Source organism: Burkholderia mayonis (genome assembly GCF_001523745.2).
Lineage (GTDB): Bacteria > Pseudomonadota > Gammaproteobacteria > Burkholderiales > Burkholderiaceae > Burkholderia > Burkholderia mayonis.
The window spans coordinates 1149693-1380378 of the sequence record NZ_CP013387.1; the positions used below are offsets into that span (position 1 = coordinate 1149693).

Sequence of the window (230686 nt, forward strand, 5' to 3'; positions counted from 1 at the left end):
GTACGCGCAGCACCGCACTCAGAACGAGTGGTGAATCCCTGTCAGCAGGATCACCTGATTCGCCGTGCTCGACGCGCCCGCCGTGAAGAACGCCGCCTTCGCGTTGCCGCTCGCGTGCTCGTACAGCACGTTCGCATAGAGCTGCGTGCGCTTCGACAGCGAGTACGTATCGCCGAGTTCGAACTGCGTCCAGCGGCGGCCGGCGAGCGTCGACGTCGCCGCGCCGCCCGCGATCACGTTGAACGGCGACGTCTGGTAGTTCGCGCCCGCGTCGTAGCTCTGGAACGTGTCCGAGTGGCCGCTCGCCTGCAGCTTCACGCGCGTGTAGAGGCCATGGACGAGCAGCGGGCCGAACTGATACGACAGCCCCGCGCCCATGTTCTCCGCCTTCTGCGCGACGTAGCTCGCGACGGGCATCCCCTGGAACGTGCCGCCCGGCCCCGCGATGCCGCCGACGGTCGCCATCGAGAACGCCTGATCGTGCTCGTTCGAATAGACGGCCGCCGCCTTGAACGGGCCGTTCGCATAATTGACGCCGAAGCTCATCGTCCGGCCGGTCGAGAAGTTCGTCGTGTTGCCGAAGCCGAGCATCGCGCCCGCGGTGAAGCCCGCGTAGGTGGGCGAGCGGTACTTGACCGAGTTGTTGAACGGCACCGTGCTCGTGTCCGCGAGCTGGTCGAGGTTGCCCGGATGGAACGCGTACCAGCTCTGCGCGAGGAACGCGGTCGACAGCGGATCGAGCCAGTCGAAGTTGAACGGCGTCTGATGGCCGAGCGTCAGCGTGCCGAACTTGTCCGAATTCAGGCCGACGAACGCCTGGCGGTTCCACATCGTCCCCGCTGCCGCCATCTGTCCGTTGTTCGTATAGAAGCCGTTTTCGAGCTGGAAGATCGCCTTCAGGCCGCCGCCCAGATCCTCGACGCCTTTCAGGCCCCATCGATCGGGTTGCGTGTTGCCCTGAATCATCGACCACTTCGCGCCGCCGCCGACGTTGTTCACGTAGGCGACGCCGGCGTCGAGGCTGCCGTACAGCGTGACGCTGCTCTGCGCCCACGCGCCGGCGACGGCGCCCGCCCCGAGTAATGCTGCTACCGCATGCTTGACCATCTGATCTCCTGACCTTTGCTCCAAATGACGCGGGCGGTGGTGCGCGCGAATGAGAGTCGGCCACACGCGTTCCCACGGCTGAATGTCTGGCCTTCTTTCGTTCCATATATGGAACTGCGTGCCGTTAGTGGAATGGAGTATAGAGGGGGAAATCAGCCGGAAAAAAATAAATTTTCGAATCGGGGCGACGCGCGCGATTCGTCCGGCGACATGTCTATAACGTCATGAAAAATCAAGGGAAAACCAGAAATTACAATGTTGTCCCCGCGCGGCTCGGGTTGCCTGGCATCGCGCGGAATCCGAGTCTCGGTGTTTTCCCTAGGCGCTGCAGCTTTTTATTTTGATCTTCAAGGCACACTCCTATAATCACCATCCATAAACTAACGTTCCTAATATGGAACAAACGAACGGGTCGATTTGAAGGAAGGGTGTGAGATGTCTGAACAATGGGTTTGCGCCGGACACGCCGGCGCGTTGTCCGAGGATTCGCCGATCGAGTTCAAGCGCACCGACGGCGTCGAGATCGGGATCTATCGCGTCGGCGACGAGGTGTACGCGCTCGAGAACGTCTGCCCGCACGCCTATGCGCTTCTCACGCAAGGCTTCGTCGACGACGGCACGGTCGAGTGCCCGCTGCACGAGGCGGTATTCGACATCAAGACCGGCCAGTGCCTGAAGGGGCCGGGCGGCCGCGCGCTGAAGATGTACGCGGTGCGGCTCGCCGGCGAGGACATCCAGATCAAGGTGGAATGACATGAACGAGACGACCGTGAACTTCAACCCGCTTCTGAAGCCGTGGCGCGCGCCGCAGCCGAACCACGTCGCGGGCAAGGGGCAGATCGAGATCCCCGGGCAGATGCCGAATCTCGTGTGGCAGACGCGCAAGGCCGGGCCGACGCAGTACGAGAACGATCTCGGCGACGCGCTCGAGCGTGTGTTCGAAAGCGGCGCGACCGAGCTGGCCGACGTCGTCGAAGGTTTGAACCGCATCGGCTTTCGCGCGCCCGACGGCGTCGAGTGGAGCGCCGAGCGCTTCTGCGCGGAACTCGCCGCGCTCGCCGAATGACGCGGCCGACCTCAAACGCTTCCGGAGCAAACAGATGACGTCTTCCGCCCAAACGAATCCCGGCGCCGATCCGATCCGCGACTATCTCGACCGCGGCATCCGCAACTACTGGTATCCCGTTGCGCCGAGCTGGCAGGTGTCGAGTGCGCCCGTCGGCATGACTCGGCTGTCCGAACAGATCGTGCTGTGGCGCGATCAGCAAGGCCAGGTGCATGCGCTCGAGGACCGCTGCCCGCACCGCGGCGCGCGGCTGTCGCTCGGCTGGAATCTCGGCGATCGCGTCGCTTGCTGGTATCACGGCGTCGAGGTGAACGGCGGCGGCACGGTGACGAAGGTGCCGGCCGTGTCGAACTGTCCGCTCGAAGGGCAGACGTGCGTGAAATCGTATCCGGTCGAGGAGCGCGCGGGCGCGATCTTCCTGTGGTTCGGCGACGACGCGCATCGCGAGCCCGATCCGCTCGTGCTGCCGGACGAGCTCGTCGCGCCCGAGTATGCGCAGTTCGTGTGCGTGTCGAACTGGACCTGCAACTATCAATATGCGATCGACAACGTGATGGACCCGATGCACGGCGCGTATCTGCACGCGACGTCGCATTCGATGGCGGAAGGCGACAAGCAGGCCGACATGCGCGTACGCAAGACCGAGACGGGCCTGATGTTCGAGAAGGTCGACCAGCGCGACGTGAACTTCGACTGGGTCGAACTCGGCGAGACGGGCTGCATCTGGCTGCGCCTCGCGATTCCGTATCAGCGCAAATTCGGCCCGGGCGGCAGCTTCGGGATCGTCGGCTTCGCGACGCCGATCGACAACGATCACTGCCAGGTCTATTTCTGGCGCACCCGCAAGGTCGAAGGCTGGCAGCGCGACGTGTGGCGCTTCATGTACCGGAACCGCCTCGAAGGCCTGCATTGGGCGGTGCTCGAGCAGGACCGCTACGTGCTCGAGAGCATGGCGCCGAACGCGCGCGATCACGAATACCTGTATCAGCACGACGTCGGCATCACGCGCGCACGCCGGATGCTGCGGCAGCGCGCGCAGGCGCACCTCGACGCGCTCGACGCGCATCGCGCGGCGCAAGCCGAAGCGGCAGAGCGCGCATGAACGCGCCCGTGCAAGCGGTCGCGCTCGCCGGCCGTCGCGTGCTCGTCACGGGCGGCGCGCGCGGGCTCGGCGCGGCGTTCGTCGAGGCGCTCGCCGCGGCGGGTGCAAAGGTCGCGTTCGGCGACGTGCTCGAAGCGGAAGGCCGCGCGCTCGAACAGCGCCTGCGCGATGCGGGCCGCGACGCGCATTTCGTCGCGCTCGATCTCGCGAATCCGGCGAGCGTCGCCGCGTTCGTCGACGAAGGCGCGCACGCGCTCGGCGGCATCGACGGCCTGATCAACAACGCAGCGATCACGAATTCCGGCGGCAGGCTCGCGACCGAGCTGTCGATCGACACGTGGGATGCGGTGATGGGCGTCAACGTGCGCGGCGTGTGGCTCGCGTGCAGCGCGGCGCTGCCGCATCTCGCGCGCTCGGGCCGCGGCGCGATCGTGAATCTCGCGTCGGACACGGCGCTGTGGGGCGCGCCGAAGCTGCTCGCGTACGTCGCGAGCAAGGGGGCGGTGATCGCGATGACGCACGCGCTTGCGCGCGAGTTCGGCGAGCACGGCGTGACGGTCAACGCGATCGCGCCGGGCCTGACCGAAGTCGAGGCGACGGCCTATGTGCCCGCGGAGCGCCATGCGTATTACCAGCAGGGCCGCGCGCTGCCGCGCGCGCAGATGCCGGCCGACGTGACGGGGCCGGTGCTGTTTCTTTTGTCCGGCGCCGCGCGTTTCGTGACGGGCCAGTTGCTGCCCGTGAACGGCGGCTTCGTGATGCATTGATCGATTGTTGGAACTCTTGAAGGAGATGACGATGGCGGACGCCGATATCGCGCGTAAATCGTGGGACCAGCCGGCAGGCGAGAGCTTCGCCGAGTGGATGGACGGGCGCGTCGCGCGCTTCACGACGCGTCGCTACGACTGGGACGCGCTGAAGTTCCAGGCCGATTTCGATCCGAAATACCGCCGCGCGCAGATGCGCTACGTGGGCACGGGCGGCACGGGCGTCGCGAAGGACGTGAACACGGTGCCGGCGGGCGGCTTCACGTTTTCGACGATGGTGATTCCGGCCGGCAACATCGGCCCGAGCCACATCCACGTCGACGTCGAGGAAATCTTCTTTGTGCTGCGCGGCAAGATGAAGGTGATCTGCGAGCGCGGCGGCGAGACCTGGGAAGCGGTGCTCGGCGAGCGTGACCTGATCTCGGTGCCGCCCGGCGTCTATCGGACCGAAATCAACATCGGCGAGGAGGATGCGCTGATGTGCGTGATGCTCGGCTCGCCGAAGCCGATCACGCCGACGTATCCGCCGGATTCACCGCTCGCGAAGATCAAGCGCTGAGGCACGGACGACAACGATGAGCGCGATTTCCTCGACGATGAACGACGCAGGCGCCACGCCGTTCGCCGGACTGCTCGAACGTTTTTCCGAGCGGCGCGCTGCGGCGGGCGCCGCAGGCACGATCGGCTACCGGGAGGCCGGCGGCGTGCGCGGCGAGCGCTGTCCCGTCGTGCTGTTGCACGGGATCGGATCGGGCGCGGCGTCGTGGGTGCGGCAGCTCGATGCGCTCGGCGCGACGCGCCGTGCGCTCGCGTGGGACGCGCCCGGCTACGGCGCGTCGTCGTGCGTCGCCGCCGAGTCGCCTGTCGCGGCCGATTACGCGGCGTCGCTCGGCGCATGGCTCGACGCGCTGCGGATCGAACGCTGCGTGCTCGTCGGCCATTCGCTCGGCGCGATCGTCGCCGGCGCGTTCGCGCGCGCCGCAAGCGAGCGTCTGTCAGGATTGCTGTTGATTTCGCCCGCGGGCGGCTATGGCAGTGCGCCCGCCGACGTGCGGGCCGAGCGGCGCGACAGCCGTCTCGCGCTGCTCGCGTCGCTCGGCCCGCAAGGGCTCGCCGAGCAGCGCAGCGCGAACATGCTGTCCGCGCATGCGAGCGACGCGGCGCGGGCGTGGGTGCGCTGGAACATGGCGCGGATCGTGCCCGCCGGCTATGCGCAGGCGACGCACCTGCTCGCGAACGCCGATCTCGCGGCCGACCTCGCGCATTACCGCGGCCGCGTGGCGGTCGCGGTCGGCGCGGACGACGCGATCACGCCGCCCGCCGCATGCGAGCGGATCGCGCAGGCGGCGCGCGTCGGGTTGCAGGTAATTCCGCGCGCGGGCCATGCGGGCTACGTCGAAGCGCCCGATGCGTATGGCGCGCTGATCGATGCGTTTTGCCGTCAATGCGACGGACAGCGAGGTGCGGCATGAGCGCACCGCTGCTGAAAGACGCCGACGACGCGAAAAACGATTCGAACTATGTCGTACCGGGGCTCGAGCGCGGTCTGCGGATTCTTGCCGAGTTCTCGCCGCGCGAACCGGTGCTCGGCGCGCCGGAGCTGTCGAAGCGGCTCGGCATTCCGCGCACGACGGTGTTCCGTCTGCTGCAGACGCTCGAATCGCTCGGCTTTCTCGAGCGCGCGGACAAGGACCGCAATTATCGATTGGGCGTCGCGGTGCTGCGCCTCGGCTTCGAATACCTGAGCTCGCTCGAGCTGACCGATCTCGGCTTGCCGGTGATCGAAGGGCTGCGCGACGCGACGGGCTTCACGACGCACATCGTGATCCGCGACGGCCGCGACGTCGTGTTCGTCGCGAAGGCGCAAAACGCGGGGCACGCGTTCGGCTCGGTGCGGGTGAACGTCGGCACGCGCTTGCCCGCGCATGCGACGACGCACGGCCACGTGCTGATGGGCGACCTGTCGCTCGCTCAGTTGCGCGCGCTGTATCCGGAGCCTGCGCTCGAGCGCGTGACGAAGGCGACGCCCGAGACCGTCGACGTGCTGTTCGGCGTGATCCGCGAAGACGCGCGGCGTGGCTACGGGATCGGCAACTCGGCTTTCGAGCGCGACATCTCGGTCGTCACGGCGCCCGTGCGCAACGACGCGAGCAAGATCGTCGCGGTCGTCACGGTGACGGTGCCGCGGCCGGAGATCGACGCGTCGCTCGTCGCCGACGGGCTGATCGACAAGGTGCTGCGCGCGGCGGCGGAGCTGTCGCGGCGGCTGAACTACCGGTCCGACGACGAAAACACCTATTTGAAGGCATTGGGATTGCGATGATCCAGATCGATTTGAGCGGACAGGTCGCCGTGGTGACGGGCGGCTCGTCCGGCATCGGCTACGCGAGCGCAGAGCTTTTCCTGCGCGCGGGCGCGTCGGTTGCGATATGCGGCCGCGACGCAGAGCGGCTCGCGAACGCGCAGGCGCGGCTCGCACAGCCGTTCCCGCGCGAGCGCGTGCTCGCCACGCGCTGCGACGTGCTCGACGAGGCCGATGTGAACGCGTTCGCGCAGGCGGTCGCCGAGCGCTTCGGCGGCGCCGACATGCTCGTCAACAACGCGGGCCAGGGCCGTGTGTCGACGTTCGCCGACACGACTGACAACGCGTGGCGCGACGAGCTCGAACTGAAGTACTTCAGCATCATCCGCCCGACGCGCGCGTTCCTGCCGCTCTTGCGCGCGTCGGCCGCGCCGACGATCACCTGCGTGAACTCGCTGCTCGCCTTGCAGCCGGAGCCGCACATGGTCGCGACGTCGTCGGCGCGCGCGGGCGTGCTGAGCCTCGTCAAGTCGCTCGCGTCCGAGCTCGCCCCCGAACGCATCCGCGTCAACTCGATCCTGATCGGCATCGTCGAATCGGGGCAGTGGCGGAAGCGCTACGAAACACAGGCCCTTCCGGGCGAATCGTGGGAAGCGTGGACAGCCGCGCTCGCCGCGAAAAAGAACATTCCGCTTGCGCGCTTCGGCCGGCCCGACGAGGCTGCCTGGGCGCTCTTCCATCTCGCAACGAATCTGTCGTCGTACACGACGGGCAGCCATATCGACGTATCAGGAGGCTTTGCACGCCATGTCTAACAAAACCACCACCACGGTCGGCGAGCTGATTGCCGCCTTCCTCGAACGATGCGGCGTGAAGACCGCCTTCGGCGTGATCTCGATTCACAACATGCCGATCCTCGACGCGATCCATACGCGCGGCAAGATCCGCTACGTCGGCGCGCGCGGCGAAGCGGGCGCCGTCAACATGGCGGACGGCCTCGCGCGCGTGTCGGGCGGGCTCGGCGTCGCGTTCACGAGCACGGGCACCGCGGCGGGCAACGCGGCGGGCGCGATGGTCGAGGCGCTGACGGCCGGCACTGCGCTCCTGCACATCACGGGGCAGATCGAGACGCCTTACCTCGACCAAGATCTCGCGTACATCCACGAAGCGCCGGATCAGCTGTCGATGCTGAACGCGATCTCGAAGGCCGCGTATCGCGTGCGCACGGTCGAAACCGTGCTGCCGACGATCCGCGAGGCGGTGCGCGTCGCGATGACCGCGCCGAGCGGCCCGGTATCGGTCGAGATTCCGATCGACATCCAGGCGGCCGAAATCGAATGGCCGGACGACCTCGCGCCGCCGCATGTCGCGGTGCGCGCGCACGACGCCGCGCGCGTCGCGCAGCTCGCCGAGCGTCTCGCGAGCGCGCGTCGGCCGCTCCTGTGGCTCGGCGGCGGCGCACGGCACGCGCGAGCGGAGGTCGAGCGGCTCGTCGCACTCGGCTTCGGCGTCGTCACGAGCGTGCAGGGGCGCGGCGTGCTGCCCGAAGATCATCCGGCGACGCTCGGCGCATTCAACGTCCACGCGGCCGTCGAGCGCTTCTACAAGACGTGCGACGCGATCGTCGTCGTCGGTTCGCGGCTGCGCGGCAACGAGACGCTGAAGTACAAGCTCGCGCTGCCGCGGCCGCTCTTCCGCGTCGATGCCGACGCGCTCGCCGACAACCGCGGCTATCGCAACGACCTGTTCGTGCACGGCGACGCGAAGCGCGTGCTCGCCGAGCTCGCCGACCGGCTCGAAGGCAAGCTCGCCGTCGATCCGCGCTTCGCCGGCGATCTCGCGGCCGCGCGAGAGGCGGCGGTCGCCGACGTCGGCAAGGGGCTCGGCCCGTACAAACGTCTCGTCGACATGCTGCAGCAGGCGGTCGGCCGCGACTACAACTGGGTGCGCGACGTGACGATCTCGAACAGCACGTGGGGCAACCGCCTGTTGCAGATCTTCGAGCCGCGCGCGGGCGTGCATGCGCTGGGCGGCGGGATCGGCCAGGGGATGCAGATGGCGATCGGCGCGGCGCTCGCCGGCTCGGCGGCGAAGACTGTGTGCCTCGTCGGCGACGGCGGCCTGATGGTGAACGTCGGCGAACTCGCGACCGCCGTGCAGGAAAACGCGAACGTGATGATCGTGCTGATGAACGATCAGTGCTATGGCGTGATCCGCAACATCCAGGATGCGCAGTACGGCGGCCGCCGCTGCTACGTCGAGCTGCATCAGCCGGACTTTGCGCAATTTTGCGCGAGCCTGAACCTCGCGCATCACCGGATCACGTCGCTCGACGACGCGGAGCGCATCGTCCGCGAAGGGCTCGCGCACGACGGCCCGGTGCTGGTCGAGGTCGACATGCTGTCGGTCGGCTCGTTCGCGACCGCGTTCGCCGGCCCGCCCGTCAAGAAGGACACGCCTGCGGAGCGCCAATATGCGTAATGCCCACGCTCCCGTCGACGTCGCGATGATCGGCTTCGGCGCGATCGGCGCGGCCGTCTATCGCGCGGTCGAGCACGACGCCGCGCTGCGCGTCGCGCACGTGATCGTGCCCGAGCATCAATGCGACGCGGTGCGCGGCGCGCTCGGCGATCGCATCGATGTGGTGTCGTCGGTCGACGCGCTCGCGTACCGCCCGCAGTTCGCGCTCGAATGCGCGGGGCACGGCGCGCTCGTCGACCACGTCGTGCCGCTGCTGAAGGCGGGCACCGATTGCGCGGTCGCGTCGATCGGCGCGTTGTCCGATCTCGCGCTCCTCGACGCGCTCTCCGACGCGGCCGACGAAGGCGGCGCGACGCTGACGCTCTTGCCGGGCGCGATCGGTGGGATCGACGCGCTCGCGGCCGCGAAGCAGGGCGGCCTCGACGACGTGCTGTACGTCGGCCGCAAGCCGCCGCTCGGCTGGCTCGGCACGCCGGCGGAAGCGCTCTGCGACCTGCGCGCGTTGACCGCCGAGCAGACGATCTTCGAAGGCAGCGCGCGCGACGCGGCGCGGCTCTATCCGAAGAATGCGAACGTGGCGGCGACGGTCGCGCTCGCGGGCGTCGGGCTCGACGCGACGAAGGTGCGCCTGATCGCCGATCCGGCGGTGACGCGCAACGTGCACCGGATCACGGCGCGCGGCGCGTTTGGCGAGATGTTGCTCGAGATGAGCGGCAAGCCGCTGCCCGACAACCCGAAGACGTCCGCGCTGACGGCGTTCAGCGCGATCCGCGCGCTGCGCAATCGCGCGTCGCACTGCGTGATCTGAACGATCTGAACGATCTGAACCGGCTGGGACACCCATCATCATGACTGCATTCGATTCTTCCCTCGTGCCGTCGGGCGAGATCCTGATCGGCGGCGAGTGGCGCCGCGGCCGCGGCGCGACGACGCCGAACTTCTATCCGGCCGACGGTTCGCTCAACACCGAGATCCACATGGCCGACGCGGCCGACGCGCGCGAAGCGGTCGAAGTCGCCGACGCCGCGTGGCGCCGCGCGAACTGGGCCGGCCTGAAGCCGCATCAGCGCGCGGCCTTGCTGTATCGGATCGCCGATCTGATTCAGGCGAATCACGAGGCGCTTGCGCAATTGCAGCGGCGCGACAACGGCAAGCCGATCAACGAGACGCGCGCGCTCGTCGTGAGCGCGGCGAGCACGTTTCGCTACTTCGCCGCGTGCGCGGAGACGCTCGACGAGGCGCTGACGCCGTCGCGCGGCGACTATCTGTCGATGAGCGTGCACGAGCCGCTCGGCGTCGTCGCGGCGATCACGCCGTGGAATTCGCCGATCGCATCCGATGCGCAGAAGCTCGGCCCCGCGCTCGCTGCCGGCAATGCGGTCGTGCTGAAGCCCGCCGAGGTGACGCCGCTCGCGTCGCTCGCGCTCGCGCGCCTCTGCGAGCAGGCGGGCGTGCCGCCCGGCGTGATTTCGGTGCTGCCGGGCAAGGGCTCGGTGATCGGCGACGCGCTCGTGCGCCATCCGCTCGTGAAGAAGGTGTCGTTTACGGGCGGCACCGAAGTCGGACGCGGGATCGCGCGGCTCGCCGCGGAGAAGCTGATGCCGCTGTCGCTCGAACTGGGCGGCAAGTCGCCGACGATCGTGTTCGACGATGCCGATCTCGATCACGCGGTCAACGGCGTGCTGTTCGGGATCTTCAGCTCGTCGGGCGAATCGTGCATCGCCGGCTCGCGCCTCTTCGTGCAGCGGGCGATCTACGACGCGTTCGTCGCGCGTCTCGTCGACGCGGCGCGCAAGCTGCGCGTCGGCGATCCGGCGAGCGAGCGCACGCAGATGGGCCCGCTCGTCACCGCGCAGCATCGCGACACGATTGAGCGTTACGTGGCGCTCGGCCGCGACGAAGGCGGCCGTGTGCTGTGCGGCGGCGACCGGCCGGCGGGCGAAGGCCGCGACGCGGGCTTCTTCTATCTGCCGACGATCCTCGACGGCCTGTCGAACCACGCGCGCATCTGCCAGGAAGAGATCTTCGGGCCGGTGCTCGTCGCGCTGCCGTTCGACGACGAGGCGTCGCTCGTCGCGGAAGCGAACGACAGCGTGTTCGGCCTCGCCGCTGGCATCTGGACGCGCGACTACAAGCGCGCGTGGCGCGTCGCGCGCGCGCTCGACGCGGGCACCGTGTGGATCAACACATACAAGCAGTTCTCGATCTCGACGCCGTTTTCCGGCTGGAAGGAAAGCGGGATGGGCCGCGAGAAGGGCAGCCTCGGGATTCGCGAGTACATGCAGCAGAAGAGCCTCTACTGGGGCTTGAACGAATCGCCGCTGCCGTGGGCGAACTGACGGAAAGGATCATCGAATGAGCATTCTCGGCATCGAACAGATTACCTACGGCGTGACCGATCTCGCGACATGCCGCCGCTTCTTCGCGGACTGGGGCCTCACAGAGGTCGCGCGCGACGCGACGCACGTGCGCTTCGAGACGATGAACGGCTGCACGGTGCGCGCCGTCGACGCGAGCGATCCGTCGCTGCCGCCCGCGTTCGAGGAAGGCCCGACGCTGCGCGAGGTGACGTGGGGCGTCGGCACGCAGGCGGAGCTCGACGCGCTGCGCGGCAAGCTCGCCGGCCAGCCGGGCCACTATGAGACCGACGGCGCGGTCGGCTGCATCGATCCGAACGGCATGGCGATCCGCATCGAAGTGACGCGCAAGCGCGCCGTCGACGTGAAGGGTTCACTGCCGAACGTGTGGGGCGAGACGCTGCGTGTCGATCAGCCGGCCGCGATCTACGAGCGCGCGGAGCCGATCGAAGTCGGGCACGTCGTGTTCTTCACGAACCGGCTCGCCGAGCAGGAAGCGTTCTACCACGAGCTGCTCGGCTTCGAGACGTCGGACCGCTATCCGGGCCGCGGCGCGTTCATGCGCTGCGCGCCGCACGGCGGCCATCACGATCTGTTCCTGCTCGCGCTGCCTACGGCCAAGCGCGGCCTGAACCATGTCGCGTTCACGGTGCGCGACATCCACGAAGTGTTCGGCGGCGGGATGCACATCAGCCGCTGCGGCTGGGAGACGCAACTCGGGCCGGGACGCCACCCGGTGTCGTCCGCGTACTTCTGGTACTTCCGCAATCCGGCGGGCGGCCTCATCGAATACTACGCGGACGAGGACATGCTGACGCCCGCGTGGCAGCCGCGCGAGTTCGAACCGGGCCCGACCGTGTTCGCCGAGTGGGCGATCGACGGCGGTCTCGACGGCAACACGCGCCGGCAGAAGCACGCGCAGGCGCCGGAAGGCAAGTTCATGACGGAGCGCAAAGATGACTGAGCAAGCGAATGCCGCAGCGGAGGCCGCGCCGCGCGCCGTCGTCGTGATCGGCGGCGGGCAGGCGGCAGGCTGGGTGGTGAAGACGCTGCGCGGCGAAGGCTTCGCCGGGCGCATCGTGATGATCGCGGACGAAGTGCATCTGCCGTACGAGCGGCCGCCGCTGTCGAAGGCCGTGCTCGCGGGCGATGCGGACATCTCGACCGTACGCGTCGTGCAGCCCGACGAATTCGGAACGCTCGCGGTGGAAACGTGGCAGCCGGAACGTGCGGCGTCGATCGATCGCGCGCGGCGCGTCGTGCGCACCGCGTCGGGCCGCGAGGTCGAATACGAGCGGCTCGTGATCGCGACGGGCGGCTCGCCGCGCCGCTTGCCGGATTCGATCGTCAAGATGCCTAATCTTCATTACCTGCGCACGCTCGACGAAGCCGTCGCGCTCGGCGAGAAGCTGCGCGCGAGCCGTCGCGTGCTCGTGATCGGCGGCGGCTGGATCGGACTCGAAGTCGCGGCGACCGCGCGCAAACTCGGCGTCGACGCGGTCGTCGTCGAGGGCGCGCCGAGGCTGTGTGCGCGCTCGGTGCCGGGCGCGGTGTCCGGTTTCCTGCTCGATTTGCATCGCGCGAACGGCGTCGACGTGCGCCTGAATGCGTCGCTCGCGTCGCTCGATGCGCACCCGGACGACGCGAGCCGCGTGCGCGCGACGCTCGCCGACGGCACGACCGTCGATGCGGATATCGCGGTCGCGGGCATCGGCCTCGCGCTCAACACGTCGCTTGCCGCGGACGCCGGGCTGCGCGTCGACGACGGTATCGTCGTCGACGAATACGGGGCGACGAGCGATCCGGCGATCTTCGCGTGCGGCGACGTCGCGAACCATCCGAACGCATGGCTGAAGCGCCGGGTGCGGCTCGAATCGTGGGCGAACGCGCAAAACCAGGCGATCGCGGCGGCGAAGGCGGTGCTCGGCGTGCGCGCGCCGTACGCGGAGATTCCGTGGTTCTGGTCCGATCAATACGACGTGAACCTGCAGATCCTCGGCGATCTGCCCGCCGACGCGCAGCTCGTGATTCGCGGCGACGTCGCGGCGAGGCGCGCAACGCTGTTCTTGCTGACGGGCGGCGCGCTGCGCGGCGTGATCTCGATCAATTCGGCGCGCGACCTGAAGCTCGCGCGCAAATGGATGAGCCAGGGGCGCGCGATCGACATCGCCGCGCTGGCGGACACGACAAAGGCGCTCGCCTGATCGACGAGAGCGACAACGACGACATGGAGGAGAACACACGCATGAGCACACTGGAAAGCGCCGTCGCGGGCGGGCCCGCGGCCAAAGCGGCGGCGAGCGCCGCGACCCCTGGCGCGATCATCGCGCGCCTCGAGCGGCTGCCCGCGAACGCGATGCAGATCCGCGCGCGCGTGCTGATCGGCACCGCGACGTTCTTCGACGGCTTCGACGTGATCACGATCGCGGCGACGCTGCCGCTCCTGATCCACAAGTGGGGGCTTTCGCCGAATCAGATCGGAATGCTGATCGCGTCGGGCGCGATCGGTCAACTGCTCGGCGCGTTCCTGTTTCCGGCGCTCGCGGAAAAGTACGGCCGCGTGCGCGCGATCGCGTGGAGTTCGGCCGTGATCGGCGTGACGAGCATCGCATGCGGATTCGCTTCGACGTTCGAAGCATTCGTGCTGCTGCGGATCGTGCAAGGGCTCGGCCTTGGCGGCGAGCTGCCGGTCGCCGCGACCTACATCAATGAGATCACGCGCGCGCACGGCCGTGGCCGCTTTGTGCTGCTGTACGAGATCGTGTTCCCGATCGGCCTGCTCGCGTCGATGGCGCTCGGCGCGTGGCTCGTGCCGCGCTTCGGCTGGGAGGTGATGTATTTCATCGGCGGGATGCCGCTCGTGCTCGCGCTCGTGCTGACGCGGCTCGTACCGGAGTCGCCGCGCTGGCTTGCCGCGCGCGGTCGGCTCGACGACGCGGGGCAGGCGCTGCATGTGTTCGAATCCTCGGTGAAGGGGCCGCTGCCTCCCGTGACGCACGCAGGCGAGTTCGACACGCTCGTGCGTCGTCATCCGAAGCGCCGGATGTTCGATCTGTTCGGGCCCGCCTATCTGAAGCGCACGCTCGCGGTCGCGACGCTGTGGGCGACCTGCGGATTCATCCAGTACGGGCTGTCGACCTGGCTGCCGACGATCTACAAGAACTTCTATCACGCGCCGCTGCAACTCGCGCTGAACCTCGCCGTGATCGGCTCGGTGATGGGCGTGGTCGGCTCGCTCGTATCGGCGCTCACCGTCGACGTGGTCGGCCGCAAGCCGGTGATCGTCGGGTCGTTCGTGCTGTGCGCGCTGTCGCTCGTGTTCGCGGGGATCTATCACGCGTCGTCGGTATACGTCGTCGCCGCGTTCTGCTCGCTCGCGCTCGGCCTGATGGCGTCGGGATTCATCACGTCCTATGTGTACACGCCCGAGCAGTATCCGACGAGCATCCGCGCCGCCGGCTGCGGGCTCGGCAGCGCGTGGCTGAAGATCGCGTCTTTCGTCGCGCCGATGGTGGTGCCGCGCGCGATCGTCGGCGGCGATCTGAGTCCGGCGTTCTACTTGCTCGCGGCGGTGCCGCTCGTCGCCGCGCTGACCGTGCATTTCGTCGGCATCGAGACGAAAGGGCAGGTGCTCGAGAAACTCGAGGCGTAGCACGGCACTTTCGCGGCACTCGGCAAAGCGGAGAGAACGGCCCGGGATTTTCCCGGGCCGTTTTTTTATTGTGCGCATCTGCCGCAAAAAGCGGTGGAGAAGATGCATCGAATGAGACGCCCGGCGCGCTCCGCGATTCCGTGAGTTTCCGGCTGTCGGTGCACCGGCATTCGATAAATAGTATTCCTCGGTTTTATTAATTGCTCGTTTAATATTTTCATTGATTAATCGGAATTTTCTGATGTGGAATTTTTGAGTAATGTGGGCTGGATTACATTTTTAACATTATTCCGCCAGTGTTCGATGGATTACTGTTTTTGAGTATTCTGGAAATGACGAGGTGGAAAGTTATTAATATCCCTGCCTGCGAGGCGTGATCGGGGTTCGCGATTGATGTCCCGGAAATCATATAAATGATTTTTACATTTTAATCGCAATGCGTGATTTCGTTTTCGATGGCGACAGTCCGGCGGGCTGGGCGATCGGATGCCGACCCTGCTGACGACCCGTGCGAATTGAATTCACAGGGGATATTGAGTGAACAAAATCTACAACGTTGTCTGGAGTCGGGTGCGAGGCCAATTGATCGCGGTATCCGAATTTGCCGGGTCGAATGGAAGCACGGGTTCGACGGCGCGAGCCGTCACGACGGCCGCTCGCGTCGACGCAGACGCGGCGGCTTCGTGTCGATCGCGCATTTCGTGGGCGAAGCTCGGCCTGATGTCGCTGTCGGTGGCTGCGGCGATGGGCGCGATGGCGACCGACGCCGCCGCGCAGGTCAGCTATGCGGCGGGCTATAACGCGTACGCCGGCCCCGGCGGCAATACCGGCCCGTGGGCGTTCTACAACCCGGCTTTCAGTCCGGGCTCGCTGCTGTACGGCACGGCGGTCGGCAACTACGCGTACGCGAACGGCGAGGGCGGCTCGGCCTACGGCGATCACGCCACGGCGACCGGCCGCCTGGGCACCGCGCTCGGCGTCTACTCGCAAGCGGCGGGCGACGGCGGAACCGCGATCGGCGCCAGCGCGAGAGCGCTGCCGGACTTCAGCCTGGCGATCGGCACGAACGCGCAGGCGCTGAAGGACACGGGGCAGTCGATACCCGGTCGCGAAGACATCGGCACGATCGCGATCGGCGCCGGCGCGTTCGCGCAGGGCGACAACAGCGACCCGCTGCACGTGTCGGCGCCGAACGCGTTCGGCGGCTACTCGTCGGCCACCGCGAGCGGCGCAGTGGCGCTGGGCGAGGGCGCTGCGTCGTCCGCCTATTACGCGAACGCGCTCGGCGCCTATTCGAAGGCGTCGGCGGCGGGGGCGGTCGCGGTGGGCGGCGGCGCCGAGGCGACGGCTCAAGGATCGGTCGCGATCGGCGGCGCGACGAGCGTCAACAATGCGACCGCGTTGTCCGGCTACGCGAGCGCAAGCGGCGTCAACGCGATCGCGATTGGCTCAGGCGCTCAGGCGACCGGCAGCCAGTCGATCAGCATCGGCACGGGCAACGTCGTGTCGGGTGCGAACGCGGGTGCGTTCGGCGATCCGTCGACGGTCACGGGCACGGGCTCGTATTCGTTCGGCAACAACAATACGATCAACGCGAACAATGCATTCGTGCTGGGCAACAACGTGATGATCGGCTCGGGGCTCGACGGCTCCGTGGCGCTCGGCAACGGCACGACGGTGGCGGCGGCCAATCCGACCAGCAGCGCGACGATCACCACGACGTCCGGCGGCCAGTTGACGCTGTCCGGCTTCGCCGGCGCGAATCCGACGAGCGTCGTGAGCGTCGGCGCGCCGGGCGCCGAGCGTCAGATCACGAACGTGGCGGCGGGGCGCATCACGCCGACCTCGACGGATGCCGTCAACGGCAGCCAGCTGTATGCGGTCGCGAGCACCGTCGACAACGCGGTGAACGGCGGCGGGATCAAGTACTTCCACGCGAATTCGACCGCGCCCGATTCCACGGCGGTGGGCGCCGATAGCGTCGCGGTCGGGCCGGCTGCCGTCGCCTACGGTCAAGACTCGATCGCCGAGGGCGCGAACGCATCGGCGGGCGTGAGCGGCAATCCTGCGGTCGCGGGCGACGTCGCGCTCGGCAGCGGCGCGCAGGCGACGGGCGGACGATCGCTCGCGCTCGGCGCGAACGCGTCCGTCAACACGGCGGGCGGGGTGGCGCTCGGCGCCGGCTCGGTCGCGAATCGCGCGGCCGGCACCTATACGGACCCGATCACGGGCAGCAGCTTCACGACGGCGTTCGGCGCGGTATCGGTCGGCCTCGAAGGATCGCTGCGTCAGATCACCAACGTCGCGGCGGGCACGCAAGCGACGGACGCGGTGAACGTCGGCCAGTTGCAAGGTGCGATCGCGCAACTGAATCAGTCGATCCAGAACATCACGAACGGGTCGAACTCGGGCAGCAGCGGAAACAATGGCAATAACGCCGGGCAAACCGTGTCGGGCCAGTGGATCACGGGCAATCCGTCGACCTATACGGCGCCCGTCGCGAGCGGCATCGGTTCGACCGCCGCGGGCAGCGGCAGTGTCGCGTCCGGCACGAACAGCGTCGCGGTCGGCGACGGCGCGTCGGCTGCCGGCAACAACTCGGTCGCACTCGGCGCCCATTCGGTCGCGACCGCACCGAACACGGTGTCGGTCGGCTCGGTCGGCAATGAGCGGACGATCTCCAATGTCGCGCCGGGTGTCAACGGCACCGATGCGGTGAACGTGAGCCAGTTGAACAGCGGCATCGGCAATGCGGTCGGTCAGGCGAATCAGTACACGGATCAGAAGGTCGACCACTTGCGGCGCGAGATGAACGGCGGCGTGGCTGCGGCGATGGCCGTGGCCGGATTGCCGCAGCCGACCGCGCCGGGCAAGAGCATGGTGGCGATCGCGGGCTCCACGTGGCAGGGTCAGCAAGGCTTCGCGCTCGGCGTATCGACGATCTCCGAGAACGGCAAGTGGCTTTACAAGGGGTCGCTGACGACCAGCACGCGCGGCGGTACCGGCGCGGTGCTCGGGGCGGGCTATCAGTGGTGAGATGAGTCGCGCACGACGGCCGGTCTCGTGCCAGCCGTCCAGACGATAAGGAATCCAATATGAAAATGAACAGGATATCGAAATATGTGGCGGCGGCCGGAGTGTGCGGGGCGCTGCTGGCGGGATGCGGAATGGCGCCGACCACTGCGCCGGACGGGTCGGTCGGGTTCCCGGCGCGCGACAGCGCATGGTTGAAGGAGGGCGCGTTCGTGAATGTCGAGAATCTGCGGCAGATCGGGCCCGGTCTCGACAAGAACCAGGTCTATGCGCTGATCGGCGAGCCGCATTTCAGCGAGGGGATCTTCGGCGTGCACGTGTGGAACTATGTGTTCAATTTCCGCACGGGCCACGGGCAGGACGTCGTGACCTGCCAGTATCAGATCCAGTACGACAACCACTACCGCGTGAAGTCGACGTATTGGAAGGAGCCGGAATGCAAGGCGCTGGTCGATGGGCCGAAGGAGCCGCCGGTGGCGCAGGCGGCGAGCGACGAATCGAAGCAATTCACGCTCGATTACCACCTGCTGTTCCCGTTCGACAAATCTGCGCTGCGCGATCTGCTGCCGAGCGGGCGCGCGGAACTGGACCGGATCGCGGCCACGCTGCAGCAGCAATACCAGCACATCCGCTCGGTCCGGGTCACCGGCTATACCGATCGGCTCGGCACGGATGAATACAACCGCCAACTGTCGCTCGCCCGGGCTGAAACGATCCGCTCGTACCTGACGACGCGCGGCTTGCCGGCCGATCTGATCGTCGCGCAAGGGCTCGGCAAGGCCGACCCGGTGAGCGCCGGGTGTCCCGCGGGCCGTTCATCCGAAGCGATCGCCTGTCTCGCGCCGGATCGGCGCGTCAGGATCGACATCGCAGGAGAGCGGCGCTAGGCTCGCAACGGTGCGCCATTCCGGCGTGCGTCGGTGCCCTGGCGGCGCCGAAAGCCCGCCGCGTGCGGCCGGTCGGCGTCACGACCGGTTCGTGTGCGAATTGGCGCACCGACTAGCGCACGGCGGTGACGGGTACGCTCGCGATGCTCACGAGGCGGTCGAGGATGCTGCGGTGGAAAAAATGGGTGAGCGCATGGAGCGGATCGCGGCGCGGCGCGACGACGACGATCTCGTCGCAGCCGTTCTCCGCCGCGCAGGCGGCGATCGTGTCGGCGATCGGGCCGACTTTCATCGCAACCGAATATTTGACGTGGGCGTCCTTGAGGATGGCGATGGCTTGGGCGAGTTCGCCTTCCGAGAAATCATGCTCGATCTGGCGGAGCTTCGCGAGCGAGTGGAAGGCTTCGAGGCGGGTGGATTCGAGAGGGGGCTGCACGTTGACCAATACGACTTCGGACGCACATCGCTCGTGATACAGAAAGGCGGCGTGCCGCACGGCCTGCAGCGAACGCTGCGAGTGACCGACGGGGACCAGGAGTTTGAGCATGAGAAAACCTGTTCGGTAACGCGGTGACAGTAGGCTAGTCCTGTCGCCGTCGGCATGGCCTAAAGAAATTTGGGGGCGGCGTAAAAATGTCGTAAACGTGTCCGGCGCGTCCTCGCGCTATAAAAAATATAAGAAATATAGATTTATGCGCATAAAGGGACGAGGCTCGGCCGGCGACGGATTCGCGCCGTCGGCCGTGTTCGTGCTTCGAGGCGAGCCGAGGCTTCCGCATCCCCGTGTCGATCGCAGCAACGCGAGACGAGACTTCTCGCTCCATTCGTCCATCGTAGCGCCGGCGCGAGGATTCGGCGCATCGTTAATTGGATCGTCATCTGAATCGTCTTGGGGATCGCTGCGATGCAGCAATCCGAACCCGGAGCCGGGCGGCCGCGCAGAGGAATCCGGGGCGTTTATATAATTGTCCGCGTCCAGAGAAGGCGGACTGTCGCAACGTCGTCGCACGCATCGCCGCCGGTATATTCACCGATCCGCACGGAGACCCGTATGTCCGCAGGCATTTCCCCGTCCTCCCGCCCGCCCGCCGCGCTGCTCGAGCCGCTCGTCGACATGCCCGCGCATGCGCTCGCCGTGGCGATCCGGCGCAAGGACGTGTCGTGCGTCGAGACGATGCGCGCGTATCTCGCTCACATCGAGCGTGTGAACGGCGACGTCAATGCGATCGTCGCGTTGCGCGAACCCGACGCGTTGCTCGCCGAAGCCGCGCTGAAAGACGCGGCGCTCGCGCGTGGCGAATATACGGGCTGGCTGCACGGCGTCCCGCAGGCCCCGAAGGATCTCGCGATGACGAAGGACATCGTGACGACGCTCGGCTCGCCGATCTTCCGCACGATGAGGCCGTCGGCCGACGCGCTCGTCGTCGAGCGGATGCGCGCGGCGGGGGCGGTGTTCGTCGGCAAGACGAACACGCCGGAGTTCGGGTTGGGCTCGCATACGTTCAACGAAGTCTATGGTGCGACGCGCAATCCGTACGACCTGTCGAAAAGCGCGGGCGGCAGCAGCGGCGGTGCGGCGGCCGCGCTCGCCGCGCGGATGTTGCCCGTCGCCGACGGTAGCGACTTCGGCGGCTCGCTGCGCAATCCGGCCGCGTTCTGCAACGTGTACGGCTTTCGGCCGTCGCAAGGGCGCGTGCCGCGTTGGCCGAGCGTCGACGTGTTCGTCCAGCAGCTCGGCACCGAAGGGCCGATGGGGCGCACGGTCGTCGACGTCGCGCTGCTGCTCGCGATCCAGGCAGGCTACGATCGGCGCGATCCGCTGTCGCTCGCCGAAGATCCGCAGCGTTTCGCGCAATCGCTCGATGCGGACCTGCGTGGCAAGCGGATCGCGTGGGTCGGCGACTGGAACGGCTATCTCGCGACGGAGCCGGGCGTGCTGGCGCTGTGCGAGGCGAGCTTTGACGCGCTGCGCGCGATCGGCTGCGATGTCGATGCGGCGCTGCCGTCCTTTTCACCGGAGCGGATCTGGCAGACGTGGCTTGTGCACCGGCATCTGCTGTCGGGCGGGAATCTGCTGATGCACTACCGTGAGCCGTCGCGGCGCGCATTGCTGAAGCCGGAAGCGATCTACGAAGTGGAGGGCTTGTTCGAGCTCGGCGCGTCCGACGTCTACGACGCGAGCGCCGCACGCAGCGCATGGCACCAGGCGCTGACGACATTCTTCGAGCGCTACGACTACGTCGCCGCGCCGACCGCGCAGGTCTTTCCGTTCGACGTCGGCCTTCGCTGGCCGCAAGCGATCGCAGGGCGCACGATGGACACCTATCACCGGTGGATGGAGACAGTCGTGCCGTGGACGCTTGCCGGCTGTCCGGCGATCAGTGTGCCGGTCGGATTCAACGAGGCGGGACTGCCGATGGGCATGCAACTGATCGGCCGGCCGCGCGACGATTTCGCGGTGCTGCAACTCGCGCGTGCGTACGAAAAGGAGCGGGATTGGGTGAATGCGCGCCGGCCCGCGTTACCCGGCGCTCGAATCGAGTAGACGCGGCGGCGGCGCATGACCAACGCGGTCGATCAGGCGTGCGCGGGCCGCTCCGATCGACCGCCGAGATGCTCGAGGCAGCCGGCGGGCCGAATTCGCCCGGGTTCGCACTGGGGACGCTTCAGAAAATGGGAAATAAAGCACGTTTAGCCTGAGCTACTGGGCGGACGAGTTGACGAACCGGTCTAGTCTGTGTCTGGTACAAATGGGATAACGCCCTGGCGGAAGGCGTCTTCCTGCAAATTTCTTGGGATGCGGCGCGCGTCAACGATAAGGCCGTCGATCTCGATGATCCACGCGAGCGGACTTCTGGCGAGCTGACTGGGGAGCGACCAGCGAGGGCCGAGCTGGCCGATCTTCAAAAGTTTGAGGATTGCCCCTGAGCGGACCGAACCGGTCTGGGTGCCCAATTCGAAGTGCTCGCACGGCGCATCTGCGCGCATGTGTGGCTTCCGGGATTTGTGCTTATGCGCTGTAGCGCATAAGCACTTTTAGGCACAGTTCCCTGTTATGCCCAGTTCGTCGACCGGTGTCCGTCAGCATTGGAGCGCCGGCGACGAGACTGTAGATAATCAGAGCTGTTGGAGGAAGGCGAGCACGCTATCGGAAGGCTTGAACCGGAACGAGGCGGCTTCCGTTGGCGCCAGTTTCTCGAGTGCCCGCTGCTTTGTCGCCAGATCAGCGTCGATGTAGACGTGAGTCGTTTCGATGCTTTCGTGCCCGAGCCAGAGAGCGATGAGACTGATGTCGACGCCCGATTGCAGCAGATGCATGGCCGTCGAGTGCCGGACGACATGCGGCGAAATGCGTTTGCCAATCAGGCTCGGGCATTTCAAGCCAGCCTGATTGACGGCTTGCTGGAGGATGTAATCGACGCCGTTGCGCGACGGTTGCCAGCCGCGATGACCGGGAAACGCGATCGGCGTGCGGGTGCTCTCCAGTTCATGGAACCACGTCTTCAATACCTGGGCCGTATTTGACCACAACGGAATGCTTCGTTCCTTGCGGCCCTTGCCCATCAGGTTGATCAGCGTGCTGCTGCTGAACTGGACCTGCTCCTGTCGGAGCGCGATGATTTCGGAAACGCGCGCTCCGGTGTTGTACATCGTCAGCAGCAGTGCGTAGTCGCGACGACCGCGCCAAAGGGACCGGTCGGGTGCTGCAAGCAGCGCATCGATTTCGATTCGGGTGACGTAGCTTTCGACCAGTTGTGTGAAATCGTCGGCGATCGTCTCGCCCCTGAGCGTCAACTTCCGTTCGCCTTCGAAATAGACCGGGGCGGCCGGACGTTCGCCGGAACCCGGCAACGAAATACCGATGTCCGCAAGCCGGCTTTCGCCCGGGCCATTGACGACACACCCCATGACGGCGACGTGCAGCCGCTCGACGCCCGGATAACGGAGCCTCTATCCGGGCGCCTGCTCGCGCAGCCTGCGCTCGATGTCGCTCGCCAGCGTCTGAAAGACGGTGCTGGTCGTTCGTCCGCAGCCGGGGCAGGACGTGACTGCCGGCGCAAACGCGCACAGCCCCATCGACTGCAGGATCTGTTGGGCGACCAGCACCTCGCGCGTGCGATCGCCGTTCGGCTCGGGCGTGAGCGAGATGCGGATGGTGTCGCCCCGATGCCTTGTTGCAGCAGCACAGCGAGTGCAGTCGCGAACGCGACGATGCCCTTCGATCCCATGCCCGCCTCGGTCAGGCCGACGTGCAACGGATAGTCGCAGCGGGCGGCGAGTGCGCGATAGACGGCGATCAGATCCTGCACCTGACTGACTTTCGCAGACAACACGATTCGGTCGGCGGGTAAACCGATCTCGATCGCGTGCGCGGCATTTTCGAGTACCGAAGCGACGAGCGCGTCGCGCATCACTGCGGAAGCGTCGCACGGCTGCGCGAGCCGGGCGTTCGCGTCCGTCATCCGCGCGAGTAGATCGGGGGCGAGGCTGTCCCAGTTCACGCCGATACGCACGGGTTTGCCGTAGCGGCGGGCGATCTCGATCAACTGGCAAAACTGTTCGCTGCGCTTGGCACCGTGGCCGACGTTGCCGGGAGTGCCCCGGTATTTGGCGAGCGCTTGGGCGCAATCGGGAAAGCGCGAGAGCAGCCGACGGCCGTTGAAATGAAAATCTCCGATGAGCGGGACGTCGATCCGCTGCTGATCGAGCCGTTCGCGAATGCGGGGTATCTGGGCGGCGGCGTTTTCGTCGTTGACGGCGACGCGCACCAACTCGGCGCCGGTGCGCGCGAGGCGGGCAACCTGGTCGGCGGTGTCGGTGTTCGTCATCGCCTGAATGACGATCGGCGCGTCGCCGCCGATGCAAACCGGGCCGACGTGAACTTGCCGCGCGGCGTGGCGGGAGAGGGGAAACGTCATGGTGGTCTCCAGTGGACGACGCTCAGCTACGCGCTTCCGGCAGGCGGAACACGACACGCTCTTGCTTGCCGGACAGCACGTCGATCGACATGTCTGCAGTCAAACGCCCGAGCGCTGCGAGCACGTCCTGAACCAGAGCGTCGGGCGTGGACACGCTGGCGGTGATGCCGATGGTTTCCGCGTCACGCACCCACGCAGCGCGCAGCTCGCTGCCGTCGGCGATCAGATGGCTGTGCGCGCAGGCCTCTTCGGCGATCTCGCGAAGACGCTGCATGTTCGAACTGTTCGATGAGCCGACGACGAGCACGACGTCGACAAGCCGGCTCAGCTCGCGCACGGCGATTTGACGGTTCTGTGTCGCATAGCAAATGTCACGGGTGTCGGGGCCGACGATTTGCGGATAGCGTTGTCGCAGCGCGTCGATGATGTCTCGCGTGTCGTCGACGCTGAGCGTGGTCTGCGTGACATAGGCAAGCCGAGTGTCGGCCGCGAACGGCTATCGGGTGACGTCGGCGCGCGTTTGCACGAGCGTGACGGGCGCCGGAATCTGTCCGAGCGTGCCTTCGACTTCCGGATCCCGGCGTGGCCGATCAGGATAACTGAGTAACCTCGTATGGCATAGCGACAGCCATGTTCGTGAACCTTGGTAACGAGCGGGCAGGTCGCATCGAACACACGCAACCGCGTTCGCGCGCCTCCGCCTCGACCATGCGGCTCACACCATGCGCGCTGAATGCCGTGACGGCTCCGGCTGGGACTTCGCCGAGCGCTTCGACGAAGATTGCGCCTTTGGATCTCAAATCGTCGACGACGTGTTGGTTGTGGACGATTTCGTGTCTGACATAAACGGGCGTGCCGTAGCGTTCGAGCGCGCGCTCGACGGTATCGATCGAGCGGACGACCGCCCGCGAAAAATCAACGGGGCTGGGCAAGAATGACGCGCATGATGATGCTCCGTTGGTGTAATCGTTTAGTTAAGCAAATGAATGATAAGGTCGGCGAGATTGTCGGGCGGCGTGGCGCGCGCCGAGTGGTTCTGGGGCGGCCTGTGCGCGCCGTGTGAGAGCGATGGCCGCGGCGGGGCTTCAACTGATGTCATCGTTTTCTCCTGCGGAGAATGGGGGGCGGCGCGATCGCCCGAACCGGAAGCGGTTGTCATCGCGAGCGTGTGTGTGATGCGGTGTTGCGCATCGAGTCGAATGGCGGGACGACCGCGGTTGCGGTGGCGGAATGTGCGGCGAGTTGTGCAATGAAACGCTCGACCGACGTTTGAACGCCGGGTGCGTCGAGACCGTGCAGACCCAGTAATTGGGCTGGATCGCCGTGCTCGACGAACGCGTCGGGCAGGCCGAGGCGCAGCACGGGGCGAAAGATCAGCAGGTTCGCCAGAGCCTCGATACATGCGCTGCCAGCGCCGCCATGCAGGCAACCCTCCTCGACTGTAACCAGTATGTCGTGCGTCGAGGCGACCTCGGAGAGCTGGATCGTGTCGAGCGGTTTCACGAAGCGCATGTCGATTACCGTCGCGTCGAGTGCGTCGGCCGCGCTCAGACAGGGGGCCACCATCGTGCCGAACGCGAAAAAGGCAATGCGTCGGCCACTCGGCGCACTGCTCGAACGGCGCAACATCGCTACCCCGACGGGCAGCGCACTCAGATCCGCCTCGACCATCGCCCCCGATCCACTGCCGCGCGGATAGCGTACCGCGCACGGTCCGGGTTGACGTAGCGCGGTGTGCAGCATCTGCCGGCATTCGTTTTCGTCGGACGGCGCCATCACGATGAGATTCGGGATACAGCGCAGATACGCGAGATCGAACGCGCCCATGTGCGTGGCGCCATCTCCGCCGACGATGCCCGCCCGATCGATCGCGAACGTCACGGGCAGATTCTGTATCGCGACGTCATGAATCAACTGGTCGTAGCCGCGTTGCAAGAAGGTCGAGTAAATCGCGACCACGGGCCGCATGCCGTCCGCGGCCAGGCCCGCCGCAAACGTCACCGCATGTTGTTCGGCAATGGCGACGTCGAAATAGCGGTTCGGAAAGCGCCGTTCGAACTCGACGAGACATGAGCCTTCGCGCATTGCCGGCGTGATCGCGACGACACGTTCGTCGCGTACCGCTTCGTCGCACAGCCATTCGCAGAATATTTGCCCATAGGTCTTGCGACCGGGTTTGCCGGGGACGAGACCGGTCGTCGGATCGAATTTGCTGGGGCCGTGATACTGAATCGGATCGGCTTCGGCGCGGGGATAACCGTGCCCTTTCTGCGTGAGGACGTGCAGCAGATGCGGGCCGGGCAAACCTTTCAGCGTGGTCAGCGCATCGATCAATTCGCCGACGTCGTGTCCGTCGATTGGGCCGACATAGTTGAAGCCGAATTCCTCGAACAGCGTGGCCGGAGCGATCGAGCCTTTGGTCAGCGCTTCGATTCGGCTCGCAAGCTGACGTGTCGGCGGCGCCAGGTTCAGCACGTCCTGCGCGTGCCGCTTCGCGCACGCATACATTCGACCGGCGATCAGCCGTCCGAGCGCATGCCGCAGCGCGCCTGCCGGCGTCGAGATCGACATGTCGTTGTCGTTGAGGACGACGATGAGCGGCAAATCGCGTGCGATGCCGGCATTGTTCATCGCCTCGAACGCGATGCCGGCAGACAGCGCGCCGTCGCCAATCACGGCAACGCAATGACGGGCCTCGCGCATCAGCCGCGCGGCATGCGCCATGCCGAGCGCCGCTGAGATCGAGGTGCTCGAATGCGCAGTGCCGAACGCATCATATTCGGATTCCGAACGACGTGGGAAGCCGGAAATGCCGCCGAGTTGCCTGATACCCGACATCGCGTCGCGGCGGCCGGTGAGGATCTTGTGCGGGTACGACTGATGACCGACATCCCAGACGATACGGTCGTGCGGCGTATTGAACACGTAGTGCAACGCAATTGCCAATTCGACGCTGCCGAGATTGGAGGCGAGATGACCGCCCGTTTTCGACACGCTGTCGAGTACGAACGCGCGCAGTTCGTCGGTGAGTTGAGATAGCGCCCCGCGCGTGAGCCCGCGAAGATCGTCCGGTAGCCGGACGGATTGGAGAATGCTTTGCATGATGGTCTTCCCCACGTATGGCGCGATCGACCGCCGGACCCGATATGCCCCGTGATGGTGCGTGATTGGTTGATCGATGCGCTTAATTCATTTTCTTAAGTAAATCTTTCCTGCATCTAAGGTGTTCGCCGAAAATTAAAAGTTCGTGCTTGAAAAAATAGAATTGCCATCTTATAAATGAATCCGTCAATCATCGGTCTTGGTCATCGTAGTATCTGTCGGGGAAAAATGCGAACCCATAAAATGGATTCATATTCCAATCGATTCCATAATGAATTAAGTAGTTTAATAATTGCTATGTTATTGTAATGGCGGGGCGAAAACAACGATTTCGATTTATTCACCATGGGAACCGGGGGTTCACACGATTGGCCGTAACGAATTGTCCCGCCCGACTGGGCGGAGCGAGGATGTTTGTTGGCCTAGGGACGGAGACGCCGGCACTGATGCTGCGCGGTGCGGGGATTCTTTGTCCAGGCATCATGCGGAGTCGATCGGAAAGTCGGCGGGACGATTGTCGCTATTTGCGATGGGCAGTGCCTTGGTTGACGTTCTTGTTGAGCGGTCGGTGCGGATATTTTTTGATGAAATTTTAAAAGTTGATAAGTATTCGGAGCGAGGAAATGGGGAAATTTACATAAAACGACTGAGTTGATGGTAACGACATCTGAATCCGGATATGACAAGCGAAAATTATCCTTCTCGATTGACTGGAGAGGATTTCATGTGAGATGACTGCTATTCCGGATATAGCGCGCGAAGGGTGGCGTTTTATACCTCACTTTTGCGGAGAAGGATGGGTTAGTACCCGCCTAAGGCAGGAAACCGGTCTGGCTGCGCTTGGACTACGGGTTTCGCGCAATGGGCCCGCCTGCCGTTACTCGGTGGAGGAAACGTCGATGAGTCAGGTCATTTCGGAAGTGGGCCGTTCGGATGCGGGATTGCCCCGCGACCTCGGTATCGCGCAGCCCTATCGCGTGCTTTGTGGCGCGACGATGAATCATTACGCGCCGAAGATCGTTTATACGTATCGGGACAGTCCTGAGGACTGGCGCAAGGCGATCGGCGAGCGTTTGATGTTCCAGTTCGGCGTCTATGACGATCCGCGTTCGAGGCCGCCGATCTCGCTCGACGAATCGGGGCTTCGCTATTTCGATCAGCAAATGGAGATCGCCGGATTCGGTCGGCATGGGCACGGTTCGTCTCGCATCAGGCGCATTCTCGATGTCGGCTGTGGCTGGGGATTCGGACTCAAATATCTAGCGGATCATTTTCCCAAATGCCCGAGGCTCGACGGCATCAACATCAGCCCGGCGCAGCTCGAATATTGCGCGAAGTACCACCGGGAGCAGCATCTGGATGATCGCATCAATCTCTACCTGTGTGATGCGCAGGATGTCGACTTGCTGCCCGATGCAGACGATCCTTACGATCTGGTCACCATTCGAGGCGTGATCTCGCATTTTCCCAACGACTTGTACGAGCGGGCGATGGCGAAGCTCGCAGCCCGGGTGCAGCCCGGCACAAAGGTGATCATTTCCGACAACTTATACAACGTGCCGCTCGACGTATATCAGTCGGACACCGAAGACGAGGTGGATCGGCTCGCATGCAAACATCGGAAGACGCCTGACTATTTCCGGCGAGTGATCGAGCAGAACGGCTTCGAGGTCGAAGACATGCGCGTGCTGCCCGAGAACATCGACGTCGCGCGTTGGTTCATGGACGTCAAGAAGAACATCGAGACGAACTTTACCGAAGACAACATTCCGCCGCCGCTGGAGGAATTGCGCGTGATGGCGGTGAATGTGTCGGTGGCGCTGATCAAGAACCTGTTTTCGACGTACAGCGTGATTGCGAGGCGAACCACTCATTGACGCATCAGGCTGTCGTCGGTGAAAACTACTGCCGCTCCTTATTGGGTAAGGCCAGCATATTGGACATCTCGATATCGGACTCAGAAAAAAGCAAGGAAAAGTCATGGAAGCATTGCAGCTACCCCAATTTCCCCTACCGTTTGAGTACAGATACCATCCACACTTCGATGCCGACAATCCGGAGACCGATCGTTTTGAGGTGGCGGCGCGAGCTTACAGGGATCGATTTCAACTGTTTGATAGTGAACTTCAGCGAGAACGCGTGGGCAAGATCTTGTCGGCGAAGCTCGGCGCGCTATTTTATCCCGTTGGAAGCGACGAACTTCTCCAAGTCGGGGTTGATTTTGTTGTGTGGGGCTTCACACTCGATGACGAGTATTGCGACGAGGGGCCAATAAGCAGGGATCCGACGGTATTGATCAAGAAGCTCACCGAGATCCAGCATGCATGCGACACACCGGAATGCTCGATGTCTGATGATCGCTACGTACTCGCCATGCAGGATTTGAGGCGCCGGATTGATCGATATTCAAATCCGGTGCATGCCGGGCGATTTGTGGATGCTATACGCACTTACATGATCGGAGAGATGTGGAAGGCCGTGAATCCCAGGCCGTCCCTGAATGATTACGTCCTGATGCGTTTATATGGTGGTGGCGCTTGGGCCTATCCGGTGTTGGCGCACATCATCGCTGGCATCGATATCTCTCAGGAGGAATACGAAGACCGCCGGGTCCATGCGTTGGCTCAAATCATAGGTACTATATGTGCGTTGGATACTGATCCCTTTTCCTACGTCAAGGAGCGCAGCCGCTCCGGCGAAAAGGAACACGATGTCATTACGGTGATACAACGCCAATTCAATTATTCGTTCGAGCAAGCCATAGATCACTACTTGGAGATGCGGGCTCAGGCTCTCAGCCTGTTCTTGCGACTGAGAGACGACGTTTATGCTACAGCTTCTCCGGCCGTTCGCGCCTATATTGAATCGCAAGTTCTTTACTACGCAGGCGGTGAACATTGGACTCAGTCCACCTACCGTTATTCGCCGAGCGGCCTTGATATTAGCGACGAATTCGTGCGCGGCGGGTTTGTTAACGCCCCCGTACAGGAACGCTTTGAATCGTGGGGGCTGCCATCGATGGAATGGTGGTGGGAATACGATCCTGCACGTACGGCTGGTCAGGCTGGCGACAGGCGAACAGCTTGAATCGAGCAGATTGCCGTGAAAGGTGTATTTCATGCACGGATGGAAAATGGCCATGCATTCCACGTCCGATAGTCATCGCGCCGCCATCGACGCAAGCTCGGCGCAGGTCGCCGACGATGAGATCCTTACGAAACTTCGACAGGTGCTGGCCGGAATGGGGGATGGCGGGCGGATAAGCGCATCCGTGTATGACACTGCGCAGGTTTTGCGCTTTGCGCAATTGCCGGGTGATGCATCTGCTGCCTACGCTTGGCTGCTCGACAAGCAGCGGCACGACGGCGGCTGGGGAGAATCTGACGACCCGATGCATCGTTTGGCACCCACCATTGCAGCCATGCTTGCGCTTCATGAATGCGCTTGCGACGTGCGGTATGGGGCCGCGCTGAACGCTGGAAGTGTCTTCCTGGCACAACAAGATCTGTCACGGCTGTCTGTATTGCCTGACGATATGCCCATAGGAGCGGAGCTCATTCTGCCTCGTCTCTGCGCAGAGGCTCAGGAAGCCGGCCTCGATCTTCGGATGACACTTCCCGCGACGTTGGTTGCCACGGGCGCAATTCGTCGCGACAAGCTGCGCGAAATGAGTGCGACGCAGGCTGGAAGCCCGGCGCTTCATTGCTGGGAAGCGTGGGGCGATCGACCGGCGGCGGAAATGCTCGGCGACGACGGAAGTCTTGGGTTGAGCCCGTCGGCGACTGCGGCATGGCTGAACACGGCGCGTAACTCGTGTTTCAGTCGCGATTCCCTGCGCTGCGCGACGCATTATTTGCACAGAGCCACTTCTGGCACTGGCGAAACAGCATACGGTGTCGTGCCATGCATCTGGCCGCTCGATCTCTTCGAATCTGCCTATATCCTGCATGCGCTGGCGATGGGCGGTCTGCTTCAACATCCAGCACTTGCTAAGCCAGTTTCACGTGCTGCGGCGATGTTGCGCAATGGAATCACGGAACAGGGAGCGGGCTTTTCCACTGGTCTTTCCTCCGACGGTGATACGACCGCTGTAGCGATGGCCGTGCTCGCCCTCATTGGAACTCCGTTGGAGCACGACCCGCTTCGCCGTTTTGCGCGCGGTCATCTGTTCATGACCTACCCGGACGAGCGCAATTCGTCGCTGTCGACGGTAATCCACGCGGTGCATGCACTGCGTCTGAGAGGCGAACCAGCGAGGGCCAGCGAATCCTATCTATGGCAGAGGCGTCATGTCGACGGGTTATGGCGCGAGGACAAATGGCATGCATCGTGGCTTTACGCCACGTCTCATGCCGTCGCGGCGTTGAGCGAAGGCGATATCTTTTCACAGCGTGATCTGACGCTGACGGGGATACTCATGCGACAAGATGCGTGCGGCGGTTGGGGGGCCGCCGCACCGACTTTCGAGGAAACCGCTTACGCGGTGCTCGTGTTGGTCAGACTGGCGGGAATGCAACCGTCATCCTGGGTGTTACAAGAAAGTATTTCGCGGGCTTTCCGCTGGATGCGAGAGATCGACCAGTCCCTCGCCAGACCACCGGCTCGGGCGCTTTGGATCGGCAAGCAACTGTACTGTCCGATCCGTGTCGTTCGGGTGATCGAATTGACGGGCCTATGGGTGGCTAATCGCTGGCTGCGGCAAAGTGACGAAATAGCGTCCGGCGCAAGGCCGACACATGCTTCCCAGGAAACGAGCTGATGCATTCGATCATCTTATTCCGGCCGCGAGGGAACCTATGCTGCTGAATCCGTTGAATCGACGTGTGCGCGAGCAGCAAGGCATGCCGGTCATGGCAGGAGCCTTTCCGGTGCTCGGTCATCTGCCGGCCGTCATGTCGAGTTTGACCGATCTGCTCAGGTACGCCGAGCAGCGTCACGGGACACATTTCTGGCTCGAAATGGGCACTTTCGGCCGGATGCTGGTCTGCACGCAACCCGAAGCTTTCGCGTTATTCAAGAACAAGCACGTGCTTACGGATCTGCTGGGCGAAGTGGCTCCGCCTCTCAAGGACACAATGGCGACGCAGGATGGCGATTCGCATCGAAGCACGCGTGCCTGGGCCAACCCGGCGTTTCAGCCGCAAGGCCTGACTGGGGCGAAGGTGGGCGACTTGTTCGCGGACATCATGCTCGCGAGGATTGGACAGTGGCCGGTGAGCGCCCCGATTCGACTAGTCGATGAAGTGAGTGACATGTCGTTGACGATGATCTTCCGGATGCTCGGCGTGGATGAACAGGCCATCGCGGAATGGACGCGTTTTTACAGCGATTATTTTCTGGTATCCGCGTGGCCGGTGGATTTGCCAGGTACGCGATTCCGGCGCAGCAGGCATGCGCAGACATGGATCGATGCGAACTTGCAGACGCTGATCGACGACGCGCGTGCCCGGCCTGACGCCGGCGGCCTGCTGGCCATGCTTGTTCACTCGATCGTCAGCTCGAACGTCGCACTGACTGATGCGAGTCTGCTCGCGAATCTGCGGGCTTTGATTCATGCTGCCCACAAAACCACTGCGGTCACCATGGCGCAATTGGTAATCAAGATTGCGCAACACCCCGAGTATTGGGCATTGCTGTGCGCTGAAGCCAAATCGATTGGCGAAGTGCCGCGCAATCCTGCGAATCTGGTTAGTTTTCCGTATGCGGAAGCACTGTTCCGGGAAACCCTGCGCTATCACCCTGCGTTCCCGCTTGCGCTTCGCCGCACTGAGGAGGCAATCGATCTGGGCGGTCGCTCGATCGAGGCCGGCACACGGTTCATCATTCCGCTCGTGCTGCTGTCGCGCAATGCCGAGCTTTATCCGCAGCCCGACGTATTCATGCCGGGGCGCTGGATGGGGCGCAACGAAGGTCTGAAGCCGATCGATACCATGCAATTCGGAAATGGCCCGCATCGCTGCCTTGGATATCACACGGCATGGATGCAACTGGTCCAGTTTGCGGTCGCGTTGGCGCTGACCCTGAGCGCTCGGGGAGTTCGGCCGCGTCTGGTATCCAGCGATGCAGGGCGCCATCGTTTCTTTCCGCTGACTTACCCACCCAGGACCACCCGCATCGCGTTTGAATGAGTGGGGCTGTCGGTGTAGAGGTGTTCGCGAATGCGAGCCAACGTTCTATCGCTTCGGGAGAAAACGGCAATGACGCAGAGACATGACAGCGTAGTTCCGATCAAGGTCATCAACGGAGCCACGATTGATCACTATCAGGACAAGATCGAGCAGGTTTATGCCGATTCCCCGGACGAATGGAAGAAGGTCATCGGCAACGAACTCTGGTATCAATACGGCGTGTTTGACAACAAGATGGATAAGCGCGATTTGCCGCTGGATGCGTCCGGGCGGCGGCATATGGAATACCAGTTCGAGTTGGCCGAGCGGGCCGGTGCGGACCTATCCGGGCAAGCGGTCCGCCGGGCTCTGGATATCGGTTGTGGTTGGGGGCCGGTGTTGAAGTTCCTGGCTGAGCGATTTCCCGATTGCCAGTGCATCGACGGTGTCAATGTCAGCCGGGCGCAGATGGAATGTGCGAGTCAGATGATTTCCCAGGCTGGCTTGAGCAAACGGGTTAATCTGTACCTATGCAATGCGAAGGATATCGGTGATTTGCCTCATCCCGAGATTCTCTACGATCTGGCGATTCTGCGCGGCAGCCTCATCCATTTCACCCCGGAAGTGCTCCAGGAGACGATGCGGTTGCTGGCGGCGCGGATGCGCGCCGGCGGTACGGTGATCATTTCTGAAAGCCTTTATAAAGTCGATCTCGCCACGTATCAGTCGTTCATTCCCGACAAGGTGGACCGGGCCGCCTCAGGATATCGAAAAACGCCGGAGGGTCTGCAAAAGACGCTTGAAGACCACGGATTCTTCGTTATCGATCAGCGGATTCTGCCTTCCAACCAGGAAGTCGTTCAATGGTATGACTTGGTCAGGCGAAATATCGACGCGTATTTTCCGTCACCGAGAAAAGTGACGTTCGAAGAACTGCACGATATCGCGATCAGTTTTTCGGATGCGCTGCTCAAGGATAAAGCGTCGTCCTTCAGCTTCATCGCACGTCGAATGTGACTGCCTGAGAAACAGCGGGAGAGAGCAAGGCTGATCCCAGGCCCGCACGATCGACAGGACCAATGCTTCCCCGTGTGTTTGCCGCCGTTGTCGCCATTGTGAACTTTGCGGTGCTGGCGGGGGGACAGAGCCGGTTATTCGTAGTCGGCCAGTGTTATGTCGACGTGCGAAGCATAGCGGGTATGGGGCGGGCGTGGATTGCGTCAGTGGTTCGGTGCAGCAGCGACGCGGTGATCGGCCTCAGCGGCTGATGAGCACCGTCTCTCTCACCGCGGAGGTTGCTACGAAACACTTTGGAAAAATGATATGAGTACGCTAATAAAGCCGCTAACGTCGAGCGCTATGGTTGTGAACCGCGATGCCGGGACAACAAGCTTTCCTGTACCAGTAGTTGACGAGCGCAAGTGCTTGCCCTATCCGAACGGGTGGTTTGCGGTGTGCTTCAGCCATGAACTTAAACCCGGAACCGTGCTCACCGTCCGGTTCATGGGGCGCGAATTGGTAGTGTATCGAACCTCAGCCGAAGAAGTTTGCGTGATCGATCCACATTGCCCGCATCTGGGCGCGCACCTAGGACACGGAGGGAAGATTGACGGGGACAATCTCGTTTGCCCGTTTCACGGGCTTGCGTTCGCGTCGAATGGCGTCTGTATCCGAGATTGCAACGGGCAGGCACCTCCTCGGGCCGCGTTGCACAAATGGATTTCGCACGAGCGAAATGGCATGGTGATGGTATGGCACGATCGTGACGGACGCGCGCCCGAGTGGGAGATCGCGGAAATCGATGCCACAGGCTTCTCTTCGGTCAAATACAGCCAGCGTGAGATGCAGGGATTTCCACACGACCTTGCGGAAAACAGCGCCGATGCCGCGCACTTTGCCTGGTTGCACGGTTTCACCGAGGTCGAGATGAATCATGTCGCAGGCTATCACTGGATCACTTCCAAAATGAAGGGTCGCTGGCGTGGCACTCTCATTCATCTGAAATTGACCGCTTACGGGCTTGGCCATGTCCATGCCGATATCGAGGTGCCCGATTTCGGTATGAAAATGGAAACGCGCGCTTTTTCCACGCCAACCGGGCATCATGAATGGACATTTAGGTGGACTGACATTATTCGATTCGCTAGGTTCGACGCTCTGCCCACGTTTATCAGAAAACCGTTATATGACCTGATCCTGTGGCCTACGCACTACTGGATTCTTTTAATATCGAGCAAGGATTTTCCGGTGTGGGCGCATCGTGCCTATATTCGGAATCCGAAGTTCATGGCGAGTGATGCGTCACTGGCTGCGTTTCGGCGATGGATGGTGCAGTTCTACCCAGCCAGCCCCGATTCGTCGGATGCAACGACTGAAAGTGCAGCCGTCGTTTTCGATCGTAATAGATGTCCTTGATGCAAGGGCGTCGAGCGTACGAATTGGGCCGACAGAGGTGGCCACTCAAATTCGGACAGCATCGCGCGTCTCCGTGGTTGCGCTATCTGCTCAGTGAAACGTCGGTGAACTGATCAGGCAGCAATGCTTGTACTTACGGCCACTACCACATGGGCATGGCTCATTGCGACCGATCTTCGGTTTTTCACGACGCATAGGAGCGTGTCCTGAAATGCTCGCCAACGCGTGCCGATGGGACTAGAAGTAACGGTAGATGTGGATCAGCCCAGCGATCATCGTCTGCAGAAGTTCTTCACGCTTTTCGGCAGGTATCGGCGGAGGCCTCATCTGTGGGTCGGGATCGCGCTCATGATGCAGCATCATGAGCGCGATGATCGGTCCACCGTGGTTCTCGCTGTGGATCAGTTCATCCCAGCTCGCGGAGCGCATCTGCACGCCGCGCATGAATCCGTGCGCCCAGTCGTTGGCTGGAGCAACACCATCTTCACGTTCGAGCAACACGGGCAGGTACACATTTGGCTCATGCAGCGTCTTCAGCAACTCCGTGCTGATCGTGTTCCAGTGACGCATGAGCAACCCAATAATTTCAGTGGCCTGTCCATCACTTTCGAACGAGAAATCGTCCTCCATATCTGCGGCAGATATTCGCTGGGCAACACGGCAGTCAAGGTTCATCCGGACGGCACCGGTGCGTTAAAAAAAACGGACCTTAGGCTATCGGAAAGTCCTGAGCCGGATGGACCACCAAGATTCATATGGTTGCCGCGGATGCTCGAACAGCCATAACGTTCGCGCTGTCGCCCGGCCAGGCAGGTGACGCGCCGCAGGGGCGCGAGTGACTCAAAAGCCTGGGGCCGACCAATCGGCCGCTGCACCTGTTGATGGATAAAACCTACGAGGGCGATGAAACCAGGCAGTTGGCACTCGACCTGGGCTTCATCCCGGTTGTTCCATCTAAAAGCAACCGCCTTGAGTCGTGGGAATACGACCGCGAAATGTACAAGCGCCGTAACGAGGTCGAACGTCTGTTCCGGCGACTCAAAGGCTTTCGCCGGATCTTCTCCCGGTTCGACAAGCTGGACGTCATGTTCCTCGCTTTCATCAGCTTCGCGCTTATTGTCGATGGACTTAGATAGCGTGAACACGCCCTAGTATTTTTTATACTCGTAACCTGACTCATGAAAACGCGTCAGTCCCGCACCGCCGTCAAGGCGCCGATCGGACCAGCCTTTCCGGATGCCGATTCGCTCGCTGCGTTGCGTGGCTGGTACGCTGGACTGGACTCGCGTGCGGCCGTTGGTCGTTATCTGTCAGATCACCGAATCCCCGGGCAGTCCTCACGTACACTCATCGGTCGTATCCGGCGACAGCTGATCGAATTTGCAGGAAGTCGACGTCGACCAGACCTGGCTGCCCTGTTTCGGCATACCGCCGGCGGTCGACAGCGCCATGCGAATGCCGTTGAACGTGCCATCGAGATACTGCGTGTTTTGCCTGTGCCGCAGCCGCAGATTACCGACGACATCGATCAATGGCTCGTGCCCCGCACGGCAAAGACGTTGAGCCGACACGGCTTGCGCACGCTCGCGGATCTCACGGTCCGGATCCCGCGTCGGCGTCGCTGGTGGGCCGCGATCGAAGGCCTCGGCATTACGGGCGCACGCCAAGTCGAAGCGTTCTTTGCCGCACATCCACAACTGTCCGAACGCGCCCGAGCGCTGATTTCCGTCACCCAGCCAGACGGGATCGTGCCCTGGGAACAGTTGCGCCTTCCACACGAAGTGGACGGATCGACGGGGACATTCCGCGCACCGCGCGAGGCTTGCACGCTCAATGGCACCAACGACTATGAGGCCGTCCAAGCTTGGCTTGCGTTGCACGAAACCACTTCAACCCAGCGGGCATACCGTAAAGAAGCCGAACGGCTGATCCTCTAGGCCATCGTGGAGCGCGGCCGAGCGTTGTCGTCGCTCACGACCGATGACGCGATCGCCTACCGGGCATTCATCCGGCGTCCGACGCCGCGCGAACGGTGGGTCGGCCCGCCGCGGCCGCGCGATTCGGTTGAATGGCGACCGTTCTCGGGTGGCCTGGCGGCCCGGTCGTCCGCCTATGCGCTGACCGTACTTTCCGCGCTGTTTCGATGGTTGATCGAGCAACGCTACGTGCTCGCAAATCCGTTCGCCGGCGTCAAGGTGCGCGGACACGCGTTGCGTCCGGCGCTCGATACCACGCGTGGCTTCACGGAAGGCGAGTGGTTGCTGCTACGCACGATCGCGGACGGTCTGGAGTGGTCATACGGCTGGTCGGAGCCGGCTGCACAACGACTGTGCTTCCTGCTCGACTTAGGCTACGCGACGGGCCTACGCGCCAACGAACTGGTTAGGGCGACGCTTGGCGACGTGCACGTTGACGAGCGCGGCGATCAATGGCTCCACGTGACCGGCAAGGGAAGCAAGCGCACCCGTGTGGCACTGCCGCCGCTCGCGTGCGACGCACTCAATCAGTGTCTCGTGCAGCGCCAGTTGCCCGTCACGCCTGAACAGTGGAATCCCCGAACGTCATTGGTGGCCAACCTCGGTGAGGACGGCGGCGCCAGTATCGTCGGCGCGCGGCTGTGGCACGTCATGCGTCGGTTCTTTCTGCAGGCCGCCGATATCATCAAGCCGGCGCATCCCGCGCTCGCTGAGAAGCTGCAGCGGGCAAGCCCCCACTGGATGCGTCATAGCCATGCCAGCCACGCTCTCGCTCGTGGCGCTGGATTGACGACGGCTCGCGATAATTTGCGCCATGCCTCGATCGCGACAACCTCAATGTACCTGCACGGCGACGATATCCTACGCGCCCGAGAAATCAATCAGGCGTTCGGAAGGCGGTAGCATCGACCACGGTCGATGTTAGCGTGCAATATTTTCCGTTTTCTGAAGTCTCCCCCACTGGAATGATGTCGTCAATTTTTTTGGCATGCTGAACTATTGAGGCCGGATCGATCGATTCGATTGAGCCGACTCACTTCGGCATCCTCAATTCACTCGCCGGCAGCCGGCTCGTCGATTTCAATTCGCGCATCGAAATCGTGCTGAGCAGTTCCTTGACGCCCGGCAGCGACCGGAGCCGATTCAATACGAAGCTCGAGAACGTATCGAAATTCTTCGCGACGATTTGCACGAGATAGTCGTGCTGTCCGGTCGTGTTGTGGCACGCGACCACTTCCGGCATCGCCATTACGCCTGCTTCGAACGCGCGGCAGGTTTTCTCGGTGTGGCTGTCGAGCGAAATGTTGACGAACGCGACGATCTCGTAGCCAAGTGCGCGCCGATCGAGGATCGCCTGATAGCCTGAGATGAAACCGTCGGCTTCGAGCCGGCGCAGGCGCTTCCAGCACGGCGCCGCGGACAGCGCCACACGATCGGCCAACTCCGCGTTGCTGAGGCGTCCGTTTTCCTGCAGGATCTTCAGGATCTTCAGATCTGTTTCGTCCAGCTTCATGCCGATCGCCATTTTTTATGAAGGAAATGAAGAAAGAAAGATTCTTTTGATTATAGGGGCGTGCAGGAATGAAATGGAAAGCATATTTCCTGCTAGCTTTCTTACACTGAGTCGATTGGCGATAGGCGCGGCGCGCGGCTTACCGCGCGCCGGCGGACCGAATCGCAGCCACCGTAAATAGGAGTCACCGCATGACGTATTCGAGCTATCACAAGAAGGACATCGACGGCCGTCCGTTGCATCCGGAAACGCAGATGATGTCGTACGGATTCGATCCGTTCCTGTCCGAAGGTGCGGTGAAGCCGCCGGTGTTCCTGACGTCGACGTTCGCGTTCCGCTCGGCGGAGGACGGCGCCGATTTCTTCGACGTCGTGTCGGGCCGCAAGCCGCTCCCGCAGGGCGAGGCGGCGGGTCTTGTCTACAGCCGCTTCAATCATCCGAATCTCGAGATCGTCGAGGACCGCCTCGCGCTGCTCGACGGCTCCGAGGCGGCCGTCGTCACGTCGAGCGGGATGTCGGCGATCAGCGCGATCTTTCTTGCGTTCCTGCGCCCCGGCGATCAACTGGTGCAATCGGTGCCGCTGTATGGCGGCACCGAAACGCTGATCGCGAAGTTCTTCCGCGAATGGGGCGTGACCGCACATCCGATCGAGGACGGCCTGTCGCCGCAGTCGATCGGCGCGGCGCTCGAAGCCGCCGCGCAGCAAGGCCCGGTGCGGCTTTGCTACGTCGAGACGCCGGCGAACCCGACCAACGCGCTGATCGATCTCGACGGGATGCGCCGCGAGCTCGATGCATTCGAGACGCGTCACGGCTATCGCCCGATTTCGGTGTGCGACAACACGCTGCTCGGGCCGATCTTCCAGAAGCCGAGCGAGCATGGCGTCGACATGTCGGTGTACTCGCTGACCAAGTATGTCGGCGGCCATAGCGACCTCGTCGCCGGCGGCGTGACGGGCCGCAGGGATCTCGTCGCGAAGGTGCGCGCGGTGCGCAGCGCATTCGGTTCGCAGCTCGATCCGCATTCGTCGTGGATGCTGATCCGATCGATGGAGACGGTCGTGCTGCGGATGAAGCAGGCGGCGCGCACGGCGTCGGCGGTCGCGAAGTGGCTGGCAACGAATCCATATCAGACGGTCGACGTGTATCACCCGGAGCTGATCGCCGACGACGCCTATCAGGCCGTGTACAAGCGGCAGTGCGAGGGCGCGGGCTCGACGTTCGCGTTCGTGCTGAACGGCGGCCGCGCCGAAGCATTCCGCTTCATCAACGCGCTGCATTTGTTCAAGTCGGCGGTGAGTCTCGGCGGCACCGAGTCGCTGATCTGCCATCCGGCGTCGACGACGCATTCGGGCGTTCCGCAAGAGGCGCGCAAGGCGGCGGGTGTGTCGGAAGGGTTGATTCGCGTGTCGATCGGCCTCGAGCACGAGGACGATCTGATCGCGGATCTCGACAACGCGTTTAGCCGATCCGGCCTCGCAGCGAGCGAGTAACGCGCGAGCGGCGACGGATCCGCGAACGATCGGCCCGGCGTAGTCAGCGTTCCTGAACGAGCACTGCGCCGGGTCTGACGGCGTTGGTCGATATGGACGTCTGCTCGGTGCATGTCCGGAAACGGCGGCTGGCGGCGCTGCGTCGCCAGCCGTCGGTCATGATGAATTGCTTTCGATCCCGATGCGGATCAATCGGAATGGGATCGATACGTTTCCAATGCGGCAATGATCGAATTTCTTGATTCGAGAAAGTTTTTTTGCGTTCGCTTGATTTCCTCTCCTGTCTTCGCGAAACCGATTTTCGGGACGAGCGTCGCCGCATACAGATCGATCATCCACAGGGGTGGGTGGTGGGAGACCTCATTGTAGAGCTTTGCCGCGATGGTTTCCGCATCGATTGTTGAGGGATACATAATAAAATTTTCGAGGAATTGACGTAGTTAACCTAGGTAATTTTTGGCGGTTGGTCAATTCACTGATTGATGTTTTTATGGTGCCTGATTGGAGTGGTTTGAGGCGGAAGTTAATGAATAAATTAATAAGGCATTCGAAGGTATTAGAAATTAATTAAGTGTTGAATAGCGTTGTCTTCATAGCGCGCGATGCCTCGCCCGAGACAAGGCTGCCGTCACCTTGCACGGTGTGTCGATTCCGCCCGTTGATCCCGCTGCCGGCGTGCGATTGCAATGCCGGCGATCGCCTGCCCGTCACGCCACTCGGCGTGTTCGGTCGAATCCCTGTCTCGCCGCACGTGTATCCGCGCGAAGCCTGTCAATACGTTTCGATATGTATCCGTGATTGCGTTCGTCGTGCGCTCGCCTCGACAATTCTGCACGGCAGAATTCACAGGGAGATTCGATGAAAACGATCAATCGCTTCGCGAAGCGCGCGGCGCTCGTCTGCTGCGCCGGCGGCGTGCTCGTGAGCGGGGCCGCGTTCGCGCAGGTCGATCTGCAAAGCCTCGGCGCGTCGCTGCTCGGCGGCGGTGCGTCACAGCAGGCGAGCGCGTCCGGCACATCCGGCATGTCGCAAATGCTGCAGTCGTACGTCGGCGCGAACCAGCAGGTGCTCGCGGGACAGGCGAGCCTTGCATCGGCGATGGGGCTCACGGGCGCGGCCGGACAGGCGCAGCACGCGGCAGGTCTGTTGACGAACGGAGGCGCGAGTGCGCTGACGCCCGGTGCGTTGTCGCAGGTCGGCGGCGCGCAGCAGTCAGTCGCGCAGGCGTTGACGCAGGCGTTCGCATCGGGCGGCGCGAACGGCGCCGCGTCGGGCGCGGGCGTCGACAAGGCGGCGTTCACCCGAGGCCTGACGTCGCTCGGCGAAGGCATCACGCAGTATTCGCAACTGCAATCGGGGCTCGGGAGCCTGGGGGCGTCGAATCCCGCGTCGCTGCTGCAGGCGGGTCTCGATCCGAACAATCTGAAGGCTGCGTCGTACATCGCACAGAACGCGCCGAACCAGTTCCAGTCGATCGGCGGCACGCTCAGCGCAGCCGTGCAGTTCGCGGCGAGCCATGGGATCTCGGTGCCGTCCGTCGCATCCGCGGCGCTCAAGCTGCTGCCGTAACGCGCTTCGTCGACGCGCGCGCCGCCGCGACGGCCGGCGCGCGCTTGGCCTTGCGTCAGACGGGGTTATCCGCGTAATGCTATGGTGACGCGTTTCGTCCCCATCGGATTGTCCACATGCGCGACGCAGTCGATCTTTCCCGTTATTTCGCCCGCATCGGTTATCACGGACCGGCGGAGCCGACGCTCGACGTCCTTCGCCAACTGCAGGTGCTGCACCCGCAGTCGATTCCGTTCGAGAACCTCAATCCGTATATCGGCGCGCGCGTCGCGCTCGACCTCGAGTCGGTGGTCGACAAGCTGATCGAGCAGCGACGCGGCGGTTACTGTTTCGAGCAGAACAAGCTCTTTTACACGGTGCTCGCGCAACTCGGCTTTCGCGTGACGCCGCTGATCGCGCGCGTGCGCTGGCAGCGTCCGCCCGAAGAGTCGACCCCGCAGACGCACATGCTGCTGCGCATCGATTTGGACGGCGCGACATGGTTTGCCGACGTCGGTTTCGGCTCGACGACGCTGACGGCGCCACTGCGCTACGACCTGAACGACGCGCAGTCGACGCCGCACGGCATGTATCGCGTCGTCGACGCGCCCGTCGCGGGCGAGCTGGAAATCGAGTGCGAGACGCCGAACGGCTGGCAGCCGCTGTATCGCTTTTCGCTGAAGCCCGTCGAGTGGATCGATTACGAGGTCGCGAACTGGTATACGTCGAGTCATCCCGATTCGTTCTTCACGCATGATCTCGTCGTGTGCCGGATCCTGCCCGACGCACGCGCGCTGCTTTTCAACGATGCGCTGACGTTGCGCACCACGGAGGGGGCGGCGCAAACGACCCGGCTGTCGGATGTCGATGCATGGACGGCGTGCTTGCGCGAGCGCTTCGGGCTCGACTTGAGCGGATTCGACGCGGCGGCGCTGTACGCGCGGGCGGTGGCGCGCGCCGAAGCGGCGGCGGCCGCGGCCGCCGAGCGGCGCGAGGACGGTGGGACGACGTAATGCGGAGCCGTGTGGTGTGCGGATGCGGCGGGCGGCAAGAAAAGCGATGTGTGGAATGCGCCACTTCGATTGCGGCGGTGCAGCACGCGTAAATGAAGGTTCCGGTGCGGCAAGCGCCGCTCATCGCATGCAATTCGGTGCACGGCGGCGACCTTGCGCAATCGGCGAGGCACGCCCGCGCAATCGATCGAGAGGAGACAGCCGAGGAGGAAACGGATGCGTGAAGTACGCTGGGCGCCGCTCGAAGACGACGGGATCGAGCATCTGGCATTCGAGCGACACGCGGGTGGCAGCATTGCCGAGAGCGTGGTCGTCGGGCGCAACGAAGGACGCGCGTACGGTCTTGCGTACCGCGTCGTCTGCGACGAACGCTGGCGCGCGAAGCACGTGCTCATCAAGATGATGGGCGGCGGCGCGCTCGAACTGCGCGGCGACGGCGAAGGCGGGTGGCGCAACGCGGCGGGCGAGCCGCTCACCGGGCTCGACGGCTGCATCGACGTCGACATCGCCGCGACGCCGTACACGAATACGTTGCCGATCCGCCGCCTCGAACTCGCGCGCGACGAACGGCAGACGATCGACGTCGTCTACGTGTCGATTCCCGACCTGGCACTCAGCCGCATGCGGCAGGCGTACCGGTGCGTCGAGCCGGACCGCCGGTATCGCTACGAAAGCGTGGCGAGCGGCTTCACCGCGGTGCTGGAAGTCGACCGCGACGGGCTCGTGATCGACTACGAGATGCTCTTCAGACGCTTGCCGGACGACGTACGCTGATTCGCCCGTGGCCGGTCGCCCGATTTTGCGGCGGCGACAGCAGTGAGTTTCTTCGGCTCGTGCGCGATCGCGAACCGGCCGATCCGCGCGGCGATCAGCGCCGCGTCGCGGATCACCGTCCAGTGCGACGCGGCAATCTCGTCGCGCCGGTGGGCGCCGAGCCAGCGGTCGAGGTTGCGGGTGAGGGCAGGCGTCACGTACCGATCGTAGCGCGGCACGATGATCTGCACCGGCGCCTGCGCATAGCGTTCGCGCGGCCGACGGGCGCGCTCGATGAAATTCGCGCGGTAGAGCTTGAGGCCGTTCAGCCCGTTGCGCAATTGATCCGGATCGGCGTCGACGACGATCCGCTCGGTCCTGCGCAGCCACAGCGGCCACAGCTTCGCGCCGCCCAGGCGCCACGCGAGCTCGGGGACGAACGGCAAATGGAAGAACGCGATGTACCACGACTTCAGCGTCTGCTTCAGATTGAGCGGCGCGCGAAGCACGTGATCGAGGCACGGCCCCGAAATCGACGTGTATGACGCGAGCCGACCCGCGATCGACGGATCGGTCGCCGCTTCCCAGCATTGAATCGAGCCCCAGTCGTGGCCGACGAGGTGAAACGGCCGGTTGCCGCACGTCACGTCGGCGACGGCGAGCAGATCCTGCGCGAGCGCGGGCAGCTTGTAGTCGGCGCGGCGCTTCGGCGCATCCGATGCGCCCGCGCCGCGCACGTCGTACGCGATCACGCGAAAGCGCTTGTCGAGATGCTCGCGCACGCGCTCCCACACGCGCGCCGAATCCGGATAGCCGTGCACCAGGATCACGGGCGGAGCATTGCGCGGCCCGCTCAGATAGACGGCAAGACGCACGTCGCCCGAGCGGACCGTCAGCGTGTCGCGGACGGACGCCATCGCTTGTCCGCTTACCCGTGCTGCTGCGCCGGCGACGAATGAAGCGGCACGCGGCGCGGCGCGGCCTGGTCGGCATAGCGCTCGTTCGCAGCTTCGATGTTCGCGAGCAGCGTGTCGATGCCCTGCAGGTACTGCCGGTTGTCGTGATCCCACGGATGGAAGCCCGGCCGGAAATAGTCGAGCCATTCGAGCGCGATGCTCGGGAACACGCCGTTCTTCGGGCTGTACAGGTACTTGACGAGCCGCCACATCCCCTTCAGCTTGCCGTGGCGCATCCGGTGCGCGAACATCAGGCGCACGTGGAAGTCGAACACGACCGTCCAGAAGATCAGCGTCGTCAGCAGCATCGTGCCGGTGCGCAGTAGATAGGTCTTCACACCCGGCTTCATCACGGTGTTCCACACGTCGTACGAGACCGCCTTGTGCTCGGTCTCTTCCATCGCGTGCCACATCCACACCTGCTTGTAGCCCTCGACCGAGCCGTCGATCCGATGCTCGTGGCCCGTCAGCAGCAGATTCGCGAGGATCGCCGTGTAGTGCTCGAGCGCGATCGTGATCGCGAGCTGCATCGAATTCGGCAGCACCTTCTTCATGTAGCCGAGCAGCGCCCACAGGCGCTTGTCGAGCTTGTGCGCGGGCAGGCCGGCCGATTGCAGCAGATCGTTGTACTCGATGTGCTCGCGCGTGTGCATCGCTTCCTGGCCGATGAAGCCCGCGACCTGCTTCTTCAGCTCGGGATCATGGATCTCGTCGCGGTAGTTGCGCACCGAATCCATGAAGAAGCGCTCGCCCGCCGGGAACAGCAGCGACAGTGCGTTCATGAAGTGCGTGACGGGCGTGCCCTGGACGTGCCAGTCGTGCGCGCGATCGGGGGGCAGCGCGAAGCGGATGTCGCGCCGGACCGGCATCAAATGCGGTGTCGTCATGATTGCTCTCCTCCCTGGTTGCCTGCGTTGTTGTACGTTGCGTGCACGGGCGCCGGCGTCGCGCGGCGGCGCGCGCGGGCGCTCTGCAGCTTCGTCGCGAGCACGACGAGCGACTGATACGCGGCGGGCAGCGTGCGCGCGAGCCAGTCGGCGCCGCGCGCGTCGCGGCCGATCAGCACGCGGCGCTTGTTCTTGCGCACGCCCAGCAGGATCACGCGCGCCGCTTCGTCGGCCGTCGTGATGAAGAACTTCTCGAAGTCCGCCTTGCCCTGCTGCTCGCTCTCGACCATGAAGCCGACCATGTTCTGCGCGAGCCGCGCCGATTGCGCGATGTTCGTGCGGATGCCGCCCGGATGCACGCAGGTCGCCGACACGCCGCACTTCATCAGGTCGAGTTCCTGGCGCAGCGACTCGGTGAAGCCGCGCACCGCGTACTTCGTCGCGTTGTAGCCGCTCATGCCCGGCTGCGCGAAGATCCCGAAGATGCTCGACGTGTTGACGATGTGGCCTTCGCCGGATGCCTTCAGGTATGGCAGGAACGCTTTCGTCCCGTGGACGACGCCCCAGAAGTTGATGTTCACGATCCACTCGAGATCGCTGTATTCCATCCCGTCGATCGTGCTCGACAGCGCGACGCCTGCGTTGTTGAAGACGAGGTTCACGCGGCCGTGCGCAGCGGCTGTTTCGTCGGCCCAGGCGTGCATCGCGGCGCGGTCGCCGACGTCGAGCACGCAGGTCGTTACGCGCACCGACGGCGCGAGCGCGCGGACGATCCGCTCGGTCTCGGCGAGGCCGACCGCGTTCTTGTCGGCGAGCGCGACGTGGCAATGCTGTTGCGCGAGCTGCACCGCGAGCGAGCGGCCCATGCCCGAGCCGGCGCCCGTGATTGCAGCGACTTTGTTGGAAAAGGATTTCATGTCGTAGGCTCGTGTGGTGTCTGGGCTCAGGCGGTCGTCTCGGCGGAGGTCGTCGCGACGACGGCGTTCGGCAGCGCCGGCGCCGGCTGCGCGTTTTGACGCGGGTTCGCGTAGTACGCGTGGTAGTCCGCCATCGAGAAGAACGCGGTTTCCTGCCGGAAGCGCCACGTGAAAGTCGGCCACAGCGTCGTGTTCTTGCCGTTGCGCGGATCGAGATACCAGCTGTTGCAGCCGCCCGTCGACCAGACTGCGCTCTTCAGCTTGTTCTGGATGCGATTGTTGTATTCGAGCTCGACGAGCGGACGGACTTCGATCGCTTCCGCGCGCTCGGTGCGCATCGCCTTCAATGCGCCGAGCACGTACTCGATCTGCGACTCGATCATGTAGACCATCGAGTTGTGGCCGAGACCCGTGTTCGGTCCCATCAGGATGAACCAGTTCGGATAGCCGGGGACGGTCGCGCCGAGATACGCGTGCAGGCCGTCGCGCCATGCGTCGACGACGTCGACGCCGCCGCGCCCGACGATCGTGCCGCGCGGGAACGGGTTGTTGACCTGGAAGCCCGTGCCGTAGATCAGGCAGTCGACTTCATGGCGCTTGCCGTCCGTCGTGACCACCGCGTTTTTCTCGATCCGCTCGATGCCCGTCGTGACGACGTCGACGTTCTTGCGCGTGAGCGCCGGGTAATAGTCGTTCGACATCAAAATCCGCTTGCAGCCGATCGTGTAGTCGGGTGTCACCGCGGCGCGCAGCTCCGGTTCGGAAATCTGCTTGCCGATGTGGCGCAGCGCGAGCTTCTGCACGAGCTTCATCGTCGACGGATGGATCGCGAAGCCGAGCACGCGCGATTCGAGCATCCAGTAGAGACCGCCGCGCAGCAGCTTCTGCGTGAACGGCAGATTGCGGAACAGCCATTGCTCGAAGCCGCTGACCGGGCGGTCCGGCTTCGGCATGATCCACGGCGGCGTGCGCTGGAACAGCGCGAGGTTCGCGACGCGCGGCGCAATCTGCGGGACGAACTGGATCGCGCTCGCGCCCGTGCCGATCACGGCAACGCGCTTGCCTTCGAGCGGATAATCGTGATTCCAGTCCTGCGAGTGAAACGTCTCGCCCTTGAACGTCTCGATGCCGGGGATGTTCGGATACGCGGCGCGCGACAGCCCGCCCATGCCGGATACGAGCACGCGCGCGGACACGCGCTTGCCGTTCGCGAACGTCAGGTGCCAGCGATGCGCGGTCTCATCGTAGGTCGCGTTGGCGAGCTCGTGGTTGAAGCGCAGATGCGAGCCGACGTTGAAGCGCTGCACGCAGTCTTCCAAGTACGCGCGGATTTCCGGCTGCGGCGCGAACATGCGCGTCCAGCGCGGATTCGGCGCGAACGAGAACGAATAGACATGCGACTGGACGTCGCACGCGCAACCGGGGTAGTGGTTGTCGCGCCAGGTGCCGCCGACCGAACTGGCTTTCTCGAACACCGCGAAATCCTGGTTGCCGGTTTGCCGGAGGCGAATCGCCATGCCGAGCCCGGAAAAACCGGTGCCGATGATGGCGATATCGATGGTTTCTTCGTGGTTTGTATTGTCGAGCGGATCGAAAGACATATTGCGCGCGTTCATCCAAGCGTCTCCATTTGGGCTCACTTTTTACTGTTACATTGATTGATGTAACCATAGATCGTGAGAGCCGAAACCGCAAGCCGGGTAGACACAGCCCTCTAAGCGCGGGATTCAACGGATGCCGACGCCCGCCGGATGCGCTTGCGCGGGAGAAAGCGCGGTGGGGCGGAAAATCGTCATGCTGCGTCGCAAAATAGCGTGTAATCTCCACAGATTAAGGATTGCGACGCGGATTCGATTAATTTGATTTGCGGCGCAGCACGCCGAATGCAATCGTCAATTGCGCGACGGCATAAAAACCCCAGATGAGATAATCGACGCCGGAAAACGCGCCGAGAAAACGATTGATGCCGATCAGCGCGTCGGAGGCGACGAACACGAGTGCGCCGATCGCGACCTGCGGGCCGGGCGTGCGGGCGCACAGCGCGAGGCTTGCCATCGCGACGAGCACGGCGATGTAGACGGCGACCGACGCGGCGAGCGCGGCGAGATGGGGAAAGAACGCGGCGTAGAGCGCGGGTGCGGCGATCCACAGAGCGACGAGCGCGGCGGCGCGCAGTCCGCTCGGCGCGGCGCGCCACGGCGCGAACAGCGCGCAGTACGCGAGATGCGCGAGCAGGAACGCGCCGAGGCCGGCGATGAACGACGGCGGCCATTCGGAAAGCGAGAGCAGCACGTCGCCGAGCATGGACCCGGCGAATGCGATGCCAAGCCATGCGCGCTCGCGCGCGAGCGGATGCTGCAGCGCTGCGAGGAACAGTAGCGCGCCGAGCGCGGCTTTCGCGGCGGGCTGGCCGGAATAGGGCGCGTGGCCGAGCGACAGCCCGTACAGCAGCGCGGCAAGCGCGGCGGCGAGCCAGAGGCCGCGCGTGCGCGGGGGCAGGTTGGGCAACACGATCGGGCGGTCTCCTCGCACTCAGCTCGTTATCGGTCGCGCGGGCGGCGTCGCGGGCGACGCACGACGTCCGCGCGGCCGTCCATTATCAGCAAGAAGACGTTATCGGGGACGGACGAATCCTTCTAACCGGATCGACTTGTCCGGCTGCGGGCGAGGCGCCGTGCCTATTTCGCCGCGAGCGCGGCGGCGGCGTTCCGGTCGGTCCAGACGTTGTCGCCGACGGTCAGCTTCTGCGGGATCAGCTTCGCTGCGTGAAACGCGTCGGCGACGCCCTGTTGCGACGCGACGATCTTTCCGTCGAGCGGCGCCGCGCCGTACGGCACGCGTTTCACCCAGGTCTCGACGAGCGCCTGATCGAGGCCGATTTTCGGCGCGATCAGCGCGGCGGTTTCGGCGGGATGCGCGTTGACCCACTGGCCGGTCTCGCGCAACTGCTGCAGCACCGCGCCGACGATGTCCGGATGCCGGGTCGCGAAGTCGCGCGTCGCTTCGTAGAAGTTGTAGGCGGAAGGCAGGCCCGTGTAGTCGGCGAGCGTGCGCGCCTTCAGCGCCTGCTGCGCGGCCGCATAGTACGGGTCCCAGACGACCCACGCGTCGACGTCGCCGCTCTCGAACGCGGCGCGCGCGTCGGCGGGCGGCAGATAGATCGGGCGAATCTCGTCGTAGCGCACGCCGGCCTTCTGCAGCGCCTTCAGCAACAGGTAGTTTGCGCTCGATCCCTTTTGCAGCGCGACTTTCCGGCCTCTAAGGTCGGCGACGGTCTTGAGCGGCGAATCGGCCTTCACGATGATCGCCTCGTTGTGCGGCGACGGCGGCTCCGCGCCGACGTAGACGAAGCGCACGCCACTCGCCTGCGCGAACACGGCGGGCGGAGCGCCCGTGTAGCCGATGTCGATGCTGTCCGCGTTCAGCGCTTCGAGCAGTTGCGGGCCGGCCGGGAACTCGAACCACTTGACCGCGTAGCCGAGCGGCTTCACCCGCGCCTCGAGCGAGCCTTGCGCCTTGACGACAGCGAGCAGTCCCGCTTTCTGATAGCCGACGCGCAGCACCTTGCCGCCCGCGTCGTCCTGCGCGAAGGCGGCGACGGCGACCAGCGACGCGAGCGCGGCGGCTACGGTTCGGGGAATCCAGCGGGCAGGGCGAATCATCGGCAATCTCCACGACGTTGAACGAAACGGGTGGCGCGCACGCCGCTCGGGTCGGGAAATCGTCGCACGGGCAGTCGCCGGTGCGAACCAAGCATTGCCGATATCAATATGACGCGCGCGCGTCTAACGTTTTTTCGGAGCGTCCTTCGCCGCGGTTCGTTCGAACCCGGACTCTCCGTCGCGCGCCGCCTGGGAACTCAGCTTCTTGTCGAGGATCGTCGCGACGCGGCCGCCCAAATAGGCGCTCGACGCCGCTTCGAGCGCCCGGTTCATCTCGCCTTCGACGAACACCGACGAGAGCGGACGCAGCCGCCAGATCGCGTCGACGAGCGCCGGCACGTCGGTCGGCGGCGGCAGCGAGCCTTCGTCGTAGCGATCGAGGCGGCGCACGACGAGCTCGACGAGCACGCGCGCGATCGCATCGAAATACGGCCGCGTGATGCTGATCGCGTCGAGCAGTTCGCGCGCCGGGATGCCCTCGCGTACCATCGCGGCCGCGGCTTCGAGGAGCGCCGGACTTTTCGCGACGAACGACATGCCGCGCCGCTCGAGCAGGCCGAGCTCGGCGACGCGCCCGAGCGATGCGGGCGTCTGCGGGCCGAACATCTGGATCAGCTGCGCGAGCGAGAAGGATTGCGGGCGCTCGTTGGACCAGCGGCCGCCGATCGCGTTTTCGAGCCCGAGGATCGAGCGCAGGTCGTGGCCGTCGTCGATCGCCTTGATCAGGTCTTGGATGTTCGACAGCGTGTAGCCGCGCGCGAGCAGATGATTGATGACCTTCAGGCGAGCGACGTGCGTGTCGTCATAGATGCCGACGCGGCCGCGTTTGCGCGGCGGTGCGAGCAGGCCGCGATCCTGATACGCGCGTACGTTGCGCACCGTCGTATCCGACACGCGCGCGAGCTCGTCGACCGTGTATTCGTTCAACGTCGACGCGTCCGGGGCAGCGTCGGCGGGAGTGGTTGGGTTCGATTTCGGCATGCAACGATTTTAGCGCGACCGAGCGCTTCAGTGCGAGGCGTCGGCGTCGGAGGGCGGTTTTTGTGCGCCGTCTCCGAGCACACGCTGCATCAGCGCGGTGTCGATCCAGCGGCCGTGCTTGAAGCCCACGCCGCGCAGCGTGCCGACCGGCTCGAAGCCGAGCGCGCGATGCAGCGACGTCGAGCCGCCGCTGCCGCCGTCTGCGACGACCGCGATCATCTGCCGCCATGGCCCCGCTTCGCAACGCTCGATCAGCGCGGCGAGCAGCACGCGGCCGATGCCGCGGCCGCGGTGTGCGTCGTTCACGTAGATCGAATCTTCGATCGCGTAGCGATAGGCGCTGCGCGGCCGATACGGCGTCGCGTACGCGTAGCCCGCGACGACGCCGTCCAATTCGGCGACGAGATACGGCAGGCCGTGCCGCAGCACCGCTTCGCGTCGCGTGCGCAGATCGTCGACGGAAGGCGGCGTCTCCTCAAACGACGCGACGCCCGTCACCACGTGATGCGCGTAGATCGCCCGGATTGCTTCGAGGTCGTGCTCGGCGGCGTCGCGGATGATGGCGGTGGAAAGGGTGGGCGCGTCGGAGGCTTTCATCGCAAAACGGGGCGGGAGTGATGGAATCGATACTATGCGCGCCTTCAAAAATGTCCGCAAAGCGAGGGACGCGATCGCGCGCAGCCGGAATTTCCGGAGATTGCGCGCGCAATGGGCGGTCATTCATGTTTCGATTTTCCAGCGGCGGCGAAGACGACTCGATTCGATCGATGGTGCCTTGCGATTTCGCTTAACGCCGTCGACTGCCTTATAATCCGCGGCCGTTCCGAGACGCGCGGCGTGCAGCGGGAAACCGGCGTTGTCGTTCGACACGAGCGCGCCACGAAAAAATGCCCGCGATGATTTGAACGAAATGAATAAACAAAACAGCAAACCGGCCGAACTTCAAAAGAAGAACGATGCGCGTCGCAAGCCCGGCGCGCGGGCCGCGCTCCTCGACAACGACAACATCGTATACGCGCTGCATGTCGGCCACGAGCTGAAGTTATTCCCGCAGCCGTGCAAGCGGGACGCGAAGTGATCGACCGGGCCGCCGCGCGCGCAGGCGGCTCGAGTCACGCTTTTTTCCTGAACGGCACGTCTTCGACGAACCACGCGAGCGCGAATGCGATCGCAATCACCGCCGCTGCACACAGATAGACCGTGTGCAGCGAGCTCGCGAACGCGTGCAGATACGCGCCGCGCACCGTGTCGGGCAACTGGCGGACGGCCGAGGGGCCGAGCGACGGCGGCAGCTCCGCGTCGGGCGGCAGCGCGGCCGCGAGTCGCGCGTGCAGCCCGTTCGAGAACAGCGCGCCGAACGCGGCGACGCCGAGCGAGCCGCCGATCGAGCGAAACAGCGTCGCGCCGGACGTCGCGACACCCAGATGCCGGAACTCGACCGTGTTCTGCACCGCGAGCACGATGACGGGCATCACCATGCCGAGTCCGCCGCCCAGCAGCGCCATGTACAGGTACATCGCGCGCAGCGGCGTGTCGAGCGACAGCGTCGCGAGGAGCAGCATCGCCGCGCCGGCGACGAACGTGCCCGCGATCGGAAAGAGGCGATACTTGCCGAGCTTCGTGATGAGCCGCCCGCTCGCGATCGACGTCGCGAGTATCCCGCCCATCAGCGGCAGTAGCTGCATGCCGGCCTTCGACGGCGTCGAGCCCTTGACGACCTGCAGATAGAGCGGCAGGAACGTGACCGAACCGAACAGCGACAGACCGACGACGAAGCCGATCAGGCTGCACAGCACGAAGGTCCGGTGGCGGAACAGCGCGAGCGGCATGATCGGCTCGGCGGCGAGGCGTTCCTCGTAGACGAAGCCCGCCGTCGCGACGAGGCCGAGCGCGAGCGTGAGCCATAGCTGCGGCGACGACCACGGCAGGATCGTGCCGCCCTGGCTCGTGAACAGCACGACGCAGGTGAGTGCGGTCGCGAGGAACGCGGCGCCCGCGTAGTCGATCCGATGCCGCACGTGCGCGGTGTGCGGCTTGAACGCCGCGCCAATCACCGCGAACGCGAGCGCGCCGAGCGGCAGATTGATGTAGAAGATCCAGCGCCATGACAGGTGCTGGACGAGAAACCCGCCGAGGAGCGGCCCGATCACCGTCGCGATTCCGTACACGCCGCCGAACATCCCCTGAAAGCGGCCGCGCTCGTCGGGCGGGATCAGATCGGCGATCGCCGCCATCGTGACGACCATCAGCCCGCCGCCGCCGAGCCCCTGCAGCGCGCGCAAAACGATCAGTTGCGTCATGTCCTGCGCGAGCCCGCACAGCGCCGAGCCGACGACGAACAGCACGATCGCCGCCTGCAGCACGATCTTGCGCCCGTACAGATCGCCGAGCTTGCCGTACAGCGGCAGCACGACGGTCGACGACAACAGGTACGCGGTGACGACCCAGGACAGCTGCTCGAGGCCGCCGAGCTCGCCGACGATCGTCGGCAGCGCGGTCGACACGATCGTCTGATCGAGCGCCGACAGCAGCAGCACGAGCAGCAGCGCGGCAATCGTGAGCCGCACGGACGCGCCCGGGCGGCCGGCGTCGGCTGGGGCGGGCAGCGCGGAGGATTCGGTAGGCATAAGGCGTCGTTTCGTCGTTGGGGGCGACACGGAATGTAGGAACAATCGATTGACTAGTCAATATCTGCTTCGTCACAACATATTCCAGCGGTTACGAACCGTGACGGCGGCCGTCGGGCGGCGCGCCGCGGCAAGTCGCCGCAGCGCTTGATGCGTCTCAAGTTTTCAGGCGCGGGGCCGTAATACCGGCGACTGTCCCCCAAACCGACGGCTACCACTTACGGCTTTTCCTGGTCATGAACGCTTTTTTTTCCCGCTTTTCGATTCGCACCCGGATCTTCTCGACGCTCGGGCTCGTCGCCGTGCTGCTGACGATCACGGGCGTGATCGGCTTCTTCAGCATGCAGAACTCGAACGCCGCGCTCGACGACGCGTACACGCGGCAACTCGCGGCGAAGACGGCGCTCGCGTCGTCGAGCCTCAACCTCGCGATCACGCGCACGACGCTCGATCGCGTGATCCTGCATCCGGAGGCGCCCGACACCGCGAATACGATCGCGAAGGCGGAGCAGTACCTGGCCGCGTCGGACCGCGGCTGGCGCGATTATGACGCGCTGCCCCGCAGCGACGACGAGAAGGCGCTCGCCGGTCAGGCGAACGCCGCGCGCCGCGCGCTCGTCGACGATGCGCTCAAGCCGATGATCGACGCGCTGAAGGCGGGCCGGCACGACGATGCCGATCGTCTGATGATGACGGTCGCGCCGCCGCTGTCGGTTGCGTGGACGAAGGCGACAACCGCGCTCGACGACGCGCGCGCAGCGTACGGCAAGGCGGCCCACGGCGACGCCGAGCAAATGTACGTGTGGCTGCGGCTCGCGCTCGGCGGCGGGATCGTGTTCGGTCTCGCCGCATGCCTCGGCTGCGCGATCGGCCTGCATTTCGCGATCTCACAGCCGCTCGTGCGGATCCTCACGCACCTGCGCCGCTTGTCTGACGGCGATCTGACGACCGAACTGCGCTGGACGTCGCACGACGAAATGGCCGAGCTCGTGACCGGCCTGACGACGATGCAGCGCAGCCTGTCCGACACGGTGCGCAAGGTGACGGACGGCTCCGAGTCGATCGCGACCGCGACGCGCCAGATCGCGGCCGGCAACACCGACCTGTCGCAGCGCACCGAGGAGCAGGCGGCCGCGCTGCAGCAGACCGCGGCGAGCATGGAGCAACTGACCGCGACGGTGAAGCAGAACGCGGACAACGCGCGCGAAGCGCAGAACTGCGCCGACACCGCGACCAACATCGCGACGAAGGGCGCGACGGTCGTGGGCGAGGTGGTCGGCACGATGGCCGAGATCGATCAGAGCTCGCAGAAGGTGGCCGACATCATCGGCACGATCGAAGGGATCGCGTTCCAGACCAACATCCTCGCGCTCAATGCGGCGGTCGAGGCGGCGCGCGCGGGCGAACAGGGCCGCGGCTTCGCGGTCGTCGCGGGCGAGGTGCGCACGCTCGCGCAGCGCTCCGCATCGGCGGCGAAGGAGATCAAGGCGCTGATCGGCGAATCGGTCGAGCGGGTGGCGACGGGCTCACGCCTCGTCGGCTCGGCGGGCGACACGATGCAGGAGATCCAGCGCGCGATCGCGCGCGTGACGGGCATCATGACCGAGATCTCGGCCGCGTCGAACGAGCAGCGCGACGGCATCGAGCAGGTGAACCGCGCTGTGTCGCAGATGGATCAGGTGTCGCAGCAGAACGCGGCGCTCGTCGAGCAGGCGGCGGCCGCCGCCGCGTCGCTCGAAGAGCAGGCGGACGGGTTGCGCCGCACGGTCGGCGCATTCCGCGTCGCCTGACGTTTACGCTGCCCGATTTCCCGATATTTCGGCGCGCGGGACGGTTGATCCGTGCGTGCGTCCGGCCTCGCCTGACGCGATTCGGCGCCATCTTGCGTTAGCGCCCGTCATGCGGAGGGCGCGATCCGCTCCGCTGCCCGCCGCGACGCGACGACGATCAGCTTCATCGTCGCGCGCGTCGCGCCGACGAACAGCTTGCGCGCCGCGCGCGCGTCGAACGTGTCGAAGTCGACTTCGGTCAGGATCACGCACGGCGCCGCCTGCCCTTTGAAGCGATAGATCGAATCCAGCAGCACGTCGCCTTCCCGATATTCCGGATTTCCGAACAGGTCGTACTTGCCGGTGAAGCTTTTCACGCGGTGCGGGCCGAGCTGGTCGAGCGCCGTGAACGCCGAGCCCTCCCGTCCCCTGAACGACAGCACCGCGATGTCCTGCTTGCGAAAGCCGAGCGCCAGCGCATGCGTGACCGCGCGCTTCGTCGCGTCGATGCAGGCTTGCGCGGCGGATTCCGTGTCCGTCGCATCGTAAGCGGAGATCGAGATCTCCGATCCGCCGAACGGGCTGCCCGACGCGAGCTCGGTCGCGAGCGGCTCGACGCCGCCGACGACGTCGCGCACGTAGTCGAGGATGTCGCGCGGGCTCCGGTAGTTGGTCGTTTCCTTGAGCGTCACCCAGCCGGGCAGCGGCACGCTGTCGCGCATGTAGAGATTCTGAAGCGGATCTTCGAGCCACCACCACGCGCCGCCCGGCGCGACGAGCCGCTCGAGCGCGGCCGCCCATGGCGGCTGGAAGTCCTGGCCTTCGTCGACGATCAGCGTATCGAACCGCCAGCGCTCGGCGACCGGCGTGTGCGCGAAGCGCGCTTCCAGTTGCGCGAACGCGTCGCGCGTGCCGAAGTCGGGCACGTGGCCGCCGTCGCGCGCGACCCAGTCGCAGAGCTGGTGGTAGTTCGCGATCTTCGCGCCTTCGGGCGCGATCCGCGCGACATGATCGGCGAGCGGCCGGTTGAAGCACACGTACAGCACGCGCTTGCCCGCCGAGATCGCGTCGCGCATCGCCTGCACCGCGAGCTGCGTCTTGCCGGAGCCCGCGGTCGCGATCACGCGCAGCCGGAATGGCGTGAACTCGAGCCGGCGCGCCCACGTGGCGAGGCCGCCCGACAGCCGGGTGACGAGTGTGTCTGCCTGGCCGACGAGCGCGCTCGTGTCGGGCGTCAGCGACAGCTCGTCCGCGAGGAAATGGTGGATTTTCGCGACGCTCGGAAAGGGCGGTTCGTCGGCGGGCAGCGCATCGACGATGCGCGCGGCGAATTCGCGCCTGCGCGTCGCGTCGACGATCCGCGCGGGCGCGACGCCCGCGATCGCCGGATTCTTCACCGTGTAGTCCGGGCAGTACAGCAGTTCCTCGACGCCGTACGCGCCCGCACCGAACGCGGCGGTGAGCCGCCGATGCAGGTTCTCGAGCGTGCGCGCGAGCTGGATCGACACGTTGCGTTCGGTCTGCAGATAGACCTTGGCGAGCCCCTTCGGGGTTTCGCGCAGGAAGCCCGCCTTCTGCTCGATCACCAGCACGCGTCCGGCCGGGCTCACGATCACGAAATTCGCTTCGCCGAACACCGAGAAATTCTGGTCGGCGCGCGTCCAGTGCACACCGTGGTAGACGGTGTAGGCGTCGGGCAGCATCCGTTCGAGCGTCGCGAGCGTCTCGCGCTCGCGCTCCGCCGCGCCCGTGGCGGCGAGGTTCTTCCAGTCGTCGGGAATGATGCGGGCCATGTCGGGTCCTGGCAGGGCGTGCGATGGGGAAGGATCGCCGGCTATTGTACGCAGGCGCGTGCGGGACGGGGCGCGCCGCAGTTCGCGGGACGCGATGCGAGTCGAACGAACGATCGGGCGCATGGGGGGGATCGATGTGTGCGGATGTGCGCGGCGAATGCGCCCGGCGCGCGCGGCGAATGCGCGGATCGGCGCGACATATCGTCGGCGGCGCGGAAATCGGGCGACGTGGAAAGAGGCAGGATGCCGCCGCCGATGCGCTCGCGCATGGGGCGCGATGCTTCTCGTCAGAAGCCCCAAAGTAACCAACATGTAACCAAATCCGAAGCAACCTGCCAGCCAAAGGCTTATGACGAAGTGCACCACGAACCATCATCATGAGTCCACCTGTACATTGGTGACACCCCTCCTGACGGCCCTCGCTGGGATTGCACACGGTCGAAAGACGCTCAGAAAAATCATAATGAGCCGCTATCTGGCAGCGGCGAGCATCGATTTCTACGTCAGGTTTCCTCCGAACAACTTGTGCGGCTGGGCAGGTGCGTCCCGTTTCATGTATCGCGTCCGGACGAGGACGGCATTTGCGCTGACGAACTCGTCGCCTTACCGTGCGCATCCGCCGCCTGCCTCCCTCAGATTTCGATATGCGAAACTGTTTGAGATGCAACGAGCTTCGGCGGCGGCGAACACATGCAGATACAAAGATCGTCGCTTAGCGCCACCTGCCGCCCATCCGGTCCCGTGCTCGAAATCCGTGGGCCATCGCACGCGATCTTGCCGACGGTTTTACACACCGGACACGACACCGGGTCGTGCTCATATGCCTGTTCGCGACCATTCAGCAGATCGCCTCCATCGCCCCCTTGGACGATGCCGCCGACTGTCGTCAGGTCGCCTTTCACAATGTCATATCGCCGCATCTCGTTCTCGCTCAGACCGCGCCCGGACGCAATCGCAAGCTATTCAGCAGCGTGTCCCACGTTTGCAGCGCGCCAGCCTCGTCCACGGGCGATGTTGCCTGATCCGGCGGCAGGTCGGGAGAGGGAGCACCAAGCAACAATTGGATTGCTGTATGCGGTCTCGCGAGCGTGCTCGGGTCGCCCGGAGCCAGCAGGTAGAAACGATACGACGTAATCGGGCCATCCTTCAGTTCGAACAGTACTTCCTCGCCGTCCACTCCGCCCACCGTGCGCTTGCCTTGGCGCAAGATTCGATAGCTCCCACCGCCGGCAACCCGATCCATCTGCGCACGGAGTTCGGGTAAGGTCTTGGTCAAGGGTTTCCCTTGATCCTGACTGATGGACTCCCGCATCTGGATCACCAGTAACGCCGGACGTCCCGGCATTAGAGCGAAGGACTGGCTCACTTCTTCCGTGTACGTGGACGAACCTGTCACGATTCCGCCATCGAAACAGAAGCCCGAATCCGTCGGCACCGTCCAGTTATCGCGTGCCTTGATGCGACGTATCGTATCGTTATAAATATCTTCCGCTTTCCCGATTGCTGCCGATCCAATCCTACCCGTAGCGTGAAACAACGTGCCTCCATCAAATACAAAACTCTCCGTATCAAATGGCAACCGAACACCTTCGGTATAGGCGTCCAGAAAGACAAAAACTCTAGAATTTTTCGTCGGCGAGAATGCCTGCTCCAGCCATACATGATTCGTTTCCTTACTACTATTTCCAGGATCGAATCGTTTCTTTGTGTGCAGTTCTTTTTCTCGTGCCTTTATTTTGGCTTGATACGAATCAAATGAGACATTATATTTTGTCTCCAATTTTTCACCGCGGAACTCGTATCGCTGGTTCGAAATTTCACTCGTCGCGGGGCGATCGAACACAAAGCGGCCGACACACCACGGACGCGGCTTGGACAACAAAGGATTGGTCATTGTCGGTTCCCCGGAGTAGGTTATCGAACTGGCGCACACGCCCGCCACCACAATCAGAATTCGTGCAATACGAGTCAGCATGACGGCTCCGGCGCCTCGTGCGCAATTTGTACAATGCTATAGAGCAATGCCCATCGGGTCCATGGATGGTTGTAGCTGAACTGATGCTCGTAGCCACCTTGAGCAAATACCATTTGTACACCTGGAGCCGCACCGCCACTTGCGCTGCTTGCAGGGGCTTCCGCCGACCATACAGGCACCGTGCCGTCACCTGGAACGATGCCATTCTTGCTAGGATCGGTCGTGGTGCTACCAGGAGGAAGCTTCGCCACTTTCTGCACCTCGAATTCGACGGTCAGCTTGCGCGACTCCAGATAGATTCGCAGGTTTCCCTTACCGGAATCCGAATTGGGATCGACATGCAAGAAAGTCGCTGAACGCAGTTCTTCTTCCGTCACATCAGACGGCAAATTCCCAGTCCAGATTACTGTGCCCCACCCCAATAGATCTTCAAGTTTCTCGCCCGGCTCTATGATTAGCTTACCTTTTTCATCGTTCGATGCGGATTGCCATTTTGGCTTCAAGCCACCATCACTGTACGCAACATATGTTTTTTCATGGTACGTATCTTTAATTTTATTTTGTTTGTCAACGATATCTTTTATTGTCATTGCGAAATTTTCAGCCACATTATTACTTTTATTATTAATATCAAGCCGCGCTTTTACAATTCCAGCCGGGTCGAGCAACGATGGATCAGGGACCAATCCATACCACTTTGAATTCGCGTAAATATCGCGGTACGCATTGCCGTCTTTCGGTAACTGAATTACCGGATCACCATTGATCCGCGCAAATATCCACCACGGCTCGCCCTTGTGATAATCCGGCATCGGCAATAGCTCCAACGGCCCCGGTGCATTCGCTGCAACCGCCGTGAACTCCGCCGCGTTGTTCCCGACCAAGCTGCCGTTGATGAAGCCTTTCAACACGCCCTCGTTACCGGCTCCGGTCCTGAACCGCTTCGCCGCAATCGGCGCACCCGTTGCGGGCAAGACGTTGTGAAACACCCCATACATCAGGTTCCCCGCACCGTGCATCGCGATCGCCATCCGCGCTACCAGTCCGCCCATCGAGTGCGTCAGAATGATCGCCTTGTCGGTATGGTTCTCCGCAATGATTTCCTTGATCCCCATCAGGCGCGTAATCTTCTTGGTCTTCGGATCTTTGTAATCAGAGCCGTTCACGACGTCGAATCCGGATTTCTCGTTCGATTGCAGCCAGTTATAGCCAATCGCATAGACCCGATATCGGTACTTGATAAAGCGATTAAACGCGTCCGATTCGGCATCGATCGCTTGCCCCTTGCCCTGCGCCCCTGCTTCAATCGCCCCATAGTCGGCCGGTTCGGTTCCAAGCAACGGCTTGAGCGCCCACGTCTTACCCGTTGGGTCGGGCGTCACCCAAACACCATGCGGCTTCCCCATGAACTTCGGCCGATTGAGTTGTTCTTCCAGCCAAGCCAAAACCGGGTGATAGCTGGTCCGATGTATCGACCCCCAGCCCCGACGGCGCGCTTCCGCCTCGTCCACGTACTGCTCCGGGCTATCGTTCTTGCCATGTTTGCCGACGTTGATCGGCCCATGCGGCGTCACTGCCGCCTTGGTCGGATCGAACTGCGTTTCGCGCGTGGACGAGCCCTTGAACCACAATCCAAGCAGCGCGGGAAGTGCGCCCAAGTCCCCCAGCATCCCGTCCGTGTTCGGTGCGAAGAACATCTCGTCGCCGGTATCGGTGTTCGTCAAGAGCGAGCCCATGACGCCCGGCAGGAAGATCACCGGAATGATGGGTCGCACGTCGCACAACAATTCCTTGCTGCGCGTGTCGCTCGCTGGCGTCAACGTAAAGTGGCCGTACGACGATCCATCCGGGGCAGTGCGCCCCATCACCTGCACGACCTCTTGCTCGGCAGGATCGCCATCGGACGGCGCACCGCCGCCCGCGTTGTCAGTTTGGTTATCGCTCATCGCGTTTCACTTGAATCATCTCGTTTGATGTTGGATGTCATGCTGACGTGTCGTCCGCACTCGGAGTAGGGCGCAAAGCGTGGAGTTTCAGCGACTCGACATCCTCGTTCTTCTGCTCGGCAATGTGTCCCAATTCGTTCGTCATGCCTTTGATGCGTGTGCCGTCGCCGCGCACAATCTCGTACGGATGGTTTTTCATCACTTCGCCCGTGATTTGATTTCGCAGTACGTATGGATCATTGAATTTCGCCTGCGGCAAGCTGTTCAGGTGCTGAGCGACGGAACTCGGCCCCTGACGGCTGAAGGATGCCGACTTGACCGTGCGCGGGCCTTGTGTCCCGTCCTCGATTCCGCCAGCCGTCCACCGAGTGTACGAACCGCCGGCCTTGATCCAGATTTCATCGGCATCGAGCACGATGCGCTTGGCCTTCATCATCACGTCTTTGCCCGCGTTGATACTCACGTCGTCAGTATTGGCCGACAGCTTGATCGGGCCTTTCGCCGTGACAAAGAACGCGCCAAATTTCTGCGCGAAGAAGCTGAGTTTTTCCGCGGCCGCCACGATCATCGATTTGCCCGTCGCAACATGGGTATTGCCGTTACTGACGATATTCGCCTCGCCTTCGGCAACGATATGGGCCGATCGGTCCGCCACGAGTGCAAGATCTTTCGGCGTCGATACCAGAATGTTGGGCTGCGCAAATCCGTTCGCGTTGCCCGTGCCGCCGCCGGCCGTCACGCCGCCGGACGTTGAGCCTGATACCGCGTACTGAATCTCCTTCGATAGCCCCTTGAGCGCGTCTTGGCCCGCTTGCAGGGTTTCCGCCTGCGCGGTCGTGCTCGCACTCGATAGGGACTCGACCAGCATTCCCGCCTGCTGCAACTGGGTTCGCGCCTCGTCTGCGCTCATTTGCTCGTCGTCGTAGCCCTTCGCATGCGTGCTGATCGATAAGCCCTTGCTCGCGCTAACCGCACCGAACTCGTCTGCGTGCAGTGCGAAGCCCGAACCTAGATATCGGCCGCGCGTGTTGCCGTCCTGCTGAATCAGATAGCCTTGCATCAGTGCAGCATAGCTCTTGCCCGTGTAGCTGATGATCCGCGTGCCGCTTTGATGCGTGGCGTCGTCGTGGACAAATGCGTTGTATGCGCCCGTGCCGCCAAACCCTTGCGACTGGAATCCCGACAGCAGAACATTCGAATGCCATTGCGAAGGGGTCGTGCCGCCGTTGACGCGCCCCAAAATGAACGGCTTGTCGCAATCGTTTCCCCAATAAGCGACGAGAACCCATTCGCCGGCTCTCGGCACGTGAACCGATCCATAGCCGTTACCCGTATCGGCCTGCATGGCCGACAGCAGCGGCGACGATCCGAACGTGCCGTCTGGATTCTTCCGGTCCCACGCGAAATGCACGCGGACCTGATTGCGTTCATTCGTCCACGCCTCCATCCCTTCTTGCGTGACGACGATGGCATGCTCAATCGTCATCGGCGGCTTCCGATGCACAAGCGGGCTACGATATTCGACGCTCGTCTCCTGCGCTTCAACCTCCATCACGAAGAAGCCCGTCGTGCCATCCTGCACGTGCCCCGGCGTCGTGAAATGCGTATCATGTACCGCCTGCTGCTCGGCCAGTGTCGCACGCAGACTACGCGGATATTCGGTCACCTGCTGACCAATCGGCACGTTGTTTTCGATAAACCAGCGCGCCTCGATCACGAGGAATTCCCGCTTCTTCGGGTCACTGTCCGCATGGCGCGGATGGTTGTTCAAGGTGAACCGTAATCCCGCATCGAGCCACCGTAGACCACTGACGCCGAAATACCGGCGCGCGTGTGATTCCCAGACTTGCACGCGGCGATGCGCACGCGCCTCGCCGCTGTCCGTGTCGGCATAACCGTAGGCAGTTGGCTCGTAGATCGTCATCGGAGCGCGCGGAATGCCACGTATGTACCTGTGTCGCCCATCGTCTTCTACATAGGTCGTCGATGGCAACGCGCTGCTCGCCTCAAAATGCGAGGCTGGCCGTTTGTAATCGAACGAGCGGGATATGAATTGCAGGCTCTGCATCGTCTGCATGATCACCCATTGCGTGAACCCGTCGGCCTCGTGGTCGGTATTGCCACGATAGTATTCGGCTGGTTTTGCCTCCGGCAGTGACGACACGCCATCCAGAATGACGAGCGTCGTCTTTGGCGGCTCGCCTTCGCTCGTTGGCTCATGTACCCAATAGAAATACCAACCTTCTTCTTCGAGAAGGCGGTGTACAAAATGCAGGTCGGACTCGCTTTGCCGGCACCACGAGCGCACAACCGGCTCACGCGTCAGATCGAAGCGGAACCGTCCCCGAAGCTGCGGATACCGATTGAGTATTTCCGAAATGATTTCGCGCGCATCTTTTTCGAGCCATCCCTCGTCGTTGCGGGAATAGCTCAGGAAAATCAGGGCAGAGGAAAATTCGAGCTGGTACGTTGATAGACCGCCGTCCCCGCCCAGATAGCTGACCTGATGCACAAAGCCGTGCACCGGACGATAAACCGGATCGGCATACAGCGTAGTCCGCTGCTGAATCCAAAGGGTAACGGGGTGGTGCATCAACGAAAGCAACGCGGTGTCGTCGTTCAGCGATGCAACATCGACCGTCCAGTGGTAGTCGCCGCCGATGCCGGACGATCCGCGCGCCCGCAATGGAATCAAAGCGTTTTTGCCGAGCGGGGTGTCCAGCATCAACAGCCGGTCACGCTGAAGCATTCCCCGGTGGACGGCCTCATAGAGGTCGCGATATTTCAGTTCCCCGAGCGTGGATGGTCTGAGTACCATTTTTCGTTATCCTTTCTCTGCGGTTCGACCGTCAAGAAAGTGACACGAGGACGGTCAGCCATGGCGACCGGGGTCGCTCGCGCGATTGTAGCTTACGTCAGACGAAACCAAGGGTTTGCCTCAGGACCATTTGACAATCCCATTGCCGGTCTTCGGTGGACATCTCTGCGCGCGTCGCGTAGTGCGCGATGATGCGGGCAAACAGGGTTGCAAAATCCTGACGGGGTTCCACTGCATGCTGGACGATGCTTTCGAGTATCGCGATATCGCGGTTCAATTTGCCGTAGCGCCTGCCAAAGGTCGCAGCAGATTGGTCGGTCGCGGTGGATTGGTCGTCTTGCGTCACGCACTGGCTCTCTCTTGTCAGGAGTAGCCCGCGCCGACGACGACGAAAAAACGAGGGTGGGCGGGCACGATAACGGAGTTGGAAGACCAGGAACGATGAACTGAACCGGCAGACCCGAAGGTCTCTCCGCCACGGCCCCCGTGTGTCCGGAACGCGAAAGCTGAAGTACTGGCTGACGCGGTACTTTATCGAAGATGAGGGTAGGCCCCTCGCGATCGGCGCGCAGGCGCAGGTCACAAACCACCTCAAGCCGCGAGGGTAAAGGGCCCTGGTGGTGAGCGTTGAGGAAATGGCGGAGAGGACGCCGTCAGGTATGGATCGAAGAGACGAACGAAAGTGAACCGCTGGTGAAGCGTCGTAATGGTGATTGCAGCGTCGTCGAAACCGCGGGATGTGGGCTCCCGCGGGACAAGCTCAAGGGAGCTAATGCCGGTCAATTGCATTACATTGCTTTCACCTGCTCAATACACTTAAGTTATTGACAGTGCTTCACTATTCCTCGTTGTGCAATGTCATTCACCCCGATAAATATAGATGATTGGGGGCGCGCTGATGCCCGACATCCGCGCGCCGCCATCGTCACGCGCGCGACAGGCGCTTCGCGAGATCGGCGCTCAGGATCGCCATGCGGGCAGGCTTTTCGTAGCAGACGACGTCGTACACGCGGATCACCTCGCTGATTTCGGTCTCGCTCGCACGGCCCGTCAGCAGGTCGCCCGTCAGCACGAAGATCGGCGCGCCCGGATTGTCGGACGCGCGCACGGCCTGGATCGCATCGGCGGCGGTGCGGCCGTCGAACATCCATTCGGTGACGACCGCGTCGAACGCCTGGCCTTGCAGCGCGTCGACGAAGGCGCCGACGCTGCCGAAGCGGGCCGTCACGAAACCCTGCTCGTCGAGATAGCGGCAGACTTCGCCGGCGCTCACGCTGTCGGCGTCGATCACGGCGACGAGCAGCTTGTCGCTTTCCGCGCGGCGCGGATAGATTTCGATCTTGTGAACGTCGTACGCGTTTTGATAGAGAACGCCCGTGTGGCGCAGCACGCGCCAGCGGCCCTGCTGCTCGTAGGCGACGAACTCGGGACGCGCGCCCGCGTCGAGCAGCCCGCCGATCCACGCAGTGCACGGAATTTCGGCGATGCCTGCATACAGCACCGCGTCTTGCGCGCATGCGCCGACCATGCCGGGATCGAGGGCCTGCGCGCCGAATAGCTGCGCGGCGGGCTCGCCATAGGCTTCGGCGACTTTCTTGATTTGCGCGAGCGTCCAGGGACTGCTGCCGCGCAGCTTGCGATGCCCTTGGGAAAAGCTCAGGTCGAGAATTCGACACAGCTCGGTCGTCTGCTGACGCTTGCCGATGCCGTGACGGGTCATCAGTTCGCGTACGCGCTCGGCGACGGCAAGGGCATCCGTGGTGTTTGCTTCGTTGGCCATACTGCGGGAACGGATCGGATCGAGTGATTCAGAAGGGAGCGCCTTGAGGCGCACGGTACGGCATCGTTCGATGCCACCGGATGAAGCGAGCCGACCGGCCACGCGTGGAAGGGATAACTTTACCGCAAATATAAAGTTCGTTCTGCGCACTAGTGTGCGTTTTTCTGTGAAAGGTGTTTCGTGAGGTTACTGTGACGGGTTTTCGCCAATGGCGTTTTCGCCAGAACTTCCGATATGACCACAACCTATCCGCTTCACAAGACGCTCGCGCGCGCCGACGAGCCGTTTCCCACGCAGGCCGACGTCGTGATCGCGGGCGCCGGCATCATGGGCTGCGCGGCCGCCTATTATCTCGGGCTGCGCGGAATAAAGGCGGTCGTCTTCGACAAATCCCGCATTGCGGGACAGCAATCGACGCGCGCATGGGGCTTCGTGCGCCAGCAGGGCCGCGAGGCCGCCGAGGTGCCGCTGATGATGGCCGGCATGCGCCTGTGGGAAAGCCTCGAGCGCGAGCTCGGCGTCGATCTCGAATGGCGGCAGGGCGGCTGTCTCTATATTGCCGACGACGACGACGACTGGGCGTCGTTCGTGCAATGGATCGACGTCGCGCGCACACACGGGCTCGACACACGCACGCTCACGCGCGCGGAGATCGACACGCACGCGAGCGGCCTCGCCGCACCCGCGCTCGGCGGCCTCTACACGGCGAGCGACGGCCAGGCCGAGCCGCGCCGCGTTGCCGCGGCGTTCGCCGCACGCGCGGTCGAAGCCGGTGCGCGCTTCTTCGAAGGCTGCGGCGTGACTGCGATCGACACGTCGGGCGGCGCGGTGACGGGCGTCGTGACCGAGCGCGGCGTCGTGAAGGCGCGGCGCGTGATCTGCGCGGCCGGCGCGACGAGCTTTTGCCTGCTCGACGGCGTCGGCATCCGGCTGCCGCAGCAGGCGGTGCGCGGCACCTGCATGCGCACGAACGCGTTGCCCGCCGTGTCCGCATCGACGATCTGGGGACACGGCCTCGGCATCCGGCAGCGCGCGAACGGCGCGATCAACCTCGCCGACGACATGCAGGTCGACGTCGACGTCACGCTCGGCCACCTGCGCGGACTGAGCGTCTTCTTGCCCGAACTTTGGACGCAGCGCGAGAAATTCCGCTTTCATCTGAACGGCGCGGCGTGGCGCGATCTGACGACGCGGATCGCAGGCGGTGCGCCCGCGATCGAGCCGCGCGATCCGAATCCGCAGCCGAATCCCGCGCATGCGCCGCGCGCGCTCGCGAAGCTGAAGACGATTTTTCCGGCGCTGCGCGACGCGCAGATCGTCGAGGCGTGGGCGGGCCTCATCGACGTGCTGCCCGACGGCATTCCCGTCATCGACGCGCCGCGCGCGCCGGACGGACTCGCGATCGCGACGGGGTTCTCCGGGCACGGCTTCGCGATGGGGCCGATCGTCGGCCGCTTGCTCGCCGAGTGGGTCGATACCGGCGCGACGTCGGTCGATCTGTCCGCGTTTCGCGCGGCGCGTTTCGTCGACGGGACGATGCGGCGGCCGAGAAGCATGCTGTAGCGTCGATGACCGTTCGCGACGGCGAGCATGACAGCCGCGCCGCTGCGGGCGATGCCGGCGATGCGGCGGGCGTCAAACATCGGCAAATAGCGCGCGTTCGAGCACGACGTGCGGTGCGCGACGACGGTTTCCGCCGCGCGCGGCGTCGTCCGGCAGCGTAAAATCGCGACGCCCGGTTCTGGAGATAATCATTGGCATCGCCTTCCGATTACCGCAAGTCGCTGCGCTTTCGCCTGCGCAAGGCGCGCACGCCGTGGACGGCGCCGCGTCCGCGCACGCTGTTCATGCGGCCCGCCGCGTCGCCGCTGCGCACGCTGGTGTTTCGCCTCGCGCTCGTGATCGGCCTGTGCATGCTCGCGTTCCTCGTGCTGTATCTCGATCGGGACGGCCTGCGCGACTCGACGAAGAGCGCGCCGATGAGCATCGCGGACCTCGTCTATTTCACGATGGTCACGGTCGCGACGGTCGGCTACGGCGACATCGTGCCCGTCACCGCGCGTGCGCGCCTCATCGATGCGTTCTTCATCGTGCCGATTCGCATCGGCATCTGGTTCATCTTTCTCGGCACCGCTTATCAATTCGTGATTCAACGAGTCATCGAGGACTTCCGCATGAAGCGCCTGCAAAAGAATCTGCGCGACCACGTCGTGATCTGCGGCTACGGCCTGAGCGGCTCGATCGCCGTGCGCGAACTGCTCGAAAGCGGCGTCGATCCGGCGACACTGATCGTCATCGACTCGCAGGAGCAGGCGCTCGAGGCGGCCGCGGCGCTCGGCGTGACGGGCCTCTGCGGCGATCCCGCGCAGGAGGATCTGTTGAAGCAGGCGCAGGTGCGCAGCGCGAAGGCGGTCATCATCTCGGTTACCGACGACCCGACCGCGATCCTGCTCACGCTGTCGGTGCGCAGCATCGCGCCCGATACGAAGATCGTCGTGCGGATCCAGGAGAACCTGTACCAGCGGCAATTGCGGCAGGCGGGCGCCGACGTGATCGTGTCGTCGACGAAGATCGGCGCGCTGCTGCTCGCCGATGCGGTCGAGAGCCGCTACATCGTGCCGTTCGTCAACGACATGCTGTCGACGCGCGGCCGCGCGACGCTCGTCGAGCGGCCGGCCGCCGTGCACGAGATCGGCTGCCTGTCGAATGCGGTGACGGGCGCGCTCGTCGTCGGGCTGGCTCGCGCGGGCAAGATCCTGTCGTTCTACGAAGATCCGCCGTGCCGGATCGAGGCGGGCGATACGCTCGTCGTGATCCAGTCGACGCGGGCGACGGAGCGGGCGGGCATCGACGTGGCGGACTGAGCGGACGCGTCGGGAACGGGCGTCCGGCCCGTCGCGCGTGCGTGCGCGGTTGGCGGCGCGCGGGTCTCGTGATGTCCCGATGCGCCGAATCGCGGAGGCTTCATTGGCTCGTTCGGCGGAGGAACGGTTCGCCGACCATTGGCCGATGCGTCGGCGCGATCAAGGCGATGCGCGACGCACGCGCACGCGCGCAGAAGCGTCGCGCGCCGATCGACTCGCCGCCGCGCCTCACGTGAGCAAACGCGCGCTGTTCCGGACTCGGCGCGAATCGGCCGATCCGAGATTGACAGTCAGTTCGCCGGCGCGGCGGCGAGATCGCCGGGCGCTGCGTCAGGCCCCATCGCGATCGATTCGCGTATGAGCGCGGCGAGCTTGTCGGCGTCGTGTTCGGGAATCCAGTGGGTCGCGTGCGGCAGCACCTCGAGCCGGTACGGGCCGCTCACGAAGTGCCGCGCCAGCTCGGCGCCGCGCCGCGACAACGCCGCATCCCGCGCACCCCATATGTGCAGCACGGGCACCGACACCTTGCGGGACAGATAGCCGGGCGGCGTCAGCGGGATCGCGCGGTACCAGTTGAGCGATGTCGTCAGCGCACCCGCGTCGACGATGTCGGTATAGACGGCGTCTACTTCGTCGCGCGTCATTCCGGTGCGCGTCAGCATTTTCTCGAACAGTTTGCGACCGCGCGTGACGAACAGCTCCGGCAGCTTCGGCAACTGGAAGAGGCCCATGTAGTACGAGCGGAACAACTGGTCGCTGCTCAGCATCGAGCGCATGAACGCACCCGAGTGCGGCACCGACACGGTCGTCAGCGTGCGCACCGCGGCAGGGTGCTGGGCCGCGAGCGCCCAGGCGACGGCCGCTCCCCAGTCATGGCCGACGACGTGGACCGGGCCGCCGCCGAGCCGCTCGATCAGCGCGACGACGTCGCCGACGAGGTGCGGCATCCGGTACGCGGCGACCCGGTGCGGGCGTGCGCCCGGCGAGTAGCCGCGCTGGTTTGGCGCGACGGTCCGGTAGCCGTCGGCGTTCAGCGCGGCCGCGACGCGCGCCCAGCACTTCGCCGTCTGCGGCCAGCCGTGCAGCAGCACGATGATTTTGCCGTCGATCGGGCCCGTATCGACGACGTCGAAAGTCAGTCCTTCATGATTGAACGAAGTCACGCGGCGCGCATCGGCATCATCCAAGGTCGGATCTCCTGATTTATGTCTTCGATATCCTGTCTTCGGCATTCGCGCGACGCGCGACGCAATGCGCAAGCCGTCGTCGTCGGCCTGTGCGGCGTGCGCTTGCACGGGCGTTCGCCCGTCGTCGCACGGGGGGCGCGGCGATGGGCGCAGGGCGCCGGCAGCGCGCGGCATCGAATGAGTCTAGGCTGCGGCTGTCGATTTGCCTACTGGATATTCGTGATGTGACTCATTGACCATCCGGAATTTGCTCGCGCGACATCTGGCGGCGCGCCGGACGGAAGCGCGCCGCCAAGGGGGCCCCGCAATGGGGGAAAACCTCGACCGCGAAGCGCCGGCGCCGGGATCGAAGCCGTGTAGCATCTGAGACGACCCGGAATCCACTACGAACATCCCTTTCGAGAGAGGCGCAGCATGAGCGAAGCAGACCGCGAGCAGGGCAAGGCGCGCCGGACGCAGGTGATGGGCGACGCCTTCGTCGAGCGTGCGATGAGCAACCTGGACGGCTTTTCGCGGCCGTTGCAGGATTGGCTGAACGAGCATGCGTGGGGCAGCACGTGGCAGCGCGGCGGCATCGATCTGAAGACGCGCAGCCTGTGCACGTGCGCGATGCTGGCGGCGCTCGGCCGCGGCCACGAGCTCAAGGGGCACGTCCGCGGTGCGCTGAACAACGGCGCGAGCCTCGTCGAGATCCGCGAGGTGCTGCTGCACAGCGCGCTGTACGCGGGCGCGCCCGCGGCCGTCGAGGCGTTCCGCAATGCGCGCGAAGTGATCGATGCGCTGGGGCTCGGCGTGCCCGATGACGGCGAATGACGGCGACGTGCGCCGCGTCGCCGGAATCGCGCATTGGGCTCGCGGCAGCGCCGACCGGCCGCGACGGCGGCGGCGGCCGTCTGCTTGCGGATCATCGCTGATCGTCGATACTGGAGTAGCTGAGTAGCTGAGTAGCTGAGTAGCTGAGTAGCTGAGTAGCTGAGTAGCTGAGTAGCCAAGTAGCCAAGTAGCCAAGTAGCCAAGTAGCCAAGTAGCCAAGTAGCCGAGACGACTGATCGACGCCGCAAGAGCACGAAGCCGAAGAGCAACACCGAACAACCAGAAAAGCCCCCGAACGGACCCACGAACCCGAAGCCGACGCTCCCTTCAGGAGGACAAACGATGACGACAGCGGTTTTCGACGCGGCGCAGACGTCGCGACTGACGCCGTTCGCCGAGCTGGTGGATGCATTGCGTACGGCCGCGCTCGACGCGGCCGACGGCCGGATCGCGAGCCCGGCGCGGCTCATCGTGCCGCTCAACGAAGGCGGCGTGATGCTGTCGATGCCTGCGTCGGCGTCCGATCTCGCGATCCACAAGCTCGTGACCGTGTGTCCGCGCAATCGCGGCGGCGATCGGCCGACGATCCAGGGACAGGTGAGCGTCGTCGATCCGACGACGGGCGAGCCGCTCTTCGCGCTCGACGGCCCGACTGTCACCGGTCGCCGGACGGCTGCGGTCACGCTGCTCGCGATCCGCACGTTCCTGCCCGCCGCGCCGCGCGACGTGCTGCTGATCGGCGCCGGCGCGCAGGCCGCGCATCACGTCGACGCGCTCGCCGCGCTGTTTCCCGGCTCGCGGGTGCGCGTGAAGGCGCGTACGGCCGCGCAAGCGGCGACGTTCTGCGAGCGATTGCGCGCGGTGCTGCCGACGCTCGAGCCGATCGACGGCGACGCGCCGCCCGATACGCTCGATGCGATCATCACGTCGACGACGAGCGCGACGCCCGTCTACGACGAGGCGGCGCGGGCGGGGCGGCTCGTCGTCGGCGTCGGCGCGTTTACGCCCGACGCGGCCGAGGTCGGCGCGCGGACGATCGCAGGAAGTGCGCTCTACGTCGACGATCCGGCGGGCGCGCGCCACGAGGCGGGCGATTTGATCGCCGCAGGCGTCGACTGGATGCGCGTGCATTCGCTTGCCGACGCGCTGCGCGCGAAAGAAGCGGCTGCGCCTGCATCCGCCGAGGCCGTACCGGGTACGCCGGTATTCTTCAAGAGCGTCGGCTGCGCAGCCTGGGATCTCGCCGCGTGCCGCGTCGCGCTCACTTCACGCACTCGAGCGTGTACTTGAGCGCCGGGCCGATCAGGCGCCGCCACACGTCCCACGTGTGCGCGCCGCCGACGATCCGCAGCGCGGCCGGATTCTGCGCGCGCCGCAGGTTCGTGTAGAGCACGCTCGACTCGGCCTGGATCGACAGGTCGTCGTCGCCCGCCGCGATGAACATCCGCAGCCGCAGCGGCTGCGCGAAATAGCTGCGCCACAGCGCCGGGTAGTTGAGCTCGTGCCAGACCTTCGGATCGAACTGCTTGTCGCCGAACACGCCGACGTAGCGCGCAGCCGAGCTGGCGGGCGGCTCGTTCGCGTAGATCGCGGGGCTCAGCAGCATCGCGCCGCAAAAGCGCTCGGGCTCGAGGAGCGCGAAGCGCAGCGCGCCATAGCCGCCCATCGACACGCCGCCGATCGCCCGTCCCGCGCGCTGGTTTGACACCGCGTAGTGCGCTTCGACGTCGGGAATCAGGTCGTCGAGGAAGGCGCTCTGCATCTTCTCCTTGCGGTCGACGTACCAATCGGTGCCGCCTTGCGGCATCACGATCACGACAGGCGGAATGTCCCGGCGCTCGATCAGCGCGTCGGCGGTGAACTGCAGGCGGCCCTGCGTGATCCAGTCGTTCGCGTTGCCGGCGTTGCCGTGCAGCAGGTACAGCACCGGATAGCGCGCGCCCTCCGGGTTGTAGCCTGCCGGCAGGTAGACGGTGTACGACCAGTCGCGGTGCAGCGCTTGCGAGCGGAACGTGCGGGTGGCGATGCTGCTGACGGGCGCCGCGTGCACGGCGAGAGGGAGCGCGGCGGCGAGCAGCGCGGCGAGAAACAAAACGAATCGGCGCATGACGGCGTAATTGGTATGGGCGCCGATATGCTAGCAGCAGCGAATGACAGTCGTGTGCGGGTTTTCTGCGTCAGCGCCTCGGCCGGCGCAGCGGCGGGCGCAATGGCGGCCTGAACGGCTGCAACAGCCGCGATTGCCGCACGAAGTCCGACATCCGTGCGACGAGCGGCGCGTACAGCTTCGCGACGACGTACAGCAGGCCGACCGCCGCCGCATCGGCGACGAGTCCGAGCGGCAAATTCAGGTAGCCGTCCGTCGCCGCGTACAGCAGCGAATCGACCGACAGCGAGATGCCCGTGCCGGCGACGAAGCAGAGCAGCCCCTGCCGGCCGATCGTGCCGATCCACGGCATCGCTTGCGCGATGCGATGCATCCAGCCGAGATGGACGAGCTTCGCGGCGAGCCATGCGATCGCGATGAAGTTCGCGAGCCGCAGCGGGCCGAGGTTCTGCTTGATCGACGGATCGGTCGGGAACGGCTCGATGCGCAGCCGGTAATACGCGCCCGCCGCGACGACGGCGATCGCGGCCGCGGTCGCGAACCAGCCGACCGGCCGCCGCGCGAGCACCTGATAGATCGGCTGGCAGCGCGCGACGATGCCGAGCACGAACAGGAACTGCCACGCGAACGGATTGAAGTCCCACGGCGCGCCGTCGGCGGTCGGCAGATAGCCGGCGATCTTGCGCGCGGCGAGCCACAGCGCCGCGCTTGCGACGACGAGCAGCCACCACCCGCGGCTGCGCGCGACGGGCAGCGCGAGCGGCACGAGAAGCGCGAAGAACGCGTACATCGGCAGCACCGACGCGAGATACGGCTGACGCCTGAGCAGCAGGATGTCGCGAAGCGCGGCGAGCGGCGCGTGCAGCAGCCCTTCGAGATCGTTGGTCGGCATGTTCGGCGCATCGATCGCGAATGCGTTCAGCACCGCGGTGATGAGGAGCATCAGGCCGGCCGTGAACAGGAACGCGCGGTAGATTTCAAACGCACGTTTGACGAAGCGCTGGCGCGCGGCGGCCTCGGTGTGGCGCGCGGCGAGCGAGTTGTACGCGATCGCGGTCGCGAAGCCGCCGAGGAAGACGAACACCTCGGCCGCGTCGCAGAGCGCGTACGCGTGCAGCGTGACGCGCGACAGGATGCTGCCGCCGATATGGTCGACGACGATGACGAGCAGCACGAGACCGCGGAAGAAGTCGAGCTCGGCGTAGCGTTGGGCCGGCGCGGCGTTCATGCGGCGTCGCGTGCGCGCGACGCGCGACGGACGCGGTGCGAGGCTGGAACGGCGAAAACGGGGACGGACAAGGGACGCATGATGGGGGGGCGGCATCGCTACATGATCGGATTCAGACGACGATGGTCGCGCATTGTGCCATCGAAGGCGAGGGTTTCGGGTTTACGCGAAGTTACAAACGATCCTGACGAAATCCCGACACAGTAGTTGGCAATACGCAACGAAATGTAAAAAAAGTGATGCACCAACATGGACGTTGCATTTTTTGCATGACAGTATTTCTTTCATTGCAGCAATCCCGCGACGTGGGCCGTCGGAGACGGGATGCACTCGAAATGCTCCGAAATGGGGCGCCGAAATTTGAAATGCGTCGTGGCAGCCTGGCTTGTGCGAGGTTGTCGAAAACAAAGTCTGGAGATACCGATAATGAAAAAGCAAGTCATTTCCGCAACCGCTTTGCTCGCATTCGCCGCGCCGGTTTTCGCCCAAAGCAGCGTCACGCTGTACGGCGTGATCGACGAGGGCTTCAACTACACGAGCAACGTGAACGTCAACGGCGTGGGCAAGAGCAACTACCAGCTCGCGAGCGGCTTCGCGCAAGGCAGCCGCTGGGGTCTGCGCGGCTCGGAAGACCTGGGCGGCGGCCTGAAGGCGATCTTCACGCTGGAAAACGGCTTCGATCTGAACAATGGCAAGCTTGGCCAGGGCGGCCGGATGTTCGGCCGCCAGGCGTTCGTCGGCCTGTCGCACACGCAATTTGGTTCGCTGACGCTCGGCCGTCAGTATGACTCGGTCGTCGACTACCTCGCGCCGCTGACCGCGAACGGCAACTGGGGCGGCACGCTGTTTTCGCACCCGTTCGACAACGACAACACGGACAACTCGTTCCGTGTGAACAACACGGTCAAGTACGCGAGCCCGGACTGGAACGGCCTGCAAGTCGGCGGCACGTACAGCTTCAGCAACGCGACCGGCTTCTCGAACAACCGTCAGTACAGCATCGGCGCCGCGTACACGATGGGCGGCCTGCAACTCGCCGCCGCGTACCTGCAGGCGAACAATCCGGGCAAGACCGCGAGCGGCGCAATCGCGGACAACGACGCGAACTTCACGGCCGACCGCCTGCGCATCTTCGGCGGCGGCGTCAACTACACGTTCGGCCCGGCGACGGTCGGCTTCGTGTACACGAAGGCCGACATCAAGAATCCGGTGTCGACGGTCTATCTGCCGTCGTCGACGTTCACGGGCCTCGGCCTGACCGCGACGAAGTTCCAGAACTTCGAAATCAATGGCAAGTACCAGCTGACGCCGGCGCTCTTCATCGGCGCGCAATATGTGTATACGGACGGCAAGTTCGACGCGGCCGCGGGCAACGTGAAGCCGAAGTACCACACGGTCGGCCTGATGGCGGACTACAACCTGTCGAAGCGCACCGACGTCTACCTGCAAGGCGCATGGCAGAAGGTCGCGGGCGACAAGACGGGCACGATCGCGGACGGCGGCTATGTCGTCGGTACGGATGGCCCGTCGGCTTCGGCGAACCAGTTCGCGGTCCGCGCGGCGATCCGCCACAAGTTCTGAGTGTGCCGGGAGACCGGCAAGGAGTAAGTGGTGCAAGTCCACTGCGATGAAGGTATAGCGAGCCACATCGGCCCCGAGCCGTGCGCAGGCCGCCGCGAGGCGGTCGGCGAAGCGTCGGTAGGGGAGCGTGTGGGCCAGCCATTGAGCCGCGATAGTTGTGTTATTCCGGGTGCCGACGCGGTTCAGAACGCGGAAGGCAACACGAAGGGGCGCGCAAGCGCGAGCGCCTCGACGACCCGGCGTGGTCAGAGACCCTGGCACGCACGGACGCTCCTTGTGCGGGAACCGGGAGATCTCTCGTCTGGCCAGTCGCAACACGGGCTGGTCCGCATCGGGAAGGCGAGGAGCCGTAGCCGATGATGAACGGACGGGAGAAGTCAGACTCCGCCGTATTAGCGAGGAAGCCTGCGAACAACGCCGGGAGACCGGGAGCGGAGCAGGTGGAGCGAAGGGCGGGGACCAAGGGGAACACGGGTCAGTCCAGCACGCGCCGAGCGCAGAACCGGGCAAGCGTGTCACAGGGGCTGGAACGTGTACGGCAAGCTGCAAGGCAACGGAAGAAGGAGCGGTTCACCGCGCTACTGCACCATGTCACTGTCGACCGGCTCCGGGAGTCGTTCCTTGCGCTCAAACGCGATGCGGCTCCGGGAGTGGATGGCATGACATGGCGGTACTACGAGGCAGGACTGGACGAGCATCTCCAGCGTTTGCACGCGCAGGTACACAGCGGAGCGTATCGGGCATTGCCCGTTCGACGGCAGTACATACCCAAGCCGGACGGTAAGCAGCGCCCGTTGGGGATTGCCGCGCTGGAGGACAAGATCGTCCAGCGCGCGGTGGTTGACGTGCTGAATGCGATCTACGAGGGGGACTTCCTCGGTTTCTCGTACGGGTTCCGGCCCGGGCGCAGTCAGCACGATGCGCTGGACGCATTGGCAACAGCGATCACCAGTACCCCGGTGAACTGGATTCTGGACGCCGATCTCAGGAGCTTCTTCGACTCGGTCAGCCAGGAATGGCTGGTCCGTTTCATTGAACACCGGATCGGCGATCAACGCATCATTCGTCTTGTGCACAAATGGCTCAAGGCGGGCGTGCTGGAAGATGGAGAGGTGAGCATCAGTGAGCTAGGTACGCCGCAGGGATCAGTGGTTTCACCGCTGTTCGCGAACGTGTATCTGCATTACGTGTTTGACCTCTGGGCCAATCGGTGGCGACGGCGGGAAGCCAAAGGCAACGTCATCATTCTGCGATACGCAGATGATGTAGTGGTCGGCTTCGAGCATGAAGCCGACGCGCGGCGTTTCTGGGATGCGATGCGTTCGCGGTTGGAGGAGTTCGCGCTTGCGCTTCACCCGGACAAGACGAGGCTGCTGGAGTTTGGTCGCTATGCGGCGGCCCACCGCCGGCGTCGCGGCCTTGGCCGGCCGGAAACCTTCACCTTTCTGGGCTTCATCTTTATCTGCGGCAAATCGCGCCGTGGCGCCTTCCAGCTTCAGCGGAAGACCCGGGGCGATCGTATGCGGGCGAAGCTCAGGCAGATCAAGGAGGAGCTTCGGCGACGCATGCACGAACCGATTCCTGTGCAAGGGAAATGGCTTGGGCAGGTGGTGCGCGGCTACTTCGCGTACCACGCAGTACCCACGAACTCGCGCGCACTTGGCGCGTTCCGCTACCACATCGTTGATCTCTGGCGGCGCGCGCTCCGGCGCCGTAGCCAGAAGGACCATATGACGTGGACGCGGGTCGAGAGGATCGCGGACGCCTGGCTCCCTCAACCTCGCATTCTTCATCCATGGCCGGATCGGCGCTTTGCCGTCAAGCACTCAAGGTAGGAGCCCGGTGCCCGAATTGGGCACGCCGGGATCTGTGCGGGGGGTGTTCAGTAATGGGCATTCCTACCGCGATTTCGGGGCGGCCACGCGGCGGGGCGCGATCGAGCGTGCCGCCGGCGGCCGGTTCGCTTCGGCTTGCGTTCAGCCGGCTCGTTTGGCCGGCTGAACGGCTTGGTGGTTCAGTCGACGAAGTTGGGTTCATCCAGCGGAGCTTGTCGGACCCACTGGTGAGTCGTCGACACAAATCGCGTCGGTGTGCGCAGTTGCGGGTGCATTTCAATCGGTCTTTAGCGCGGTAAACGCTTGGGTCTCGCCGAGCGGCGCTTGGGTCCTCTCCATCTTTCCCCTCGGCAGCAAGCGGATACGTGTGCGTATTTATTTTTCATCAGCGCGATGCCGTGCATCTTCGCTAACCGCTAACCGCATTTGCTGTTCGCGTCCGCCGGGCGGTTCGGATCGAACGCGGCGGAATCCACGTCTTTCCCGTTCTGCTTGTTTGCTGCACAGATCAGCTGACAATTCGCTCGACCCGAACGAGCCCCGGCAGATCGTCCATCAAGCGATGCTTGCCGCGCCGTACGCGTGGTGGGCGCGGTGCATAGCCGATCCGCGGCGATTCCCCGGGCCGAAGCGCCGCGACGAGCGAACGCCATTCGGCGACCAAGCGATCAAGCCGCGAACGATTCGCCCTTGCCCGGATCGTGCGCGAGAAACGCGATGAAATCGCGCGTGTATTTCGGCAATTCGTCGAAGCTGCGCGCACAGATCGTCAGCCGGCGGTGCGCCCACGGATCGGTGAGCTCGATCAGGCGGATCTGCATCGTCTGTTGCGCGCGCAGCGCCGCATGGCGCGACACGATGCCGATCCCGACGCCGCGCTCGATCAGCCGGCAGATCGCGTCGAAGCTCTTCAACTGCACGCGGTAGTCGATCCGCTTGCCGAGCGCCTTCGCTTGTTCGGCGAGGTGGACCTGCAGCGCGCTGCCGTCCGTCATGCCGATGAAGTCGGCGTCGACGAGTTCCGTGAACGCGATCCGCTCGCGTGCGGCGAGCGGATGGTCGACCGCCGCGACGGCGATCAGCCAGTCCTCGCGAAACGGCATCTGCTCGAGTCCGTCGAGGCCGACCGAATCGGCGACGATTCCGAAATCCGCCGTCTTGCCGCGGATCGCATGGACGATCTCCTGACTCGAGCGCTCCTCGACGCTCACCGACAGCTTCGGATGGCGCGGCAGATATTCGGCGAGCGCGTCGGGCAGGTACTCGCTGAGCGCCGCGGTGTTGCTGAGGAGGCGAATGTGGCCGCGCAGTCCGGCGCCGAATTGCTGGAGTTCGCCGCGCATGTGGTCGATCTGCTGCAGCACGACGCGCGCGTGGTGCTCGAGCGCGCGGCCGGCTTCGGTCGCGCGCGTGCCGCGCTTCGCGCGCTGCAGCAGCGGGACGCCGAGTTCTTCTTCCATGCCGCGAATTCGCTCGCTCGCGGATTGCAGCGTCATGTGCGCGCGCTCGGCGCCTCCCGTGATGCTGCCGGCTTCGCAGACGTGCAGGAAAAGTCGCAGATCGGTCAGGTCGAATCGCATGGGGCTTGCGTTGTCGTTGTAATGGCCGATACGGTAACAGGATTGCGGCGCGGCGCGTTCAGGCTGTGCCTGAGCGCCGCTTCGCCGGTTCCGTATTTTCGTGTGACGAATTGCCGCGCATCATGTCCGCTCGTTCGTCGATCCGGAGGCGCGCATGCGAAGCAACCCGTCTTGGCTCCTGGCGTTCAAGATCGCGTTGCACATCTTCTTTCTCTGCTGCGGCGTCGCTTTCGCGTATTCGACGCTGGTCGCGGCGTAGCCGTGACGCGAACGGTCGCGGAGGGTGCGGCGCACGAATTCGCCGTCGGGTGAACGGGGCGCGGCGCGTGCGGATCGCCCGGACGCCGTGCGCAAAAAAACGCGCCCAGTCGTCCGAAATAGGCTCGGTTCGGCATTTTTGACGGGGCGAACGCGTGTTTTGCGCTGTGCATCGAAGTCGTGCTTATCAGCGTCGCATCAGCGAATTATTTCGTTTCAAGCGGAATTGCAGCGGTGCAATTTCAGTTTCCACAATTCTTGCTGCGATTTTGTCATCATTCTTGCATCCGGTTACACGCGCTCGCGGCGATTTTTGAGATGCTCAAAAAATTCAATGACCGGAGTTGTCTCGAGCATGAGCAAGAGCGAGATCGACCGCAGTGTCGCGTGGCTGTCCGGCATGGCGGCCGCGCTCGTCGTCGCGGGTTGCGCAACCACGTCGCCTGTCACGCCTACCGATACGCTCGCCGATGCGGCGGCTGCCGCTTCGTCGGCGAGCGCCGCGCAGGCGGCCGCCGCGCCGCCGGCCAGCGATGCGGCGCAGCATCAGGACAAGTCCGTCGCGCCGGCGCGCTTCGCGACGCGCTACCTCGTGAAGCGCGGCGACACGCTGTCGGCGATCGCCGACGCGAACGGCTGCACGGTGCGCGACCTGCAGGCCTGGAATCACATGGGCCGCCGGACCCGAATCGCCATCGGGCAGGTGCTGCGGATCGCGCCGCCCAGCGCGGAAAATGCAGCCGCCTCGCAGGCGGCGAGCGGCCCCAATTTCGCACGTGCGCCCGGCATTGCCGCCGCCGCGGCCCGTACGAACGGTTCGGCAAGCGGGGCGAGCGCGGCGCCGGCCGGCGGCACGAATCCGTCGTCGTCGGTTGCTGATGCGTCGCAGTCGGCTTCGACGCCCGAAAGTGCCGCCGATCGCGCGGCGAACCGCCGCGTCGTGCAGGAAACGAAGCGGCATGCGCAGTCGATCGCGCTCGCGTGGCCGGCGAAGGGCGCGATTGCCGAAACGTTCCAGCCCGGCCGCAACCGCGGCATCCGGATCGTCGGACGCGCGGGCGATGCGGTGCGCGCGGCGGCGTCGGGCCGCGTGATGTATGCGGGCACGGGCCTGAACGGCTACGGCACGCTGATCCTCGTCCAGCACAACGTGGATTTCCTGACCGCGTATGCGCACAATCGCAAGGTGCTCGTGAAGACGGGCGACATCGTTCAGCAGGGCGAACAGATCGCCGAGATGGGTGCCGGCGACAGCACGCGCGCGGGGATGTTGTTCGAAGTACGGCGAGACGGCAAGCCGGTCAATCCCATGCAGTATCTGCCGGGCCGGCAGCAGGGATAGCGATCGATCGCGCACGCTGGCGGCGTGCGAACGAGAGGCGGGCGATGCGCGGCGAATTTGACGCATCGCCCGGGCGCGGCGTCGTGCGCGCGAGCGGCCACAAATCCGCACGGTTTCGTGCAGCGAGAACTGATACGCTCGTGGGCCGCGATTCCGGGTGCGCGAGTGCCGCGCCGCCCGGTTCGCGTCCGTTCACCCTCTCGCTATCCGCTTATGAACCATTCTCCGTTGCGCCGTTCACTGCTTGCTGCTGCCGTTTCCGCGCCGCTGATCGGCGCATGTGCGCCGCTGCGCGGCAACCCGAACGGCGTCGCCGCCGCCGAGCGGCAATTGGGCGAACTCGAGTCGTCGTTCGACGGCCGACTCGGCTTCGTCGCGCTCGACACGGCGACAGGCGCGTGCATCGCGCATCGCGCCGACGAGCGCTTTCCGTTCTGCAGCACGTTCAAGACGATGCTGTCGGCCGCGATCCTCGCGCGCAGCGCGGGCGACGCCACGTTGCTGCGGCGCCGGATTCCGTATGAGAAGCGCGACCTCGTCAGCTATTCGCCGATCACCGAGAAGCACGTCGGCGAAGGGATGACCGTCGCCGAACTTTGCGCGGCGACGCTCCAGTACAGCGACAACACGGCAGCGAACCTGCTGATCGCGCTGCTCGGCGGTCCGCAGGCCGTCACCGCGTATGCGCGTTCGATCGGCGACACGATGTTCCGCCTCGACCGCCGGGAGACCGAGCTCAATACCGCGATTCCCGGCGACGAGCGCGACACGACGACGCCTGCCGCGATGGCCGCGAGCGTGCGGCGGCTGCTCGTCGGCGATGCGCTCGGCGTTGCGCAACGTGCGCAACTCGATACGTGGATGCTCGGCAACACGACGGGCGGCGCGCGGATCCGCGCGGGCGTGCCGGCCGACTGGCGTGTCGCCGACAAGACGGGCACGGGCGATTACGGGACGGGGAACGACATCGGCGTCGCGTATCCGCCGAACCGCGCGCCGATCGTGATCGTCATCTATACGACGATGCGCGACAAGAATGCGCAGGCGCGCAACGACGTGCTCGCGTCGGCGGCGCGGATCGCCGCGCGGACGTTCGGCTGACGGTACGCCGTTCGGGGGTGTCCGGCGCGCGGGTGGCTGGCGGCGGCTCAACGCGTCGTGCGAGCGATGCCGTGCGCGCCATGCCGATGCGTCGGGCATCGTCGTTTCGGTGAGGCGATCGTCCGACGCGTGATCGGCTTCGGCGGTCGCCGGCATGCACGCGATGTCGATCGATCCGCTTGGTCGTGTTCGTTGCGAGGCGGGCCGCCCTGAGGCGCGCAGCGTGCGCCACGAACGGGCGCGGGCAGCATCCTCCCGTTTGGCGACGGGGATTCGAACGTTCGCCTCGGTGATCGGGCAGTGCCGCGTTCGTGCACAGCGCGAGCCGCTTCGTACCGCCGAGTTTCCTGCCCGCCGCCGGCGACGGCGATTCGAACATCCATCGCGGTATGCAGGCCGCGCCGCTTTCCCTTCTCGCACGATCCGCATCATGTCGCCGACGCCGGGAATCGTCTGTCATAACGTCACGTGACGGCGAGGCCCGCATCGCTCGCACGAGCCACGCGGCAGCGGCGATTCACGCCGCGCGTCGCGTGCGTTCCGTCCCGCCTTGTCCTGGCTCGTCAAACGCTTCGTGTTCCGAACGCTCGCACAGCGCCCGCATTTCGCTTATCGTGACGGCTTGCCCGCAGGCATCGTCCGCCGCATCGCCTGCGCGTCCCCGTGTTGCCTCCGCTTCGCCGTCGACCGCCATGCGCCGCCTTCCACCCTTGAACGCCCTGCAGATTTTCGCGACGGTCGCGCGTCATCGCAACTTCACGCGCGCCGCCGATGCGCTGTGCGTGACGCAAGGCGCGATCAGCCGTCAGATTCAATCGCTCGAAGCGCATTACGGCTTTCCGCTCTTCATGCGCCACGCGCGCGGCCTCACGCTGACGGCGGAGGGCGAGCAACTGCTGCCCGTCGTCGTCGAGAGCTTCGCGCGGATCGAGGACATTTCACGGAAGCTCACGCGCCAACGCACCGATCTCGCGCTGAAGGTGCCGACCTGCATGATGCGCTGGGTGTTGCCGCGGATCATGCGGTTCCAGCGCGAGCATCCGGACCTGCACGTGCAGATGACGACCACCTGGCGGCACGACATCGATTTCCAGAGCGAGCCGTTCGATGCGGCGATCGTCTACGGGACGTCGCCTGGCACGGACATGAAGGCCGTGCCGCTCTTCGACGAGCGCCTCACGCCCGTGTGTTCGCCGGACTTGCTGAAGGACAGGCCGATCGCGCGCGTAGACGACCTCGCGCGCCACACGCGGCTGCATCCGACGCGCGATCACCGCGACTGGCGGCGCTGGCTCGAGTATGCGGGCGCAGCCGGTGTCGACCCGGATCGCGGGCCGAGCTTCGACACGCTCGATCTCGCGACGAGCGCCGCGACGCAAGGCTTCGGCGTCGCGCTGGGCGACCTGACGTTGAGCGAGGAGGACCTTGCCGCACGGCGGCTCGCGACGCCGCTCGACATCGTGCTGAAAACGGGAGCGCGTTATTACTTCGTCTATCCGGACAGCGTCGCGCAACAGCAGAAGATCCAGCGTTTCAGCGGGTGGCTCGAAGCGAATCGCGACTGACCGGACGGCTCGTCCGGTTCGGCCGCGATCTCGCCGGGCGAGGCCGGGCGCCGAACGTGCTCCGCGCGGCCGCCGCTACAGATACGACACGACGGCGACGATGCGCTGCGGGGCGCCGGGCCGGCCCGCCGGCAGCGGAATCGTGCGCGACTGCTCGGTGAACCTGACCGTGCGCAGCGCCGCGCCGCTTTGCGGATCGACGAACGTGACGGCGCCTTTCGCAGGACGAGGGCAGGCGGGCTGCAGTTGCGCGCGCGCGCTGGCGTCGCTTGCGACCGAGAACGAGCACGGCGGCTCGACGATCATGCCGGTGAAGCGGATGATGCCGGTCTGCTGGGCGTGAGCCGAGGAGGAAAGCGCAAACATCGACACGGCCAACAGGCTGGACGCAATGAGCGATGGACGTTGCATAGAGTACTCCACGCGAATGAGCGCCCCGCAACGTTCCGAACGGCAGGCTGCGGATACGCTGCGAAGCTAAATGCGTAAACGGCAGTGCATGCGAAAACTTGATGCGAACGGATTAGAAGGTTGCGTCAACAACGAACGGGTTGGCGCCTTTCGAAAGATGCTGACGCTTTCAAGATAGAAGCGGCACGCGGCGAATACAAGGCGATGTGGGGCATGGCGTTGCCGACGAGCGCGACGCGAAGGCGCACGGCGGCGCTGCGTCGAACGGACGCATGCGAGCGTGCTGTTACGCCGCCACGCTTCGGCGTCTCGCGCGCGCGTCAGCCCGCTCGCCGATAGCCTTCCGTCGCGCGCAGCAGCGTTCTCGTGTACTCGGTGCCGACGCGCGCCGCGCGCACGTCCTCGATCCCGAGCTGCTCGACCATCGCGCCGTCGCGCATCACCGCGACGCGGCTGCACAGGAAGCCGACGACCGCGAGATTGTGGCTGACGAGGATCATCGTCAGCCCGCGCTCGCGATGCAGCCGCTTCAGCAGATTCAGGATCTCCGCCTGCACCGACACGTCGAGCGCCGACGTCGGTTCGTCGAGCAGCAGCACGCGCGGTTCGACGATCAGCGCGCGCGCGATCGCGATGCGCTGCCGCTGCCCGCCCGATAGCTGATGCGGATACCGAAAACGGAACGCGGGGCCGAGCCCCACCTCGGCGAGCGCGCGCGCAATCCGCTCGTCCGCGTCCGGCAGTCGATGGATCGCGAGCGGTTCGCGCAGCGTCTCGTCGACGGTGAAGCGCGGATGCAGCGACGCATAGGGATCCTGAAACACCATTTGCACGTCGCGGCGGAACGTGCGATCGAGTTTGCCTTCGATCGGGCGCGCGTCGATCGACAGCGTGCCGCCCGCGAGCGGCACGAGGCCCGTGAGCGCGCGCAGCAGCGTCGATTTGCCGGAGCCGGACTCGCCGACGAGCCCGAACGCCTCGCCCGCGCCGACGGAGAGATTCGCGCCGCGCACCGCGTCGACGTGGCCGGTGCGGGTCGGAAAGCGGATCGAGACGTCGCGGACTTCGATCATCGGTGCGCGTCTCATCGTGCGGTCTCCGTCAACCACGCCGGATCGCGCTCGAGCACCGGCAGGGCGTCGGGCGGATTCGAAAGCGGCGGCGTCGCGGCGAGCAGGCCGCGCGTATAGGGATGCGTCGCGTGGACGAGATCTCGCGCCGCGCATGTTTCGACGACGCGCCCCGCGTACATCACGGCGACGCGATCGCAGAACGACATCACGAGCGGCAGGTCGTGGCTGATGAGCACGAGGCCCGTGCGATGGCGCGCGATCATGTCGTCGAGCACCGCGAGCACCTGCATCGACACCGCGACGTCGAGCGCGGACGTCGGCTCGTCGGCGACCAGGAGGCGCGGGCCTGTCGACACCATCATCGCGATCATCACGCGCTGGCCCATCCCGCCCGACAGCTCGTGCGGATAGGCATCGGCGACGCGCGCCGGATCGCGGATCTCGACCGCGGCGAGCGCATCGACGATCCGCTCGCGCAGCGCGCGGCCGCGCAGGCCGGGCTCGCGCAGCCGGAATGCCTCGGCCATCTGCTTGCCGACCGTCATCACCGGGTTCAGCGAATACTTCGGGTCCTGAAGAATCATGCCCATCGCACTGCCGCACAGCTTGCGCCGCTCGCGCGCGGAGAGCGTGAGCAGGTCGCGGCCGTCGAAGCGCAGCGCCCGCGCGCGCCATTGCGCGGCGGCGGGCAGCAGGCCGAGCAGCGCGCGACCGGTCAGCGATTTGCCGGAGCCGGATTCGCCGACGATGCCGAGCCGCTCGCCCGGCGCGAGCGTGAGCGACAGGTCGCGCACCGCTTCGACGAGCGTGCCGTCGTGCGTGCGAAAGCCGATCTGCAGTCCTTCGATCTCGCAGAGCGGCGGCGTGTCCGGGGAAATGGCGGAAGCAGCCATGTCAGGCTCCATGACGCGGATCGAAGACGTCGCGCAGACCGTCGCCGAGCAGGTTGAACGCGATGCTGACGACGAGAATCGCCGCGCCCGGCAGCGTCGCGACCCACCACGCATCGAGCAGCACGTTGCGGCCCGACGCGACCATGAAGCCCCATTCGGGGCTCGGCGGCTGCGCGCCGAGCCCGAGAAAGCCGAGCCCCGCGACGGTCAGGACGATGCCCGCCATGTCGAGCGTCGCGCGCACGATCACCGACGACAGGCACAGCGGCACCACGTAGCGCAGCACGATCCGCAGGTCGGATGCGCCTTGCAGCCGCGCCGCATGGATGAAGTCCGCGTTCGCGATGCGCAGCGTCTCCGCGCGCGCGAGCCGCGCATACGCGGGCCAAGCGGTGATCGAGATCGCAACCACCGCATTGACGACGCCCGGCCCGAGCGCCGCCGCGAACGCGAGCGCGAGCACGATCTTCGGGAACGCGAGCGCGATGTCGGTGATCCGCATCAGCGCGCTGTCGACGAGGCCGCCGCAATAGCCGGCCGTCGTGCCGATCGCGAGCCCGATCGGCACGACGATCGCGACGACGAGGATCGCGATGCCGAGCGTAAGGCGCGAGCCGGCGATCAGACGCGAGAGGATGTCGCGGCCGAGCTGGTCGGTGCCGAGCCAGTGCGACGGCGAGCCGGGCGGCAGCAGCCGGTCGGCGAGCACCTGGCGCAGCGGATCGTGCGGCATGACGAGCGGCGCGACGATTGCGACCGCGACGAGCGCGGCGAGGATCGCGAGCCCGAGCAGGTTCAGCGGATTGCCGGCGAAGCGCCGCCAGCGGCGGTACGCGAGGCCGAGCGTCGCCTGCCGGCGCGATGCGGGCGCGTCGGAGAGCAGCCACGCGCGCAGCGTCGGCGCGGCGGGGTTCGAGGTGGAGCGGTCGGATGAAGCGTTCATGGCGAAATCGGTCGGGCGAGCGGGGTGCGCATCGCGTCAGCGGGCGCGCGGATCGAACACGCGATAGAGCGCATCCGTCAGCAGATTGATCGTGATGAACATGATCCCGATCACGAGCGTGCAGCCGAGCACCGCGTTCATGTCGGCGTTCAGGAGCGCGCCCGTCAGATACGAGCCGATGCCGGGCCACGCGAACACGATCTCGGTCAGCACGGAGCCTTCGAGCAGGTTGCTGTACGTGAGCGCGATCACGGTCAGGAGCGGCACCGCGATGTTGCCGAACGCGTGCCGCCAGATCACGCGGCGCTCGGCGAGCCCCTTCGCGCGCGCGGTGACGATGTACTCCTGGCTGAGCTGGTCGAGCATGAACGAGCGTGTCATCCGGCTCAGGTACGCGACCGAGTAGTAGCCGAGGATCGCGGCGGGCAGCGCGATATGCGCGAACGCGTTGCGGAACACGTCCCATTCGCCGGCGAGCGCCGAATCGATCAGCAGGCTTCCCGTGCGCGTGTCGACCATCCCGTCATAGACGGGATCGAGCCGTCCCGGTCCGGCGACCCAGTGCAGCCGCGCATAAAACAGCAGGAGTCCCATCAGTCCGAGCCAGAACACCGGCACCGAGTTGCCGATCAGGCCGACGAAGCGCGCGACGTGATCGATCGGCCGGTTGTGCCTGACGGCCGCGGCGACGCCGAGCGGCACGCCGAGCCCGATGCCGAGCAGCGTCGCGAGCGTCGCGAGCTCGAGCGTCGCGGGGAACACACGCAGGATGTCGTCGAGCACCGGGTTCGACGTCAGCAGCGACATGCCGAGATTGCCGTGCAGCACGTCGCGCGCATAGATCACGAATTGCGTCGCGAGCGGCTTGTCGAGCCCGAGCGCAATGCGCTCGGCCGCATAGGCTTCGGCCGACGCGCGGTCGCCGAGCACGGCGAGCACCGGGTCGATCGGCACCTTGCGGCCGATAACGAACGTGAGCGCGAGGAGCCCGGCGAACGTCACGGCGAGCGTGAGCGCCCAGCGCAGGATGCGCAGCGCCCAGCGCACGCCGGGCCGCCGCGCGGGCAGCGTGCGGAGCGCTTCGAGGGAGGTGGCGGGTGTCGACATGTTGCTTATCCGGTTGCTGCGTCACTGCTTCTTCACATTGCGATACGACACGAGGTCGTTGATCGGGCCGACTTCGAGGCCGCTCACGCCGGGCCGCGTCGCGACCTGCGCGACTTTCTCGAACAGGATCACGAACGGCGATTTCGCGAGCACGTCCTTCTGCATCGCCTGATACAGTTGCGCGCGCTTTGCCGCCGACGGTTCCGCGAGCGCCGCGTCGGTTTGCGCGGTCAGCTGCGGAATGTTCCAGGCGTTGCGCCACGCGAGCATCTTGTAGCTGGACCGATCGGAATTATCCGGGTTCCATGCGAATCCTTGCGCGTTGCTGTGCGGATCGATGTAATCCGCAGACCATTCGCCGATGTAGATGTCGTGCTGGCGCGCGCGATATTTCGCGAGCGTCTGCTTGTTGTCGCCCGGAATCAGCTGCACCTTGACGCCCGCCTGCGCGAAGTTCGCCTGCACAGCCTGTGCGATTTCGGTGTACGGATAGTCGTTGCGCACGTCCATCGTCACGGTGAAGCCGTTCGGCACGCCGGCCTTCGCGAGGAGCGCCTTCGCCTTCGCGACGTCGAGCTTGTACGGGTTCGCGTTCAGCGTGCCGAGGAAGCCTTCCGGCATGAACGTCTGATGGACCTTGTAGGTCGCCTTCACGACGTGGCTCTGAATCCCGCTGTAGTCGACGAGCCATTTCAGCGCCTCCTGGACTTCGGGCTTCGCGAGCGTCGGATTCTTCGTGTCGAGGCCGAGGTACAGCAGCGTCGCCTGCGGCGACGGCGCGACCTTCGCCTCGCCGTGCTTCGCGACGGCTGCGAGATCGTCGGGGCTGAGGTCGCGCGCCGCGTCGACGTCGCCGCTCTCGAGCAGCAGGCGCTGGCTCGCCGCCTCCGGCACGTGCCGCAGCACGATCCGCTTCATCGCGAGCGGCAGCCGGTAGCCTTCGAAGCGTTGCAGCACGATGCTCTCGCCCGCCGTCCACTTGACGAGCCGGTACGCGCCCGAGCCCGCCTCGCGGGTCTTCAGCCAGCCGTTGCCGAAGTCGTTGCCCTGCTGGTGCGACAGCAGCAGCTGCTTGTCGACGACCGACGCCGGCCACGAGCCGAGCACGTTCAGCGCGAAGGTCGGCGCGTACTTGCGGTCGGTCGTCACCGAGACCGTCAGGTCGTCGATCTTCTTCACGTTCGCGAGCGCGTTCGCCTTCGTGAGGCCGATGCCCGCGAGCACTGCGGCCGGCCCCTTGTCGAGCAGCACGGCGCGCTGGATCGACCACGCGACGTCGTCGGCCGTGAGCGGGTTGCCCGAATGGAACTTGAGGCCCGCGCGCAGCTTGAACGTGAACGTGAGGCCGTCTGGGCTCACGGTCCACGACTGCGCGACGTCGCCGTTGAACTTCGATGGATCGGCGAGATCGACTCGCACGAGCCGGTCATAGGTGTTCGCGACGTATTCTTCGGGCACCAGCTCGTAGATTTCGCCCGGATCGAGCGAGATGAATTCGTCGAGCAGCGTGGCCATTACGAACATGTCTTTCGGCGTCGCCGCGTGGGCATCGAGGGCCGGGGCGGCCCCGAACACGGAAGCGGCGGCAAGCGCCGAGACGAGCTTGGGCATCGGGAGTTTCATACGCGCTCCTTGGGGCTGGGATTCGGCGTGAAGGCCGTGGCTCGGGCTTCGGCCCGGTTGCGGGGCAGGCGCGGCGAGCCTGTCGCGTGCGGCGCGTGCTGGCGTCACATCAGCCGCCACGATCCGCTCGCTGCGTTGTCGATCGGTGGGAATGCGCGCGAGCCGGGCAGTTCGTAATGCCACCACTCTTCAGGAATGTGCGTGAAGCCCGCTGCGTGCATCACGCCGAGCAGCAGCAGCCGGTTGCGCTGCACGGACTCGGGCGGGCCGTCGTGAAAATGGCGCGACGCCGTCACCATCTCGTCGAAACCCGTGCCCATGTCGAGCGCGTCGCCGTGCGCGTCGACGAGCGTCAGGTCGAGCGCGGTGCCGCGGCTGTGATTCGAGCCGAGGCCGAGGTCGGCGACGAAGTTCCGGTCCGGCAGGAACGACCGCAGTACTTGCTGCGCCTGCGGCGGCCGGTAAGCGTCGTAGATGCGCAGGCGCACGCCGATCTGCGCGGCGATCGCCGTCGCGCGGCGCAGCGCCGCTTCCGCGGGCGCGAGCAGCAGGCAGTGCGCGCGAGCGTAGATCGGCCGGCCGGTGAAGTTGCGGTTGGTCGCGTAGACGATGTCGATGTCGATGTCGACGTCGTGCGTGCGAGGCGTGATTTCGACGAGGTGCGGATGCGTCATCGGATGCGGTGTCACGGTTCGAATTGATCGAGCTCGCGCTGCAGCTCGCGGTTGCGCGCGACGCGCGTGTCGATCGCATCGCCGAGCCGGTCGACGACCGCGCTGATCAGCAGGTTGAACAGGCACGTGAGCGGCGCGAGCGAATCCCAGAACTGGCCGACGTCGGTCTTCACCTGCAGCAGGTCGCACGGCAGCTCGCGCGCCCACGGGCAGTAGACGTCGGTGACGAGCGCGAAGCGCACGCCGCGCGCGACGGCTGCGTCGCAATAGCGGCGCGCGATTCGCGAGTACGCGCGCGTGTCGGTGACGATGCAGTACGGATCGGCGAATTCGGCGTTCAGCGAATCGACATACGAACCCGACATCCCGTCCGAATAGAACACGCGCGGCCGCAGATATTCGAGGTAGCTGTGGAACGCGTTGCTGATCCCGCGCGTCGACTGGATGCCGAGGATGAACACCGCGTCCGCCCGCGCGACGCGGTCCGCCACTTGCGCGAACGCCGGCGTGCTCGCGAGCCGGTACGCGTGGCGAATCGCGTCGAGCTCGCGCGCGAGCGCGTCGTCGAGCGGACCGGGTGCGTCGTCCGGCGCGGCCTCGTCGCTTGCCGGCGCGCATGCGCTCGTCACGCGGCGGTATTCGTCGAGGCGATCGGTGATCAGCCACGGCCGCTCGGTCGCGCCGCGCAACTCGCGCTTCAGGTCGTCGAGATTGCGGTAGCCGACGCTGCGCAGGAAGCGCCCGACCGAGATGCCGCTCGTGCCGGCCTGCCGCGCGATCTGGTCGGCGGTTTCGAGGCCGAGCCGGTCGAGGTTCGCGAGCATGTAGCTCGCGATGCGCTTCGCCGTGGGCGTCAGTTCGGCAAAGCGGGCTTCGACGGTCTGGGCGAAGGCGGGAGGCATGGATGCGTGCGTTAATGCACTGTCGAGAATGATGAAGTTGTCATCCATCTAACAAAGCCAAAATACGGCATACCACATCAAAATAACTATCAAATTACTATATTCATAGTGTTTAATTATCGACGACATGAATCTTTTGTGCATTGAATCGCGGCTGAAGTATTGCGCGGATGTTTTTGTTCGTGTCTCATTTCGATCGCATTACAGGACATTACATTGAAATGAAAATCACCGCCTGTTTAATCGCTTGTTCCAAACAAAACAAGCGAGCGGGCGATGCCGGTTCGGCGACGCGCACCATTGGCCGTGGGCGTGCGCCAAGCCGGAACTGCGCTGCCACGGCGACGAGGCCGATCGCCGGGAGACGGACATGCGAAGCGAGCGACGCAGGGCGATTGATCTGCCAATAATAAAAGGAGAAAAATCAATGATCCATGTTGAAAGAACGAATAAATCGGAAAACGAGGGGAATCTCAATGGCCCGGCGTGAATATCCGAGAACGATGAAGCGCGCAGGGCCGAAGCTGCTGGTTCCGGTGGTCGTCGCGGCCGCAGCCGCGGTCGCGACCCGCCCCGGATGGGCGCAGACCGCGCCCGTCGCGCCATACCAGGACCCGGGCCGGCGAGGCGACCCGGCGAGCTGGCGCACGCCGGAATTCACGAACGCATGGGGGCTCGGCGCGATGCACGCCGAGTATGCGTATGCGGCCGGCTATACCGGCGCGAACGTCTCGATCGGCGTGCTGGACTCCGGCTACTACGCGCAGCATCCGGAACTGCCCGACAGCCGATTCATTCCGGTGACGGCGGCGGGCGTATCGGGCGTGCTGAACGCGAGCAACAACAGTCACGGCACGCTCGTGAGCGGCGTCGTCGGCGGGGCGCGCGACGGTGCCGGCATGCACGGCGTCGCGCCGGACGCGAAGGTGTTCGTCGGCAACACGAACGCGACGGACGGCTTCCGGTTCGGCGTGTCCGATCCGATGTTTCCCGCGTCGGATGCGAAGTATTTCGCCGAGGTCTACGACGCGCTCGCCGCGAAGGGCGTGCGCATCATCAGCAATAGCTGGGGCTCGCAGCCGGTCGACGAAAACTACAGCACGCCGAAGAACGTCGCCGACGCGTACAAGCTGCACGAGGCGGTGCGCATCCGCACCGGCCAGGGCACATGGCTCGACGCGGCCGCCAAGGTGTCGCGCGACGGCGTGATCAACAACTTCAGCGCGGGCAACACCGGCTACGACAACGCCAGCCTGCGCGGCTCGTATGCGTACTTCCATCCGGAGCTCGAAGGGCACTGGATGACGACGACGGGCTACGATCAGTTGAGCGGCCAGGTCTACAACAAGTGCGGGATCGCGAAGTGGTGGTGCGTGATGGCGCCGACCGGCGTGCCGTCCACGTCGTACTCCGGCAGCGCGTCGGCGCCGACGGGCCCGACCTATGCGAACTTCAACGGGACGTCGGCGGCCGCGCCGCACGCGTCGGCCGCGCTCGCGCTGATCATGGAGCGGTTCCCGTACATGTCGAGCGAGCAGGCGCTGTCCGTGATGTTTACGACGGCGCAGAACATGGAGCCGGACCCGAGCCGGCCGGACTACACCAACAACGGGCTGTTCTCGACCGTGCATCCGGCGAAGCCGGGCGCGTCGAACGTGCCGAACCCGTTCGGCGGCTGGGGGCTCGTCGATCTGAGAAAGGCGATGAACGGTCCGGGCCAGTTGCTCGGCAAATTCGACGCGGCGCTGCCGTCGGGCGTCGCGGACGTGTGGTCGAACGATATTTCCGATGTCGCGCTCGCCGCGCGCAAGCTGGAGGACGACGCCGAGCATCGGGCGTGGCTCGACACGCTGAAGACGAAAGGCTGGGAGCGCGGACTGCCCGCCGGCGCGAGCGACGGCGACAGGATCGACTATGCGGTCGGCGCCGCGCGCGAGGCGGCCTATCAGGCGCGCGAGTATCAGGGCAGCCTCGTGAAGTCGGGCGGCGGCACGCTGACGCTTGCCGGCGCGAACACCTATCGCGGGCTGACGACGGTCGACGGCGGCGAGCTGAGGATCGACGGCTCGATCGCGGCGGGCGCAGTGGTCAATCCGGCGGGGCGGCTCACGGTGAACGGCCGCGCGGCCGACATCGCCGTCAACGGCGGCGTCGCGACGATCGCGGGAACGAGCGCGAACCTGTCGGTCGACCGGCAGGGCGCGGCGGCCGTCACCGGCACGACGGCGGATGTGCGGGTGGCGAGCGGTTTTGCGTCGCTCGGCGGAACGAGCGGCAATGTCGTGGTCGGCGCGCTCGGCGTCGCTGCGATCACGGGCCGGACCGCCGATGTGACGGTCGACGGTGGCCGGGCGTCGCTCGACGGCGTGAGCGGCGGCGTGTCGGTCGGCAACGGCGGCGTCGTGAACGGCAACGGCACGGTGCGCACGCTCACCGCGGCGGCCAACGGCACTGTCGCGCCCGGGCATTCGGTCGGCGCGCTGACGGTGTCGGGCGACGTGCGCTTCGCGCAGGGTTCGACCTATGCGGTCGAGGTGTCGCCGAGCGGCGCGAGCGACCGGATCGACGCCGGCGGCCAGGCGCGGATCGACGGCGGCGCGGTGACGCTCGCGCTCGAGAACGCGCCGCCTCCGCTCACGCCCGACCAGTCGCGCTCGGTGCTGGGCCGGCGCTTCGAGATCCTGAACGCGGCGGGCGGCGTCGAAGGCAGGTTCGATACGCCGGGCGGCTATCTGTTCGTCAATCCGGTGCTGGCCTACGGCCCGACGAACGTGAGCCTGACGATCGATCGCAATGCGACGCCATTCGCGAGCGTTGCGCGCACCGACAACGAGCGTAGCGTCGCCGATGCGCTGGAAACGGTGAATCCGGGCAGCGCGGTCTATAACAGCGTGCTGTTCGCGGCTTCGGCGCAGGCGCCGCAGGCGATGCTCGCGCAACTGACGGGCGAGATCTACCCGGCGGCCTATGCGGCGCTCATCAACGAGAGCCGGCAGGTGCGCGACGCGGTGCTCGACCGCTTGTGGACGGTGCGCGGCGCGCCGGGCCGGCCCGGCGCGTGGGCGCGGCTGCTCGGCTCGTGGGGCAGCGCGAGCGGAAGCGGCGACGTCGACGGCTACACGAGCTCGACGGGCGGCTTTCTCGCCGGCGCGGACGCCGCCGCGCGCGACGGCCTCCGGGCGGGCGGCTTCGCCGGCTACAGTCACACCGGCGTGCACTTGAAGGATCAGCCGTCGTCCGCATCGTTCGACAGCTTCCACCTCGGCGCGTATGCGGGCTGGCAGCCCGGCGCGCTCGGCGTGCGCGTCGGCGCCGTGCATGCATGGCATCGCGGCGGAGTCGACCGCGCGGTGCAATACGGTGCGGCCGCCGAAAGCGAGACGACCACGCTGAACGCGGAAACGACGCAGGTCTTCGGCGAGACCGGCTATCAGTTCGCACTCGGCGGCGCCACGACGGTCGAGCCGTTCGGCCGCATCGCGTACGTGCATCTGAAGAACCACGGGACGCCCGAAACCGGCGGCGCGGCGGCGCTGCGCGTGCAGGAAGGCAATCATGACGTGACGTTCTCGACGCTCGGCGTGCGCGGCGAGACGCGGCTGGGCCTCACGTCCCGGCTGCAACTGACGCTGCAAGGCAGCGCGGGCTGGCAGCACGCGCTGACGGGCGGGCAGCCCGTCGGCTCGCTCGCGTTCGCGACGGGGAGCAGCGTGTTTTCGGTGTCGAGCGTGCCGGTGGCGAAGGATGCGGCGGTGCTGAACCTGAGCGCCGGGCTCGAGCTCGGCAGGAACGGGCGGCTGAGTGTCGGTTACTCGGGATCGCTAGCGAGCCGTCAGTCGGATCATGCGGTGCAAGGCAGTCTGCACTGGAAGTTCTGACGGGCGCGCGGGGCGCGGACCGGACAACGGCCGCGCCCCGCGCGTCGCGCACGTGGCCGTTGCGGCAACGCGGGTGGCGCATCGAGCCGTCATCGACATTCACGGGGACAACGATGGATATTTCATCCCGCCCGGGCGCGTCCGGCGCCTGGCAGGACATCACGATCATCGACGATCTGCTGCCGCCGCGCGAGCACGCGGAAATCTACCGATTCCTGTCGACGGGCCAATGGAGCCACGGCTGGCGCTCGCACAACGGCGCAGGGACGCAGCCGTTCTGGAATCGGCATTTCGCGGGCGCGACAGACCCTGCTCGATCCCGCGTCGGGCCGGGCGCGGGCGACGAACTGGCGCGTGCCGCGCCACCGTTGCATGCATGCTGGCAGCGACTGGCGCAGACCCATCTGAAGCAGCACGAACTGCAGAGCTGCTACGCGAACGGCCTTCCTTACGGCGTCGACGGATCGGTGCATACGGATTCGCTCGCGACGGGCGCGTGCACGGCGGTGTATTACCCGCACGAGCGCTGGGATCCCGATTGGGGCGGCGAGACGATACTCTTCAACAAGGACCGCAGCGACATCCTGTCCGCGGTGTATCCGAAGCCGAACCGGCTGCTGATTTTTCCGGGCTTCGTCTATCACGTTGCGCGCGGCGTGTCGCGCGCCTGCCCGACGATGCGGATCACGCTGATGTTCAAAACGCAATGGCTGTCGTGACGGGCGGGTGTCGGTGCGCACGGGCGGCGTAAGATCGCTGCGGCCGATGCATACGCCGATATCCGCCGGCCGCGATTTCGGAAGAGACTGCGAATGACGAGCCGGCCGACGATCACTGCGCCGCGACGAATCGCGGCGCGGTGATCGCGCAAACCTGAGCGCAAGCCCGAGCTCGAGCGGACGCCGGCGTCGTCACTTCTTCAGCGTCTGGTACGACACGAGATCGTTGATCGGCCCGATCTCCGGGCCTGTCACGCCCGGCCGCGTGGCGACCTGCACGACCTTCTCGAACATGATCACGAACGGCGAATTCGCGAGCACCGCTTTTTGCAGCGCCTGATACTGCTGCGCGCGCTTCGCGGTCGACGGCTCGGCGAGCGCCGCGTCGGTCTGCGCGGTGAGCCGCGGCACATCCCAGCCGTTGCGCCACGCGAGCAGCTTGTGCTTCGCGTTGTCCGAATTGTCAGGATTCCATGCGAAGCCGCGCGCGTTGCTGTTCGGATCCATGTAGTCGGGCGACCATTCGCCGATGAAGATATCGTGCTGGCGTGCGCGGTACTTGCCGATCGCCTGCTTCGCGTCGCCCGGAATCAGCTTCACCTTGATCCCGCCTTGCGCGAAGTTCGCCTGCAGCGCCTGCGCGATCTCGATGTACGGATAGTCGTTCGGCATGTCCATCGACACCGAGAAGCCGTTCGGCAGCCCGGCTTTCGCGAGGAGCGCCTTCGCCTTCTCGACGTTCTGCCTGTACGGATTCGCGTTCAGCGCGCCGAGGAAGCCGTCCGGCAGGAAGGTCTGATGGACCTTGTACGTCGTCCTGACGATGTTGCGCTGGATGCCGTCGTAGTCGACGAGCCACTTCATCGCTTCTTGCACCTCGGGCTTCGCGAGATTCGGATTCTTCGTGTTCAGGCTCAGGTACAGCAGCGCGGACACGGGCCACGACGCGACCTTGATCTTGCCCGCCTTCGACAGCGCATCGAGGCTGTCGGGGCTCAGGTTGCGGGCGGCGTCGACATCGCCGTTCTCGAGCAAGAGGCGCTGCGCGGACGCTTCGGGCACGTGCCGCAGCACGATGCGCTTCATCGGATACGGCGTGCGGTAGCCGTCGAAGCGTTGCAGCACGAGGCTCTCGTTCGGCGTCCACTTGACGAGCCGGTACGGGCCCGAGCCCGCGTCGGCGTTCTTCAGCCAGCCGTTGCCGAAGTCGCCGTTCTTCTCGTGCGACAGCAGCAGCTTCTTGTCGACGATCGACGCCGGATCGGCGCTCAGCACGTTCAGCACGAAGCTCGGCGCGTACTTGCGGTCGGTTTCGATCGATACGGTCATGTCGTCGATCTTCTTCACTTTCCGCGCGACGTTGTCCTTCGTGAGGCCCAGGTCCGCGAGCACGCCGGCCGGTCCCTTGTCGAGCAGCACCGTGCGCTGCAATGACCACGCGACGTCGTCGGCCGTCACCGGATTGCCCGAATGGAACTTGAGGCCGGGGCGCAGCTTGAACGTGTAGGTCGCGCCGTCGGCGCCGACGCTCCACGATTGCGCGATCCGGCCTTCGAACTTCGACGGATCACGCAGATCGACGCGCACGAGCCGCTCATAGGCGTTCGCGACGTATTCGGACGGGACGAGTTCGTAGATCTCGCTCGGATCGAGCGTCGTGAATTCGCCGAGCTGCGTCGCGATCACGAAGATGCCGGGCGGGGTGGCGGCGTGCACGGGGAACGCGGCCGCCAGCGCGACGAGCGCGGCGCTCGCCGCGAGCTTGGACAGCAAGTGCTTCATCGAGGCTCCGTCGGAAAGGGTGTCGAGCCCGATTCTCTCATTGCCGGGCGCGTTTCAGAAACCTCGACCGGCGCGGCGCGCCGCCGCGCCGCGCTGCCGCAAAACGCGCCGCGCCGGCACGCGAATATTACAAACTTAAAGTAAATCAGATTAATTCATCGATTCATATTAACAAGTCATTTAATTTTTTTGATTATTTGTATTTAACTTGCGTGGCGGGATGATCGATTTATCGAAAATAGAATTGATATTTCGCGAAAGCCATTTTTTTGAGAAACGATAGAAGAGGCAAACATGACAAACCTGTCCCGACGCAAGATGCTCGCCAATACGGCCGGCGCGCTCGCCGCCGCCGGCATCGCCGTTTCCGCGAAGGCCGCATCGTTCGGCAATCCGGATAGTCCGCCCGAAGGCGCGGTGAATGCGCGCAATCCGCAGAGCCTGACCGACCCGGGTCCGAAAAACCAGGCGTTGATGAACGAATTCCCGTCTTTTCAGAATCCGCCGGCGACCGATATTAACGGGATGCCGATTTTCTGGGCATCGTTCAATAATGCGCACAAGCGAATTCAGGACGGCGGCTGGGCGCGCGAAGTCACCCAGGACGATTTCGCGATTTCCGAAACGATTGCCGGCGTCAACATGCGCTTGACGCGTGGCGGCATTCGCGAGATGCATTGGCACCAGCAGGCCGAATGGGCATTCATGCTCGACGGCCGCTGCCGGATCACCGTGCTCGATGAAGAAGGGCGGCCGTCCGTGCAGGACGTGAAGGCGGGCGATCTATGGTATTTCCCGCCGGGGCTGCCGCATTCGCTGCAGGGGCTCGGCGTCGACGGCGCCGAATTCCTGCTCGCGTTCGACAACGGCCGCGCGTCCGAATTCAACACGCTGCTGGTGACGGACTGGATCGCCCACACGCCGCCCGACGTGCTCGCGCTGAACTTCGGCGTGCCCGCCGACGCGTTCAGGAACATTCCGCTCGACAACCTGTGGATTTTCCAGGGCGACGATCCGGGGGCGCTCGCGGATGCGCAGCGGGCGTCAGCGTCGTCGCGCGGCGCGCCGAAGCATCCGTTCATCTTCTCGATGGGCGACATGAAGCCGACCGTGAAGACGCGCGGCGGCGAAGTGCGGATCGTCGACAGCACGAGTTTCGACGTGTCGAAGACCATCGCGGCCGCGCTCGTCACGGTGAAGCCGGGCGGCATGCGCGAGCTGCACTGGCACCCGAACGCGGACGAATGGCAGTACTACATCCGGGGCCAGGCGAGGATGACGGTGTTCGACACCGGCCCGAAGGCGCAGACGGCGGATTTCCGCGCGGGCGACGTCGGCTACGTGAAGAAGAGCCTCGGCCACTACGTGCAGAACACGGGCAATACCGATCTCGTGTTCCTCGAGATCTTCAAGGCCGACCGCTACGCGGAGGTGTCGTTGTCCGACTGGCTCGCGCACACGCCGCCGAAGCTCGTCGAAGCGCACCTGAACGTCGCGCCCGACGTGATCGCGCGCTTTCCGCGCAACCGGCCGGACGTGGTGCCGGCGTAATCGCGCGGCGGGCGAGCGGCCGAAACGGTCACGGCGGCGGCCGCCGCCCGGCCGCGCGGCCGGCGGGCGTTCCGGCTTGCCGCGCCGCGCATTCAGAAACACTCCGAACCATTCAGAACTCGAACGGACACACACCATGCTTTCCTCCACCACGATAAGCAAATCCGCCGGCGATTTCGCGCTGGCCGGCGAGGCGACGTCGCGCACCGTCCGCGCGGCGCGCGACGCGCTCGAAGGGCGCCGCAAGGGCGTCGCGGCCGCGCTGCCGTTCGTCGGGCCGGCCGTGATCGCGTCGATCGGCTACATGGACCCCGGCAACTTTGCGACCAATATCCAGGCGGGCGCCGCGTACGGCTACGCGCTGCTGTGGGTCGTGCTGGCCGCGAACGTGATCGCGATGGTGTTCCAGGCGATGTCGGCGAAGCTCGGCATCGTGACGGGCCGCAACCTCGCCGAGCTGTGCCGCGAGCATTTTCCGCGGCCCGTCGTCTGGGGGATGTGGGCGGCGTCGGAGATCGCCGCGATGGCGACCGACCTCGCCGAATTCCTGGGCGGCGCGCTCGCGTTCGGGCTGCTGTTTCATTTGCCGCTCATCGTCGGGATGGGCGCGACGGCCGTGCTGACCTGCGCGATCCTCACGCTCGAAAAGCGCGGCTTCCGGCCGCTCGAAGCGGCGATCGCGGCGTTGGTCGGCGTGATCGGCGCGAGCTATCTCGGCGAACTGCTGATCGCGCCGCAGGACTGGCATGCGGCCGCCTACCATCTCGTCGTGCCGCACTTGCGCGACCGCGCGGCGCTCACGCTCGCGGTCGGCATCATCGGCGCGACGATCATGCCGCACACGCTCTATCTGCACTCGGGCCTCACGCAGCAACGCACGACGCCGCGCAACGACCGCGAGCGCCGGCTGCTGCTGCGCTTCTCGAACCGCGAGGTGACGGTCGCGCTCGGCGTCGCCGGCTTCGTGAACATCGCGATGGTGATGATGGCGTCGTCGGCGTTCCACGAGACGATGCCGGGAATGGCCGACATCGGCGACGCGTATCACACGCTGATTCCGCTGCTCGGACCGGCGGCGGGCGCGCTCTTTCTCGTCGCGCTGCTCGCGTCGGGCGTGTCGAGCTCGGTCGTCGGCACGCTCGCCGGGCAGGTCGTGATGCAGGGCTTCCTGCGCCGCCGCGTGCCGATCTGGGTGCGGCGGCTCGTGACGATCGCGCCCGCGTTCGCGATCGTCGCGCTCGGCTGCGACGTCACGCGCGCGATGGTGCTGAGCCAGGTCGTGCTGAGCCTCGTGCTGCCGCTGCCGATGGTCGCGCTGCTGCGGTTGTCGAGCCGGCGCGCGGTGCTCGGCGATTTTGCGCTGCGCCTGCCGATGGTCTTCGCGGCGAGCGCGGCGGCGGCGGCGATCGTCGCGTTGAACGTCTATCTGATCTGGGCGGCGTTCGATTGATCGAACGCGTGACGGACGCCGAGCGGTGCATGCGATAGCCGGCGCGCGGCGCGCAGAGACATCGGTCGCCGCACCGCCGCCGTCACGACAGCCGATGGCTCGGCCCGGCGGGCACCTCATCCGGCAGCGGCACGCCGGCCAATTCGAGCAGCGAGCGCTCGATCTGTCGTGTCAGCGCATCGAGTGCGAGATGGTTCGGCCCGTCGCCGAACGGATCGGCGATCTCGCCTGCGATCGCGTCGAGCGCGATCAGCGTGTACGACACGAATACCGAGACGAACGGCGTCGCGATGCCGATCGAATCGACGAGCCCGAACGGCAGCATCACGCAGTACGCGTAGACGGTCCGGTGCAGCAGCACGTGATACGGAAACGGGATCGGCGTGGACGCGATTCGCTCGCAGCCCGCGAGTTTCGCGCCGAGCTCGTTGAGTTGCGCGTCGAGCATCCACAGCTGCGTGTCGGTGAGCGCGCCGCAACGATGCCGCTCGGCGAGCCGGCCGCGCAGCGCGTGCAGGATCGCGACCGGCCGATATTGCGCGGCCGCGACGGGCGCGAGCCAGTCGGCGGGCAGGCAGCGGCGCAGGTCGTCCGCCGGATCGGCGCCGCGCAACTGGTGCTTGAGCGCGTACACGAAGCCCGCCGTCGCGCGCGCGAACGCGGCGCCGTCGGCTGTTGCGTCGTAGCTGAGCGCTTGCGACGTCAGCGCGCGCGCCGCCGTCAGCGCGCCGCCCCACAGCTTGCGCGCCTCCCAGTAGCGGTCGTAGCTCGCGTTGTTGCGGAACGCGGCGAAGATCGCGAGCGCGAGGCCCGCGAGCGTGAACGGCGTCGGGTTGAGCGGCACCTTCTCGCCGAGAATGCGGCCGTCCGTCAGCAGCGCGACGACGCTCACGGCGCTCATCAGCGCGAGCTGCGGCAGAATCGATTGGAGCACCGAACCGTCCCAGACGAACAGCATTCGGAACCAGTGCTCGCGCGGTCTGACGATCATGCGCTCACCGTGTCATGCCGCTTGCTGCGCATCGGCAGCGGATCGATGCATCAGCACCGGAATCGACTTCGACGTCGGCGTGTTGCAGACGTCGCCGACGCTGTCGAGCGGCACGAGCGGATTCGTCTCCGGGTAGTACGCGCCGAGGCAGCCGCGCGGAATGTCGTACGCGACGAGCAGGAACCCGTCGACGCGCCGCTCGATCCCGTCGTCCCACACCGTTTCGAGAGCGACGCGCTCGCCCGCTTCGAGGCCGAGCATCGCGAGGTCGGCCGCGTTTGCGAACACGACGCGCCGCTGGCCGAACACGCCGCGATAGCGGTCGTCGAGCGCGTAGATCGTCGTGTTGTACTGATCGTGCGAGCGCGTCGTCATCAGCGTCATCAGCCGCTCGCCGTAGCGCGCGCGGGCGCGCTGGATCGGCGAGTCGACGGGCAGCGCGTGAACGATGAAGTTCGCCTTGCCGGTCGGCGTGAGCCATTCGCGCTCGCGCGACGCGATCCGCATGTGGAAGCCGCCCGGCTGCGCGATCCGCGCGTTGTAATCGTCGAAGCCTTCGATGCTCGTCTCGATCGCATCGCGGATCTTCGCATAGTCGTTCATGTAGCCGAGCCAGTCGATTTCGCCGCTGCCGAAGAGCGCATGCCCGAGCCGCGCGACGATCGCGGTCTCCGACAGCAGATGCGGCGACGCCGGCTTGTTCATCCCGTACGACACGTGAACCATGCACATCGAATCCTCGACCGTCACGCCCTGCGCGACGCCGTTCTGCAGATCGATCTCGGTGCGGCCGAGCGTCGGCAGGATCAGCGCTTCGCGGCCGTGCACGAGGTGGCTGCGGTTCAGCTTCGTCGTGATGTGGACGGTCAGGCCGCAATTGCGCAGGCCCTGCCACGTGCGCGGCGTGTCGGGCGTCGCCATCGCGAAGTTGCCGCCGAGGCCGACGAACACACCGATGCGGCCGTCGAGCATCGCTTCGATCGTCTCGACGACGTCGTAGCCGTGGCCGCGCGGCGGCGCGAAGCCGAACGCCTGGCCGAGCCGGTCGAGGAACGCATCGGACGGCTTCTCCTCGATGCCGACCGTGCGGTTGCCCTGCACGTTCGAGTGCCCGCGCACGGGACAAAGGCCCGCGCCCGGACGGCCGATGTTGCCGCGCATCAGCATCAGGTTCGACAGCATGTGCACGGTCGCGACCGAATGCTTGTGCTGCGTGATGCCCATTCCCCACGTCGCGATCACGCGCTCGCCGCGCACGTAGATTTGCGCGAGCGCGTCGATCTGCTCGTGCGGCACGCCGCTTTCCGCGGTCAGCGCGGCCCAGCTTTCCGCGCGCAGATCGGACGCGAACGCGTCGAAGCCGGCCGTATGCCCGGCGATGAAGTCGACGTCGAGCACACGTGCGTCGCCGCGCTCGCGCGCCGCGTCGTCGAGCTCGACCACGCGCTTCGCGACGCCCTTGATCAGCGCGAAATCGCCGCCGACGGCCGGCTGCACGAACATCGACGCGATCGGCGTGCTCGACATCGTCAGCATCTCGGCGGGGTGCTGCGGGCTCGCGAAGCGTTCGAGCCCGCGCTCCTTCAGCGGATTGATCGACACGATCGTCGCGCCGCGCTTCGCGCATTCACGCAGCTCGCCCATCATCCGCGGGTGGTTCGTCGCCGGATTCTGGCCGAAGATCAGCAGCGTGTCGGCCGCCTCGAAATCGTCGAGCGTGACGGTGCCCTTGCCGACGCCGACCGTGGCCGGCAGCCCGCGACTCGTCGCCTCGTGGCACATGTTCGAGCAGTCGGGGAAGTTGTTCGTGCCGTAGTAGCGCACGAGCAGCTGGTACAGGAACGCGGCCTCGTTGCTCGCGCGGCCCGACGTGTAGAACGCCGCGCGGTTCGGATCGCCGAGCGCGCGCAGGCGTTTCGCGATCAGCTCGAACGCGGCGTCCCATGCGATCGGCACGTAGCGGTCGCTGGCGGCGTCGTAGACCATCGGATCGGTGAGGCGGCCGTGCTGCTCGAGTTCGTAATCGGACTGTTCGAGGAGCGACGCGACCGTGTGCTCGGCGAAGAACGCGGGCGTCACGCGCTTCGCGGTCGCCTCGGCGGCGACGGCTTTCACGCCGTTCTCGCAGAATTCGAACGTCGACGCGTGCTGGCGATCGGGCCACGCGCAGCCGGGGCAGTCGAAGCCGTCCGGCTGGTTCTGGCGCAGCAGCGCGCGGTAGTTGCCGCCCGATACCTTTTCCTTGAACAGGTTGATCGCGACGTACTTGAGTGCGCCCCAGCCGCCCGCCGGATGGGCGTACGGTTCGATGCGCGCGTCGGGTTCCTTGGTTTTCATGTCTTGAAGAGTCTGAGCGCCGGTTGGGGACGGCGACGGAACGAAGCGTACGCGCTCGGCGGCGTGGGCCGGGAGCACACCTCGTCGGAAAGAAAAAGAGTACAGTTCGCACTTCTGGTGCGTTGCGTCAAGAAACTGTACTCTTGCGTATCGACAAACGGACAATCGAGGCACGCGGTGAAGCGCTACGAACAGCTCGCGGACGACATCGAGGCGATGATCCGGCGCGGCGTCTACCGGCCGGGCGAGCGGATTCCGTCGGTGCGGCAGGCGAGCCGCCAGCACCGGCTCAGCGTCACGACCGTCGTGCGCGCGTATCTGGTGCTCGAGAGCCGCGGCGCGATCGAGAGCCGGCCGCAGTCCGGCTATTTCGTGCGCGCGCGGCAGGACGCGCCGGAGCCGGAACTGCATGCGTCGACGCCCGTCGCGGTGTCGTCGGCCGTCGACGTGAGCCGGCTCGTGCTGTCGACGCTGCGCTCGATCGCGCGCGACGACGCGGTGCCGCTCGGCTCGCCGTATCCGGATGCGACGCCGTTTCCCGCGCAGCGGATCGCGCGGCACGCGCAGGCGATCGCGCGGCGGCGCACGCGCTGGGGCGTGATCGACGACTTGCCGCCCGGCAATCCGGAGCTGATCCGGCAGATCGCGCGCCGCTATCTGGAGAGCGGCGTCGCGGTCGATCCGGACGAGATCGTCGTGACGATCGGTGCGACCGAGGCGATCAATCTGTGCCTGCAGGCGGTCGCGAAGCCGGGCGACACGATCGCAGTCGAATCGCCGACGTTCTATGCGATGCTGCACGCGATCGAGCGGCTCGGGATGCGCGCGATCGAGGTCGCGACGCATCCGGGCGAGGGAATCGACATCGACGCGCTCGCGCGGATCCTTACGAGCGAGCGCATTGCCGCTTGCATGGTGATGCCGAATTTCCAGAATCCGCTCGGCTTTCTGATGCCGGACGAGTGCAAGCGCGCGCTCGTCGAGCTGCTCGCGCGGCACGACGTGCCGGCGATCGAGAACGACGTCTATCACGAGCTTTACTATGGCGCCGCGCGGCCGAGCACGCTGAAGGCGTTCGATTCGCGCGGGCTCGTGTTGCACTGCGCGTCGTTCTCGAAGAGCCTGTCGCCCGCGTACCGGATCGGCTGGGCGATGCCGGGGCGCTACCGCGATCAGGTCGAAAAGCTCAAGTTCCTGAACACGCTCGCGACGCCCGCGATCGACCAGCTCGCGATCGCCGAGTATCTGAAGCACGATGGCTACGATCATCATCTGCGGCGGATTCGCAAGCTCTATGCGCAGCAGGCGAGCATGATGGCGGCGATGGTGCGGCGCTTCTTTCCGGACGGCACGCGGCTGTCGCAGCCGCGCGGCGGCTACGTGCTGTGGGTCGAGCTGCCGGGCGGCGCCGATGCGATGGAGCTGTACCGGCTCGCGCTCGCGCAGAAGATCACGCTCGGGCCGGGGCACATGTTCTCGACGACGGGCGCGTATCGGCGCTTCATCCGGCTCAATTACAGCTATCCGTGGTCTCGGCAGATCGAGGAGGCGGTGAAGACGGTCGGCCGGTTGGCGGCGGTATGTGCAAAGAGATGACGGGTGGGGCGATGCGCGGCGCGCGCCCGATCGACGAGAGGACGGGACGATGATGATGGAAGGGGATCACGGCGAGCGGAACGAGCGAGGCGGTTCGGCGGAGGTCGACGAACGGGATGCGATCTCGCATGACGATGACGACGGCCGGCTCGATCCGGCGATCGTCGCGGTGCTGCTGCGATTGCGCGATGCGGCCGTCGAAGCGCGCGGCGCGCCGTGGTCGCTCGCGAAGCTCGGCAAACGCGCGCGCGTGCCGATGAGCACGCTGCGGCGCACGTTGACGCAGCTCGATGCGGCCGGCTTGACCGAGACGATCCTGCGCGACGACGGCACGGGCCGCGCGATGCTGACGGCGCAGGGGCTGGAATGGTGCGCTGCGCTTTTCGGCGATGCTGCCGCGGCGCGTGGCGACGCCTGACGCAACCACGCGCGTGCGAATCGACGACACGCATGCGGGCACGATTCGACGGGCGGCGTAAACAAGAGCGGGGCGGTCCACGGACCGCCCCGCCGTCATGCAGCAATGATCCGGCTTACCACCGCGCCGAGATCCCCGCCATCAACGAATGATCGTAGATCTGATCGTTGAGCCCGCGCCGATAGCCGATGTCGAGATCGAGCCAGCCGCGCGGCGAGTAGATCGCGCCCGCGATCACGTACGCTGGATTCGCGCCGGCGCCGCGCTCGGGATTGCGCGAGATCCCGACGTCGATGCCCAGCCGCAGCTTGTCCGTCGCGCGATAGATCGCCGCGCCGGACGCCTGCCAGATCGACGTCAGGCCGTCCTGGCGATTTGGCTGATACATCAGGCCTGCATTGGCGAGCAGTTGCACGCGTGCGATGTCGTACTGCGCGAGCAGCATCGCGCCCGCGTTCACGCGGCCGTTGCCGAGGCCGCGCGCGTCGTCGCCGACCGGCACCGTGAAGCGCGGCTTCACCGCGATGCTGAACGGCCCGCGTTCCAGCACGCGCCATTTCGCGCCGATTTCGATGTCGCCGAAGCCTGAGCCCTGTTCGTCGGAGCGTGTCTGCACGTGCGTGTACGGCGCTTGCATGTACAGATCGACGCGCTCGCCGAAGCCGCGCGTGAGCGTCGTGTTCCAGAGCTGCTGGCGGCCGATGTCGGACTGCTTCGACGTGCGCTCGACGTTCATTTCGTACTGCCAGCTACCGTCGCCTTGCGTGTTGGTGTCGTCGGACGTGAACGGGTGGTCGGCTTGCGCGCCGGAGGGCGCGAAAAGGGCGCCTGCGGCTGCGAGCGGAAGCATTCTTTTCATATCGTCACCTTCGATGAAACGAGCGGCCGGCGCGCGCGCCGCGCGCGGCCGGATGCGAGAGGGATGCGTCGCTTTAGAACCACTGTTTGTAGCGACGGACGTAAAGCGTCTTCACGATCTGCGCGAGCATGATGTAGCCCGCCATCGTCGCGACGAGCCACAGCCAGTAGCTGCCGGGCAGATGGATGAAGCCGAGCGCTTCGGCGAACGGCGAGAACGGCAGCCAGCAGCCGATCGCGATCGCGATCGTCGTCGACATCAGCACGGGCAGCGACGCGGTGCTCTGCAGGAACGGGATCTTCTGCGTGCGCAGCAGATGGACGACGATCGTCTGCGACACGAGGCTCTCGACGAACCAGCCGGAGTTCATCACGAGCTGGCCGCCCGCGCCGCCTTGCGCGTGGTACAGCGCGCCCGCGCCGAACACGGTCCACATCAGCACGTACGTCGTGATGTCGAACACCGACGACGTCGGCCCGACCCACAGCATGAAGCGGCCGATGTTCTTCGCTTCCCACTTGCGCGGCTTCTTCAGGAATTCGGGGTCCATCTTGTCCCACGGCAGCAGCATCTGCGACGTGTCGTAGACGAGGTTCAGCACGAGCATCTGCACGGCGAGCATCGGCTCCCACGGCAGGAACGCGCTCGCGACGAGCACCGAGAACACATTGCCGAAGTTCGAGCTCGCGGTCATGTTCAGGTACTTGAGGATGTTGCCGAACGTCTCGCGGCCCTTGATCACGCCTTCTTCGAGCACCATCAGGCTCTTCTCGAGCAGGATGATGTCGGCGGTCTCCTTCGCGATGTCCGCGCCGCTGTCGACCGAGATGCCGACATCGGCATCGCGCAGCGCGGGCGCGTCGTTGATCCCGTCGCCGAGGAAGCCGACCGTGTGGCCGTTCGCCTGCAGCGCCTTCACGATCCGCGCCTTCTGCAGCGGCGTGAGCTTCGCGAACACGGTGGTGCGCTCGACCGCCTTTTCGAGCGCCGCATCGCCGAGCGCTTCGACTTCGGTTCCGAGGAGCGGCTTGCCGGGCTCGAGGCCGACTTGCCGGCACACGTTCAGCGTGACGGTCGGGTTGTCGCCCGTCAGCACCTTGACCGCGACGCCGTTCTCGCGCAGCGCGGCGAGCGCCGGCGCGGCGGATTCCTTCGGCGGATCGAGGAACGTCAGGAAGCCGCGCACGACGAGGTCGCGTTCGTCGGCCGTCCGGTATTGCTCGCGCTCGTCGCCGCGCGGGATCGAGCGCGTCGCGACGATCAGCACGCGGAAGCCGTCTTCGTTGTATGCGTTCGCCTGCGTGAGAAGCCGCTTGCGCTCGACGAAATCGAGCGGGCGCACGCCTTCGTTATCCTGAACGTGCGTCGACACCGCGAGCATCTCCTCGACCGCGCCCTTGCAGACGAGCAGATGCGCGCCACGCGGGTCCTCGACGACGACGGACAGGCGCCGCCGCACGAAATCGAACGGCAGTTCGTCGATCTTGCGATAGCCCTGCGGCTTGATCCATTCGCCGAGCTGATTCGCACGATTGACGATCGCGATGTCGATCAGATTCTTCTGGCCGCTCTGGTGGAAGCTGTTCAGCCAGCCGAGGCGCAGCACGTCCTCGTTCTTGCGGCCGGACACGTCGAGGTGATGCTCGAGGATGATCTTGTCCTGCGTGAGCGTGCCCGTCTTGTCGGTGCAGAGCACGTCCATCGCGCCGAAGTTCTGGACCGCGTTCAGCCGCTTGACGACGACCTTGCGCCGCGCCATCGCGACCGCGCCGCGCGCGAGGTTCGCGCTGACGATCATCGGCAGCATCTCGGGCGTCAGGCCGACTGCGACGGCGAGTGCGAACGTCAGCGCGCTCAGCCAGTCGCCCTTTGTGAGGCCGTTGATCATGAAGACGACCGGCACCATCACGAGCATGAAACGGATCAGCAGCCAGCTGACGCTCGACACGCCGCGATCGAAGCTCGTCTCGACCCGCTTGTGGCTGACGACGTTCTTCGCGAGCGCGCCGAAATACGTGCCGGCGCCCGTCGCGACGACGACCGCGGTCGCCGTGCCGCTCACGACGTTGGTGCCCATGAAGCACGCGTTCGCGAGATCGAGCAGCGAACCGTCGTGGCCGGCGTCGCCGCTGCCGCTGCCGTTGCCGTTCGCCGGCTCGGCGGATTTCTGCGCGACGGCGCCGAGCGTGTCGTACTTCTCGACGGGCAGCGCTTCGCCCGTCAGCACCGCTTGGCTGATGAAGAGATCGCGCGACGAAATCAGCCGCACGTCCGCGGGGATCATGTCGCCCGCGGACAGATGCACGATGTCGCCGACGACGACGTCGCGCATCGGCACGTCGTGCTTGATCGGCGCGCTCGCGTCGTCGGTGCGGCGCTGCACGGTCGCCGTCGTGCGCACCATCGCCTTCAGCTTCTCGGCGGCGCGCAGCGAGCGGAATTCCTGCACGAAGCGCAGCAGCACGCTGATCGTGATCATCGCGAGCAGGATCGTGATCTTGACGTAGTCGCGATCGTCCGGCTCGGCGAAGTAGACGTCGGTGAGGAAGCTGATCGAGGCGAGCACGAGCAGCACGTAGACGAACGGGTTGTTGAACGACGTCAGCAGCTGCCGGCTCCAGTGCGGCGGCTTGTCGTGCGCGATTTCGTTCGGGCCGTCGCGCAGCAGGCGATCCTCGGCGTCGGATGTCGTGAGGCCGCGCTCGCTCGTGCGCAGGTTGTCGAGCGTGTCGGCGAGCGGTTGCGCGGATTCGTATTCGATGCGCATCGGGCGGCGATCGTCGCCGTCGTCCCGTGCGCCGTAATGGAGGAACCCGCGTTGCTTGTTCTTTGAGGGAGTGCGTTGTGTCATCGGACGCTCCGTGTGTCGCGCGCGGCGAGCGGGGAGCGTCGTCGTTATCGATGGACGAGCGTCTCCCGCCGCTTCGCGTCGCGCGCGTTCGGCTGAATGAGTGAAAAATCGGGGTCGCTCGCCGGCGCAGCCGACGCGGCGCATGCGCCGCCCGGCATGACGCCGGCGAGCGGTAATCGGCTACTGTCGTCTGCTTCCATCTGGACTCCTGTCGATCGTCGGCCGGATGCGATAAGGCATCCGGAATGAAGGGCGCGCATCACGGGTCGCTGCGAAAGCGATGCATGCACGAGCGGCACGCAAGCGCATGCGCGGCGCGGGCCGCGGATGGCGAGAACGAACGAGCACGACGCGCGCACGGCGGCGCATGCATCGTTCATTCGAGAAAATCGTGGCGGGAAGATCGAGCCGAGATGGCCGGAAAGACGCCGCATCCTGCTGGCGGGATGCGGCAGAAGCGTGGGGCTCTGCGCGAATGCCTCAGTCAGCAGTCAAGCCGGTGCAGGACCGACTACAACTCGCATCGGTGTTCACGGAACACTCCAAGTATCAAGACGGGGGCGATGGTAAGGGGTCGGCGTGCGAAGCGTCAAGCTTTTTACGGCAGGTTTACACGGTCTGCGCATTCGTTCGTGCGGCGCATGTGCGTCGTCGCGCGACCGCGGCCGCGCGCGGCGGCAAAGCAAGCGGCCGCCCGAACGGGCGGCCGCTGCACGATCACGTGCGGTTCGCGTGGCTATTTCGTTGCGGACGCAACCACGGTGCCCGCGTCGACGATCCCCGCACCCGGCGCGCGCGCGAGACAGGACGCCGTCGACGCCGACGGCCGCGCGGTGCTCGCGAGCTTCTGCGCGATCTGTGCGGGCGTCAGGTTCGGATTCACCGCGAGCATCAGCGACGCGACGCCCGCCACTTGCGGCGCGGCGAGGCTCGTGCCGCTGTGCGTGCCGTACGCGTCGGACGCCGGCACCGTCGTGCCCGCGTTGGTCGTCGACAGAATGTTCGAGCCCGGCGCGCTCAGCATGATGTCAGCGCCGAAGTTGCTGTACCACGCACGCTGGCCCGTGCTGTCGGTCGCGCCGACCGCGATCACGCCCGTGCAGTTCGCGGGGCGATCCTGGGTCGTCGCCTGGCCGTCGTTGCCGGCCGCGACGACGACGGTCGCACCTTGTGCGATGACGTCGTTGATTGCCTGCTGAAACGTGTCGCCGCACGGGCCCTTGCCGCCCAGGCTGAGGTTGATGACCTTCGCGGGCGTCAGATTCGTCGGCGCGCCGGCGACGGGGAGGCCGGCCGCCCAGCGCATCGCGTCGGCGATGTCGCTCGTCGTGCCGCCGCACTTGCCGAGCACGCGCACGGGCAGCATCTTGCCGTACCAGTTGACGCCCGCGATGCCGATGCCGTTGTTCGCGGCGGCGCCGATGATGCCGGCGACCTGCGTGCCGTGCCAACTGCTGTTCGACGGCGCGCTCGCGCAGTTATAGAACGGGCTCGACGGATCGGTCAGCTCCTGCTGCGTGACCCAGTCGCCCGGATCGGTCGCGTCCGGGCTGCGACCGTGCCCGTTGTTGCCGGTGTTGATGTCGGAAATGAAGTCGTAGCCGGGCAACAGATTTGCGATGATGTCCGGATGCGGACGATAGCCGGTGTCGAGCACCGCAGTGACGACGGTCGGCGAGCCGGTTGTCACGCTCCACGCGTTCGGCAGATCGATGCCGGCCGTCGGATCGAAGTAGTTCCACTGCTGCGCGTAGTTCGGATCGGTCGCCACGGTGTGGGCGAAGACGCGCCGGTCGGGCTCCGCGTACGCGACGTCCGGATCGGCCGCGAACGTTTGCGCGAGCGCGCTGGCGGTATCCGCGTTCATCTTTTGTCCGAGCGCGAGCAGCGCCGCGCCGCCCGACATCGTCCGCTCGACCTGCACGGCACTCGTCTGCGCGATGTTTTGCGCATACGAGCGCGCGGCGCCGCCCTTCGTGCTCCATTGCGACATCGCGCGCTGGATCACCGCGTCGAGACGCGCCGCGTCGTTCGTCGCGGCCATGATCCGCGCGCCCGACGCCGTCGTCGCCGATGCGTTTTGCAGCTTGACGATCAGATGGTCGACGGGCGCGTCCTGTTGAACGGTGCTGGAGACGAGGGAGGCGCTTGCGGCGGCCGATGCGGTTTGCGTGACGGGGCAGGCCGTCGTCGAAGTCGAGGATTGCGACGAGCCCGATGTCGGAGCAGGTGTCGGAGTCGGTTGCGCGGCTGCGGATGGTGCGCTGCCTCCGCCCCCGCCGCCGCCTCCGCCGCAACCGGCGAGCGGAACGAGGAGGGACACGGAGAGAATGCCGGCGACGGCGCGGGCTTGGCCAAACCGCGTCTGATCAGGATTGCTACGTTTGTTGTTCATGGCGCCTCTCCACCCTTGGTTTCGAAACCGCGTGTGCGGTTGACGCGGTCAAGATCCGTGGCGTGAGAAGTCCGTGAGCATCGTCGCCCTTCGGTTGCATCCCGATACATCGCCAGGTCTTGTCCGGATTCCGCCGGGCTCGTGCGCGCCCGATCGGAGGTACTGGTGTGAGTAACGGCTGCGTTTAACAATTCTTGATAGTCTTTCCGAAAATATAGTCGCTCACCGCACAAATACACGAGCATTTTTGGTGTATCGCATGGCCTGATTTGAGTGTAATTTTGAGATAAGCGCGGTAAACCGAGAACGACCGTATCAAACGGGTGAGCAAATGCGTATTCGGCGCACCGCCGGAAGGCGGCGGCGTCATGCGACCCGAAGGTTGCCGCAGCGCATGCCGCCAGTGGTTTTTGAACGGATTACGATCGCTTTTCATTCGACTTCTTTGGAGAAAAGCATGCACGTTCGTTTCAACTGGCCCGTCGCCGCGTTCGTCTGCATGGCTGCAGGCGCCGTTCATGCACAGGAACTCACCGGTACGCTCAAGAAAATCAAGGAGACGGGCGTCGTCGGGCTCGGCATTCGCGAATCGTCGGTGCCGTTCTCGTATTCCGACAATCAGCAGAAGAACATCGGCTATTCGCGCGACATCGCCGCGAAGATCATCGACGAGATCAAGCGGCAATTGAAGCTGCCCGGACTCGTCGTCAAGGAAATTCCGATCACGTCGCAAAACCGCATTCCGCTCGTGCAGAACGGCACGATCGACTTCGAATGCGGGTCGACGACGAACACGCTCGAGCGGCAGAAGCAGGCGGCGTTCTCGAACAGCATCTTCCTGTACGGCATCCGCTTCAGCACGCGCAAGGACTCGGGCATCAAGGACTTCGGCGATTTCGCGGGCAAGACCGTCGTGACGACGGCGGGCACGTCCGACGAGCGCCTCCTGCGCAAGCTGAACGAAGACAGGAACATGAACATGACGATCATCAGCGCGAAGGACCACGCCGAGGCGTTCATGAACGTGACGACGAGCCGTGCGGCCGCGTTCGTGATGGACGAGCCGCTGCTGTATGGCGAACTCGCGAAGGAGAAGAATCCGGGGGCTTACGTGGTCGCGGGTACGCCGCTCGTCCACGAGAACTACGCGTGCATGATGCGCAGGGACGATCCCGCGCTCAAGAAGCTCGTCGATTCGACGATCGCGCAGATGCAGACGTCGGGCGAAGCGGAGAAGCTCTACGACAAGTGGTTCATGCAGCCGATTCCGCCGCGCGGGCTGAATCTGAATTTTCCGTTGTCGCCGGAAATGCGCGCGCTCTTCAAGAATCCCAGCGATCGCGCGCAGTACTGAATAGGGTCCGCGCTCGGCGGAGGGCGGCGCGGCGCGCCTCGCCGCGCCGGTCCCTTGACCGGTCGATTGCGGCAGGGCCGCCGGCGGCCCAGCCGTGCCCGGATACGCGGCCGGCTCTGTATGTCGCTCGCCTCGCGCGTGTCGCGACAATCGACACGCAGCTTCACGATCCCGTCACATCGCACTGCTGCGCATTCCGGATAGTTCGGATGCCGTAACTCCATATTACGAAACAGTTTCTTGCTGAAACTGAAAAAAACAGCCGGAGCCACAATGCAAGGGAATGCAAAACGATTTGATGAACTATATAAGGTATTGTTCAATTGGCGATGAGCGCGTACATTTCGGGTCCGCGCCGGCGTTCGGGACATATCAAGACTCGTTTTCCCGAACCCGACGCCTGAGAGAAGGAACGATGAATAACGACACCAATCCCCACGCGCGTCGCTCGGGCGACGCGGCCGAGCCCATGGGTGGGGGGCTCACTCGACGCCAATGGCTGCAGCGCTCGCTCGCGCTGACCGCATTGGGCCTTGCCGGCTCGCTCACGTTGCGCGCGCTCGCCGAAGGTCCGAGCGCCGCGCCGCTCGATGCGTTCATGACGCTGTCCGAAGCGTTGACCGGCAAGACCGGCCTGAACCGCGCGGTCGGCGAACGGTTGCTGCGTGCGCTGCAGAAGGGTTCGTTCGAACTCGGCGACGGGCTGCCGAAGCTTGCCGGCTCGCTCGCTGCGAACGCGCTCACGCCCGATCAGGAAGCCCTCTCGCTGCGCATTCTCGAAGCGTGGTATCTCGGCATCGTCGACAACGTCGTGATCACCTATGAAGAAGCGCTGATGTTCGGCGTCGTGTCGGACACGCTCGTGATCCGCTCGTACTGCCCCAGCAAACCCGGCTTCTGGGCCGACAAACCGATCGAGAGGCAAGCCTGATGGCCGATACACAGCAAGCCGACGTCGTTGTCGTGGGCTCGGGCGTCGCGGGTGCGATCGTCGCGCATCAGCTCGCGATGGCGGGCAAGTCGGTGATCCTGCTCGAAGCCGGCCCGCGGATGCCGCGCTGGGAGATCGTCGAGCGCTTTCGCAACCAGCCGGACAAGATGGACTTCATGGCGCCGTATCCGTCGAGCCCGTGGGCGCCGCATCCGGAGTACGGCCCGCCGAACGATTACCTGGTCCTGAAGGGCGAGCACAAGTTCAACTCGCAGTACATCCGCGCGGTGGGCGGCACGACGTGGCACTGGGCTGCGTCCGCGTGGCGCTTCATTCCGAACGACTTCAAGATGAAGACCGTCTACGGCGTCGGCCGCGACTGGCCGATCCAGTACGATGATCTCGAGCATTACTACCAGCGCGCCGAGGAGGAACTGGGCGTCTGGGGGCCGGGCGCCGAAGAGGATTTGCTGTCGCCGCGCAAGCAGCCGTATCCGATGCCGCCGCTGCCGCTGTCTTACAACGAGCAGACGATCAAGACCGCGCTCAACGGCTACGATCCGAAGTTCCACGTCGTGACCGAACCCGTCGCGCGCAACAGCCGTCCGTACGACGGCCGTCCGACCTGCTGCGGCAACAACAACTGCATGCCGATCTGCCCGATCGGCGCGATGTACAACGGCATCGTCCACGTCGAGAAGGCCGAGCAGGCGGGCGCGAAGCTGATCGAGAACGCGGTCGTCCACAAGCTCGAAGTCGGCCCGCAGAAGAAAATCGTCGCGGCGCGCTACAAGGACCCGAAGGGTGTCGAGCATCGCGTCGAAGGCAAGTACTTCGTGCTCGCCGCGAACGGCATCGAGACGCCGAAGCTGATGCTGATGTCGACGAGCCACGATTTCCCGAACGGCGTCGGCAACAGCTCCGACATGGTCGGCCGCAACCTGATGGACCACCCGGGCACGGGCGTGTCGTTCTACGCGAGCGAGAAACTCTGGCCGGGCCGCGGCCCGCAGGAGATGACGTCGCTGATCGGCTTTCGCGACGGCGCGTTCCGCGCGACCGAAGCGGCGAAGAAGATCCATCTGTCGAATCTGTCACGCATCGACCAGGAAACGCAGAAGATCTTCAAGGCCGGCAAGCTCTTGAAGCCCGCCGAGCTCGACGCGCAGATCCGCGACCGTTCCGCGCGCTACGTGCAGTTCGACTGCTTCCACGAGATCCTGCCGCAGCCAGAGAACCGGATCGTGCCGAGCAAGACGGCGACCGACGGGATCGGCATCCCGCGCCCGGAAATCACCTACGCGATCGACGACTACGTAAGGCGGGGCGCGGTGCACACGCGCGAGGTCTATGCGACCGCCGCGAAGGTGCTCGGCGGCACGGATGTTGCGTTCAACGACGAGTTCGCGCCGAACAACCACATCACCGGCGCGACGATCATGGGCGCCGACCCGCACGATTCGGTCGTCGACAAGGACTGCCGCACGTTCGACCATCCGAACCTGTTCGTTTCGAGCAGCGCGACGATGCCGACGGTCGGCACGGTGAACGTGACGCTGACGATCGCGGCGCTCGCGCTGCGGATCTCGGACCAGTTGAAGAAGGAAATCTGATGCCGAAACGAACCCTTTCCTTCGTACTGGCCGGCTGCCTCGCATTGCCCGGCCTGGCGGGCGCGGCGGACGCCGCCACGGCTGCGTCCGCGCCCGCCGCCGCTGCGTCCGCGCCGGCTGCGGCCGCCGCGATCGCCCCGGCCGCACGCTCCGGCGATGCTGCGCTCGTCGAACGCGGCCGCTATCTGGCCGTCGCGGGCGACTGCATGGCGTGCCACACGGCGAAGGGCGGCAAGCCGTTCGCGGGCGGCTTGCCAATGCGTGCGCCCGTCCTCGGCACGATCTACACGACCAACATCACGCCCGACAAGGAAACGGGCATCGGCGACTGGACGTTCGCGGACTTCGAGCGCGCGGTGCGTCATGGTGTCGCGAAGAACGGTGACAACCTGTATCCGGCAATGCCGTACGTGTCGTATGCGAAAGTCACCGACGACGACGTGAAGGCGCTCTACGCGTACTTCACGCACGGCGTCGAACCGGTCAGGCAGCCGGCGCGCAAGAACGACATTCCGTGGTATCTGAGCATGCGCTGGCCGCTCAAGATCTGGAATCTCCTGTTCCTGAAGGACGGCGCGTACCAGCCGAAGCCCGAGCGCGGCGTCGAATGGAACCGCGGCGCGTATCTCGTGCAGGGCCTCGCGCACTGCGGCACGTGCCACACGCCGCGCGGCGTCGCGCTGCAGGAGAAGTCGCTCGACGATACGGGCGGCGGCAGCTTCCTTGCGGGCTCGGTGCTGTCGGGCTGGGACGGCTACAACATCACGTCGGACACGAGCGCGGGGATCGGCGGCTGGTCGCAGCAGCAGCTCGTCCAGTACCTACGCACGGGCAGCGTGCCGGGTCTCGCGCAGGCGGCGGGGCCGATGGCCGAAGCGGTCGAGCACAGCTTCTCGCAGATGACCGATGCCGACATCGGCGCGATCGCGACGTACATCCGCACAGTGCCCGCCGTCGCCGACGGCAGCGCGAAGGCGCGCTCCGCATGGGGCAAGCCGGCCGAGGACGGGATCCGGCTGCGCGGCGTCGCGCTCGCGTCGACGGGCATCGATCCCGCGCGGCTCTATCTCGGCAACTGCGCGAGCTGCCACCAGATGCAGGGCAAGGGCACGCCGGACGGCTACTATCCGCCGCTCTTCCATAACTCGACCGTCGGCGCGCCGAATCCGACGAACCTCGTGCAGGTGATCCTGAACGGCGTCGCGCGCAAGGCGGGCAAGGAAGACGTCGGGATGCCGGCGTTCCGCCACGAACTGTCGGATGCGCAGATCGCCGCGCTGACGAACTACCTGACCGTCCAGTTCGGCAATCCGGCGGCGAAAGTGAGCGAACAGGACGTTGCGAAGCTGCGCGCCTCGCAGTAACGTACGGGTCGGTTATCCGGCGATCGAGGAGGACGGCATCGCACCGGGCGGCTGTCCGGTGGCAGGTCGCAGTCGACAGGGAGGCGGCTCACGGCGTGCGCCGTGAGCCGTGAGCCGCCTCGGTTCGCAACCGGCACGTGCGCGACGCCTCGCGCGCGGCGTCCGCTTCCCGCTCCAGACGATAATGAGACAAACCTTCCTTGCGCCTCAGAAAGACCTTCTCCTGCTGCTTTCCCGCATTCTGCTCGTCATCCTGTTCGTGATCTTCGGCTGGGAGAAACTGCTGAATTTCTCGGGCACAGTCCAGTTCATGGCGGCCGAGGGCACGCCGTTGCCGTCGGTCGCGGCGGTCGTCGCGGTCGTGATGGAGTTCTTCGTCGGCATCGCGATCCTGATCGGCTTCTACACGCGGCCGCTCGCGCTCTTGCTCGGCCTCTACACGATCGGCACCGCGATCATCGGCCATCACTACTGGTCGATGCCGGCCGCCGAGCAGATGAACATGATGATCCACTTCTACAAGAACATCGCGATCACGGGCGGCCTGTTCGCCCTGTGCGCGGCTGGCCCCGGACGCTATTCGATCGATCGCGGTTGAGCGGCGTGCCGGACGTGTTTGGAACCTGAGAGAAGACAATAGGCGGAGAACAATGGGTTTTCATTCGAAGAAAATGATGGCTGCGATCGTCGCGGCCGGGCCGGCGCTCGCTTGCGCGCAAACGAGCGTCACGCTGTACGGCCGGGTCGACGGCGGCATCGAATACCTGAATCACATCGCGAACCCTTCGGGCGGCAGTTCGTCGCGCTGGAGCGCCGAGAGCGGCGACTGGGGCACCAGCATGTTCGGCCTGAAAGGCGTCGAGGATCTGGGCGGCGGCACGGCGGCGATCTTCAACCTGGAGACCGCGTTCCAGGTGATGAACGGCACGACGGGCGGCGGCCGGATGTGGTCGCGGCGCGCGTACGTCGGCCTGAAGAACGACATGTGGGGCACGCTGCAGGCGGGCCGCAATCTTTTCATCGACAGCGACGGCGTGTGGGAATTCGATCCGTTCGTCCAGCAGGCGTTCTCATCGGCGTCGCTCGTGCGCGGCCGCAACTGGCAGCAGACGAGCAACAACGTCGAATATCACAGCCCGGTGTTCGGCGGCTTCGACGTGCAAGCGCAATATGCGTTCGGCAACCAGTCGCGCGGCTTCAACTACGGCGCGCCCGGCGACTTCGGCCGCTCGGACGGCGTGATGCTCTCGTATCACTCGCCGATGCTCGACGTGCGCGGCATGTACGACGAGCTGCGCGACAGCAACGGCCGCATGAGCAACATCTTCTCGAGCTCGCGCGAGTACTTCATCGGGGCGAACGTGAAGGTGCAGAAGTTCAAGATCCAGGGCGCCTATACGCATTACTCGGCGCCCGACACCCCGGCGGGCCTCGCCGATCGCGCCGATCACTTCTGGCTCGGCGCGACGTATCAGGCGAATCCGCAGTGGGCGGTGACGGGCGGCGGCTACTACGTGCGCGTGCGCGGCGGCGACGGCGGCGATGCGTCGCACGATCCGTCCGGCCACGCGATCATGTATGCGCTCGGGACGACTTACAACCTGTCGAAGCGGACTTTCCTGTACGGCACGGTCGCCTATGTGCGCAACGGCGGGAATTCGAACTTCTCGCTGCTCGCGACGCCGCGCGACGCGACGCCGAACACGAGCCCGCTCGCGGGAGAATCGCAGACGGGCGCATACGCCGGGATGATGCATACGTTCTGACGCGCACGTCGCACGATGCGGGAGGAAGGGCTTCGGCGTGTCGGCCGAAGCCCTTTTTTCATGGGCCGGCGGCGCGGCGAACGCACCGGATCGTTCCTCGCGGCGGATTCGTTTCGCGGTCCGGACGAATGTGCGCCGCGGCCCGCGCAGCGTTCGAGCATGACGCGTCCGATTGGACATTAGATAGAAACACTGATTGCTGGCCATAGTCGGACGGCGCAAAGTTGTACATACAACTTCGGCGCGACTGAAATCGCCGCCAGAAGCCGTTCGTAAGCTCCCGGAAACCCGACGGACAGGTTGCGCGCCCGCTTCGCGGCGACGGCGTGCCGCGCCCGTGCACATCGAGGAAATCGCAGATGCTCTTTCAAGGCTTCGGTCCGCTGCTATGGGCCGGCACGGTCGAAACGGTCAAGCTCGCCGTCCTTTCGCTCGCCGCGTCGCTCGCGCTCGGGCTCGCGGGCGCGGCGGCCAAGCTGTCGCCGAACCGCGTGCTGGCCGGCATCGGCACGTTCTACACGACGCTGATTCGCGCGGTGCCGGATCTCGTGCTGATGTTGCTGCTGTTCTACGGGATCCAGATCCTGCTGAACGACGCGACCGACATGCTCGGCGTCGATCAGATCGACATCGACCCGTTCGTCGCGGGCATCGTCACGCTGGGCTTCATCTACGGCGCTTACTTCACCGAGACGTTCCGCGGTGCGTTCCTCGCGGTGCCGCGCGGTCAGCTCGAAGCGGGCTTCGCGTACGGGATGAGCTCGTGGCGCGTGTTCGCGCGAATCATGTTCCCGCAAATGATGCGCTTCGCGCTGCCCGGCATCGGCAACAACTGGCAGGTGCTCGTGAAGGCGACCGCGCTCGTGTCGATCATCGGCCTCGCCGACGTCGTGAAGGCGTCGCAGGACGCAGGCAAGAGCACGCTGAATTTCTTTTTCTTCACGCTCGCGGCGGGCGCGATCTATCTCGCGATCACGACGCTGTCGAATCTCGTGTTGATGTATCTAGAAAAACGCTATTCGGCGGGTGTGCGGAGGCTGGCGCTGTGATTCAGATCATCGGTCAATATTGGCAGAACTACCTGTTCAGCGACGGCTACCGGATCAGCGGCCTCGCGATCACGCTGTGGCTGCTCGTCGTGTCGATCGGGCTCGGCTTTTGCCTCGCGGTGCCGCTCGCGATCGCGCGCGCGTCGCGCAACCGCTTGCTGTCGCGCACGGTCTGGCTCTACACATACGTGTTTCGCGGCACGCCGCTCTACGTGCAGCTACTGCTTTGCTACACGGGCATCTATAGCCTGGGCGTCGTGCACGATCATGCGTGGCTCGACAGCTTCTTCCGAAGCGCGATGAACTGCACGCTGCTCGCGTTCACGCTGAACGAATGCGCGTATGCGACCGAGATCTTCGCGGGCGCGATCAAGTCGACGTCGCCGGGCGAGATCGAGGCGGGGCTCGCATACGGGATGTCGCGGTTCAAGCTGTACACGCGCGTGATCCTGCCGTCGGCGTTGCGCCGCGCGCTGCCGAGCTACAGCAACGAAGTGATCCTGATGCTGCACGCGACGACGCTCGCGTTCACGGCGACCGTGCCCGACATCCTCAAAGTCACGCGCGACGTCAATTCGGCGACCTACGCATCGTTTCAGGCGTACGGGATCGCGGCCGTGCTGTATGCGGTCGTCGTGTTCGGCCTCATCTGGCTGTTCCGCCGGATGGAGGCGCGCTGGCTGGCGTTCCTGAGACCGCAGGGACGCTGACGCGCACAGCGGCATCGATCAACGAAGCTCAACGACGATCAAGGACGACGGCGAATGTACAAGCTCAGTGTGGACGACCTGCACAAGAAGTTCGGCGACAACGAGGTGCTGAAGGGCATCTCGATGAAGGCGAAGGCGGGCGACGTGATCAGCATCATCGGCTCGAGCGGCTCGGGAAAGAGCACGTTCCTGCGCTGCATCAACTTTCTCGAGCAGCCTTGCGCGGGCACGATCACGCTCGGCGACGAGTCGATCCGCGTGGCGCGCGACAGGCGCGGCGCGCCGAAGATCGGCGATCCGAAGCAATTGCAGCGGATGCGCGTGAAGCTCGCGATGGTGTTCCAGCACTTCAATCTGTGGGCGCACATGACCGTGCTCGAGAACGTGATCGAGGCGCCTGTCAGCGTGCTCGGCCTGTCGCGCGCCGAGGCCGAGGCGCGGGCGCGCGAGTACCTGCGGAAAGTGGGGCTCGCGCCGAGCGTCGAGGCGAAATATCCGTCGCACCTGTCGGGCGGCCAGCAGCAGCGTGTCGCGATCGCGCGCGCGCTCGCGATGGAGCCCGAAGTGATGCTGTTCGACGAGCCGACGTCGGCGCTCGATCCGGAACTCGTCGGCGAAGTGCTGAAGGTGATGCAGGCGCTCGCGGAAGAGGGACGCACGATGATCGTCGTCACGCACGAGATGGGCTTCGCGCGCAACGTGTCGAATCACGTGATCTTCCTGCACCAGGGGCGGATCGAGGAAGAGGGACATCCGCAGGATGTGCTCGTCAATCCGAAGAGCGAGCGCCTGTCGCAGTTCCTGTCCGGCCGGCTCAAGTAGGCGGCCGACGAGCGCCGGTGAGGGCGCGGCGCGATCTCGCGCGCGCGCGCCGGCACCGCCCATCGATTTACTCGCTGCTCGTCCACTCGACGTTCGCGCCGACCGAGCGCAGATTCTCGACGAAATGCGGATGCGCGCGCCGGATCGGCTGCGCATTCAGGATCTCCGAGCGGCCGTCGATGCTCGCCGCGACCATCAAGAGCGCGATCGCGACGCGGATGATGTACGGGCTTTCGACGCGCGCGGGGCTGAGCGGCAGCCCGCCGAACGTGATCAGCCGATGCGGATCGGACAGGAACACGTGCGCGCCGAACTTCGACAGCTCGCCCGTCCAGCCCATCGCGCCGTCGTAGACCTTGTTCCAGAACATCACGCTGCCTTGCGCCTGCACGCCGAGCGCGATGAAGATCGGCAGCAGATCGACAGGCAGGTACGGCCACGGCGCGGCCTCGACCTTCGTCAGGATGTTGCGCGTGAACGGCTGCTTGACCTTCAGCGGACCGTCGCGCAGCGCGTGCGACCAGCCGTTCTCGTGCGCGACCTGAACGCCGAACTTCGCGAAGGTCCGGTCGATCAGCGGAAACTGCTCGGGCGAGCCGTTGCGCACCGCGATGTCGCCTCCCGTGATCGCGCCGAGTGCGAGGAACGTCGCGATCTCGTGGAAGTCCTCGTTGAAGCGGTACTCGCCCCCCGCGAGCGCGCGGCCGCCCTGGATGCTCAGATGCGACGTGCCGATGCCTTCGATCGGCACGCCGAGCATCGCGAGGAATCGGCAGAACTCCTGCACGTGCGGCTCCGACGCGGCGTTGACGAGCGTCGACGTGCCGTTCGCCGACGCCGCGCACAGCACGAAGTTCTCGGTCGTCGTGACCGACGCGTAGTCGAGCCAATGATGATTCGACGTGAGCGGCCCGTCGGCGCGCACGATCAGCGAATCGGACGTGCGCTCGATCCGCGCGCCGAAGCGCTCGAACACCTCGACGTGCGGGTCGATTTCGCGCACGCCGAGCGTGCAGCCCTTCACGTCGTTCTCGAGCCGCGCGACGCCGAAGCGCGCGAGAAGCGGCGGCACCAGCATGATCGACGAGCGCATTTCCTCCGGCAGCCGGTGCACGGCCGGATCGAACGCCGTCGCGCGGTGGTGCAGGTCGAGCGCGCCCGTCGCGTAGTCGATCGACACGTCGCTGCCGAGCGTGCGGAAGATGTCGAGGATCTTGCGGACATCGGTGATGTCCGGCACGCCGACGAGCCGCAGCGGCTGGTCGGTGAGAAGCGTCGCGCACAGGATGGGCAAGACGGCGTTCTTGTTGGCGGACGGCGTGATTTCTCCGCGAAGCGGGGCGCCGCCATGGACGATCAGGTTCGACATGTTCGGATGCAGGTGGGTGTAATGACACGCAAGGTCGATATCATGCCATCGTTCGCCAGGATTTCGCAGATTCGTCGTGCGGCGCGGCATGCACGCGTGCTGCGGCAAACGGGCGGCGCAGCGCGGGCGGGCACGGGCTGGCTGGCGGGCGCGCAACGCTGGGGCGCTTCACACGCATCGCGCGAAGAGGGATCATCGCATGGTGAGAAACATTGGCGGTCGTACCCTTTTCAAGCGAGGCGACGTATGCAAACCGATGATTCCCCGATCTACGAAGGCGGCTGCACGTGCGGCGCGGTGCGCTACCGGATGACATCCCGGCCGCTCATCGTGCATTGCTGCCATTGCCGCTGGTGTCAGCGGGAAACCGGCACGGCGTTCGCGCTGAACGCGCTGATCGAATCGGACCGCTTGCTGCTGCTGCGCGGCGCAGTCGACATCGTCGATACGCCGTCGAACAGCGGCAAGGGCCAGAAGATCGCGCGCTGCCCGCGTTGCCGTGTCGCGGTGTGGAGCCACTATGCGGGCGGCGGCAGCGCGGTGAGCTTCGTTCGCGTCGGTACGCTCGACGATCCGGATCGCCTGCCGCCCGACATCCATATCTTCACGTCGTCGAAACAGCCGTGGGTAATCCTGCCGCCCGACGCACGCGCCGTGCCCGAATACTACGCGTCCGACGAGATCTGGTCGGACGAGAGCCTCAAGCGGCGCGCGATGCTGCGTGCGAAGCGGGATCGTTAGCCGTCTCGATGGCCGTTTCGCCGGCGGGGCGGCAATCTGCCCGGCATCTCCGGCGCGTGACATGAAGAGGCTGCGTCTGACGGAGAACGGGTCGAGTCGATGACGGCGCGGCTTGCGCGCATCGATCAATGCGCGCAAGCCCTGCAAACGACACGCCGACGCGGCTTTCGCCGCGCCGGCGTGTCGGGACCATGCGGCTCATGCCGGCGTGGCCGGCATGTCAGGCTTTACAGGCAGCTATTGATGTCGCCTGCGGCCGCGCTGTCCGCCGAGCCGCTGCCCGCGCGGAAGCCGACCCACGTCTTCGCGTTGCCGGAGCGCGCGGGGCGCACGACCGCGGCCGCGCCGTTCGGCGGTTGCTGGCCCGGCACATAGACGTCAGCCGCGAGACCGTTCGCGAGCACTTCCTGCGTGACGACCTGCTGTTGCGCCTTGTCGGCCCAGGTTTTCGCGATGCAGGTCGAGACATCCTGCGCAGGCTTCTGGCTCTGTCCCACGTTCTGGACGTCGGCGCCCGCGGCGCTGGCCGAAGTTGCCACAATCAATGCGATGAACGGTAAATATTTCACGTTATCTCCCTCTGGTCGTGAATCGTGAATCGTGAATCGTGAATCGGATTTCAACGGATACTACGATCCAATGTGAGTGCGCATCGTCGGCGATGTTCCGGGCGATTCGGAAACAAGATGTTAAGGAGCTTGCCAAGCGAAGCGGAGTGCACCGGGCGTCGTGTACGCGATTGCTGCGCCGCACGCGCATGTGCGACGACCCGGCGTTGCCGAGGCGTCGCGTGTGCTTGCGGATGAATTGATTGGTGCTGCGAAGGCGTGAAGAAGAGAAAGCGGTGCGCGGATTGCCGTCCGTCATACGGGATTCGGCGCGATCGAAACCGTCAGCCTACGCCGCGCAGTTCTCCGACCGCTTGGCGTAGGGTGCATGCTAACGGTGGCCCCGTCGCGTTCGTATTCGTTGAGTTCATAATGGCAAAGACCGCGCGCGACGACTGTTAAGCACGTTCAAATCGACGGGCAAAGATTGTCATAGATTGTTTGGCGCGCGGCGCGCGTTTGACGGAGTATGCAGCCTTCAAAACTGACGAAGCTATCAACTCACGGGACTCACGCCTTGGACAGCGAAAGTCGATCTCCGAGCAGTCTTCCCGCCTGACAGGCGGAACGTCCGCCGGCCCTTCCGTTTTTTTTCCGCCGCCGTTCCGCCATCGCGCCGACGCCGCGCGATCGAGCAAGCGGCGCCGCATTCTCGGCGCGCATCCGCCGATCGAATCAATAGAGCCGCGTGCGATTGCGCTCGTCGAGTTCGCGCTCGTATTGCTCGGCGTCGAATCCGGCGGGCGCGAGCTTCTTCAGGATCGCGCCCGGCGACGGCAGTTCCGTGCGCGGCACGTGCTTCGAGGCATCCCACAGCTGCGAGCGCAGAAACGCCTTCGAGCAATGGAAATAGACGGCTTCGATGTCGACGACGATCGCCGCCTTCGCCGGCTTGCCGTCGACCGCGAACGACGCGAGCAACTCGGGATCGATCGACACCTTCGCGCGGCCGTTCACGCGCAGCGTCTCGCCGACGCCCGGCACGACGAACAGCACGCCGACGCGTCCGTTCGTGACGATGTTGCGCAGTGTGTCGATGCGGTTGTTGCCGGGACGGTCGGGGATCGCGAGCGTGCGCGGGTCTAGCACGCGGACGAAGCCGGGGCGGTCGCCGCGCGGCGAACAGTCCAGGCCGCCCGCGCCCGATGACGCGAGCACGACGAACGGCGACTTCGCGACGAATGCGCGGTAGTCGTCGCTCATGTACGGGATTTCCTTCCACAGCGAGCGATCGCTCGGCTTGCCGTAGTGCGCTTCGAGTTGTTCGAGTGTCGTGAGAAGCATCGGTGATCCTGCGTGAACCGGCCGGCGGGGCAGTCATTATGCCGGCTGCACCGAATTCCTGTCGCGGGCGGCGCGGCGGGCGGTCCGCGGCTCGTCGCGATCCGGCTCGATCGCGGCGAACCGCGGGACAGCGTGGTTGAGTGCGGCTCGACGGGCTCGTGCGGCGTCCCGATGGGCGTCGCGCCTCAATTCGAATCGAAGGTATAAGCGCCGTCGTTGTCGCGCGGCCCGTTCGCGTATCGGATGCAGCGCGCGACCACGTTGATCGCGCGGCCGAGCGGCATGCCGGCGAGCAGGCCCCAGAGCGCGAACGACAGCAGGGCGAACGTGCTCGTCGCGACCCATGGCTTCGCGGATGCGACCGCGTAGTGCAGGTACGTTTCGGCGGCGAAGGTAAGCATCAGCGTCGCGAGCAGGCTCGCGTCGCCGGGCAGCCGGACGAGCAAACGCGCTTGCCTGACGTTGAATTGCAGCCGCCAGCGGCGCGCGTGGAGCCAGCCGACCGTTGCGCCGGCCGCGAGTCCCGCCGCCGCGACGGCGTCGGCTCCCATGCCGGCGTGCGGAAACAGCGTGTTGAGGCTCGTGATGCCGAGCGTCACGAACACGATCGGCGACAGCAGCGGACGTGTCGGCGTCACGTCGCACGGGAAAGAGCGTTTGACGCCGAGGTAGACGAGCGCGCAGAACAGTATGTAGACGTAGGTCGGGAGATGGAATGTCGAGTACATGATCGAGAGTGCATTCATCGGCTTGTCTGTCCACCACGATAGGGGCGATCGAGCGGGTTTGCCGTCGTTTGCGACGAACGGCGCGTTCCGGGCGACGAACGGCGTCGACGTGCGATGAGCACGCCGGGGGGAAACGCGGCGACGCCGCCCGGCGTGATCCGCGGGGCTGCGAATTCGCCAGATTTCGGGGCGAGCGGGCTGCGGCTCGAGTGGCGCGGCGCGTGCAGTCGAGAGCACGCGGCCGTGCGCGGCGGCATTGACGATGTTGATCGTTCGGCGATCGCAACGCCGGGCGGCAGGCGATGTTTCGCCACCTGTCGCTTGTCAGTCACTCGTCACGTGTCGTGTCGTCGCCGTGCATCGCGCGTGGCGCGGACATGATCGCCATCCTGCGTCGCGGCATTAGACGCCGGGCGATCGGCGTCATGCGATGGCGGGCGGCGGAATGCACGCGCGACGGCGACGGCCACGGGGAGGGGCGCGCGACACGCTTGTCGAATCCCGCGCGGCCGATCGGCGCGGCGCTCCACTACAATCGTGACCGAGGCGCCGTCGCCCGTCGGATGCAGCGGCGCCTCGTCGCGCGTCGGCGCTGTTCGTCGCGCGCGACGCCGTCACGACGCACTTGGCGCTCAGTTGTGGAATCGCACTTCCATTCGCGTTCACGCTCGTTCGACACCATGCAAAGCCGGTTCCATTCCTTTTTTTCTGCGCGGACACCCGATTCCGGCGCCCCGCGGCCCGTGCGCAGGATGCTGGCGTTGGCCGGTCTCGTGCTGTTCAACAGCATCGTCGGCCTGAGTTTCTGGGCGAACCGCCGCGACGACGCGGTGCTGCCTTATCTCGTGCTCGCGAACGGCATCGGCCTGTCCGCGCTGCTGCTCAGCCGGTGCGTCCACCAGCTGACGCGTGGCAAGCTCGCGGTGCTGCCGAAGGTGCTGATCATCGCGCCGGCCAGTGTCTTCGCCGGCTTCGAGATCACGGCGTCGACGATCGGGTTCGTGCCGCATCTGATCGGGCGCGCGAGCGTTCGGGAGTGGCTCGCGTACGGGTCGTCGTTCGTCGTTACCGGCGTGGCTTGCGCGTTCCTTTCGTTGTTCATGCAGGCGGCGCGGATGCGCGCGTCGCTCGAGACGCAGCGCCGGGAGGCCGCCGAGGCGCGTCAGGCGGAGACGGCCGCGCGCCTCGCGCTGCTGCAGGCCCAGATCGAGCCGCACTTTCTTTTCAATACGCTCGCGAACGTGCAGAGCCTGATCGAGCGCGATCCGGCCCGCGCGTCGATGATGCTCGACAGCTTGAACCGCTATCTGCGCGCGAGCCTCGGCCGCACGCGCAAGTCGACGTCGACGCTCGGCGAGGAGCTCGAACTCGTCGAGGCGCTGCTGCAGATCGCGTCGATCCGGTTGGGCGGGCGGCTGCGATACGCGATCGACGTGCCCGCGTCGTTGCGGAAGCTGGCGTTTTCGCCGCTGCTGTTGCAGCCGCTCGTCGAGAATGCGCTGCTGCACGGGATCGAGCCGTCGATCGACGGCGGCGAGATCCGCGTGAGCGGCCGGCGCAACGGCGGGATGCTCGAACTCAGCGTGATCGACACCGGGGTGGGCCTCGGCAACGGAGAAACCAGGCTTCATGGCGGCGTCGGACTGGCGAACGTGGTCGCGCGCATCAAGCGTCTCCACGGCGAGCGCGGCCGCGTGTCGGTCGGCGCGACGGCCGGCGCCACGCGGGGCGTGACCGCGACCTTGCTGATTCCGATCGATTGACATGCCGACTGCACTCATTGCCGATGACGAACCGAACCTTTCCGCCGAGCTCGCCGGGCGTCTTGCCGAGCTGTGGCCCGAGCTCGAGATCGTCGCGATGCCGCGCAATGGCGTCGACACGCTGGCGGCGCTCAACGCCGCGCGTCCCGACATCGCGTTTCTCGACATCCGGATGCCGGGCATCGACGGGTTGAAGCTCGCGAGCCTCGTGCCCGGCGTGCACGTGGTCTTCGTGACGGCATACGACGAATATGCGGTCGAGGCGTTCGATCGATCGGCGGTCGATTATCTGCTGAAGCCGGTGACGGACGAGCGGCTGCTGCGCTGCATCGCGAAGCTGCAGCGCGGCGGCTTTGCGCTGGTGAGCGCGGACGCGCTGTCGGACGCGAGGACGTCGAAGGAGCCGACGCTGATCCGCTGGCTGACGGTGGGCCTGAAGGATACGACGCGGCTCGTGTCCGTCGACGACGTGCTGTACTTCCAGGCGCTCGACAAATACACGGAAGTGGTGGCGAACGGCGAGCGGCATGTGATTCGCACGCCGCTCAAGGAACTGCTGCCACGGCTCGACCCGGATCGCTTCGCGCAGGTGCATCGCGGCGTGATCGTTGCGTATGCGGCGATCGACCGGATCGAGCGCGATCTGCTCGGGCGCCTTCGCATTCATTTGCGCGGCCATCGGGACGTGCTGCCGGTGAGTCGCGCGTATGCGGGGCTGTTCAAGCACATGTGATGTGCCGCTCAGCCCGTCTTGCGCGTCGGCGCGAAGCGGCGCGTCACGAACGCCGCCGGATGCACGCGGCGGAAACGCTCGCGCTTGTGCTCGTCGTCGAAGTGCCGCAGCGCCGGCTTCACGAGATCGCTGCGCGAGACGATGCCGGCGAGCCGCATCGTCTCGGGACCTGCAATGACCGGCAGACGCTCCAACTGATGCACGGCGAGCCGCGTCGCGACTAGGCGGCAGGTCTCGTCGGCGAGCGCGAAGACGGGCGCGCGGCGCGGAAGCACGTCGGCTACCCGCACGTCGGCTACCCGCATGTCGCCCGCCTGCGCAGCGCCGACGCCAGCGCCGCCCGCACGCGCGCCGCCTCCGCGATCGAGCGTCGCGCGATCGAGCAAGCCGATCAGCACCCCGTCGCGCACGACCGGATAAGCGCGGTGCGCCTGCGTCGCGCCGAAGTACCGCGCACGCGCGATGTCGACGCTCAGGTCCGCATCGATCGTGACGACGTCGCGCGTCATCACTTCATCGACGTAATGACGCTCGAGCGGATCGACGCCGTACTCGCGATAGATGTGATAGCCGCGCCGCGCGATCTTCTCAGTCATGATCGAGCGCTTCATCACGATGGTCGCGAAGCCGTGCGCGACGAGCGTCGCCGCGAGGAGCGGCAGCAGCGCGTTCGTGTCGTGCGTGAGGCCGAAGGCGAACACGATCGCGGTGAGCGGCGCGCCGAGCGTCGCACCGAGTGTCGCCGCCATGCAGACGAGCGGCCACAGCGCCGGATCGCCGCCCGGCAGCACGGGCCCGAGCAGCGTGCCGAGCCCCGCGCCGAGCATCAGGAGCGGCGCGAGCACGCCGCCCGACGTCCCCGAGCCGAGCGCGATCACCCAGATCGCGGCCTTGACGACGAGAATGGCAAGCGCGAACTGCAGCGCGATGTTGCCGTGAAGCAGATCGCCGATCACGTCGTAGCCGACGCCGAGCGCGCGCGGCTCGATCAGCCCGCCGATCCCGACCGCGAGCCCGCCGATCGCGGGCCACCACATCCAGTGGATGGGCAGCTTGCCGAATCCGTCCTCGGTCTTGTAGAGCGCGACGGACAGCCCGCACGCGAGCGCGCCGGACAACAGGCCGGCAAGCACGCACGAGCCGAGCGCGGCGGCCGACGGCGGCGCGGTCACGAGCGGAAACAGCGGGCCGACGCCGAAGAACGCGGCGCGCGCGAAGCCCGCGACCGCGCACGCGAGCGCGACGGGCAGGAAGCTGCGCGGCCGCCATTCGAACAGCAGCAGCTCGACGGCGAGCAGCACCGCGGCGACGGGCGTGCCGAACACGGCGGTCATCCCGGCCGTCGCGCCGGCGACGAGGAGCGTCTTGCGCTCGGCGGCCGTCACCTTCACGAACTGCGCGATCAGCGAACCGATCGCGCCGCCCGTCATGATGATCGGACCTTCCGCGCCGAACGGCCCGCCGCTGCCGATCACGATGCCCGATGCGAGCGGCTTCAGCACCGCGACCTTCGGCGACATCCTGCTCTTGCCGAACAGGATCGCCTCGATTGCCTCGGGAATCCCGTGGCCGCGGATCTTGTCCGAACCGAAGCGCGCGATCAGTCCGACGACGCCGCCGCCCACGACCGGCGCCGCGACCACCCAGGGTCCGAGCGTGTTCAGTGCGGGCGAGCGGTCGGCGAACGAAAACTGCTGGAAGAAGAACAGGTTCGTGAACAGGTGGATGAGACTCAGCAGCGCGAATGCGGCGAACGTGCTGAGCACGCCGATCGCGAGCGCGAGGAGCGCGATGCGCGGCAGTCGTGCGTTCGACGCGAAATCGCGTTTGTGTGGGGTGGCGATGCTCATGATGTCGGGGGAACGTGGTTGGTTTTATCGGATCAGTAATCGATCTGCGGCACCTGGAACGCGCCGCGCAGCGATTTCAGCTCCGCGCGGTGCAGCTCGGCGAGCCGTGCGAGCACGCGCTCGCCGGCCGGCTCCAGATGCACTTCGACTTGCCGGCGATCGGTCTCGCTCGGCTTGCGCCGGACGAGCCCGACCGCTTCGCAGCGCGTCACCAGCGCGACGACGCCGTGATGCTGCGCCTGCAGCCGCTCGGCGAGCTCGCCCACCGTCGCCCAGTCGCGCTCGGGATAGCCCTTGATGTGGAGCAGCAGCAGGTATTGCAGCGGCGTGATGCCCTCGCTTTGCGCGGCCCGCTCGGAGAAGCGCTCGAAGCGCCGCATCTGATAGCGGAATTCGGAAAGCTGTTCGAAGTCTGCCTTGCGCAGCTCGCGTGCCGGTTTCGTCATCGACGTTCCAACGTGATCGAAAAGTGCGCAAATATATCATAATGTGATGTATTTTGACGGCATCCGGCGTGCTCGAATTCATTGTGCCGATTCCTTGCGCGATTCCTTGCGCTTACGCGGCGAGACGCACCTGCGACTGCCGATAGAGCCCGGCGATCAGGTCCGCCTGCGTGACGATGCCGGCGAGCGTCTGGTTCGCGTCGACGACCGGGATGTGGTGGTGGCCGTGATCGGCGAAGAGCGGCACGAGCTCGGCGATCGGCGTCGTCGTGCGCACCGTGTGCACGCGCGTGCTCATCACCGTCCGCGCGACGAACGCCGGGCCGGCGAGCGTGCGCGGCAGCCGCGCGGACAGGCTGCGCAAGAGGCTTGGCGTCGCGTACGGCGCGGCCCTCGACAAGTCCGCGCGCGTGACGATGCCGACGACGCGCGTATTCGCATCGACGACGGGCAGCGCCTTGATCCGGTGCCGGTCGAGCAGCGTCATCGCGGCGGGCAGCGGCGTGTCGGGCGCAATGCTGATCGTCGGGCGCGTCATGATGTCGGCGCACGACAGCTCGTCGAACGTGCGCGCGTACGCGCGCAGCTCGGTTTCGCGCAGCAGCGATTCGAGGTCTTCCGGCGCGACGTCGAGCCATTCGCTGCGGCTTTTCAGCACCGCTTCGAGATCGGCGCGCACGAAGCGCGCGTGCAGCGGCGTCACGGCCGCATCCGACTTCGGTTCCGGCTGCGGCTGCGCGCCGCCGTGCGGATAGCGGTGGCCGGTGAGTGCGTGATAGACGAGCGCCGCGCCGAGGAGGGCGGCCGATTGCAGCGCGATCGGCTCGACGACGAAGCGAAAGCCGAGCGCGTGCACGGCCGGGCCGCCGACGACCGCCGTCAGCGCGACCGCGCCCGACGGCGGATGCACGCAGCGCAGCGCGAACATCGCGCCGATCGCGCACGCGATCGCGAGCGACGCGGCGAGCACGGGATCGGCGATCCATTGCGCGCACCCGACGCCGACCGTCGCCGCGACGAGGTTGCCCCCGATCAGCGACCACGGCTGCGCAAGCGGGCTCGCCGGCACCGCGAACAGCAGCACGGCCGAAGCGCCCATCGGCGCGACGAGGAGCGGCACGTCGCCCGGAATGCCCGGCAGCATGCGCATCGCCACACCGACGCAGCCGATGCCGGCGAGCGCGCCCGCGCACGAACGCAGGCGTTCGCGCCAGCCGAGCGTCACCGGAATCGGGACGAAACGCAGGAGCCAATGATGAAGGCGATGACGAAACACGAGAGACGAAGACGAGGTCGGACTGCCGTAGCGTAAAGGGAAGGTGCGCCGGTCGGTCGCGCGCCGAGCGCGAAATTATATGTCATTGTGATACAAATTGCCGACCTCGCCGAGCTCGGGGCCGGCTGTCGGCGTTTCGGGATGCGGGAAAATGGGCGCGAGCGAGCGCGCCGGCGCGCATCGGCGTACAATTTCGCCGATCTGATCCCGACGAATCACATAATTTGCCGTCCCCGATGCCCGCCTTCCGCCTTCCCATGGCCTGCGCATCCGGTCGATCAGCCGCCTTCCGGCCGCGTTCAGCGGCGCTTGCCGCATCTCGCCGGCCATCGTTTCTCATCCCTACCCGAAGCCAATCCCATGGACATGCTCGATAACATGCGCCTGTTCGTGCGCGTCGTCGAAGCCGGCAGTTTCACCGCGGTCGCGAAGGAAATCGACGCGACCACCGCTCAGGTGTCGCGTGCCGTTTCGAATCTCGAAGCGCACGTGCAGACGCGCCTGTTGCACCGGACGACCCGTCACCTCGGGTTGACCGAAAGCGGCCAGCGCTACTTCGAACGCGCGAAGTCGATCCTCGCCGAGATCGACTACGCGAACGCCGAGGCGCGCAACGCGCTGCTGCGGCCGAGCGGCAAGCTGCGCATCCATGCGATGACGGGGCTCGGGCAGAGTCACGTGGTGTCGTCGATCGTTCGCTATCAGGAGGACAATCCCGACGTGTCGGTCGAGCTGACGCTCGCGCAGCGGATGCCGAATCTCGTCGAGGAGGGCTACGACGTGTCGATCGTGTCGGCATCGCATCTGCCCGATTCGGGCTACGTCGCGCAGACCTGCGGGACGAGCTGCAGCGTGCTCGTCGCGTCGCGCGAGTATCTCGCGCGGCACGGCACGCCGACGACGCCGGAGGCTCTCGCGAAGCACGTGTGCCTGCGGCTCGACACGCCGGCGTCGCCGGGCGGCGAATGGCGGCTCGAGCGCGACGACGGCGACGAGACCGTGTATGCGCTGCCGCCCGCGCCGTTTCAGGCGAATGTGCCCGATGCGCTTTCGGTCGCGGTGCGCGCGGGGCGCGGGATCGGCTCGATCGCGCTGTACACGGCGCTCGACGACATCCGCGAAGGGCGGCTCGTCCGCGTGCTGCCGAACTATCGGCTCGACACGCTGAGCGTCTACGCCGTCTATGCGACGCGCCGCTACCTCGACGCGAAGATCCGCACGTTCCTCGATCATCTGCGCACGACGTTGACGCCCGCGCTCGCCGAGGATGTCGTGGAGCTCGACCGGCTCACGCGTGCCGCCGCCCAGCCGGCGCGCAAGCGCGCGTGAGCGTGAACGTGTGAGCGGCTGCCGCGTTCCGTGCGCGCAATGATCGCAACGCAACGCGAACGGCGCGGGCCCGGCGGCTCGCCGCCGAATTCGACAGAGGGAGACGTGAAGCGAAGCCGCGCGCACCGGACGATGCCGACGCGCGCGGGCGGCGTCAGTGCGTGACCGACAGGAACAGGTAGGCGGCGAACAGCGACAGGTGCACGACGCCGTGCAGCACGGTCGTGCGTCCCAGGCTCAGCGTGAGCGTGCTGACGAGCAGCGTCAGCGACAGCAGCACCGTCTCCATCCCGCCGATGCCGAGCGTGAGCGGGGCGCCCGTCGAGATGAACACGGCCGCGACGGTCGGGATCGTGAGGCCGATGCTCGCGAGCGCGGAGCCGAGCGCGAGATTCATGCTCGTTTGCAGCCGGTTCGCGCGCGCCGCGCCGACCGCGGCGAGCCCTTCCGGCAACAGCACCAGTGCGGCGATCACGATGCCGACGGCCGCTTCGGGCGCGCCGAGCCTGAACACTGTGCGCTCGACTGCGGGCGACAACAGCTTCGCGAGCAGCACGACCGCGATGAGGCTCACGAACAGGAACACGATGCTCGTGAGCGTGGTGCGGCCGCTCGGCGGCACCGCGTGGACGGATTCGTCGGCGCTGCCGTCGATCAGGAAGTAGTCGCGGTGACGGACCGTCTGCACGAACACGAACATGCCGTACAGCACGAGCGACGACACGCCGGCGAACGCGAGCTGCGACGTCGACAGATGCGGGCCGGGCGCGGCGCTCAGGTAGTTCGGCATCACGAGCGACAGCACCGACAGCGACGCGAGCACCGCGAGCGCCTTCGTCGCGCCGCGTCCCTGGAAGTCCTGCTCGCCGTGCTTCCAGCCGCCGACGAGCAGGCACAGCCCGACGATCCCGTTGCAGACGATCATCACCGCGGCGAACACGGTATCGCGCGCGAGCCCGGATTTCTCGGGGCCGCTCGTCAGCATCACCGACACGATCAGCGCGACCTCGATCACGGTGACGGCGATCGCGAGCACGAGCGTGCCGAACGGCTCGCCGACGCGATGCGCGACGACTTCGGCATGATGGACGGCGGCGAACACGGCGCCCGCGAGCGCGGCGGCGACGATTACGATGACGAAGCCTTCGGCCGGCACGACGCGCGACAGCGCGAGCACCAGCCAGGCGGCGAGCGGGGCGGCGAGTGTCCAGCGCGGGAGGGCGGGCGATGAGATCGGCATGGCGTGTCCTTGGTCGAGGCGAGGCGCGAGCGGGGATTCTAACAGGCGGTCCGGCGCCGATATCCGGCAAGCGGCCGCGCGATGCGGCGCGGACCACGCAGACGGCCAAGCCGAAACACGCCGCCGTCGCGCCGCCGACGGTTGCGAGAACTGTAAGACATCTCGATGGCCGGCGGGCGTCGCGGTGCTGCCCGCGGGCGCGATTTCGACGACCGCGACGGGCAAGGCGAAGCGGGTGATCGACCGGCGCGGCGAGGCGGCGTGAAGGCGGCGGCCGCGTGGCGGCGCGCATGCGGCCGGCCGGCCGTTCGGCGCGCCGCGCATGCTCTACAATGGCGCGGCCGCGCGCGCGGCGTCTCTCAACCTTTCGTCTTCCCGGCCACTCGATGATCGTCGACCGCCTGATCTCCGAAATCCTGTTCGGCTTCACCGGCCTCATGGGCATCATCAATCCGTTCGGCATCGCGTTCCTGTTCCTCGAACGCACCGAGTCGCTCACCGAATCGCAGCGCGCGGCGCTCGCGCGCAAGGTCGCGATCAACGCGTTCATCGTGCTGCTCGCCGCGTTCTTCGTCGGCACGCCAGTGCTGCATTTCTTCGGGATTTCGCTCGAGGCGCTGCGGATCGGCGGCGGCCTGGCGGTTGCCGTCGCCGGCTGGCAGATGCTCAACCAGCCCGACGTGCCGAGCGGCGGCGACACCGCGGCGCAGCCCGTCGAACCGCGCAACGCGATGGCGCGCGCGTTCTTCCCGCTGACGATTCCGCTGACGACGGGCCCCGGCTCGATCGCGACCGCGATCGCGCTGAACGCGAACCGCACGCACAAGCTGTCGGAGTTCTTGCTGTCGAGCATCGTGTCGGTCGCGGTGTCGGCGCTCGCCGCGCTCGTGATCTGGCTGACGTACAGCCGCGCGGCATTCCTCGCACGCTACCTCGGCAGCGAAGGGACGAAGGTTGCGATGCGGGTGTCGGCGTTCCTGCTGCTGTGCGTCGGCGTGCAGATCATGCTGACGGGCTTCTCCGAGTTCCTGCAGCCGCTCGCCGACCAGATCAAGTGATCGACGCGGCGTGACGCGCGGCCGGACCGGCCGCGCGCGAGAAGACGCTCAGCGTGCGGCCGCGAGCATCGGATAGGTGAACAGGCCGAAGTGCGCGAGATTCAGGCCGACGTGCGCGAGCACCGCGGCTTGCAGTCCGCCCGTGCGATACGCGAGCCCGTAGCCGATGCCCGCGACGGTCGCGAGCGCGATCCATTGCCAGCCCCCAGCGGCGTGCGCGGCGCCGAACAGCAGCGCGGCGGCGACGAGCGCGACCGCGCCTGCGGCCGGTACGCGGTTCGCGAGCAGCCGGCTCAGCCCGCCTTGCAGATAGCCGCGGAACAGCGCTTCTTCGGCGAAGCAGACGAACAGCAGATTGTTCGCGAGCCACAGCCATGCGGAGTCGGGCCACTTCGGCGCCCAGCCGACGAGGCCGACGCCGAGCGCGAACACGAGGCAGACCGCGGAGGTCGCGACGGCCGCGACGATCCCCGTGCGCCATGCCCGCGCGCGGTCGTCGATCGGCTGGAGCCATGGCAGCACCCACAGCAGCCAGAAGCCGGCGAGCGGCTTGTCGAGATTCACGTACATCGTAAACGGCGCGGCGTCGGGCGTGTAGCGCACGGGGCCGATCACGCGCGGGTTGTGAAAGCCCGGCAGCCAGTGGAGCATCAGCGCGACCGCGAGCACGACGAAAACGACGTGTCCCGCAACGCGGACGGCCGCGGGGCGCTGGGGGGCGACTGCGTACGCCGCGGCCGCGAGGAGCGCGATCGGCGCGAGCGCGACGGGTGCCATCAGGCCGGTCGCAAATGCCCCCGCATAGCCGAGCGCGCCGAGGCCGATGCTCGCCGCGCGCAGCTTCGGAATCCAGACGGCCGCGAGCGCGGCGACGAAGAGAGCGGCCCATGGAGCCGCGAGCCAGAGGGTATTGCCAGACATGAATCGCACCACGAATGATCTGATGAAAGGCCGCACATCATAACGCGTTCGTGGTCGCGAGCCGGACGCTCGTGGCGCGGGACTCGCATCGGAGTCGGTGCGGCGCGCGTCGAATCGTCTGTTTTCCGGGCCATGCAGCGCGCCGGGCGGCGTCGTCCGACGTTGCCGCGCCCGCGCGCGTCGGGATCGCCGAGTGCGGATATCGGGCGCGCTCCGGCTCCAGGCTAACGCGCCACCCACGCGAACAGCCGTTGTCCATACCGGGCGCCGGCAACCGACGCGAGCACCGCGACGCCGACATTCCAGACGAGAATCATCGCCGTCGCGTCGATCGGATGGAACAGCGACAGCGCGACCGCGGACAGCGCGGAAACCGCGAGCCCGCCCGCCGTCGCCACCGGCATCGGCGCGAGTCGCGCGACGTGGCGCGACATCAGCAGCAGGGCGAGCGACAACGGCACGCCGACGAGCGTGAGCGTCGCGAAGCAGCGCAGCGTTTCGCCGGGCGATATGCCATTCGGCCCGATCTCGACCCAGTCCGTCAGGCAGCCGTAGCCGATCGTCGACATCCAGACGAGCAGCGCGGGCGTCGGCAACAGCAGCCATCGCAGCGAGCGTCCCGGGATGCCGACGACGAACGCGGCGACAGCCGACAGCACGCCGGTCAGCATGGCGGCGGCCACGCGCGTCGCGAACATCGGCTCGTGCAGCTTGAGCGGCAGGTCGGGCCGCGTCCGGTGCGCGACGGCCACGCACACGAGCAGCGCCGCCGCGAACAACAGCCATCCGGCCGCCCGCCAGGTCGGCGCGTGCAGGCGCCGGACCGGCGCGGCATCGGTCACGAGCGATTCGATCAGTGCGCCGGTCGACCTCATCGGCCATTTCCCCGTTGTTGCAGCAGCTTGCGCAGCGTCGCGACGCCGCGATGCACGGCGACCTTCAATGCGGCGACGGTCATCCCGGTCGCCAATGCGGCTTCCTTCAACGACATCTCCTCGAATTTCAGCAGACGGATCGCGTCGCGCTGTCCGGCCGGCAGCCGGGCCAGCATCTCGCGCAGCACCGCGGCGTCGGCGGCTTCCTCCATAAGATTCGCTCCGACGCCGGGCAAGGTTTCATGCTCCGGATCGAGCGGGATTTCGCGAGCGGCCGCGCGTCCCGAGCGGCGCAGCGCGTCGACCACGCGCCGGCCGGCGATCGCCACGAGCCACGGGCCGAACGGCCGCTCGGGCGCGTACGTGTGACGCATCTGATGAAGGGTGATCAGGATGTCCTGCACGACATCCTCGACGGCATCCGGATGGACGCCGTGGCGGGCCGCGAAGCGCCGAAGGTACGGCGCGACGCTGTCGAGCAGGCGGCGGTACGCGCCGCGATCGCCTGCCTGCGCGCGCGCCATCAGCGTCGACCAGTCGGGCGAGCCGTCGGCGCGGATCGCGGTGTGCGCGCAAGCGTCGTCTCGCGCGCTGGGGGCGGGGGGCGGCTCGCTCGCCCGGAGCCGCGTCCCGTCATGATGCATTTCGTCGGTCATGGTCGTCCACGCTCTGCGTCGGTGGCGCGGCGCAAAAAATCTTCGTTGCGCCGCGTAACCTTTTGTCGCGCCGGCGCGAAATTTCTGACAAGGTCGCATCCCCGCGATCGCAAATCCCCTCTCAGGAGAAGACACCATGAGCAGATCCGCTTTGACGATTTCGTCGCTGTCCGCCGCGATCGGCGTCGCGCTCGCGATGCAGGCCGCGCCCGGGCAGGCGCAAGGCATGAAGGACATGAGCGGCATGCCGCAGATCGTGAAGGACAATATGGCAAGGATGGCGCAAAACAAGCTCGAGAAGTGCTACGGCATCAATGCGATGGCGAAGAACGACTGCGCGGAAGGCGCACATTCTTGCGCCGGCCAGGCGAGCCAGGCGCGCGACCCGAAGTCGTTCGTGCTGCTGCCGGCGGGCGATTGCAGCAAGATCTCGGGCGGCATGCTGAAGGCCGGCTGACGCGCGCCCGATCATGAGCACGATCCCGGCGCGGATGCGCCCGACGCCCGGTGACGCATCGCCCGGCGCGATTGCCGGGCGAGCGGGCATCGGCCTGCGTTTTCGCCATCATCGGGCGGTGCTCGACGAGCGGCCCGCCGTCGCATGGTTCGAGGTGCATACCGAGAACTACATGGGCGGCGGCGCCGCGCCGCGCGTGCTGGACGCGATTCGGCGCGACTATCCGGTGTCGCTGCACGGCGTCGGGCTGTCTCTCGGCAGCGCCGACGGGATCGACGCCGCGCATCTGGCCCGCGTGCGCGACGCGGTCGCGCGCTACGGGCCGACGCTCGTGTCCGAGCATCTGTCGTGGAGCGCGGTGGGCGGCGCGTATCTTGCCGATCTGCTGCCGCTGCCGATGACCGAAGAGGCGCTCGACGTCGTGAGCCGGCACGTGGATCAAGTGCAGACGGCGCTCGGCCGGCGGCTGCTCGTCGAGAATCCGTCGACCTATCTTCGCTTCGCGCATTCGACGATACCCGAGTGGGAATTTCTGGCGGCGCTCGCGCGGCGCACCGGCTGCGGCATCCTCTGCGACGTCAACAACGTCTATGTCAGCGCGTGCAATCACGGCTGGAATCCGCTGACTTATCTTGCGGCGCTGCCGCCCGCCGCGATCGGCGAGATCCATCTTGCCGGCCATCGCATGGTGCGGCTAGACGGGGGCCGCGTGCTGCGCATCGACGATCACGGCTCGCGCGTCGCGCCCGCGGTTTGGGCGCTGTATCGCGTCGCGCTGCACAGCTTCGGCGCGGTGCCGACGCTGATCGAATGGGACACCGACGTGCCGCCCGTCGACACGCTGATGCAGGAAGCGGCGATCGCCGAGTCGGCGCTGGAGGAGGTTCGACATGAATCCGCGAACGCCGACGCTGGCTGAATTGCAGTGGGCCGTTCGACGCAGTCTGTCCGATGGCGGCGCCGCCGGCCCCGAGGCAACGGACTGGGTGCTGCCGGACGGGCTGGCGCCGGCCGCGCGTCTGCGCGTCTATCGGAACACGTCCGCGAGCGTGCTGCGGGACGCGCTGCGGCTTGCGTTCCCCGCGACGGAGCGGGTGGTGGGCGCCGCGTTCTTCGAAGGCGCGGCCGGTCTTTTCGCGCGTGCATCGCCGCCGGCGAGCGCGTGGCTCGACGCGTACGGCGCCGAGTTTCCCGCATTTCTCGCGCGGATGCCGGAGACGGCTTGCGTGCCGTATCTGGCGGACGTCGCGCGTCTCGAATGGCAGGTCGATCTCGCGCTGCACGCGCCCGATGTGGCGACCCTCGATCTCGCGCGCCTTGCGCGACTCGGCGAACCGGCGCTTCGCGCGCTCCGGCTGCGGCCGCATCCCGCCGCGCGGCTGCTGCGCAGCGCGTATCCGGTCGACGCGATCTGGCGCGCGGTGCTCGAGCAGGACGATCGTGCGCTGCGGCAGATCCGGCTCGACGACGGCCCCGTGCATCTGCTCGCGCAGCGCACCGACGACGGCGTCGACGTGCTGAGGCTCGACGAGGCGGATTGGCGCGTCGCGTGCGCGCTCTTCGCGGGCGAGCCGATCGACGCCGCGCTCGCGAACGCGCCGCAGGCGGACGCGCATGCGCGCTTCGCCACGCTCTTGTCGCGCGGCTGTTTCGCCGATACGGCGGCGCAGGACGGCGACATCGACTCGACGCACGGGGGATCGCGATCATGACTCGCCCGATTCGAACCGGCGGCATCTGGCGCGCCGAGTGCAAGGCGGGGCTGTTGCGCGTCGCGCAGCGGCTCGAACGCGTGCCTTACTGGCTGCTCGCGATTCCGCTGCGGCTGGCGGTGGCGACGATCTTCTGGAATTCGGCGATGACGAAGCTCGCGAACTGGGACACGGCGCTCGCGTTGTTCCGCGACGAGTACCGGCTGCCGTTGCTGCCGCCCGAGCTGGCCGCGTACGCGGCCGTGTCGATCGAGCTCAGCACGCCCGTGCTGCTCGTGCTCGGCCTGGCCACGCGGCCTGTGGCGGTGGCGCTGCTCGGCATGACCTCCGTCATCGAGATATTCGTGTATCCGCAGGCGTGGCCGACGCACATCCAGTGGGCGGCGATGCTGCTCGTGCTGCTGTGTCGCGGCGCGGGCACGCTGTCGGTCGATCATTGGTTGTGGCGGCGCTGGCTGCGCCCGGACGTGTCGGCGACGGTTGGCGGGGCGTAGGCGGGGCGGATCAGGCCGAGCGTCGGCCGCGCCAAGCGCGAGCTCGCTGCGGGGAGAAAGCGATGAACGAGATCGTGCGGGAATCCGTGCTGACCTGTCCGCACTGCGGTTTCGCGCGGGAGGAAACGATGCCGGAGGATGTCTGCCTGTTCCATTACGCATGCACTGCTTGCGGAGCGCTGCTGCGTCCGCGTCCGGGCGATTGCTGCGTGTTTTGCTCGTACGGTTCGGTGCGTTGTCCGTCCAGGCAGCGGACATCGGAGTCCGACGATTCGGCCTGTTCTTGACGATGGGCCAGCCGCCCGGCGTCGAGCACTGCGGCGTGCACGCGGTCCCGGCTCGGGGCGCGATGTCGCGCTCGACGGCGCGGCGCGAACGCCGGCGACGTCGTGCGCGACGCGCTTGCCCGCAAGGCTCGCACCGCCGGGCGGGCGATGGCTCCGATTCCGCCGCGCAACCGCCGACATCGCTCACGCGGCCGGCTTCTCCCCGACGACGAATTCGAACGACGCGACGCCGTCGACGCCGCCCGTCACGCGGTCGCCCGGCTGCAGCGCGGCGACGCCCGCCGGCGTGCCGGTGAAGATCAGGTCGCCGGCGCGCAGCTCGACCGCGCGCGACGCGTAGCTGACGATGTCGGCGATGGGCCAGATCATGTCGGCAAGGTCGCCTTGCTGGCGCGCGTCGCCGTTCACCGCGAGCCAGATCCGCCCGCGCTGCGGATGGCCGATCGATGCGGCCGGATGCAGCGCCGTCAGCGGACCCGACGCGTCGAAGCCCTTCGCCCAATCCCACGGCCGGCCCGCTTTCTTCGCTTCAGCCTGCAGATCGCGTCGCGTCAGGTCGACGCCGACGCCGTAGCCCCACACGTGGTCGAGCGCCGAATCGGCGGCGATCGCGCGGCCGCCGCGGCCGATCGCGATCACGAGCTCGATCTCGTGATGCAGATCGGACGTGAGCGTCGGATACGGCACCGTGCCGCTCGCGGGCACGATCGCGTCGGCGGGCTTCGAGAAGAAGAACGGCGGCTCGCGGTTCGGATCGGCGCCCATCTCGCGCGCGTGGTCCGCGTAGTTGCGGCCGACGCAGAACACGCGGCGCACCGGAAAGCGCGCGGCGGAGCCGGCAATCTCGACGGACGGAACGGCAGGCGGCGCGAAAACGTAATCGGTCATCTTCTGATCTCTGAAAGGGTTTCGGAAAGCGAAAACGGAAGCTGCGGTCTTCGGAAGCGGGACGCCCGGCCGTGCATCGCGGCAGGCGTCGGCGACACGTCGACGATAGCAATGCGGCGCGCACGGCGATGCGACGGATGTGTCGTCTTCATGGACAAAACTACGCGCGCGGCTTCGCGGCCGCCCGGATCGCGCCTTTTGCACCGGCGGCGTCCTTCGCATCCTCGGCGGCTCGCGCGACGGCGGCGTCGGGTGCGCCGTTCGCGTCGCGGTAGTCCTTCGGCGATACGCCGACGCACGCGCGAAAGCGCCGCGAGAAATACCCTTCGTCGCGAAAGCCGACCGCGTGCGCGACGTCGGCGATCCGCCGCGTCGTGTGCGTGAGCAGCGACTGCGCGAGTGCGATCCGACGCTCGGTGACGAGATCGGTGAACGTGCTGCCGGTTTCCTTGCGGATCAGATGCGCGAGGTAGTTCGGCGACAGGAACGCCGCGCGCGCGGTGCCCGCGAGCGTCAGTGCGTCGTTCGTCAGGTTTGCGCGCACGTGACGCAGCACGCGCGCAAACGCGTCGCGGCGGCCCGTGCGGTGCGCGCCGTTCTGCGCGAGCTTCGTGAGCGGCCCCGCATACTGCGTGCAGACGAGTCCGATCAGCTGCAGCAGGTAGCCGCGCAACAGCGGCGCCGAGCCGAACGTGCGCGCGCGGTCGGTTTCGAGCATCCGCTGCGCGAGGCGGCGCGCGTCGTCGAACGCCGCGCCCGTCAGAATGAAATCGAGGTGCTCCTGGAAACGGAACGGCGCGAGCTCGGGCGCGCGCTGCGCGGACACATCTTCGAGATCGAGCGGATCGACGTCGAGGTCGAGGTCGGCCCGCAGGAACGCCAGCGAAAAGTTGATCACGACGAAGTGCGCGCCCGGCGGGTGCGGAATCAGATGCTCGCGGTGCGGCAGCACGAACGCAAGCGCGCCGCGTGGAAACGGGCGCGTGACGCCGCCGATTTGCTGCTCGGTGTCGCCGCCGAGGTTGAACTGGATCTGGAAATACGCGTGCCGGTGCGGCTCGGTGATCGCCCGGCGGGTGGCCTCGTCGCGGATGTAGAAGTCGAGGCGGTCGCTGCGCTCGGGCATGCCGTACGTGCGCGGCTTGACGGTGGATGGCATGGGCGGTCGGGGCTGTCGTGATGCGAGTCTTGCAATCGGCCGCGCGCGGCGGCGCGGCGGGAAATCGTCAGATTGTCGCTAAAAATGCGTGAGCGCGGGGGCGGGCCGGCTGCGGCATCGCGTCTGCTGTCGATGCCGCGTGCAGGCTGTCGCTTCGGCATAGCGGCTTGCGTTGCTTCGGCGCACGTGCGGGGCGGCGTCGCCGGGCGTCCATGCGATGGGAGACGCCGTCGCGCAAACCGCCATTTTCTTCAACCGCCGGAACGGCGATTCTTGCATTGCCTCCGGGGTCTGCTTTCATGTGGCCGCCCGGCGAAACCGCCGCCGAAACCGGCATGCGTATCGAGCCCCGGGCGGATGATCGCGCGCCGCTATTTTGACAGACATCGCGATGGTCGCCCGCAACCCGTAATCCGCAACCCGCAACAGCAATCGGCAATCCGCTCACGACCGCTCGGCAGGCGCGCAACCGCGGCCAGGTTGGCGTCGACGCGCGCCGCCCAACTCCCGAAACGGTTCCACCGCGTTTTCCGGAACGTGTCCCAGGCGCGATCCGGCCTATCTTTGTGGTTACGGACGTCCGGAAGCGTCGGAATAAAGCGCGCCCGACGAACGTTCTTGTACACATGGGCGCCGCACGCCGCGGCGTGCGAGCGGCGTCCGAACGCAACAGGCGCGCCGCCGGGAGGCGGAAATGACATCGACACGGGTTCTTTCGGCCGTATTCGCGCTGCTCGCGCTGATGCTGTCCGCGGGCTGCGCATCGTCGGACGACATGTCATCGTCCGGCCATGCCGCGCCGACGAGCGGCTACGGCAGGGGCAGCGGCGGTGGCGGCGGCTATTGACGACGGCGCTGCGCGTGAGCTTCGAAACGGATGTGGTCGGCTGGCTGCCGCAGTTGCGCCGCTATGCGCGCGCGCTGACGGGCGATCCCGCGTGGGCCGACGATCTGGTGCAGGACACCGCCGAGCGCGCGCTCGCGCGAATGCACGCGTTTCGCCCTGACAGCAACCTGCGCGCGTGGCTGTTGACGATCCTGCGCCATTTGTACATCGACCAGTTGCGCGCGCGCCGCGAATTCGCCGTCGACGAAGACGACGGCCCGTGGCGCACGCTCGAAGCGCCGGCCGGCCAGGTCGATGCGCTCGTGCTGCGCGACGTGCAGCGGATGCTGTACCGGCTGCCGCTCGAGCAGCGCGAAGTGCTGTTGCTCGTGTGCGTCGAGGAACTGAGCTATCAGGAGGCGTCGACGGTGCTCGGCGTGCCGGTCGGCACGGTGATGTCGCGGCTGTCGCGCGCGCGGGAGCACATGCGCGCGCTGCTGACCGACGCGCCGCAGCGACGACCGTTGTCCTTCACCACAGCGAGAAATCATCGATGAGCGACGATCTCGATCCCACTGTCGCGCCGGAATTCGACGAACCGGGGCTGCTCGCGCTGTCGGCGTTCGTCGACGGCGAGCTGCCGGAGGCGGAGCGTCGCGCGATCGCCGAGCGGCTTGCCGACGATGCGCGCGCGGCGGACGTCGCGTCGCACTATCGCGCGCAGCGCGCGGCGTTGCGCGCGCTGTTCGCCGACCCCGCCGCGCAGAGCAACGGCCCGTGCGTCGTGCTGCGCGTGCGCGCTCCTTGGTGGCGTCGCGCCGCGTTCGCTGGCGGCGCGCTGGCGGCGGGCGTCGCGCTCGGGTGGTTGGGCGGCGCGGTCGCGCCGCAGTTCGCGCCGGAATTCGCGGCGCCCGCAGCCGCGCAGACGGTTTTCGCGCGCCAGGCGAATCTCGCATACGCGGTTTACGCGCCCGACGCGCGGCACCCGGTCGAGATCGCAGCCGGCCGCGACGGCGCGCTCGCCACGTGGCTGTCGGCGCGGATCGGCCGGCGAATCGTCGCGCCGTCGCTCGACGAATACGGCTTCGCGCTGCTCGGCGGCCGGCTGCTGCCGGGCGCGGCCGGCCCCGCCGCGCAGTTCATGTACGAGAGCCCGGCGGGGGGGCGGCTCGCGCTCTACGTGAGCGCGTCCGCGCAGCACGAGACGGCGGTCGAGCTGCTGCGCGACGGCGAGCGGCGCACGTTCTACTGGGTCAGCGATCACACCGCGTACGCGCTGTCCGGGCAGCTCGCCGAAGACCGGCTGCGCGCGATCGCGGTCGATGTCTGCGGCGAGCTCGGCGGCCATCCGGATCGATGGCGGTAGGCGCGAGCCGGAGTGTGACGTCGATGCGGCAAAGAGGCGATCATGGGTGCGGCAGGCTCATGCGGGAAAGCAGTCGCGACGCTCGCGTTCGTCGCCGACGGCCACTTCAGCCGGACGTCGTTCGGGCTGTCGCGCTGGCTGCCCGCCGTCGGCGACGACGTGCGGATGCGGATCCAGGCCGAATTTGTCAGGGCGCGCGCGGATCCGTAGCCGGCGCGCCCGTTTTCTTCGTTCAAGGAGAGTCATCATGATCAAAATCCTGCTGGTCGCGATTGCGTGCGCGGCGCCGGCCGCGGCGCTCGCGGAGCCGCCGAGGGCGTCGAACGGCATGGTCGTCGACGGCGGCGGCATGACGCTCTACACGCTCGACCGGGACACGATGCCCGGCAAGAGCGTGTGCGTGGGCGGCTGCGCGGCGAACTGGCCGGCGGCGCTCGCCGATCCGTACGACAAGCCGGGCGGCGACCTCGGCCTCATCGCCACGGAGGGCGGCAAGCATCAATGGACGTACAAGGGGCATCCGCTGTATCGCTTTTCGGGCGATAAGCAGCCCGGGCAGCGCAACGGCGACGGCTTCGGCGGCATGTGGCATGTCGCGAAGCCTTGACGGGCGCGGCCGCATCGCCGGCACGGCGGGCGACGGCGGGTGAGCGCGTGCGCCGCGCGCTGCCCGGGGCGGCCGTCCGCGGCGGCGCACGGTGAAACGGGAAAGGGGGCGCAGCCGCGGCCGCCGCCGGACAGCGCCGATCGTTCGGGACGCGAATGCGGTCGCGTACGCGAGCGCGACTGGAGGCGACGGCCGCAAGCGAAGCGCCGCGCGGCTGGGCGAGCGCATCGGCGGGCGCGCGTCCGGACCGGCAGGCGGTCATGGCGAGCGAAGACGAAAAGAAAGTGGCGGCTGTCCCGCAGATCGCGACGACACGCTCGCCGCACGGTTGCAAGCTTGTATATAATAATCATTCTCATTTACAAAACCGCATCCCGGCGCGACGATCCGGGGGAATCACGTCCATGCCGGCCAACACTCTGCCTTTGCAGCGAGAGATCGCTGCGCTCTACACCGGTCATCGCGGCTGGCTGCACGGTTGGCTGTCGAAGAAGCTCGGCTGCGGCGAACGCGCGGCCGATCTCGTCCACGACACGTTCATCCGCCTCCTCGCACGCGACGAGCCGATCGACGCTGCCGAGCCGCGCGCGTTCCTGACGACGGTCGCGCAGCGCGTGCTGTACAACCACTGGCGGCGCGAGCGGCTCGAGCGCGCGTATCTCGACGCGCTCGCGCAATTGCCGGAGGCAGTCGCGCCTTCGCCGGAGACGCGCGCGATCCTGTTCGAGACGCTGCTCGAGATCGAGCGGATGCTCGACGGGCTGCCCGCCGCGGTCAAGCGCGCATTCCTGCTCGCTCAGCTCGACGGGATGACGCATGCGCAGATCGCGGCCGAGCTGCGCGTGTCGCTCGCGACCGTCAAGCGCTATCTCGTGAAGGCAGGCGCGCAGTGCTACTTCGCGATCGCCGCATGAGCGGGGCGGAGCGCGTCGGCGGGCCGCCGGCAGTGCCCGCGCCCGTCGCACGGCGTGCGGTCGAGTGGTGGGTCGAGCTCGGCTCGGGCCGCGCGACCGACGCGACGCATGCGCGCCTCGCGCGGTGGCGCGCGGAGGACCCGGCGCACGATGCCGCATGGCGGCACATCGAGACGGTCAACGGGAGACTCGGCCGCGTCGCCGACACGCTGAGCGCGCAGGCCGCCCGCGCGGCGCTGCTGCCGTCGCGCTCGCGCGGGCGGCGCGCGGCGGTCAAGTCGCTCGCGGTGCTGCTGTTCGCGGGCGGCGCCGCATGGACCGCCGGCACCTGCGTGCCGTGGCGCGCTTGGGGCGCGGACGTGCGCACGGCGGTCGGCGAGCGGCGCACGGTCACGCTCGCCGACGGCACGACGGTCGTCCTCAACACCGACAGCGCGATCGACGTTCGCTTCGACGACACGACGCGCGGCGTGCGCCTGCTGCGCGGCGAGATCATGGTGACGAGCGGCCGCGACGCGGCGCGCGCGGCCGCGCGTCCGCTCGTGATCGCGACCGCGCACGGCGACGTGCGGCCGGTCGGCACGCGCTTCTCGGTGCGCGAGCGCGGCGAGGCGACGCGCGTCGACGTGTTCGAAGGCGCGGTGCGGATCGCGCCGCTGCGCTCGGCCGGCGAGCCGCGCGTGATCGCAGCCGGGCAGGGCGCGGACTTCACGCGCGATGCGCTCGTCGGGCCGCCGCGCACGATCGGCGGCGATGCGGGTGCGTGGGCCGGCGGGATGCTCGTCGCGTCGAACCTGCGCCTCGCCGACCTGCTCGCCGAGATCGACCGCTACCGCCCGGGCCGCGTGCGTTGCGACGCGGCAGTCGCGAACCTCCGCGTGTCGGGCACGTACCCGCTCGACGACCCCGACCGCATCCTCGATACGCTGCGCGAGACGCTGCCCGTCGACGTCGAATACGCGACCCGCTATTGGGTGACGGTCGTCGCGGCGCGCGAATGAGCGCTTCGGGAAAAAATCTTCGCATGGCCTGAGCTGTTTTCGATGTTCGCGTGACATGGGGAATGAAGGCTGCACTCAACCCATCGTCAACGAGTCATCGATCATGGATTCAATCTGCAATCGCAATTCGCGCGGCAGCGCGTTCGCGGACCCGGCACGCTCGCCGGCCGAACCGGCGGCGCGCATCCGGCGCGCCGCGCGCGGGCACGGGCACGGGCACGGCTGCCCGCCCGCGGTGCAAGGCGGCGAAGCGACCGCGCCGCAGTTCGCGCCGCGCCGCATCGTCACGCGCCTCGCCGCCGCCGCGCTGTTCTCGGCGTTCGCCGCACCCGCGGAGTCGAACGCCGCCGAGCCCGCGGCCGCGACGCGCGCATACGACATCCCGGCTGGTCCGCTCGAAGCCGCGCTGAACCGCTTCGGCCGCGAGACCGGCATCCTGCTGGCGTTCCCGGGCGAACTGACCGCGGGGCTGCAAAGCCCCGGCCTGCACGGCCGCGCCGACACGGCCGCGGCGCTCGACCGGCTGCTGACGGGCACGGGCCTCGTCGCGGTCAGGCAGCCGAGCGGCGGCTACACGCTCGTCAGGCTGCCCGCGGCTTCGGCCGCGTCGAGCGCGGCGGCGGGACTCGCGACCGACACGACGCTGCCGACGGTCTCGGTGCGCGCGAGCGGCCTGCACGCGGACAGCTACCGGCCGCCGCGCGAGGCGGCGGGGCTGCGCAGCGACGCGCCGCTGTCGGAGGTGCCGCAGGCCGTCAACGTCGTGCCGCAGCAGGTGCTGCGCGATCAGCGTCCGCGCAACCTCGACGACGCGCTCGCGAACGTGAGCGGCATCACGCAGGGCAACACGCTCGGCAGCACGCAGGACACGGTGATGAAGCGCGGCTTCGGCGACAACCGCGACGGCTCGGTGATGCGCAACGGCATGCCGATCGTCCAGGGCCGCTCGCTGAACGCGACGACGGACAGCGTCGAAGTGCTGAAAGGCCCGGCGTCGCTGCTGTACGGGATCATGGACCCGGGCGGCGTGATCAACGTCGTCGCGAAGCAGCCGCGGCTCGCGCGGTACCACGCGATTTCGGTGCTCGGCTCGACGTACGGGCACGGCAGGAACGGCGGCGAAGTCACGTTCGATTCGACGGGCGCGATCGGCGACTCGCGGCTCGCGTACCGGCTGATCGTCGATCAGACCGGCGAGCAGTACTGGCGCAACTACGGCGAGCATCGCGAGACGCTCGTCGCGCCGTCGCTCGCGTGGTACGGCCGCGACACGCAGGTCGTGCTGTCGTATGAATATCGCCGGTTCCTGATGCCGTTCGATCGCGGCACTGCGCTCGACCCGCGCACGAACGAGCCGCTCGCGATCCCGAGCCGCCGCCGCCTCGACGAGCCGTTCAACGACATGCGCGGCGAATCGAACCTTGCGCAACTGACGGTCGACCACCAGCTCGCGCCCGGCTGGAAGGTGCACCTCGGCTACAGCTACAACCGCGAGACCTACGATGCCAACCAGATTCGCATCACGGCGATCGATCCGGTCAAGGGCACGCTCACGCGCAGCAACGACGCGACGCACGGCTCGCGCAGCACCGACAGCTACGGAATCGCCTACGTCGACGGCCGCGTCGCGCTCGCCGGGATGCGGCACGACGTGCAGTTCGGCGTCGACAGCGAATACCGGCAGGTCTATCGCGCGGACATGCTGCGCCAGGCGGTCAAGACGCCGTTCAGCTATCTGGACCCGGCGTACGGGCTGATCTCGCCGTCGACGACCGTGTCGCCGTCGGACAGCGACCAGAGCGACACGATGCACACTGCGTCGGTGTTCTTCCAGGACAGCATCCATCTGACCGACAAGTGGATTCTCGTCGGCGGCGCGCGCTTCGTCCGCTACAGCCAGCTCGCGGGACGCGGGCGTCCATTCCATGTCAATACGGACCTGAGCGGCACGAAGTGGCTGCCGCGCGCGGGCATCGTCTACAAGTGGAACGACGCGCTGTCGCTGTACGGCAGCTACACGCAGTCGCTGAAGCCGACGTCGAAGATCGCGCCGATGTCGGGCGGCTACGTGATCGACGGCTCGACCGCGCCCGAAGAGGGCGCGTCGTGGGAGCTCGGCGCGAAGCTCGACATGCCGAGCGGCCTGACCGGCACGCTCGCGTTCTTCGATATCGACAAGAAGAACGTGCTCGTGTCGCAGTACAACGACGCGACGAACCAGACCGACTGGCGCACGTCCGGCCGCGCGCGTTCGCGCGGGATCGAGCTCGACGTGTCGGGACGGATCGGCGAGCGCTGGAACGTGATCGCGAGCTACGCGTACATCGACGCGAAGACGACCGACGATCCGCTCTACGCGGGCAACCGCTTGTGGAACGTTGCGCAGCACACGGCGTCGCTTGCGGCCGTCTACGACGCGGGCCCCGTATTCGGCGGCGACGACCTGCGGATCGGCGCGGCGGGCCGCTACGTCGGCGCGCGGCCGGGCGATTCGGCGAACAGCTTCACGCTGCCCGCGTATGCGACCGCCGACGCGTTCGCGACCTACGACACGCGGATCGGCAAGCAGAAGCTGCAGTTCCAGTTGAACGTGAAAAACCTGTTCAACCGGACGTACTACCCGTCGAGCGTGAACCGGTACTTCGTGTCGGTCGGCGACGCGCGGCAGGTGTCGCTGCTGACGACGCTGCAGTTCTGAGCGGCGGCCCCGTTTTCATTTTCCGATTTCCATATCGATCAGGCGCGCGCCGTGCCGCGCGGCACACGGCGCGGCGCGCGCGGGAGAAACCGATGAAGCAACGATTCGATCGTTTGATGCAGATGCGCCGTCGCGTGCTGCGCGGGTTGGGCGGCGCGGCGCTCGCGTGCGGTCTTGCCGCGGCGGCGCCCGTCGTCGCGTACGCGGGCGCGTCTGCGCCTGTGCCTACGTCTGCGGAACAGCGCGCGTCCGGCGACGCGCTTCGACCGGGCGCCGGCAAGCGCATCGCGATGCTCGTCCAGCTGGGCGGGCCCAATCTGAAAACCGACGAGAACGCGAAAGCGCATCTGGCGTCGCGCGGCTACGCGGTGCGGTTCGTCGACGAAGCGCAGCCCGTCGACGCAGCGGCCGACGCCGATCTCGTGATCGTGTCGTCGACGGTATCGAGCAAGCGCGTCGCGCGCGGCTGGCGCACGCTCGCGAAGCCGCTGCTGACGTGGGAGAACGACCTGCTCGACGATTTCGCGATGACGGGCAAGCGTCACGACGTCGACTTCGGCGAGACGGGCAAGGCGCGCTATCTATGGCTCGTGAACGCGCCGCATCCGATCGCCGCGGGGCTGCCGGCGGGGACGACGAACGTCTACGGTCGGCAGGCGGGGATGAGCTGGGGCAAGCCGGGGCTCGGCGCGAGCATCGTCGCGACCGTCTACGGCGAGCCGGACAAGGCCGCGATCTTCGCGTACGAGACGGGCGCGACGATGGACTATGAAACGCTCGCGCCCGCGCGCCGCGTGATGTTCTTCCTGAACAACGACACGTTCGGCAATCTGTCGCCCGAAGGCGTCGCGCTGTTCGACGCGGCGGTCGACTGGGCGGCGGGCCTGCGCTGAACGGAGCGCGCGCGGCGGGTCGACGATCGGGGGAATCGTCGAAACCGTTGAAACCGTTGAAACCGTTGAATCCGTTGAGATCGGTGGCAATCGAGCGGCAATCGAGCGGTGATCGGGCGGTGATCGGGCGGTGATCGAGCGGTGATCGAGCGGTGATCGAGCGGTGATCGAGCGGCGATCGAGCGGCGATCGGCGAAACCGTCGAGACCGCCGGAGTCGTTCGTGTCGATGAAGGCCGAGGTCTCGATCAGCAACGCGTCGATCGCGAGATCGACGGGACCGTCGACGCCCGATCGTCCGGACGAAGTGGAGGGCGGGCGGCGAAGGCGCAAGGATGGACGCGGGCCGGTCCTCCGGGCTCGCGCGAGACACGACGCGTCGAATACGGCGTCCGGCCCGCAGCCGCCCGCCTAGCCAGCTTCCCGCGCGAGCCCGCCGCGCCCGAACCCCGAGCCGAGCACGAGCACCGCGAACACGAGCGCGCCGCTCGCCGCTTGCTGCCAGTAGAAGTTCCAGCCGATCAGCAGCAATCCGTTCGCGACGAAGCTGACGAGCAGCACGCCGATCAGCGTGCCCGCGACGTTCGGCCGGCGCGTCGCGGACAGCGTCGCGCCGATGAACGTCGCGCCGATCGCGTTCAGCAGATACGCGTTGCCCGCTTGCGGCGCGTACGATTTGACCGTCGACGACAGCACGAGCCCCGCGACGCCGTAGATCAGCGCGCTCGCGACGAACACGCCCGCCGCGAGCGCGCCGACGCGCAGCCCCGAATAGCGCGCGACGCCCGGCTGCGCGCCGAGCGCGCGCACCTGCCGGCCGAGCGTCGAGTGCTCGAGCGCGAGATGCAGTGCGAGCGCGAGCGCCGCGACGATCCACAGCGGCAGCGCGACGTTGACGAACGCGCCGTGTGCGAGCGCATCGAACGCGGGCGGCGGCGCGGCGGACAGCAGATAGATCGGCTGTCCGCCGCCCGTCGCGAGCTGCTGGATCGTCTGGCCGATGAACAGCGTGCCGAGCGTCGCGAGAAACGGCGCGATCCCGAGCCGCGTGACGAGGAGCGCATTGCCCGCCCCCACCGCGAGCGCCGCGCCGAGTCCCGCGAGTGCGGCGGGGGCGAAACCCGCGCGATGCGCGAGCGCCGCGACGAACGCGAGGCTCGCGACATCGATCGCGGTGCCGAGCGACAGATCGATCGCGCCGATCGACAGCGCGAGCGTCATCCCGAGCGCGGCGATCGCGAGCAGCGCGAAGGTGTTGACGAGCACGTGCTCGACGTTCGCAAGCGTCGCGAAGCCCGGCGCGGCGACCGTGAAGAACACGAGCACGGCGACGAGCGCGCCGACGACGGCGAAGCGCTGCAGACGGTCGAATGCGTCACGCATCGAACGGGCCCTCCGACTGGCGGCGGCGCAGCAGCGCGACGGCTGCGACGACGAAGAGAATCAGCGCGCCCTCGACGCCGCTCATCCAATAGCTCGACACGTTGTTCAACTGAAAGCCGTTCGCGAGCATGCCGACGAACAGCACGGCGACGAGCGTGCCGGGAATCGTCGGCACGAGCCGCCGCGAGAATACGACGCCGAGCAGCACTGCCGCGACGACGGGCAGCAGGTTGTCGCCCGCGCCGGGCGCGCTGCCGCTCAGGAGCGTCGACGATGCGAGCGCCGCGAGCGCGGCGGCGAGGCCGCATGCGAGGTAGCTCGACGCGACGTAGCGGCGCGCGTCGACGCCCGCGGCGAGCGCGGCCGCGCGATGCGCGCCGACCGCGTGCAGCCGCAGCCCGTAACGGGTCCGGTGGACGAGCACGCCGAGCGCGGCCGCGACGCTCACGAGCGCGTACGCGAGCCACGGCGCGCCGAACGGACCGGCGCCCGCGAGCGCGGCGACGAGCGGGCTCGCGGACGGCAGCGGCGTGTTCTCGGTCAGCACGAGCTCGAGGCCCGCGCAGACGTTCATCGTCGTCAGCGTCGCGAGGAGCGGCAGGATTCGCAGCCACGCGACCGCCCATGCGTTGAGCGCGCCGACCGCGACGCCCGCCGCGCAGGTCGCGGCGAATGCGATCGCGTCGCCCTGTCCGTCGCGCGTGACGACTGCGAATACGGCCGCGCACAGGCCGAGATTCGCCGCGATCGACAGATCGAGCCCGCCTTTGATCGCGTCGGCGCCGCCGCCGATCATCACGATCGTCAACCCGAACGCGAGCAGGCCGGTGACGGCGCTTTGCTGCAGCACGTTGCCGAGGTTCGCGAACGTCAGGAACAGCGGCGAACTGACGGAAAAGCCTGCGATCACGACCGCGAGCGCAAGCCATGCGCCGCCGCGAACGAGGACGCGGCGGTCGATTGGGCGATTGCGCGCGTCCGCGCGTGACGTGGCCGGCGTGCCCGATGTGGCCGCATCCGCGCGGCCGAGATCGAATGCGCGGGCGCTGATGCCGCTCTTTTTCGCTGGCCAAGACATCAGGCGGCCTCCGCGGCGGGCGGCGCGGCGTTCGTATCGGGCGAAGCCTCCGCCGGATTCGCCGCATCATGCTCGCCGGCGCCCGCATTGCCGCGCTGCGGCTCGCGCGCGAGCGTCGCCCAGGCGAGCACGTCCTGTGTGGTCGTCCGCGCGGACGCGCGCGCCGCGACGATCTCGCCGCGCGCCATCACGTACACGCGATCGGTCACGTCGAGCAGCTCGGTCAGGTCGCTCGTGAACAGCAGCACGGCGGCGCCCGAGCGCGCCAGTTCGTCGATCAGCCGGTAGATCTGCGCCTTCGCGCCGACGTCGACGCCGGCCGTGGGCTCGTCGAGCAGATAGACCGTCGACGCGCGCCCGAGCCACTTCGCGAGCGCGACTTTCTGCTGGTTGCCGCCCGACAGGACGCGCACCGGCCAGTCGGCGCGCGCGGGGCGGATGTCGAGTCGGCGGATCAGCGCGTCGGCGGCGTCGGCCTCGCGTCGGCCGCGCACGAAGCCGAAGCGCGACACGCGCGGCAGGCCCGCGAGCACGACGTTTTCGCGCACCGACAGCGCGCCCGCGACGCCGTGCGCCAGGCGGTTTTCCGGCACGAGCGCGATGCCGTGCGCGACCGCGTCGCGCGGCCGCCGCACGCACACGGCACGGCCGTCGATCGCGATGCCGCCACGCGCGCCGCGCGCGAGACCGAAGAGGGCGCGGATCACGTCCTTGCCGCCGGAGCCGAGCACGCCCGTCAGCCCGACGACCTCGCCGCGCCGCACCGACAACGACAGCGGCCCGAAGCGGCCGGGCAGCGCGAGGTCGCGGGCCTCGATCGCGATCCCGCCCGGCGTGCGCGGCGCGACCGGCTCGCGGCACCGCGTGGCGTTCGCGTGCGGCTCGCCGATCATCGCGGCGACGAGCGTGTCGCGCGACGCGGCGCGCGCGTCGAGATGCGCGACGTCGACGCCGTCGCGCAGCACGGTCACGCGATCGCACACGCGCGCGATCTCGTTCAGGTAATGCGATACGTAGAGAATCGTGTGGCCGTCGGCGCGCAGCCGCTCGATCGTCCGCAGCAGCCGGTCGACCTCGCTCGTCACGAGCGCCGCGGTCGGCTCGTCGAATACGAGGATCTCGCTGTGCCGGATCAGCGCGCTCGTGATCTGCACGATCTGCTGCTCGGCGACGGAGAGCTCGCCGATCAGCCGATCGGGCGGCAGGTCGACGCCGAATTGCTCGTGCAACACCGCGCGGCAGTCGCGCCGCATCCGTCCGACGTCGAGCGGCAGCAGGCGGGCGAGCCGCGATGCGCCGCCGAGCGTCGGCGGCTGCGGGAAGAACAGCGCCTCGGCGACCGTGAACGTCGCGGGCAGCAGCCGTTCCTGGTGGATGAAGCCGATCCGGGCCGCCTGCTTGCGCGTGGAGCCGGAGCCAGAGCCGCTCGCCGCGAGCGACGCGCCGCCGATGTCGATCTCGCCTTCGTCCGGCGCGTGGAGGCCCGCGAGGATCTTGATGAGCGTCGACTTGCCCGCGCCGTTCTGGCCGATCAGCCCGTGCACGGTGCCGCGCTGCACCGCGAGCGATGCGCCGCGCAGCGCCGCGACGCCGTTGAAGCGCTTGACGGCGCGCCGCACGTCGAGCGCGAGCGGCGCGTCGACTTCGGGCGCGGCGGATGCCGCGTGAGCCGCCGTCATCGCCGCGCGGCCTCGGCGTCGACGGACGCCTGTCCGAGCGTGCGCTGCGCGACGCCCGCGTTGTCTTTCGCGACGAGCACCGACGGCACGAACGTGTAAGCGGGCAGCGACCGGTCGCCCGCCAGATAGCGCGCGACGTTGCGCACCGCGGTCCGGCCGATCAGCGCCGGCTGCTGCGCGACGACGGCCGCCGCGCTCGACTTCGGATTCCTGACGAGCGCGACCGCCTCGGGGCTGCCGTCGACCGCGTATGTGCGGATTTCGGCGCGGCCGGCCGCGTCGACCGCCTGCGTCGCGCCGACCTGCGGGATGTCCCACGCGGCCCAGATCGCCGAGATCGCCCCCTTCGGATACTTCTGCAATAGCTGGCTGATCTGCGCGTACGCGTTCTGCGCGGTGTTCGGGATCACGTCGCGCAGCTCGGGCTCGATGATCTTCACCTTCGGATACCACTTCAGCACGGCCTTCAACTGATCGTATCGGATCGCGCACACGGGCACGCCGTAAAAGCCGTTGAAGACGAGGATGTTGCCTTCGCCGCGGATGTCGTTGACGAGCTTGAGCGCGAGCTGCGAGCCGATCAGGAAGTTGTCGGACGTGACGACGTTCAGGCTCGACGCCGATGCGGTGTCGATCGTGAAGAGCGGGATGCCCGCCTGCCGGATCTTCTTCAGCCACGGCTCGAGCACGGACGCGGTGCCGAGCTGCTCGACGATCGCGTCCGGCTTCTGCGCGATCAGCGTCTGGATCTGTGCGATCTGGCGACTGTCGTTGTGGCCCGCGTCGAGCGCGATCGGCGTGCCGCCGAGACGCTTCACTTCGTCGACGGCGCCCTGGTACGCCTGCAGATCCCAGTCATGGTCGGTGCCGGCGACCGTGATGCCGATCCGCTTGCCGGCGAGCGGCAGCGGCGCGCGGTCCGGCTGCCCGGGTGGCGCGGCGCGGGCGGATGCGGCGGCGATGCCGACCGCGAGCGCGGCGGCGAACAGCGTGGACAGCAGGCGAGCGAGCGGCGGGAGCGGACGTGGCATGGTTCGTGGGCGTTCGGGCAATGGTGTTGAGATGAACGAATGATTCTGTGCAAGCGCGTCGGCGAAGGGAACGATGGATTCGTGCTTTGGTTATGGGGATCCGGAAAATGCACGGGGCGCACAAGCAAAGATGCGATGCTGGAATCGGAGACGGTCGGCGTTAGCCCGCGATCGTTATGTCGATTTTGTCAGGCTAATGAAAATTGACATCGAGACGACGCTAAATAGATTAGCGATCGATTCGCCGAGCCAATGATCAGTGCGCAGGAAAGAGCGGGTAAATACCGTGGCGAGCAAAAAGTCATGATGAACAAAGACTGCCCCGGCGTATCGTCAGAGCGGCCGGAACGCACGCCAGCGCTGCTGGAAAACCCGAATGATCGATGCGAGAGCCGCGTTATTCCAAACGAAAATCGTATGGCCTGTTTCGTCCGTTTTTTCGCAAATGATTGCATTGGGGCGAATCGGGAAAACCATCGATTTTTATAGGATGACTTAACCTAATTTTTAGATTCGCCGTGTCGGCGCGCTGCAGCACCGTGATAAGCTCAACCGGCAGAAAACAAGTATGAGACGAACGGGGGTGTTCGCGATGAAACACGATATCCGGCCGCCGATGGCCACGAGAAGACACGGCACGGCGACCGCATTGGCGGCGTCCGGCCGTCCGTGCGCCGCGCACGACGCCGAGGGCTTCGTCGGCATCCTGATCGAAGTGTTCGCGCGCGTCGTCGCGGCGCTTGCGCTCGGGGTTTTCGCGTATGCGGCGTACACGCAGTGGCGGCTCGATCCGTCGCGAATCACGCTGATCCTGCTCGCGGTTTCGATGTCCTTGACGGTGGGTCTGTCGCTGTTCGCCGAGCCGCCGACAAAACGCGACTGGAGCCCGCTTGCGTTGCTCTTCTCGCTCGGCGGCACCTACTACTACCTCGTCTTCCAGCTCACCGCGAGCCGCCAGCTGATCCCCGAGACGTTCGGCGCGGCGATCCAGTTGTTCGGCCTGTTCTGGCAGCTTTTCGCGAAGCTGTCTCTCAGGAAATCGTTCGGTATCCTGCCGGCCAACCGCGGCGTCGTGTCGCGCGGGGCTTACCGGTTCGTCCGGCATCCGATGTATCTCGGCTATCTGATCATCGATACGGGCTTTCTGCTGACGAACTTCAGCACGCGCAACCTGCTCGCGGTCGCGCTGCAGATCGGGCTGCAGGTCGGCCGGATCTACCGCGAGGAACGGATTCTGTTCGAGGACGTCGCGTACCGCGCCTACAAGCGATCGGTTCGATATCGGATGATTCCGGGCCTTTTCTGACCGCGTCGGCGCGCATCGGAGGCTCGATCGCGCGGGCGACGCCACGCGGCCTCATCGCCTGCCCGCGTTCGACGAGACGAGCATTCGTTATTCAAATCGATATGCCGCGCCCGCGTGCCGCCGATATGTGCACGTTCCGGCGATGTGCGCCGCGCGCGATTCGATCGGATACCTACCAAAAATACTAGGTGCGCGTCGCGGACGATGACCTAGTATTCGAACTGGCTTCACGGGCTGGCGGGGCGCACTCCGGCGGGCCGGCGCCGCCAGCCCCCGCTACCCGGTCCGCCTGGGAGATGCGACATGGCTTACAAGAATCTCGTCAATCAAAGTGGATCGCCGCTCAGCATCGAGCTGGTGACCCGCCAGGGCTCCGATCCCAGCCAATCCGGCGCGACGATCGCCGTCTCGCTGGCAGCCAACGGCAAGCAGACGGTCGAATACGGCAACAACCAGAATCCGTACCTGAATGCACTCGTCATCACATCGGCGGCAAACGGCGCGTTTGCGAACGGCTCGCAGATCGTGACGACGCGCGGCAGCACGTGGGACAACTTGCTGAACACCAATAACACGTTGACGTTCAGTGGCGTGGGCGGCCTGAACGTCGTCGGCTCCAACACGTGACGGCGTCGCGCTAGCGGTCCGCCCGCCTGCCGCCGCCGCCGGGCGCCAGGCGGGCATTCGCGGCACATCGATTGGCTGCGCGGTTCACGCCGCCTTTTCTTCCTGCTTGCCGGGCCCGCTGCCGATCTGCCATCCATACGGCGGCTCGGTTTCGTTGACGGCCCAGTCTCCGACGATCCTCGCTTTGTAGACGAGCGGATTGTGCGACGCGACCGTGCGCGCGTTGCGCCAGTGACGGTCGAGCGCCTTCGTCGTGCTGATCGCCGATGCGCCGGGCGCGTCGAACAGATGCGTCGCCGCGCGCAACACGCGCTCCGATACGACCAGTTGGCCCTGCGCCGATTCGATTTCGGCCGCGACGTTCGCGTCGTGCTCGGTGGCGGCGTCCTCGCCGAAACGCGCCTCGTACGCGCGCTGCGAAGGCTGCGCGGCGCGCAGCGCGATCGCCTCGGCCGCATACGCCCATGCCGAAATTTCGCCGACGACCTGCAGGATCTGTGCGTCTTCGCTGACACGCGACGCGTTGCCGTGGCTGTAGACCTGCTTGCGATCGCGCACGAGCGCGCTCGCGTCGCGCCCGACCGCGCGGCCGATGCCAGCGAGCGCCCGAAGCCGAGCCCCGTGCCGCGAATCGATGTCGGATACGACAGCGCCGGATAGATCATCATTTTTCAGCAGCGGCTTGTTCGCGGCGGCGAGATTCAGCGCGTCGTCGAGCGACAGCGCGCGAGCGGCGGAGGAAGACGCGGGCGACGCGCCCCGGGTTCGGACGGGGCGGCGAGCGGCCGGTCGGGCGCGACGGCGGACGGAGCGGATTGCGCTTGTGCCTGCGCCGCCGACGCCGCGATCGCGGCCGACACGAAGGCGGCGAAGATGCGCTTGGGCATGAGTGATCGAGTCTGGGTGAAACGCGATCGATGCTACGGTCGTGCCGCAATGCAAACATGAGGCGAACATGACATTTTTGTCACGTTCGCGTGGGACGCGTGTTTGGATGACGGTGAGGTAACAAGTCTGTCAGGAACGGGCCGCGACCCGATGGTCGTGCGGCTGTCCGCGACGCCGAACGCGATGAGATTGCCGGCTATTTCGCGCAACAGATGCTGCGTGAGCGCGCCGGCGCCGCCTTGGGCGAGGCGAAGCAATTCGATGAGATCCTGGGCGGCGAGGCTCATGTTGGTCTCCTTCATCGCGGCGCCGTCGAGCGCCGCCGCAGAGCATGAAAATCTATTTGTTGTGACGAAAGTATCGTCCACGGATTGCGCCGATCCAATCAGCCGGCGACGAACTTCGCGTCATCCGGTGGAGCGGTTTGTCGGCGGTTTCCTACGCCACGCGCAGCGGAAGTCGGCAGGGTGACGGCAGCGACGAGCGTGGGAAGGGAGCGGCGAATGAAGGCGATCCGCCGGAGCCGGAAGCGCGCTCGAAGACCACGCGGGCTGGTCGAAATCCACGCGCCGAGCGAAGCGGGAGCCGGGCCAATCGTGCGACGCGACGATCACGGCCCGCGCCCGAGCCGGTTCGCGCGGGGCCGTTCATCCGGCGCGTAGGATATAGTTCCAGCTTCCGAGGCTACGGCCCCATCGCTCCGGCAAACCAGCATGCATACCATTTCGAAGTTGTGGAATGAGAACAAGAAGTTGATCGCCTTCCTGTTCTTCATGGCGATCTTTCGCAGCGCGGTGGCCGACTGGAACGTCGTGCCGAGCGGCTCGATGCTGCCGACCATCCGGCTCGGGGACCGCATCCTCGTCGACAAGATGGCCTATGACCTGCGCGTTCCGTTCACGCATGTCAGGGTCGCGCATCTGGGCGATCCGCGGCGCGGCGATATCGTGACCGTCGATTCGTCGGCTGCGCGCGAATTGCTCGTCAAGCGCGTGATCGGCCTGCCGGGCGACGTCGTCGAGATGCGAGACAACGTGCTTTACATCAACGGCGCGCAGGTGAGCTACCGGCCGCTCGGCCAGAACCTGCTGTCGAGCGACGCGAGCGCGCGCGGCGAATATCTGGCCGAACGGCTGGCCGGGGCGGCGCATGTCGTCCGGCTTTCTCCCGATGCGCCGAGCCCGCGCAGTTCGTTTGGGCCGGCGGTCGTGCCGAAGGGCGCATATCTGATGCTCGGCGACAACCGCGACGACAGCGCGGACTCCCGCTATTACGGCTTCTTCCCGCGCGACGAAATCATGGGGCGGACGCGTCGCGTGGCGTTTTCGCTCGATCCGTCGCGGTTCTATCTGCCGCGAGTCGATCGGTTCGGGGCGCGCCTCGACGGTTCGCCCGGTTGAGCGGGAATCGAGCCGCAGGCGGTTCGGGCGTCGGATTCGGCCACGCCCTCGACGCGCGGGAACGCCGGCGAACGCGCATCGAGCCCGCGCCGCGCGCGATCGCCCCGAATCGCCGCCCGATCGCGCCCGGCTACGCCTTGTAGCCGATAGTGCGCAGCAGTTCCTTCCGCCAGCGCACGTCCTCGTCGTTTTCGACGCTGACGGGCGGGAATCCGTCGACGACGCCGAGAATGCTGCGCCCTTGATTGGTCTGCGCGACGACGACTTCGGTCGGGTTCGCGGTCGCGCAGAAAATCCGGCAGACCTCGGGCACGGCCTTGATCGCATTCAGCACGTTCACCGGGTAGAAACCGTCGCCGAGAAAGACGACAAAGCAATGCCCGGCGCCAATCGCGGTCGCGTTCCTGCAAGCGAGCTCGGTCAACGCGGCGTCGGTGCCGGAGCGGCGCACGAGGCGCTTGCCGGACGCTTCGCAGAACGCGATGCCGAACTTGATGCCGGGCACGGCGCCGACGAGCGCTTCGTGGATGTCCTCGACCGACTTGATGAAATGCGTCTGGCCGAGAATGAAATTCGTCGTCTCGGGCTTGTCGATCACAACAGTATGCAATTGGAGCATGTCGCACCTCGTCTCGTGGTGACGCGAATGCATCGACGCGCATGAACGGCGCGGACCGGATCGTTTTCCAGCTTAGTACGCGGCTTCCGGCGACGAAAGCGCGGTGCCGGCCGGCGTCGTCATCTATTCTTGTGGTAGGTCGGGCCGCCGGCGGAGCGGCCGGCCGAAGGGGAAAAGATCATGGACGTGCGGCAGGGTTTCGTCGACTGCGTGGGACGGACGCCGCTGATCCGCCTGGCGAAGCTCAGCGCGGAGACGGGTTGCGAGATACTTGGCAAGGCCGAGTTCATGAACCCGGGCGGATCGGTCAAGGATCGCGCGGCGCGCTACATCATCGAGGACGCCGAACGGCGCGGCACGCTGAAGCCGGGCGGCACCGTCGTCGAGGGCACGGCCGGCAACACCGGCATCGGACTCGCGCACATCTGCGCAGCGCGCGGCTATCGCTGCGTGATCGTGATCCCGGAAACGCAATCGCCGGAGAAAATGGAAGTGCTGCGCACGCTCGGCGCGGACGTGCGTCCCGTGCCGGCCGCGCCGTACAAGGATCCGAACAACTATCAGAAGATTGCCGGGCGGCTCGCGACCGAGCTCGACAACGCAATTTGGGCCAACCAGTTCGACAACCTCGTCAACCGCCAGGCCCACTACGAGACGACGGGGCCGGAGATCTGGCGCGATACCGCCGGCACGGTCGACGCGTTCGTCTGCTCGACGGGAACGGGCGGCACGCTCGCCGGCGTGAGCCGCTATCTGAAGGAACAGAATCCCGAGATCCGGATCGTGCTTGCGGATCCGCACGGCAGTGGACTCTACAGCTTCGTGAAAACGGGCGAAATCAAGGTGGAGGGCAACTCGATCACGGAAGGCATCGGATCGAGCCGCGTGACGGCGAATCTCGAGGGCACGTCGATCGACGACGCGGTGCGCATCGACGACCGCCTCTGCGTGACGATGGTCTACCGGATGCTGCGCGAAGAGGGCCTGTACGTCGGCGGCTCGAGCGGGATCAACGTCGCGGCGGCCGTCCGGCTTGCGCAGCAGTTGGGGCCGGGCCATACGATCGTGACGCTGCTTTGCGACCGCGGCGACATCTACCGTACGCGGCTCTTCAACCGCGAATGGCTGCGGGAAAGGGGGCTCGAGCCGTCATAGGTGCGGCGATGCCGCATTGTTCGGACAAGCGAACGCGACCTATCCTAGAAAGATCCTGCCAACCGGCGGAGATCAACGCTTATTAGACGGAGGTGTGCCATGTCGATGTCCGCCACCTTGCAGGACTGCCTGCGCCAGAAGGCTTCGCGATACGAAGTCATCCATCATCCGTACAGCCACTCGAACATGGAGGCCGCCGCGGCGGCGCATATTCCGGGCGATCGTCTCGCGAAGACGGTGCTGCTCGAAGACGCGCAGGGCTACGTCGCGGCCGTGCTGCCGACGACGCACGCCGTGCGGCTATCCGAGCTTTGGGCTCAAACCGGACGCCATCTCGTGCTCGCGAAGGAAGTCGAACTGCGCGAGCTGTTCAAGGATTGCGACGTGGGGGCGCTGCCGCCCGTCTGCATGGCCTACGGGATGCAAACCTTCCTCGACGAGAGCCTTGCGCGGCAGCCGGACGTGTATTTCGAGGCCGGCGATCACGAGGAACTGGTCCACATGGATCGCGACGAGTTTCTTTCGCTGATGGACAAGGCAGAACGGGCGAGCTTCTCGCACAAGATTCAGGGGGTGGTTTCTTGACGAGCGCCGTGTGCCGCTGAATCCGTCGGAGCGCGGCCATCCCCGATGCGCGAGGAACGCTGCGGGAAACGCGGCGCGATTCGTGCGTCTTGCGCATGCCGAATCATCCGGTTCGCGCGGGACATCGAGCAATGCGCTCGGCATCGCGTCGCCGATCGGTCCGTGGCAGGCAGCGCCGCGATGGGTGGTATTCGCCCCGGCGGAGCAATCTGTCCGGATCAGCGGTCGCCGCCTCGCGTGCGCATGACGATCGAGCCAGGTGCTGTCGTTCGTTCATCCAGTGAGCGCGCCGCCCATCGCGCGATGCGTCAAACTCGCGCCGAACCGTTCGGCAAGGCGCGTGATAGGCGTGTTGCCGTTCGATCATCGACCTCCTCGGTCATGCCGATTTTCGCCTTCCGCGAGGGGGCGGGCTCGTCGATTGCTTCGTCGATCACGTCAGTGTTTCTGCTCGCACGCGAGTGTCTAGCGGATCGGCGGCGATTCAAAGCGGCTGGATGCAGGTGCGGCGGACTGTCCGGCCATGACGTCGGCGGGCAATACGATGCGTGGCGTCACCGATTCAGGGCTCTCGATTTGCGCCACCAACGTGCGCCACCAACGTATTGACGGCGGCGCGCGCCATTTGCGGAAAAGGTTGTCGTATCGTCGTCAGTGACGGATGCACCTGCGACGCCATCGGAATGTCGTCGAATCCGTTGATCGGGATGTCGTCGGGAACGCTCCGGCTCACCGGTTTCATGCGACTTGCCTTCAAGGAAGGGATGCGCGACACGGAGGGCGATTGATCGCTTTCCTTGGCATCCCTGCGCGGACTGCCAAGGCCGATCGCAAGGCGCACGGCGTGCTGTGGGCGGCCGCCGGTTTCGCGGCCACCGAGATACGGTGGAAAATGGAACGGGAAGAAACGTATTGGCGGGCATGAAAACACGTCTGACTTCGACACCCCGCCGGCATCCGATCCTGCCGACTATCGCGACGCCGACGGACTTTACATGCTGCGTGCGTGGCCTGCGGCATGCCCGGCCGCAAAGCGGCGGAACACCACCTGCCGGATCGCGTCGGAGCAGGACGGTCGGCCCGAGGCATTCTCGGCGGGATTCGGCGACGACCGGTGACGATCGCGCGGCGGTTCGGCGGGCCGTGAATTTCACCATTCCAGGAGGAGACGATGGACGAAGTCCTGTTCGCTACGGATGGCGCGATCTGCACGATCACCCTCAACCGGCCGGAGCGCCGCAACGCCGTCGATGGTCCGACCGCCTCGCGGTTAAGCGAGGCGTTTGAACGGTTCGAGGCCGATGCCGCGCTCGGCGTCGCGATCCTGACGGGAGCCGGAGGCAACTTTTGCGCGGGTGCCGACCTGAAGGCGGTCGGCGATCCCGCGCGGCGCAACGCGCTCGACGCGACGGGAGGCGGTTCGGGCCCGATGGGACCGAGCCGCATGGCGCTGTCCAAGCCGCTCATCGCGGCGGTTTCCGGCTATGCGGTAGCGGGCGGGCTGGAACTCGCGCTGTTTGCCGACATTCGCGTCGCAGAAGAAGACGCCGTCTTCGGCGTGTTCTGCCGGCGCTGGGGCGTGCCGCTGATTGACGGCGGGACGGTCAGATTGCCGCGTATCGTCGGCATGGGACATGCGATGGACATGATCCTGACCGGACGTTCCGTCGACGCATCGGAAGCCAAGGGCATGGGGCTCGCCAACTATATTGCGCCGAAGGGCGAGGGGCTGTCGTACGCGACTCGCATCGCCCGACAGATTGCTCAGTTTCCTCGGCAGTGCATGCTGACAGACCGGCGCTCCGCATACGATCAATGGGATTTGCCTCTGGCGGAAGCGCTGCGCGAGGAGGGGGCAAGGGGTGCGCCGATCGTCCTTGCGGAAGGCGTGGCCGGCGCCGAGCGCTTTAGCGCTGGAGAAGGGCGTCACGGAACGTTTTCCGACTGAAGCGCTTCGCCGGCCGTCGTCGACGCAAGTGCGGCAACGAAACCGTCAGCGCGCTTTGAAACTCATCCATGGAACATGGAGGCGGACATGCCGAAGATCACGAGGGAAAGCGTCGCGGCAGCAGTGAACAGGATTCTCGGAGCCCGGCTGGCGTCATCATTTGCGGCGTGCCTGGTGAGCGCCGCGCTCGCCATGGGGCCGGCGCGGGCGCAGCCTCCGTCGTTCGAGACGTTCGCCGTCCCTGCCGGCAGCGCACCGCACGACGTCGCGCCGGCGCCCGACGGTACCGTGTGGTACACCGCGCAGGCGCGGGGCGCGGCCGGACGGATGGATCCGCGTGGCGGCAAGACCGACTGGGTCCAGCTCGGCGAGGGAGCCGCGCCGCACGGCGTGATTATCGGTCCAGATCGGGCGGCGTGGATCACGGACGGCGGCCAGAACGCAATCGTCCGCATCGACCCGAAGACACTCGCCGTCACGCGTTTCCCGTTGCCGAAAGACCGGGCGAACGCCAATCTGAACACGGCGGTCTTCGACAAGCGCGGGCATCTGTGGTTTACCGGACAAAGCGGCATCTACGGCGAACTCGACCCAGCGAGCGCCAAAATGCGCGTCTTCGATGCGCCGCGCGGGCGCGGGCCCTACGGCATCTGCGTGACCCCTGACGGCAGCGTGTACTTCGCGTCGCTGGCCGGCAGCTATCTCGGCCGTATCGATCCCGCGAACGGCGCGGTGCAGGTCATCGATCCGCCGACACCGAATCAGGGCGCGCGCCGCGTATGGTCCGATTCGAAAGGGCGTGTGTGGGTCAGCGAGTGGAACGCGGGGAAAGTGGGCGTGTTCGATCCGGCGACGCATCGATGGCGCGAATGGCGACTGCCTGGCCAGGATCCGCATGCATACGCGATATTCGTCGACGACCGGGACATCGTCTGGCTCAGCGAATGGAGCGCCAACGCGCTCGTGCGCTTCGACCCGCGAGCCGAGCAATTCGACGTGTTGACGCTGCCGCGCCCGCACGCGAACGTACGCCAGATGATGGGCCGACACGGGGAAGTCTGGTTGTCCGAATCCGGCACCGATCATCTGCTGCGCTACCGGTCTCGCGTAGCAGATGCCGGCAGCCGCCGATGATGCACGGCGGCGATATTTCCCAATGCCTCGAAACACCGTGAGCCCGCGATGGCCATTTCAGACGAATCGGAGTGCGGCGGTCGCCGGAATGACGCAGCGGCCGGTGAATCGCCGTTCGAAGGAACACGAAGGCGCTGGTGGCACCGTGCTGTCTGCCGGCCCGCAGCTCTGCTCCGCTGCAATCTGACGACAGAAATCAAATGGCCGTGCCCGGTGAGCCGCGACGTGCGAGGAATCGATCCAGTTGTCCCGCGAACGCCTTGCTGTCGCGTGGGCTGTATGGCGCCGGACCGCCCGTATCGACGCCCGTACTGCGCAATTGCTCCATCATCGCACGCAGTGTCAGACGTTCCTCGATATTTTCACGGCTAAACCAGCTTCCGCGTGGGTCGAGCACATAAGCGCCACGGTCGAGGGCGGCGGAAGCAAGGGGTATGTCCGCGGTAATCACGAGGTCGCCAGCCGTCACCAGTTCGACGATGCGGGCATCGGCGGCATCGAAGCCCGCTGGCACTTGCAATGCCTTGATGAAGCGCGAGGGCGGCGTGCGTAAATATTGGTTCGCGACCAGCGTCACGCACACTTCGGCACGTCGCGCGGCCCGAAACAACATGTCCTTGACGACAACCGGGCAGGCGTCTGCGTCAACCAGCACTTGCATTGCAGTCTTTCCGATACATGAGATGTACGATCCTACATCACCGTCGGCGCGCGTCGCGCAACGGACCAGGGAGGCAGATTTCCAGGCAGTCGATCGCCGACGCATCCCTCAGCCGTCGAAACCTGTCGCGCGCCGGCACAATCGGTTCGAACGTTCGCTATCGTCCAGAACACGAATGCCTGCATCGAAACCCTCCGCGACGATATCGGCGAGCCTCGAATCCGTGACGAATTCAACGCGACTACCCGGATATCGCGCCAAAAACGCGGGCAGCACATGGCTTGGCGCACAAGCAATTTCGCCGCGCGCCCGGACGCGCTGATCCGGATGATCCTGACCGTTGCGAAAGGGTGGATGGACGATCGAGCGAAGCGCGCGGGGCGGATGCGTTTTCATCGCGACCGGGGTGGCGCGAACACCTCGCGTCGGGTGTCGCCGTTCGCGCGTTACTTCTGGAATGTGCCGAGCAATTCGGCGTGCGCCACCACGTGGCCTTGCATCGCCTTCTCCAGCGCTGCCTTGGTGGGCTTGTGAAGATCGGGCAGCACCGTATCGAGCGCATACAGCTTGTGGAAATAGCGGTGACGGCCAACTGGCGGGCAAGGGCCGCCATACGCGGCTCGCTGGAAGTCGTTGGTGCCTTGAAGCGTGCCCGCCGGGAGCGCGCTCGCGGCGACGCCCTCCTGCAAACCGGGAGCCGTCGGCGGAATGTTGTAGAGCACCCAGTGGACCCATGTCATTCGTGGCGCGGCCGGATCGGGTGCGTCGGGGTCATCGACGATCAGCACAAGGCTTTTCGCATTGGCGGGCACCCCGGACCACGCGAGCGGCGGCGACACGTCCGCGCCCTTGCAGGTGTGGCGTCCGGGAATCTCGCCTCCCTCATGGAAGGCTTGCGAGGTGAGAGTCAAGGTCATCGTGCGCTCCTCGGCGTCGGTCTGCGTCGCCCATCCGGCGGCGCAGATCAGCAAGATCGGAATGGATGCTGTGCGGCTGCGCATCCCATGTGCTCCATCGGGTTCATCTGCGGCGATCGCGAATTGCGAGGGCGGCCGGTTATTTCGCGCCAAAGCTATTCCCATCCGCGTTTGTCTGGACGCCGCAGCATCATTCGGGCATCTAAAAAGCTAGTGCAGGTTGGGGCCCAATTCAACTGGCGCGCTGTGCCGCAGCAATGGGAAACACAGGTTTCTCGTCGGACAAAGGGCAAAGCAAGCCAAGCGGTGCGTTGACCCGTTTTCCGCGGTAATCGAGCGTGCCTCCTACGTTTGTCATGAAGCAACGTGGCCGCCGACACGCCTTCATCGCGAGCGACGCGGTCGATGTCTATCCGATGACCGCATTAACCGATCTTCCGCCAGCCGCGAGCATGGAACGTACGCCGGTTGAACTTTGGAGGCCGCCATCCGCGCGACATCGTGCCGGACGACGAAAGCAGCGCGACGCCCAACATATGATTCGCTTCACGCGGAGCGGCCGCTCGCCGCGACTGTTCGGCGAGCGACGGAAGCCGTCCAGGCGGGAAAGTCCCCACGCACTCGAACGCCCCGCTGCAAACACCGCCTAGAGTCGCGCGAGCGTGTTGTGATCCGCTTCTCCGCCGAAGTACTTTTCGAGCGCGTCCACGAATACCGCGTTGTCCGGTGTTGCATGCGAGAACAATGTGACCGACGACCTGAACTTCAGGTAATCCGGATATCCGAAAATCGTCTGGATCGAATGGCCTTCGACATCGTTGACGAGCCGTGTGCACTCGCGCAGCCGCGCGCCGAGCAGGGGATGCCGTAGATACGCGTCGGCTTCGCCCAGCGTCGAGATCGCGTACCGTTGTGCGATCGCGCTGTCACCGAGCCCCGCGATCTGCGGAAACACGAACCACATCCAGTGGCTTCGCTTGCGCCCGTTTCTTAGCTCATCGCATACCTGCGCATACACGGGATCCTGTGCGTCGACAAAGCGCTGAAGGTCATAGGGATCGTCCATGTTGCCCTCCGTCCTTTCCGGCGCGGCGAGCCGCGCGAACGATCATTGTGGGCGTTGCCTCGATGGCGCGCAAACGCGAGCGAACGCGCGCCAAGGCCGCGAGCGCACTCGACTTCGCATGGCGCCTGCGGGAGCACGAGCGATCGAATGCGCCGCGCTGCGATCGCGCGTCGCGCGTTCACGCGCGCACGCCGCCGTATGGCCGCGCGCCGGCTACGGGCGTAGCATTGAGACTCTGGCCAGCCGCGATCCTGGCGGATCAGCGGTGCGCCATGGTCCCGTCGCGGCCGGCCATGCGCAAGTGGGCCGGCAAAGGAGTGTCGATGCGCTCGCAAGCGACGTCCGTTTCGCGTCTGAAACGCTATGCAATCACGGCTGCGATCGTCGTCGCCAGCCTGATCGTCATCGGGCGCATCACCGGCGTCCTGGTCGACTGGCTATGGTTTTCCTCGATCGGCTACGTTGCCGTTTTCTGGACGATCCTGTCCGCCAGGGTGCTGCTGTTTATCGTCGTGCTTGCCGCGTCGGCGGCCGTGATCAGCGCGTCGGGGTTCCTGGCGCATCGTTACGCAACACGCGTCGACATCTGGCAAGTGGAAGCCAGATCGCCGACGCGTGCGGAGGAGGTCGTCCGGGCGCTGGCCGGGCAGGTCGCGTCGCGCATTCCTTGGCGCGCCGTCATCGCCGGCAGCGCTGTGCTCCTTGGGCTTGCCATCGCTGGCAACGCAATGTCGAGCTGGGACATCGCGCTTCGCTTTCTTCATCAGGTGCCGTTCGGCGAACGCGATCCGATCTTCGGCAGGGACATCGGCTTCTATCTGTTCTCGCTGCCCGTCTGGATCGCGCTCAAGAATTGGCTGCTGCAACTGGTCTTCTGCTGCGCGGTCGTCGCAGGCGGAGTCTACTGGCTGCGCGGCGACATCATGCTCCGGCCGCCGAAGGGGCTTTCGTCGGCCGCTGCCGCTCACGGTTCGGTACTGCTTGCACTGTTCTTCCTGCTGAAAGCCTGGTCCTGGTGGCTCGACCGCTTTTTGCTGCTCTACGACAACAACGGCGTCGTGGTTGGCGCCGGTTATACCGATGTCCACGTCGTGCTGCCCGTGCTGTGGCTGCTCATCGGCCTTGCCGCGGTTTCAGCCATTGCGTTGTCGGTCAACGTGCGCCGGCCCGGCTATCGGCTGCCTGCCGCCTCGATGCTGTTGGTGTTCGGCAGTTCGTTTGCGCTCGGCCTCGTCTACCCCGCGCTGTTCCAGCGCTTCTACGTCAAACCGAGCGAATTGCAGCTGGAAACCCCCTATATCGAACGCAACATCGCGCTGACGCGGCGCGCGTACGGTCTCGCGCAGATCGCCGTCAAGCCGTTTGCGGCCGAGCAGGGCTTGAATTTCGCGTCGCTGCAAGCCAATCGCGCGACCATCGACAACATCCGCCTGTGGGATGTGCGACCGCTGATGGATACCTACGCACAGTTGCAGGAGATCAGGACTTACTACAAGTTCTTCTCCGTGGACATCGACCGCTACTCGCTCGACTCCGGTTACCGGCAGGTCATGCTGTCGGCACGCGAACTGGAGCCGGCGATGCTTCCGGAGAACGCCCAGACCTGGGTGAACCTGCATCTCCTGTTCACCCACGGCAACGGCGTCGTGATGTCGCCCGTCACCGAGAAATCCGCGGAAGGTCTGCCTTCGCTCTATCTGCGGGACATTCCGCCCGTCGCCCAAGGCGGGCCGGCGATTCACGAACCGCGCCTCTACTTCGGAGAGGGCGAGCAGGGCTATGTCATCGTGAAGGGCAGTGTGCCCGAATTCGACTACCCCAAAGGCGACAGCAACGTCTACACCGCTTACAGCGGGCGCGACGGCGTCGCCATCGGCAGCATGGCGCGACGCAGCCTCTTTGCGTGGCAGCTCGACGATCCCAATATCCTGCTGACCCGCTACGTCACGGGCGAGAGCCGGATCCTGCTTCATCGGGACATTCGGGACCGGATACGCACGATCGCGCCGTTTCTCATCCTCGACCATGACCCGTATCTCGTTGCGAGCAACGGACGCCTTTTCTGGATGCAGGACGCCTATACCACCAGCCGATGGTTTCCGTATGCCCCGCCGGGTACCGGCGACGGCGACAATTACATTCGCAACGCGGTCAAGGTGGTGGTCGATGCGTACAACGGAACGGTCGATTTTTATGTCAGCGATCCTGCCGATCCGCTCGTGCGGACTTACCAGCGTATCTTCCCTGGCATGTTCAAGCCGCTCGATGCGATGCCGGAGAACCTTCGGCAGCATATTCGCTACCCGGAAGACCTGTTTCTGATCCAGGCGAACCTCTACCGTGCCTACCACATGGACGCACCGGAAGTCTTCTACAACCGCGAGGATCTCTGGCAGTTTCCTCGAGAACTGGGCGACATCGACGGTGGAGACGCCGCCAGCACGCGGATGGCGCCGTACTACATGATCATGCGATTGCCTGGAGACGCGCGCGCCGAGTTCGTCCTGATGCTGCCGATGGTCCCGAGCCAGCGCGAGAACATGATCGCCTGGCTGGCGGCGCGGTGCGATCCGCCCGGGTACGGCAAGCTGATCGTGTACACCTTCCCCAAGGACAAGCTGGTCTATGGGCCATTTCAAATCGAGGCCCGCATTCAGCAGAATACCGAAATCTCGCAACAGATCTCGCTGTGGAATCAGATGGGCTCACGCGTCATCCGCGGCCATCTCGTGGTTGTGCCGATCGAGAACTCGATCCTCTACGTCTCTCCGCTTTATCTGCGCGCGGCGTCCGGTCAACTCCCCGAGTTGAAGCGCGTGATCGCCGCGTACGGCGACCGTGTCGTGATGGAGGAAACCCTGAGCGATGCTCTCGGGGCGCTCTTCAAGGAGACGGCTCCGATGGCAGCGCCGGCCCGTGGCGCGACGGATGCGCGCGCCCGCGAAGCCCTTGCCCATTATGACCGCGCGATCGAGCGACTGAAGGCGGGGGACTGGGCCGGCTTCGGCTCGGAACTCGAGGCCCTCCGGCCGTTGCTCGAGAGGCTGGGCGCCGACCATGCCGAGAACCAGAAGTAGGCCAGATGTGAATGAAAGGGCGCCTGTGCGATTCGATGGGTTGGCCGTGCGTTCCTTTTCTTGTATCGCAGCCAGCCAAGACGTTCGGCGTCGATACGGGAACCGCAACGGACTTACGGAATTTCGACCGTAGACTTCGAGCGATGTTATAACGGTGCTGATGCTTCGTGACTTGTATCTTTGGTATCTGTCGAATATTGAATATTCGATTAGCTGTTACCGGCAAAATATGATTCGCACACCAAACGTCAATGGCTCTGAAGGCTGCCCGTTTTTCATGTAGGCATCCGTACTGAATTCACGATACGTCTTGCCGTTCACAGTTACCTCGCGGCGTGTCGAGCGTTCGATCGTTGCCGGTTCGCTTGCATTCCATTGGCGGACAGTTCCGGACGCGGTTACGTGTGAAGATTCCGCAATGCGCTTTGTCGTCATGTCGGCGTCGGGCCAGGGTTTGGCCTGCATATTGGCGGTGCGATGCTGGGCCGATCGCAAGGCATCGGGCGCGCTCCATGAACGGGCTTCGAAGGCTGGCGTGTAATCGAAGTGCTCAGACTGCCACGCGGGTGCGTGACCTTCCTGCGGATCGATGTAGGTGACCTGCGGATCGTCCATCATGACCATCGGAACACATCCCGCATTTTCAGCACGCGGCGGCATAGCGAACGTCTGCGGAATGCTGAGAGCATTGGCAGCACTTTGCTCGACGAGTAAGGCCTGGCTTGATGAGTTGACCTGAGCGAGCGCCTGCCCGCTACAGAATGCCAATATAAGTAATGCGTTCCTCATGATCGCCTCCATACGACTTACTCGGCAAAAAGGGGTGCAGGCCCGGGGGAGCCGGCACCCTTAAAGTAAGGGGAATATGGGAAGTACTATTCCCCTTCGTGCGCACCCGGCTACCCCCTTCCGCTAAATACGCGGAATATGGCTCGGGGCTATTCCACATTTTAGGATGTGGAGCTTGTCGACGCGGTTTTCGGGGATGCGTCAGTGGCTGGTGCGGTGTTTTGTTCCGTTACCGGTTCGTTCACGCTTTCCGGCGCGGGAATGGCGACGGGCGCTGTCTGAGGCTCGGATGACAGCGGCGCCACTTTCGTGTCGCTATCGGCCGCCGTGGCTCCGTTCGACGAAAAGCCGGTTGCGGGGATGGGCTCCGCGACGAGGTCGGGTTTCGATGCATCGGATGCATCGTTTTCCTGGACGGCGGTCGTCACCGGTACGGCGAGCGGGGCAGGGACCGGGGTCTGAGCCGCGGCTGGCTCGACCGACAGCAACGACGGGCTATTCGGCACTGGGGTGCTCATTGCTTGCGGTTTCATGAGATCCCCTGTGTTTGCCGCCGATGTGCTCGAGACGGTCTGTGCCGCAGGCGCGTCTGTTTCGATGGCAGCAGTGTGATGGGGATCCGGCGCTTGCGTCGTCTCGGCTGGGGCGGCGTGCGGATCGACAGGCGCAGTTGCGATCGTCGGCAACGGTGCAGGAAGCACCGCGGGCACGGGTACCATCGCTGGCGCGGCGGAAACGACCGGCGCCGCGGATGGCTCGGGAGCGGGGACTGCCTGCGCGGCTGAACCAACTGGTGCCGCAACGTGCGCAGAGGCACTGGTGGCTTCGCGCGATGTGCTGACGCGCGCGGCCGTACGGACGGGTGTTGCGTTGTTTCCCGCGACATCGAGCGGTGGTAAGCCTAGACGCTGGCGCACCAACGGATCGCGATATTTTTCGTCGTCCGCTACGACGGCTTCGACGTTGGCCGCACTGTTGGAGCGCGCGAGCGGTGCCGTGGTGCCCGGGCAAAGATGACCGGTCGCCTCGACAGCGCGCCGATTGGCATCGCTCTGGCATAGCAGGGCGAGCGCGACATCCGTCAACCCCATGGCCCGAAACTCGCGGGCGTCGAGGCGACGAACGCAAGCCTGATCGACCAGTGTTGTCCCACCTGTTGCGCCGAACCCGGGGAGCGACAATCCGATGCTGAGGGACCCCATGCAGGTGTCCGACAGCGTCGTGGTCAAACCCGGCGCCTGGATGGTTGGGTTCGTCTTGATAGTCTGCGTGCCGGAGTAGTTCACGTTGTCGGTGGTCTGCGTGTTGTACGGGCTCGAGCCTGGGGTTCCCACATCCTGGGCCGCGAGGGTTGCCGCTGGCGATGAACTGGTGCCACTTGACGGCAACGACACATTGACTTGAACATTTGAATTCCCGCTGCCGCGCACCTGCGACGAACTGTTGCTCGTGGCGTCTCCTCCCCGCGCATTCCCGCCGCGCGACGTCGTCGTCGTGTTGATGGTGTTGAGGCTTGAGCCTCCTCCTTGCCCAATCGACACGGAATTGGACGCGGACTGCGCACTCGAATTCGAGTTTGACGTCGTCTGTGCGTGCCCGCTGATCGTGGCCAATGCAAATACTGTCGCGCACGCCACCTTGATCTTTTCGCTGTTCATACGATACTCCGGATTAGGTTAACCTCCCGACCCTAACAACCGAATCACTTCCCGGTTCCTGCTCTACCTACTTTTTTGCTTCCCCGAGCTGTTTCCAGCCGTTGCCCAATTCGCTCCACGAATCGACCCAATAACCTCGATCCTGTTGAGCACCTGCTTCCTCGGCAGGGTTGCTTTTCGATGGCGTCGCCTGTTCCCGCGAGATGGTCGCTTGAGTTTGGTCGTTTGGCGTTTGCAAAGACGATTGCGCATCGCCAACCATATTGCGGTCGACGCAATAAGCCGATGTCGCGGCAAGCGCTAGCGCGACGGCAATCAATGTCTGCTTCATGCCAACTCCTTACGATGACAACAGAACCAATCTAAAGACCAGCGTTCGCGAGAAGCTGGTCCCCAACGGACGCGTCACTTGCTGCTCGAGAAGGCGCTGGCGTCACCTTGGCTTCCGCCAGATGCAGACGGCAAGCCGGCGTAACCCGTGCTGTTGGCGCTGGAGGTATTGATGTGACCTGCGCCGGCGATCGTGGCGGAGCCGTTCTTCCCGGTCAGCGCGATTGCACCCGCATTCGCATTGCCCTTGTCGTTCGCAGTAGTGGTCGTGTATTTCCTCGCGCCCAGAACGATCGTTGCAGTGACGCCGCCGGATAACGCATCGGCGTTTGCATTCGTGTCCTGGGTTGTTCCGCTGGCGCCGGCGACACCGATCCCACCGCCGGCTGCGAACGCGCCTCCGTCTTTTCCAGAACCACTGGCGGTCGAAGTCGAGTTGTGCATCGCGGAAGCCGTTGCGGTCGAGCCTGCAGGCGTGGCCGTGCTGTTTGCCGCCGATCCTGCAACGGACGTCGAGTTACTGGTATAGCTTCCCGAGCCGATGAGTACTGATCCGGACACGCCGCCCGTGACGGATTGCGTTTGGCTCGACGTAGTCGGCCCCGCCGCCGCAGCGGTCGAAAGCACTGCGAGAGCCGCCGCCAAAATGAAATTCGCTTTCATGACGATCCCTTTCTTGAAGGACGATTGGCAAGAAAGGAGACTGAATCCGTCCTCCCTGATGGCTTCGTTAGGATTCAGCCTCCACTTCGCTACCTGATGTCGAGTTCCCGAAACGCGCCTTAGTAGTGGTGGCGCATGCCGAGGGTCGACCATGCCTGCGCGCTTGCATCGGCGCCGCTCATGCCCTGCGCTTGCGCGTTGCCGTCGCCCTTACCGCTTACCGAGGAGGTGTTCGTATGGCCGGCGAAGGAGATCGTGCCGCTGCCGGTCACGTCCTTGCTCGAGCCTGCGATGGCGCCGGCCGCGCCGAGAGCTGCGCCTTTATCGGTCGCGGTGAAGGATCCTTTGCCATACACCGCCGCCGACGTTACGCCACCGCTGGTGGCGTCGCTCGACGAGGACGTGCCGGTACCACTCGCGAATGCCGCACCCGACACCGCGAGTACTGCTGCTGCGATCAGAAGCTTCTTCATGGCATAACTCCTATGGCGTGAACGTGGAGAAAAAGGGAAGGCTGCACGCCATCGGCCTTCCTCATTTAATTAGGATATCTAATATTAAAATTTATGTCGCAAATTCCATGGTGTTGTTTGGTTTATAAATTATCCAATTTAATATGGGGTGGCGAATCGCCTTTAAACATTGGATTTTTTAATGCGCACGATGATGCAAGGCACATATCGCCAGCATGGAGCAATTAGGAGCCGTGCTTTCGAGTATTGGGGGAGAGAGGGGGCCGGGCACGAGGATAGCTTGCTTAGCCGCCACCTCGCTCGTATCGGTCAGTATCTTGCCTAAGATTCCGCTGAGCGGCTGTCCGATCATATACATTTGAGCAAGCTTGTATGGCGGCCGATATCCTCGATCAGGACAAGTACAGTTATGAATAACTGAAAATTCTAGGCGGTTCGATTGGGCAGCGCCGTGAACCATTGCTGATTTCGTCATGAAAAAATCAAATTTGGGGATTTTTTTATATATTGATGCGATGCCAACTGGATGAAAATAGGAAATATTTCCAACGCATTTTATCGCGTTATCCATAACAATCTCCCCAGATTGCTTGTATTAATCGAGTCGTCCATTGTCTCAAGCCGGAATTGCGACTCAGTGGGTGACGAGCAAGGTGCGTGCCAAATATTAAATTCTGAAGAGTTCCAGTGGGATAAGGGCTATGCTGGACAGGGATGGCGCGACTTCCTTGGTGTCCAGTCTCAAAAATGAAACCTGGCGACTAGGCTGAAGTGAGCGAACTACCATCAGTTGATATGGCGACCAACGAACAACGCCAGACATGACGCCGCTTCTTGCGTATCGAGCTTCCTTGTTTGCATGTCGTCTCAATTTTGATACATGAGGCGATCGGGTACATCATAACTTACTAAGGATTGTTGATCTGGTGCGAAATAATCGTCCCTGTCTTAGTGATTTGGAAGTGAAAAATGCGTCTTGTCGAGGAAGGGACATCGCCTCCATAGCATTTTGCGAGATATTCTGGGGTGACGGATTTTGAAACATGCGATCAGTTTATAATTTCATAATTGCTGAGACATGAAGTTCGTCTATGCGTTTTCCTCGGATAAGGGCATCGGATGGAAACGGTCACGAGAAGGCGTGATTTTCGATTGAAACAATCGGCTCGCGAGCCGGTGTTCGAAATTTGAGAGGCAGGGCTGCCGTGCGATGGTGCCTTGCCTGGCATCTTTCTCGCTTCTCGAATCAATTTTGGTTTTGGAACAGCTGCCGGCGCGTCTGCCAGGGACGCACTCGGTCACGTGCTGGTCAGTCCGTTCGTTTTCGCTATCGTCCCGATAGACCGACGATCGCGCAGCCGAGCACTGCTGTAGGCGCAAACCCATGACACATCCGGCGTTCGAGAAGGTCGACGACGTGAGCGACGATTCGGGGTGAGCATGCGCAAGAGAATCGCGGTAGATTCAACGCGCCAAGAGATGTTGGTGCCAGAAATGTGGGCCGCGCGGGCTGGCATTTCGCCGAGCACGCGCTTAATGAGAAGCGTTGCTGGAGGCTGCTTTGATCGCCCGCGTCGGTTTGCATAATTTTGTTCCTGACTACAGGCTGGCCTGACGCCCTGTGCGGATGCCAAGGAACAATCTTTCCGCAAGACGGTTTGCGTGAAATTGTTCTTGCATCGGACGAATGAGGCGAAGCTTTGGATGTTCCGACTGAGGCATGCACCTGCCACACGCCAGTGGATATTCATGTGCCGATTTGCTTGACCGCGTCCCATATCAGCTTGCATTCCCGTAAACACCCACTATCGTTAGTGCTATCTGGGATATAGGGACTCAACTCACCGGGAGTGCGCATGGCAGCAGACGGTGATCGTGACGGCGGACCTGACTATTCGCGACGGATCATTGGTGGGCGAAGTATCGATGTCTCGCAGTGGGCTACACCCGATGAAGGGGCAATGGACAGCGCGCAGCGTGAACTTTACTTCGCTCGCAAGCGGGCCATTTCTCTATATCTGTCTGGCGCTTCCGAAAACACGATCAAACAGGCTACGTCTCTCGGAGCAAAGCAGGCCTATCGCCTGATTCGGGAGCGGTGTCTGGAAACGCATCCGGACGGCCGTCCATATGGTTGGCGAGGAATCGTGCCGTGGCTCAGGCTTAAGCCGTATCGTCGGCGCACCAAAGTTCAAATCGACCGGTTCGGTTCTGGCGGCGCAGGTGCACTGCAGACACTGCTCGATTGCCATCCAGATCTGCAACAGGCCTTCGAATCCCGCATCCGAACCAGCTATGCCAGCAAACGGCTGGTTGAAACCAATCATTCCCACAAGCGACATTGGGACTGGCTGATCAACCAGTTGCGGGACCTTGGCTATGAAGCCAGAGGGGAGTGGCCTTTCAATACGTCGAGCCGGGGCTATTACTCTATCCGACGCCATATCGAGAGAGTACTCGCGGCCGATCCACGCGCGCTGGCCGCCAAGACAGGTGGCCCGGACATGGTAGCAAAACTGAAGACCGGCGATGGTAGCAATCGTCCTGTGCTGAAATTTATGCAGCGGGTCGAAATGGATGCGCACAAACTCGATGGCCGATTCTGCGTTTCGATTCCGCTCGCGGATGGGGATTCCCAGGAAAAAATTGTCCATCGGCTTTGGGTTATCGTCATTCTGGAAGTCGTTTCTCGCGCCGTACTCGGATATTTCTTTAGCATGCGCCGGGAAGTGTCGAGCGATGATGTGATGAGTGCCGTGAAACGGGCATTGTGCCGATGGAGTGTGCGGCCGGTCAGCTTCTGTGATATGCCGTACTTGCCGGAAGCTGGGCTTCTTTCCTCACGAGGCGAACATTTCGTTGGCCTTTGCTGGGACGAAACCAGCGTGGATGGAGCCCTCGCTGAAACGAGTCAGCACATTCGAAACTCACTGCGCGACGCGGTTGGATCGATCCTACTGGAGCCGAGCAATGCGTTCTCCAAGAGGCGTAGCAAGGACGACCGCCCATTCATTGAATCCTTCTTTCGTAACCTTGCCGGTAGAGGCTTTCAGCGCCTCTCCAATACGACCGGAGCCAAACCTCAAGACCGCAAGGGAAAAATGCCTGAGGCGGTGGCGTTGGCCAGCCGTTTCCAGTATGAATATGCGGAAGAACTGCTGGATGTACTAATCGCCAATTACAACGCCTCACCGCATCGTGGAATCGGCAACCGAGCTCCACTTGCCTACGCAGAATTCCTTTACCGCAATTCTCCGTCGCCGTTTCGGCGAGCCGACCCTGCGCTCGTCGAATCGCTGTTCAGCGTGCGGAAACGGTGTGTCGTTCGGGGCGGGGCTGCGGCGGGAAGAGCGCCGTTCGTGGAGTTCTTTTACGCTAGATATACCAATGAGGTGCTGCAAAGTCGGCATGACCTCGTCGGCTCGGAAATCTGGGTGGTCTGCCACAAGGAAAACGACTGTCGGGTTGCCATGGCGTCCACGCTGAACGGGATGTCGCTTGGCATACTGCGCGCTGCTCCGCCATGGAATTTGGCTCCGCACAGCCTCTCAGTGCGCAAGGCAATCAGCCAAGCGTGTTTACACGGACAGTTTTCGATTCCGGCCGGCGCCGATGCGATCGAAACCTTCATGAACTATGTGGAGCGCCATGCGCATCACAAACTGCCCGTACATCCGGCGTACCTCGAAGCAAGACGAATTCTAGCGGAGGCGACTACGCAATCGATCGGTGAACGAATGCTGGATATGGCCATCGCCAGGAGCAAGGTGGATATGACTCGAGCCGTACAATCCCAGATGAAGTCTACGTCAGAACCCGCATCTATCGGACGAGGCATACCACGCAGCGATGCCGGTATCGAACTTCCTCCCCGACGAATGGCTCGGTCAAAGTAGCCTATGACTTTGCTCCTGCCCGAGCATATCGATCCGCGGCACTGCGTTGTCACTCGGCAATACGCGGTCTATACACCGCCGATGCACGAGATGATTAGTCAGATCGGTGACTGGATCGATCAGCAACGACCGGGAGGATACATTTACGGTGCCTCACGACTTGGTAAATCGCGTTGCGTGCAGTGGTACGTCGAGACGGTACTGGAAGAACGCTTCCAGGCAGCGATTCCGCTCGTCGTGTGGAACCGCCGCCCAGACAGCCATACCAGCGAAGCTGCATTCTGGAACGAGATCATGCTTGCCTCCCGCTTTGAGTTTGCGACGCCGTCAAAGGCTATGCGGAAATCCGAGGCCGTACACCAGTGCATGCAGCGCTTCATCTCTATCGCGAACAACGCCTTCCGCAATTTCGTGGTTCTGTTGATCGACGAAGCTCAGGATCTGACATTTAGGGAGTGGAAATGGCTCGTCGGATTGCAAAACGCGCTTGACTATGAGGGCTACTTGCTCAGTGTATTTTCCGTCGGGTCGCATCAAATGAGCTACCGGCATGAGTATATGGCTACCACCGGAAATGCTCATGTGGCGGCTCGCTTTATGGCAGCCCACGCTCGCTTTCATGGCCTGCGTTCTGCAAGCGAAATCGAATATGTTCTAAATGGCTACGACAACGATTCGGAATGGCCGAAAGGAAGCGGCATCACTTTTCTGGAATATTTTGCTCCAAGCGATTTTAAGGCTGGACGTAGGTTGGCAGAGTGTGCTGGCCTGTTATGGAAAGCCTTGATCGAACTTACACCGACAGCATCTCGCAAATATCTCGAATTCCCGATGCAGCATGTTGCCTTGGTTATCGAATCGGTCTTGTATACGCTTTCGCACGGAACCGATTGGGAGATCGCAACATCCTACGAGTCCTGGCTCCGAGAACTGGGGAAAGTAAACTTATCAGACCACATGAGAATAATTTCGACAGGATCATGAGGTGAGAGCATATCCATCCGTTAATTGGTGGCCGGAAAATCTTCGCCAATACGAATCTCGTCTCTCGTTCGCGCTGCGCTTTTGTCGGTTGAATGGTATTTCATTCCGAAGGGGACTATCGTTTCTGGATCTAGATGTAATTGGTTACCAGTCGATTGAACTTCGACATGTGGTACGCCTTGTCGATCTCTTACACGAAACACGATCTGTGGCAGAAACGGTTTTCACTCCAATGACACAGTTCTCCGGCCGTAATCCTTATGCTCCTTCGCCTGATAAAATCGCCAGAAAAATTATTCGTTACTGTGAGCAATGCGCCCGGCATGGGTATCATAGTCATCTTTTCGAGTTGAATTGGATATCGAGGTGCCCATTCCACCTGATTGACCTTAAACAACTAGAAATTTCAAGGGGTGGGGCGTCGATTTCTATTGAGAGGATGAAAACACTTGACTATCTGATGCTAGTGCATTGCCAAAGCTGGCCCAATGGAAATTCGAATTTTCCAGAAAAACAGGACCAAAAACGAATCGCTTCGCTCGTCGACTGGGTAGGCCGTGTAGACAAAGCTGCCGCCGCACTTAGCAGCGGCGAGTTTTGGGTCTCTGATGAGCATGAATACCTGGGAAAACCATCGCTCTCACAGTCACTGGGGCAAGTGCAGACTCTGTATCCCATGCCTGGATATGTCCAGCAGATCGTGGGTGGGACGGTTAATCAATGGAAATTTGAAGTCCGCTATTTCTCCGATCTCATCAGCAAGGAACTTCAGCGTGTAGATGATTATGGCCTGGGATTTTTAACTGTTTTTGACTTCTACAAACGAATTGGCCCTCACTCTGACATCGCACCGCGATATATCAGAACGCTACAGTCGCTTCAGGAGTGTCTGCGAGGAAGGCACCGTATTTGTAATTGCCGATGGAGGCGCGTGTATGACGGGCGTGAGATAAACTGGATTCAAATTCCTGCGGACGAAATACGGAGCGAGGGCTGGCTCTGTCCGTTCAGGGTTGCGCTAGAGGAACTCGAACTCGGTTGGGGCGGGGCTCGATGGTTGCGGCTTAACGCCGAGGCCCGGCGGGAACAAATACGGCTTGTCTCGCTGTCGCGTGGCCTGCACGATGCTGGGCTCATTCGATATGTAAACGGGGTTGTTATAGGGTTTGACGGATATCCTCATCCATATCAGGACCGATGGCCCTGTATCGAATGGTGCCGAACATCACCGATCACAGAATTGCTAAATGTCGCCGCTGAATGGGAAATTGAGGCGGCATTTTCCGCACTGGAATCGTGGTTGGATAGTATCGCCGCCGGAGCATCGCCGTTCGAGCGTGATGATCCGAAGTACGTGGTGCGACTGCGGGAATCGGGACGAGGGCTATGCCTACTGAAATGGTTTAGGGTCACGCCATAAACAGTCGGGCGATAACCATGAAAACTGGAAAATTCTATGGCCGGCGCAGCGAGTAAATTGAGTTTGTCTCGTCTATTTTTAGTCCCATCTCATTTATTTCACTTAATTTTCGTCCTTATCGTAATTTTTCTGATCCAGCTTTCCGGGAGTCCATCCAGGCCAACCATCCGTGACGATATGCCCGTGCATCAACTAAAGCATGATGCACTCTGTTGTCGATTTGATAGTATGCGGAGACAGCCTGGTCGTAGATCGATAAATCAATCAGCGGTCGAAGATCGAAATAATGTGAGGCTAGATTGACAGGGAGCGGCGAACCGAGCAGATCGAGCAAGAAACCAAAATCTGTTGCTGAATCGCACGCCACTTGGACGTTACGTGGGCAATCTGCAAACCACGTCTTGAGGTCAGATCTGGCTTGCACAGTTGAGCGTCGCGGACCGGTGAGAAGAAGTATGACTTCTCGCTTGACGAATTCAGTGCAATCAGCGAGGAGCCAAGTATCAGCAAGCTCCACGTAGAATTCTCGCTTTCCGTCTTCTGCCACAAGCGCCAAGCTTATGAGTTGTGGGGCAGCTTGCGAATATCCCGTGTACTCGGTATCCAGAAAGAGCAACATAGTAGAGTTGTCTCCAGCACATCCATAGCTAAAAAGTAACCTTTCCCTTCTGAATTATGCCCCGAATGATGACAGTATGGTGCGTTAGCCTCAATGCCCAGGAATGCGATCAAAGGTAGTTCTTGCTCGCGAACTTTCGACGGGCCGCAGCGACACATTCAACGCCGTGTGCAGCACATCGGTGAAGATGCAGGGCAAAAGCGACGATGGGCGGGTATGAGGCGTGCCCTTCATCGTGTGGTGGGGTCCCCTTGATTTTGATGTCGTTTACCGGGGTAGGCCGACCTAGTCCCGACAAGGCTTAGCGGTCTGCCCCTACAAAAATATCATTAAAAATCAAGCGGTTCCTATTTGCCCTCCGGCTTGCCTTCCACGCGCGCCCAATCAGTGAAATCCCTGACGCCGACGCGTTGCCGCCCCGATTTTTTGCCGCTACGCTCGTCAGTCCGTCCTTCGCCCAGGAGCGCGGCCGATGGAACACTGGCGATTGTCCTACCTCGGCATGCGGCACATCCCGCATGAGCTGACCGAGTTCGAGCTGACCACCTTTTTCACGTTCTCGGCGAAGGAACGCGCGCTCATCGACGGGCGCCGCTCCCACCTTTACCGGCTGGCCGTCGCCCTGCACCTGGGCTTCGTGCGCATGACGGGCCGCACACTCGACGGGTTCAAGCAGGTTCCCAAGAGCCTCTGGCACCACCTCGGCGAGCAGCTCGGCATCACCCCGCCCGATATAGGCACGCTGCGATCGCTTTACGACGGCCGGGCCGACACGCTGGTCGACCATCAAGTGCTCGCCTATCAGGCGCTGGGCTTCCGGCCGATGGCCGAGCATCAGCTCCGCTACGTTGTACGCTGGCTCAAGGAGCGGCTTTCCGGCCGCCAGGACCGCAGCAGCGCGCTGTTCGACCTCAAGTGCTGGCTCTACGAGCATCGCGTCCTGATCGTCCAGGACCGCACGCTCCGGCAGTTGATCGTGCAGGCTGTGCAGGATGTCGAGGCCGCGCTCACACGCAGCCTTGAGGCGGCGTATGGCGAGGCCACGCTCGACCAATGGGGCCTGCTGCTGCCGCGGCCGGAGGCCGGAGGCACGACGAGCCTTCAGCAATGGCTGTGGTCGGTGCCGCTGCGCAACTCGACGCACCAGATGGGCGAGCTCTTCAACAAGATCGACCGGCTGACCAAGCTCGGCATCCAAGCCGGCTGGCCCGCAGCCTGCACCGAGGCGGTCGTGCGGCATTACGCGCGGCGCTGTGCCAATCGCCCGCCATCGGTGAGCAAGCGCATCCGGCAGCCGTCGCGGCGGCTCGAAACCGCATGCTTCATGCGGTACGCGTTGTGCGTGGCCACGGACCAGCTGCTCTGGATGCTCGGCCGCTGGCTGCGAAAAATCGTCAACGAGGCCAGCCGCAAGGTTGATGCCGCCCGCCCCGATCTGAAGGCGCAACTGCGCGACTTCGCCGACGCCGTGAAGGCGCTGGCCGCGGACACTGAGTTGACGCGCGACGAGCTCGCCGAGCAGTTGAACACGCTGGCCGATACCGCGCTCACGCAGAGCGGCCCCAGCCGGGCCAGCCTCGTGCGCGTGCAGTTGCTCGTCAAGCAGCGCGTCGCGCGCGCCATGCTCGCGAAGCTGCTGTCGTTGCCGTTTGCGGCACAAGCCGCGCACCCCGTCATCGATGCGTTGGAGCGGCTGCGCGAGATCTACGGGCGCGGCGAGCGCGCGCTTCTGGAGGACACGGCGATTCATTTGGGCCGCGGCTGGCAGCGCGCGATCGAAGACGAAGATCGCGTGCGTGCGCTGATGTGAACGCCGGTCCAAATCCGACACTAAACGACGGCGTTCTGGAATTGAGCGTTTGAAGTGGCCGTGCTTGGAAGATGATGTTTGCGGGGTAGCGACGCTGCGGATGCCTGACGCTTTGCGCGTCGGAGGGAGCCCGTAGGGCGAGTGCAGACGCGCAAAGCGCGTTGAGGGATGACGGCGCGGATCGGTTGCGGTAGAAAGGCACACCGCCGAAGAAACAACCGGCGCGACACCGGTCAAACCGCCAAGTTCACCCCGGGGTCGCGCCACACTGGACACAGGTGCGGGGCCACGGGGCCAAGCACAGGGACACGTGCAGCCGCAGTATTCCACGGCTGGGCGGACCCTGTCGATATCGACCTGCCATCGGCGTTCCACGGGGACCGCCGATGCTGCCCACGGGCCGCTTCTTCCTGTGCGCCCGCTGCCGGGCGCAGGTGTTCATTTGCCGCCGCTGCGATCGAGGCCAGATCTATTGCGCCGGCGGCTGTGCGCAAGCGGCCCGGCGCGCGAGCTTGCGCGAAGCGGCTCAGCGTTACCAGAGTTCTCGCCGCGGGCGTCTTGCCCATGCGCAGCGCGCCCGTCGTTATCGAGCGCGACACAATAAAGTGACGCATCACGGTTCACCTGCGACGGGGCCCAGTGCTCTACTGCCAGCGGACTCGATGCGCGCCGCTGTCACTCACAGTCGTGTCGCGGCATCGGCGCCGGCGACAACGCATTGCCATCGATGCGGCTGCGCCTGTTCGCCATTCGTGCGCCTTGGCCCGTTCGAGGAGGCTCTAAAGGTGACGATTGACGCTGAACTCGAAGCCCATATCCTGCGGCTCTACCACGTCGAGAAGTGGCGCTGCGGCACGATCGCGCAGCAATTGCACGTGCATCGCGGCACCGTCAAACGGGTGCTCGCACAAGCTGGTCTGCCGCGTCATGGACCGGCGCCGCGGCCTTCGATGATCGAGCCATACCTGCCATTCATTCGCCAAACGCTGGAGAAGTATCCCACGCTCACCGCCAGCCGCCTTTACGGCATGGTGCGCGAGCGCGGCTATCAGGGCCGGCCCACGCACTTCCGACATCTGATCTCTCTGCACCGGCCACGCCCGCCTGCCGAAGCGTACCTGCGGCTGCGCACGTTGCCCGGCGAACAGATGCAATGCGACTGGGGGCACTTCGGTCACTTGCATATCGGCCGTGCGCGCCGGCCCTTGATGGCCTTCGTGATGGTGCTCTCGTACTCGCGCGAGCTGTATCTGCGCTTTTTCCTCGATGCGCGTATGGAGAACTTCCTGCGCGGCCATATCGGCGCCTTCACGCGCTGGGGCGGCCTCGGTAGGGTCGTCCTCTACGACAACCTGAAGAGCGCCGTCCTTGAACGCCAGGGCGACGCCATTCGTTTCCACCCGACGCTGCTCGCCTTCGCCGCACACTATCGGTTCGAACCCAGACCCGTAGCCATCGCGCGTGGTAACGAGAAGGGCCGCGTGGAGCGCGCCATTCGTCACGTCCGCGACGCGTTCTTCGCGGCCAGACAGTTCACCGATCTGGATGACCTGAATGCGCAAGCCGAACACTGGTGCCGCACGCAGGCGGCGGATCGCCCGTGCCCGGAGGATCGCATGATCAGTGTGCGCCAGGCGTTCGCCCAGGAGCAGCCTACGCTGCTTGCGCTACCGGAGAATCCCTATCCCGTCGAGGAAACGCTCGCCGTCAAAGTCGGCAAGACGCCCTATGTACGCTTCGATCTGAACGACTACTCGATCCCGCACACGCACGTGCGGCGCACGCTCACGGTACGGGCCGATCTCGAGCAGGTACGCGTGCTGGACGGTGCCGAGATCCTTGCGCGCCACGCTCGCAGTTACGACCGCGGCGCGCAAATCGAAGAGCCCGTTCACATCGAGACACTGGTCGGCGTCAAACGCGAGGCCCGTCATCATCGCGGCATGGATCGCTTGGCCAAGGCTGCCCCCGCCAGTCAGGATCTGCTGCGCCGCGCGGCTGAACGCAATGCGAATCTGGGCACCATCACGGCGGCGCTGCTGCGGCTGCTCGAACGCTACGGCGCTGCGCAATTGCAGGCCGCGATCGGCGATGCGCTACAAAGCGGCGTGCCGCACCCGAACGCCGTGCGCCTGGCGCTGGAGCGCCGCCGCGAAGCGCTTGAACTGCCACCACCGCTTGCCGTGTGTCTGCCGCCACACGTACGCCAGAAGGACACGCCGGTCCAACCCCACCGGCTCGATACCTACGATCAACTTGCCGGAGGCACGGATGAGCTCGCTTGAATCATTGCGCACACGCGCGCAGGAATTGCGTTTGCACGGGCTGCTGGCCCACTGGCCCGAGGTTGCGCAGGAGCCGTGGGTCGCGCCGCTCGTGCAGTGGGAAGAAGACGAGCGAGCCCGTCGCTCGCTCGAGCGGCGCATCAAGGAATCACATCTGGGCGGCTTCAAAGCCTTGTGCGACTTCGACTGGGGTTGGCCGTCACGGTGTGATCGCGGTGCCATCGAAGAACTGATGACGCTCGGGTTCATGAAGGACGCCGCCAACGTCGTGCTCATCGGCCCCAACGGCGTGGGCAAGTCGACGCTGGCGAAGAACGTCGCGCATCAGGCGCTCGTGCATGGGCACACGGTGCTGTTCACCACCGCCGGCAATATGCTGGGCGAACTGGCTGCGCTCGATAGCGATTCAACGCTGCGCCGGCGCTTGCGTCGCTATGCTGCGCCCGACGTCCTTGTGATCGATGAGGTCGGATATCTCTCCTACTCGAATCGCCACGCCGATCTGCTGTTCGAGTTGATCAGCCGGAGATACCAGAACAACAGCACCATCGTGACATCGAATCGACCGTTTGCAGAATGGTCAGAAGTGTTCCCGAACGCCGCCTGCGTCGTGTCGCTCGTCGATCGCCTTGTGCATCTCGCCGAGGTCATCTCGATCGAAGGCGAATCGTACCGCCTGAAGGAAGCCCGCGAGCGGGCCGACAAGCGCGCCCGGCAGCGTGGCCCGAGCAAATCGGCCAAAGGAGGCGAGTCATCATGACAGCCGTGCCATTGCCCTCAGGCCTCACGCGCGGCTTGAACTTCGTCGTGCCCGACGACTGGACGCCCGAGCAGGCGCTCGCCGTGTTCGAACTGCTCGACGACTTGCGCGAACTCATCTGCGCACGCTATCTGCCCGACATGCAGCGTGTCCTTCGTGGCGATCGTCGGCAACGTGAACTGCCGCTCACCGAGCACGACCCGCCGTTCTGATCGGCGACATTCAAAACAAAGGGGCCCGCGTGGCCCCTTTGTCGTTGACTGTTTCGCTCAACCTTGTGCCGTCGTTTAACGGCGCTTTTACACCGGCGCTAACAGCTGATCGCCTTCGAATGGGCGACGCTTTCGGCGCTGCGCGTCGCGTTGCGCAACGGCTCGGTCTTCGTCGACCACAGCTTTGCATTCCGCAGCCAGGCGACGCTCCTCATCCCCGACGACGTGTGGAAGGCGCAGCGCAACCACTACTACGGCCACCTGAAACTGCCGCAGGACCCGAAGGAATTCCTCGAGCCGGTGCTCGAGCATCTCGACGCCGGGCTCGAGCGGCTCGTGGAAGCGGCCCAACGGGGCGAGGTGCGTATCGACACCGCGGTGCATCTCGACCCGCTCGTGGCTCAGCGCCCGGACCCGGCAGCCGACGCGCTGCGCCGCGCGATTTTCGGTGTGCATCCGACGGGGCAGTTGCCGCGCATCATGCTCGAGATCGACAGCGAAACGCGCTTCAGCTGGCTGTTGCTCGGCCGCGAGCCGCGCTCGCGCAGCGAGTTGCTGATCGTGTACGCGGCCGTACTCGGGCACGGCACGTCGATGTCGGCCGCCGAGATCGCGCGCATGGTGCCGGAGCTCTCGGCCAGCGCGATCCGGCAGATGATGAACCGCGTCGCGGACGAGCGCACGCTGCGGCAAGCCGCCGATGCCGTGCTCGAGTTCATGCGCCGGCATCCGATCGCCGAGCATTGGGGCCGCGCCGATCTCGCCTCCTCGGACATGATGTCGCTGGAGACCACGCGCACGGTCTGGCAGGCACGCGCCGACCCGCGCCGGCGCACGGCGTCGATCGGCATCTACACCCACGTGCGCGATCGGTGGGGCATCTTCTACGATCAGCCGATCCTGCTCAACGAGCGTCAGGCCGGCGCCGCGATCGAGGGCGTAATCCGGCAGGAAAGCACCGAGGACGTGGCCCAGCTCGCCGTCGACACGCACGGCTATACCGACTTTGCGATGGCGCTCGCCAGGGGGCTCGGCTTCGACCTCTGCCCAAGGCTTTCGCACCTGCGTTATCGTCGGCTGCACGTGCCGGTCGGCCACGTCGTCCCGGAGGAACTCGTGTTGGTCACCGACCGCGATGTCCGCCTCGAAGCGATCGAGCTGATCTGGGATGAGTTCGTGCGCGTGACGGCCTCGGTGCAGAGCGGACACTGCACGGCCGTGCAGGCGCTCATGCGCTTCGGCTCTGCCGCGCGCGGCCGGCCGCTCTACGACGGCGGCGTCGACCTCGGGCGGCTCCTTCGCTCGATCTTCCTGATCGATTTCTTCACGATCCCGCCGTTCCGCCGCGAAATGCAGCACGCCTTGAATCGTGGCGAGGCGGTGCATGTCGTCGAACGCGCGATCCACCAAGGCAAGATCCCCGTGGAGCTCACGAAATACCGTCATTCGTTGATGGCCGTTTCCTCGGCGCTGACGCTGCTGACCAACGCCGTCATGGCCTGGAACACGCTGCACATGCAACGGGCGCTCGAGAACATCGAGCGGCTCGGCCAGACACTGGTGCGCCCAGAGTACATGCGCGGCATCGCGCCGACGCGCCTCGACGGGATCAACCTGCGCGGCACGTTCGATTTTCCGGTTGCGGACTATGCGCATCGGCTCATGCCCACTCTCGCCCTGGGCGTCCCCTCGTCTTCACGACGCATAGGCTGAGTGGTGAGAGTCGCAGGGTAGCCGCCACGCCGGGTCACGCAGCGCGGCGCATGGGCGAATCACCGACATCCCCGCTGAAAGTCTTGACAAAGCGCCACCCGCACCCTAATGTGTAGTCATTTTTGTATTTTGTGAGCAGCAGATGGCTCTAAACAATCCCTTCCAGGGCGGCCCTGATTTTGTGAGGGCGCTTGTCAACGCGATCGAGGCCGCGCCAACTGCCTACGCTCACCCGCCTCAAGCAAGTGGCCCTGCCACTTCTGTGCGCATGCCAAAAGAACGGGTTATGTACCTGGATGCAATTGCGACTGCGACCAATGGCAAGTGGACCAGGAATGATGTGATAAACGCCTTGCTCGATAAAGGTCTCTTCGCCTTGTTCCATGAATTAAAAGATGAGGACGTGGAGAGAATCACGGAGCAAGCCGCCCAGCAATTATTTCCACCCGCGCATGGGGTATCAAAAATGGAACCATACAACGGACACAGGATCGAAGCGCTCGCCAGCCAAACACCGGATGGACGATGGCATTCGATTTACCGGTACGCGTTGGCTGACAATCCAGCGATGATATTTACGTCGGAATCGACGGAGCAAAATTTCGCCACTGAAGAAGAGGCTATCGAGCACGGTCGGAGGCGAGCAATGGAAAGAATTGATAAATTGTAACGTATTGATCGTGCGATTCCCTTGATCGAGTGTGGTGCGTGGAGGTAGGGAGTCACGCCAGCGATGGGAGAGAGCATGCCAAGAAAGCCGAAGGGTTCTTCAACCGCTGCCAACGAGGCGTTTGTGAAGAAGCAGTTCGCATGGGCGCAAACCGAACCGATCGCGTGGGCCGGATACGCCGATTCGATGATGAGATCGTTCGAGATAATTGCGGCACAAGCCGAGAGCGACGAGCTGGCGGATGCGCAGCAGTGGGATTCCTATTCTCGGTGGAAGCAAGCCAACGACGGAAGTCCTCAACCTCCCTTGAAGGGCATTATCTCTGTAGTGCCTAACGCGATGATGTTGGCCGGGATGGCGGTGGAACTTCTGCTGAAAGGCATTGCAGTTCAAAACCCCGCCATTGTCGCTAGCATTGGGGCAGGTACGACGGCGATACCCGGGGACTTATGGACGCATCGCCTGCGTGGCATCGCTGCGCTGGCTGGGGTCACGCTCGATGCGAACGAAGACGACCTATGCAAGGGGCTCGAAGTGTTTCTGGTGTGGGCTGGACGCTACCCGGTACCGAAGAATCACGAGGCGATGATGCCGGGAACTGCGCCGGGTGGAGGCCAAGCGTCCCTTTCTATTCGATACGGCTCCGACTATTCGACAATTCGAGCGTTGACGACGCGCCTTCGCGCGTTGCTCCCGTCTGCCGACTACGATCACGTCATCGTGATGTAAATCGAGGCGGAAATGCAATCGCGGGTTGTCGGGCAGCGGGGCCATTTAGTCGGTTGTTATCAGTTGCAGATAATCCGAGCACGTGCTTCCGGTCAGTTGAAGTTATTTCGAGTAGAAAACCGCGTCGATTGCAAGCACGACCCGTTTCGATTGCAAGACATTACACCTAGGCAGTCCAATATGGAGGCGCATAATGCGTACGCTACATGTCGTAACGTTACTGTTCTTGTTGCTTTCCTTGACCATGGCGAATCCTGCCAAAGCCGGCGAAGCGCGACAAGATGGTAATTGGTGGAATGTTCAGCAGGTGGGTGAGAAAGGAAGCTACGTCTCCGGCTTCGTTGACGGCATGATGTATGAAAGCGAAATATGGGATATTGGGCTGACAATATCTCAAGGAAAGAAATTTGATCCAGTGCTTAACCGTTACGCAGCGAATGCCGAAAAGTTTGCGAACGACAACTTTAAGCAAGAGTTCGGTCATCTCACGATCGGGCAACTCGTTGATGGGCTCGATCATTTCTACACTGACTATCGAAATCGCCGAATTTCAGTTCGGAACGCGATGGTCATGGTTGTTCGAAGTATGGACGGCACCTCTGAGGAAGAAATGTCCAAACTTATTGAATACCAGCGCAAAAAGGCGTCTGAGTGATGGCTTGGGCGCTTGGCAATATTCTGTTTTCAAATAGGCGGTAATGTCCGCCAAGTATCAAGCATCCCGTCTCAGTCGATTAGCACATGCACGTCGACGCGCGAGGCGACGGCGCGCACAACCTTCTGCGTGCCGTGACCGGGGTTCGCTGCCGTCTCGACCGACACGAGCCCCGCGGCAAGCAGCGCGTCGATGTCGCGCTTCACGGCGCTGCGATCACGATGCAGGCGCGCCGCGATGCTTGTGATCGAGGCCGGCTCGGCCTTGATCGTGCGAAACAGGCCGATGCGCGCCTGCGTGAGCAACTGCGCGGCTTCGGCCGGGTCCTCGAACGTGACGATGTGGGTTTCGGCGAGCGGCTCGCCGCGGTCGGCCTGCCGCGCAAGGCGCTTGCCTCGTGCGAAAAAGTCCGCTTCGGTGCCGGTTCCGATCTGTGTCCTGGTCATGATGAACTCCGCAATGCGGTCCAGTCACGCGCGAACTGGTCCTCGATGTCCTCGAAGCTGACGAAGTCGACCGGCTCCACCTGGCCAAAATAGTGCCGATGATGGTAGCCGTGCGCGTTGTCGTAGCCGATCACCCGGCCATTGTCGCCCTGATAGAGCTCGCGGTTGATGTAGGCGAGGTTGTAACGGGTGACTTGGCCGCTCGCGTCGACCCAGACCTCGCGCCTCAGCTCACCGTTGCCTCGCCGTTTCGTGATGACGTGGCGCTCGTCATGGATCTTCGTTTCAGCCATGACCTAATTTATCATGTCTGCTTGGTTTGCGCAAAGGCCTCGTCGACCAGCGCGCGCAACTGCGAGAGGTCCGTTTTCGCGTACGCGGCCGTGGTCTGCACCGACGCGTGCCCGAGCAACGCCTGCGCGGCCGGCAACGGCACCTGATGGTCGACGACGAGCGTCCTCGCGTAGGCATGGCGCAGCCAGTGCGGTAAGGCGCGGCGCAATGCTGCGGCGCCGGCCGGGTCGACGGGTTCGAGCCGCGCGGCCGCCGCGACGAAGATCGCCTTGACCTCCTCGTAGAGGCCCGAGCCTTGCAGCGAGCCGCCCTTCAGGCCGTGAATCAGCGCCGCATGCTCGTACGGGCTCGGCTGCGGCGGCAGCCCCCGCAACTGCCGGTACGCTTGCAGCACCGGCACACACAGGGCCGGCAACGGGATCGCGCGCGGCTTGCGCCCCTTGCCGAGCACGGAGAGCGTCCAGCATCCGTGCTCGTCGACCTCGAGCCGCGGCAGTTGCGCGTCATCGGACCACACGAGCTCGACCAGACGCACGCCCGCGTAGCGGTAGAGCGTCCAGATCGCCCGGCGCCGCGCCGTCACCAGGGCGTCGTCACCGGCCACGGCGTCGGCCACCCACGCGTCGCACGCGGCGAGGAGCGCCGGCGGCAACATTCGCTGCGGCGCGAAGCTCGCGCGCGAGCGGTTGCCGCGCACGAGGCCCGCGGCCGAATTCGCGCTCAGATACCCGGTCTCGGTCCAATAGCGAAAGAGGCTCGCCACGACCGCGAGCGCCCGTGTTGGCGTGGCGTCCGAGGGCTTGCGCGGCGCGGCGCTCGGCGTGTCCACGGCCATGGGGCGCGGCGCGCGCCGCGCCTGGCGGTACGCCAGCAAGTCGTGGCGTGTGAGATCCGAGAGCGGTCCGAGCCCCTGCGCCTCGCACCAAGCGATAAGCCGCCGCAGCTCGGTCCGATAGGCGCGCAGCGTGTGCGGCGAGCGGCTCGCGCGATCGCGCAGAAAGAGTGCGACGGCCTGCGCGTCGTCGCCGACGCCGAGCGTGTTCGTCGCGCTCGCGACGGCGGCAAAACGCCCGGCGCGCGCGAGCCAGGCCAGCAGCGCGTGCGGCACGGCGACGAGCGCCGCGGCCGCGTCTTTCGGCTCACCGGGCGGCGCCGGCAACGCCGCGTCGGCTGCGCGCTTGAAGCGCCGCCGGTGCGTGTGCAGCACGCGCGCGAGCACCGTTTCGGGCGCCGGCGCCGCGTCGACGGCGACGGTGCGCGCCCGGCCCCGATCCCAGTATTCGACGGCCGCCGGCTGATCGAGCAGCAGGCGCAGGATGGTCGGGCGCGCGGCCTTGGCCTCGGCGAGCGACGCGTAGCGGCCCTTGATCGCCGCAAGCGTCCAGCGCGTGTAGACGACGTGGCCGAGCGCGTCGGCGACATATTCGAGCGCGGCCTCGATACTGTCCGGGAGTCGCCGCGGCGGGGCCACGCCGGCGTCGATCCAGTCGGCCGGATTCAGCACGCCGCTCATGAGGTTTTCGCGCGCTTGGCGGCGGGCTTCGATGGTGCGCGCGTGCGCTTGGCCGTCGCGAGGCCGGCCGCAGCAGCGGGTGAGGCCGGCGCGCGCCGCGGGGTGCCGGCCGAACCGGTCGCAACAAGCCGCATGAGCTCCTCGAGCTGCGCGTGCTGGCTCGCGTGCACGGCCTTCAGTGCCAGCGCCTCGCCGACGGCCTGCTGACGCGCGGCGCGCTCGCGCGTGAGCTCGGCTTCGCGCTGCTCGCGTTCGCCGTCGAGCGCGGCGATGCGCCGCTCGGCGAACTTGAGTTGCGAGGCGAGCTGCGCGTGGTCCTTCTTGAGGGCCTCGCGCTGATAGGCGGTTTCCTGCAAGAGCTGCTTGGGGTAATCGTCCGAATCGTGCGAAATCTGGCGGTCGTCACATGCGGAGGTGCTTGCAGCAAGGCTTCGCAGCTCCGTGACCTTTGCTCAAATAGGGAATGCACAAGCCCTTGATAGGTACGGGTTTTCAGGATCAAAGCGCCATTTTTTGCACGATTCGGACGATTACCCCGAATAGCCACTACGCCGCCTTCGACTCCTCACCACCGGCCAAGGTAATTGTCGTTCTCTAGGAAACCCACTGCAAACGGCAGTCACCGTGAAAATGCCATAAAGTAGCCTCCGCGCAACTGTCAGTTTTTGCAGGTCAAAATCCGTCATGCGCGATTCGTGAGCGAGTTGCTTCCGTTCACACGCCTCTGGTACGGGCAGGGGTGCTGGTACTCACCGAGCGGACGGACTATCTCGAAAGCCTGCAGCAGATGCTGCAAGACACGGTGCAGTCGCTGTTTATGCTGCACGGACGGCTCGGCAGAAAGGCGCGCGCCACCCAGTTGGCAGCCCTTGACGCGCTGCACGGGGACACGCCCCCCGTCGTGCTCGCAACCGGCCGCCTGGTCGGGGAAGGCTTCGACCACCCGGCGCTGGACACGCTGGTAACTGGCCATGCCGGTCGCCTGGAAAGGCACGGCGCAGCAGTGCGCCGGCCGGCTGCACCGCGAGCATGCGAGCAAGACCGGCGTGCGGGTCCTCGATTACGTGGATGGCGGCCATCCGGTGCTGCTGCACATGTGGGAGAAACGGCCAGCGCGGCTACCGCGCGATGGGCTACCAGATGCGCACGCCCGTAACAACGCCAGCTTGAGCTCGCCTGAAATCGGGCAGCCAATCCGCTTTCCGTACCGTTTCCGGCTGTTCGGCGCAGTTTTCGGACGATCACACTCGATAATCGGCCATTATCCAATGTGAGAACACCGCGCCAACAGGCCACCTTGACGCGCAGCCTCGGTACGTATATACATGCTACGTATTACAGTATGAAATTCGAGGAGCACGCTATGGCCCGCGCCGGCCTCACCCGCCTGGACGTCAAGCGCGCCCGCGAGGCACTCATCGCCCAAGGGCAGCATCCGTCGATCGACGCGATACGTATCGCGCTCGGCAACACGGGCTCAAAAACGACGATCCACCGGTACCTGAAGGAGCTCGAGGAAGCCGAAGGCGCGTCGCTGACGCGCGCCGCGCCGCTGTCCGAGGCCATTCAGGAACTCGTCGCGCGGCTCGCCGCGCGCTTGCATGAGGAAGCGCAGGCCGTGCTCGACCAGCAGACGGCGACCGCGGCCGCCGAACGCCAGCAGGCGCAGGCCGAGCGCGCGACGCTCACCGAGGAACTGGCCACGCTGCGCGCGCAGCTCACCGACGCGCGCGCCGGCCTCGAGCGCGAGCAGGTCGCGCACGCCGAGACGCGGGGCGGTTTGCAGCAGCGCACGCTCGACGTCGAGCGGCTCGGGCAGCAGGTGCGCGATCTCGCCGAGCGCCTGACCGAGCACGAGGGCTTTCGGCGCTCGCTCGAGCAGAAACTTGCGCACGCCCACGAGGCGCTCGAGCATTTCCGCACGGCCAGCCGCGAACAGCGCGAGCAGGAGGCGCGCCGGCACGAGCAGCAGGTCCAGCAGCTGCAAGCCGAGTTGCGCCAGGCGAACCAGGCGGCGATCGTCAAGCAGAACGAGATCACGCAACTGAACAAGGACAACGCGCGGCTCGTGGCCGAAGCCGGCGCCGCCGCCAAAGGCCTGCGCGAGCAGCAAGCGGCCGGCGAGCGCCTGCAGGCGGCGGTGAACCGGACGCTCGCCGAGCAGGCCCGTCTGGAGGCCGAGCGCGAGGCGCTGCAAGCGCTCAGCCGCTCGCAGGCCGAGGACCTGGCGCAAGCGCGCGCGGCGTTCGCGTCAGCGACGGCCGAGCGGGCGACACTGGCTGCCCAGCTCGAGGCTCAGCAGCAATTGCTTGCCGACTACCGGGCGCGGCTGGGTCTCGCCAGCGCGGCCGGCTGAAACCGCCAGATTTCGTACGAAAAGGACGCGGCCCCGCGAAATCGCTCAGTCGTTAAGTCATTGATTTGTAGCGTGATTTCAAACTAAACCGCCAGATTTTGCACGAAAAGGACGATTACCCCGTGCTCGGTTGGAACCTTGGGCACCTCCCCAGGTTTTGCACACTCTCTTCTACGACTGACACCATTGCTTTCGCCCCGGACAGACCCAGCTAAGGAGCCACTCAGTAGGGCCGCCAAGGCACGCCTGTCTGCAGTGTCACCACGGCGGCGGCGAGCAAGGTGAACGCGCCCGCGGCGCCTCCGATCACCAGGGTCTTGTTCTCCGTGAGCGTCCGAATCACATCGTTCAACTGCGCCCCTAGCTCGGCCGCGATAGATTGGCCGGAGCCGGCGAGCGGTGCGCGCGCCCCTGCGGCACAAAGGTGGTCAACGCTGGAAAACAGCATTCCATAGATCGCTCCTTCGAGGGCTGCTTCATATAACTGGGTGCCGCTGAGCTTTTGATTATCGATCCCGAAAGCTGCAATCGCCATTCCGGCAACATTTGCCCCGGCGTTCACCGTCGCTCCTGCGATGACCTTGATGGCCCACTTGTCGGTCAGCGCGGGCGCAATGGGGGACAAGAAACCGGCAATCCATCCCGCGACGGAGCCGGAGGCCGCGCCTTGCGTCATCGCATGGGATAAGCCCGACCAATTCCACGAACGGCTGTGCGTGCCCAAGTAGCCTATGCCGGAGCTACCCGCCCCGGTCGCCGCGCCGCTCAGCGCACCTCCGCTGGCCTTGATCGCCATGCGGGCGGCTACGCTCCTGGCGCTTTGGCGTGTGGCTGCGGCGGCGGACTGCTGGCCTGCGAGATCGGCGTCGCCGGCGATGCCCACATCGAGGTCGGCAGCGACCGCGTCGGACAGCCCGTCCGTCACGAACGAGCCAGCCGCGCCCAACGCCGTCAACGCACCCATGCCCAGATACGCACCGAACAGGCTCCAGCTGAAATGCCCGGTCGGATCGATGTGATTGAGCGGAGCATTGAGTTCGAAGGCAAAGCGATTCCACGCATCGGCGCGTTCCAGACTGCCAGAGCCGAGCCGCGAATCCGGGGTGAGGAACCGACCGATCACGGGGGCGTAGCAACGCGCGCCAAAGTCGTATAGACCGAGCTCCTGGTCCCAGGGCTTGCCTTCGTATCGCGCCAGCTCAGGCGTCGAGCCGGCGGTTGCCCGGGGCAGGCCGTAGCCATCGTAGGCGATAACTTCGAGCATGCCCCCGTCTTCACCCAGGACATGAGTGATATTGCCTTTGCGGTCGCGGCGGAAATACCGGCGCTGTACCGTCGATCCGGTTGTCTCGATCGAGGCGGCTTGCCCGAGCCGGTCGGTCAGCCATTTCACGACTCGGATGCTTCCGTCGGCGCCCACCTGCTCCTGGTAGGCGGGACCCACGTAGTAAATCGTGTGGCCATCCGCGCGCGCTTCCTTTACGCGTTGCCCGTGCTCATCCGACCAGCTGCGCATCAGCACCGCCTCGGCTCGTGCCACATTGGCCAGTCGGCCCAATCCGTCGTAGCCGAATTGAAGCGTCTCACCGTTCGATTCTCGACTCGCCGTTCGCCCGCACGCGTCCTGTGAGGCACGGTATATCACGTCTCGGCCCTTGAGGATCGTGCGGGGAAAATGCCCGTTATAGTCGGTGTAGCGATTGCCATCCTTGACCAGCAGATCGCCGCCGGGCCCGTAGGCGTAACTGCCATTGCCGTCCGGGAAACCGGGTACTGCGGCCGACACCAGCCGCTTGTCGAGATAGGCGAACGACTCCGCGCGGCGCGCGACGTGTTCCACCTCGAGAGTCAGCTGTCCGAGCAGATCGTAGTCTAGGGAAAAATCCAGCCGCGCCATGTCGTCCCGGCCAGTAAGCGTTTCGCCATAGCGCAGATCCAGCGGGTTGTAATTGTACTCGGCGCGGATCCGGTCGCCGAGATCCACCCGCCCTGGATTCCCCATGGGCGTGGCACGCTCCAGCGGATAGACGATGGACACGCCGTCGAGATCCTGCCGCGTCATCACGCCGTGGCTATACTGACGGTCCAGCCGGGTATCGTCCGGATAGCGCCGCGATGCCACCCGGCCGACCGGATCGAACACCGTCGTCGTAACGAAAGGCGCGCGCGCGCCGGCGATCGCCGAGGTTTCCTCGCAGTTGCGGCCATAGCAGTCGTAGGCGAAACGGCGCGACAGCTCCGTGGTTTCGTCGGCGGCGACGATGGTCACCACGCTCAGCTCCCCGTTGCCGTTGGCGCCGGCGTCGTAGACCTGCCTGAACTCCCTCCCGTCGGCCATGCGACGGCGGATCACCCGCCCCAGCGCATCGTGATCGTAGCGGTCAATACCGCCGGCCGCATCGGTAATGGACACCAGCAGACCCGTGCCGGCGTCGTGCCGGTAACGTAACGCATAGCCTTGGCCCGTCGTGTTCTGGTCGGGGTTGTCATAGAGCGTCTTGCGGCCCAGCGAGTCATACGCGATGGTGTTGACCACGCCAGCAGGGTCCGTGGACCGCAGCATTCGGCCGAGCGCATCGTAAGCAAAGCGGGTTTCCTCACGGCCCTGCGGGCCCGAGACCGCGCTCGCCCGCAGGTGGCCATCGAAGAAATGCGACGTCGTTTGCCGCGTATACGCCTCTGGCGCGCCGACGGCCTCCGTGACCGTCTCCCGCTGACCGGCATGGTATTCCCAGGTCAGCACGACGGAACGCTCGCCGTCCTTGCCAGCGGGCGCGACCTGCCGGGTCGGCCGGCCTTGGACGTCGTACTCCCAGGTTGTCTCCCGCGGGGCGCTCAGGGCGGACAAATTCGGCGCGAAGAACGGCACGCTGCGCGTGGCCGGCTTGCCGCACGCTGCATATGTCGTCAGGACTGCGACGTTTCCCTGTGTCCTGCCGCTTTGTGTCGCGGCGAGGGTCGTCCGGGCGAGACCGTCCACATAGTGGCGCGCCCAGCTCGTCTCCCGCGCCGCGCTGTCCGGGAACGATTGCAAGACGCTGCGCTCCGCATACAGGCCCCCTGTGCCATCACTCAGATAGTCCAATCGTTCCAGGGTCAGCACGCGCGCTCGACCAAAGGCCGGCGTGCCGGTAACCCGGCTCGTCACGCGATTCGCATCCTCCTGTGCGCACCCTTCCGGCACCGGCCCTTGCCGACATGCCTGACGCCCGAAGCCGTCCAGTCCGACGATATGTATGAAGCCATTCGCGTCCTGCTCCGCTACCCTGACGCCGAATCGCGGGTCATAGCCATAGTGAACGGCGAGCGAGACGCCTTGCGCGTTCGCCGGCATAGTCACGGTGGCTGGGTAGGTGTGATAGACGGTCTCGAACGCGATGGTCGAGGTGGCGCCGCCTGGCCGCGTCTCGGCGATCCGGTTGCCGCGCGCGTCATAGCTCAGCCGCGTGGTCAGGAACACCTCGTTGGTATCGTCCCAGCGACTCCGCGTCAGCACATCGCGGGTGCGTGGCGCGTAAGTATGGACCGTGAGCTGATAGTCGCCGGGCCGAAACGCCGAGATCCGGTCGTCGCGTGCGTTGGCGGACCGCTTCTCGTACAGCGGATAGCCCAATGCCCAGGATTCCCGCGGACCCGCCGCGTCGTTCTGGAACAGGCGGTGCGTATAAACGACTTCGTTCGCGGCCAGTGGTTCGACGGATGGAAAGGACGCCGTCGGTTGGATGCTGGATGGGTCTTGCCAGGCGACGTAGCCATACCAGACGGATGTGCTCGGGTTGCCGTAGTCGTCATAACCCGTACTGCTGGCCACTGTGTAATCCGGCACGCCGTAATCGTAGTGCCAGGCCAGCGTGCCGGTCCTCCGCACCTCATATGCGGCCGCGGTCGACACGGGCTGCGGCGCCTGATACGTGTTGACCGAGCAACTGAGCACCACGATCTTGCCGGCCGCCGTCACCCGCGGATCCTTGCTGATCGTCGGATCGGCTTCCATGCGCTCGCCGGCCAGATGACCCAGATACGGAAAATCCTGAAGATAGCGCTGCACGCGTCGCAAACCGGTTTGCAGATCCGTGCTCGTCACCTCGCCAAAACCTTCCCAGCCGTGTCCGCCGAGATCGATTCGGGCATTGCCGTATCGCATGCGGAAACTGCGTATATAGGAGTACCGGTTCGCCTGAGAGTCGTTCGTCAGGGTGTAGTCCGATACGACATTGATCGCCTGCCCAATTACCTCCTGCACCGGGAACTGTGCGGGCGACAGGCGGGCGGAATAGCGCCGCGCACTGGCATGAGGGTAGGAAGGCCGTGTATCCGAGTAATAGGTATCGGGATCGCTCAGCGTCGCATAGCGGATCGAAACGCTGCCACCCAGTCCGTTGGTGATCTGGTTGAGCAGATCCGGCATCGGACCGGCGGCAAGAAACGGCTGTACCTGCACGTTGTTTGCGGAATCTGCGTAGGTGTAGAGCAGATCCGCTTTGCCGTCGCCATTGGCGTCGCCGATCAGGTAATTGAGCGCAGCGACGCCGTGCCTCGTATCCAGATCTGCGAGCTGGCGGAAGCTGCCATCGGGCACGGAGCCGTACACCGTTGCATTCAGGATTCCATGGGTATCGCGCCAACAGTTCAGCAGGCAGGTTTGCGATCCGCCGTTGAAGCCCATCGGGAAGAGATGAGAGGCCGAGACGGCCTGTCCGGGGAAAGTCGATGAGGGCCCGGCCACAAATCCGCCCGCCGCGTCCGACAGAAACGACTGAATCGTGAGCGGCATCGATGAAGACTGGCTGACCTGGACAATGTCGACGAGGCCGTCGCCATTGGCATCCGCGGGCAGGACGAGAACCTGGTTGACCGTCGGCACGTTGAGGCACGACGACACGACACGAGAAAAGAACGCGACGCCGCCCGCGCCGCTTTGCGTAACGAACGACGTGGTGTTGACGAGGCCGTGCGGGTCTTTCCACAGCAGAACCATGTCGACCATGCCGTCACCGTTGACGTCGAGCGCCCACAGCGAATCCCGCGATGCAGGCGCCGGAAATTCCGTGACGACGGTCAGCGCCGGTGCGCGCAAACTGCCGTTGTCGCCCGAGAATTGCGACAGGTAAGTGTCGAAGGCAAGCCGGTTATGTGGATCGCCATAGGCCACAACGAAGTCCGTGCGCCCGTCTGCATCGGCATCGAGCGCATAGATGTCAACCCGGTTCTGCCCCCACGGCGCGTTCGTCTGCGTGGTCCTTGGCCCGGCAAAGCCGTCCCCCGTGGACAGGAATACATCGAATGCCAAGCGCCCGCGGTCGGAGTAGGCGACTACGAGATCGGTCAGGCCGTTGCCGTTGACGTCGCCCGGCAGGATCTGGTAGTTCGCGCTCGGACCATAAGCGCTCAACGCGCAGTCCCGGCCCCGAACATAAGTCACGCGGCCCCGCTCGATGCGCGCCAGAAAGACAGCGGCATGTAGAACCCCACGATCGGCGTAGATCTGCACCATATCGGTGATCCCGTCGCCGTTGACGTCCATGGGAATGGTCTGCAGCACACTCACGCGGTTCAACAACTGGCTGGCCGGTTGCGTGGTATCGAAGCCCGGCCGGGGTACGTCCTGCCAACCCGCGCGAATCAACCGCAGCTCGGCGCCGTCGGCACCTACGACCGTGACGGATTCCAGGCAGCTCAACCGGGTCGCGCTACTGGTCCGGTACTTCAGCGCGTACTTGCGCACCGGGACGCCGCCAGCGAGAGACACGCTGATCGTCTCCAGCAGATATGACGTGGTGACTGCATGTCCGCCCAAATACGTGCACATGACATCCGGCCGCACCTGTGAGCAGTAGATGAAATCGACATAGCGGTTTGCCGCCAAATCGGCGCGAACGGTATAGGTGATGCGGGAGAGATAAAACGCGCCGGTATTCCGGCTCCCGGGCACAGGCGTGTTCGTGTAGCGGTACTCGACCCGGTTGCCGTGCAGATCCTCTGTAGCGGCGAGCGCCCAGACGCGGACATGCCGGGTATCTCCCGCGAGGATGAGACTGTCCGGCGTCGTGCCGTACTCGCGTTTCGTCCCGTCCTTCAGGTAAACGATAAAGCCGTCCTGCGGCGCGGCCCCGGCCACGACCTTGGACCAGTCGTGGATCTCTGCGTAGTACACCGTGCCGGCGTGGCCGTATGCGCCGAATACGGCGATCAAGCGCTGTCCGTCAAGCATGTACCGGTCGTTGGGGCCGTAGTCGACGCAACCGTTGAAGCCATCGACATCGTGCGTCGCTTTCGTGCGCGTTATCGCCGACAGTCCTGTCAGGCTCCAGCCGACCCCGAGCACGCTGTTGCCTTGCTGGTGGCCGTAGGCTAGACCGATGCGCGGGTGCACCCCCGCGATGCCGGGAGGAACGTCAATGGGCAGGTGATAGGTTGCCTGCCCATTGACGTCGACCTCGAACTTCCCTTGCCGCAGACCGACCGCGGATGGAATCAGTGTCATGGGTGCCCCAGCTTCAGATTTACGCGGCTGTTGCCGGTTTCTTGACGTCCCACACGACCACCGAGCTGGGGTAGCCGCTTTGCTGTACCGTTGCTACGCAAGTTTGGGCGGTCGGCAGCATCCAGACGGAGACGTTTTGCGACGAACCGGAATTCTCATCGGTCCAGATCAGATTGGTCTCGCTGGAAAGCGTGACCTGTTCGCACAGATCCTGGCGGACGCATGCCAACAAGGAATAGGGTGTCACCGGGGGGTATCGGTAATCGGAGACCGCGACGCAGCCCAGTGCAATGTATCCGTCAGGCGCCTTCGGCATATAGATCCCCAGCTTGCTCGAGTGCTTGGAATTGTCACTGATCCAGACCTGCGTAAAACCCCGGGCATACGTCAAACCATCAAAACCATCACCCACGGATCTATAAATATTCTGACTTACCGACGGCGCATTATTGTAGTTTGGCTCCGCGGTCATGCCCAGCATACTCCAACTAACGTTCTCGATACGAGCCTTCCAGAATGAAATGCCGCGAGTCGCACCCGACCCGTGATCCGTAACCGGCGTCGGCCAGAAGTCGCTGGTCATTTCATTTTGCAGATAAATCGGCATATTCACCTCGAGAAAGTTAATTTTAGATAATGAACATCGCCACATCATTGCGACACCTGGCAGCGGTGACTGCATTCCCGTCAGCGCTTCGGTAAGAGAATTGTAATTTAAATTAATCAAATCAGGCTTGTCGGCACGAAAAAATATACTCTGAATTTTTGGCGATTGTTGGTTAAGGTTAATTTTTTTGACCTCCGCAGCAAATTTTCAGTCAATTTCTAATGAGTAAATTATTGGAAATTCGATTCTGAGCGCGTTTGAAAATTGTGCCGAAATATAATTGAAAGGGGGCGTGTGAAAAAACGAACATCAGGAACGGCAGGCTGCGTATTCCGGCGAACGTGATCAGCGATTTCGGTTGAACGTGATCAGTGGTTCCGATTGATGGTGATCGGCCGTTTCGGTCGAAGGTGATCGCTGATCACCGGTTTCCGAAACGAGCGATCATCTTGCCGAAACGGGTGATCACGTTCCCGGAATGAGTGATCAGCGAACCGAAATAGCTGATCACGCGACCGAAACGGGATGGCCGCTCCGGCTCGGCGGTGGTGTTGCGCATGTGATCAACGACGGGCGTTAGCCTTATCTCTTTTTAGGGGACAGGTTGATGCCGGCACATCGGATGAGCGTGCGCAGCGCAAACTGAAGGAAGTATTGCGGCTGAAGTGGGCGTGCGGCCTGTCGCACCGCCAAATCAGCCGCGCGATCGGCATCAGCGTCGGCGCCATCTCGGCATACGCCGCACGCGCCAGCGCGGCGGGCCTCGACAGGGCTGCCGTCGAACCGCTGGCCGACGACGAGCTTGAGATCAGGTTGGACCTGCCGGAGGAAACAGCGGCCCCGACCCGGCGGGTCGAGCCGGATTACGCGGCGATGCACCGCGACCTGCGCCGCAAGGGCGTGACGTTGCAGTTGCTCTGGGAGGAGTACGTCGAGGCTCACCCCGATCAACGCACCTACCGCTATACGCAGTTCTGCCAGCGCTACAAGGACTGGGCTGCAGCACTGAAGCGTTCGATGCGCCAGCAACACCGCGCTGGCGAGAAGCTGTTCGCCGACTTCGCCGGACAAGCCGTGCCAATCCTCGGCCGCGACGGAGGCGTCGCGTTCAAGGCCCACGTGTTCGTGGCCGTCCTCGGCGCCTCGAACTACACCTATGCATGTGCGACGCGTTCCGAGACGATGCCCGACTGGATCGGCAGCCTGATCGACGCGTTGGAATTCTACGGCGGCGTTCCCGAGCTGCTGGTGCCCGACAACCCCAAGGCATTGATCGCCAAGGCTGACCGGTACGAACCGGTTCTGGGCAACACCACGCAGGACTTCGTGAACCACTACGCGACCGCCATGTTGCCGGCGCGGCCGCGCAAGCCGCAGGACAAAGCGCGGGCTTCATATTGCACCTTGTGTGGTTGATTGAACAGCGATAAGCGTCGGAGCGGTGGAGCCGTAGCGGCCACCTTGCCCCTTGACGAGGGTGACATCGCCAACGGGTTCGAACAGACAGCGGTGCAGATTGCCGTAACGATGTTGGTGCAAGAATCCGCTTTTGCCCCACTGGTAGATTGTGGTCGGGCAAACGCCGAGTTGTGCGGCCAACTCGTTGGCAGTGAGCATGCCGCGCTCGCGCAGGCGCGTAAAACGGCTCTTAAGCTTATAAGCATTGCGAATGATGATGACCTTCTTGTGGGTAAACGACTCGCCTTTCCAGTTCTTGTAGCCCAACTCATTGAGGCGTTCGGCGACTTGCCGATCCGAACAGGTTTCGAGCAATTCGTCGACCTTCTCGACGACCTCCGGAAGTGTCTTGCGAATCAACGCAATGGGCTTGGGTTTGTCGATCTTCAGTGAGGTCACTTGACCGCCACGTAAGCGCACGTGGATCGAGACCTGCTCGGCCTTTACGAGCGTGATGTCTTCGATGAGTAGACCGAGCATGCGTTTGCGTTCGACAGGCTCGATGCGATCGTCACGCCACACGACGGCGAAGTCCTTGGACAGAGCTCGAATGCGCGTACGCGCTTCGTCGCCGAGCAACCCCTGGTCGGACTTGCGTTGGCGGTCGTGTTCTTGCTGCAGTGTGTCCAATTGCCGAAGGCGAGCGTTCCAGTCGGCTTCCAACGCGTCAGCGACCATCCGGTTTGCGGGGTCGACGTTCATGTAACGCCGGCGGGCGAGTTCAGCGTCGTAACGGGCACGCTCCAGTTGCTTGATGCGCATTTCGTTGGCTTGCTCGACGCGCCCGGCGATCTCATCCTCGACAGCGAGAGCCACTTCGATAGCCGCGGGCGCAACAGTCTCGAGCAACAGTGAGCTGATTGCCACGTCGACGGCGCGACCGCGTATTGACTGACACGGCTTGCCCGCACGATGTACGACGGCGTCATGGCACACGTAGTACGGCTCAAGTGCGCTGGCCACCTCCTGATACCGGACGCGCATGCGCTTGCCGCAAAGCCCGCAGATCACCCGTCCCTGTAGCAGCCCAACCCCTTCTCGAGGCATGGTGCCTCGCGCAATCTGGCCGAACCCCGTGGCGCTCTGCTTCAGGGTGAGCTGATTGCGTTCAAACTCCTCCCAATCGATATAGCCCGCATGGGCATCGCGGATCAAGACCTGCCAATCGCTCTGGGCAACCTTCAGTTGTGTGCTCGTCAAATCGGCCTTGCGCGCCGTCCGTGTCCGACCGTACACAAATGCGCCTGCATATCGTGGGTTGTGCAGGATCTGCAGGACACGCGACATGTTCAACTCGCCCCAATGTACCTCGTAAGCGGTCGATTGACCACGCCCTTGCGCGGTAACGCGAATTAGGTAGAGGCGGGGTCCCTGCGCTGGCTCAACCTCGATGGCAACAGCGCCTCGTAATCGTCGGCGCTGCGCGCATAAGGCAGCGCTTTGAACAACTCGGTCAGATAGCGATAGGCGTCGACGCCGTTGGCCTTGCACGTCTCGACGAGCGAATAGAGGTTGGCACTCGCCTTCGCTCCACCGAGCGTATCGGCGAACAGCCACGCACGGCGTCCCACCACGAATGGGCGAATCGCGTTCTCGCAGGGGTTATTGTCGATCGGCCACGTTTCGTTTTCGACGTAGCGGTTCAGCTTTGGCCATTGTCCGGCGAGGTAGTTCAGGGCCTTGCCTAGCAATCCGCTGGGCGCCGTCGTCGCCAGATACTCGTCGAGCAGCGCCCTGATTTGCGCAAGCACTGCGCGGCTGTAGCGCCGGCGAAGGCGAGCCCGACGATGAGGCTTTTGATCCGCGTGCGACTCCGCCGCGTACAGTTTGCCAATCAACCCGATGAACTGCGTTGTCGGTTGGTGAGGGCCACGTGCCTTCTTAGGCAATACGTCCTCAGCTTCTACGAAGTACCTCCTGGCATGCACCCAACATCCAAGGTGCACGAGGCCATTGGCATCGGCGATCGCGTTATACGGCTCGTAGCCGTCCGTCATCAACACGGCGCCACGGCGAATGCCGGCCCACAGATCGCTGCCGTGTTGTTTGCCGCGCCCCGGCGCGTAGCCGAACAGTCTCACCGGTGGCCCGCTTCCGTTCATCTGGACCCACATGTAGCTCTTCGTCTGCGGCGCTCTTCCAGGCTCCTTCAGTACCTGCACTGTCGTCTCGTCCGCGAACACAATGTCGCTATCGAGCAGGCGATCACGCATGAGGTTGATCACCGGCTGCACGGCTTCGCCTACTCGCACCACGCTCGCGGCCAGCGTCGTCATCAGCGCAACGTCGTGCTCGTTGCAGTCGAGCTTGAGCGTCACGCCATTGGGCAACTGCGCAATGAGCTGCGATGGCGGCGATAGGCCGTCGCTCGATTGCGCAATCGCCATGCGAGTCGATCGCCGGCGAACGTCAGTGGCCGAAGCGTCTATCTCCCCGATCTGAACCACGGGCACGAACGCCGGCGCTCGGATCTCGATCGCCTTGTTTGCTGCAGCGCCATTGCGCTCGCGCTCGTAGTCCCTGATCCACTTGCGTAGCAGGTTGGCGTTCACCGCGTGCTCCAGCGCCATCCTCGCGACCGATACGCCCGGTTGCATACATGCCTGGACCAATTCAAGCTTGGCCTGCGGATCAAAACGCCGGCGCCGCCCGTCGCGTTCGAAGCCCGTCACCAGGCGTGACCTCAGATCGTCGCTGTGCTCTGTCATTGCGTCCACCTCCTCGTTCAAGTGGACACAATCGTCGTCCGTCTAGCCTCGCAGGAACAGGGCGTCGATCAATGATCGCTTACCATGGATGTCGTGCTCCGCGGACTCCGATATCATCGCCGTTCATATCCGTCGCCGAGTATCCATGAGCCATGTCTGACATTGAGCGCTATGTCGCTGCTGCGACTCGCGAGAACACTCGGCGCAGCTACCAGTCGGCGATCCGGCATTTCGAGCTTGAGTGGGGTGGCTTTCTGCCGGCGAGCGCCGATGCCGTCGCGCGGTATCTGGCCGACCATGCCGAGTCGCTGTCGCTCAACACGCTGCGCGCGCGGCTTGCGGCGCTCGCCCAATGGCACCAAGCGCAAGGCTTTCCGGACCCGACCAAGACGCCGCATGTGCGCAAGGTGCTCAAGGGCATCGCGACGCTGCATCCGGCTACCGAGAAGCGCGCCAAGCCTCTGCAACTCTCCCAGCTCGAGCGCCTCGCGGCGTGGCTCGACGAACAGATCAGCGAAGCCGAGGAAACCGGCGATGCGCACCTGCGCTTGACGCATCTGCGCAATCGGGCGCTGGTGCTGCTCGGCTTTTGGCGGGGCTTTCGCTCCGACGAACTGAGCCGTCTGTGTGTCGAGCATGTCACGCTCGAACCCGGCCGCGGCATGACACTGTTCCTGCCGCGCACGAAGGGCGATCGCGCACAGCTCGGCACGACTTTCAAGGCGCCGGCGCTCTCGCGGATGTGCCCGGTGGCCGCCTACGCCGCGTGGATTTCGGCGTCCAGCCTGACTGACGGGCCGGCCTTTCGCGGCATCGACCGCTGGGGCAATCTCGGCGACGAGGGTCTGCACACCGGCAGTTTCGTGCCGCTCCTGCGCGCGCTGTTCCGGGCGGCCGGCGTGCCCACACCCGACAATTACTGCAGCCACTCGCTGCGGCGGGGCTTCGCGACCTGGGCCAACTCGAACGGCTGGGATTTGAAGATGCTGATGGAGTATGTGGGCTGGAAGGACGTGCGCTCGGCGATGCGCTACATCGACGCGGCCGACCCGTTCGCGCAGCATCGCATCGAGTCGGCGCTCGCAACGACGTCGACGCCTACTCCGTCTCTACCGGCAGCGGCTGCGCCTTTCTCGAAGACGCCGGCGCCCGGCGTGTCGGTCGGTGCTACTCCCAAAGCTGAAACGCGCCTCACTCTGCAGTTGGTCATCGAACGCAACAGCAAGTTCGTGCGCGGCATGGCGAAAGCGCGCCGGTGGATCGAGGACTTCTGCCTGTCCGAGTACGCGATGCGCTGCCTCAACCCGCGGCGCACCCGCTACGAGATCGTCATGCCGTTCGCGCATGGGCCCGAATTGGAAGCCGCCATCGAGGATCTGCTCGGCGAAATCCATTCGACGGCGGACCTGTGCAACTGCATGGCCGAAGCAGTGCTGCACGACTCACTCACCGACACGTACTGGCACTGATCAGCGTCGTCGACCTTCCGGCAAGGGGTCAGCTTGGCGCACGAAATACTTCATGAAGAGCCGCTCGGCTTCGCGCAGCCCCTCGTCGGTGAGCCCCACCGACTTTGCGCGGTTGACCGGGTCGTGGATGAAGCCTTTGACATGCAGCCGGTTCAGCGTGGGCCAGTCGAAGCTTTTCCAGGCCCGATTCCGGTCGCACAGATTCAGGTGAAGCAGCGCCAGCACAATTTCGTCGATCGCCTCGGTATCGATGTCCATCGCGTTCTCCCATCAGGGGCGCTCGTCATGATCCGGTGATACGCTGGTTGGGTACCGCTTCGAGCAGCATCTCCGCGTAGCGGTCAATCGGAAAGCTCAACGTTCCGCGAAAATTCACGTGCGCGAAGTGCGCCGGCCCCATGCGGCGCAGCCAATCGTCGGCAACATCCTGTCCCTTCTTGCGCCACCCGTCGATCGTCGCTTGCATACGCTGTGTGTTCCACGCGATGACCACGTTCGTGAGCAGCGTCAATGAGCCCGAGATCGCGATCATCTCGTCGCGGCGCCGGCCGCGCTCCGGCGCCACCCGGCCCGTGTAGATCGCACGCTGAAGCTGGTGAACCGACTCTCCTCGGTTGAGCAGCGTATGCAGTTCACGGCGAAACTCCGCGTTGCTGAAGTAATCGCACAAGAACAGCGTGCGCAGCAGTTTGCCAAGCTGGTCGGCCGCCCGATGGACCGCGTCGCCCTGGGCCGCGCTGCCGAACCGCTGCAGCGCAACGGTCGCGCTCACGCGCCCCGAGTGGATGGACGCCACGAGCCGCAGCAGTTCGTCCCACCCATCGCGAATCGCCTTGAGTGATATCTCATGGGCGACAACGGCCGCGAGCCCGTCGGGCGCGGACAGGCTGCGCGGCAGATACAGCTTGCGCTCGGAGAGGTTGCGCAGTCGAGGGCACAGGTCGAAACCCAACAGATTCGAGACCGCCATGCCCACACTCGTGTAGCCGTGCGTGTCGACCGACAGCCGCAGCAGGCCGCCATCGTCGCGGGTTTCGTTGTGACGGATCACGCCTTCGATGGCGACGCCGGCCTGCCGTTCGTTCAGCACGATCGGCTGGTTATAGACGATGCCGTGCTGGTCGAGCACGTGCGTGTAGATGCCTACGGCGTGAGTGCGCCGCCGCGGATCGACCCGGGCATAGAACAGATGCGGCGAGGTATCCAGGCTCATCGAGTCGCTCGAGGCCTGTTGACCGCTCCCCCACAGTTCCGTGATCGGATGCGTGCGCTGGAATTCCACTGCGCGATCGTTCGCGCGCGGGAGCCGCCCGGGCATTTCGAGTGCGCGCATCGCCGTCGAAACATGGGCGGGGTCCAACTGCGGGATCATCGCAGCGACGCTCCTGGCGTCGAGCTCCGTGCCATGCGCGATTAGCGCGGCATACAGCGAGACGAGCTCGTTCGCATCGCGCGCCTTGCGCGACAGCAGCACTTCGCTGAAGCCCGTGCGGGCGTCCATTTCCATGATCATGTCGGCAAACTGCACGGTGCCGATTTCCTTGAACATCAGATCCCGCGTGCGTTTCGGGATGCCGTCTGTGGGCAGCGCTTCGATCGCCGACAGGTGCAACGCGCCGTCGGAGCCGATCGTGACGCGCCCGGCCTCACGCGCTTCCTCCAGCGCGGCCAAGCCGGCCTTCAGATGCTCCGTCAACCGTTCGAGGAACGGCTCGGCCGTGTGCGGCAAGCCGAGCGACGAGAGGTGCCGGTCGCGCTCGCGCTCTCACTGCGCCGGCGGAATCAGCAATTGATCGCGCTCGCGAAACGACAGGCTATGGTTGATCCAGATCGAACCTCGGCGCAAGCCCTTGCGCAGGCCGGTGATGGCCGATGCCTCGAGGGCCCGCAGCGCACGCGCACGGTCCGCGTCGTTGACGAGATCGCGCCAACTGGCGCCGACTGGCACGTCGCAATCGGGCGGCAATTCGGTCGCGCCGCTGTCATGCAACGCGCCGATGAGTTCGAGTTGCCGCAGGCTCGGCTCCGTGTCCCGGCCCGCAAACTCAAGTTCGCGCAGCGGCACCAGCAGGTTGCGGATGCGGTGACGATCGTCGGTCAACGTCTCACGCACGCTCGCAGCATGGCTGGCGGGCGGCTTGTCGGACAGATTCTCGAGCAGCTTGCCGATGCCGGCGAGGCGTTCCTCGGCGGATCGCTCGCTATCGTCGACGAGCGCCTTGATCGCAATCAGCTGCCGCCGGTACTCGACGGCCGAGCGGGCCTGCTTGACTGTCGTTCGGTCGTAGGCCTGCCGCACCAGATCGGAGACGCGGCGCCCGGTTTGGTACAGCAACGCGTCGGTCAGTTCAAGCAGCGTGACGCGCAGAAAGAAGATCAGCTCGATCGTGCGCGTGGACGCCTTGAGTTCCCGGACCTTCGCCGGACGGCGGGCCTGGATGCGCTGTGCGTAGGCGCGCTGCTTTTCGATCGGCACGGCATCCAGCGCCCACGTATGCGCGCCAAGCTCCTTGAGAAAGCGGACTTTCGCAAGCGTCTCGGAGATTGTCGTCGGGCTGTGCCTCGCCGGCGGTGTCTTCAGCCATTCGAGCACGGTCATACCCGAAGTGCCGTGCTGGCTGGAGAGGACCGCATCGGCGCGCGCCAGTTGCGTCTGCGGAACGACCGCCTCGATCATGGTGAGCAGGCCGCGCTCAATGTCCGACCAGATCGAACGGGCGAGATCCCGCAGCGTCCGATCGGCGGGAATCAGAATGCGCCGCTCGTACAGCCAGTAGTGCGCATGCTGGATCAGCTCGTCGAGCGTGAGGGATTCGGCGGCGTCCTGTCTCATCCAGGCTTCGAGGCCGGCCCAGTGATCCGCTCCCATCGACGCGAGGCCGAGGTATTCGCAAGCCCAGACCTGATGCTCATACTGGGTCTTGTAGCGCTGGTAGAGCGTTCGCAGCGAGGCGATCGTCGGGGTGGGCAGGCCAAGCCGTTCGCCTATGTAGCGCAGCAGTTGGCGCGGCAGGGTGCCAACATGGTCCAGCGTGTGGCCGCTGGCCCGCAGGAAGACCAGTTGGACGGCCACGCCGGCCCGGCGATCACGCCGAAAGCGCTCGTTGATCGCGGCGATGTCGCTGTCCGTCAGCGCGAAGTAGCGCTCGACATCGAATTCCGACAACCGCGCGGGCAGGCGGTCCTGTCCCACATAGCGAAATCCCAGCCCCGGCATCCTGCCTCCCGTCAAGGTGGCGCGATCCGAAATCGCGGGCAGGTATCTTACCGCGGGCCTTGTCCGGGTCTGTTGACTATAGTCGGCATCGCCCGCAAAGCCTTATGTATGAAGGCTCTCAGGAGAAACCGCCAGATTTTGCACGAAAAGGACGATTACCCCTGCTTGGCGAGCGCCTCGTAGCGGTGCTGGGCCTGCGCGAGGCTTTCGGCGTGTGCACGCTCGAGCGCGGCGCACTCGGCTGCCGCCGCATCGATCCGCGCCTCGCGCTCGCTGGCAGTGGCCTCGAGCGCGGTGCACCGCTCCTCAAGCAGCATCCGCTGCGCGCGCGCCTCGGCGAGCTCGGTGTCGCGCGCCGTGAGCACCGCGCGCAGGTCGGTCAGCTCCTGGCGCAGCAGCTCGACGCGCAGCTCGGCATCGCTGCGCGCGGCGTCGGCCGCGGCGATCGCCTGCTGGGCGTCAGTTTTCAGGCGCACGACGTCGTCGAGCTGCACGGCCACGGCCGCCTGCCAGAGCGCGCGCATCTGCTCGGCGATCTCGGGCGGAATCTCGGGAATGGCGATCTCGGCGAGCCCCGAGCGCACCACCTCGGCCTCGATCGCGTTCAGGGCGCGCGCGAGCGTGGCCGGGTCGCCGGCGCCGAGCCGCGCGCGCAGCTTCCGGACCGAGACGATCTGGCGAAAGCGTGTGCCGCTCGCCGGCGCGGCATCACCGGCCTCGGCGAGCATCGCGAGCACGGCGGAGCGGATCTGCTCGGGGCTGACGGCGGCCGGACGGGGCATGAGGAGGCTCCAGACGAGTCGAGGGGAATGTCCGGCCCAATTATTCCACACGAATCTAACGTTAGAAAATCATATTTGTTCGGATAATCGACTCGTGATCCACGATAACTGCAATTATCGCGGCAAAGCGCCGTCTGATGGCCCCTCGGGGGCCTCAGCCTGCCGGGTAAGCCCGGGCGGGAGGTCTTCACGCTACGCAAAAAGACCAGTCAGGAAGTCTTTGATTCGATGGGATATTTTTATAGGGGCAGACCGATAGGCCTTGTCGGGCATAGGCCGGTCTATGCCGGTAAACGACATCAAAATCAAGGGGACCCCGTGGTGATTGCCGTGAATTCGACGTATTTAGATAACTTTTCTTATCTTCATATGCGCATTTATGAAGTAAACTTGCGTTCATGGAAACGCACGACACCTTGCCTCCGCCCGCTGCCGCCGGGCCGGCCGACTTCCCGGATGCCGACGAACTCGCCGCATTGCGAACGTGGCATTCGGGGCTGCCGACCCGTGCTGCCGTCGCTCGTTACGTCGGCGGCGAAGCAGGGCAGGGCAAGTCGTCGCGTGGGGTGCTCGGGCAGATCCGACGCCGGCTCGCGGCGATTGCCCGGCGGGTGCATCGCGACGATCTGGCGGTCCTGTTCGAATGTCCGATGGCGGAGCGCGAACAACACGCGATGGCGGTCGCGCACGCGATCGAAATCTTGCGCACCGCGCGGCCGCCCGAGCCGCAAATCGCCGACGACATCGGCCAATGGTTCTCCGAGCGGGCCGTGCGCGCGCTGCGCGCGTATGGGATCGAGACGCTCGCGGAACTGACGGTGCGGATTCCGCGCCGGCGGCAATGGTGGAAAGTCGTGCCGGGGCTCGGCGCGGCCAGCGCCCGCGACATCGAGCAGTTCTTTGCCGCGTGGCCCGCGCTGACGGAAAAGGCGAAGGCGCTGATAGCGGCGGATCGGTGCAATGACATCGTGCCGTGGGAATCGCTGCGCCTGCCGCATCGGGTCGACGGCTCCGAAGGGACGTTTCGCGCGCCGCGGCAGACATGCACGCTCGCCGCCAACAACGACTACGAGGCGGTTCGAACCTGGCTCGCGCTGCACGAATCGCCCGCCACGCAGCGCACGTACCGGAAGGAGGCGGAACGGCTGATCCTGTGGGCGATCGTCGAACGAGGGTGCGCGCTGTCGTCGCTGACGACCGAGGATGCGATCGCGTACCGCGCGTTCCTGCGCAGCCCGACGCCGCACGAGCGCTGGATCGGCCCGGTGCGCCCGCGCTCGTCGCCCGAATGGCGGCCGTTCAACGGCGGGCTATCGACACGCTCGACGGCTCATGCGCTTTCGATCCTCGGCGCGCTGTTTCGCTGGCTGATCGAGCAACGCTATGTGCTCGCGAATCCGTTCGCGGGCGTGAAGGTGCGCGGCAGCGCGCGGGCGAACGTACTCGATACGTCGCATGCGTTTACGGAGGGCGAATGGCTGTTGACGCGCACGATCGCCGATGGGCTCGAATGGTCGTACGGATGGGCGGCGCTGGCCGCGCAACGGCTGAGATTCCTGCTCGACTTCGGCTACGCGACCGGGTTGCGGGTCAGCGAACTGATTCACGCGACGCTTGGCCAGGTCAATACCGATGCGCACGGCGCGCACTGGTTGCGCGTCATGGGCAAGGGGGCGAAGGCCGGGCGCGTGGCATTGCCGCCGTTGGCGTGGGAAGCGCTGCTGCGCTATCTGGCGGCGAGGGGGATCTCGACGGTAGCGATGCGCTGGCATCCCGGCACGCCGATCATCGGCAGTCTCGACGCGGACGACGCGGCGATCAGCAGTGTACGGCTATGGGGTGTGTTGCGACGGTTCTTCCGGCAGGCGGCACGGGTGATCGAGGCCGATCATCCGGCGCTGGCCGACAAGCTGCGGCACGCGAGTCCGCACTGGATGCGGCACACCCATGCGACGCATGCGCTCGCACGCGGCGCGGAATTGACCACCGTGCGGGACAACCTCCGGCACGCGTCGATTTCGACCACTTCGATCTATCTGCACGGCGACGACGTGAAACGGGCCCGCCAGATTGCAGGGGCATTTGGTGCCTGGAAATGAAAGTGGATGTATCGATAGAAAATGCGCCGCAGCAACGGTGCTAGGTACTTTCGACCATTCCATGGAGTGCCCACGGTGAGCGGTACCCTCTACGCTACAGCGAATTCTCCGATGACAATGACGCCATGTGTAGCTGTAGCGACCTGAAATTGAAACGGGCAGGACCTGCATTCGACGCGGGTTCCGGCCAAGATTAACTGCCACTGACGGCACGCGCGAACCAGCATTATCTGCCACTGGGCCTGCATTCAGCCGCGCGTGCTTGCATTCCATCGCCGCGCGCTCACAATAGCTGCAACTGACCGGACAGTAAGCCAGTCGGTCGAGGGGTGACAACGTCACGCTCATTGGAAATACCGACTATCTGTAGCGACCTGAAATCGAAACGGACCGGACCTGCAACCGACGCGGATTCCGGCCAGCATTCACTGCCACTGACGGCGCGCGCGAACCCGAATTACCTGCAAGTGAGCCTGCATTCAGCCGCGCCGACCTGCATTCCATCATGGCGGGCCAGGATTAGCTGCAACTGACGGATTTCAGATCGGCAGCGCTAGTAGTGCCCGCGCGGGCAACGCGCCGGTACCCCTCAGTTCAGAACCACGGACCATATGCACTTCTTGGAAGGCTTTGTCGCGTAAGATCGTGGCACCCACGTATTACACGAGGCGCGCCCGTGCGACGGAACTTTCCGAGTCTTCAACTCCCCCTCATATGCGGGGTTTGAAGCGCTGTGGCGATACTCTCAAACAAGTCGATGATTCGGCGGGCAAACCGCCCGCTCTGCATGTCAAGCCAAGGCTCAACATTGACTTCCCAATCCCGGTACGATGCCGGATCACGCGCTTCGGCATAGGTGCCACGGAAAGGAAGGTGGTAGGGCCACCAGTCGGAGGGTTTTCCGTTGGCGTCAAGCCGCTTGCGGAGGCTGCTCCCTATCCGCGCCAACTGATCCCGTTCGACATCGTCATAGCTGCGGTCCTCGCGCTTGATACCCCAGATCCAGGCTTTGTGCTCACCGCTCTGCGGCTCGATGCACATATGCCAGTGCGCAGTATCTGGCAGACGTATGCCTATGCCATATTGAGTGTCCAACCGACGACAGATTATCCATCCAGCAGGCAGCAGAGTGTCAATGTCGGCCATCGCTTTGGTCTTAAGACGTGAGTACAACGCTTCCCTTGATCGAATTACCTGCAACGCTGCCGCAAGGCCGTCGGCGTCATCCGCGTGACGCAATACGATCTCTGCCACTTGATCACTCGACTCTCCCAAGACCTTCTCCTTCAAGTATTGCCGAAAATCCCGCAAGAACTGCTGTACGTTCGGAGCCTGAACCCGGTTGATTGTCGCGTCCAGCCAGGCGACAAGGCTTGCCGCTGACGCTGCCAGTGCGCGACCACTCGCCTCTGCGCCTTGCCAGTCCGATCTCGAGATCGAATGCTCCGCCGGCAACTGATCCGCCAAGGCGGTCAAGTAGACGATGATGTTCGTACCGCCCCCTCGCTTATCAAGATCAGTCAGATAGTCTGAGACTTGGCCCGCCTGATCGCCCGCGCCCTTGAGTTTGTTTTCGATGGAAATACGCCAGACTGGGGGTGACCCGTTTCCGTGGACACCTATCCTTTGGAACAGGAGGTGCCTGCCATGGGAAAGCACCACAACCCCTACGCGCCGGAATTTCGGGCGCAAATGGTCGAGTTAGTCAAAGCCGGGCGCTCGCCAGAAGAGCTTGCGCGTGAGTTCGAGCCGACGGCGCAAACGATCTACAACTGGGTCGCGCAAGCCGATCGCGACAGCGGCAAGCGGCATGATGGCTTGACGACAGCGGAGCGCGAAGAGCTTACGCGACTTCGTCGCGAGAATCGCCAACTGCGGCTTGAACGAGAGATCCTCTCAAAAGCCGCGGCCTGGTTTGCACGGGAGACCGGAACGGTGCCCGAAAAGGGTTCGAATTCATGAAAGCGAACCAGGCCAGCTTGCCTATTGCGACGATGGCGCGGCTGCTGCAGATTTCGGCCAGCGGCTATTACGCGTGGATCTCGCGCAGCCCATCGAAACGGGCGTGCAGCGACACCGATCTGCTCGGGCGTATTCGAGCCATTCATGCAAGCTCGCGCGGCACGTACGGCATGCCTCGCATCCATGCGGAGCTTGTCGAGCATGGCATGCATGTCGGGCGCAAACGTATTGCCAGTCTGATGCGTATAGCGGGTCTGTGCGGCGTGAGCCGGCGGCGCTGGATCAACACGACGCGGCGGCAGCCCGGCGCACGGCCCGCACCCGATCTCGTGCAACGGCACTTCGTGGCCGACGCCCCCAACCGACTGTGGGTAGCCGATGCCACCTACGTGCCGACAGCCGAAGGCTTCCTCTATCTCGCCGTCGTGCTCGATGTCTTCAGTCGCCGCATTGTCGGCTGGGCGATGTCCAATCATCTGTACACGGAGCTGATGCTGCGTGCGCTCGACATGGCCCTCGTGCAGCGTCGCCCCGAGGGCGTCATTCATCACTCGGATCAAGGGTGCCAATACACGTCGCTTGCCTTCGGCCGGCGCTGTCGCGAAGCGGGGGTACGCCCCTCGATGGGCACAGTGGGCGATTGCTTCGACAACGCCATGTGCGAGAGCTTCTTTGCCACGCTCGAATGCGAACTGCTGGCCCGCTCGCATTTCCAATCGCACGAGCAAGCTCGACGTGAGTTGTTCGCCTTCATTGAGGGCTGGTACAACCTCGGCCGCCGACACAGCGCGATCGGCTACCACACACCAATCCGCTACGAAACGATGTATCAACAAAAAATGCCCGCTGCGGGCGAGTTGCCCACCGCCGGCCGGCGTCGCGGTCGTGATAGGCGACCCGCCGACCGACCGTGGACAACTCGCGCAAACGCCCAACCTGGAGGACATCAACCGAGAGAAGATTCAACTGTCTAACCGTCCACGGAAACGGGTCACCCCCAGCCGGCGTCGGCCTGCGCAGCTTGCAGGAGAGCATCGACACGGCGTCGATCGGGGGCCGCCTGGTGTTTCACTTGTTCGGCGCGCTGGCCGAGTTCGAGCGCAACCTGATCCGCGAGCGCACCCGCGCTGGCCTGTCGGCCGCCCGCGCACGCGGCCACAACGGTGGGCGCAAGAAACGGCTCGATCCGGCCCGGCAGCAGCTCGCCTTGCAGCTCTATCACGAGCGCCGGCACACCGTCGAAGAAATCTGCCGGCTGATGGGCATCGGTCGCTCCACCTTGTACAACTATCTGACCGAGGCGGAACGCAATGCCCAGCGGACGGCGTAAGGCGATTCCGCCCGACTCGCTCATGCAGTTGCGGCAGCGGCTCGACCGGCTGCCGCACAAAAGTCCCGAACGGGCCGCGCAGATCGCCGCCGTTGCCGAGCTGTACGCGGTGTCTCCGACCAGCGTGTATCGCGCGTTGCACGCCTTCCAGCAACCTCATGCCGCCCATCGGGCAGACTACGGCAAGCCGCGCATCCTGCGGCAACCAGACCTCGAGCGTTACTGCGAAGTGATCGCGGCGCTCAAGCTGCGCACGACCAACAAGAACGGCAGGCACCTGTCCACGGTGCGCGCCATCGAGCTGCTGGAAGACTACGGCGTGGAAACCGTGCAAGGTCTGCTCAAAGCGCCCAAGGGTGTGCTGAGCCGTTCGACCGTCAATTACTACCTGTCTGCCTGGCGGCTCGATCAGCCGCACTTGCTGCGCCAGCCGCCCGCGGTGCGCTTTCAGGCGGAGCACAGCAATGACTGCTGGCAGTTCGACCTCTCGCCATCCGATCTGAAACACATCGAGCGTCCGGCCTGGCTCGACGTCGCGAAGGGCGAGCCCACGCTGATGCTGTTCAGCGTCGTCGACGACCGCAGTGGCGTGGCCTATGACGAATACCGCTGTGTGTACGGCGAAGACGCGGAATCGGCGCTGCGCTTCCTGTTCAACGCCATGGCTCCGAAAGCCGACCCGGCGTTCCCGTTCCAGGGCCGGCCGAAGATGATCTATCTGGACAACGGTCCCGTCGCGAAGAGCCGTGTCTTCCAGAACGTGATGCAGGCGCTCGACATCGCATGGCAGACCCACTTGCCGGCGGGCAAGGACGGCACGCGCACCACGGCGCGCTCGAAAGGTAAGGTCGAGCGGCCGTTTCGCACGGTCAAGGAGGCGCACGAGACGCTGTATCACTTCCACAAGCCAGAGACCGAGGTCCAAGCGAACGAGTGGTTATTGCGCTATCTGCAGCGCTACAACGATCAACGGCACCGGGCCGAAAAACACTCGCGCCTCGAGGACTGGCTTGCGCACCTGCCGCCAGGTGGCGTGCGCGACATGTGTACGTGGGAGCAGTTCTGCCGGTTCGCCCGCGAGCCTGAGCGGCGCAAGGTCGGCATCGATGCGCGCATCACGATCGACGGCACGGTGTACGAACTTGAGCCTGACATGGCGGGTGAGACGGTCGTGCTGTTGTGGGGGCTGTTCGACGACGAACTGTATGCCGAGTTCGACGGTGAGCGCTTCGGGCCGTACCACCCGGTGTCTGGCCCGATCCCGTTGCATCGCTATCGTGCATTCAGGCGCGGCAAGGCCGACGAACGGGCCGATCGCATCCGCTCGCTGGCGGACCAGCTCGGCTTGCCGATCGCGGCGCTCGCCGGCGACGACGTTCGGCTGGCGCCGCCGACGGCCGCGCCGACGCCGCTGCCGCACCAGCCATTTGACGCCGATGCTCACGAGTACCGCTTCCCGAGCGCGATCGCGGCCAAGCTCGCGATCGCCGACGATCTGGCGCGACCGCTCGCGAAACTGTCGCCACAGGACCGACAGTTCATCGACCAGGTGCTGGCCGACACGCTGGTTCGGCGGATCGTGCTGGCACTCGTCCGCGACTATTTCCGACACAGAAAGCCAGGAGAGGCTCATGCGAGTTGAAGTGATGCAGCATTTCGGACTGACGGTGCCGCTGAATCAGGCGGGTTACTTCGAGACCGCGCACCACCAGCAGCTGATGAAAGACATCAAAGGGGCCATCGTTGAAGGGCGGCTGATCGCGGTGTGCGGCGTCGTGGGCTGCGGCAAGACGATGATGCTGCGGCGACTTCAGCAGGCGCTCGAAGACGAGAAGCGTGTGACCGTCTCCAAGTCGCTCGCGATCGAGAAACACCGTATCAAGCTCGCGACCTTTATCGCGGCACTCTTCTACGACCTGTCGACCGAAAAGCAGGTCCGTATTCCCACGCAGGGCGAGAAACGGGAGCGCGACCTGCGCGAACTGGTCAGGAAGAACAAGCGTCCCGTCGCGCTGTTCGTCGACGAGGCACACGACCTGAACGGCAACACCCTCACGGGTCTGAAGCGCCTGATGGAACTCGTCGAGAACGGCGACGGCCGCCTGTCGGTGATCCTCGCCGGCCATCCAAAGCTGCGCAACGATCTGCGGCGCGCGACGATGGAGGAGATCGGTTATCGCACCGACATCTTCTCGCTGGACGGCATCGCTGGCAGCCAACGCGAGTACATTCGCTGGCTGGTCGGTGCGTGCGCCGGCGACGGCACCGACATCGAATCGATTCTGACCGAGGAAGCAGTCGATCTGCTCGCGACGAAGTTGCGCACGCCGTTGCAAATCCAGCTACATCTCGCGCTCGCGTTCGAGGCGGGCTACCTGACCGGCGAGAAGCCCGTCTCCGCCGAGCTGGTCGAGTCGGTCCTGTCGCGCCAGCTCGACGACATCGAGCCGACGCTGACGCGCCACGGCTATCGCGTCAAGGATCTCATCGAACAGTTCGACGCCAAGCCGGCCGAGATCAGATCCCTGTTCACGAACTCCCTTGACCCGGTGCGGGCTGCGACCTTGCGCGACAAGATGCTGGCCGCCGGCCTGCCGATCTGAAATCCGTCAGTTGCAGTTAATCCTGGCCCGCCATGACGGAATGCAGGTCGGCACCGCTGAATGCAGGCTCAGTGGCAGATAATCCTGGTTCGGGCGCGCCGTCAGTGGCAGTTAATGCTGGCCGGAATTCGCGTCGATTGCAGGTCCGGCCAATTTCGATTGCAGGTCATTACACCTACGTGTCGTACTGGGGAGCGTGCGAGCGTGATTTCTCTTCCTACAGGTACACGCGTCTGGCTGGTGGCAGGCGTCACCGACATGCGCTGCGGATTCCAAGGGCTGGCGGCCAAGGTGCAGACGGTGCTCGAGGATAATGCGTTGGGCGGCAACGTATTCATCTTCCGAGGCCGGCGCGGCGATTTGGTGAAGCTCATGTGGGCGACCGAGGACGGGCTCTGGCTTCTTGCCAAGCGGCTTGAGCGTGGGCGCTTCGTGTGGCCGCAGGCCGATGGCGGCAAGGTCCATCTGACGGCGGCGCAATTGTCGATGTTGCTCGAAGGCATCGATTGGCGACAGCCGCGTCGCACCGCTGCACTGTCGATGTTGTAAACCGAGCAGAAGGCTCGTAAACTGCGCCGCATGTCGAACGGCGCCGAACTTCCTGACGATGTTGAAACTCTGCGAGCCTTGCTGCTCGAGGCTCGTGCTCAGCTTGCCGAGCGTGATCTGGAGATCGAGCAACTCAAGGCGCAGCTCGACAAGCTTAGGCGCATGCAATTCGGGCGCAAGTCCGAGCAGTTGGACCGAGAGGTTGCACGGCTCGAAACCGCGCTCGAGGATTTGACGGGCGAACGCGGCGTCGCTGATGTGCGGCGCGCCCGCCAATCAAGCGCGAGCACGCTTGTGGGCGACGCATCGCCGAAAGAAGCGCTGCCGCCGCATCTGCCACGCGAGGAACGTGTACTCGAGGCTGACACGACCTGTCCGAAATGCGGCAACGCCATGCAGCCGCTGGGAGAAGACGTGTCCGAGCAACTCGCCCGCGTCGCGGCGATGTTCAAGGTGATTCGCACGATCCGGCGCAAGACGGTTTGTCCGTGCGGCCACCACTTCTCGCAGCCGCCGATGCCCGGTCTGCCGATTACGCGCAGCATCGCCCATCCGAGCCTGCTGGCCGACATCCTCGTCTCGAAGTACGCCGACCACGCCCCGCTGTACCGGCAGTCGCAGATAGCCGCGCGCGACGGCGTGAAGCTCGACCCGGCCAGCATGGGCCGCTGGGTTGGTCAATGCGAGGCCCTTTGCGATGCGCTGACCGAGGCACTGCGCCGCTACACGGTGGCGCCGTCGAAGCTGCACGCGGATGACACGCCGATCCCGGTACTCGAGCCGGGCAAGAAGAAGACGAAGACGGGGCGCCTGTGGGTGTATGTGCGCGATGACACTCGTTCGGGTTCGGCCGAACCGGCCGCAGTGTGGTTTGCTTACTCGCCGGACCGCAAAGGCATTCATCCCCAGACCCACCTGGACGGATTCAAGGGTATCTTGCAAGCCGACGCCTACAGCGGCTTCAACGAACTGTACGAGAGCGGCAAGATTCGCGAGGCGGCATGCTGGGACCACGCGAGACGGTACATATACGACGTGCATGCGCGAACGCCTACCGAGGCGACCCGGGAGGTGCTCGAGCTGATCGGCGAACTCTACGGCATCGAGGCCCACATCCGCGGCAAACCCGCCGCTGAACGGCTGCGCGTGCGGCAGGAGAAAAGTGTGCCGCTGCTGGCAACCATCAAGACGTGGATGACGGACAAACTCGCGACGCTGTCGAAGAAATCCGATTTGGCCAAAGCGATCCGTTACTCGCTTAACCAGTGGGATGCCCTCGCGCTGTACTGCGAAGAGGGCCGTGCCGAGATCAGCAATGCCCTGGCCGAAAACGCGCTGCGATGTGTGAGTCTGGGTCGGAAGAACTTCTTGTTCGCCGGCTCCGATAGCGGGGGCCAGAGGGCTGCAGCGATGTACAGCCTGATCGGCACGTGCAAGCTGAACGGGATCAACCCGCGCGCTTACCTCGAATATGTGCTGACCCATATCGCTGACCACCCCATTAACCGCATCGACGAATTACTACCGTGGAACGTGGCAAGTAAGCTGCCAGGCAAGCCTTGCCCGCCTGCCTCCACGGGCTGATTGCCAGCGGGCGAACCCGAGCGACCGATACCCAATCATGCCTCACGTGCGCGTCGCATTGCGAACGGCCTTCGCGAGGTGCTTACACTTATGCTCAAAGGGCGTTGTGTCAAACTCTATTTGTGCGGCGTGACGGAGGTGGCGAGCCTATGTCATTGATTGAGCAGAGGTCGTTGTGTCAAACACTATTGTCGATCCACACTCGTGCCGCCGGACTCAGCGTTGAAAAGCAGCTGAGCTATTTTAGCGCAAAGTGAACCAGGACACGCGAACGTGCGATACGGATTTCGCGCGGGGATTATTTGTCCCGAGCGCATCCACCAACCCTTTCTGGCTCTTGTCTTCAATAATGAATCGCAATCTGACGCAGGGCTGCGCAATCCTCATCGGCGCCGTTATCGGTGCGTACGTGACATTTGTATTGACAAAAACCACGGCGGCGAAAAGGCAGATTGACGTCTTTACTGCGGGCGTATATTTCGGTTGCCGGAACGCGCCAAAGGGTACCTCAGTCACCGATCGGAAACGATGCCTCATCCTCACAGGTGATGCGCGACAGATGGCTCGCAAGGAAGCCTACTTCAAATCACCTCCGGTACGCAGCGGCCTGTAGCCAGGTCGGAGATCGCGTCTATGATCGCCACACCCGAAAAATGACCTGTGAGTTCCGTTTGGGCCACTTCGGATCGTCGCAGCGACGGCACGACTATCGAACGTGCTACCGACACTCGGTCACAGAAGACCGGGAGGGCGTACTTTCCGAAAATCGAGACAAGCGACGGCCCATCAACATTGTCAACCTAACTCGAGACGTCGAAGATTCCATATGAAGCGATTCACCGTGCGCAAATCGCGCATTCACGGACGAGGCGTATTCGCGCTGCGGTCAATTAAAGCAGGCGAGTCGTTGCTCGAGTACAAGGGGCAAGTGATTACGTGGCGAACTGCAATCGTGGCGCATCGCCGCAACGGAATCGCTGGACATACCTTCTACTTCGGACTGTCCAACGGTCGCGTCATCGACGGCAGCATTGGGGGCAACAGCGCACGGTGGCTCAACCATGCGTGTGAGCCAAACTGCCTCGCCGTCGAGAGGAAGAGTCGCATCTTCATTGAGGTGATCCGCGACACCGCACCGGGCGAAGAGCTCTTCATCGACTACGGACTGGAAACCGCGGAGCCAGACACCGAGCTAGCTTGTCGCGAATATGCTTGCCACTGCGGAACATCAAGATGCAGAGGGACGATGCTGGCGTCCGAAAACTGGAAGTGACGTGCACGCCGACTCAGACCACCGCTCATTTAGGAGCTCGCCCCGCAGCAATTTTAGCGCAAGCAGCAGACAAGTTGAGAACACCATGAGAATCGTCGCCAGCGCGCCGACGGATGGGCTGATGTTATCCCGAATGCCGGTGAACATCTCGCGCGGCAACGTCGTCTGTTCGGTGCCCGCGAGGGACAGCCTGACGACCATTTCGCCAAACGACGTTGCGACCGCGAACAGTGCGCCCGACATCACACCCGGCGTGAACACGAGCAGCGTCAAGTGAAAGAACGTCGTCACCGAATTCTGGCCGAGCGACAGGCTCGAGCGCACGAGATTCCAGTTGAAGCCCTGCAGCATCGCAGCGACGGTCGTCGCGACGAACGACTCGCCGAGCGGCGCGAAGAACACATACATGCCGACGCCTACGACGACGAGCACGATCAGCGGCGACAGCAGCACCGCTATCAGTAGGAATTTCCCGCGGAAGTCCGTCTTCTTGAGGCCGAGAGCGAGTGAGGCGGCCCTAGACCGCGTACAGCACGAGTGTCGCGGCAAGCAGCAGGCCGCCGAGCGCGCACCGTCACTCAGTTGATCGTCACCGTTCGTGAAGTACGCGAGGTACTCGCTGACCGCCTGATCGTTCGGATCCCAAAGCAACGCGGGCGTGATGTAGTGGCCGATCGCAAGAATAAACGCAAGCGGCGCACCCGTGCCAACGCCCGGATAGGTCCTGCGGCACATACACGCGCTAGAATGCGACGAACGAGTGGTTGCAGAGCGACACGGGCGCGCGCTGATAGCCCGGCGTAACCGGCTTCATCACGCCGTAGAGGCGGGGCGAGATCGAGTACGCGGCAGATAGCTGAGCAGCGCGACAGCAGATGGCCTACGCGAAAGTACGGGTCCTATCGGAGCGACTAGCCTGCGCGCTGGTGTTGGACCGCAACCGGTGCGACCAGGGGAATCATTTCATAAACCTTCACGTTGACCAGCTAGCAGAAATTTTCTGTATGCCCCGGGCTTATCTCCGGACACTCTTGCGAACGCCCGACTGAATGTGGCAAGGTCGAAATACCCCAACTTCGCCGCGACATCGGAGAGGGGGATCGCGGGGTTCTGAAGGTAGTTTTTTGCCAAATCGATCATCACGCCTTCGACGAGCGCATTGAAACTTGTGCCTTGTTCTTCGAGCCGGCGCTGCAGAGTCCTCGGCTTGAAACCAAGCGTGTCCGCGACCGCATTCAGGTTTCGATAGCCAGCCAAAGATTGATAGAGTAGATGGGTGACCCGAGCGGTTATTGACTGCTTTGTCTGGTTCGCGAGTTGAGATTCGAGTTGTTTGCAGCGTGGCAGAAGTTGGCGGAAAACAGCCTTATTCGAAATGCGCAGTCGTGATCGAAGCAGCCAGGCAGGGAAGCTAACGCGGGTCACCGGCGCATTAAACTCAACAGGGCACCCAAAGATCTTTCTGTACGTCCGCTTCGGGATTTTCGTTTTTGGCCACGCGAATTCGATTTTTGTGAAAGGAGCCGGTTGACCTAGCATGTCCTGTGATTCGGTTCGTATTGCAGCAACACAGATCTCCGTGTTCAACTGGCGAAGACTTTCGTCGAATCGATAGCCCTCGACGATAATCGATGCCAGGTCTCGTTCGACCTCCATGCGCATTCGGAAGTACGACTCACCAGTCAGCGGGTGGTCACACGCGAATTGCCAGGCATCGCCGAATGTCGGCGCACATTGCATTGCGTAACCCCGAACTCCTCCGATCGACACGTGGATCGCGCAGCCGATTTTGAGTCCAAGCGTGGGGTCGTTGGAGAGGCGTTTCGCATTTTCTAGAACTGCAAGTTCTTGGGCATATGTGATCACCAAACCGTCGTTATCGAGTTGAGACGCGCTGATTTCGGTTCCCTTCAGCGCGTCAGCCGCAGATACTCCGATCTCGGATAGGAGCCCTACCACGATCGAGACCGTGTGCAATGAAACAGGCGTTTGATGCTCATCGATCGGTTCGATCTCAGTAGTTGCCATGTCAAGACTCATCCAGAAAAAGCTATTTGCACCAATATATAGTGTCAGTTCGCACAATAAAATTATCAGATTTGTCGCGAAATGCCTATGGTTGACATCCTCTGCCTATTGACTATTCTCCGGGAAAAGCTAAAAGTACGCACTGCGACATCAGAACAGAATATAAGCGCACTGGCAAAAAGCTGGGCGTATGAGAGAACGCAACAGAACAGCAACTGGCCAAACTTATGACATTGCATCTAGCCGGAGCTTTGGGTCTCCGCCGCAATACTATCGGAACAGCCATTGTGCACCCGAGCGGGGCTAGCTTCGAGACGTCGCGCCGTTGGAACATCATTCCTGTCGTGCTCGTGGTCTTGGCCGGTGTCGTTCTTCCCATGAGCGTGATCGCCCTTGGTTCGCTGTCGAGCCCACAAGAATGGGGAGGCATACGTTGGGGTAGGTTTAGTACCGAAGCATACGTGCGGCTTCTTTATGACCAAGATCTCGATGGGACGTGGGCGCTGAATGTTGGTTATGCAGCCATCGTGCTGCGTACTTTGACGCTCTCCGGAATCGCAACCGTGGGCTGTTTGGCGCTAGGCTTTCCCGCAGCACTGTATGTCGCAATGCAGCCTGCGCGGCGCCGCACCAGACTCCTTCTGATCATCACGGTACCGTTCTGGACAAGTCTAGTTGTCCGCCTGTACGCGTGGATCCTGCTGTTGCGGAACGGTGGTGTCCTCACGAGTGTGAGCGACGGACTATTCGGAATCAGTATGCCGTCGATTTTGTACACGGATGCCGCAACCGTAATTGGCCTAGTGTACGCCTTCATCCCTTTCATGGTTCTACCTATATTTACGAGCCTAGAGCAAATGAATTGGGACACCGTTGATGCTGCCGCAGATCTCGGTGCAACCCCATGGACGATCGTGACGGACGTCATCGTTCCTACTGCGAAGCGTGGCATTGTCTCCGGATGCGCTTTGGTATTCGTCCCGTCGCTAGGTGCTTACCTCATTCCGGACATGCTCGGCGGCGCGAAATCTATGATGCTCGGCAACCTGATCAATCTGCAGTTCGGTGATGCGCATAACTGGCCTCTTGGAGCCGCCCTGTCGATTGCAATGTGCGCATTCGTACTGATCGGCGTGTTGATCAAGTATTTCATCGTCAAAGGTTGCGCAGGAGAGGCCCATGCGTGATGTGCGCATCTTTCCAGGCCTGCGACTGGGTGCGGCAGTGTTCTTTATCTTCTTGTACGCGCCGATAGCAGTGCTCGTGGCCCTCAGTTTCAATAGTGGGGGGTCGGCAACTGTATGGCAGGGCTTCGGATTGAACGGCTACGAGATCGTGCTTCGCGACACCGCCGCATTACGTGCCGCTCGAACCTCGTTCTTGATTGCTACGCTCGCTGCCGGAATGTCTTGTCTAGTCGCGCTGCCAGCCGCGCTATTTCTCTCACGGCAGAGGCAACCAGGAGCGGGAATCACTGCTGGACTGATCGCAGCACCGTTGCTTATCCCGGAAATAGTGCTGGCGATCGGTACACTGATTGTTTTCTCGATCGCGTCAGTAAAACTAAATTTCTGGACAATCGTGTTCGGGCACACCGTTTTCTGTCTGCCGTTTGCATATCTGCCGATTCGTACATCACTGTCGAGGATCGATCGTGCGTATCTCGAAGCAGCCGCTGACCTCGGCGCTTCCCCGCGGCAAGTATTTCATCACATTGTCTGGCCATTCATCAGAACTGGCGTTGCTGCTGGATTTGCACTCGCATTTCTCGTTTCGATCGACGACTTCGTGACAACGTACTTTCTGTCGGGTACTGCAACGACAACCCTGCCAATGTATATCTACGGTCTCATCACCCGAGGCGTTAAGCCGAACGTGAATGCGCTCGCGACAATTGTATTTGTCGTTTCGTTCGCGGTCACGTTACTGTCGGTGTGGTTGTCGAGGGCTACCGGCCGTGAAAGACAACTCTCAATTTTGGAGAATGCGGTATGAAGTTTGCAGCGCCCCTCGCATTGGCTGTCGTCTTTACACTTCAACCCGCCCACGCGCAGGAGGAGCTGCGCTTTGGGAATTGGCCCGGCTATTACCCGCTTGAGCTGTTGAAGAAGTTCAAGAAGGAGACAGGGATCAACGTCACGCTGACCGCGTATGACAGCGACGCGGCCGTTACGACGAAAATGAAGGCGGGCGGAAGCGACTATGACGTCGTGATCGTGTCTGATTTGTACGTCGCAATGCTAAGCAAGCAACAACTGCTCGAGAAGCTCGACAAAGCGAAGTTGCCCAATAGCAAGAACATCCGGCCGGATTACGCTCATCCGGTCGGCGATACGAATCGCGACTATGGGATGCCCTATCAAGTCATCACTACCGGTCTGGTCTACGACACGTCACGCGTGCCAGGCGGGGTATTGCCAGACTCATGGAAAACGTTCTTTGAGCCGCCGGAATACTTGAAGGGCAAGATTGTCGCGCTGAACGTGCAGGAAGAGTTGTATATGGCGGCATCTTGGTATCTCGGCCAAGACGAGTGTTCGGAAAATCCCCAAGATGCAAAACGTGTGCTCAGCGTCCTGTTGAAGCAGAAGCCTTATCTTCTCGCGTATGCGAATGATGGAGTCGTCGAGCGATTCCAATCAAAACAAGTGGTTCTTAATCACGATTGGTCCGCCGACGCCGCGAAGTACCACAAGGTCCTTCCGATGATCGTGTTCATGTACCCGAAAGAAGGCGTGCACGAGTACGTTGATAATTTCGTCATACCAGCGGCGGCAAAGAATCGTACCAACGCATACAAATTCATCGACTGGATGATGGAGCCAAGAAATATCGCTGAGGCGTCAAATTTTAATCGATACCACGATGCGATCATTGGATCGACTCAATTCCTGACTGCTGAACTGCAGAAGGATCCGACCATCAACCCACCGGCGGAATTTAGGAAGCGATTGAAGCCGATGAAGATCTGCTCGCCAGCAGCAATGTCGCTGCGTGACAAAGTGTGGGTGAAACTGAAGGGATGACGTGGCTGCACTGGCGCGATTCTGATGCGTTGACGGAGTAGACTTCGCGCCAAGTGCGACATGGACGCCACAGTGACATGCCGTCTGAGCGGTGGAAGAGCAATTTGAGATCTGCTGCGCACCTATGCGCTCATGCATCGGAGTCGACGTACCGATGGGGGGAGGGCGCACTTATGCGGTTCGAGGTGTGTTTGCTGGCCGTAGCGGTCATGCATTAGGTTTGAACCAGGCTCGAGGAAGAAAGGAGGGGCTAGCCAAAAAATGACCGCATTGGGTGCGCCAACACCACATGCCGTCAACAAAGTTGCAGAAACAGAACGGCCGTGTTGAGTGCGCCAACACTCGACGCGGCCTGACCTAGGCGTACACATTGAGAGAACCACCATGGCTGACGTTATTCTACGGCAACATTGGAGTTGCTGCACCTTCAGATCAGCGGCGATTGCCAGTGCATCCGAGCGACTCGCCTTGAGCGCTCGAGGCTTAGTCGGTGCCCCTCGCAGCACTCGCGCTTCATCCTCATCGAAAAGCGCCCGTGTTACCCACCGCTGCGGCCGACCGCATCGAACGTGGTCGTCTCCTGATGGGTGCCTCAGAGTGATTCCACGATTCCTGTCCCGCTCGTTTCTATGCAGGCGGGCGGCCCAGATACGCGAATCGTAGTTGATCGGCTCGAATTGACCACCGCCTGCTGCCCTCCGATCTGCCTCGGTGCAGGCGGTTTTGCGATCGTTGGTATCGACGATCGCCTTTTTATTCACACCGTGTTGTCGCATGCCTGGCACACAACACCCGCCCCTGACGTCGCACGGCGCTCGGATGCGTGCGTCTAAACGTAATTCTATTGGAGAGAAATTGTGGCAACTTACGAAGAACTGAAAGCTCAACTCGATGCACTCAATAAGGAGGCCGAAGTAGCTAGAGAGCGTGAAATCTCTGCGGTACTTTCGGAGATTCGAGGGGCTGTCTTGAAGTACGAAATTCGGCCAGACCAGATCTTTCCGCAATGGACTCGCCTTCGCTCGCCAGACAAGCGGCGTGGCCCACTTCCGCCGAAATATCGGAACCCGATGACGGGCGAAACGTGGAGCGGTCGAGGCCGATGCCCAAAGTGGATGGCTGGCCTGCCGCGCGACGAATTTCTTGTCGATCGATTTGCTTGATCAGCAATCGAGCACTCCGCACGCGCGCTCATTGAAAGACACATGAAAATTCGAACCAGTAGGCGGAGATTTCTCCGCTCTCGAGGTCCATTTCGACGCAAGGGGCGCTA

The 230686-nt window shown here is 64.8% G+C and carries 185 protein-coding genes and 20 pseudogenes; 109 read left to right on the forward strand and 96 right to left on the reverse strand.

Features of this window, described 5'->3' with window-relative positions:
- Window positions 1-18: 18 nt before the first annotated feature.
- Entirely contained in the window at window positions 19-1107 is a 1089-nt protein-coding gene (locus WS70_RS23740; RefSeq protein WP_059473927.1) for a porin, read from the reverse strand.
- 435 nt (window positions 1108-1542) lie between these two features.
- On the opposite strand from WS70_RS23740, the gene WS70_RS23750 reads away from it, so the two are divergent.
- The 16 genes from WS70_RS23750 (at window position 1543) to WS70_RS23825 (ending at window position 18754) form a co-directional block, all read left to right on the forward strand.
- Window positions 1543-1860 carry a non-heme iron oxygenase ferredoxin subunit gene (locus WS70_RS23750; RefSeq protein ID WP_059473928.1) on the forward strand — a complete coding sequence of 106 codons (318 nt, stop codon included), beginning with the start codon at window positions 1543-1545 and terminating at the stop codon, window positions 1858-1860.
- Window position 1861: 1 nt separating this feature from the next.
- Complete coding sequence (locus tag WS70_RS23755) at window positions 1862-2173, forward strand: recombinase-like helix-turn-helix domain-containing protein (RefSeq protein WP_059473929.1); 312 nt, start codon at window positions 1862-1864, stop codon at window positions 2171-2173.
- 34 nt (window positions 2174-2207) lie between these two features.
- A complete protein-coding gene (locus WS70_RS23760; RefSeq protein WP_059473930.1) occupies window positions 2208-3275 on the forward strand; it encodes an aromatic ring-hydroxylating dioxygenase subunit alpha in 1068 nt (355 codons plus the stop codon).
- Window positions 3272-4042 carry an SDR family oxidoreductase gene (locus WS70_RS23765; protein ID WP_059473931.1) on the forward strand — a complete coding sequence of 257 codons (771 nt, stop codon included), beginning with the start codon at window positions 3272-3274 and terminating at the stop codon, window positions 4040-4042. The genes WS70_RS23760 and WS70_RS23765 overlap by 4 nt, the downstream gene beginning before the upstream one ends.
- 31 nt (window positions 4043-4073) lie before the next feature.
- Window positions 4074-4601, forward strand: a complete 528-nt coding sequence (locus WS70_RS23770; protein ID WP_059474046.1) for a cupin domain-containing protein — start codon at window positions 4074-4076, stop codon at window positions 4599-4601.
- Between the two features lie 16 nt (window positions 4602-4617).
- Window positions 4618-5514 (forward strand): alpha/beta fold hydrolase, encoded by an 897-nt coding sequence (locus WS70_RS23775; protein WP_059598485.1) that lies wholly within the window; start codon window positions 4618-4620, stop codon window positions 5512-5514.
- Window positions 5511-6365 (forward strand): IclR family transcriptional regulator, encoded by an 855-nt coding sequence (locus WS70_RS23780; RefSeq protein ID WP_059473933.1) that lies wholly within the window; start codon window positions 5511-5513, stop codon window positions 6363-6365. Before WS70_RS23775 ends, WS70_RS23780 begins: the two co-directional genes overlap by 4 nt.
- Window positions 6362-7159, forward strand: coding sequence for an SDR family oxidoreductase (locus WS70_RS23785; RefSeq protein ID WP_059473934.1), 798 nt, complete (start codon window positions 6362-6364; stop codon window positions 7157-7159). Before WS70_RS23780 ends, WS70_RS23785 begins: the two co-directional genes overlap by 4 nt.
- Entirely contained in the window at window positions 7152-8825 is a 1674-nt protein-coding gene (locus WS70_RS23790; RefSeq protein ID WP_059598484.1) for a thiamine pyrophosphate-binding protein, read from the forward strand. Before WS70_RS23785 ends, WS70_RS23790 begins: the two co-directional genes overlap by 8 nt.
- Window positions 8818-9633 (forward strand): aspartate dehydrogenase, encoded by an 816-nt coding sequence (locus WS70_RS23795; RefSeq protein WP_059473936.1) that lies wholly within the window; start codon window positions 8818-8820, stop codon window positions 9631-9633. Before WS70_RS23790 ends, WS70_RS23795 begins: the two co-directional genes overlap by 8 nt.
- Window positions 9634-9673: 40 nt before the next feature.
- On the forward strand, window positions 9674-11164 hold the full coding sequence (locus WS70_RS23800) for an aldehyde dehydrogenase (RefSeq protein WP_059473937.1): 1491 nt from the start codon (window positions 9674-9676) through the stop codon (window positions 11162-11164).
- Window positions 11165-11180: 16 nt separating this feature from the next.
- Window positions 11181-12146, forward strand: coding sequence for a VOC family protein (locus WS70_RS23805; protein ID WP_059473938.1), 966 nt, complete (start codon window positions 11181-11183; stop codon window positions 12144-12146).
- Window positions 12139-13386 carry an NAD(P)/FAD-dependent oxidoreductase gene (locus WS70_RS23810; protein ID WP_059598483.1) on the forward strand — a complete coding sequence of 416 codons (1248 nt, stop codon included), beginning with the start codon at window positions 12139-12141 and terminating at the stop codon, window positions 13384-13386. The genes WS70_RS23805 and WS70_RS23810 overlap by 8 nt, the downstream gene beginning before the upstream one ends.
- Before the next feature lie 41 nt (window positions 13387-13427).
- Window positions 13428-14834: an MFS transporter gene (locus tag WS70_RS23815; protein ID WP_059474047.1), complete on the forward strand. Its 1407-nt coding sequence runs from the start codon at window positions 13428-13430 to the stop codon at window positions 14832-14834.
- Between the two features lie 570 nt (window positions 14835-15404).
- Window positions 15405-17870: a YadA family autotransporter adhesin gene (locus WS70_RS23820; RefSeq protein WP_203236024.1), complete on the forward strand. Its 2466-nt coding sequence runs from the start codon at window positions 15405-15407 to the stop codon at window positions 17868-17870.
- Window positions 17871-17929: 59 nt separating this feature from the next.
- Entirely contained in the window at window positions 17930-18754 is an 825-nt protein-coding gene (locus tag WS70_RS23825) for an OmpA family protein (protein ID WP_059473940.1), read from the forward strand.
- Window positions 18755-18866: 112 nt separating this feature from the next.
- Here WS70_RS23825 and WS70_RS23835 read toward each other — a convergent pair whose 3' ends face one another.
- Window positions 18867-19301, reverse strand: a complete 435-nt coding sequence (locus tag WS70_RS23835) for a universal stress protein (protein WP_059473941.1) — start codon at window positions 19299-19301, stop codon at window positions 18867-18869.
- Between the two features lie 504 nt (window positions 19302-19805).
- On the opposite strand from WS70_RS23835, the gene WS70_RS23840 reads away from it, so the two are divergent.
- Window positions 19806-21299: an amidase gene (locus tag WS70_RS23840; protein WP_059598482.1), complete on the forward strand. Its 1494-nt coding sequence runs from the start codon at window positions 19806-19808 to the stop codon at window positions 21297-21299.
- A 185-nt stretch (window positions 21300-21484) separates the two neighbouring features.
- On the opposite strand, the gene WS70_RS23845 is transcribed toward WS70_RS23840, so the two are convergent.
- From WS70_RS23845 to dxs, 5 genes and pseudogenes are all read right to left on the reverse strand, one after another.
- Window positions 21485-21742 carry a hypothetical protein gene (locus WS70_RS23845; RefSeq protein ID WP_059598481.1) on the reverse strand — a complete coding sequence of 86 codons (258 nt, stop codon included), beginning with the start codon at window positions 21740-21742 and terminating at the stop codon, window positions 21485-21487.
- Window positions 21743-21871: 129 nt separating this feature from the next.
- Window positions 21872-22507 (reverse strand): tyrosine-type recombinase/integrase, encoded by a 636-nt coding sequence (locus WS70_RS33390; RefSeq protein WP_236861881.1) that lies wholly within the window; start codon window positions 22505-22507, stop codon window positions 21872-21874.
- Window positions 22484-23673 (reverse strand): annotated as a pseudogene (gene ispG / locus WS70_RS23850) (flavodoxin-dependent (E)-4-hydroxy-3-methylbut-2-enyl-diphosphate synthase); the annotation flags it as partial. The gene WS70_RS33390 and the pseudogene ispG, both read right to left, overlap by 24 nt.
- 22 nt (window positions 23674-23695) lie before the next feature.
- Window positions 23696-24618 (reverse strand): annotated as a pseudogene (gene ispH / locus WS70_RS23855) (4-hydroxy-3-methylbut-2-enyl diphosphate reductase).
- Window positions 24619-24828: 210 nt separating this feature from the next.
- A complete protein-coding gene (dxs, locus tag WS70_RS23860; RefSeq protein WP_059598480.1) occupies window positions 24829-26775 on the reverse strand; it encodes a 1-deoxy-D-xylulose-5-phosphate synthase in 1947 nt (648 codons plus the stop codon).
- Window positions 26776-27674: 899 nt separating this feature from the next.
- Between dxs and WS70_RS23865 the strand changes: the two genes are divergently transcribed.
- The 6 genes from WS70_RS23865 to WS70_RS23895 all read left to right on the forward strand — a co-directional run bounded on the left by WS70_RS23865 (window position 27675) and on the right by WS70_RS23895 (window position 35297).
- The gene (locus WS70_RS23865) at window positions 27675-28652 is read left to right on the forward strand and encodes a methyltransferase domain-containing protein (protein ID WP_059598488.1); all 978 of its coding nucleotides are present in this window, start codon (window positions 27675-27677) and stop codon (window positions 28650-28652) included.
- 103 nt (window positions 28653-28755) lie between these two features.
- Window positions 28756-29862, forward strand: a complete 1107-nt coding sequence (locus tag WS70_RS23870) for a terpene synthase family protein (protein ID WP_159082951.1) — start codon at window positions 28756-28758, stop codon at window positions 29860-29862.
- A gap of 52 nt (window positions 29863-29914) precedes the next feature.
- Window positions 29915-31534: a prenyltransferase/squalene oxidase repeat-containing protein gene (locus WS70_RS23875; RefSeq protein WP_159082952.1), complete on the forward strand. Its 1620-nt coding sequence runs from the start codon at window positions 29915-29917 to the stop codon at window positions 31532-31534.
- Between the two features lie 37 nt (window positions 31535-31571).
- Window positions 31572-32903, forward strand: a complete 1332-nt coding sequence (locus tag WS70_RS23880) for a cytochrome P450 (protein ID WP_059598477.1) — start codon at window positions 31572-31574, stop codon at window positions 32901-32903.
- 69 nt (window positions 32904-32972) lie between these two features.
- Window positions 32973-33899: an SAM-dependent methyltransferase gene (locus WS70_RS23885; RefSeq protein ID WP_059598476.1), complete on the forward strand. Its 927-nt coding sequence runs from the start codon at window positions 32973-32975 to the stop codon at window positions 33897-33899.
- A gap of 306 nt (window positions 33900-34205) precedes the next feature.
- Window positions 34206-35297: a Rieske 2Fe-2S domain-containing protein gene (locus WS70_RS23895; RefSeq protein WP_082722452.1), complete on the forward strand. Its 1092-nt coding sequence runs from the start codon at window positions 34206-34208 to the stop codon at window positions 35295-35297.
- A 90-nt stretch (window positions 35298-35387) separates the two neighbouring features.
- Here the strand turns inward: WS70_RS23895 and WS70_RS33695 are convergent.
- Window positions 35388-35956, reverse strand: a pseudogene (locus tag WS70_RS33695) (UPF0149 family protein); the annotation flags it as partial.
- Here WS70_RS33695 and WS70_RS23905 point away from each other — a divergent pair.
- Both WS70_RS23905 and WS70_RS23910 read left to right on the forward strand, forming a co-directional pair.
- Window positions 35940-36433: pseudogene (locus WS70_RS23905) on the forward strand (IS5 family transposase); the annotation flags it as partial. The pseudogenes WS70_RS33695 and WS70_RS23905 overlap by 17 nt on opposite strands.
- A 42-nt stretch (window positions 36434-36475) precedes the next feature.
- A pseudogene (locus tag WS70_RS23910) lies at window positions 36476-38176 on the forward strand (phage integrase family protein).
- A gap of 130 nt (window positions 38177-38306) precedes the next feature.
- Here WS70_RS23910 and WS70_RS23915 read toward each other — a convergent pair.
- Window positions 38307-38786, reverse strand: coding sequence for an Lrp/AsnC family transcriptional regulator (locus tag WS70_RS23915; RefSeq protein WP_059474049.1), 480 nt, complete (start codon window positions 38784-38786; stop codon window positions 38307-38309).
- A gap of 15 nt (window positions 38787-38801) precedes the next feature.
- Window positions 38802-38998, reverse strand: a pseudogene (locus WS70_RS33700) (hypothetical protein).
- Between WS70_RS33700 and WS70_RS23925 the strand changes: the two are divergent.
- Window positions 38978-40279, forward strand: coding sequence for a cystathionine gamma-synthase family protein (locus WS70_RS23925; protein ID WP_059598472.1), 1302 nt, complete (start codon window positions 38978-38980; stop codon window positions 40277-40279). The pseudogene WS70_RS33700 and the gene WS70_RS23925 overlap by 21 nt on opposite strands.
- Before the next feature lie 188 nt (window positions 40280-40467).
- On the opposite strand, the gene WS70_RS23930 is transcribed toward WS70_RS23925, so the two are convergent.
- Window positions 40468-40692, reverse strand: a complete 225-nt coding sequence (locus WS70_RS23930) for a hypothetical protein (RefSeq protein ID WP_059598471.1) — start codon at window positions 40690-40692, stop codon at window positions 40468-40470.
- 445 nt (window positions 40693-41137) lie between these two features.
- On the opposite strand from WS70_RS23930, the gene WS70_RS23935 reads away from it, so the two are divergent.
- The 3 genes from WS70_RS23935 to WS70_RS23945 all read left to right on the forward strand — a co-directional run bounded on the left by WS70_RS23935 (window position 41138) and on the right by WS70_RS23945 (window position 43614).
- Entirely contained in the window at window positions 41138-41848 is a 711-nt protein-coding gene (locus tag WS70_RS23935; protein WP_059598470.1) for a hypothetical protein, read from the forward strand.
- Window positions 41849-41964: 116 nt separating this feature from the next.
- The gene (locus WS70_RS23940) at window positions 41965-42840 is read left to right on the forward strand and encodes an arylamine N-acetyltransferase family protein (protein WP_059473946.1); all 876 of its coding nucleotides are present in this window, start codon (window positions 41965-41967) and stop codon (window positions 42838-42840) included.
- 216 nt (window positions 42841-43056) lie between these two features.
- Window positions 43057-43614, forward strand: coding sequence for a putative glycolipid-binding domain-containing protein (locus WS70_RS23945; protein ID WP_059473947.1), 558 nt, complete (start codon window positions 43057-43059; stop codon window positions 43612-43614).
- On the opposite strand, the gene WS70_RS23950 is transcribed toward WS70_RS23945, so the two are convergent.
- From WS70_RS23950 to WS70_RS23985, 8 genes are all read right to left on the reverse strand, one after another.
- Window positions 43572-44510, reverse strand: coding sequence for an alpha/beta fold hydrolase (locus WS70_RS23950; RefSeq protein WP_059598469.1), 939 nt, complete (start codon window positions 44508-44510; stop codon window positions 43572-43574). The genes WS70_RS23945 and WS70_RS23950 overlap by 43 nt on opposite strands.
- 11 nt (window positions 44511-44521) lie before the next feature.
- Window positions 44522-45436 carry a metal-dependent hydrolase gene (locus tag WS70_RS23955; RefSeq protein ID WP_059473949.1) on the reverse strand — a complete coding sequence of 305 codons (915 nt, stop codon included), beginning with the start codon at window positions 45434-45436 and terminating at the stop codon, window positions 44522-44524.
- Window positions 45433-46353, reverse strand: a complete 921-nt coding sequence (locus WS70_RS23960; RefSeq protein WP_059598468.1) for an SDR family NAD(P)-dependent oxidoreductase — start codon at window positions 46351-46353, stop codon at window positions 45433-45435. The genes WS70_RS23955 and WS70_RS23960 overlap by 4 nt, the downstream gene beginning before the upstream one ends.
- A gap of 26 nt (window positions 46354-46379) precedes the next feature.
- Window positions 46380-47969 (reverse strand): flavin-containing monooxygenase, encoded by a 1590-nt coding sequence (locus tag WS70_RS23965; protein ID WP_059598467.1) that lies wholly within the window; start codon window positions 47967-47969, stop codon window positions 46380-46382.
- Window positions 47970-48207: 238 nt separating this feature from the next.
- Complete coding sequence (locus WS70_RS23970; RefSeq protein WP_059598466.1) at window positions 48208-48864, reverse strand: lysoplasmalogenase; 657 nt, start codon at window positions 48862-48864, stop codon at window positions 48208-48210.
- A gap of 167 nt (window positions 48865-49031) precedes the next feature.
- Window positions 49032-50015, reverse strand: a complete 984-nt coding sequence (locus WS70_RS23975) for a sulfonate ABC transporter substrate-binding protein (protein ID WP_059598465.1) — start codon at window positions 50013-50015, stop codon at window positions 49032-49034.
- A 123-nt stretch (window positions 50016-50138) separates the two neighbouring features.
- Window positions 50139-50996: a MerR family transcriptional regulator gene (locus WS70_RS23980; RefSeq protein WP_059473954.1), complete on the reverse strand. Its 858-nt coding sequence runs from the start codon at window positions 50994-50996 to the stop codon at window positions 50139-50141.
- 27 nt (window positions 50997-51023) lie between these two features.
- The gene (locus WS70_RS23985) at window positions 51024-51593 is read right to left on the reverse strand and encodes a GNAT family N-acetyltransferase (protein ID WP_059473955.1); all 570 of its coding nucleotides are present in this window, start codon (window positions 51591-51593) and stop codon (window positions 51024-51026) included.
- Between the two features lie 259 nt (window positions 51594-51852).
- Between WS70_RS23985 and WS70_RS31835 the strand changes: the two genes are divergently transcribed.
- Window positions 51853-52074 (forward strand): hypothetical protein, encoded by a 222-nt coding sequence (locus WS70_RS31835; RefSeq protein ID WP_159082953.1) that lies wholly within the window; start codon window positions 51853-51855, stop codon window positions 52072-52074.
- Window positions 52075-52108: 34 nt separating this feature from the next.
- On the opposite strand, the gene WS70_RS23990 is transcribed toward WS70_RS31835, so the two are convergent.
- Window positions 52109-53623, reverse strand: a complete 1515-nt coding sequence (locus tag WS70_RS23990) for an MDR family MFS transporter (RefSeq protein WP_059473956.1) — start codon at window positions 53621-53623, stop codon at window positions 52109-52111.
- A 236-nt stretch (window positions 53624-53859) separates the two neighbouring features.
- Between WS70_RS23990 and WS70_RS24000 the strand changes: the two genes are divergently transcribed.
- Complete coding sequence (locus WS70_RS24000) at window positions 53860-55413, forward strand: methyl-accepting chemotaxis protein (RefSeq protein WP_082716562.1); 1554 nt, start codon at window positions 53860-53862, stop codon at window positions 55411-55413.
- Window positions 55414-55520: 107 nt separating this feature from the next.
- Here WS70_RS24000 and WS70_RS24005 read toward each other — a convergent pair whose 3' ends face one another.
- The 7 genes from WS70_RS24005 to WS70_RS24040 all read right to left on the reverse strand — a co-directional run bounded on the left by WS70_RS24005 (window position 55521) and on the right by WS70_RS24040 (window position 65704).
- Entirely contained in the window at window positions 55521-57185 is a 1665-nt protein-coding gene (locus WS70_RS24005) for an ATP-binding domain-containing protein (protein WP_059598464.1), read from the reverse strand.
- A gap of 632 nt (window positions 57186-57817) precedes the next feature.
- Complete coding sequence (locus WS70_RS24010; protein ID WP_082716563.1) at window positions 57818-58105, reverse strand: PAAR domain-containing protein; 288 nt, start codon at window positions 58103-58105, stop codon at window positions 57818-57820.
- Between the two features lie 11 nt (window positions 58106-58116).
- Window positions 58117-59160 carry a T6SS immunity protein Tli4 family protein gene (locus WS70_RS24015; RefSeq protein ID WP_226382958.1) on the reverse strand — a complete coding sequence of 348 codons (1044 nt, stop codon included), beginning with the start codon at window positions 59158-59160 and terminating at the stop codon, window positions 58117-58119.
- Window positions 59154-61106: an esterase/lipase family protein gene (locus tag WS70_RS24020; RefSeq protein WP_059598463.1), complete on the reverse strand. Its 1953-nt coding sequence runs from the start codon at window positions 61104-61106 to the stop codon at window positions 59154-59156. The genes WS70_RS24015 and WS70_RS24020 overlap by 7 nt, the downstream gene beginning before the upstream one ends.
- 37 nt (window positions 61107-61143) lie before the next feature.
- A complete protein-coding gene (locus tag WS70_RS24025; RefSeq protein ID WP_059598462.1) occupies window positions 61144-63924 on the reverse strand; it encodes a type VI secretion system Vgr family protein in 2781 nt (926 codons plus the stop codon).
- 97 nt (window positions 63925-64021) lie between these two features.
- The gene (locus WS70_RS24030; protein WP_059598461.1) at window positions 64022-64270 is read right to left on the reverse strand and encodes a hypothetical protein; all 249 of its coding nucleotides are present in this window, start codon (window positions 64268-64270) and stop codon (window positions 64022-64024) included.
- A 579-nt stretch (window positions 64271-64849) separates the two neighbouring features.
- Entirely contained in the window at window positions 64850-65704 is an 855-nt protein-coding gene (locus WS70_RS24040; protein WP_059473962.1) for a helix-turn-helix domain-containing protein, read from the reverse strand.
- Window positions 65705-65938: 234 nt separating this feature from the next.
- On the opposite strand from WS70_RS24040, the gene WS70_RS24045 reads away from it, so the two are divergent.
- Both WS70_RS24045 and WS70_RS24050 read left to right on the forward strand, forming a co-directional pair.
- Window positions 65939-67267, forward strand: coding sequence for an NAD(P)/FAD-dependent oxidoreductase (locus WS70_RS24045; protein ID WP_059598460.1), 1329 nt, complete (start codon window positions 65939-65941; stop codon window positions 67265-67267).
- Window positions 67268-67458: 191 nt separating this feature from the next.
- On the forward strand, window positions 67459-68568 hold the full coding sequence (locus tag WS70_RS24050) for a potassium channel family protein (RefSeq protein WP_059473964.1): 1110 nt from the start codon (window positions 67459-67461) through the stop codon (window positions 68566-68568).
- Between the two features lie 290 nt (window positions 68569-68858).
- Here WS70_RS24050 and WS70_RS24055 read toward each other — a convergent pair whose 3' ends face one another.
- Entirely contained in the window at window positions 68859-69800 is a 942-nt protein-coding gene (locus tag WS70_RS24055; RefSeq protein ID WP_082716580.1) for an alpha/beta fold hydrolase, read from the reverse strand.
- A gap of 369 nt (window positions 69801-70169) precedes the next feature.
- Here WS70_RS24055 and WS70_RS24065 point away from each other — a divergent pair, with 369 nt between their 5' ends.
- Together WS70_RS24065 and WS70_RS24070 are read left to right on the forward strand one after the other, a co-directional pair.
- Complete coding sequence (locus tag WS70_RS24065) at window positions 70170-70568, forward strand: carboxymuconolactone decarboxylase family protein (protein WP_059473966.1); 399 nt, start codon at window positions 70170-70172, stop codon at window positions 70566-70568.
- 342 nt (window positions 70569-70910) lie between these two features.
- Complete coding sequence (locus tag WS70_RS24070) at window positions 70911-71858, forward strand: delta(1)-pyrroline-2-carboxylate reductase family protein (RefSeq protein WP_059473967.1); 948 nt, start codon at window positions 70911-70913, stop codon at window positions 71856-71858.
- On the opposite strand, the gene WS70_RS24075 is transcribed toward WS70_RS24070, so the two are convergent.
- Both WS70_RS24075 and WS70_RS24080 read right to left on the reverse strand, forming a co-directional pair.
- A complete protein-coding gene (locus WS70_RS24075; protein ID WP_059598459.1) occupies window positions 71830-72675 on the reverse strand; it encodes an alpha/beta hydrolase in 846 nt (281 codons plus the stop codon). The genes WS70_RS24070 and WS70_RS24075 overlap by 29 nt on opposite strands.
- 70 nt (window positions 72676-72745) lie before the next feature.
- Complete coding sequence (locus tag WS70_RS24080; protein ID WP_059598458.1) at window positions 72746-73903, reverse strand: OpgC domain-containing protein; 1158 nt, start codon at window positions 73901-73903, stop codon at window positions 72746-72748.
- A gap of 426 nt (window positions 73904-74329) precedes the next feature.
- Here WS70_RS24080 and WS70_RS24090 point away from each other — a divergent pair, with 426 nt between their 5' ends.
- Together WS70_RS24090 and ltrA are read left to right on the forward strand one after the other, a co-directional pair.
- Window positions 74330-75484: a porin gene (locus WS70_RS24090; RefSeq protein WP_059473970.1), complete on the forward strand. Its 1155-nt coding sequence runs from the start codon at window positions 74330-74332 to the stop codon at window positions 75482-75484.
- 356 nt (window positions 75485-75840) lie between these two features.
- Window positions 75841-77319, forward strand: a complete 1479-nt coding sequence (ltrA, locus tag WS70_RS24100; protein WP_108034046.1) for a group II intron reverse transcriptase/maturase — start codon at window positions 75841-75843, stop codon at window positions 77317-77319.
- Between the two features lie 668 nt (window positions 77320-77987).
- Here ltrA and WS70_RS24105 read toward each other — a convergent pair.
- Entirely contained in the window at window positions 77988-78899 is a 912-nt protein-coding gene (locus WS70_RS24105; protein ID WP_059597697.1) for a LysR substrate-binding domain-containing protein, read from the reverse strand.
- A gap of 613 nt (window positions 78900-79512) precedes the next feature.
- Between WS70_RS24105 and WS70_RS24110 the strand changes: the two genes are divergently transcribed.
- The 3 genes from WS70_RS24110 (at window position 79513) to WS70_RS24120 (ending at window position 83165) form a co-directional block, all read left to right on the forward strand.
- Complete coding sequence (locus WS70_RS24110) at window positions 79513-80499, forward strand: peptidoglycan DD-metalloendopeptidase family protein (RefSeq protein ID WP_059473972.1); 987 nt, start codon at window positions 79513-79515, stop codon at window positions 80497-80499.
- A gap of 213 nt (window positions 80500-80712) precedes the next feature.
- Entirely contained in the window at window positions 80713-81600 is an 888-nt protein-coding gene (gene blaPEN-bpc / locus WS70_RS24115; protein WP_059597696.1) for a PEN family class A beta-lactamase, Bpc-type, read from the forward strand.
- A gap of 692 nt (window positions 81601-82292) precedes the next feature.
- Window positions 82293-83165 carry a LysR substrate-binding domain-containing protein gene (locus tag WS70_RS24120; protein WP_059597695.1) on the forward strand — a complete coding sequence of 291 codons (873 nt, stop codon included), beginning with the start codon at window positions 82293-82295 and terminating at the stop codon, window positions 83163-83165.
- Between the two features lie 75 nt (window positions 83166-83240).
- Here the strand turns inward: WS70_RS24120 and WS70_RS24125 are convergent, their stop codons facing one another.
- The 8 genes from WS70_RS24125 to sapR all read right to left on the reverse strand — a co-directional run bounded on the left by WS70_RS24125 (window position 83241) and on the right by sapR (window position 90791).
- On the reverse strand, window positions 83241-83576 hold the full coding sequence (locus tag WS70_RS24125; RefSeq protein ID WP_059597694.1) for a type 1 fimbrial protein: 336 nt from the start codon (window positions 83574-83576) through the stop codon (window positions 83241-83243).
- Window positions 83577-83896: 320 nt separating this feature from the next.
- Window positions 83897-84664 carry an ABC transporter ATP-binding protein gene (locus WS70_RS24130; protein WP_082722326.1) on the reverse strand — a complete coding sequence of 256 codons (768 nt, stop codon included), beginning with the start codon at window positions 84662-84664 and terminating at the stop codon, window positions 83897-83899.
- A complete protein-coding gene (locus WS70_RS24135; protein ID WP_059597693.1) occupies window positions 84661-85542 on the reverse strand; it encodes an ABC transporter ATP-binding protein in 882 nt (293 codons plus the stop codon). The genes WS70_RS24130 and WS70_RS24135 overlap by 4 nt, the downstream gene beginning before the upstream one ends.
- Window position 85543: 1 nt before the next feature.
- On the reverse strand, window positions 85544-86485 hold the full coding sequence (nikC, locus tag WS70_RS24140) for a nickel transporter permease (protein WP_059473978.1): 942 nt from the start codon (window positions 86483-86485) through the stop codon (window positions 85544-85546).
- A gap of 36 nt (window positions 86486-86521) precedes the next feature.
- On the reverse strand, window positions 86522-87592 hold the full coding sequence (locus WS70_RS24145) for an ABC transporter permease (RefSeq protein WP_059473979.1): 1071 nt from the start codon (window positions 87590-87592) through the stop codon (window positions 86522-86524).
- A gap of 21 nt (window positions 87593-87613) precedes the next feature.
- A complete protein-coding gene (locus WS70_RS24150; protein ID WP_059597692.1) occupies window positions 87614-89215 on the reverse strand; it encodes an ABC transporter substrate-binding protein in 1602 nt (533 codons plus the stop codon).
- Window positions 89216-89319: 104 nt separating this feature from the next.
- Entirely contained in the window at window positions 89320-89889 is a 570-nt protein-coding gene (gene ddpX / locus WS70_RS24155; protein WP_059597691.1) for a D-alanyl-D-alanine dipeptidase, read from the reverse strand.
- 11 nt (window positions 89890-89900) lie between these two features.
- Window positions 89901-90791 (reverse strand): sap1 transcriptional regulator SapR, encoded by an 891-nt coding sequence (sapR, locus tag WS70_RS24160; protein ID WP_059597703.1) that lies wholly within the window; start codon window positions 90789-90791, stop codon window positions 89901-89903.
- A 476-nt stretch (window positions 90792-91267) separates the two neighbouring features.
- Between sapR and WS70_RS24165 the strand changes: the two genes are divergently transcribed.
- Together WS70_RS24165 and WS70_RS24170 are read left to right on the forward strand one after the other, a co-directional pair.
- On the forward strand, window positions 91268-94669 hold the full coding sequence (locus WS70_RS24165; RefSeq protein ID WP_082722325.1) for an autotransporter domain-containing protein: 3402 nt from the start codon (window positions 91268-91270) through the stop codon (window positions 94667-94669).
- A 113-nt stretch (window positions 94670-94782) separates the two neighbouring features.
- Window positions 94783-95388: a 2OG-Fe(II) oxygenase gene (locus WS70_RS24170; protein WP_059473982.1), complete on the forward strand. Its 606-nt coding sequence runs from the start codon at window positions 94783-94785 to the stop codon at window positions 95386-95388.
- Window positions 95389-95580: 192 nt separating this feature from the next.
- Here the strand turns inward: WS70_RS24170 and WS70_RS24175 are convergent, their stop codons facing one another.
- Complete coding sequence (locus tag WS70_RS24175) at window positions 95581-97170, reverse strand: ABC transporter substrate-binding protein (RefSeq protein ID WP_059597690.1); 1590 nt, start codon at window positions 97168-97170, stop codon at window positions 95581-95583.
- 294 nt (window positions 97171-97464) lie between these two features.
- Between WS70_RS24175 and WS70_RS24180 the strand changes: the two genes are divergently transcribed.
- Entirely contained in the window at window positions 97465-98721 is a 1257-nt protein-coding gene (locus WS70_RS24180; RefSeq protein WP_059473984.1) for an oxalate decarboxylase family bicupin, read from the forward strand.
- 136 nt (window positions 98722-98857) lie between these two features.
- Window positions 98858-100171, forward strand: coding sequence for an Nramp family divalent metal transporter (locus WS70_RS24185; protein ID WP_059473985.1), 1314 nt, complete (start codon window positions 98858-98860; stop codon window positions 100169-100171).
- 82 nt (window positions 100172-100253) lie between these two features.
- On the opposite strand, the gene WS70_RS24190 is transcribed toward WS70_RS24185, so the two are convergent.
- Window positions 100254-101162: a bestrophin family protein gene (locus WS70_RS24190; protein WP_059473986.1), complete on the reverse strand. Its 909-nt coding sequence runs from the start codon at window positions 101160-101162 to the stop codon at window positions 100254-100256.
- A gap of 12 nt (window positions 101163-101174) precedes the next feature.
- Entirely contained in the window at window positions 101175-103499 is a 2325-nt protein-coding gene (locus tag WS70_RS24195) for an FdhF/YdeP family oxidoreductase (protein ID WP_059597689.1), read from the reverse strand.
- Window positions 103500-103676: 177 nt separating this feature from the next.
- Here WS70_RS24195 and WS70_RS24200 point away from each other — a divergent pair, with 177 nt between their 5' ends.
- Window positions 103677-105095 carry an aminotransferase-like domain-containing protein gene (locus tag WS70_RS24200; RefSeq protein ID WP_059597688.1) on the forward strand — a complete coding sequence of 473 codons (1419 nt, stop codon included), beginning with the start codon at window positions 103677-103679 and terminating at the stop codon, window positions 105093-105095.
- Window positions 105096-105150: 55 nt separating this feature from the next.
- Entirely contained in the window at window positions 105151-105513 is a 363-nt protein-coding gene (locus tag WS70_RS24205) for a hypothetical protein (RefSeq protein ID WP_059474053.1), read from the forward strand.
- A gap of 115 nt (window positions 105514-105628) precedes the next feature.
- Here WS70_RS24205 and WS70_RS24210 read toward each other — a convergent pair whose 3' ends face one another.
- From WS70_RS24210 to WS70_RS24220, 3 genes are all read right to left on the reverse strand, one after another.
- Window positions 105629-106372 carry a transporter gene (locus tag WS70_RS24210; protein WP_059597687.1) on the reverse strand — a complete coding sequence of 248 codons (744 nt, stop codon included), beginning with the start codon at window positions 106370-106372 and terminating at the stop codon, window positions 105629-105631.
- Window positions 106373-106445: 73 nt separating this feature from the next.
- Entirely contained in the window at window positions 106446-109223 is a 2778-nt protein-coding gene (mgtA, locus tag WS70_RS24215; RefSeq protein ID WP_059597686.1) for a magnesium-translocating P-type ATPase, read from the reverse strand.
- A gap of 736 nt (window positions 109224-109959) precedes the next feature.
- Window positions 109960-111618, reverse strand: coding sequence for a S8 family peptidase (locus WS70_RS24220; RefSeq protein ID WP_059597685.1), 1659 nt, complete (start codon window positions 111616-111618; stop codon window positions 109960-109962).
- A 457-nt stretch (window positions 111619-112075) separates the two neighbouring features.
- Between WS70_RS24220 and WS70_RS24230 the strand changes: the two genes are divergently transcribed.
- The 9 genes from WS70_RS24230 to WS70_RS24270 all read left to right on the forward strand — a co-directional run bounded on the left by WS70_RS24230 (window position 112076) and on the right by WS70_RS24270 (window position 121227).
- Window positions 112076-112972 carry a glutamate/aspartate ABC transporter substrate-binding protein gene (locus WS70_RS24230; protein WP_059597684.1) on the forward strand — a complete coding sequence of 299 codons (897 nt, stop codon included), beginning with the start codon at window positions 112076-112078 and terminating at the stop codon, window positions 112970-112972.
- A 415-nt stretch (window positions 112973-113387) separates the two neighbouring features.
- Window positions 113388-113903, forward strand: coding sequence for a sugar dehydrogenase complex small subunit (locus tag WS70_RS24235; RefSeq protein WP_059473993.1), 516 nt, complete (start codon window positions 113388-113390; stop codon window positions 113901-113903).
- Window positions 113903-115516 carry a GMC family oxidoreductase gene (locus tag WS70_RS24240; RefSeq protein ID WP_059597683.1) on the forward strand — a complete coding sequence of 538 codons (1614 nt, stop codon included), beginning with the start codon at window positions 113903-113905 and terminating at the stop codon, window positions 115514-115516. The genes WS70_RS24235 and WS70_RS24240 overlap by 1 nt, the downstream gene beginning before the upstream one ends.
- A complete protein-coding gene (locus WS70_RS24245; RefSeq protein WP_059597682.1) occupies window positions 115516-116880 on the forward strand; it encodes a cytochrome c in 1365 nt (454 codons plus the stop codon). The genes WS70_RS24240 and WS70_RS24245 overlap by 1 nt, the downstream gene beginning before the upstream one ends.
- A 184-nt stretch (window positions 116881-117064) precedes the next feature.
- The gene (locus WS70_RS24250) at window positions 117065-117478 is read left to right on the forward strand and encodes a DoxX family protein (protein WP_059474054.1); all 414 of its coding nucleotides are present in this window, start codon (window positions 117065-117067) and stop codon (window positions 117476-117478) included.
- A 52-nt stretch (window positions 117479-117530) separates the two neighbouring features.
- Window positions 117531-118646: a porin gene (locus WS70_RS24255; protein WP_059473996.1), complete on the forward strand. Its 1116-nt coding sequence runs from the start codon at window positions 117531-117533 to the stop codon at window positions 118644-118646.
- A gap of 359 nt (window positions 118647-119005) precedes the next feature.
- On the forward strand, window positions 119006-119695 hold the full coding sequence (locus tag WS70_RS24260) for an ABC transporter permease (protein ID WP_059473997.1): 690 nt from the start codon (window positions 119006-119008) through the stop codon (window positions 119693-119695).
- Complete coding sequence (locus WS70_RS24265; RefSeq protein ID WP_059473998.1) at window positions 119692-120405, forward strand: ABC transporter permease; 714 nt, start codon at window positions 119692-119694, stop codon at window positions 120403-120405. Before WS70_RS24260 ends, WS70_RS24265 begins: the two co-directional genes overlap by 4 nt.
- Before the next feature lie 54 nt (window positions 120406-120459).
- Entirely contained in the window at window positions 120460-121227 is a 768-nt protein-coding gene (locus WS70_RS24270) for an ABC transporter ATP-binding protein (protein ID WP_059473999.1), read from the forward strand.
- Between the two features lie 67 nt (window positions 121228-121294).
- Here WS70_RS24270 and WS70_RS24275 read toward each other — a convergent pair whose 3' ends face one another.
- Complete coding sequence (locus WS70_RS24275; RefSeq protein ID WP_059474000.1) at window positions 121295-122596, reverse strand: UDP-N-acetylglucosamine 1-carboxyvinyltransferase; 1302 nt, start codon at window positions 122594-122596, stop codon at window positions 121295-121297.
- 246 nt (window positions 122597-122842) lie between these two features.
- Here WS70_RS24275 and WS70_RS24280 point away from each other — a divergent pair, with 246 nt between their 5' ends.
- Entirely contained in the window at window positions 122843-123337 is a 495-nt protein-coding gene (locus WS70_RS24280; RefSeq protein ID WP_059474001.1) for a GFA family protein, read from the forward strand.
- Between the two features lie 227 nt (window positions 123338-123564).
- On the opposite strand, the gene WS70_RS24285 is transcribed toward WS70_RS24280, so the two are convergent.
- The 3 genes from WS70_RS24285 to WS70_RS24300 form a co-directional block, all read right to left on the reverse strand.
- A complete protein-coding gene (locus WS70_RS24285; protein ID WP_226382959.1) occupies window positions 123565-123834 on the reverse strand; it encodes a hypothetical protein in 270 nt (89 codons plus the stop codon).
- A gap of 786 nt (window positions 123835-124620) precedes the next feature.
- Window positions 124621-125229: a pyridoxamine 5'-phosphate oxidase family protein gene (locus tag WS70_RS24295; protein WP_059474003.1), complete on the reverse strand. Its 609-nt coding sequence runs from the start codon at window positions 125227-125229 to the stop codon at window positions 124621-124623.
- Window positions 125230-125414: 185 nt separating this feature from the next.
- Window positions 125415-125957, reverse strand: a complete 543-nt coding sequence (locus WS70_RS24300; RefSeq protein WP_059474055.1) for a hypothetical protein — start codon at window positions 125955-125957, stop codon at window positions 125415-125417.
- A gap of 743 nt (window positions 125958-126700) precedes the next feature.
- On the opposite strand from WS70_RS24300, the gene WS70_RS24305 reads away from it, so the two are divergent.
- Both WS70_RS24305 and WS70_RS24310 read left to right on the forward strand, forming a co-directional pair.
- Window positions 126701-127720 carry a sensor histidine kinase gene (locus WS70_RS24305; RefSeq protein WP_059597701.1) on the forward strand — a complete coding sequence of 340 codons (1020 nt, stop codon included), beginning with the start codon at window positions 126701-126703 and terminating at the stop codon, window positions 127718-127720.
- Between the two features lies 1 nt (window position 127721).
- A complete protein-coding gene (locus tag WS70_RS24310; protein ID WP_059474004.1) occupies window positions 127722-128453 on the forward strand; it encodes a LytR/AlgR family response regulator transcription factor in 732 nt (243 codons plus the stop codon).
- Between the two features lie 8 nt (window positions 128454-128461).
- On the opposite strand, the gene WS70_RS24315 is transcribed toward WS70_RS24310, so the two are convergent.
- The 4 genes and pseudogenes from WS70_RS24315 to WS70_RS24330 form a co-directional block, all read right to left on the reverse strand.
- Window positions 128462-130303, reverse strand: a complete 1842-nt coding sequence (locus tag WS70_RS24315; RefSeq protein ID WP_059597681.1) for a chloride channel protein — start codon at window positions 130301-130303, stop codon at window positions 128462-128464.
- Window positions 130304-130335: 32 nt separating this feature from the next.
- Window positions 130336-130749, reverse strand: a complete 414-nt coding sequence (locus tag WS70_RS24320) for a MarR family winged helix-turn-helix transcriptional regulator (RefSeq protein WP_059474006.1) — start codon at window positions 130747-130749, stop codon at window positions 130336-130338.
- Window positions 130750-130861: 112 nt separating this feature from the next.
- Window positions 130862-132025, reverse strand: coding sequence for an HPP family protein (locus WS70_RS24325; protein ID WP_059597680.1), 1164 nt, complete (start codon window positions 132023-132025; stop codon window positions 130862-130864).
- Window positions 132026-132100: 75 nt separating this feature from the next.
- Window positions 132101-132365: pseudogene (locus tag WS70_RS24330) on the reverse strand (hypothetical protein).
- Between the two features lie 20 nt (window positions 132366-132385).
- On the opposite strand from WS70_RS24330, the gene WS70_RS24335 reads away from it, so the two are divergent.
- Window positions 132386-133354: a LysR family transcriptional regulator gene (locus tag WS70_RS24335; protein WP_059474008.1), complete on the forward strand. Its 969-nt coding sequence runs from the start codon at window positions 132386-132388 to the stop codon at window positions 133352-133354.
- A 154-nt stretch (window positions 133355-133508) separates the two neighbouring features.
- On the opposite strand, the gene WS70_RS24340 is transcribed toward WS70_RS24335, so the two are convergent.
- Window positions 133509-134594: a calcium:cation antiporter gene (locus WS70_RS24340; protein WP_059474009.1), complete on the reverse strand. Its 1086-nt coding sequence runs from the start codon at window positions 134592-134594 to the stop codon at window positions 133509-133511.
- A 386-nt stretch (window positions 134595-134980) separates the two neighbouring features.
- On the opposite strand from WS70_RS24340, the gene WS70_RS24350 reads away from it, so the two are divergent.
- Window positions 134981-135652, forward strand: coding sequence for a MarC family protein (locus WS70_RS24350; RefSeq protein WP_059474010.1), 672 nt, complete (start codon window positions 134981-134983; stop codon window positions 135650-135652).
- Window positions 135653-135700: 48 nt separating this feature from the next.
- On the opposite strand, the gene WS70_RS24355 is transcribed toward WS70_RS24350, so the two are convergent.
- From WS70_RS24355 to WS70_RS24365, 3 genes are all read right to left on the reverse strand, one after another.
- Window positions 135701-136609: a CPBP family intramembrane glutamic endopeptidase gene (locus tag WS70_RS24355; protein ID WP_331457991.1), complete on the reverse strand. Its 909-nt coding sequence runs from the start codon at window positions 136607-136609 to the stop codon at window positions 135701-135703.
- A 188-nt stretch (window positions 136610-136797) separates the two neighbouring features.
- A complete protein-coding gene (locus WS70_RS24360; RefSeq protein WP_059474012.1) occupies window positions 136798-137448 on the reverse strand; it encodes an NrsF family protein in 651 nt (216 codons plus the stop codon).
- Window positions 137445-138104, reverse strand: coding sequence for a sigma-70 family RNA polymerase sigma factor (locus WS70_RS24365; protein ID WP_059597679.1), 660 nt, complete (start codon window positions 138102-138104; stop codon window positions 137445-137447). The genes WS70_RS24360 and WS70_RS24365 overlap by 4 nt, the downstream gene beginning before the upstream one ends.
- Before the next feature lie 136 nt (window positions 138105-138240).
- Between WS70_RS24365 and bufA1 the strand changes: the two genes are divergently transcribed.
- From bufA1 to WS70_RS33190, 5 genes are all read left to right on the forward strand, one after another.
- Window positions 138241-138561 carry a BufA1 family periplasmic bufferin-type metallophore gene (gene bufA1, locus WS70_RS24370; RefSeq protein WP_059474014.1) on the forward strand — a complete coding sequence of 107 codons (321 nt, stop codon included), beginning with the start codon at window positions 138241-138243 and terminating at the stop codon, window positions 138559-138561.
- Window positions 138562-138574: 13 nt separating this feature from the next.
- Window positions 138575-139480: an MNIO family bufferin maturase gene (gene bufB, locus WS70_RS24375; RefSeq protein ID WP_418230170.1), complete on the forward strand. Its 906-nt coding sequence runs from the start codon at window positions 138575-138577 to the stop codon at window positions 139478-139480.
- Window positions 139452-140273 carry an HvfC/BufC N-terminal domain-containing protein gene (locus WS70_RS24380; RefSeq protein WP_059597677.1) on the forward strand — a complete coding sequence of 274 codons (822 nt, stop codon included), beginning with the start codon at window positions 139452-139454 and terminating at the stop codon, window positions 140271-140273. The genes bufB and WS70_RS24380 overlap by 29 nt, the downstream gene beginning before the upstream one ends.
- Complete coding sequence (locus tag WS70_RS24385; RefSeq protein WP_059474017.1) at window positions 140270-140767, forward strand: DoxX family protein; 498 nt, start codon at window positions 140270-140272, stop codon at window positions 140765-140767. Before WS70_RS24380 ends, WS70_RS24385 begins: the two co-directional genes overlap by 4 nt.
- Before the next feature lie 62 nt (window positions 140768-140829).
- Window positions 140830-141054 (forward strand): GDCCVxC domain-containing (seleno)protein, encoded by a 225-nt coding sequence (locus tag WS70_RS33190; RefSeq protein ID WP_082716570.1) that lies wholly within the window; start codon window positions 140830-140832, stop codon window positions 141052-141054.
- Window positions 141055-141237: 183 nt separating this feature from the next.
- Here WS70_RS33190 and WS70_RS24395 read toward each other — a convergent pair whose 3' ends face one another.
- Complete coding sequence (locus WS70_RS24395) at window positions 141238-141942, reverse strand: fumarylacetoacetate hydrolase family protein (RefSeq protein ID WP_059597676.1); 705 nt, start codon at window positions 141940-141942, stop codon at window positions 141238-141240.
- A gap of 160 nt (window positions 141943-142102) precedes the next feature.
- On the reverse strand, window positions 142103-143068 hold the full coding sequence (locus tag WS70_RS24400) for a helix-turn-helix transcriptional regulator (RefSeq protein ID WP_059597700.1): 966 nt from the start codon (window positions 143066-143068) through the stop codon (window positions 142103-142105).
- 727 nt (window positions 143069-143795) lie between these two features.
- Here WS70_RS24400 and WS70_RS32495 point away from each other — a divergent pair.
- The 9 genes and pseudogenes from WS70_RS32495 (at window position 143796) to WS70_RS24445 (ending at window position 151406) form a co-directional block, all read left to right on the forward strand.
- Complete coding sequence (locus WS70_RS32495; RefSeq protein ID WP_082716572.1) at window positions 143796-143948, forward strand: hypothetical protein; 153 nt, start codon at window positions 143796-143798, stop codon at window positions 143946-143948.
- A gap of 14 nt (window positions 143949-143962) precedes the next feature.
- On the forward strand, window positions 143963-144484 hold the full coding sequence (locus tag WS70_RS24410; protein WP_059597699.1) for a sigma-70 family RNA polymerase sigma factor: 522 nt from the start codon (window positions 143963-143965) through the stop codon (window positions 144482-144484).
- Complete coding sequence (locus WS70_RS24415) at window positions 144481-145293, forward strand: anti-sigma factor family protein (RefSeq protein ID WP_059597675.1); 813 nt, start codon at window positions 144481-144483, stop codon at window positions 145291-145293. Before WS70_RS24410 ends, WS70_RS24415 begins: the two co-directional genes overlap by 4 nt.
- 78 nt (window positions 145294-145371) lie before the next feature.
- A pseudogene (locus WS70_RS24420) lies at window positions 145372-145503 on the forward strand (YceI family protein); the annotation flags it as partial.
- 37 nt (window positions 145504-145540) lie between these two features.
- A complete protein-coding gene (locus WS70_RS24425) occupies window positions 145541-145900 on the forward strand; it encodes a COG4315 family predicted lipoprotein (protein ID WP_059474021.1) in 360 nt (119 codons plus the stop codon).
- Window positions 145901-146304: 404 nt separating this feature from the next.
- Window positions 146305-146814 carry a sigma-70 family RNA polymerase sigma factor gene (locus WS70_RS24430; protein ID WP_010108899.1) on the forward strand — a complete coding sequence of 170 codons (510 nt, stop codon included), beginning with the start codon at window positions 146305-146307 and terminating at the stop codon, window positions 146812-146814.
- A complete protein-coding gene (locus WS70_RS24435) occupies window positions 146811-147815 on the forward strand; it encodes a FecR domain-containing protein (protein ID WP_059597674.1) in 1005 nt (334 codons plus the stop codon). The genes WS70_RS24430 and WS70_RS24435 overlap by 4 nt, the downstream gene beginning before the upstream one ends.
- 103 nt (window positions 147816-147918) lie before the next feature.
- Window positions 147919-150513 (forward strand): TonB-dependent siderophore receptor, encoded by a 2595-nt coding sequence (locus WS70_RS24440; RefSeq protein ID WP_059597673.1) that lies wholly within the window; start codon window positions 147919-147921, stop codon window positions 150511-150513.
- A 92-nt stretch (window positions 150514-150605) separates the two neighbouring features.
- Entirely contained in the window at window positions 150606-151406 is an 801-nt protein-coding gene (locus tag WS70_RS24445; protein WP_059474025.1) for a hypothetical protein, read from the forward strand.
- Window positions 151407-151816: 410 nt separating this feature from the next.
- Here the strand turns inward: WS70_RS24445 and WS70_RS24455 are convergent, their stop codons facing one another.
- Genes WS70_RS24455 through WS70_RS24470 form a run of 4 tightly spaced genes read right to left on the reverse strand, consistent with a single transcriptional unit; the run spans window position 151817 to window position 156576 of the window.
- Window positions 151817-152788 carry an ABC transporter permease gene (locus tag WS70_RS24455; protein WP_059597671.1) on the reverse strand — a complete coding sequence of 324 codons (972 nt, stop codon included), beginning with the start codon at window positions 152786-152788 and terminating at the stop codon, window positions 151817-151819.
- Window positions 152781-153866, reverse strand: a complete 1086-nt coding sequence (locus tag WS70_RS24460; RefSeq protein ID WP_059597670.1) for an ABC transporter permease — start codon at window positions 153864-153866, stop codon at window positions 152781-152783. Before WS70_RS24460 ends, WS70_RS24455 begins: the two co-directional genes overlap by 8 nt.
- Entirely contained in the window at window positions 153866-155545 is a 1680-nt protein-coding gene (locus WS70_RS24465; RefSeq protein WP_059597669.1) for a sugar ABC transporter ATP-binding protein, read from the reverse strand. The genes WS70_RS24460 and WS70_RS24465 overlap by 1 nt, the downstream gene beginning before the upstream one ends.
- The gene (locus WS70_RS24470; RefSeq protein WP_059597668.1) at window positions 155542-156576 is read right to left on the reverse strand and encodes a sugar ABC transporter substrate-binding protein; all 1035 of its coding nucleotides are present in this window, start codon (window positions 156574-156576) and stop codon (window positions 155542-155544) included. The genes WS70_RS24465 and WS70_RS24470 overlap by 4 nt, the downstream gene beginning before the upstream one ends.
- 616 nt (window positions 156577-157192) lie before the next feature.
- On the opposite strand from WS70_RS24470, the gene WS70_RS24475 reads away from it, so the two are divergent.
- Together WS70_RS24475 and WS70_RS24480 are read left to right on the forward strand one after the other, a co-directional pair.
- Window positions 157193-157882 (forward strand): methyltransferase family protein, encoded by a 690-nt coding sequence (locus WS70_RS24475; protein ID WP_059597667.1) that lies wholly within the window; start codon window positions 157193-157195, stop codon window positions 157880-157882.
- 303 nt (window positions 157883-158185) lie between these two features.
- Complete coding sequence (locus tag WS70_RS24480) at window positions 158186-158509, forward strand: hypothetical protein (protein WP_059474032.1); 324 nt, start codon at window positions 158186-158188, stop codon at window positions 158507-158509.
- An 84-nt stretch (window positions 158510-158593) separates the two neighbouring features.
- On the opposite strand, the pseudogene WS70_RS24485 reads toward WS70_RS24480, so the two are convergent.
- Both WS70_RS24485 and WS70_RS32205 read right to left on the reverse strand, forming a co-directional pair.
- Window positions 158594-159121 (reverse strand): annotated as a pseudogene (locus WS70_RS24485) (acyl-CoA dehydrogenase family protein); the annotation flags it as partial.
- Window positions 159122-159429: 308 nt separating this feature from the next.
- Window positions 159430-159765 carry a hypothetical protein gene (locus tag WS70_RS32205; protein WP_162498986.1) on the reverse strand — a complete coding sequence of 112 codons (336 nt, stop codon included), beginning with the start codon at window positions 159763-159765 and terminating at the stop codon, window positions 159430-159432.
- 345 nt (window positions 159766-160110) lie between these two features.
- On the opposite strand from WS70_RS32205, the gene lepB reads away from it, so the two are divergent.
- Window positions 160111-160797 carry a signal peptidase I gene (gene lepB / locus WS70_RS24505; protein ID WP_059597666.1) on the forward strand — a complete coding sequence of 229 codons (687 nt, stop codon included), beginning with the start codon at window positions 160111-160113 and terminating at the stop codon, window positions 160795-160797.
- A gap of 130 nt (window positions 160798-160927) precedes the next feature.
- Here the strand turns inward: lepB and WS70_RS24510 are convergent, their stop codons facing one another.
- Window positions 160928-161416, reverse strand: coding sequence for an adenosine-specific kinase (locus WS70_RS24510; protein ID WP_059474034.1), 489 nt, complete (start codon window positions 161414-161416; stop codon window positions 160928-160930).
- A gap of 180 nt (window positions 161417-161596) precedes the next feature.
- Between WS70_RS24510 and WS70_RS24515 the strand changes: the two genes are divergently transcribed.
- Together WS70_RS24515 and WS70_RS24520 are read left to right on the forward strand one after the other, a co-directional pair.
- On the forward strand, window positions 161597-162571 hold the full coding sequence (locus tag WS70_RS24515; protein WP_059474035.1) for a cysteine synthase A: 975 nt from the start codon (window positions 161597-161599) through the stop codon (window positions 162569-162571).
- A gap of 99 nt (window positions 162572-162670) precedes the next feature.
- Window positions 162671-163156, forward strand: coding sequence for an aminoacyl-tRNA deacylase (locus WS70_RS24520; RefSeq protein ID WP_059474036.1), 486 nt, complete (start codon window positions 162671-162673; stop codon window positions 163154-163156).
- A gap of 562 nt (window positions 163157-163718) precedes the next feature.
- Here the strand turns inward: WS70_RS24520 and WS70_RS31840 are convergent.
- Window positions 163719-164102 (reverse strand): substrate-binding domain-containing protein, encoded by a 384-nt coding sequence (locus WS70_RS31840; RefSeq protein ID WP_156438450.1) that lies wholly within the window; start codon window positions 164100-164102, stop codon window positions 163719-163721.
- Window positions 164103-164327: 225 nt separating this feature from the next.
- On the opposite strand from WS70_RS31840, the gene WS70_RS24530 reads away from it, so the two are divergent.
- Both WS70_RS24530 and WS70_RS24535 read left to right on the forward strand, forming a co-directional pair.
- Window positions 164328-165104, forward strand: coding sequence for a crotonase/enoyl-CoA hydratase family protein (locus tag WS70_RS24530; RefSeq protein ID WP_059474037.1), 777 nt, complete (start codon window positions 164328-164330; stop codon window positions 165102-165104).
- Window positions 165105-165191: 87 nt separating this feature from the next.
- A complete protein-coding gene (locus WS70_RS24535) occupies window positions 165192-166238 on the forward strand; it encodes a Vgb family protein (protein WP_059597698.1) in 1047 nt (348 codons plus the stop codon).
- Between the two features lie 196 nt (window positions 166239-166434).
- On the opposite strand, the gene WS70_RS24540 is transcribed toward WS70_RS24535, so the two are convergent.
- The 4 genes and pseudogenes from WS70_RS24540 to WS70_RS24555 form a co-directional block, all read right to left on the reverse strand.
- Window positions 166435-166899 (reverse strand): YaiI/YqxD family protein, encoded by a 465-nt coding sequence (locus WS70_RS24540; RefSeq protein ID WP_059474038.1) that lies wholly within the window; start codon window positions 166897-166899, stop codon window positions 166435-166437.
- A gap of 150 nt (window positions 166900-167049) precedes the next feature.
- Window positions 167050-167201, reverse strand: a pseudogene (locus tag WS70_RS24545) (LysR family transcriptional regulator); the annotation flags it as partial.
- 144 nt (window positions 167202-167345) lie between these two features.
- The gene (locus WS70_RS24550; RefSeq protein ID WP_059474060.1) at window positions 167346-167816 is read right to left on the reverse strand and encodes a YbhB/YbcL family Raf kinase inhibitor-like protein; all 471 of its coding nucleotides are present in this window, start codon (window positions 167814-167816) and stop codon (window positions 167346-167348) included.
- Between the two features lie 646 nt (window positions 167817-168462).
- Entirely contained in the window at window positions 168463-168882 is a 420-nt protein-coding gene (locus tag WS70_RS24555; RefSeq protein ID WP_059597665.1) for a DUF1810 domain-containing protein, read from the reverse strand.
- 323 nt (window positions 168883-169205) lie between these two features.
- Here WS70_RS24555 and WS70_RS24560 point away from each other — a divergent pair, with 323 nt between their 5' ends.
- Complete coding sequence (locus tag WS70_RS24560; protein WP_059474061.1) at window positions 169206-171959, forward strand: UPF0182 family membrane protein; 2754 nt, start codon at window positions 169206-169208, stop codon at window positions 171957-171959.
- Between the two features lie 216 nt (window positions 171960-172175).
- Here WS70_RS24560 and WS70_RS24565 read toward each other — a convergent pair whose 3' ends face one another.
- The 6 genes from WS70_RS24565 to WS70_RS31845 form a co-directional block, all read right to left on the reverse strand.
- Window positions 172176-172748: a hypothetical protein gene (locus tag WS70_RS24565; protein WP_203236025.1), complete on the reverse strand. Its 573-nt coding sequence runs from the start codon at window positions 172746-172748 to the stop codon at window positions 172176-172178.
- Between the two features lie 161 nt (window positions 172749-172909).
- Window positions 172910-174406, reverse strand: coding sequence for a hypothetical protein (locus tag WS70_RS24570; RefSeq protein ID WP_082722321.1), 1497 nt, complete (start codon window positions 174404-174406; stop codon window positions 172910-172912).
- A 67-nt stretch (window positions 174407-174473) separates the two neighbouring features.
- Complete coding sequence (locus WS70_RS24575) at window positions 174474-174737, reverse strand: hypothetical protein (protein ID WP_082716577.1); 264 nt, start codon at window positions 174735-174737, stop codon at window positions 174474-174476.
- 74 nt (window positions 174738-174811) lie between these two features.
- Window positions 174812-175399 carry a hypothetical protein gene (locus WS70_RS24580; RefSeq protein ID WP_082716578.1) on the reverse strand — a complete coding sequence of 196 codons (588 nt, stop codon included), beginning with the start codon at window positions 175397-175399 and terminating at the stop codon, window positions 174812-174814.
- A gap of 119 nt (window positions 175400-175518) precedes the next feature.
- The gene (locus WS70_RS24585; RefSeq protein ID WP_059474043.1) at window positions 175519-175872 is read right to left on the reverse strand and encodes a hypothetical protein; all 354 of its coding nucleotides are present in this window, start codon (window positions 175870-175872) and stop codon (window positions 175519-175521) included.
- Window positions 175873-176050: 178 nt separating this feature from the next.
- Window positions 176051-176443, reverse strand: coding sequence for a hypothetical protein (locus WS70_RS31845; protein WP_156438452.1), 393 nt, complete (start codon window positions 176441-176443; stop codon window positions 176051-176053).
- A gap of 1285 nt (window positions 176444-177728) precedes the next feature.
- On the opposite strand from WS70_RS31845, the gene WS70_RS24590 reads away from it, so the two are divergent.
- The 3 genes from WS70_RS24590 to WS70_RS31850 are packed head-to-tail and all read left to right on the forward strand — an operon-like array spanning window position 177729 to window position 182172.
- Window positions 177729-179768 (forward strand): hypothetical protein, encoded by a 2040-nt coding sequence (locus WS70_RS24590; protein WP_082716579.1) that lies wholly within the window; start codon window positions 177729-177731, stop codon window positions 179766-179768.
- A gap of 3 nt (window positions 179769-179771) precedes the next feature.
- Window positions 179772-180752, forward strand: a complete 981-nt coding sequence (locus WS70_RS24595; protein WP_059597664.1) for an ATP-binding protein — start codon at window positions 179772-179774, stop codon at window positions 180750-180752.
- Between the two features lies 1 nt (window position 180753).
- The gene (locus WS70_RS31850) at window positions 180754-182172 is read left to right on the forward strand and encodes a hypothetical protein (RefSeq protein WP_159082954.1); all 1419 of its coding nucleotides are present in this window, start codon (window positions 180754-180756) and stop codon (window positions 182170-182172) included.
- A gap of 115 nt (window positions 182173-182287) precedes the next feature.
- Here the strand turns inward: WS70_RS31850 and WS70_RS24600 are convergent, their stop codons facing one another.
- Window positions 182288-182791 (reverse strand): 3'-5' exonuclease family protein, encoded by a 504-nt coding sequence (locus WS70_RS24600; RefSeq protein ID WP_082722320.1) that lies wholly within the window; start codon window positions 182789-182791, stop codon window positions 182288-182290.
- Between the two features lie 472 nt (window positions 182792-183263).
- Here WS70_RS24600 and WS70_RS24605 point away from each other — a divergent pair.
- The 8 genes and pseudogenes from WS70_RS24605 to WS70_RS31855 form a co-directional block, all read left to right on the forward strand.
- Window positions 183264-184598 (forward strand): annotated as a pseudogene (locus WS70_RS24605) (DUF4158 domain-containing protein); the annotation flags it as partial.
- A gap of 788 nt (window positions 184599-185386) precedes the next feature.
- Window positions 185387-186886: an IS21 family transposase gene (istA, locus tag WS70_RS24610; RefSeq protein WP_108033957.1), complete on the forward strand. Its 1500-nt coding sequence runs from the start codon at window positions 185387-185389 to the stop codon at window positions 186884-186886.
- Window positions 186873-187646, forward strand: coding sequence for an IS21-like element helper ATPase IstB (istB, locus tag WS70_RS24615; protein WP_059596311.1), 774 nt, complete (start codon window positions 186873-186875; stop codon window positions 187644-187646). Before istA (WS70_RS24610) ends, istB begins: the two co-directional genes overlap by 14 nt.
- Window positions 187643-187858 (forward strand): hypothetical protein, encoded by a 216-nt coding sequence (locus WS70_RS24620; protein WP_059472649.1) that lies wholly within the window; start codon window positions 187643-187645, stop codon window positions 187856-187858. The genes istB and WS70_RS24620 overlap by 4 nt, the downstream gene beginning before the upstream one ends.
- A 105-nt stretch (window positions 187859-187963) precedes the next feature.
- Window positions 187964-189571: pseudogene (locus tag WS70_RS24625) on the forward strand (Tn3 family transposase); the annotation flags it as partial.
- A gap of 142 nt (window positions 189572-189713) precedes the next feature.
- Window positions 189714-190241, forward strand: a complete 528-nt coding sequence (locus WS70_RS24630; protein ID WP_159082955.1) for a hypothetical protein — start codon at window positions 189714-189716, stop codon at window positions 190239-190241.
- 75 nt (window positions 190242-190316) lie between these two features.
- Window positions 190317-190970, forward strand: a complete 654-nt coding sequence (locus WS70_RS24635; RefSeq protein ID WP_159082956.1) for a hypothetical protein — start codon at window positions 190317-190319, stop codon at window positions 190968-190970.
- Between the two features lie 193 nt (window positions 190971-191163).
- Window positions 191164-191625 carry a hypothetical protein gene (locus WS70_RS31855; RefSeq protein WP_159082957.1) on the forward strand — a complete coding sequence of 154 codons (462 nt, stop codon included), beginning with the start codon at window positions 191164-191166 and terminating at the stop codon, window positions 191623-191625.
- A 71-nt stretch (window positions 191626-191696) separates the two neighbouring features.
- Here the strand turns inward: WS70_RS31855 and WS70_RS24645 are convergent, their stop codons facing one another.
- The 5 genes from WS70_RS24645 to WS70_RS33705 all read right to left on the reverse strand — a co-directional run bounded on the left by WS70_RS24645 (window position 191697) and on the right by WS70_RS33705 (window position 194851).
- The gene (locus WS70_RS24645; protein WP_059597213.1) at window positions 191697-192071 is read right to left on the reverse strand and encodes an HVO_A0114 family putative DNA-binding protein; all 375 of its coding nucleotides are present in this window, start codon (window positions 192069-192071) and stop codon (window positions 191697-191699) included.
- Window positions 192068-192364 carry a toxin-antitoxin system TumE family protein gene (locus WS70_RS24650; protein WP_059597214.1) on the reverse strand — a complete coding sequence of 99 codons (297 nt, stop codon included), beginning with the start codon at window positions 192362-192364 and terminating at the stop codon, window positions 192068-192070. Before WS70_RS24650 ends, WS70_RS24645 begins: the two co-directional genes overlap by 4 nt.
- Before the next feature lie 11 nt (window positions 192365-192375).
- A complete protein-coding gene (locus WS70_RS24655; protein ID WP_226382962.1) occupies window positions 192376-193878 on the reverse strand; it encodes a tyrosine-type recombinase/integrase in 1503 nt (500 codons plus the stop codon).
- Window positions 193875-194234: a hypothetical protein gene (locus tag WS70_RS33200; protein WP_059597215.1), complete on the reverse strand. Its 360-nt coding sequence runs from the start codon at window positions 194232-194234 to the stop codon at window positions 193875-193877. The genes WS70_RS24655 and WS70_RS33200 overlap by 4 nt, the downstream gene beginning before the upstream one ends.
- A 326-nt stretch (window positions 194235-194560) precedes the next feature.
- Window positions 194561-194851, reverse strand: coding sequence for a hypothetical protein (locus tag WS70_RS33705; protein ID WP_059597216.1), 291 nt, complete (start codon window positions 194849-194851; stop codon window positions 194561-194563).
- Between WS70_RS33705 and WS70_RS33710 the strand changes: the two genes are divergently transcribed.
- Window positions 194850-195152 (forward strand): hypothetical protein, encoded by a 303-nt coding sequence (locus WS70_RS33710; protein WP_335641170.1) that lies wholly within the window; start codon window positions 194850-194852, stop codon window positions 195150-195152. The genes WS70_RS33705 and WS70_RS33710 overlap by 2 nt on opposite strands.
- 68 nt (window positions 195153-195220) lie before the next feature.
- A complete protein-coding gene (locus WS70_RS24670) occupies window positions 195221-196234 on the forward strand; it encodes a DNA-binding protein (RefSeq protein ID WP_226382963.1) in 1014 nt (337 codons plus the stop codon).
- A 223-nt stretch (window positions 196235-196457) separates the two neighbouring features.
- Here WS70_RS24670 and WS70_RS24675 read toward each other — a convergent pair whose 3' ends face one another.
- The 3 genes from WS70_RS24675 to WS70_RS32510 form a co-directional block, all read right to left on the reverse strand.
- Entirely contained in the window at window positions 196458-202718 is a 6261-nt protein-coding gene (locus tag WS70_RS24675; protein ID WP_059597218.1) for an FG-GAP-like repeat-containing protein, read from the reverse strand.
- A 19-nt stretch (window positions 202719-202737) separates the two neighbouring features.
- On the reverse strand, window positions 202738-203325 hold the full coding sequence (locus WS70_RS24680; protein WP_159082958.1) for a Vps62-related protein: 588 nt from the start codon (window positions 203323-203325) through the stop codon (window positions 202738-202740).
- A gap of 421 nt (window positions 203326-203746) precedes the next feature.
- On the reverse strand, window positions 203747-203884 hold the full coding sequence (locus WS70_RS32510; RefSeq protein WP_203236026.1) for a hypothetical protein: 138 nt from the start codon (window positions 203882-203884) through the stop codon (window positions 203747-203749).
- A gap of 48 nt (window positions 203885-203932) precedes the next feature.
- Between WS70_RS32510 and istA (WS70_RS24685) the strand changes: the two are divergent.
- Window positions 203933-204714 (forward strand): annotated as a pseudogene (gene istA / locus WS70_RS24685) (IS21 family transposase); the annotation flags it as partial.
- Between the two features lie 3 nt (window positions 204715-204717).
- Here the strand turns inward: istA (WS70_RS24685) and WS70_RS24690 are convergent.
- The 3 genes and pseudogenes from WS70_RS24690 to tnpA all read right to left on the reverse strand — a co-directional run.
- Window positions 204718-206076 (reverse strand): recombinase family protein, encoded by a 1359-nt coding sequence (locus WS70_RS24690; protein ID WP_257791908.1) that lies wholly within the window; start codon window positions 206074-206076, stop codon window positions 204718-204720.
- Window positions 206077-206135: 59 nt separating this feature from the next.
- Window positions 206136-207053, reverse strand: a pseudogene (gene tnpC, locus WS70_RS24695) (IS66 family transposase); the annotation flags it as partial.
- Between the two features lie 6 nt (window positions 207054-207059).
- Window positions 207060-207491 (reverse strand): annotated as a pseudogene (tnpA, locus tag WS70_RS33990) (IS66-like element accessory protein TnpA); the annotation flags it as partial.
- A 152-nt stretch (window positions 207492-207643) separates the two neighbouring features.
- Between tnpA and WS70_RS24700 the strand changes: the two are divergent.
- Window positions 207644-208960 carry a site-specific integrase gene (locus WS70_RS24700; protein ID WP_082722248.1) on the forward strand — a complete coding sequence of 439 codons (1317 nt, stop codon included), beginning with the start codon at window positions 207644-207646 and terminating at the stop codon, window positions 208958-208960.
- Here WS70_RS24700 and WS70_RS24705 read toward each other — a convergent pair whose 3' ends face one another.
- The 3 genes and pseudogenes from WS70_RS24705 to WS70_RS24715 form a co-directional block, all read right to left on the reverse strand.
- Window positions 208961-209218, reverse strand: a complete 258-nt coding sequence (locus tag WS70_RS24705) for a DUF6429 family protein (protein WP_059597220.1) — start codon at window positions 209216-209218, stop codon at window positions 208961-208963.
- Window positions 209219-209243: 25 nt separating this feature from the next.
- Window positions 209244-212177: pseudogene (locus tag WS70_RS33715) on the reverse strand (Tn3 family transposase).
- 161 nt (window positions 212178-212338) lie between these two features.
- Window positions 212339-212959: pseudogene (locus WS70_RS24715) on the reverse strand (DNA-binding protein); the annotation flags it as partial.
- Window positions 212960-213357: 398 nt separating this feature from the next.
- On the opposite strand from WS70_RS24715, the gene WS70_RS24720 reads away from it, so the two are divergent.
- On the forward strand, window positions 213358-215058 hold the full coding sequence (locus tag WS70_RS24720; protein ID WP_059597221.1) for a site-specific integrase: 1701 nt from the start codon (window positions 213358-213360) through the stop codon (window positions 215056-215058).
- Window positions 215059-215757: 699 nt separating this feature from the next.
- Here the strand turns inward: WS70_RS24720 and WS70_RS24725 are convergent.
- Entirely contained in the window at window positions 215758-216720 is a 963-nt protein-coding gene (locus WS70_RS24725) for a PDDEXK-like family protein (protein WP_059597222.1), read from the reverse strand.
- Here WS70_RS24725 and WS70_RS24730 point away from each other — a divergent pair.
- From WS70_RS24730 to WS70_RS24760, 7 genes and pseudogenes are all read left to right on the forward strand, one after another.
- Window positions 216706-217853: pseudogene (locus WS70_RS24730) on the forward strand (IS3 family transposase); the annotation flags it as partial. The gene WS70_RS24725 and the pseudogene WS70_RS24730 sit on opposite strands and share 15 nt — an antisense overlap.
- A 188-nt stretch (window positions 217854-218041) precedes the next feature.
- Window positions 218042-218350, forward strand: coding sequence for a recombinase family protein (locus WS70_RS24735; protein WP_236861880.1), 309 nt, complete (start codon window positions 218042-218044; stop codon window positions 218348-218350).
- Between the two features lie 4 nt (window positions 218351-218354).
- On the forward strand, window positions 218355-219992 hold the full coding sequence (locus WS70_RS24740) for a DDE-type integrase/transposase/recombinase (protein ID WP_203236028.1): 1638 nt from the start codon (window positions 218355-218357) through the stop codon (window positions 219990-219992).
- Complete coding sequence (locus tag WS70_RS24745) at window positions 219982-220953, forward strand: ExeA family protein (RefSeq protein ID WP_059598019.1); 972 nt, start codon at window positions 219982-219984, stop codon at window positions 220951-220953. Before WS70_RS24740 ends, WS70_RS24745 begins: the two co-directional genes overlap by 11 nt.
- A 204-nt stretch (window positions 220954-221157) precedes the next feature.
- Window positions 221158-221502: an IS66 family insertion sequence element accessory protein TnpB gene (gene tnpB, locus WS70_RS24750; protein WP_059473692.1), complete on the forward strand. Its 345-nt coding sequence runs from the start codon at window positions 221158-221160 to the stop codon at window positions 221500-221502.
- A 30-nt stretch (window positions 221503-221532) separates the two neighbouring features.
- Window positions 221533-223086, forward strand: coding sequence for an IS66 family transposase (gene tnpC / locus WS70_RS24755; RefSeq protein ID WP_108034051.1), 1554 nt, complete (start codon window positions 221533-221535; stop codon window positions 223084-223086).
- 826 nt (window positions 223087-223912) lie between these two features.
- Window positions 223913-224359: an SET domain-containing protein gene (locus WS70_RS24760; RefSeq protein WP_082722457.1), complete on the forward strand. Its 447-nt coding sequence runs from the start codon at window positions 223913-223915 to the stop codon at window positions 224357-224359.
- On the opposite strand, the pseudogene WS70_RS24765 reads toward WS70_RS24760, so the two are convergent.
- The 3 genes and pseudogenes from WS70_RS24765 to WS70_RS24775 form a co-directional block, all read right to left on the reverse strand.
- A pseudogene (locus WS70_RS24765) lies at window positions 224315-224863 on the reverse strand (ABC transporter permease); the annotation flags it as partial. The gene WS70_RS24760 and the pseudogene WS70_RS24765 overlap by 45 nt on opposite strands.
- 13 nt (window positions 224864-224876) lie before the next feature.
- A pseudogene (locus WS70_RS24770) lies at window positions 224877-225185 on the reverse strand (ABC transporter permease); the annotation flags it as partial.
- 137 nt (window positions 225186-225322) lie between these two features.
- On the reverse strand, window positions 225323-226387 hold the full coding sequence (locus WS70_RS24775; RefSeq protein ID WP_159082960.1) for an AraC family transcriptional regulator: 1065 nt from the start codon (window positions 226385-226387) through the stop codon (window positions 225323-225325).
- Window positions 226388-226764: 377 nt separating this feature from the next.
- On the opposite strand from WS70_RS24775, the gene WS70_RS24780 reads away from it, so the two are divergent.
- The 4 genes from WS70_RS24780 to WS70_RS24795 all read left to right on the forward strand — a co-directional run bounded on the left by WS70_RS24780 (window position 226765) and on the right by WS70_RS24795 (window position 230576).
- Window positions 226765-227574: an ABC transporter permease gene (locus WS70_RS24780; protein ID WP_226382857.1), complete on the forward strand. Its 810-nt coding sequence runs from the start codon at window positions 226765-226767 to the stop codon at window positions 227572-227574.
- The gene (locus tag WS70_RS24785; RefSeq protein ID WP_226382858.1) at window positions 227567-228382 is read left to right on the forward strand and encodes an ABC transporter permease; all 816 of its coding nucleotides are present in this window, start codon (window positions 227567-227569) and stop codon (window positions 228380-228382) included. The genes WS70_RS24780 and WS70_RS24785 overlap by 8 nt, the downstream gene beginning before the upstream one ends.
- Window positions 228379-229413, forward strand: coding sequence for an extracellular solute-binding protein (locus WS70_RS24790; protein WP_059598491.1), 1035 nt, complete (start codon window positions 228379-228381; stop codon window positions 229411-229413). Before WS70_RS24785 ends, WS70_RS24790 begins: the two co-directional genes overlap by 4 nt.
- Before the next feature lie 857 nt (window positions 229414-230270).
- Entirely contained in the window at window positions 230271-230576 is a 306-nt protein-coding gene (locus WS70_RS24795) for an H-NS histone family protein (protein WP_060822419.1), read from the forward strand.
- Window positions 230577-230686: the final 110 nt, after the last annotated feature.

Excerpts from the sequence above, each read along its gene's own strand:
- WS70_RS24090 (WP_059473970.1), top strand. The coding sequence starts at position 74,330 with ATGAAAAAGCAAGTCATTTCCGCAACCGCTTTGCTCGCATTCGCCGCG.
- WS70_RS24635 (WP_159082956.1), top strand. The coding sequence starts at position 190,317 with ATGCCAAGAAAGCCGAAGGGTTCTTCAACCGCTGCCAACGAGGCGTTT.
- WS70_RS33710 (WP_335641170.1), top strand. The coding sequence starts at position 194,850 with ATGCCGGTCGCCTGGAAAGGCACGGCGCAGCAGTGCGCCGGCCGGCTG.
- WS70_RS24150 (WP_059597692.1), bottom strand. The coding sequence starts at position 89,215 with ATGAAACTCCCGATGCCCAAGCTCGTCTCGGCGCTTGCCGCCGCTTCC.
- WS70_RS23770 (WP_059474046.1), top strand. The coding sequence starts at position 4,074 with ATGGCGGACGCCGATATCGCGCGTAAATCGTGGGACCAGCCGGCAGGC.
- WS70_RS24055 (WP_082716580.1), bottom strand. The coding sequence starts at position 69,800 with ATGCCGAAGACAGGATATCGAAGACATAAATCAGGAGATCCGACCTTG.
- nikC (WP_059473978.1), bottom strand. The coding sequence starts at position 86,485 with ATGAACGCTTCATCCGACCGCTCCACCTCGAACCCCGCCGCGCCGACG.
- WS70_RS24385 (WP_059474017.1), top strand. The coding sequence starts at position 140,270 with ATGACTCGCCCGATTCGAACCGGCGGCATCTGGCGCGCCGAGTGCAAG.
- WS70_RS24670 (WP_226382963.1), top strand. The coding sequence starts at position 195,221 with ATGAAATTCGAGGAGCACGCTATGGCCCGCGCCGGCCTCACCCGCCTG.
- WS70_RS23925 (WP_059598472.1), top strand. The coding sequence starts at position 38,978 with ATGACGTATTCGAGCTATCACAAGAAGGACATCGACGGCCGTCCGTTG.
- WS70_RS24075 (WP_059598459.1), bottom strand. The coding sequence starts at position 72,675 with ATGCGCCGATTCGTTTTGTTTCTCGCCGCGCTGCTCGCCGCCGCGCTC.
- WS70_RS24440 (WP_059597673.1), top strand. The coding sequence starts at position 147,919 with ATGGATTCAATCTGCAATCGCAATTCGCGCGGCAGCGCGTTCGCGGAC.
- WS70_RS23915 (WP_059474049.1), bottom strand. The coding sequence starts at position 38,786 with ATGAAGCTGGACGAAACAGATCTGAAGATCCTGAAGATCCTGCAGGAA.
- WS70_RS23980 (WP_059473954.1), bottom strand. The coding sequence starts at position 50,996 with ATGCCGAAATCGAACCCAACCACTCCCGCCGACGCTGCCCCGGACGCG.
- WS70_RS24295 (WP_059474003.1), bottom strand. The coding sequence starts at position 125,229 with ATGCTTCTCACGACACTCGAACAACTCGAAGCGCACTACGGCAAGCCG.
- WS70_RS23845 (WP_059598481.1), bottom strand. The coding sequence starts at position 21,742 with ATGCGCGCAGATGCGCCGTGCGAGCACTTCGAATTGGGCACCCAGACC.
- WS70_RS24020 (WP_059598463.1), bottom strand. The coding sequence starts at position 61,106 with ATGAGCGATAACCAAACTGACAACGCGGGCGGCGGTGCGCCGTCCGAT.
- WS70_RS24745 (WP_059598019.1), top strand. The coding sequence starts at position 219,982 with ATGCGAGTTGAAGTGATGCAGCATTTCGGACTGACGGTGCCGCTGAAT.
- WS70_RS24675 (WP_059597218.1), bottom strand. The coding sequence starts at position 202,718 with ATGACACTGATTCCATCCGCGGTCGGTCTGCGGCAAGGGAAGTTCGAG.
- WS70_RS24270 (WP_059473999.1), top strand. The coding sequence starts at position 120,460 with ATGTACAAGCTCAGTGTGGACGACCTGCACAAGAAGTTCGGCGACAAC.
- WS70_RS24575 (WP_082716577.1), bottom strand. The coding sequence starts at position 174,737 with ATGAAGCAGACATTGATTGCCGTCGCGCTAGCGCTTGCCGCGACATCG.
- WS70_RS23840 (WP_059598482.1), top strand. The coding sequence starts at position 19,806 with ATGTCCGCAGGCATTTCCCCGTCCTCCCGCCCGCCCGCCGCGCTGCTC.
- WS70_RS24130 (WP_082722326.1), bottom strand. The coding sequence starts at position 84,664 with ATGAGACGCGCACCGATGATCGAAGTCCGCGACGTCTCGATCCGCTTT.
- bufB (WP_418230170.1), top strand. The coding sequence starts at position 138,575 with ATGAGCACGATCCCGGCGCGGATGCGCCCGACGCCCGGTGACGCATCG.
- WS70_RS24455 (WP_059597671.1), bottom strand. The coding sequence starts at position 152,788 with ATGCGTGACGCATTCGACCGTCTGCAGCGCTTCGCCGTCGTCGGCGCG.
- WS70_RS24235 (WP_059473993.1), top strand. The coding sequence starts at position 113,388 with ATGAATAACGACACCAATCCCCACGCGCGTCGCTCGGGCGACGCGGCC.
- WS70_RS24620 (WP_059472649.1), top strand. The coding sequence starts at position 187,643 with ATGACAGCCGTGCCATTGCCCTCAGGCCTCACGCGCGGCTTGAACTTC.
- WS70_RS24205 (WP_059474053.1), top strand. The coding sequence starts at position 105,151 with ATGGAAGGGGATCACGGCGAGCGGAACGAGCGAGGCGGTTCGGCGGAG.
- WS70_RS24165 (WP_082722325.1), top strand. The coding sequence starts at position 91,268 with ATGGCCCGGCGTGAATATCCGAGAACGATGAAGCGCGCAGGGCCGAAG.
- WS70_RS24415 (WP_059597675.1), top strand. The coding sequence starts at position 144,481 with ATGAGCGACGATCTCGATCCCACTGTCGCGCCGGAATTCGACGAACCG.
- WS70_RS24195 (WP_059597689.1), bottom strand. The coding sequence starts at position 103,499 with ATGAAAACCAAGGAACCCGACGCGCGCATCGAACCGTACGCCCATCCG.
- WS70_RS23935 (WP_059598470.1), top strand. The coding sequence starts at position 41,138 with ATGAAAACGATCAATCGCTTCGCGAAGCGCGCGGCGCTCGTCTGCTGC.
- WS70_RS23815 (WP_059474047.1), top strand. The coding sequence starts at position 13,428 with ATGAGCACACTGGAAAGCGCCGTCGCGGGCGGGCCCGCGGCCAAAGCG.
- WS70_RS24400 (WP_059597700.1), bottom strand. The coding sequence starts at position 143,068 with ATGCCCGAGCGCAGCGACCGCCTCGACTTCTACATCCGCGACGAGGCC.
- WS70_RS23865 (WP_059598488.1), top strand. The coding sequence starts at position 27,675 with ATGAGTCAGGTCATTTCGGAAGTGGGCCGTTCGGATGCGGGATTGCCC.
- WS70_RS24790 (WP_059598491.1), top strand. The coding sequence starts at position 228,379 with ATGAAGTTTGCAGCGCCCCTCGCATTGGCTGTCGTCTTTACACTTCAA.
- WS70_RS31855 (WP_159082957.1), top strand. The coding sequence starts at position 191,164 with ATGCGTACGCTACATGTCGTAACGTTACTGTTCTTGTTGCTTTCCTTG.
- istB (WP_059596311.1), top strand. The coding sequence starts at position 186,873 with ATGAGCTCGCTTGAATCATTGCGCACACGCGCGCAGGAATTGCGTTTG.
- WS70_RS24040 (WP_059473962.1), bottom strand. The coding sequence starts at position 65,704 with ATGGCCAACGAAGCAAACACCACGGATGCCCTTGCCGTCGCCGAGCGC.
- WS70_RS24780 (WP_226382857.1), top strand. The coding sequence starts at position 226,765 with ATGAGCGTGATCGCCCTTGGTTCGCTGTCGAGCCCACAAGAATGGGGA.
- WS70_RS23940 (WP_059473946.1), top strand. The coding sequence starts at position 41,965 with ATGCGCGACGCAGTCGATCTTTCCCGTTATTTCGCCCGCATCGGTTAT.
- WS70_RS24585 (WP_059474043.1), bottom strand. The coding sequence starts at position 175,872 with ATGAAGAAGCTTCTGATCGCAGCAGCAGTACTCGCGGTGTCGGGTGCG.
- WS70_RS23825 (WP_059473940.1), top strand. The coding sequence starts at position 17,930 with ATGAAAATGAACAGGATATCGAAATATGTGGCGGCGGCCGGAGTGTGC.
- WS70_RS23805 (WP_059473938.1), top strand. The coding sequence starts at position 11,181 with ATGAGCATTCTCGGCATCGAACAGATTACCTACGGCGTGACCGATCTC.
- lepB (WP_059597666.1), top strand. The coding sequence starts at position 160,111 with ATGCATACCATTTCGAAGTTGTGGAATGAGAACAAGAAGTTGATCGCC.
- WS70_RS23965 (WP_059598467.1), bottom strand. The coding sequence starts at position 47,969 with ATGAACGCGCGCAATATGTCTTTCGATCCGCTCGACAATACAAACCAC.
- WS70_RS24645 (WP_059597213.1), bottom strand. The coding sequence starts at position 192,071 with ATGACCAGGACACAGATCGGAACCGGCACCGAAGCGGACTTTTTCGCA.
- WS70_RS24340 (WP_059474009.1), bottom strand. The coding sequence starts at position 134,594 with ATGCCGATCTCATCGCCCGCCCTCCCGCGCTGGACACTCGCCGCCCCG.
- WS70_RS24365 (WP_059597679.1), bottom strand. The coding sequence starts at position 138,104 with ATGACCGACGAAATGCATCATGACGGGACGCGGCTCCGGGCGAGCGAG.
- WS70_RS33190 (WP_082716570.1), top strand. The coding sequence starts at position 140,830 with ATGAACGAGATCGTGCGGGAATCCGTGCTGACCTGTCCGCACTGCGGT.
- WS70_RS23955 (WP_059473949.1), bottom strand. The coding sequence starts at position 45,436 with ATGACGACACCGCATTTGATGCCGGTCCGGCGCGACATCCGCTTCGCG.
- WS70_RS24070 (WP_059473967.1), top strand. The coding sequence starts at position 70,911 with ATGACGACAGCGGTTTTCGACGCGGCGCAGACGTCGCGACTGACGCCG.
- WS70_RS23990 (WP_059473956.1), bottom strand. The coding sequence starts at position 53,623 with ATGCCTACCGAATCCTCCGCGCTGCCCGCCCCAGCCGACGCCGGCCGC.
- WS70_RS23775 (WP_059598485.1), top strand. The coding sequence starts at position 4,618 with ATGAGCGCGATTTCCTCGACGATGAACGACGCAGGCGCCACGCCGTTC.
- WS70_RS24470 (WP_059597668.1), bottom strand. The coding sequence starts at position 156,576 with ATGCCACGTCCGCTCCCGCCGCTCGCTCGCCTGCTGTCCACGCTGTTC.
- WS70_RS24360 (WP_059474012.1), bottom strand. The coding sequence starts at position 137,448 with ATGAGGTCGACCGGCGCACTGATCGAATCGCTCGTGACCGATGCCGCG.
- WS70_RS24350 (WP_059474010.1), top strand. The coding sequence starts at position 134,981 with ATGATCGTCGACCGCCTGATCTCCGAAATCCTGTTCGGCTTCACCGGC.
- WS70_RS24170 (WP_059473982.1), top strand. The coding sequence starts at position 94,783 with ATGGATATTTCATCCCGCCCGGGCGCGTCCGGCGCCTGGCAGGACATC.
- WS70_RS23960 (WP_059598468.1), bottom strand. The coding sequence starts at position 46,353 with ATGAAATCCTTTTCCAACAAAGTCGCTGCAATCACGGGCGCCGGCTCG.
- bufA1 (WP_059474014.1), top strand. The coding sequence starts at position 138,241 with ATGAGCAGATCCGCTTTGACGATTTCGTCGCTGTCCGCCGCGATCGGC.
- mgtA (WP_059597686.1), bottom strand. The coding sequence starts at position 109,223 with ATGACACAACGCACTCCCTCAAAGAACAAGCAACGCGGGTTCCTCCAT.
- WS70_RS24475 (WP_059597667.1), top strand. The coding sequence starts at position 157,193 with ATGGCCACGAGAAGACACGGCACGGCGACCGCATTGGCGGCGTCCGGC.
- WS70_RS24530 (WP_059474037.1), top strand. The coding sequence starts at position 164,328 with ATGGACGAAGTCCTGTTCGCTACGGATGGCGCGATCTGCACGATCACC.
- WS70_RS24230 (WP_059597684.1), top strand. The coding sequence starts at position 112,076 with ATGCACGTTCGTTTCAACTGGCCCGTCGCCGCGTTCGTCTGCATGGCT.
- WS70_RS23795 (WP_059473936.1), top strand. The coding sequence starts at position 8,818 with ATGCGTAATGCCCACGCTCCCGTCGACGTCGCGATGATCGGCTTCGGC.
- WS70_RS24430 (WP_010108899.1), top strand. The coding sequence starts at position 146,305 with ATGCCGGCCAACACTCTGCCTTTGCAGCGAGAGATCGCTGCGCTCTAC.
- WS70_RS24560 (WP_059474061.1), top strand. The coding sequence starts at position 169,206 with ATGCGCTCGCAAGCGACGTCCGTTTCGCGTCTGAAACGCTATGCAATC.
- WS70_RS23780 (WP_059473933.1), top strand. The coding sequence starts at position 5,511 with ATGAGCGCACCGCTGCTGAAAGACGCCGACGACGCGAAAAACGATTCG.
- tnpC (WP_108034051.1), top strand. The coding sequence starts at position 221,533 with ATGTCGAACGGCGCCGAACTTCCTGACGATGTTGAAACTCTGCGAGCC.
- WS70_RS23800 (WP_059473937.1), top strand. The coding sequence starts at position 9,674 with ATGACTGCATTCGATTCTTCCCTCGTGCCGTCGGGCGAGATCCTGATC.
- WS70_RS24260 (WP_059473997.1), top strand. The coding sequence starts at position 119,006 with ATGCTCTTTCAAGGCTTCGGTCCGCTGCTATGGGCCGGCACGGTCGAA.
- WS70_RS23765 (WP_059473931.1), top strand. The coding sequence starts at position 3,272 with ATGAACGCGCCCGTGCAAGCGGTCGCGCTCGCCGGCCGTCGCGTGCTC.
- WS70_RS24310 (WP_059474004.1), top strand. The coding sequence starts at position 127,722 with ATGCCGACTGCACTCATTGCCGATGACGAACCGAACCTTTCCGCCGAG.
- WS70_RS23750 (WP_059473928.1), top strand. The coding sequence starts at position 1,543 with ATGTCTGAACAATGGGTTTGCGCCGGACACGCCGGCGCGTTGTCCGAG.
- WS70_RS23895 (WP_082722452.1), top strand. The coding sequence starts at position 34,206 with ATGAGTACGCTAATAAAGCCGCTAACGTCGAGCGCTATGGTTGTGAAC.
- WS70_RS24540 (WP_059474038.1), bottom strand. The coding sequence starts at position 166,899 with ATGCAAGTGCTGGTTGACGCAGACGCCTGCCCGGTTGTCGTCAAGGAC.
- WS70_RS24125 (WP_059597694.1), bottom strand. The coding sequence starts at position 83,576 with ATGCAACGTCCATCGCTCATTGCGTCCAGCCTGTTGGCCGTGTCGATG.
- WS70_RS24760 (WP_082722457.1), top strand. The coding sequence starts at position 223,913 with ATGAAGCGATTCACCGTGCGCAAATCGCGCATTCACGGACGAGGCGTA.
- WS70_RS24595 (WP_059597664.1), top strand. The coding sequence starts at position 179,772 with ATGACTTTGCTCCTGCCCGAGCATATCGATCCGCGGCACTGCGTTGTC.
- WS70_RS24680 (WP_159082958.1), bottom strand. The coding sequence starts at position 203,325 with ATGCCGATTTATCTGCAAAATGAAATGACCAGCGACTTCTGGCCGACG.
- WS70_RS24280 (WP_059474001.1), top strand. The coding sequence starts at position 122,843 with ATGCAAACCGATGATTCCCCGATCTACGAAGGCGGCTGCACGTGCGGC.
- blaPEN-bpc (WP_059597696.1), top strand. The coding sequence starts at position 80,713 with ATGAACCATTCTCCGTTGCGCCGTTCACTGCTTGCTGCTGCCGTTTCC.
- WS70_RS24005 (WP_059598464.1), bottom strand. The coding sequence starts at position 57,185 with ATGGCCCGCATCATTCCCGACGACTGGAAGAACCTCGCCGCCACGGGC.
- WS70_RS24320 (WP_059474006.1), bottom strand. The coding sequence starts at position 130,749 with ATGACGAAACCGGCACGCGAGCTGCGCAAGGCAGACTTCGAACAGCTT.
- WS70_RS24515 (WP_059474035.1), top strand. The coding sequence starts at position 161,597 with ATGGACGTGCGGCAGGGTTTCGTCGACTGCGTGGGACGGACGCCGCTG.
- ltrA (WP_108034046.1), top strand. The coding sequence starts at position 75,841 with ATGATGAACGGACGGGAGAAGTCAGACTCCGCCGTATTAGCGAGGAAG.
- WS70_RS24555 (WP_059597665.1), bottom strand. The coding sequence starts at position 168,882 with ATGGACGATCCCTATGACCTTCAGCGCTTTGTCGACGCACAGGATCCC.
- WS70_RS24600 (WP_082722320.1), bottom strand. The coding sequence starts at position 182,791 with ATGTTGCTCTTTCTGGATACCGAGTACACGGGATATTCGCAAGCTGCC.
- WS70_RS24460 (WP_059597670.1), bottom strand. The coding sequence starts at position 153,866 with ATGTCTTGGCCAGCGAAAAAGAGCGGCATCAGCGCCCGCGCATTCGAT.
- WS70_RS24335 (WP_059474008.1), top strand. The coding sequence starts at position 132,386 with ATGGACATGCTCGATAACATGCGCCTGTTCGTGCGCGTCGTCGAAGCC.
- WS70_RS24145 (WP_059473979.1), bottom strand. The coding sequence starts at position 87,592 with ATGTCGACACCCGCCACCTCCCTCGAAGCGCTCCGCACGCTGCCCGCG.
- WS70_RS23870 (WP_159082951.1), top strand. The coding sequence starts at position 28,756 with ATGGAAGCATTGCAGCTACCCCAATTTCCCCTACCGTTTGAGTACAGA.
- WS70_RS24720 (WP_059597221.1), top strand. The coding sequence starts at position 213,358 with ATGGAAACGCACGACACCTTGCCTCCGCCCGCTGCCGCCGGGCCGGCC.
- WS70_RS24395 (WP_059597676.1), bottom strand. The coding sequence starts at position 141,942 with ATGACCGATTACGTTTTCGCGCCGCCTGCCGTTCCGTCCGTCGAGATT.
- WS70_RS24520 (WP_059474036.1), top strand. The coding sequence starts at position 162,671 with ATGTCGATGTCCGCCACCTTGCAGGACTGCCTGCGCCAGAAGGCTTCG.
- ddpX (WP_059597691.1), bottom strand. The coding sequence starts at position 89,889 with ATGACGCATCCGCACCTCGTCGAAATCACGCCTCGCACGCACGACGTC.
- WS70_RS24080 (WP_059598458.1), bottom strand. The coding sequence starts at position 73,903 with ATGAACGCCGCGCCGGCCCAACGCTACGCCGAGCTCGACTTCTTCCGC.
- WS70_RS24015 (WP_226382958.1), bottom strand. The coding sequence starts at position 59,160 with ATGCTGACTCGTATTGCACGAATTCTGATTGTGGTGGCGGGCGTGTGC.
- WS70_RS23930 (WP_059598471.1), bottom strand. The coding sequence starts at position 40,692 with ATGTATCCCTCAACAATCGATGCGGAAACCATCGCGGCAAAGCTCTAC.
- WS70_RS24445 (WP_059474025.1), top strand. The coding sequence starts at position 150,606 with ATGAAGCAACGATTCGATCGTTTGATGCAGATGCGCCGTCGCGTGCTG.
- WS70_RS24655 (WP_226382962.1), bottom strand. The coding sequence starts at position 193,878 with ATGAGCGGCGTGCTGAATCCGGCCGACTGGATCGACGCCGGCGTGGCC.
- WS70_RS23985 (WP_059473955.1), bottom strand. The coding sequence starts at position 51,593 with ATGAAAGCCTCCGACGCGCCCACCCTTTCCACCGCCATCATCCGCGAC.
- WS70_RS24550 (WP_059474060.1), bottom strand. The coding sequence starts at position 167,816 with ATGACCTTGACTCTCACCTCGCAAGCCTTCCATGAGGGAGGCGAGATT.
- dxs (WP_059598480.1), bottom strand. The coding sequence starts at position 26,775 with ATGCAAAGCATTCTCCAATCCGTCCGGCTACCGGACGATCTTCGCGGG.
- WS70_RS24245 (WP_059597682.1), top strand. The coding sequence starts at position 115,516 with ATGCCGAAACGAACCCTTTCCTTCGTACTGGCCGGCTGCCTCGCATTG.
- WS70_RS24185 (WP_059473985.1), top strand. The coding sequence starts at position 98,858 with ATGCTTTCCTCCACCACGATAAGCAAATCCGCCGGCGATTTCGCGCTG.
- WS70_RS24065 (WP_059473966.1), top strand. The coding sequence starts at position 70,170 with ATGAGCGAAGCAGACCGCGAGCAGGGCAAGGCGCGCCGGACGCAGGTG.
- WS70_RS24650 (WP_059597214.1), bottom strand. The coding sequence starts at position 192,364 with ATGGCTGAAACGAAGATCCATGACGAGCGCCACGTCATCACGAAACGG.
- WS70_RS24180 (WP_059473984.1), top strand. The coding sequence starts at position 97,465 with ATGACAAACCTGTCCCGACGCAAGATGCTCGCCAATACGGCCGGCGCG.
- WS70_RS24775 (WP_159082960.1), bottom strand. The coding sequence starts at position 226,387 with ATGGCAACTACTGAGATCGAACCGATCGATGAGCATCAAACGCCTGTT.
- WS70_RS24105 (WP_059597697.1), bottom strand. The coding sequence starts at position 78,899 with ATGCGATTCGACCTGACCGATCTGCGACTTTTCCTGCACGTCTGCGAA.
- WS70_RS24435 (WP_059597674.1), top strand. The coding sequence starts at position 146,811 with ATGAGCGGGGCGGAGCGCGTCGGCGGGCCGCCGGCAGTGCCCGCGCCC.
- WS70_RS24465 (WP_059597669.1), bottom strand. The coding sequence starts at position 155,545 with ATGACGGCGGCTCACGCGGCATCCGCCGCGCCCGAAGTCGACGCGCCG.
- sapR (WP_059597703.1), bottom strand. The coding sequence starts at position 90,791 with ATGCCTCCCGCCTTCGCCCAGACCGTCGAAGCCCGCTTTGCCGAACTG.
- WS70_RS24300 (WP_059474055.1), bottom strand. The coding sequence starts at position 125,957 with ATGTACTCGACATTCCATCTCCCGACCTACGTCTACATACTGTTCTGC.
- WS70_RS23785 (WP_059473934.1), top strand. The coding sequence starts at position 6,362 with ATGATCCAGATCGATTTGAGCGGACAGGTCGCCGTGGTGACGGGCGGC.
- WS70_RS24380 (WP_059597677.1), top strand. The coding sequence starts at position 139,452 with ATGAATCCGCGAACGCCGACGCTGGCTGAATTGCAGTGGGCCGTTCGA.
- WS70_RS24000 (WP_082716562.1), top strand. The coding sequence starts at position 53,860 with ATGAACGCTTTTTTTTCCCGCTTTTCGATTCGCACCCGGATCTTCTCG.
- WS70_RS24255 (WP_059473996.1), top strand. The coding sequence starts at position 117,531 with ATGGGTTTTCATTCGAAGAAAATGATGGCTGCGATCGTCGCGGCCGGG.
- WS70_RS24425 (WP_059474021.1), top strand. The coding sequence starts at position 145,541 with ATGATCAAAATCCTGCTGGTCGCGATTGCGTGCGCGGCGCCGGCCGCG.
- WS70_RS24010 (WP_082716563.1), bottom strand. The coding sequence starts at position 58,105 with ATGCGGCGATATGACATTGTGAAAGGCGACCTGACGACAGTCGGCGGC.
- WS70_RS24480 (WP_059474032.1), top strand. The coding sequence starts at position 158,186 with ATGGCTTACAAGAATCTCGTCAATCAAAGTGGATCGCCGCTCAGCATC.
- WS70_RS24025 (WP_059598462.1), bottom strand. The coding sequence starts at position 63,924 with ATGGTACTCAGACCATCCACGCTCGGGGAACTGAAATATCGCGACCTC.
- WS70_RS23755 (WP_059473929.1), top strand. The coding sequence starts at position 1,862 with ATGAACGAGACGACCGTGAACTTCAACCCGCTTCTGAAGCCGTGGCGC.
- WS70_RS23950 (WP_059598469.1), bottom strand. The coding sequence starts at position 44,510 with ATGGCGTCCGTCCGCGACACGCTGACGGTCCGCTCGGGCGACGTGCGT.
- WS70_RS24210 (WP_059597687.1), bottom strand. The coding sequence starts at position 106,372 with ATGAAAAGAATGCTTCCGCTCGCAGCCGCAGGCGCCCTTTTCGCGCCC.
- WS70_RS24590 (WP_082716579.1), top strand. The coding sequence starts at position 177,729 with ATGGCAGCAGACGGTGATCGTGACGGCGGACCTGACTATTCGCGACGG.
- WS70_RS24510 (WP_059474034.1), bottom strand. The coding sequence starts at position 161,416 with ATGCTCCAATTGCATACTGTTGTGATCGACAAGCCCGAGACGACGAAT.
- WS70_RS32510 (WP_203236026.1), bottom strand. The coding sequence starts at position 203,884 with ATGCGCAACACCACCGCCGAGCCGGAGCGGCCATCCCGTTTCGGTCGC.
- WS70_RS24175 (WP_059597690.1), bottom strand. The coding sequence starts at position 97,170 with ATGAAGCACTTGCTGTCCAAGCTCGCGGCGAGCGCCGCGCTCGTCGCG.
- WS70_RS24565 (WP_203236025.1), bottom strand. The coding sequence starts at position 172,748 with ATGAGGAACGCATTACTTATATTGGCATTCTGTAGCGGGCAGGCGCTC.
- WS70_RS23945 (WP_059473947.1), top strand. The coding sequence starts at position 43,057 with ATGCGTGAAGTACGCTGGGCGCCGCTCGAAGACGACGGGATCGAGCAT.
- WS70_RS24240 (WP_059597683.1), top strand. The coding sequence starts at position 113,903 with ATGGCCGATACACAGCAAGCCGACGTCGTTGTCGTGGGCTCGGGCGTC.
- WS70_RS23790 (WP_059598484.1), top strand. The coding sequence starts at position 7,152 with ATGTCTAACAAAACCACCACCACGGTCGGCGAGCTGATTGCCGCCTTC.
- WS70_RS23810 (WP_059598483.1), top strand. The coding sequence starts at position 12,139 with ATGACTGAGCAAGCGAATGCCGCAGCGGAGGCCGCGCCGCGCGCCGTC.
- WS70_RS24580 (WP_082716578.1), bottom strand. The coding sequence starts at position 175,399 with ATGAAAGCGAATTTCATTTTGGCGGCGGCTCTCGCAGTGCTTTCGACC.
- WS70_RS24275 (WP_059474000.1), bottom strand. The coding sequence starts at position 122,596 with ATGTCGAACCTGATCGTCCATGGCGGCGCCCCGCTTCGCGGAGAAATC.
- WS70_RS23740 (WP_059473927.1), bottom strand. The coding sequence starts at position 1,107 with ATGGTCAAGCATGCGGTAGCAGCATTACTCGGGGCGGGCGCCGTCGCC.
- WS70_RS23760 (WP_059473930.1), top strand. The coding sequence starts at position 2,208 with ATGACGTCTTCCGCCCAAACGAATCCCGGCGCCGATCCGATCCGCGAC.
- WS70_RS32495 (WP_082716572.1), top strand. The coding sequence starts at position 143,796 with ATGACATCGACACGGGTTCTTTCGGCCGTATTCGCGCTGCTCGCGCTG.
- WS70_RS23875 (WP_159082952.1), top strand. The coding sequence starts at position 29,915 with ATGCATTCCACGTCCGATAGTCATCGCGCCGCCATCGACGCAAGCTCG.
- WS70_RS24700 (WP_082722248.1), top strand. The coding sequence starts at position 207,644 with ATGTCTGACATTGAGCGCTATGTCGCTGCTGCGACTCGCGAGAACACT.
- WS70_RS23975 (WP_059598465.1), bottom strand. The coding sequence starts at position 50,015 with ATGATTCGCCCTGCCCGCTGGATTCCCCGAACCGTAGCCGCCGCGCTC.
- WS70_RS24190 (WP_059473986.1), bottom strand. The coding sequence starts at position 101,162 with ATGATCGTCAGACCGCGCGAGCACTGGTTCCGAATGCTGTTCGTCTGG.
- WS70_RS23835 (WP_059473941.1), bottom strand. The coding sequence starts at position 19,301 with ATGCTCAAACTCCTGGTCCCCGTCGGTCACTCGCAGCGTTCGCTGCAG.
- WS70_RS23880 (WP_059598477.1), top strand. The coding sequence starts at position 31,572 with ATGCTGCTGAATCCGTTGAATCGACGTGTGCGCGAGCAGCAAGGCATG.
- WS70_RS23885 (WP_059598476.1), top strand. The coding sequence starts at position 32,973 with ATGACGCAGAGACATGACAGCGTAGTTCCGATCAAGGTCATCAACGGA.
- WS70_RS24045 (WP_059598460.1), top strand. The coding sequence starts at position 65,939 with ATGACCACAACCTATCCGCTTCACAAGACGCTCGCGCGCGCCGACGAG.
- WS70_RS24135 (WP_059597693.1), bottom strand. The coding sequence starts at position 85,542 with ATGGCTGCTTCCGCCATTTCCCCGGACACGCCGCCGCTCTGCGAGATC.
- WS70_RS24570 (WP_082722321.1), bottom strand. The coding sequence starts at position 174,406 with ATGAACAGCGAAAAGATCAAGGTGGCGTGCGCGACAGTATTTGCATTG.
- WS70_RS24110 (WP_059473972.1), top strand. The coding sequence starts at position 79,513 with ATGAGCAAGAGCGAGATCGACCGCAGTGTCGCGTGGCTGTCCGGCATG.
- WS70_RS24630 (WP_159082955.1), top strand. The coding sequence starts at position 189,714 with ATGGCTCTAAACAATCCCTTCCAGGGCGGCCCTGATTTTGTGAGGGCG.
- WS70_RS24250 (WP_059474054.1), top strand. The coding sequence starts at position 117,065 with ATGAGACAAACCTTCCTTGCGCCTCAGAAAGACCTTCTCCTGCTGCTT.
- WS70_RS24315 (WP_059597681.1), bottom strand. The coding sequence starts at position 130,303 with ATGAGCATCGCCACCCCACACAAACGCGATTTCGCGTCGAACGCACGA.
- WS70_RS24705 (WP_059597220.1), bottom strand. The coding sequence starts at position 209,218 with ATGGACATCGATACCGAGGCGATCGACGAAATTGTGCTGGCGCTGCTT.
- WS70_RS24785 (WP_226382858.1), top strand. The coding sequence starts at position 227,567 with ATGCGTGATGTGCGCATCTTTCCAGGCCTGCGACTGGGTGCGGCAGTG.
- WS70_RS31845 (WP_156438452.1), bottom strand. The coding sequence starts at position 176,443 with ATGGATAACGCGATAAAATGCGTTGGAAATATTTCCTATTTTCATCCA.
- WS70_RS33705 (WP_059597216.1), bottom strand. The coding sequence starts at position 194,851 with ATGGCCAGTTACCAGCGTGTCCAGCGCCGGGTGGTCGAAGCCTTCCCC.
- WS70_RS24535 (WP_059597698.1), top strand. The coding sequence starts at position 165,192 with ATGCCGAAGATCACGAGGGAAAGCGTCGCGGCAGCAGTGAACAGGATT.
- WS70_RS24120 (WP_059597695.1), top strand. The coding sequence starts at position 82,293 with ATGCGCCGCCTTCCACCCTTGAACGCCCTGCAGATTTTCGCGACGGTC.
- WS70_RS24220 (WP_059597685.1), bottom strand. The coding sequence starts at position 111,618 with ATGAACAACAAACGTAGCAATCCTGATCAGACGCGGTTTGGCCAAGCC.